At 69.1% G+C, this 229,106-nt stretch carries 198 protein-coding genes, 9 tRNA genes, 3 rRNA genes, 1 pseudogene and 3 riboswitches (2 of these 214 running past the window's edge); of the genes and pseudogenes, 100 read left to right on the top strand and 111 right to left on the bottom strand.

Features of this window, described 5'->3' with window-relative positions:
* Window positions 1-441, bottom strand: partial view of a TY-Chap2 family putative peptide chaperone gene (locus AC0QSG_RS16190; RefSeq protein ID WP_475376148.1) — the 5' portion only. Its footprint begins 330 nt before the window's first position; only the first 441 of its 771 coding nucleotides appear in the window; its start codon is at window positions 439-441; the stop codon falls past the left edge of the window.
* A 150-nt stretch (window positions 442-591) separates the two neighbouring features.
* On the opposite strand from AC0QSG_RS16190, the gene AC0QSG_RS16185 reads away from it, so the two are divergent.
* The 3 genes from AC0QSG_RS16185 to AC0QSG_RS16175 all read left to right on the top strand — a co-directional run bounded on the left by AC0QSG_RS16185 (window position 592) and on the right by AC0QSG_RS16175 (window position 2,097).
* The gene (locus tag AC0QSG_RS16185) at window positions 592-1,173 is read left to right on the top strand and encodes a hypothetical protein (protein WP_475376147.1); all 582 of its coding nucleotides are present in this window, start codon (window positions 592-594) and stop codon (window positions 1,171-1,173) included.
* Window positions 1,174-1,272: 99 nt separating this feature from the next.
* Window positions 1,273-1,485 (top strand): hypothetical protein, encoded by a 213-nt coding sequence (locus tag AC0QSG_RS16180; protein WP_475376146.1) that lies wholly within the window; start codon window positions 1,273-1,275, stop codon window positions 1,483-1,485.
* Between the two features lie 144 nt (window positions 1,486-1,629).
* Window positions 1,630-2,097 (top strand): DUF4383 domain-containing protein, encoded by a 468-nt coding sequence (locus AC0QSG_RS16175; protein WP_475376145.1) that lies wholly within the window; start codon window positions 1,630-1,632, stop codon window positions 2,095-2,097.
* A 169-nt stretch (window positions 2,098-2,266) separates the two neighbouring features.
* Here the strand turns inward: AC0QSG_RS16175 and AC0QSG_RS16170 are convergent, their stop codons facing one another.
* The 4 genes from AC0QSG_RS16170 to AC0QSG_RS16155 all read right to left on the bottom strand — a co-directional run bounded on the left by AC0QSG_RS16170 (window position 2,267) and on the right by AC0QSG_RS16155 (window position 6,275).
* A complete protein-coding gene (locus tag AC0QSG_RS16170) occupies window positions 2,267-2,980 on the bottom strand; it encodes a transglycosylase family protein (protein ID WP_475376144.1) in 714 nt (237 codons plus the stop codon).
* A gap of 666 nt (window positions 2,981-3,646) precedes the next feature.
* Complete coding sequence (locus AC0QSG_RS16165; protein WP_435726999.1) at window positions 3,647-3,901, bottom strand: DUF6480 family protein; 255 nt, start codon at window positions 3,899-3,901, stop codon at window positions 3,647-3,649.
* Between the two features lie 22 nt (window positions 3,902-3,923).
* Entirely contained in the window at window positions 3,924-4,475 is a 552-nt protein-coding gene (locus AC0QSG_RS16160) for a type 1 glutamine amidotransferase domain-containing protein (protein ID WP_475376143.1), read from the bottom strand.
* Between the two features lie 93 nt (window positions 4,476-4,568).
* Entirely contained in the window at window positions 4,569-6,275 is a 1,707-nt protein-coding gene (locus AC0QSG_RS16155) for an SDR family oxidoreductase (protein WP_475376142.1), read from the bottom strand.
* Between the two features lie 518 nt (window positions 6,276-6,793).
* Here AC0QSG_RS16155 and nhaA point away from each other — a divergent pair.
* Window positions 6,794-8,146 carry a Na+/H+ antiporter NhaA gene (gene nhaA, locus AC0QSG_RS16150; RefSeq protein ID WP_475376141.1) on the top strand — a complete coding sequence of 451 codons (1,353 nt, stop codon included), beginning with the start codon at window positions 6,794-6,796 and terminating at the stop codon, window positions 8,144-8,146.
* A 38-nt stretch (window positions 8,147-8,184) separates the two neighbouring features.
* On the opposite strand, the gene AC0QSG_RS16145 is transcribed toward nhaA, so the two are convergent.
* Window positions 8,185-8,973: a M50 family metallopeptidase gene (locus tag AC0QSG_RS16145; protein ID WP_475376140.1), complete on the bottom strand. Its 789-nt coding sequence runs from the start codon at window positions 8,971-8,973 to the stop codon at window positions 8,185-8,187.
* Window positions 8,974-9,094: 121 nt separating this feature from the next.
* Here AC0QSG_RS16145 and AC0QSG_RS16140 point away from each other — a divergent pair, with 121 nt between their 5' ends.
* The 4 genes from AC0QSG_RS16140 to AC0QSG_RS16125 all read left to right on the top strand — a co-directional run bounded on the left by AC0QSG_RS16140 (window position 9,095) and on the right by AC0QSG_RS16125 (window position 11,884).
* Window positions 9,095-9,475 (top strand): hypothetical protein, encoded by a 381-nt coding sequence (locus AC0QSG_RS16140; RefSeq protein ID WP_475376139.1) that lies wholly within the window; start codon window positions 9,095-9,097, stop codon window positions 9,473-9,475.
* 94 nt (window positions 9,476-9,569) lie between these two features.
* Window positions 9,570-10,271 carry a DUF305 domain-containing protein gene (locus tag AC0QSG_RS16135; RefSeq protein ID WP_475376138.1) on the top strand — a complete coding sequence of 234 codons (702 nt, stop codon included), beginning with the start codon at window positions 9,570-9,572 and terminating at the stop codon, window positions 10,269-10,271.
* A 27-nt stretch (window positions 10,272-10,298) separates the two neighbouring features.
* Complete coding sequence (locus tag AC0QSG_RS16130) at window positions 10,299-10,931, top strand: DUF3105 domain-containing protein (RefSeq protein ID WP_475376137.1); 633 nt, start codon at window positions 10,299-10,301, stop codon at window positions 10,929-10,931.
* Between the two features lie 128 nt (window positions 10,932-11,059).
* Window positions 11,060-11,884, top strand: a complete 825-nt coding sequence (locus tag AC0QSG_RS16125; RefSeq protein ID WP_475376136.1) for an SGNH/GDSL hydrolase family protein — start codon at window positions 11,060-11,062, stop codon at window positions 11,882-11,884.
* A gap of 49 nt (window positions 11,885-11,933) precedes the next feature.
* Here AC0QSG_RS16125 and AC0QSG_RS16120 read toward each other — a convergent pair whose 3' ends face one another.
* On the bottom strand, window positions 11,934-13,340 hold the full coding sequence (locus AC0QSG_RS16120; protein ID WP_475376135.1) for a sugar porter family MFS transporter: 1,407 nt from the start codon (window positions 13,338-13,340) through the stop codon (window positions 11,934-11,936).
* 67 nt (window positions 13,341-13,407) lie between these two features.
* Here AC0QSG_RS16120 and AC0QSG_RS16115 point away from each other — a divergent pair, with 67 nt between their 5' ends.
* The 16 genes from AC0QSG_RS16115 to AC0QSG_RS16040 all read left to right on the top strand — a co-directional run bounded on the left by AC0QSG_RS16115 (window position 13,408) and on the right by AC0QSG_RS16040 (window position 33,746).
* Window positions 13,408-13,710, top strand: a complete 303-nt coding sequence (locus AC0QSG_RS16115) for a hypothetical protein (RefSeq protein ID WP_475376134.1) — start codon at window positions 13,408-13,410, stop codon at window positions 13,708-13,710.
* Window positions 13,711-14,072: 362 nt separating this feature from the next.
* Window positions 14,073-15,905 (top strand): glutaminase A, encoded by a 1,833-nt coding sequence (gene glsA / locus AC0QSG_RS16110; RefSeq protein WP_435727010.1) that lies wholly within the window; start codon window positions 14,073-14,075, stop codon window positions 15,903-15,905.
* Window positions 15,906-15,943: 38 nt separating this feature from the next.
* Complete coding sequence (locus AC0QSG_RS16105; RefSeq protein WP_475376133.1) at window positions 15,944-16,648, top strand: class I SAM-dependent methyltransferase; 705 nt, start codon at window positions 15,944-15,946, stop codon at window positions 16,646-16,648.
* A 38-nt stretch (window positions 16,649-16,686) separates the two neighbouring features.
* Window positions 16,687-17,163 (top strand): DoxX family protein, encoded by a 477-nt coding sequence (locus tag AC0QSG_RS16100; RefSeq protein ID WP_435727012.1) that lies wholly within the window; start codon window positions 16,687-16,689, stop codon window positions 17,161-17,163.
* A 180-nt stretch (window positions 17,164-17,343) separates the two neighbouring features.
* On the top strand, window positions 17,344-19,035 hold the full coding sequence (locus tag AC0QSG_RS16095; RefSeq protein ID WP_475376132.1) for a nuclease-related domain-containing DEAD/DEAH box helicase: 1,692 nt from the start codon (window positions 17,344-17,346) through the stop codon (window positions 19,033-19,035).
* A gap of 92 nt (window positions 19,036-19,127) precedes the next feature.
* A complete protein-coding gene (locus tag AC0QSG_RS16090) occupies window positions 19,128-22,793 on the top strand; it encodes a TM0106 family RecB-like putative nuclease (protein WP_475376131.1) in 3,666 nt (1,221 codons plus the stop codon).
* Window positions 22,790-23,692 (top strand): dihydrodipicolinate synthase family protein, encoded by a 903-nt coding sequence (locus tag AC0QSG_RS16085; protein ID WP_435727015.1) that lies wholly within the window; start codon window positions 22,790-22,792, stop codon window positions 23,690-23,692. The genes AC0QSG_RS16090 and AC0QSG_RS16085 overlap by 4 nt, the downstream gene beginning before the upstream one ends.
* A 33-nt stretch (window positions 23,693-23,725) precedes the next feature.
* A complete protein-coding gene (locus AC0QSG_RS16080; protein ID WP_475376130.1) occupies window positions 23,726-24,721 on the top strand; it encodes an aldo/keto reductase in 996 nt (331 codons plus the stop codon).
* 93 nt (window positions 24,722-24,814) lie between these two features.
* Complete coding sequence (locus AC0QSG_RS16075) at window positions 24,815-26,272, top strand: DUF3375 domain-containing protein (protein ID WP_475376129.1); 1,458 nt, start codon at window positions 24,815-24,817, stop codon at window positions 26,270-26,272.
* Window positions 26,269-26,955, top strand: a complete 687-nt coding sequence (locus AC0QSG_RS16070; protein ID WP_475376128.1) for a DUF4194 domain-containing protein — start codon at window positions 26,269-26,271, stop codon at window positions 26,953-26,955. Before AC0QSG_RS16075 ends, AC0QSG_RS16070 begins: the two co-directional genes overlap by 4 nt.
* A complete protein-coding gene (locus AC0QSG_RS16065; protein WP_475376127.1) occupies window positions 26,952-30,272 on the top strand; it encodes an ATP-binding protein in 3,321 nt (1,106 codons plus the stop codon). The genes AC0QSG_RS16070 and AC0QSG_RS16065 overlap by 4 nt, the downstream gene beginning before the upstream one ends.
* A 103-nt stretch (window positions 30,273-30,375) precedes the next feature.
* On the top strand, window positions 30,376-30,879 hold the full coding sequence (locus tag AC0QSG_RS16060; RefSeq protein ID WP_435727164.1) for an RNA polymerase sigma factor: 504 nt from the start codon (window positions 30,376-30,378) through the stop codon (window positions 30,877-30,879).
* A 20-nt stretch (window positions 30,880-30,899) separates the two neighbouring features.
* Window positions 30,900-31,559: a methylated-DNA--[protein]-cysteine S-methyltransferase gene (locus AC0QSG_RS16055; RefSeq protein WP_475377338.1), complete on the top strand. Its 660-nt coding sequence runs from the start codon at window positions 30,900-30,902 to the stop codon at window positions 31,557-31,559.
* The gene (locus AC0QSG_RS16050) at window positions 31,556-32,266 is read left to right on the top strand and encodes an alpha-ketoglutarate-dependent dioxygenase AlkB family protein (protein ID WP_475376126.1); all 711 of its coding nucleotides are present in this window, start codon (window positions 31,556-31,558) and stop codon (window positions 32,264-32,266) included. The genes AC0QSG_RS16055 and AC0QSG_RS16050 overlap by 4 nt, the downstream gene beginning before the upstream one ends.
* Window positions 32,263-32,856, top strand: coding sequence for a DNA-3-methyladenine glycosylase I (locus AC0QSG_RS16045; RefSeq protein ID WP_435727022.1), 594 nt, complete (start codon window positions 32,263-32,265; stop codon window positions 32,854-32,856). Before AC0QSG_RS16050 ends, AC0QSG_RS16045 begins: the two co-directional genes overlap by 4 nt.
* A complete protein-coding gene (locus tag AC0QSG_RS16040) occupies window positions 32,853-33,746 on the top strand; it encodes a DNA-3-methyladenine glycosylase family protein (protein ID WP_475376125.1) in 894 nt (297 codons plus the stop codon). Before AC0QSG_RS16045 ends, AC0QSG_RS16040 begins: the two co-directional genes overlap by 4 nt.
* A gap of 32 nt (window positions 33,747-33,778) precedes the next feature.
* Here AC0QSG_RS16040 and AC0QSG_RS16035 read toward each other — a convergent pair whose 3' ends face one another.
* Complete coding sequence (locus AC0QSG_RS16035; RefSeq protein WP_475376124.1) at window positions 33,779-34,615, bottom strand: siderophore-interacting protein; 837 nt, start codon at window positions 34,613-34,615, stop codon at window positions 33,779-33,781.
* A 113-nt stretch (window positions 34,616-34,728) separates the two neighbouring features.
* Window positions 34,729-34,846, top strand: a riboswitch (SAM riboswitch).
* Between the two features lie 9 nt (window positions 34,847-34,855).
* Between AC0QSG_RS16035 and AC0QSG_RS16030 the strand changes: the two genes are divergently transcribed.
* Window positions 34,856-35,353, top strand: coding sequence for a hypothetical protein (locus AC0QSG_RS16030; protein ID WP_435727025.1), 498 nt, complete (start codon window positions 34,856-34,858; stop codon window positions 35,351-35,353).
* Here AC0QSG_RS16030 and AC0QSG_RS16025 read toward each other — a convergent pair.
* Together AC0QSG_RS16025 and AC0QSG_RS16020 are read right to left on the bottom strand one after the other, a co-directional pair.
* Window positions 35,350-35,814, bottom strand: coding sequence for an acyl-CoA thioesterase (locus AC0QSG_RS16025; RefSeq protein WP_475376123.1), 465 nt, complete (start codon window positions 35,812-35,814; stop codon window positions 35,350-35,352). The two genes, AC0QSG_RS16030 and AC0QSG_RS16025, sit on opposite strands and share 4 nt — an antisense overlap.
* Window positions 35,811-36,941, bottom strand: coding sequence for an App1 family protein (locus AC0QSG_RS16020; protein WP_475376122.1), 1,131 nt, complete (start codon window positions 36,939-36,941; stop codon window positions 35,811-35,813). Before AC0QSG_RS16020 ends, AC0QSG_RS16025 begins: the two co-directional genes overlap by 4 nt.
* A gap of 45 nt (window positions 36,942-36,986) precedes the next feature.
* Here AC0QSG_RS16020 and AC0QSG_RS16015 point away from each other — a divergent pair, with 45 nt between their 5' ends.
* Together AC0QSG_RS16015 and AC0QSG_RS16010 are read left to right on the top strand one after the other, a co-directional pair.
* Window positions 36,987-37,469: a very short patch repair endonuclease gene (locus AC0QSG_RS16015; RefSeq protein WP_475376121.1), complete on the top strand. Its 483-nt coding sequence runs from the start codon at window positions 36,987-36,989 to the stop codon at window positions 37,467-37,469.
* A 32-nt stretch (window positions 37,470-37,501) separates the two neighbouring features.
* Window positions 37,502-37,942 carry a pyridoxamine 5'-phosphate oxidase family protein gene (locus AC0QSG_RS16010; protein WP_435727029.1) on the top strand — a complete coding sequence of 147 codons (441 nt, stop codon included), beginning with the start codon at window positions 37,502-37,504 and terminating at the stop codon, window positions 37,940-37,942.
* A 23-nt stretch (window positions 37,943-37,965) separates the two neighbouring features.
* Here the strand turns inward: AC0QSG_RS16010 and AC0QSG_RS16005 are convergent, their stop codons facing one another.
* From AC0QSG_RS16005 to AC0QSG_RS15995, 3 genes are all read right to left on the bottom strand, one after another.
* The gene (locus AC0QSG_RS16005) at window positions 37,966-39,777 is read right to left on the bottom strand and encodes a thiamine pyrophosphate-requiring protein (RefSeq protein WP_475376120.1); all 1,812 of its coding nucleotides are present in this window, start codon (window positions 39,775-39,777) and stop codon (window positions 37,966-37,968) included.
* 167 nt (window positions 39,778-39,944) lie between these two features.
* Window positions 39,945-41,450, bottom strand: coding sequence for an MFS transporter (locus tag AC0QSG_RS16000; RefSeq protein WP_475377337.1), 1,506 nt, complete (start codon window positions 41,448-41,450; stop codon window positions 39,945-39,947).
* Between the two features lie 74 nt (window positions 41,451-41,524).
* Window positions 41,525-42,043, bottom strand: a complete 519-nt coding sequence (locus AC0QSG_RS15995) for a MarR family winged helix-turn-helix transcriptional regulator (RefSeq protein ID WP_475376119.1) — start codon at window positions 42,041-42,043, stop codon at window positions 41,525-41,527.
* A 165-nt stretch (window positions 42,044-42,208) separates the two neighbouring features.
* On the opposite strand from AC0QSG_RS15995, the gene AC0QSG_RS15990 reads away from it, so the two are divergent.
* The 6 genes from AC0QSG_RS15990 (at window position 42,209) to AC0QSG_RS15965 (ending at window position 48,304) form a co-directional block, all read left to right on the top strand.
* Window positions 42,209-43,081 (top strand): inositol monophosphatase family protein, encoded by an 873-nt coding sequence (locus tag AC0QSG_RS15990; protein WP_475376118.1) that lies wholly within the window; start codon window positions 42,209-42,211, stop codon window positions 43,079-43,081.
* Window positions 43,082-43,227: 146 nt separating this feature from the next.
* Window positions 43,228-44,532, top strand: a complete 1,305-nt coding sequence (locus tag AC0QSG_RS15985) for a type III polyketide synthase (protein ID WP_475376117.1) — start codon at window positions 43,228-43,230, stop codon at window positions 44,530-44,532.
* A gap of 64 nt (window positions 44,533-44,596) precedes the next feature.
* The gene (locus tag AC0QSG_RS15980) at window positions 44,597-45,322 is read left to right on the top strand and encodes a methyltransferase domain-containing protein (RefSeq protein ID WP_435727034.1); all 726 of its coding nucleotides are present in this window, start codon (window positions 44,597-44,599) and stop codon (window positions 45,320-45,322) included.
* A 17-nt stretch (window positions 45,323-45,339) separates the two neighbouring features.
* Complete coding sequence (locus AC0QSG_RS15975; protein ID WP_475376116.1) at window positions 45,340-46,554, top strand: FAD-dependent oxidoreductase; 1,215 nt, start codon at window positions 45,340-45,342, stop codon at window positions 46,552-46,554.
* A gap of 356 nt (window positions 46,555-46,910) precedes the next feature.
* Window positions 46,911-47,348 (top strand): DUF6318 family protein, encoded by a 438-nt coding sequence (locus tag AC0QSG_RS15970; protein WP_475376115.1) that lies wholly within the window; start codon window positions 46,911-46,913, stop codon window positions 47,346-47,348.
* Window positions 47,345-48,304, top strand: coding sequence for a hypothetical protein (locus AC0QSG_RS15965; RefSeq protein ID WP_475376114.1), 960 nt, complete (start codon window positions 47,345-47,347; stop codon window positions 48,302-48,304). The genes AC0QSG_RS15970 and AC0QSG_RS15965 overlap by 4 nt, the downstream gene beginning before the upstream one ends.
* Window positions 48,305-48,441: 137 nt before the next feature.
* Here the strand turns inward: AC0QSG_RS15965 and AC0QSG_RS15960 are convergent, their stop codons facing one another.
* From AC0QSG_RS15960 to speB, 7 genes are all read right to left on the bottom strand, one after another.
* On the bottom strand, window positions 48,442-50,055 hold the full coding sequence (locus AC0QSG_RS15960; RefSeq protein ID WP_475376113.1) for a 4-hydroxyphenylacetate 3-hydroxylase family protein: 1,614 nt from the start codon (window positions 50,053-50,055) through the stop codon (window positions 48,442-48,444).
* Between the two features lie 119 nt (window positions 50,056-50,174).
* Entirely contained in the window at window positions 50,175-50,747 is a 573-nt protein-coding gene (locus AC0QSG_RS15955) for a flavin reductase family protein (protein WP_435727039.1), read from the bottom strand.
* Window positions 50,748-50,928: 181 nt separating this feature from the next.
* The gene (locus AC0QSG_RS15950) at window positions 50,929-51,912 is read right to left on the bottom strand and encodes a helix-turn-helix transcriptional regulator (protein ID WP_475376112.1); all 984 of its coding nucleotides are present in this window, start codon (window positions 51,910-51,912) and stop codon (window positions 50,929-50,931) included.
* 72 nt (window positions 51,913-51,984) lie between these two features.
* On the bottom strand, window positions 51,985-52,512 hold the full coding sequence (locus AC0QSG_RS15945) for a DUF4190 domain-containing protein (RefSeq protein WP_475376111.1): 528 nt from the start codon (window positions 52,510-52,512) through the stop codon (window positions 51,985-51,987).
* 267 nt (window positions 52,513-52,779) lie between these two features.
* Window positions 52,780-53,775 (bottom strand): hypothetical protein, encoded by a 996-nt coding sequence (locus tag AC0QSG_RS15940; protein WP_475376110.1) that lies wholly within the window; start codon window positions 53,773-53,775, stop codon window positions 52,780-52,782.
* A 334-nt stretch (window positions 53,776-54,109) separates the two neighbouring features.
* Window positions 54,110-55,864 carry a thiamine pyrophosphate-binding protein gene (locus AC0QSG_RS15935; RefSeq protein ID WP_475376109.1) on the bottom strand — a complete coding sequence of 585 codons (1,755 nt, stop codon included), beginning with the start codon at window positions 55,862-55,864 and terminating at the stop codon, window positions 54,110-54,112.
* Window positions 55,864-56,850 (bottom strand): agmatinase, encoded by a 987-nt coding sequence (gene speB / locus AC0QSG_RS15930; protein WP_475376108.1) that lies wholly within the window; start codon window positions 56,848-56,850, stop codon window positions 55,864-55,866. The genes AC0QSG_RS15935 and speB overlap by 1 nt, the downstream gene beginning before the upstream one ends.
* A 179-nt stretch (window positions 56,851-57,029) precedes the next feature.
* Here speB and AC0QSG_RS15925 point away from each other — a divergent pair, with 179 nt between their 5' ends.
* Complete coding sequence (locus AC0QSG_RS15925; protein ID WP_475376107.1) at window positions 57,030-57,563, top strand: hypothetical protein; 534 nt, start codon at window positions 57,030-57,032, stop codon at window positions 57,561-57,563.
* Window positions 57,564-57,599: 36 nt separating this feature from the next.
* Here the strand turns inward: AC0QSG_RS15925 and AC0QSG_RS15920 are convergent, their stop codons facing one another.
* On the bottom strand, window positions 57,600-58,175 hold the full coding sequence (locus AC0QSG_RS15920) for a cupin domain-containing protein (protein ID WP_435727046.1): 576 nt from the start codon (window positions 58,173-58,175) through the stop codon (window positions 57,600-57,602).
* A gap of 625 nt (window positions 58,176-58,800) precedes the next feature.
* Here AC0QSG_RS15920 and AC0QSG_RS15915 point away from each other — a divergent pair.
* On the top strand, window positions 58,801-59,931 hold the full coding sequence (locus AC0QSG_RS15915) for a VIT1/CCC1 transporter family protein (RefSeq protein ID WP_475376106.1): 1,131 nt from the start codon (window positions 58,801-58,803) through the stop codon (window positions 59,929-59,931).
* 6 nt (window positions 59,932-59,937) lie between these two features.
* On the opposite strand, the gene AC0QSG_RS15910 is transcribed toward AC0QSG_RS15915, so the two are convergent.
* From AC0QSG_RS15910 to AC0QSG_RS15885, 6 genes are all read right to left on the bottom strand, one after another.
* Window positions 59,938-60,423, bottom strand: coding sequence for an SRPBCC family protein (locus AC0QSG_RS15910; protein ID WP_435727048.1), 486 nt, complete (start codon window positions 60,421-60,423; stop codon window positions 59,938-59,940).
* A 43-nt stretch (window positions 60,424-60,466) separates the two neighbouring features.
* A complete protein-coding gene (locus AC0QSG_RS15905; protein ID WP_475376105.1) occupies window positions 60,467-61,642 on the bottom strand; it encodes an LOG family protein in 1,176 nt (391 codons plus the stop codon).
* 39 nt (window positions 61,643-61,681) lie between these two features.
* Complete coding sequence (locus tag AC0QSG_RS15900; protein WP_475377336.1) at window positions 61,682-62,719, bottom strand: Gfo/Idh/MocA family oxidoreductase; 1,038 nt, start codon at window positions 62,717-62,719, stop codon at window positions 61,682-61,684.
* 7 nt (window positions 62,720-62,726) lie between these two features.
* A complete protein-coding gene (locus tag AC0QSG_RS15895; protein ID WP_475377335.1) occupies window positions 62,727-63,665 on the bottom strand; it encodes an ATP-binding cassette domain-containing protein in 939 nt (312 codons plus the stop codon).
* Window positions 63,666-63,694: 29 nt separating this feature from the next.
* Window positions 63,695-64,741, bottom strand: a complete 1,047-nt coding sequence (locus AC0QSG_RS15890; RefSeq protein ID WP_475376104.1) for an ABC transporter permease — start codon at window positions 64,739-64,741, stop codon at window positions 63,695-63,697.
* Window positions 64,742-64,805: 64 nt separating this feature from the next.
* A complete protein-coding gene (locus tag AC0QSG_RS15885; RefSeq protein ID WP_475377334.1) occupies window positions 64,806-65,747 on the bottom strand; it encodes a substrate-binding domain-containing protein in 942 nt (313 codons plus the stop codon).
* 311 nt (window positions 65,748-66,058) lie between these two features.
* Here AC0QSG_RS15885 and AC0QSG_RS15880 point away from each other — a divergent pair, with 311 nt between their 5' ends.
* Both AC0QSG_RS15880 and iolB read left to right on the top strand, forming a co-directional pair.
* A complete protein-coding gene (locus tag AC0QSG_RS15880; protein ID WP_475376103.1) occupies window positions 66,059-66,799 on the top strand; it encodes a GntR family transcriptional regulator in 741 nt (246 codons plus the stop codon).
* A gap of 32 nt (window positions 66,800-66,831) precedes the next feature.
* Complete coding sequence (gene iolB, locus AC0QSG_RS15875; RefSeq protein ID WP_475376102.1) at window positions 66,832-67,728, top strand: 5-deoxy-glucuronate isomerase; 897 nt, start codon at window positions 66,832-66,834, stop codon at window positions 67,726-67,728.
* Here the strand turns inward: iolB and AC0QSG_RS15870 are convergent.
* Window positions 67,715-68,725, bottom strand: coding sequence for a LacI family DNA-binding transcriptional regulator (locus AC0QSG_RS15870; protein WP_475376101.1), 1,011 nt, complete (start codon window positions 68,723-68,725; stop codon window positions 67,715-67,717). The genes iolB and AC0QSG_RS15870 overlap by 14 nt on opposite strands.
* 162 nt (window positions 68,726-68,887) lie before the next feature.
* On the opposite strand from AC0QSG_RS15870, the gene AC0QSG_RS15865 reads away from it, so the two are divergent.
* From AC0QSG_RS15865 to AC0QSG_RS15855, 3 genes are all read left to right on the top strand, one after another.
* Window positions 68,888-70,066, top strand: a complete 1,179-nt coding sequence (locus tag AC0QSG_RS15865; RefSeq protein ID WP_475376100.1) for a Gfo/Idh/MocA family protein — start codon at window positions 68,888-68,890, stop codon at window positions 70,064-70,066.
* Window positions 70,063-71,064 (top strand): sugar phosphate isomerase/epimerase family protein, encoded by a 1,002-nt coding sequence (locus tag AC0QSG_RS15860; protein ID WP_475376099.1) that lies wholly within the window; start codon window positions 70,063-70,065, stop codon window positions 71,062-71,064. Before AC0QSG_RS15865 ends, AC0QSG_RS15860 begins: the two co-directional genes overlap by 4 nt.
* Window positions 71,065-72,251: 1,187 nt before the next feature.
* Entirely contained in the window at window positions 72,252-72,779 is a 528-nt protein-coding gene (locus AC0QSG_RS15855; RefSeq protein ID WP_475376098.1) for an SDR family oxidoreductase, read from the top strand.
* Window positions 72,780-72,851: 72 nt separating this feature from the next.
* Here AC0QSG_RS15855 and AC0QSG_RS15850 read toward each other — a convergent pair whose 3' ends face one another.
* The 9 genes from AC0QSG_RS15850 to AC0QSG_RS15810 all read right to left on the bottom strand — a co-directional run bounded on the left by AC0QSG_RS15850 (window position 72,852) and on the right by AC0QSG_RS15810 (window position 83,345).
* On the bottom strand, window positions 72,852-74,339 hold the full coding sequence (locus AC0QSG_RS15850; RefSeq protein ID WP_475376097.1) for a sugar porter family MFS transporter: 1,488 nt from the start codon (window positions 74,337-74,339) through the stop codon (window positions 72,852-72,854).
* Window positions 74,340-74,390: 51 nt separating this feature from the next.
* The gene (locus AC0QSG_RS15845) at window positions 74,391-75,263 is read right to left on the bottom strand and encodes a sugar phosphate isomerase/epimerase family protein (protein ID WP_475376096.1); all 873 of its coding nucleotides are present in this window, start codon (window positions 75,261-75,263) and stop codon (window positions 74,391-74,393) included.
* 16 nt (window positions 75,264-75,279) lie between these two features.
* Entirely contained in the window at window positions 75,280-76,293 is a 1,014-nt protein-coding gene (locus AC0QSG_RS15840; protein ID WP_435727061.1) for a Gfo/Idh/MocA family protein, read from the bottom strand.
* Window positions 76,294-76,357: 64 nt separating this feature from the next.
* Window positions 76,358-77,287: a sugar phosphate isomerase/epimerase family protein gene (locus tag AC0QSG_RS15835; protein WP_475376095.1), complete on the bottom strand. Its 930-nt coding sequence runs from the start codon at window positions 77,285-77,287 to the stop codon at window positions 76,358-76,360.
* Window positions 77,288-77,315: 28 nt separating this feature from the next.
* Window positions 77,316-78,839, bottom strand: a complete 1,524-nt coding sequence (locus tag AC0QSG_RS15830) for a CoA-acylating methylmalonate-semialdehyde dehydrogenase (RefSeq protein WP_475376094.1) — start codon at window positions 78,837-78,839, stop codon at window positions 77,316-77,318.
* Window positions 78,840-78,894: 55 nt separating this feature from the next.
* Entirely contained in the window at window positions 78,895-80,826 is a 1,932-nt protein-coding gene (gene iolD / locus AC0QSG_RS15825; protein ID WP_475377333.1) for a 3D-(3,5/4)-trihydroxycyclohexane-1,2-dione acylhydrolase (decyclizing), read from the bottom strand.
* 20 nt (window positions 80,827-80,846) lie between these two features.
* Window positions 80,847-81,791 (bottom strand): Cgl0159 family (beta/alpha)8-fold protein, encoded by a 945-nt coding sequence (locus AC0QSG_RS15820; protein ID WP_475376093.1) that lies wholly within the window; start codon window positions 81,789-81,791, stop codon window positions 80,847-80,849.
* Complete coding sequence (gene iolC, locus AC0QSG_RS15815; RefSeq protein WP_475377332.1) at window positions 81,788-82,765, bottom strand: 5-dehydro-2-deoxygluconokinase; 978 nt, start codon at window positions 82,763-82,765, stop codon at window positions 81,788-81,790. The genes AC0QSG_RS15820 and iolC overlap by 4 nt, the downstream gene beginning before the upstream one ends.
* A gap of 163 nt (window positions 82,766-82,928) precedes the next feature.
* On the bottom strand, window positions 82,929-83,345 hold the full coding sequence (locus AC0QSG_RS15810; protein ID WP_475376092.1) for a tautomerase family protein: 417 nt from the start codon (window positions 83,343-83,345) through the stop codon (window positions 82,929-82,931).
* 167 nt (window positions 83,346-83,512) lie between these two features.
* On the opposite strand from AC0QSG_RS15810, the gene AC0QSG_RS15805 reads away from it, so the two are divergent.
* Window positions 83,513-86,920 carry a DEAD/DEAH box helicase gene (locus tag AC0QSG_RS15805; protein WP_475376091.1) on the top strand — a complete coding sequence of 1,136 codons (3,408 nt, stop codon included), beginning with the start codon at window positions 83,513-83,515 and terminating at the stop codon, window positions 86,918-86,920.
* Window positions 86,921-87,190: 270 nt separating this feature from the next.
* On the top strand, window positions 87,191-87,568 hold the full coding sequence (locus AC0QSG_RS15800) for a hypothetical protein (RefSeq protein WP_475376090.1): 378 nt from the start codon (window positions 87,191-87,193) through the stop codon (window positions 87,566-87,568).
* A 91-nt stretch (window positions 87,569-87,659) separates the two neighbouring features.
* On the opposite strand, the gene sucD is transcribed toward AC0QSG_RS15800, so the two are convergent.
* The 3 genes from sucD to pcrA all read right to left on the bottom strand — a co-directional run bounded on the left by sucD (window position 87,660) and on the right by pcrA (window position 92,368).
* Entirely contained in the window at window positions 87,660-88,580 is a 921-nt protein-coding gene (gene sucD / locus AC0QSG_RS15795; protein WP_435727069.1) for a succinate--CoA ligase subunit alpha, read from the bottom strand.
* Between the two features lie 18 nt (window positions 88,581-88,598).
* Window positions 88,599-89,765, bottom strand: coding sequence for an ADP-forming succinate--CoA ligase subunit beta (gene sucC, locus AC0QSG_RS15790; RefSeq protein ID WP_475376089.1), 1,167 nt, complete (start codon window positions 89,763-89,765; stop codon window positions 88,599-88,601).
* A 185-nt stretch (window positions 89,766-89,950) separates the two neighbouring features.
* Complete coding sequence (gene pcrA / locus AC0QSG_RS15785; protein WP_475376088.1) at window positions 89,951-92,368, bottom strand: DNA helicase PcrA; 2,418 nt, start codon at window positions 92,366-92,368, stop codon at window positions 89,951-89,953.
* Between the two features lie 238 nt (window positions 92,369-92,606).
* On the opposite strand from pcrA, the gene AC0QSG_RS15780 reads away from it, so the two are divergent.
* Window positions 92,607-93,179 carry a hypothetical protein gene (locus AC0QSG_RS15780; RefSeq protein WP_475376087.1) on the top strand — a complete coding sequence of 191 codons (573 nt, stop codon included), beginning with the start codon at window positions 92,607-92,609 and terminating at the stop codon, window positions 93,177-93,179.
* Window positions 93,180-93,268: 89 nt separating this feature from the next.
* Window positions 93,269-93,345: transfer RNA gene (locus AC0QSG_RS15775), tRNA-Arg, on the top strand.
* Between the two features lie 300 nt (window positions 93,346-93,645).
* Here AC0QSG_RS15775 and AC0QSG_RS15770 read toward each other — a convergent pair.
* Window positions 93,646-94,899 carry an ROK family transcriptional regulator gene (locus tag AC0QSG_RS15770; protein ID WP_475376086.1) on the bottom strand — a complete coding sequence of 418 codons (1,254 nt, stop codon included), beginning with the start codon at window positions 94,897-94,899 and terminating at the stop codon, window positions 93,646-93,648.
* A gap of 147 nt (window positions 94,900-95,046) precedes the next feature.
* Here AC0QSG_RS15770 and AC0QSG_RS15765 point away from each other — a divergent pair, with 147 nt between their 5' ends.
* Window positions 95,047-95,457, top strand: a complete 411-nt coding sequence (locus AC0QSG_RS15765) for an NUDIX hydrolase (protein WP_435727074.1) — start codon at window positions 95,047-95,049, stop codon at window positions 95,455-95,457.
* A 21-nt stretch (window positions 95,458-95,478) separates the two neighbouring features.
* On the opposite strand, the gene AC0QSG_RS15760 is transcribed toward AC0QSG_RS15765, so the two are convergent.
* The 10 genes from AC0QSG_RS15760 to AC0QSG_RS15715 form a co-directional block, all read right to left on the bottom strand.
* Window positions 95,479-97,338: an ABC transporter ATP-binding protein gene (locus AC0QSG_RS15760; protein WP_435727075.1), complete on the bottom strand. Its 1,860-nt coding sequence runs from the start codon at window positions 97,336-97,338 to the stop codon at window positions 95,479-95,481.
* Between the two features lie 49 nt (window positions 97,339-97,387).
* Window positions 97,388-98,161, bottom strand: coding sequence for an alpha/beta fold hydrolase (locus AC0QSG_RS15755; RefSeq protein ID WP_475376085.1), 774 nt, complete (start codon window positions 98,159-98,161; stop codon window positions 97,388-97,390).
* A 6-nt stretch (window positions 98,162-98,167) separates the two neighbouring features.
* Entirely contained in the window at window positions 98,168-100,495 is a 2,328-nt protein-coding gene (locus tag AC0QSG_RS15750) for an FdhF/YdeP family oxidoreductase (protein WP_475376084.1), read from the bottom strand.
* On the bottom strand, window positions 100,492-101,349 hold the full coding sequence (gene fdhD / locus AC0QSG_RS15745) for a formate dehydrogenase accessory sulfurtransferase FdhD (RefSeq protein ID WP_475376083.1): 858 nt from the start codon (window positions 101,347-101,349) through the stop codon (window positions 100,492-100,494). Before fdhD ends, AC0QSG_RS15750 begins: the two co-directional genes overlap by 4 nt.
* 67 nt (window positions 101,350-101,416) lie before the next feature.
* On the bottom strand, window positions 101,417-102,625 hold the full coding sequence (locus AC0QSG_RS15740) for a molybdopterin molybdotransferase MoeA (protein WP_475376082.1): 1,209 nt from the start codon (window positions 102,623-102,625) through the stop codon (window positions 101,417-101,419).
* Window positions 102,625-103,587, bottom strand: a complete 963-nt coding sequence (locus AC0QSG_RS15735) for an NTP transferase domain-containing protein (RefSeq protein WP_475376081.1) — start codon at window positions 103,585-103,587, stop codon at window positions 102,625-102,627. Before AC0QSG_RS15735 ends, AC0QSG_RS15740 begins: the two co-directional genes overlap by 1 nt.
* A complete protein-coding gene (locus AC0QSG_RS15730) occupies window positions 103,584-104,081 on the bottom strand; it encodes an HNH endonuclease (RefSeq protein WP_435727082.1) in 498 nt (165 codons plus the stop codon). Before AC0QSG_RS15730 ends, AC0QSG_RS15735 begins: the two co-directional genes overlap by 4 nt.
* Before the next feature lie 225 nt (window positions 104,082-104,306).
* Window positions 104,307-105,074 carry a C40 family peptidase gene (locus AC0QSG_RS15725; RefSeq protein WP_475376080.1) on the bottom strand — a complete coding sequence of 256 codons (768 nt, stop codon included), beginning with the start codon at window positions 105,072-105,074 and terminating at the stop codon, window positions 104,307-104,309.
* Window positions 105,075-105,179: 105 nt separating this feature from the next.
* A riboswitch (cyclic di-AMP (ydaO/yuaA leader) is annotated at window positions 105,180-105,338 on the bottom strand.
* 148 nt (window positions 105,339-105,486) lie between these two features.
* Window positions 105,487-106,482 carry a M23 family metallopeptidase gene (locus tag AC0QSG_RS15720; protein ID WP_475376079.1) on the bottom strand — a complete coding sequence of 332 codons (996 nt, stop codon included), beginning with the start codon at window positions 106,480-106,482 and terminating at the stop codon, window positions 105,487-105,489.
* Between the two features lie 3 nt (window positions 106,483-106,485).
* Window positions 106,486-106,682: riboswitch (cyclic di-AMP (ydaO/yuaA leader) on the bottom strand.
* Window positions 106,683-106,760: 78 nt separating this feature from the next.
* On the bottom strand, window positions 106,761-107,456 hold the full coding sequence (locus AC0QSG_RS15715) for an iron-dependent transcriptional repressor DtxR (protein WP_475376078.1): 696 nt from the start codon (window positions 107,454-107,456) through the stop codon (window positions 106,761-106,763).
* A gap of 174 nt (window positions 107,457-107,630) precedes the next feature.
* Here AC0QSG_RS15715 and serC point away from each other — a divergent pair, with 174 nt between their 5' ends.
* Complete coding sequence (gene serC / locus AC0QSG_RS15710) at window positions 107,631-108,749, top strand: phosphoserine transaminase (protein WP_475376077.1); 1,119 nt, start codon at window positions 107,631-107,633, stop codon at window positions 108,747-108,749.
* A 61-nt stretch (window positions 108,750-108,810) separates the two neighbouring features.
* Here the strand turns inward: serC and AC0QSG_RS15705 are convergent, their stop codons facing one another.
* Window positions 108,811-109,236: a DUF3027 domain-containing protein gene (locus AC0QSG_RS15705; protein ID WP_435727087.1), complete on the bottom strand. Its 426-nt coding sequence runs from the start codon at window positions 109,234-109,236 to the stop codon at window positions 108,811-108,813.
* Between the two features lie 4 nt (window positions 109,237-109,240).
* The gene (locus AC0QSG_RS15700) at window positions 109,241-109,624 is read right to left on the bottom strand and encodes a cold-shock protein (RefSeq protein ID WP_435727088.1); all 384 of its coding nucleotides are present in this window, start codon (window positions 109,622-109,624) and stop codon (window positions 109,241-109,243) included.
* A 188-nt stretch (window positions 109,625-109,812) separates the two neighbouring features.
* On the opposite strand from AC0QSG_RS15700, the gene AC0QSG_RS15695 reads away from it, so the two are divergent.
* The 5 genes from AC0QSG_RS15695 to AC0QSG_RS15675 all read left to right on the top strand — a co-directional run bounded on the left by AC0QSG_RS15695 (window position 109,813) and on the right by AC0QSG_RS15675 (window position 113,810).
* Window positions 109,813-110,040 carry a hypothetical protein gene (locus AC0QSG_RS15695; RefSeq protein ID WP_475376076.1) on the top strand — a complete coding sequence of 76 codons (228 nt, stop codon included), beginning with the start codon at window positions 109,813-109,815 and terminating at the stop codon, window positions 110,038-110,040.
* A gap of 111 nt (window positions 110,041-110,151) precedes the next feature.
* Window positions 110,152-110,862 (top strand): response regulator transcription factor, encoded by a 711-nt coding sequence (locus AC0QSG_RS15690; protein ID WP_475376075.1) that lies wholly within the window; start codon window positions 110,152-110,154, stop codon window positions 110,860-110,862.
* Window positions 110,863-110,874: 12 nt separating this feature from the next.
* Complete coding sequence (locus AC0QSG_RS15685) at window positions 110,875-112,383, top strand: sensor histidine kinase (RefSeq protein ID WP_475376074.1); 1,509 nt, start codon at window positions 110,875-110,877, stop codon at window positions 112,381-112,383.
* A 127-nt stretch (window positions 112,384-112,510) separates the two neighbouring features.
* Window positions 112,511-112,801: a WXG100 family type VII secretion target gene (locus AC0QSG_RS15680; protein WP_435727092.1), complete on the top strand. Its 291-nt coding sequence runs from the start codon at window positions 112,511-112,513 to the stop codon at window positions 112,799-112,801.
* A 109-nt stretch (window positions 112,802-112,910) separates the two neighbouring features.
* The gene (locus tag AC0QSG_RS15675; RefSeq protein ID WP_475376073.1) at window positions 112,911-113,810 is read left to right on the top strand and encodes a DUF4031 domain-containing protein; all 900 of its coding nucleotides are present in this window, start codon (window positions 112,911-112,913) and stop codon (window positions 113,808-113,810) included.
* A 170-nt stretch (window positions 113,811-113,980) separates the two neighbouring features.
* Here AC0QSG_RS15675 and groL read toward each other — a convergent pair whose 3' ends face one another.
* The 3 genes from groL to AC0QSG_RS15660 form a co-directional block, all read right to left on the bottom strand.
* A complete protein-coding gene (gene groL, locus AC0QSG_RS15670; RefSeq protein ID WP_435727094.1) occupies window positions 113,981-115,618 on the bottom strand; it encodes a chaperonin GroEL in 1,638 nt (545 codons plus the stop codon).
* A gap of 280 nt (window positions 115,619-115,898) precedes the next feature.
* Window positions 115,899-116,588 carry a LytR C-terminal domain-containing protein gene (locus AC0QSG_RS15665; protein ID WP_475376072.1) on the bottom strand — a complete coding sequence of 230 codons (690 nt, stop codon included), beginning with the start codon at window positions 116,586-116,588 and terminating at the stop codon, window positions 115,899-115,901.
* Between the two features lie 36 nt (window positions 116,589-116,624).
* Entirely contained in the window at window positions 116,625-116,921 is a 297-nt protein-coding gene (locus AC0QSG_RS15660) for a DUF3263 domain-containing protein (RefSeq protein ID WP_475376071.1), read from the bottom strand.
* Between the two features lie 113 nt (window positions 116,922-117,034).
* On the opposite strand from AC0QSG_RS15660, the gene AC0QSG_RS15655 reads away from it, so the two are divergent.
* Complete coding sequence (locus AC0QSG_RS15655) at window positions 117,035-117,793, top strand: uracil-DNA glycosylase (RefSeq protein WP_475376070.1); 759 nt, start codon at window positions 117,035-117,037, stop codon at window positions 117,791-117,793.
* A 40-nt stretch (window positions 117,794-117,833) separates the two neighbouring features.
* On the opposite strand, the gene AC0QSG_RS15650 is transcribed toward AC0QSG_RS15655, so the two are convergent.
* Window positions 117,834-119,627: a threonine/serine exporter family protein gene (locus AC0QSG_RS15650; protein ID WP_475376069.1), complete on the bottom strand. Its 1,794-nt coding sequence runs from the start codon at window positions 119,625-119,627 to the stop codon at window positions 117,834-117,836.
* Between the two features lie 211 nt (window positions 119,628-119,838).
* Between AC0QSG_RS15650 and AC0QSG_RS15645 the strand changes: the two genes are divergently transcribed.
* A complete protein-coding gene (locus tag AC0QSG_RS15645) occupies window positions 119,839-120,882 on the top strand; it encodes an LLM class flavin-dependent oxidoreductase (protein WP_475376068.1) in 1,044 nt (347 codons plus the stop codon).
* Between the two features lie 81 nt (window positions 120,883-120,963).
* Here AC0QSG_RS15645 and AC0QSG_RS15640 read toward each other — a convergent pair.
* Window positions 120,964-121,040 (bottom strand) — tRNA-Val (locus AC0QSG_RS15640).
* Between the two features lie 82 nt (window positions 121,041-121,122).
* Here AC0QSG_RS15640 and AC0QSG_RS15635 point away from each other — a divergent pair.
* Window positions 121,123-121,743: an L-threonylcarbamoyladenylate synthase gene (locus AC0QSG_RS15635; RefSeq protein ID WP_475376067.1), complete on the top strand. Its 621-nt coding sequence runs from the start codon at window positions 121,123-121,125 to the stop codon at window positions 121,741-121,743.
* A gap of 113 nt (window positions 121,744-121,856) precedes the next feature.
* Here AC0QSG_RS15635 and AC0QSG_RS15630 read toward each other — a convergent pair whose 3' ends face one another.
* The 7 genes from AC0QSG_RS15630 to AC0QSG_RS15600 form a co-directional block, all read right to left on the bottom strand.
* Window positions 121,857-123,326 carry a protein adenylyltransferase SelO gene (locus tag AC0QSG_RS15630; protein ID WP_475376066.1) on the bottom strand — a complete coding sequence of 490 codons (1,470 nt, stop codon included), beginning with the start codon at window positions 123,324-123,326 and terminating at the stop codon, window positions 121,857-121,859.
* A gap of 37 nt (window positions 123,327-123,363) precedes the next feature.
* A complete protein-coding gene (locus AC0QSG_RS15625; protein WP_475376065.1) occupies window positions 123,364-124,218 on the bottom strand; it encodes an HpcH/HpaI aldolase/citrate lyase family protein in 855 nt (284 codons plus the stop codon).
* Complete coding sequence (locus AC0QSG_RS15620) at window positions 124,211-124,735, bottom strand: MaoC family dehydratase (RefSeq protein ID WP_435727102.1); 525 nt, start codon at window positions 124,733-124,735, stop codon at window positions 124,211-124,213. The genes AC0QSG_RS15625 and AC0QSG_RS15620 overlap by 8 nt, the downstream gene beginning before the upstream one ends.
* Window positions 124,732-126,885 carry an acetyl/propionyl/methylcrotonyl-CoA carboxylase subunit alpha gene (locus tag AC0QSG_RS15615; RefSeq protein ID WP_475376064.1) on the bottom strand — a complete coding sequence of 718 codons (2,154 nt, stop codon included), beginning with the start codon at window positions 126,883-126,885 and terminating at the stop codon, window positions 124,732-124,734. Before AC0QSG_RS15615 ends, AC0QSG_RS15620 begins: the two co-directional genes overlap by 4 nt.
* A 10-nt stretch (window positions 126,886-126,895) precedes the next feature.
* Window positions 126,896-128,506 (bottom strand): carboxyl transferase domain-containing protein, encoded by a 1,611-nt coding sequence (locus tag AC0QSG_RS15610; protein WP_475376063.1) that lies wholly within the window; start codon window positions 128,504-128,506, stop codon window positions 126,896-126,898.
* Window positions 128,494-129,156: a TetR/AcrR family transcriptional regulator gene (locus AC0QSG_RS15605; RefSeq protein ID WP_435727105.1), complete on the bottom strand. Its 663-nt coding sequence runs from the start codon at window positions 129,154-129,156 to the stop codon at window positions 128,494-128,496. Before AC0QSG_RS15605 ends, AC0QSG_RS15610 begins: the two co-directional genes overlap by 13 nt.
* Before the next feature lie 141 nt (window positions 129,157-129,297).
* Window positions 129,298-129,888: a TetR/AcrR family transcriptional regulator gene (locus tag AC0QSG_RS15600; RefSeq protein ID WP_475376062.1), complete on the bottom strand. Its 591-nt coding sequence runs from the start codon at window positions 129,886-129,888 to the stop codon at window positions 129,298-129,300.
* Between the two features lie 182 nt (window positions 129,889-130,070).
* On the opposite strand from AC0QSG_RS15600, the gene AC0QSG_RS15595 reads away from it, so the two are divergent.
* Genes AC0QSG_RS15595 through AC0QSG_RS15580 form a run of 4 tightly spaced genes read left to right on the top strand, consistent with a single transcriptional unit; the run spans window position 130,071 to window position 135,360 of the window.
* Window positions 130,071-131,990, top strand: a complete 1,920-nt coding sequence (locus AC0QSG_RS15595) for a primary-amine oxidase (RefSeq protein ID WP_475377331.1) — start codon at window positions 130,071-130,073, stop codon at window positions 131,988-131,990.
* The gene (locus AC0QSG_RS15590) at window positions 131,978-132,382 is read left to right on the top strand and encodes a hypothetical protein (protein ID WP_435727108.1); all 405 of its coding nucleotides are present in this window, start codon (window positions 131,978-131,980) and stop codon (window positions 132,380-132,382) included. The genes AC0QSG_RS15595 and AC0QSG_RS15590 overlap by 13 nt, the downstream gene beginning before the upstream one ends.
* A 40-nt stretch (window positions 132,383-132,422) precedes the next feature.
* Complete coding sequence (locus tag AC0QSG_RS15585) at window positions 132,423-133,853, top strand: aldehyde dehydrogenase family protein (RefSeq protein WP_475376061.1); 1,431 nt, start codon at window positions 132,423-132,425, stop codon at window positions 133,851-133,853.
* Between the two features lie 28 nt (window positions 133,854-133,881).
* On the top strand, window positions 133,882-135,360 hold the full coding sequence (locus tag AC0QSG_RS15580; RefSeq protein WP_475376060.1) for an APC family permease: 1,479 nt from the start codon (window positions 133,882-133,884) through the stop codon (window positions 135,358-135,360).
* A gap of 285 nt (window positions 135,361-135,645) precedes the next feature.
* Here the strand turns inward: AC0QSG_RS15580 and AC0QSG_RS15575 are convergent, their stop codons facing one another.
* The 3 genes and pseudogenes from AC0QSG_RS15575 to AC0QSG_RS15565 all read right to left on the bottom strand — a co-directional run.
* The gene (locus AC0QSG_RS15575; protein ID WP_435727111.1) at window positions 135,646-135,948 is read right to left on the bottom strand and encodes a DUF4193 domain-containing protein; all 303 of its coding nucleotides are present in this window, start codon (window positions 135,946-135,948) and stop codon (window positions 135,646-135,648) included.
* A gap of 111 nt (window positions 135,949-136,059) precedes the next feature.
* Window positions 136,060-136,182: a hypothetical protein gene (locus AC0QSG_RS15570; RefSeq protein ID WP_435727112.1), complete on the bottom strand. Its 123-nt coding sequence runs from the start codon at window positions 136,180-136,182 to the stop codon at window positions 136,060-136,062.
* A gap of 188 nt (window positions 136,183-136,370) precedes the next feature.
* Window positions 136,371-136,658, bottom strand: a pseudogene (locus AC0QSG_RS15565) (XRE family transcriptional regulator); the annotation flags it as partial.
* Between the two features lie 209 nt (window positions 136,659-136,867).
* On the opposite strand from AC0QSG_RS15565, the gene AC0QSG_RS15560 reads away from it, so the two are divergent.
* The 3 genes from AC0QSG_RS15560 to AC0QSG_RS15550 are packed head-to-tail and all read left to right on the top strand — an operon-like array spanning window position 136,868 to window position 138,080.
* Entirely contained in the window at window positions 136,868-137,071 is a 204-nt protein-coding gene (locus AC0QSG_RS15560) for a hypothetical protein (RefSeq protein WP_475376059.1), read from the top strand.
* Window positions 137,059-137,397: a hypothetical protein gene (locus tag AC0QSG_RS15555; RefSeq protein WP_475376058.1), complete on the top strand. Its 339-nt coding sequence runs from the start codon at window positions 137,059-137,061 to the stop codon at window positions 137,395-137,397. The genes AC0QSG_RS15560 and AC0QSG_RS15555 overlap by 13 nt, the downstream gene beginning before the upstream one ends.
* On the top strand, window positions 137,394-138,080 hold the full coding sequence (locus AC0QSG_RS15550; protein WP_475376057.1) for a class I SAM-dependent methyltransferase: 687 nt from the start codon (window positions 137,394-137,396) through the stop codon (window positions 138,078-138,080). Before AC0QSG_RS15555 ends, AC0QSG_RS15550 begins: the two co-directional genes overlap by 4 nt.
* 95 nt (window positions 138,081-138,175) lie before the next feature.
* On the opposite strand, the gene AC0QSG_RS15545 is transcribed toward AC0QSG_RS15550, so the two are convergent.
* Window positions 138,176-138,658, bottom strand: coding sequence for a hypothetical protein (locus AC0QSG_RS15545; RefSeq protein ID WP_475376056.1), 483 nt, complete (start codon window positions 138,656-138,658; stop codon window positions 138,176-138,178).
* Window positions 138,659-139,002: 344 nt separating this feature from the next.
* Here AC0QSG_RS15545 and AC0QSG_RS15540 point away from each other — a divergent pair, with 344 nt between their 5' ends.
* Window positions 139,003-140,253 (top strand): phospholipase D-like domain-containing protein, encoded by a 1,251-nt coding sequence (locus AC0QSG_RS15540; protein WP_475376055.1) that lies wholly within the window; start codon window positions 139,003-139,005, stop codon window positions 140,251-140,253.
* Window positions 140,254-140,266: 13 nt separating this feature from the next.
* Here the strand turns inward: AC0QSG_RS15540 and AC0QSG_RS15535 are convergent, their stop codons facing one another.
* Window positions 140,267-140,485 carry a helix-turn-helix domain-containing protein gene (locus AC0QSG_RS15535; protein ID WP_475376054.1) on the bottom strand — a complete coding sequence of 73 codons (219 nt, stop codon included), beginning with the start codon at window positions 140,483-140,485 and terminating at the stop codon, window positions 140,267-140,269.
* 198 nt (window positions 140,486-140,683) lie between these two features.
* Here AC0QSG_RS15535 and AC0QSG_RS15530 point away from each other — a divergent pair, with 198 nt between their 5' ends.
* The 3 genes from AC0QSG_RS15530 to AC0QSG_RS15520 are packed head-to-tail and all read left to right on the top strand — an operon-like array spanning window position 140,684 to window position 142,722.
* Complete coding sequence (locus AC0QSG_RS15530; RefSeq protein ID WP_435727121.1) at window positions 140,684-141,376, top strand: MSMEG_4193 family putative phosphomutase; 693 nt, start codon at window positions 140,684-140,686, stop codon at window positions 141,374-141,376.
* 24 nt (window positions 141,377-141,400) lie between these two features.
* The gene (locus tag AC0QSG_RS15525) at window positions 141,401-141,955 is read left to right on the top strand and encodes a DUF3090 domain-containing protein (RefSeq protein WP_475376053.1); all 555 of its coding nucleotides are present in this window, start codon (window positions 141,401-141,403) and stop codon (window positions 141,953-141,955) included.
* The gene (locus AC0QSG_RS15520; RefSeq protein ID WP_475376052.1) at window positions 141,955-142,722 is read left to right on the top strand and encodes an SCO1664 family protein; all 768 of its coding nucleotides are present in this window, start codon (window positions 141,955-141,957) and stop codon (window positions 142,720-142,722) included. The genes AC0QSG_RS15525 and AC0QSG_RS15520 overlap by 1 nt, the downstream gene beginning before the upstream one ends.
* 132 nt (window positions 142,723-142,854) lie before the next feature.
* Here the strand turns inward: AC0QSG_RS15520 and AC0QSG_RS15515 are convergent.
* Together AC0QSG_RS15515 and AC0QSG_RS15510 are read right to left on the bottom strand one after the other, a co-directional pair.
* Window positions 142,855-142,931, bottom strand: a tRNA-Thr gene (locus AC0QSG_RS15515).
* A 129-nt stretch (window positions 142,932-143,060) separates the two neighbouring features.
* The gene (locus AC0QSG_RS15510; protein ID WP_475376051.1) at window positions 143,061-143,912 is read right to left on the bottom strand and encodes a DsbA family protein; all 852 of its coding nucleotides are present in this window, start codon (window positions 143,910-143,912) and stop codon (window positions 143,061-143,063) included.
* A gap of 116 nt (window positions 143,913-144,028) precedes the next feature.
* Between AC0QSG_RS15510 and AC0QSG_RS15505 the strand changes: the two genes are divergently transcribed.
* The 4 genes from AC0QSG_RS15505 (at window position 144,029) to AC0QSG_RS15490 (ending at window position 148,963) form a co-directional block, all read left to right on the top strand.
* Complete coding sequence (locus AC0QSG_RS15505) at window positions 144,029-145,480, top strand: alpha,alpha-trehalose-phosphate synthase (UDP-forming) (RefSeq protein WP_435729040.1); 1,452 nt, start codon at window positions 144,029-144,031, stop codon at window positions 145,478-145,480.
* Complete coding sequence (gene otsB / locus AC0QSG_RS15500) at window positions 145,480-146,265, top strand: trehalose-phosphatase (RefSeq protein ID WP_475376050.1); 786 nt, start codon at window positions 145,480-145,482, stop codon at window positions 146,263-146,265. The genes AC0QSG_RS15505 and otsB overlap by 1 nt, the downstream gene beginning before the upstream one ends.
* A 56-nt stretch (window positions 146,266-146,321) precedes the next feature.
* Window positions 146,322-147,479, top strand: a complete 1,158-nt coding sequence (locus AC0QSG_RS15495) for an ABC transporter ATP-binding protein (protein ID WP_435729038.1) — start codon at window positions 146,322-146,324, stop codon at window positions 147,477-147,479.
* A 131-nt stretch (window positions 147,480-147,610) separates the two neighbouring features.
* Window positions 147,611-148,963 (top strand): DUF4032 domain-containing protein, encoded by a 1,353-nt coding sequence (locus AC0QSG_RS15490; RefSeq protein ID WP_475376049.1) that lies wholly within the window; start codon window positions 147,611-147,613, stop codon window positions 148,961-148,963.
* Here AC0QSG_RS15490 and AC0QSG_RS15485 read toward each other — a convergent pair.
* The 4 genes from AC0QSG_RS15485 to AC0QSG_RS15470 form a co-directional block, all read right to left on the bottom strand.
* On the bottom strand, window positions 148,960-150,858 hold the full coding sequence (locus AC0QSG_RS15485; RefSeq protein WP_475376048.1) for a glycoside hydrolase family 13 protein: 1,899 nt from the start codon (window positions 150,856-150,858) through the stop codon (window positions 148,960-148,962). The genes AC0QSG_RS15490 and AC0QSG_RS15485 overlap by 4 nt on opposite strands.
* Window positions 150,859-150,958: 100 nt before the next feature.
* A complete protein-coding gene (locus AC0QSG_RS15480; RefSeq protein ID WP_475377330.1) occupies window positions 150,959-151,816 on the bottom strand; it encodes a sugar ABC transporter permease in 858 nt (285 codons plus the stop codon).
* A 68-nt stretch (window positions 151,817-151,884) separates the two neighbouring features.
* Window positions 151,885-153,495: an ABC transporter permease subunit gene (locus AC0QSG_RS15475; RefSeq protein ID WP_475376047.1), complete on the bottom strand. Its 1,611-nt coding sequence runs from the start codon at window positions 153,493-153,495 to the stop codon at window positions 151,885-151,887.
* Between the two features lie 111 nt (window positions 153,496-153,606).
* Complete coding sequence (locus AC0QSG_RS15470; protein ID WP_475376046.1) at window positions 153,607-154,914, bottom strand: sugar ABC transporter substrate-binding protein; 1,308 nt, start codon at window positions 154,912-154,914, stop codon at window positions 153,607-153,609.
* Between the two features lie 277 nt (window positions 154,915-155,191).
* Between AC0QSG_RS15470 and AC0QSG_RS15465 the strand changes: the two genes are divergently transcribed.
* Together AC0QSG_RS15465 and AC0QSG_RS15460 are read left to right on the top strand one after the other, a co-directional pair.
* Window positions 155,192-156,955: a glycoside hydrolase family 13 protein gene (locus AC0QSG_RS15465; protein ID WP_475376045.1), complete on the top strand. Its 1,764-nt coding sequence runs from the start codon at window positions 155,192-155,194 to the stop codon at window positions 156,953-156,955.
* 19 nt (window positions 156,956-156,974) lie between these two features.
* A complete protein-coding gene (locus AC0QSG_RS15460; RefSeq protein ID WP_475376044.1) occupies window positions 156,975-157,988 on the top strand; it encodes a LacI family DNA-binding transcriptional regulator in 1,014 nt (337 codons plus the stop codon).
* 97 nt (window positions 157,989-158,085) lie between these two features.
* Here the strand turns inward: AC0QSG_RS15460 and AC0QSG_RS15455 are convergent.
* From AC0QSG_RS15455 to AC0QSG_RS15420, 8 genes are all read right to left on the bottom strand, one after another.
* Window positions 158,086-158,162: transfer RNA gene (locus tag AC0QSG_RS15455), tRNA-Pro, on the bottom strand.
* A gap of 134 nt (window positions 158,163-158,296) precedes the next feature.
* Window positions 158,297-158,797, bottom strand: a complete 501-nt coding sequence (locus AC0QSG_RS15450) for an SRPBCC domain-containing protein (RefSeq protein WP_475376043.1) — start codon at window positions 158,795-158,797, stop codon at window positions 158,297-158,299.
* A 145-nt stretch (window positions 158,798-158,942) separates the two neighbouring features.
* A 5S ribosomal RNA gene (gene rrf, locus AC0QSG_RS15445) occupies window positions 158,943-159,059 on the bottom strand.
* A gap of 224 nt (window positions 159,060-159,283) precedes the next feature.
* Window positions 159,284-162,415, bottom strand: a 23S ribosomal RNA gene (locus AC0QSG_RS15440).
* A gap of 585 nt (window positions 162,416-163,000) precedes the next feature.
* Window positions 163,001-164,526 (bottom strand): 16S ribosomal RNA (locus AC0QSG_RS15435).
* Together the 16S, 23S and 5S rRNA genes form the textbook arrangement of a ribosomal RNA operon.
* A gap of 479 nt (window positions 164,527-165,005) precedes the next feature.
* Window positions 165,006-168,755, bottom strand: coding sequence for a 1,4-alpha-glucan branching protein GlgB (gene glgB, locus AC0QSG_RS15430; RefSeq protein WP_475376042.1), 3,750 nt, complete (start codon window positions 168,753-168,755; stop codon window positions 165,006-165,008).
* Window positions 168,752-170,518, bottom strand: coding sequence for a maltose alpha-D-glucosyltransferase (treS, locus tag AC0QSG_RS15425; RefSeq protein WP_475376041.1), 1,767 nt, complete (start codon window positions 170,516-170,518; stop codon window positions 168,752-168,754). Before treS ends, glgB begins: the two co-directional genes overlap by 4 nt.
* Window positions 170,518-172,548 (bottom strand): alpha-1,4-glucan--maltose-1-phosphate maltosyltransferase, encoded by a 2,031-nt coding sequence (locus AC0QSG_RS15420; RefSeq protein ID WP_475376040.1) that lies wholly within the window; start codon window positions 172,546-172,548, stop codon window positions 170,518-170,520. The genes treS and AC0QSG_RS15420 overlap by 1 nt, the downstream gene beginning before the upstream one ends.
* A gap of 110 nt (window positions 172,549-172,658) precedes the next feature.
* Here AC0QSG_RS15420 and glgP point away from each other — a divergent pair, with 110 nt between their 5' ends.
* On the top strand, window positions 172,659-175,268 hold the full coding sequence (gene glgP, locus AC0QSG_RS15415) for an alpha-glucan family phosphorylase (protein ID WP_475376039.1): 2,610 nt from the start codon (window positions 172,659-172,661) through the stop codon (window positions 175,266-175,268).
* 7 nt (window positions 175,269-175,275) lie between these two features.
* Here the strand turns inward: glgP and glgX are convergent, their stop codons facing one another.
* The 6 genes from glgX to AC0QSG_RS15385 all read right to left on the bottom strand — a co-directional run bounded on the left by glgX (window position 175,276) and on the right by AC0QSG_RS15385 (window position 181,923).
* The gene (glgX, locus tag AC0QSG_RS15410; RefSeq protein ID WP_475376038.1) at window positions 175,276-177,378 is read right to left on the bottom strand and encodes a glycogen debranching protein GlgX; all 2,103 of its coding nucleotides are present in this window, start codon (window positions 177,376-177,378) and stop codon (window positions 175,276-175,278) included.
* Window positions 177,379-177,389: 11 nt separating this feature from the next.
* Window positions 177,390-178,385 carry a 23S rRNA (guanosine(2251)-2'-O)-methyltransferase RlmB gene (gene rlmB, locus AC0QSG_RS15405; RefSeq protein ID WP_475376037.1) on the bottom strand — a complete coding sequence of 332 codons (996 nt, stop codon included), beginning with the start codon at window positions 178,383-178,385 and terminating at the stop codon, window positions 177,390-177,392.
* Between the two features lie 114 nt (window positions 178,386-178,499).
* The gene (cysS, locus tag AC0QSG_RS15400) at window positions 178,500-179,966 is read right to left on the bottom strand and encodes a cysteine--tRNA ligase (RefSeq protein WP_475376036.1); all 1,467 of its coding nucleotides are present in this window, start codon (window positions 179,964-179,966) and stop codon (window positions 178,500-178,502) included.
* Window positions 179,967-180,001: 35 nt separating this feature from the next.
* Window positions 180,002-180,520, bottom strand: coding sequence for a 2-C-methyl-D-erythritol 2,4-cyclodiphosphate synthase (ispF, locus tag AC0QSG_RS15395; RefSeq protein WP_475376035.1), 519 nt, complete (start codon window positions 180,518-180,520; stop codon window positions 180,002-180,004).
* Window positions 180,517-181,230: a 2-C-methyl-D-erythritol 4-phosphate cytidylyltransferase gene (gene ispD, locus AC0QSG_RS15390; protein WP_475377329.1), complete on the bottom strand. Its 714-nt coding sequence runs from the start codon at window positions 181,228-181,230 to the stop codon at window positions 180,517-180,519. The genes ispF and ispD overlap by 4 nt, the downstream gene beginning before the upstream one ends.
* 210 nt (window positions 181,231-181,440) lie before the next feature.
* Window positions 181,441-181,923: a CarD family transcriptional regulator gene (locus AC0QSG_RS15385; RefSeq protein WP_149956482.1), complete on the bottom strand. Its 483-nt coding sequence runs from the start codon at window positions 181,921-181,923 to the stop codon at window positions 181,441-181,443.
* Window positions 181,924-182,168: 245 nt separating this feature from the next.
* Between AC0QSG_RS15385 and AC0QSG_RS15380 the strand changes: the two genes are divergently transcribed.
* Complete coding sequence (locus AC0QSG_RS15380; protein WP_475376034.1) at window positions 182,169-182,702, top strand: hypothetical protein; 534 nt, start codon at window positions 182,169-182,171, stop codon at window positions 182,700-182,702.
* A gap of 73 nt (window positions 182,703-182,775) precedes the next feature.
* On the opposite strand, the gene AC0QSG_RS15375 is transcribed toward AC0QSG_RS15380, so the two are convergent.
* Together AC0QSG_RS15375 and AC0QSG_RS15370 are read right to left on the bottom strand one after the other, a co-directional pair.
* On the bottom strand, window positions 182,776-183,456 hold the full coding sequence (locus tag AC0QSG_RS15375; RefSeq protein ID WP_435728898.1) for a winged helix-turn-helix domain-containing protein: 681 nt from the start codon (window positions 183,454-183,456) through the stop codon (window positions 182,776-182,778).
* The gene (locus AC0QSG_RS15370) at window positions 183,453-184,655 is read right to left on the bottom strand and encodes a sensor histidine kinase (RefSeq protein ID WP_475376033.1); all 1,203 of its coding nucleotides are present in this window, start codon (window positions 184,653-184,655) and stop codon (window positions 183,453-183,455) included. The genes AC0QSG_RS15375 and AC0QSG_RS15370 overlap by 4 nt, the downstream gene beginning before the upstream one ends.
* A 179-nt stretch (window positions 184,656-184,834) precedes the next feature.
* Here AC0QSG_RS15370 and phoU point away from each other — a divergent pair, with 179 nt between their 5' ends.
* Window positions 184,835-185,494: a phosphate signaling complex protein PhoU gene (gene phoU / locus AC0QSG_RS15365; protein WP_475376032.1), complete on the top strand. Its 660-nt coding sequence runs from the start codon at window positions 184,835-184,837 to the stop codon at window positions 185,492-185,494.
* 102 nt (window positions 185,495-185,596) lie between these two features.
* Here the strand turns inward: phoU and AC0QSG_RS15360 are convergent, their stop codons facing one another.
* Window positions 185,597-186,343 carry a phosphoglyceromutase gene (locus tag AC0QSG_RS15360; protein ID WP_435728904.1) on the bottom strand — a complete coding sequence of 249 codons (747 nt, stop codon included), beginning with the start codon at window positions 186,341-186,343 and terminating at the stop codon, window positions 185,597-185,599.
* 70 nt (window positions 186,344-186,413) lie between these two features.
* Here AC0QSG_RS15360 and AC0QSG_RS15355 point away from each other — a divergent pair, with 70 nt between their 5' ends.
* Window positions 186,414-187,256 (top strand): class I SAM-dependent methyltransferase, encoded by an 843-nt coding sequence (locus tag AC0QSG_RS15355; RefSeq protein WP_475376031.1) that lies wholly within the window; start codon window positions 186,414-186,416, stop codon window positions 187,254-187,256.
* A 9-nt stretch (window positions 187,257-187,265) separates the two neighbouring features.
* On the opposite strand, the gene AC0QSG_RS15350 is transcribed toward AC0QSG_RS15355, so the two are convergent.
* Together AC0QSG_RS15350 and AC0QSG_RS15345 are read right to left on the bottom strand one after the other, a co-directional pair.
* On the bottom strand, window positions 187,266-187,550 hold the full coding sequence (locus tag AC0QSG_RS15350) for a DUF2516 family protein (RefSeq protein WP_475376030.1): 285 nt from the start codon (window positions 187,548-187,550) through the stop codon (window positions 187,266-187,268).
* A 109-nt stretch (window positions 187,551-187,659) separates the two neighbouring features.
* The gene (locus tag AC0QSG_RS15345) at window positions 187,660-188,820 is read right to left on the bottom strand and encodes a trans-sulfuration enzyme family protein (protein WP_475376029.1); all 1,161 of its coding nucleotides are present in this window, start codon (window positions 188,818-188,820) and stop codon (window positions 187,660-187,662) included.
* Window positions 188,821-188,900: 80 nt separating this feature from the next.
* On the opposite strand from AC0QSG_RS15345, the gene tmk reads away from it, so the two are divergent.
* From tmk to AC0QSG_RS15325, 4 genes are all read left to right on the top strand, one after another.
* Window positions 188,901-189,545, top strand: coding sequence for a dTMP kinase (gene tmk / locus AC0QSG_RS15340; RefSeq protein WP_475376028.1), 645 nt, complete (start codon window positions 188,901-188,903; stop codon window positions 189,543-189,545).
* Complete coding sequence (locus tag AC0QSG_RS15335; RefSeq protein WP_475376027.1) at window positions 189,542-190,723, top strand: DNA polymerase III subunit delta'; 1,182 nt, start codon at window positions 189,542-189,544, stop codon at window positions 190,721-190,723. Before tmk ends, AC0QSG_RS15335 begins: the two co-directional genes overlap by 4 nt.
* Window positions 190,720-192,249: an alpha/beta hydrolase gene (locus AC0QSG_RS15330; RefSeq protein WP_475376026.1), complete on the top strand. Its 1,530-nt coding sequence runs from the start codon at window positions 190,720-190,722 to the stop codon at window positions 192,247-192,249. Before AC0QSG_RS15335 ends, AC0QSG_RS15330 begins: the two co-directional genes overlap by 4 nt.
* A gap of 85 nt (window positions 192,250-192,334) precedes the next feature.
* Window positions 192,335-192,410, top strand: a tRNA-Thr gene (locus tag AC0QSG_RS15325).
* 54 nt (window positions 192,411-192,464) lie between these two features.
* On the opposite strand, the gene AC0QSG_RS15320 is transcribed toward AC0QSG_RS15325, so the two are convergent.
* The 4 genes from AC0QSG_RS15320 to AC0QSG_RS15305 form a co-directional block, all read right to left on the bottom strand.
* Window positions 192,465-193,310: an aldo/keto reductase gene (locus AC0QSG_RS15320; protein WP_475376025.1), complete on the bottom strand. Its 846-nt coding sequence runs from the start codon at window positions 193,308-193,310 to the stop codon at window positions 192,465-192,467.
* Between the two features lie 92 nt (window positions 193,311-193,402).
* Window positions 193,403-193,885 (bottom strand): hypothetical protein, encoded by a 483-nt coding sequence (locus tag AC0QSG_RS15315; protein ID WP_475376024.1) that lies wholly within the window; start codon window positions 193,883-193,885, stop codon window positions 193,403-193,405.
* 2 nt (window positions 193,886-193,887) lie between these two features.
* Window positions 193,888-194,451 carry a proteasome activator gene (locus AC0QSG_RS15310; protein ID WP_435728922.1) on the bottom strand — a complete coding sequence of 188 codons (564 nt, stop codon included), beginning with the start codon at window positions 194,449-194,451 and terminating at the stop codon, window positions 193,888-193,890.
* A 225-nt stretch (window positions 194,452-194,676) separates the two neighbouring features.
* Window positions 194,677-195,654, bottom strand: a complete 978-nt coding sequence (locus tag AC0QSG_RS15305) for an NAD(P)H-quinone oxidoreductase (protein WP_475377328.1) — start codon at window positions 195,652-195,654, stop codon at window positions 194,677-194,679.
* A 149-nt stretch (window positions 195,655-195,803) separates the two neighbouring features.
* On the opposite strand from AC0QSG_RS15305, the gene AC0QSG_RS15300 reads away from it, so the two are divergent.
* From AC0QSG_RS15300 to AC0QSG_RS15285, 4 genes are all read left to right on the top strand, one after another.
* Window positions 195,804-195,891 (top strand) — tRNA-Ser (locus tag AC0QSG_RS15300).
* Window positions 195,892-196,068: 177 nt separating this feature from the next.
* On the top strand, window positions 196,069-196,845 hold the full coding sequence (locus AC0QSG_RS15295; RefSeq protein WP_435728924.1) for a VOC family protein: 777 nt from the start codon (window positions 196,069-196,071) through the stop codon (window positions 196,843-196,845).
* Window positions 196,846-197,142: 297 nt separating this feature from the next.
* Window positions 197,143-199,212 (top strand): bifunctional metallophosphatase/5'-nucleotidase, encoded by a 2,070-nt coding sequence (locus AC0QSG_RS15290; RefSeq protein ID WP_475376023.1) that lies wholly within the window; start codon window positions 197,143-197,145, stop codon window positions 199,210-199,212.
* A gap of 37 nt (window positions 199,213-199,249) precedes the next feature.
* On the top strand, window positions 199,250-201,793 hold the full coding sequence (locus AC0QSG_RS15285; RefSeq protein WP_475376022.1) for an ExeM/NucH family extracellular endonuclease: 2,544 nt from the start codon (window positions 199,250-199,252) through the stop codon (window positions 201,791-201,793).
* Here AC0QSG_RS15285 and AC0QSG_RS15280 read toward each other — a convergent pair.
* A complete protein-coding gene (locus tag AC0QSG_RS15280) occupies window positions 201,790-203,799 on the bottom strand; it encodes an FAD/NAD(P)-binding protein (protein ID WP_475376021.1) in 2,010 nt (669 codons plus the stop codon). The genes AC0QSG_RS15285 and AC0QSG_RS15280 overlap by 4 nt on opposite strands.
* A gap of 113 nt (window positions 203,800-203,912) precedes the next feature.
* On the opposite strand from AC0QSG_RS15280, the gene AC0QSG_RS15275 reads away from it, so the two are divergent.
* A complete protein-coding gene (locus AC0QSG_RS15275; RefSeq protein WP_475376020.1) occupies window positions 203,913-206,039 on the top strand; it encodes a prolyl oligopeptidase family serine peptidase in 2,127 nt (708 codons plus the stop codon).
* 103 nt (window positions 206,040-206,142) lie between these two features.
* Window positions 206,143-206,231, top strand: a tRNA-Ser gene (locus AC0QSG_RS15270).
* Window positions 206,232-206,284: 53 nt separating this feature from the next.
* On the opposite strand, the gene AC0QSG_RS15265 is transcribed toward AC0QSG_RS15270, so the two are convergent.
* Together AC0QSG_RS15265 and AC0QSG_RS15260 are read right to left on the bottom strand one after the other, a co-directional pair.
* A complete protein-coding gene (locus AC0QSG_RS15265; RefSeq protein WP_475376019.1) occupies window positions 206,285-207,325 on the bottom strand; it encodes a hypothetical protein in 1,041 nt (346 codons plus the stop codon).
* A gap of 78 nt (window positions 207,326-207,403) precedes the next feature.
* A complete protein-coding gene (locus tag AC0QSG_RS15260; protein ID WP_475376018.1) occupies window positions 207,404-209,536 on the bottom strand; it encodes a RecQ family ATP-dependent DNA helicase in 2,133 nt (710 codons plus the stop codon).
* Window positions 209,537-209,629: 93 nt separating this feature from the next.
* Here AC0QSG_RS15260 and AC0QSG_RS15255 point away from each other — a divergent pair, with 93 nt between their 5' ends.
* The 4 genes from AC0QSG_RS15255 to AC0QSG_RS15240 all read left to right on the top strand — a co-directional run bounded on the left by AC0QSG_RS15255 (window position 209,630) and on the right by AC0QSG_RS15240 (window position 213,363).
* Window positions 209,630-211,045, top strand: coding sequence for a phosphomannomutase/phosphoglucomutase (locus AC0QSG_RS15255; protein ID WP_475376017.1), 1,416 nt, complete (start codon window positions 209,630-209,632; stop codon window positions 211,043-211,045).
* Window positions 211,042-211,542, top strand: coding sequence for a hypothetical protein (locus AC0QSG_RS15250; RefSeq protein ID WP_475376016.1), 501 nt, complete (start codon window positions 211,042-211,044; stop codon window positions 211,540-211,542). The genes AC0QSG_RS15255 and AC0QSG_RS15250 overlap by 4 nt, the downstream gene beginning before the upstream one ends.
* Window positions 211,543-211,632: 90 nt before the next feature.
* The gene (locus tag AC0QSG_RS15245) at window positions 211,633-212,082 is read left to right on the top strand and encodes an RrF2 family transcriptional regulator (protein WP_475376015.1); all 450 of its coding nucleotides are present in this window, start codon (window positions 211,633-211,635) and stop codon (window positions 212,080-212,082) included.
* Between the two features lie 99 nt (window positions 212,083-212,181).
* Window positions 212,182-213,363 (top strand): globin domain-containing protein, encoded by a 1,182-nt coding sequence (locus AC0QSG_RS15240; protein WP_475376014.1) that lies wholly within the window; start codon window positions 212,182-212,184, stop codon window positions 213,361-213,363.
* A gap of 85 nt (window positions 213,364-213,448) precedes the next feature.
* On the opposite strand, the gene AC0QSG_RS15235 is transcribed toward AC0QSG_RS15240, so the two are convergent.
* The 3 genes from AC0QSG_RS15235 to AC0QSG_RS15225 form a co-directional block, all read right to left on the bottom strand.
* Window positions 213,449-214,288 (bottom strand): alpha/beta fold hydrolase, encoded by an 840-nt coding sequence (locus tag AC0QSG_RS15235; RefSeq protein WP_475376013.1) that lies wholly within the window; start codon window positions 214,286-214,288, stop codon window positions 213,449-213,451.
* Complete coding sequence (locus tag AC0QSG_RS15230; RefSeq protein WP_475376012.1) at window positions 214,285-214,812, bottom strand: PadR family transcriptional regulator; 528 nt, start codon at window positions 214,810-214,812, stop codon at window positions 214,285-214,287. Before AC0QSG_RS15230 ends, AC0QSG_RS15235 begins: the two co-directional genes overlap by 4 nt.
* A 116-nt stretch (window positions 214,813-214,928) precedes the next feature.
* Window positions 214,929-216,767, bottom strand: a complete 1,839-nt coding sequence (locus tag AC0QSG_RS15225) for a phosphoenolpyruvate carboxykinase (GTP) (protein WP_475376011.1) — start codon at window positions 216,765-216,767, stop codon at window positions 214,929-214,931.
* 297 nt (window positions 216,768-217,064) lie between these two features.
* Between AC0QSG_RS15225 and AC0QSG_RS15220 the strand changes: the two genes are divergently transcribed.
* The 4 genes from AC0QSG_RS15220 (at window position 217,065) to AC0QSG_RS15205 (ending at window position 220,112) form a co-directional block, all read left to right on the top strand.
* A tRNA-Arg gene (locus AC0QSG_RS15220) sits at window positions 217,065-217,138 on the top strand.
* Window positions 217,139-217,492: 354 nt separating this feature from the next.
* Window positions 217,493-218,437, top strand: a complete 945-nt coding sequence (locus AC0QSG_RS15215; protein ID WP_475376010.1) for a metal ABC transporter substrate-binding protein — start codon at window positions 217,493-217,495, stop codon at window positions 218,435-218,437.
* Window positions 218,434-219,177 carry a metal ABC transporter ATP-binding protein gene (locus AC0QSG_RS15210; RefSeq protein WP_475376009.1) on the top strand — a complete coding sequence of 248 codons (744 nt, stop codon included), beginning with the start codon at window positions 218,434-218,436 and terminating at the stop codon, window positions 219,175-219,177. Before AC0QSG_RS15215 ends, AC0QSG_RS15210 begins: the two co-directional genes overlap by 4 nt.
* Window positions 219,174-220,112, top strand: coding sequence for a metal ABC transporter permease (locus tag AC0QSG_RS15205; protein WP_475376008.1), 939 nt, complete (start codon window positions 219,174-219,176; stop codon window positions 220,110-220,112). Before AC0QSG_RS15210 ends, AC0QSG_RS15205 begins: the two co-directional genes overlap by 4 nt.
* Here the strand turns inward: AC0QSG_RS15205 and AC0QSG_RS15200 are convergent.
* The 3 genes from AC0QSG_RS15200 to AC0QSG_RS15190 form a co-directional block, all read right to left on the bottom strand.
* A complete protein-coding gene (locus AC0QSG_RS15200; RefSeq protein WP_475376007.1) occupies window positions 220,096-220,806 on the bottom strand; it encodes a metal-dependent transcriptional regulator in 711 nt (236 codons plus the stop codon). The two genes, AC0QSG_RS15205 and AC0QSG_RS15200, sit on opposite strands and share 17 nt — an antisense overlap.
* Before the next feature lie 68 nt (window positions 220,807-220,874).
* Window positions 220,875-221,399, bottom strand: coding sequence for a SixA phosphatase family protein (locus tag AC0QSG_RS15195; protein WP_475376006.1), 525 nt, complete (start codon window positions 221,397-221,399; stop codon window positions 220,875-220,877).
* Window positions 221,400-221,427: 28 nt separating this feature from the next.
* Window positions 221,428-222,243 (bottom strand): winged helix-turn-helix domain-containing protein, encoded by an 816-nt coding sequence (locus tag AC0QSG_RS15190; RefSeq protein ID WP_475376005.1) that lies wholly within the window; start codon window positions 222,241-222,243, stop codon window positions 221,428-221,430.
* A gap of 717 nt (window positions 222,244-222,960) precedes the next feature.
* On the opposite strand from AC0QSG_RS15190, the gene AC0QSG_RS15185 reads away from it, so the two are divergent.
* Entirely contained in the window at window positions 222,961-223,701 is a 741-nt protein-coding gene (locus tag AC0QSG_RS15185) for a response regulator transcription factor (RefSeq protein WP_475376004.1), read from the top strand.
* Between the two features lie 11 nt (window positions 223,702-223,712).
* Window positions 223,713-225,197 carry a sensor histidine kinase gene (locus tag AC0QSG_RS15180; RefSeq protein WP_475376003.1) on the top strand — a complete coding sequence of 495 codons (1,485 nt, stop codon included), beginning with the start codon at window positions 223,713-223,715 and terminating at the stop codon, window positions 225,195-225,197.
* A 51-nt stretch (window positions 225,198-225,248) separates the two neighbouring features.
* On the opposite strand, the gene upp is transcribed toward AC0QSG_RS15180, so the two are convergent.
* Window positions 225,249-225,887, bottom strand: a complete 639-nt coding sequence (gene upp / locus AC0QSG_RS15175; protein ID WP_435728746.1) for a uracil phosphoribosyltransferase — start codon at window positions 225,885-225,887, stop codon at window positions 225,249-225,251.
* Window positions 225,888-225,968: 81 nt separating this feature from the next.
* Here upp and AC0QSG_RS15170 point away from each other — a divergent pair, with 81 nt between their 5' ends.
* Both AC0QSG_RS15170 and AC0QSG_RS15165 read left to right on the top strand, forming a co-directional pair.
* Window positions 225,969-226,418, top strand: coding sequence for a nucleoside deaminase (locus tag AC0QSG_RS15170; RefSeq protein ID WP_475377327.1), 450 nt, complete (start codon window positions 225,969-225,971; stop codon window positions 226,416-226,418).
* An 84-nt stretch (window positions 226,419-226,502) separates the two neighbouring features.
* Window positions 226,503-226,592, top strand: a tRNA-Ser gene (locus tag AC0QSG_RS15165).
* 56 nt (window positions 226,593-226,648) lie between these two features.
* Here AC0QSG_RS15165 and AC0QSG_RS15160 read toward each other — a convergent pair.
* Together AC0QSG_RS15160 and AC0QSG_RS15155 are read right to left on the bottom strand one after the other, a co-directional pair.
* Entirely contained in the window at window positions 226,649-227,779 is a 1,131-nt protein-coding gene (locus AC0QSG_RS15160; protein WP_475376002.1) for a tyrosine-type recombinase/integrase, read from the bottom strand.
* A gap of 2 nt (window positions 227,780-227,781) precedes the next feature.
* Complete coding sequence (locus AC0QSG_RS15155; protein ID WP_475376001.1) at window positions 227,782-228,342, bottom strand: hypothetical protein; 561 nt, start codon at window positions 228,340-228,342, stop codon at window positions 227,782-227,784.
* 123 nt (window positions 228,343-228,465) lie between these two features.
* Here AC0QSG_RS15155 and AC0QSG_RS15150 point away from each other — a divergent pair, with 123 nt between their 5' ends.
* The 3 genes in view from AC0QSG_RS15150 to AC0QSG_RS15140 are tightly spaced (each overlapping or abutting the next) and all read left to right on the top strand, a layout consistent with a single transcriptional unit that may run on beyond the window.
* On the top strand, window positions 228,466-228,663 hold the full coding sequence (locus AC0QSG_RS15150) for a helix-turn-helix transcriptional regulator (RefSeq protein ID WP_475376000.1): 198 nt from the start codon (window positions 228,466-228,468) through the stop codon (window positions 228,661-228,663).
* Entirely contained in the window at window positions 228,660-229,007 is a 348-nt protein-coding gene (locus tag AC0QSG_RS15145; RefSeq protein WP_475375999.1) for a hypothetical protein, read from the top strand. Before AC0QSG_RS15150 ends, AC0QSG_RS15145 begins: the two co-directional genes overlap by 4 nt.
* Window positions 229,004-229,106: the beginning of a hypothetical protein gene (locus AC0QSG_RS15140; protein WP_475375998.1), read on the top strand. It continues 212 nt past the right edge of the window; the window shows 103 of its 315 coding nt (coding positions 1-103); the start codon lies at window positions 229,004-229,006; the stop codon falls past the right edge of the window. The genes AC0QSG_RS15145 and AC0QSG_RS15140 overlap by 4 nt, the downstream gene beginning before the upstream one ends.

Below are 229,106 nucleotides of genomic sequence, written 5' to 3'. Positions count from 1 at the left end.
CGAGCGCACCTCGCACGGCCGCGTGGACGTCGATCCGCCCGCGACCAGCGCGGTAACGATCCGGTAGGTCAACAGCGGCCCGGCGGTGCGCAACGACCGCTGCGGGGCGGGCAGCCCCGCGGCCTGCTCGAGTTCCAGGACGGTCCCCAGCGCCGGCGACGTGAAGACGCGCGACCACTCGACGCTGAGGTCGGGAGCGCTGCCGTCCTCCCCGACGGTCAGGTCCCCCGCCCGGTTAATGTCGATCGTGCGGACGCCACGCACCTCGTCGAAGAGGCCGAGACTGTCCCGGGGGCCGTCGCCGGAGGCTCGCGGGCCGTCACGCCACTCGCGGATCGCCAGTCTGGCGTGCCGGCGGCACAGCTCCGTGGCGATCCACCAGCTCCGGGCGTTGACCAGCCAATAGTCGTATGTCTTGCCGTTTTCGGTATGCGTCGCCATGAAACCATCCTGCCCCTCATCACGGACGGGCGATAGGAAAAACTTGTTCGGCGCATCGAACCGGTCGGGCTCGCCACGCGTCCTAGTGAGTGACACGAGGACTAGGCGCTCAAGGGGCGGGGTGCGCGGGCGAGGAGACCGGAGTACACCATGCACACCACCATCACCGAGCGGGCGTCGTTTCTCGACCGTCCCATGTCCGAACAGTCCACCCGGAAGTTCGTCGGCGGGCTGGTTCTGGTGGCCCTGACCGCCTGGGGCCTCACCGTTTACCTTTCGACCCAGGTCGCGGTCGACAACACGACCCATCTCGTGGCGCTGGCGGTCCACATCGTGTCCATGGCCGCGGCCTTCGGCGTGGTCCTGCTGGTGGACTGGCACGGGTTCCTCTGGCTGCTGCGCCGGCGGCGGCTCAGCGAAACCATACGGCTGGACGGCGCCGCCACCCCGCTGATCTGGGGCGGGCTGGCCGGCATGATGGTCAGCGGCGTCTTCCTCAGCCCCGACCTGACGTCCGCGCTGACGGTGACCAAGCTGGCCGCCGTATTGATTCTGACGGTCAACGGGATCCTGCTCATTCCCCTGATGCGGCGGCTGGTGCAACTCCCGCCGACGACGACGTTCGGCGGCCTCCCTATGGGTCAGCGCATCCACATGCTGCTCGGGGCGTCCATTTCGCAGGCCGCCTGGTGGACGGCCATCCTCGTGGGGTTCGTGAACGCGTCCTCGTAGGGCCAAACTGTCCCCGGCCCGTGGTGTTCTGGTGGTGTCGCCACGAAAGGGGGACACGAGATGCCGCCGCAAGGGCGCCCGGGCGAGCGTTCCCGTCCCATGCCCGCCCCGTCCGGTCGCGGGACCGGAGCACTGCCCGCCCACGCGCCCACGCCGCGAGCCCACGCAAGGGTGCTGCCGGCGCACGCGACGCTCATGGAGCTGCGGACCGCCGGCTGGACCCTTGCGGACGTTGCCGACACCTACCTGGTGTCCGCGGAGGAGGTACGGAATGCGCTGGTCGCCGGCCATCCGCGCCAGCCGGCGACGTAGCGTCGCAGCGGGCATAAGCACTTGTCAAACCGCAACAATCAACCTCTCGATATTCCGCTCCGATGCTCCTACCATGCAGCTATAGGTCGATTTCGCTCGACAGCCGGCCCCCGCCGGGGGGCGGATATTGATGAGGAGAGCACGATGACAACGGCAGGTCACATCAGCGGCCGCACGGCCCACAGGTCAAACGTTCAGACGGCCTCCCTCGCCGTCGGCGCCGTATTCCTTTTGGTTGGTCTCCTCGGCTTCATCCCGGGCGTCACCACCAACTACGACCACCTCTCCGTGGCTGGCCACACCTCGGAGGCCATGCTCTTCGGGGTCTTCCAGGTTTCGATCCTCCACAACATCGTCCACCTGTTGTTCGGTGCGGCGGGCGTGGCGATGGCCAAGACGGACTCGGGGTCGCGCAACTTCCTCATTTGGGGCGGCGCCGTCTACCTGGTCCTGTGGATCTACGGCTTGGTTGTCCCGCATGAGAGCGCCGCGAACTTCGTTCCCGTGAACATGGCGGACAACTGGCTGCATCTGGTCCTCGGTGTCGGCATGATCGCGCTGGGTGTCGTGTTGACGCGCGACCACACGTGGCACCGGCGCAGCACAACGTGACGCCGTTCGACCCGATGCGAAGGAACACGCCATACGTCCATCGATTGATGCGCTAAAGCGTTAATGCGCCAAGTGGCGGACCACCGTTCGCGTGGTCCGCCACTTGGTTGCATGAGGGGCTCGTTTCACCCCTTTGCGTGGGGCTTGAATGCCCCAGCGTGAAGGGCTATTAGCCGGGGAGGTCCAGCTTGTCTCCCACGAAGATCAGGTTGGCGTCCGCGACGACATCCTGATTTACGGCGAAGACGGCCTTCCAGCTGTCGATCCCGTGGTCCTCGGCGATCGTGGCCAAGGTCTCACCGGCCTGAACCGTGTGGTCCGCTCCGGAGTCCTTGACGTCGGTGGCCACGTGCTTGCCGTGTCCTGCGGCCTGCTTGGCCGGCTCGGCGATCTCTGCCTGCGGGGCTTCGGCCTGCGGAGCCTCGGCCTTGGGGGCTTCGGCACGGTGCTTCGGCGCGGCCTGAACCTCGGTCGCGGCGGGAGCCTCGACCTCGGCCGCGGCGCCGGAGATGGAGCCTTCCTTGCCGGACAGCCCCAGTTCGGCCGAGCATGCCGGCCAGGCACCCCAGCCCTGACCCGCCAGGACCTTCTCGGCAACGGCGATCTGGGTGGACTTGCTGGCGTTGGCCGCGCTACCGGTGCCGCCGAACGCCTCCCAGGTGCTCTGGCTGAACTGCAGGCCGCCGTAGTAGCCGTTGCCCGTGTTGATGCTCCAGTCGCCGCTGGACTCGCACTGCGCGAGCGCGTCCCAGGTTGCGGTGGAGGCGGCGGAGGCGGGTGCCGCCCCCAGGCCCGCGGCCGCACCGGTCAGTGCCAGTGCCGCGACGCCGCCAGCGACGCCGGCGCGGGTGAAACGGGAAGTTTTATTGGACTTCTGGTTCACGATTCTCCGGGTGCCATCCCACGCTCGGACCGTCCCCGGCCTTCGGTGCGCCATCGTCCGGCGTCGAATTGGTTTCAAGGCATGTGCCGTCCGGTGGACGATGGTGGATACCGGACGGGCTGGCCAGCTTCGATCGTCCCGAACGAGGGGCGTTATCAAAACGTGACTATTCGACAATAGGTGAAACACCCTCCCCCGCGTCAAACCAAAATCGTCCTTCCCAGTGGTTTAACAGTTTTTACACAAGCTTCGCGGTGCCCACGCCAGCCCCTGAGCATCACCGTTCCCGAGGGAACGCCGTTCATCGACTACGAGCGGGAATTCGACTTCCCCGTCGGCGACGTCTTCCGCGCCCACGCCAAACCGGACCTGATCAAAGAGTGGCTCAGGCCGCGCCGCCTGACGATCGAGATACCACTTCGACGTCCACTCCGGCGGCGCCTACAGGTATGAGCACATCGGACTGGACTGTGACCGCTGCCGGCTCCGCGGCCGCGCCGTCTACCCGGATGTGGAGTCGCGCAACGGCATGGCGGCCTCCGGCATGGAGTCCGGAATGACCGAGGGGTACGAGCGGCTCGACGAGCCACTGAGCGGAGAGCCCGGCGACCCAACCCCCCGACCCAACCCCCTGGGCCGACGCCGAGCCGCGTAACGCGGGCGCGTCTATTCGTCGTGGCCCTGGTCACCGCTCATGGAGCCCTCGGCGGGCGGTGTCTCGCCCGGCGGCACGCCGCCACCGGGCTCCAGCCCGGTGATCGTCTGCGACAGCGGATCCGGGTTCGGCCCGCTCCCCTGCTCCGTTGAGCCCTGGTCACCCTCGTTACCGGCCTCGTTCTCCTCGTCGGAGTATTTGCCGGTCCCGGCGATCAGATCGTCGAAGGTGTCGCCGTCGTTGGTGGTTCGATCCTGGTCAGACATGGTTTTGCCTTTCGTTGGGTGCCTACGCGGCGAGGACTGCCTTGATCTCTCGGACGAACGCCTCGAGGTCGGCCGGCGTCCTGGACGTGATGAGGGTGAACGCGCCGTGGCTGTCGACGACGACCTCCTCGTCGCTCCATTCGGCGCCCGCGTTGACCGTGTCGGTCCGTACGGACTTGAACGACGTCAGCTTCCGTCCCTTCACGAGATCGGTCTCGACGAGCAACCACGGAGCGTGGCAGATGGCGGCAACCGGACGACCGGAGGCGGCAAACGCGTTGACGATCCGCTGCGCATCCGGATCCAGCCGCAGGGAGTCGGAGTTCCCGGTCCCGCCCGGGACCACCAGCAAATCGTAGGCGGCATCGTCCACGTCCGACATCGCCGCGTCGGCGCTTTGTTCGGTGCCCGGCTCGCCACCCGACGTCGTCGCGACCGCCCCTGCCTCGACGGCGGCAACGGTCACCTCGGCACCGGCGGCCCGCAGCTCCTCCACCGGAACCGCGAGCTCGTCCTGCTCCACGCCAGCGTTCGTGGATACGACCAGAACCTTCTTGCCTGAAAGATCGGACATGCAAACCATCCCTTCCGTTGAAGTCGGTGTTCGGTGCCCACGCTGGCACTCAACACCGGCCCATGCAAGCCCTGAGCCGTTCGCCCGGCTCGGCTAAGCCTTCCCCAGCACGTGCCGCAACGCCGCTTCCAGGGTCCGGTGGCGGAACTCGTAGCCCCACGATTCGGACTTCGCCGCGGACACGCGCTGGTCCGCCCCGGTCAGCTCCCGCGCGCCCTGTTCGCCCAACAACAGCCGCGGCCCGAACGCGGGGACGGGCACCGCGGCGGGACGGCGGAGCACCCGAGCCAGGGTTTTGGCGTAGTCGCGGGCCGTGACGGGAACGGGCGCGACCGCGTTCACCGGCCCGGCCGCCGCATCTTCCCCGTCCTCGAGCACGGCGAACGCGTACAGGCCCACGATGTCGTCGATGCCGATCCAGCTCTGCCACTGATCGCCGCCCAGCGGCCCGCCGACCCCCGCCACGTACAGCGGCAAAAGCCGCTGCAGGATGCCGCCCGACGGCGACTGCACCAGACCCGTACGCAGGTTCACGACGCGCACACCGGCCTCGCGCGCCGGATCGCACGCCTTCTCCCAGGCACCGCAGACCTGCGCCAGAAAACCGTCTCCCTCTGCCGCATCCTCCGTCAACGGTGTCGGCCACGACGGGCTCGGTCCCGCGTCGTCGGCCGCGGTTTCCTCGGCGACTTCCCCAGCGCCGTCCAGCCCCGCGCCTTGCGGCCGCGTGCCGTCCGGACCCGCACCGTGCGGCCCTGTGCGATGCGGTTGCGTGCCGTAGTAGCCGATTCCCGACGCCCCCACCAGGGTCCGACGCCGGCCGTCCCCCGCCAGTTCTGCCAGCGTGCGCGCGATGAGGGACGTGCCCGCCGTTCGGCTGAACATGACCTTCTGTTTCATTTCCGGCGTGAAGCGCCCGCCGATGGACTGGCCGGCGAGATGTACGACCGCATCGCACGAGCGCAACGCCTCGGCGTCGAGCACGCCCCGCTCCGGATCCCACCGGACCTCGTCCGGGCCACGCGGCGCACGGCGCACCAGACGGATCACGCGGTGCCCTCCCCCGGCCAACAGCGCGCACAGCTGCGTGCCGATCAGCCCCGAGGCCCCCGTGACGGCCACGGTCCGGGGCGCGCCCGAATGCAGGGAGTGGAACCGCAGGTCGGCCAGTAGTTGGCGCTCCCGGTACGCGAAGATGCGCCGCAGCTCGCGGGCGAACAGCTCCTCCGACCAGCGCGCGGCGCGGCCCCAGGGAAGCTTGGACAGCAGGGGCAGTTCGGAAACAACCGGAAGCGTCGACGCCAGCGGCAGCTCGAACTCGATGCGGTCGCGCATCACGGTCCCGGGCCGCCCGCCCGCGCCGGCGTCGCCGTCCGCGCCGACAGGGCCGGCCAGGCTGTCCGCAGCGCCCGCTCCAGCCGCGTCGCCGGCGTCGTCCTCGAACGTGTGCGTATGCTCCCAGTGCTCCAGCGGGCCGGAGTCCATGACGTCCGTGAAGGACCGCCCCGGGTCCAGGCGGGTGTGCCGCGCGTGCCACGGGATCTCGGGGCGGGCCCACCCGGGCAGCGGAAGCAGTCCCGCCGCCACGCCGGCCACGGAGCCGGCTCCGATGCCCAGGACGCCGGGCGCGCCCACGCCGATCACCGCCGTTGAACCGACCTCGATGCCCTCGGTCGGTTCCTGCCGGACGCTGCCGGAGAACGGCGGGCTCAGCCTGACCAGCGCGCCGGGGCGGGCGAACCAGGCGAAGACCTCGGCGCGGGGATGGGGAATAACGGTGGTGTACTCGAAAACGGCCATGGTCCCACTATTGCCGACGCGGCGGACCGTGGATACCCGCACGCCCTTCCGCGCACCACCACGGGCCGGTAGCGTGGCGCCCGAAGCCACAGGAGACCCCGACCCCAGGAGACCCGCCATGGACTACACGCTCACCATCGCCACGCCGCGACCTTCACCCAGAAGCTCGGCCAGGACGCCGGCGACGCCCTCGGCGGCTACATCATCCTCGGCGCCTGCAACCCGCAGCTGGCCCAGCGTGGCATCACGGCCGAACCGGAGCTCGGCGCCACCGAGACCACCATCGAGTCGATCGATCCCCAAGCCATGGTCAAGCTGAGCTCCAGCGACGCCACCCGCGAGATCGCCGACGACGCGGGAAACCGCCTGCAGGCTGCGCTGGACGGGATCGCGGGCGGGTAACGCCGCATTTCGCACCGGTGGAACCACGGGTCCAGCCGTAGACTAGGCTGGGTGGAAGGTGAGCCGGGAAGTCTGGTCGGCAGATTGCACAGTCGACCCCTTTTTCAGGAGATCCCGTGGAAAACCCCACACCCCCATCCGAACGCGCCACCCCCGGCCGCCGACCGCTGATCGGACGAGGCAGCTACGCCGAAGCCCTGCGCATCGGCGAGATCCTGCGCATGGAGACCGTCGGAGGCGCGCTGCTCGTCGCCGCCGCCGTGATCGCGCTCATCTGGGCCAACTCCCCGGCTTCGGACAGCTACTTCGCCCTTCGCGACTTCAAGATCGGCTACGAACCGTGGCACCTGGACCTGAGCCTGGGCGCCTGGGCGGCCGACGGCCTGCTTGCCGTCTTCTTCTTCCTCGTGGGGCTGGAACTCAAGCGCGAGGTCGTCGCCGGGGACCTGCGCAACATCAGCAAGGCGATCGTGCCCGTCGCCGCGGCCGTGGGCGGCGTCGTGATTCCGGCGCTGGTCTATGCGGCGATCAACTGGGGAAACCCCGAAACCATCCGCGGCTGGGCCATTCCCACGGCCACGGACATCGCCTTCGCCGTCGCGGTGCTGGCCGTCATCGGCTCCCACCTGCCCACCCCGCTGCGCATCTTCCTGCTCACGCTCGCCGTCGTGGACGACCTCATCGCGATCGCGATCATCGCCTTCTTCTACACCAGCGACATCAATACGACGGCGTTGCTCCTCACCCTCGTGCCCATGGCCCTCTACGCACTCCTGGCGCAGCGCTTCCGCCGCTTCTTCGGGCTGAAGCCGGCCGCCGCCTGGCTGATTCTGCTGCCGCTCGGCATCGTCGCATGGGCCCTGCTCCACGCCTCGGGCGTCCACGCGACCATCGCCGGCGTGGTGCTGGGCTTCGCCATCCCGGTCCTGCGGAGCAAGGCCGACGGCGGCCCCGAGGCCGGTCCCGGACTCGCGGAGATCTTCGAGCACCGGTTCCGTCCCGTCTCCGCCGGATTCGCCGTGCCCATCTTCGCGTTCTTCTCCGCCGGCGTCGCCGTGGGCGGCCTCGAGGGACTCGGCTCGGCCCTTACCGACACCGTCACCCTCGGCATCGTCGCCGGCCTGGTGCTCGGCAAGCCGGTCGGCATCCTGCTGTTCACCTGGATCATGGCTAAGTTCACCCGTGCCACGCTTGACCCGCAACTCAAATGGGTGGACCTCACCGGCGTCGGGCTGCTCGCCGGCATCGGGTTCACGGTCTCGCTGCTGGTCGCGGAGCTCAGCTTCGGGCTCGGCGACCCGGCGAACGACCACGCCAAGGTCGCCATCCTGCTGGCTTCGGTACTTGCCGCGCTGTTGGCCGCCGTGCTGCTCGGCGCGCGCAACAAGGCCTACCGCAAACTCGAGGCCGAGGAGCGGGTGGACGCCGACCACGACGGGATCCCGGACGTCTACCAGCGAGGCGAGTAGAGCATCGAGTAGCGCGGGTCGCCTGGTCCCCGCGGGGCTCAGGCGACCGCCCCGCCGAGCAACGCGAACGACGCCGCCACGGACCCGCCGATGACGGCCGCGAACCCTGCCAGCCACACCACGGACGGCACCCCGGTGGCGCGCGCCAGGATGTACGCGTCGGACGACGACGCCTGGCCCGGCCGGGCGTGGACCCGGGCCACCTTGAACCAGTCCTTCACGGAGCCGACCACCAACGCGATCCCGAGCGACACGGCCACATAGGCGACGGCCTCCGCCGGCGTGAACACGACCAGCGCCTGTGCGATGGCCGCGCAGACGACGGCCACCAGCATCCCCATGGGGTTGCGGATGAAGAGCAGCGCCACCAGCAGCAGAAGCGCGCCGACGGACAGCGCGGCGCCGGCCCAACCCCCGCACGCGGACCAGATCAGCAGCATCCCCGCGACCGCGGGGGCCGGGTAGCCCCAGAACCCGGCCCAGGCGGCTCCGGCTTTGCCGCGGCCGTGGCTGACCATCTCCCCCGAGTGGTCCAGCCGCAGCCGGATGCCCCGGACGATCCGTCCGGTGCTCATCGCCGCGAGCGCGTGGCCGAGTTCGTGGGTGAACGTGACGAACAGCCCGAACCACCTCCAACTGGCCCGCGGGACGGACAACGCGATCGCCGCCGCGATGATCAGAACCAAGGTGATGGCGGGGGCATTCAGGGGCACGCCGCGGGCGAAACCGGCCACCACGGCGTCCCACCAGCCGTTCCACGAGGCCGTCCACCAGCCGGGATCGGCGGTCGTGGCGGCGTTTGCCGGGAGATGTCGCAGAATATTCACGGATCGAGGCTATGCGACCATTCTGTGAGGGCCGTCCAAAGTTTCGGCGGTTACCCTTGTATGGTCAATCTTTTTCGGGCCGCATCCATGCGCCGCCCGCCGCCGGGAGGAAGGAAGCACAGTGCTCGGAGCCGCCGCCGCGCGCCTCGCCGCGGTGCTGGCCGTCGCCGTCGTGCTTCCCCTGATCCTGGCCGCCGCCCTGGCTGGGGGCGGAGCACCGGATACGGGCGCATCCCCCACCGCACCGGACCTAAACGCCGTGGTGTCCGTCGCGGCGGACCAGCCGGACTACGAGGACGTGCGGTGCCCCGACGGCACCCCGGACCCCGCCTGCGCACCCGCCGACGAGTCGAGCCCGACGATGCCCACGGTCTCGCCGCGCCCCGATTCCGACTCCCTGTGGGGGGCGCGGCGCCACGACGGTACCGCCGCCGAACTGCGCGGCCGCGGGGCGGCGGCACGGGCGCCCAACCTCGTGGAACTCTCCATCAGCCGGACGTAGGGCACCCGCGCCCGCCTTCCGCCGCTACCATGGCGGTGGGTTGCCCCCGCGTCCGCCCCGGACGCAACCTGCGACCACGCACTACGGAGACGCCATGCCCCAACCACACGAACCCGCCCCCCGGGACGACGCCGACGCGCCGGTTGCCCGCGGCCCGCGCCGCGCGCTGGTCGCGGCGATCGCCGCACTCGTCGTCGCGGTCGGCGTCGGCGGCTGGCTGCTCGGCACGCTGACGACGGGCACCGACTACCCGTCCGAGATGTCCACCGACGCGGGGTTCGCCCGCGACATGCAGACCCACCACAACCAGGCCGTTCAGCTCTCGCTGATGGTGCGCGACCGCTCGGAGAACGAGGCGGTCCGCTCCATCGCATACGACATCGCGACCACGCAGGCCCAGCAGTCCGGCCAGATGTTCGCCTGGCTCCAGATCTGGGGACTGCCGCAGACCGGCGACCGCCCCGCCATGGCCTGGATGGAGGACTTCGTCTCCGAGGACGGGGAAGGCCACGCGAGCCACTCCGCCGACTCGGCGGAGCCCTCCGGCCACACGATGGCGTCCATGGGCATGGCCTCCGCGGAGGACCTGGAGAAACTGTCCTCGGCCACCGGCGCGGAAGCGGACCGCCTGTTCCTGCAACTGATGCTCGAACACCACAGGGGCGGGGTGGCCATGGCAGAGGCCGCCATCGACCGCGCCGAGAAACCCGTGGTGCTCGATTTCGCCCGCAAGACGATCACCGCCCAGTCATCGGAGATCAACGCCCTCAACGACCTGCTCGCCAAACTCGGCTGAGCGACGACGAAAGATACGGACACCACCATGGAAAACACCCCCCGCACGCCATCCAAGCGCGAGCACGCCCAGCAAATGGTCGCCCAACAGCAGGCGAAGGCCAAGCGCACGCGGCTGATCACCATCGCGATCGCGGTCGCCGCGATCCTCGCGATCGCCATCCCGACCACGATCGTCATCACCAAGGAAGCCGCTGAGAAGGACGCGTTGGCCGCCGAGGCCGCCAAGCCGATCGAGGGCGTCCAGGAGTTCGAGATCGCCAGCTCCAACCACACCGAGGCTCCGGTGGAATACGAACAGAGCCCCGGAGTCGGCGGCGACCACTTCCCCGGCTGGGCGAACTGCGGCATCTACAACACGGAGGTCGTCGAGACGCATGCCGTCCATTCCCTGGAGCACGGGGCCGTCTGGATCACCTACAACGAGGACGCCACCGAGGCCGACGTCACCGCGCTCAAGGAACTCGTCGGCGAACGCACCTACATTTTGCTGACCCCTTTCGCCGCGCAGGAGGAGCCCATCAAGCTCAGCGCCTGGGGCGTCCAGATGGTCGCCGATTCCCCGTCGGACCCGCGCGTGGAGACGTTCATCCAGAAGTACCGCCAGGGCGCGCAGACCCCCGAGCCCGGCGCGGCCTGCACCGGCGGCATCGACGGCTAACGCGCGGACGGTTCCCCGGCTGACCGCCGGGGAATCGTCATCGGATCGTCACCGCTGGACGGCACCCCTGACCCGGGTTGCTCCCTACGCTTAACGGAGCCCGTTTCGTCAGGAAGTAGTAGCGCCCCATGCCGTCGTCGCCGTCCCGCAAATTGTCCGTTCTTCTCGCCACCGCCGCCCTGCTGGTCCTCGTGGCGGCGTCGTTCGTGTTCCTTCCCGGCCGTTCCGGCTCGACCGCGGGCGACGCCACCCCGCGCATGGCGGACCCGGCCCTGGCCGTGGCCGCCGGTGCGGACGTGGTGCGGTTCGCCGTCGTCGGGGACTCGATCACCGCGGACCACGCGTACCCGCGCGACGTCGCGCGCCGCGTCGTCGGCCAGCGGTCCTGGGTCAACTTCGCCCAGGGCGACGCGACCGCGTTCGTCGGCGGCTGGGCCGTCGGCGGCGCCACCACCGCGCAGATGGCCGACGGAGCTTCCCCGATCGCCGCGGACGTACTGGTCCTGATCGCGGGCACCAACGACATCCACGCCGGCGTTCCGTTCGTGGAGATCGGCTCCAATCTGGAGCGGATCGTGGAGACGGTCGGCGTCCCCCGCGTGCTGGTGTCCTCCGTGCCGCCGCGCGACGCGTTCGCGCTCCGGACGCTCGCCTACAACGCCTGGCTGGAGCGTTTCGTCTCCGACCACGGCTGGGACTGGGTGGACGCCTCCGCGGGCCTGCGCTCCGCGGACCCGGGGCGCTACGCCGAGGGACTCGCCTACGACGGCGTCCATCCGTCCCGCGCGGGCGCCCGGGTGATCGGCACCGCCATCCGGGCAGAACTGCGCGAACAGCCCACCGCGGTGGACGCCCCGGCCCCGGTGGTCCCGGACTCCGAAGCGGTCCCGGACGCCGAGGTGGTTCCTGACACCGAGGTGGTTCCGATGCCGGGCGCCACCGAGGAGTCCTAGTCAGGCGAGGCCTCCGCCGCGGGTCACTTGTTCCGGTGGCCCCCGGCGGCTACCGCATCGACTCGAGTTCCTTGCCCTTGGTCTCCTCGACGAACTTCCACACGAAGAACAGCGACAGCAGCGCGAACGAAGCGTAGAGGCCGTAGGCGAGGACCAACCCGATCTCGGCCAGGTACGGGAACGACGTGGTGATGACGAAGTTGGCGAGCCACTGGGCGGCCGCCGCTACGGACAGGGCGATCGCGCGGATCTTGTTGGAGAACATCTCTCCCAGCAGGACCCAGACCACCGGGCCCCAGGTGGCTCCGAAGGAAACCACGAACAGGTTGGCGGCGATAAGCGCCACGACGCCCCACGGCTGCGGCAGCGAAACGTCGTCGCCGGCTCCCGTGGACTGGCTGAAGCACACCGCCATCAGGCCCAGGGACAGCGTCATGCCCGCGGAACCGGCCAGGAGCATCGGACGGCGCCCCACCTTGTCCACGAGGGCGATGGCCAGGATCGTCACCGCAATGTTGGTGATGGAGGTGATCACCGTGACGGTCAGCGAGTTCGACTCGGTGAACCCGACCGAGCGCCAAAGGCTGGTCGAGTAGTAGAAGATCACGTTGATGCCGACGAACTGCTGGAAGACGGAGAGCGCGATGCCGACCCAGACGATCGGTAGCAGGCGGCCCTTGCCGCCGAACAGCGAGCCCAGACTCTGGCGCGTTTCCATGTTGATGGTGGCCTTGATGGCGGCCAGCTTCTCCTCCACCGCCTCCTTGGTGCGCAGTCCCACGACGTCGCCGAGGACGACGCCGGCCTCCGCGAACCGGTTCTTGGACACGAGGTAGCGCGGCGACTCGGGCAGGCGCCAGGCGAGCGCGCCGTAGAGGACCGCCGGGACGATCTCCGTCAGGAACATCCACCGCCACGCCTCGAGTCCCAACCAGGTGACCTCGCTGGCGCCCCCGGCGACGGAGGCGATCAGCGCGTCCGAGAGCAGCGCGACGAAGATGCCGGTGACGATCGCCAGCTGCTGCAGCGAGCCCAGCCGGCCGCGGCTGTGCGCCGGGGAGACCTCGGCGATGTAGGCGGGGGCCAGCACGGAGGCCATTCCGACGCCGATGCCGCCGATGAAGCGCCACGCGATGAGGTCCCCGACTCCGAAGGCCAGGCCGGAGCCGACGGCCGAGACGGTGAACAAGACTGCTGCCAGCAGCATCGCCCGCACACGGCCCTTCCGATCGGCCAGGGGTCCGGCGATCCAGGCGCCGGCCATCGCGCCGAGGAGGGCGCAGGAGACCGTGAAGCCCAGCAGCACGCTGCCCAGGCCGAACTCCTCCTGTATGGCGTCCACCGCCCCGTTGATGACGGCGCTGTCGAATCCGAAGAGGAAGCCACCGAGGGCCGCCACCCCGGCGACCATCACGACCTTCCGCGGCGTGGTTTGTGCTGTGGTGTTTGCTGGCATCTGTCCATGCTAACCGTCATGGCCGTGCCCGGGACTAGGCTGGAATCCCCACAACTTCAGGAGAACCATGGCCAACCTCGTGCCCCCGCTTTTGACCACCGCCGGACTCGTCGGCGGATTCCAGACCGCTCGCTCCACGGGCAACCGTCCGCTCGGCGGCGCCGTGTTGGCCGCCGCCGGGACCGCGGCGTTCATTCTCTGGAAGCGCGACGCCGGAACCGGCCGGGCCGCGGCGCTGACGGTGCTCTACGTGCTGGCCTTCGGTGGATCGCACCCGCTGGCCAAGCGGATCGGCGCCTGGCCGGCAGTGTATTCGGTGGCCGGCGCGACCGCCGCCGCGTCCCTCGTTTTCGGATCCCGGCGGGCCTAACGCGCCCCGGTTCCGGCCGGCGCGTTCCAAACTGTCGGAGGCCCGCTGTGTACTGGAGACGTTCAGCAAACGCAGCGGTGCGGAGCGGTTGGCGGCCAGTTGGGGGACGGCCGCCGGTGCACGGGAGAAACGTGCACGGGGGAACCCGCGCCACACCGCGGTCCGTGGGCTGGGCATCCCATCGGGAACCTGGCCGGACAACGTCCGGCGCGGGGGCACCGCACAGGTGTCCGGCCAGGTTCCCACCTTCCCTGGCGGGAGGCACCGACGCCGGGGCCGGGCACACCAGCCCGGCCCCGGCGTCGTACTGTTTGCGCGGTGACGTTCCGGTTCCATGTCTTCCGTGTCGATAGGCTGGCGGCATGCGATCCCCCATCGAGAGCTATCTGCGCGAGCTCCACGCCGACCTGTCCAAGAACAAGGACGGCGTCCCGTTCCAGGGGATCCCGGCCATGGCCGCCGTCGACCCGGACAACTTCGCCATCGCGCTGGCCACCGTGGACGGCTACGTCTACGAGGTCGGCGACGCGGACACGGAGTTCACCATCCAGTCGATTTCCAAGCCCTTCACCTACGGGCTCGCGCTCGAGGACCTCGGCCTGGAGGCGGTGGACGAGAAGGTCGACGTCGAACCGTCGGGCGACGCCTTCAACGAGATCTCCCTCTCGCGCGAGACCGGACGCCCGGCGAACGCCATGATCAACGCCGGCGCCATCACGGCAACCTCCCTGATCAAAGGCTCCGGCGGACGCGACCGGTTCGCGCGGATCCTCTCCACCTACTCCGACTTCGCCGGACGCCCGCTGCGCGTCAGCGAACAGGTCCACCGCTCCGAGGCCAAGACCGGACACCGCAACCGCGCCCTGGCGTACCTGCTGCGCAGCTTCGGGATCATCGAATCCGAACCCGACGCGCACGTCGACGACTACTTCCGCCAGTGCTCGGTGCTGGTGACCACGCGGGACCTCGCGGTGATGGCCGCGACCCTGGCCAACGGCGGCACCAACCCAGTGACCGGCAAGGCCGCGCTCGGGATCGAGGCCGTCCAGCGGGTGCTCTCCGTGATGACCACCTGCGGGATGTACGACGACGCCGGGTCCTGGACCTCCGCCGTCGGAATGCCGGCCAAGTCCGGGGTCGGCGGCGGGCTCATCGCCGTGCAGCCCGGGCAGGTGGGGCTCGCCGTCTACTCTCCCCCGCTGAACGCGCACGGCTCCTCCGTGCGGGGCATCGCGACGTCCGAACGGATGGCCGAGGACATGGAGCTGCACTTCGTGCGCGCGGCCCGGATCGGAAAGTCCGCGATCCGCGACAGCTACGACATCACCGATTCCCCCTCCGGCGTCCGCCGCAACGACGAGGCGGCCGAGGTGCTGGGAGCCCACGGCCACCGCGCCCGCGTGGTCGAGTTGAACGGCGACCTGCTCTTCGCCGGAACCGAGTCCATGGTGCGCGCCGTCAGTGCGCTCGAGGACACGGTCGAGCTCGTGATTCTCGACGTGCGGCGCGTGGACGAGGTCAGCCCGGTGTCCATGCGCATGATCGCCGAGCTCCGCGACGGGCTCGCCGCGGCCGGTCGGCGGCTGGCGCTGATCGAGGCCGAGGGCCCGATCGCCGACGCCGTCGACGCCTGCGACCCCGCCGGCGCGGGCACGGAGGACGTCCCGCTGTTCGCGACCCGCAACGACGCGGTGGAATGGGCGGAGGAACGGCTCATCACGGGGCACGGGGACCCGGGTCTGGTTCCGGACAGGGTCGATATCCCCGACTTCCCCGCCCTGGCCTCGCTGCCGCCGGAGGACATCGCGGCGCTCGAGAAGCGGATGGAGCCGAGCACCGTCGACGACGGCGGGGTGATCCGCCGGGTCGGCCAGAAGTTCGGCGGCGTGTACTTCATCCTCTCCGGAAAGGTCGCCACCAGCAGCAGGCACAACGGCCACCGCTTCCGGCACTCGACGCTGGGCGCCGGGATGACGTTCGGCGAGATCGCCCTCGGCGGCGCGACCAGCGGCCAGTCCGTCCGCGTCACCGCCGAGGGCCGGGTGCGCCTGATGGTCCTGAGCGCCGAGGCCATCGCCGTCCTGGAGACCGAAGAGCCCCGCCTGGCGCTGGACTTCTGGAAGGCCGTGGCGCGGGACGCATACACGCGCGTCGAGCAGAACCTCAAGGAGGCCGCGGTGCGCATCCGCGACTAGCGCTCGCTTTTCATTCACAAGATCCGGAGGCATGGCAGATGACGCGGGACACCGACTACGACGACTTCGCCGAGGCGTACTCGGCCGAAAACGAAACGAGCCTGCTCAACGGCTTCTACGAACGGCCCGCGATGATCAACCTCGCGGGCGATGTCCGTGGTCGTCGGGTTCTGGACGCCGGGTGCGGTTCCGGGCCGCTCGCGCAAGCCCTCGGCGACCGCGGCGCCCGCGTGACGGGATTCGACTCCAGCGAAGCGATGATCGCCCTGGCCCGGCAGAGGTTGGGCGCCGAGGCGGAGCTGCTGCTGGCCGACCTGGGGCGGCCGCTTCCCTTCGGCGACGACGCGTTCGACGATGTGGTCGCTTCGCTGGTTTTCCACTATCTGGAGGACTGGCTGGGCCCGTTGCGCGAGGTGCGGCGCGTCCTGCGGCCGGGCGGCAGGCTCATCATGTCCGTCAACCATCCGATCCTCTATCCCTGGACCAATCCCGGCTCCGACTACTTCAAGCCCACGAGGTATTCCGATGAACTCGTCTTCGATGGCCAACCGGCGATCCTCACGTATTGGCATCGACCGTTGCACGCGATGACGGACGCGTTCGCGGAGGCCGGCTTCCAGATCGAGGTGGTCGGCGAGCCGCCGTTCTCCGCGGAGGCGCCCCCGGAACTCATCCCGCCCCAGTGCGAGGGCAGGGACTCGTTCTTGAGTTTCATCTTCTTCGTTCTGCGAGTGAAACCGTAATAGTTTACATTTCAATTGAAGTTTGGTACCATAGAGGTATGAACACCACTCCGAACCAGACCACCTTGACCGCCGCACAGACCGTCCTGCGGGTCGTCATCGGCCTCCTCTTCGTCGCCCACGGGGCGCAGAAGTACTTCGAATGGACCATTGCCGGCACCCAGGGCGCCTTCGCCCAGATGGGCATCCCCCTCGCCTCGATGACCGCCCCCGCCGTCGCCACGCTCGAACTCGTCGGCGGCCTCCTGCTCGTCCTCGGACTGTTCACCCGTCCCGTTGCGGCCCTGCTGGTGCTGAACATGCTCGGCGCGATCTTCCTGGTCCACGTCGCTGCCGGCGTGTACGTCGAAAACGGCGGCTACGAGCTGGTGCTCGCCTTCGGTGCGGGCGCAGCCGCCATCGCGCTGCTCGGCGCCGGCCGCCTCTCACTGGACCACGTCCTCTTCGGCCGCCGCCGCGCCGCCGCGGACCAGACCGTCGTCGCCGAGAAGCAGAAGGTCGACGCCGGAGCCTAGCCTCCGCAGCACACCACAACAGTTCCGGGCGGGCACTTCGGTGCCCGCCCGGAACTTTTCTGTCCACGGCCCCTTGCGCCCGGCGAGACTTCGTCCCGAAGGTTCGGCGTCCAGAAATTCGCCGTCCCCTAGGCTGATGGCATCCGGATCGGACCGGACGGCGACGGCGGGGGGAAACGCATGGCACGGTGCATTCCGGAAGAACCGGATTTCTCGGACGGACAATCGGCCGAGCGCGCGGTTTGGGCGCGGCTGCGCTCCGAACTGCCCGACGACGCCATCCTCGCCCATTCGGTGCAGGTCCGGCACGGCAACAACGAACACGAGATCGACCTACTCGTCCTGTGGCCCGGCGTCGGCCTGGCCGCGATCGAGGTCAAGGGCGGGCGCGTGACCACGTCCGGCGGCGCCTGGCGGCAGTCGGACGCCAAGGGCGCCCACCGCATGAAGGATCCGCTGGCCCAATCGCAGGGCTCCATGCACGCATTCAAGACCTGGATCGAGGAGCGCACCGGCGGGCGGCTTTCCAGCCGCTTCGCCTATCTGGCGTGCCTGCCCTACACCGACATCCCCGCGGACTGGGACGCCGCCGGCCATCCGCGCGGCCTCATCCTCGACGCCGGCGACCTCGCCGGGCCCCTCGCCCAGACCCTGCGGCGGGTCATCGAAACGGAGGGATCGGGCACCATGGCGCTCGCGTCCACGTTCGCCGACCGCATCGCCAAACACCTCGCCCCCACGCTCGACGCCGGAGAGTCGCCCCGGGGCACCGCGCGCGAGGTCGAGGACCAGCAGGACCACCTCACCGAGAGCCAGAAGGTGCTGCTCTCCGCCACCCGCTCCCTCCCCCGCGTCCGGTTCGTGGGCGGGGCGGGCAGCGGCAAGACCTGGCTGGCGCTGCAGAAGACGAAGTCGCTGTGCAGGGACGGAAAGCGCGTGGGCCTCTTCTGCTACAACAAGGGCCTCGGCGAGTACCTGCGGCGCGAGGTGGGCACCTGGAAGCACGCGCGCCCCGTGTTCACCGGCGAGTTCCACGAATACGCCAAGGCGCTCGGCGTTCCGGACGGCACCGGCCAGGACTATTTCGACGCCGACATGCCTGCCCTGTTGCGCCGGAAGGCCCGCGGCCTCGCCGACGGGGAGCGGCTCGACGCCGTCGTCGTCGACGAGGCACAGGATTTCGCACCGCTGTGGTGGGACGCGCTGCTGGCCTGCACGCGGGATCCCGATTCCGGGGAGGTCTACGCCTTCATGGACGACCGGCAGGACGTCTACAGCCGCTGGGACGGCGGCGTCCCCGGCACCGGGAAGGGCGGTTCGCCGCCGGCGCAGCTCGCCACCATCCACGTGGACGACAACCTCCGGAACACGCGCCAGATCGCCGGGATCTTCAAGCCGCTGGCGCCGGAGATGTTCACGCCGCGCGGCGGAAGCGGACCGGCCGTGCGCCTCGTTGAGTGCACCACGCCGGACGCCCTCGGGCTCGCGGGCGATTGCGTCGACGCCCTGATCGGCGAGGGCTGGGCGAACAACCAGATGGCGCTGCTGACCACACACCATCGGCACCCCGTCCACCAGGAGCACCACGACGCCGGGACCACCGACGCGTACTGGCGGGAGTTCCACGACAACGAGGCGGAGTTCTACGGCCACGTCCTCGGGTTCAAGGGGCTGGAACGGTCCGTGGTGGTCTTGTGCGTGGACGGGTTCAAGGACCCCGCGCGCGCCAGGGAACAGCTGTACGTCGGGCTCTCGCGGGCACGCTCCCTGCTGGTCGTCGTGGGGGATCCGGACCTGCTGGCCGAAGTCGGGGGCCGCGGACTCGCCGCCGCGCTCGGATCGACCCGGAAATGGGTGCCGGACGCCCCGTAGCGGTCGCGGTCCGGGGCCAAAGTGTCGGGGCCGGCTGTTAGATTCGGGACAAGGCCGGGGAACCCCTCCCGGGCCAGTTTGGGGAGGCACGCGTGCAGCTGTTCGAATCGGAGACCGCCGGCGATCCGCAGACCCTGGTGTACTCGGCGAGCGACCTGGTGTCCGCCAGCGAGTGCGAGTACAGGACGCTGCACCGCCTTGACGAGAAGCTGGGGCGGGTCGCGAAGCCGGCGATCGATCAGGACGCGATGCTCGCCCGCGCCTCCGAACTCGGGACCGCCCACGAGAAGAAGGTCCTCGCGGACCTCGTCGCCCGCTACGGCGATTGGGATCCCGCCCGCGGGACGGGCGTGGTGCGCATCGAAGCGCCCGCGGCCGGCTCCTACAACCCGGCCGGGTTTGCCGTCCGCCACGCCGAGACCGTGGCCGCGTTGCGGAACGGCGCCGACGTCGTCTTCCAGGCCACGTTCTTCGACGGCGAATTCCTGGGCTTCGCCGACTTCGTCGTCAAGCAGCCCGACGGCCGCTACGCCGTGTGGGACTCCAAGCTCGCGCGGCACGCCAAGGTCAGCGCCCTGCTCCAGCTGGCCGCCTACGGCGACCAGCTCCTCGAGGCCGGATTCGAGCCGCACCCGCAGGTCACGCTGGTGTTGGGCGACATGGAGGAAAGCGTGCACTCGCTGGCCGACCTGCTCCCGGTCTACCGCGAGCGGCGGGACCGTTTCCTGCAGCAGGTGGCCGAACACCGCGCCGCCGGTAGCGCCGTCCGGTGGGGCGAGGACGGCGTCTCGGCCTGCGGCCGCTGCGACTACTGCGCCATCCAGGTCGCCGAACGCCGCGACCTGCTGCTGGTGGCAGGCATGACGGTGGCCCGGCGCAAGAAGCTGATCGAGGACGGCATCGACACCATCGACGCGCTGGCCGAACTCGACGACGCCCGCGCCGTGGGACCGCTGGAGCGGATGCGCGACCAGGCCCGCATGCAGACGGGCCGGGGACCGGTCGACGGAGAAGCCGTGGCGGGCAAGGACGACGAGCAACACCCGGTGGCGTTCCGCGTCCTGGACGACCACACCATCGACGCACTGCCGCCGGCGAGCCCCGGAGACATCTTCTTCGACTTCGAGGGCGATCCGCTATGGCAGGACCCGGCAAACGGCTCGTGGGGCCTGGAGTACCTGTTCGGCGTCGTCGAGGCGGACGGCCAGGATCCGGCGTTCAGGCCTTTCTGGGCGCATACCCGCGCCGAGGAAAAGCGGGCGTTCCTCGACTTCCTGGACTACGTGGAGGACCGCCGGAAAACCTGGCCGGACCTGCACGTCTACCACTACGCGGCCTACGAGAAATCGGCCCTGCGCAACCTCTCCGTCCGGCACACCGCCGGCGAGGACACCGTGGACAACTGGCTGCGCGAAGGCCTGCTCGTGGACCTCTACGAGACGGTCCGCCATTCCCTGCGCATCTCCGAGAACTCCTATTCGATCAAGAAACTCGAACCGTTCTACATGGGTGCCGAGGCGCCTCGCACGGGAGTGACTGACGCGGGGGCGTCCGTCGTTGCCTACGCCGCGTACTGTGCCGCGCGCGACTCGGGCGACTCGGCGGAGGAGGCAGAGGTGTACGCATCGATCTCCGCGTACAACGAATACGACTGCCTCTCCACGTTGCGGCTGCGGGACTGGCTCGTGGGACTCGCGAAGCTGCATCCCGCGCGCGCCGGCGGGCGGGACGCCGGTCCGGATTTCGGGCAGTCCGTGGGGGACGGCGCCTCCGGAGGCGGACGCGAACCGGAGGAGCCGACGCCGGAGGAGCTCAAGCTCCGCGACTTCCTCGACGCGCTTCCGGCCACGGGCGAAGCGACGCCGCTGGAGCAGGCCGTCGCCATGGTCGCGGCGGCCACCGGGTACCACCGCCGGGAGGACAAGCAGTACTGGTGGGACCTGTTCGACTCCATGGACTCGTTGCCGGACGGCCTCTCGGAACGGCGCAACACGTTCACCGTCCACACCTCCGCCGTGCAGACCGACTGGCACCCGCCGACAACCGGCAAGGGAAAAATGCAGTCGCGCGTCGTCGAGCTGACCGGCACGGCGGCACCCGCGTCCGATTTCGCGGAGGGGACCACATGGCACCAGGTGCTGCCCGGACCGGCTCCGGAGACGTACGGCTTCCCCGTGTCGGAGAAAACCGGACGCTACGCGGTGCCCGGCGCCGTCGTGGTGGGCGTCGAGCAGCTGCCGGATGCGGCGTCATCCGTGGACGGCGACGCGTACCGGATCCTGCTGCGGGAAAAGGAAACCGGGAAGCTTCCCGCGGGCGCCCAACTCCCCGTTGCGTTACTGCCCGGTCCGCCCATCGCGACCGTCTCGCTCAAGGCGTCCCTGGCGGAACTGGCACGTACCGTCGGCGGTTCCCTCCCCTCGTTGCCGCGCGACCCCGGCGTCGACATCCTGCTCAGGCACGCTCCGCGGCTCGCCACACTGGCGACGCTTCCGCCGGTCGAGACCGGACCGGACGGCCTGGGCGACTACATCGGCGCGATCACGGCCGCCGCCGCCGACCTGGACCGCTCCTATCTGGCGGTGCAGGGCCCCCCGGGCACCGGCAAGACCCATGTTGGATCGCACGTCATCGCACGGCTGGTGGAACGGGGCTGGAAGGTCGGAGTCGTCTCCCAGGGACACGCCGCGGTGGAGCACCTGTTGGGCAAGGCGGTGCAGGCCGGAGTCGATCCGGACGTGATTGCCAAGGAGCCGAAGGCCGGCGACAAGAAACCCAAATCCTGGAACCTCACCGCCAGGGGCGCGGTTCCGGAGGCCCTCGGACGCCCCGGCGGATGCCTCGTCGGCGGAACCGCGTGGACCATGACCGGAGCGGGCGTCCCGCCCCACTCGCTGGACCTGCTGGTCATCGACGAGGCGGGGCAGTTCTCCCTCGCCAACACGCTGGCCGTCGCCCGGTCCGCCCGGCGCCTGCTGCTGCTGGGCGATCCGCAGCAGCTCCCGCAGGTCACCCAGGGAACCCACCCCGAGCCGGTCGACCAGTCCGCGCTCGGATGGCTTTCCCGGGGCCACGCCACGCTGCCCGGGACGCTGGGGTACTTCCTCGCCGATTCGTGGCGCATGCACCCCACGCTGTGCTCCCGCGTTTCGCGACTCAGCTACGACGGCAAGCTCGAGTCCGCCCCGGCCGCCCGGCTGCGGGAACTCGAGGGTGCGCCCGCCGGCGTCGAAACGGTCATGGTGGAGCACACCGGCCGCACCACCCACTCCCCCGAGGAGGCCGCCGAGGTCGTCCGGCAGGTCCGCCGGCACCTCGGCCTGGCCTGGAACGACGGCGAGCGCACCCGCCCGCTCGTGGAGGCGGACGTCATGGTGGTCGCCGCCTACAACGCCCAGGTCAACACGGTCCGCGCCGCGCTGGAGGATGCGGGCCTGGGTGGCGTCGGCGTGGGAACCGTGGACAAGTTCCAGGGCCAGCAGGCACCCGTGGTCATCCTGTCGATGGCGTGCTCGGCCGCTTCGGAGGCGCCGCGCGGCATGGACTTCCTGCTGAACCGCAACCGGATCAACGTGGCCGTGTCGCGCGGACAGTGGCGGGCCGTCGTGGTGCGCTCGCCCGCCCTGACGCACCACATGCCGACCCGTCCCTCGGGCCTGGAGGAGCTCGGTGCGTTCGTGGGGCTCTGCGCCGCGGAGCCTGGCCACGTGGCGTCCGCCGCCGCGCCCGGCGCGGCATGGCCTAGCATGGCCCAATGACAGCGTTCCGAGGACTCATCGCCTATCCGGTCACCCCCTTCGACGAATCAGGGGCGGTGGACCACGCCGAGCTCGGGCGGCATCTGGCCTCCCTCGCCGTGTCCGGCGTGGACGCCGTCACCGTCCTGGGCAGTTCGGGCAGCTTCGCCTACCTCGACGCGGACGAACGCAGCGCGGTGGTCCGCACCGCCGTGCGGGCCGTGCGGGACGCCAACCCGGACCTGCCGGTCTACGCGGGGGTCAGCGCGGTCGCCACCGGGGAACTGCTGGAGAACGTCGCCGACGTCGTGGGCGCGGGCGTCGACGGGTTGCTGGTCTCCACCGTCTCCTACGTCCCGCTGACCGAGGACGAGGTGGCCCACCAGTGCCGGCGCGTCGCCGAGGCCTCCGACCTTCCCATCTGCCTCTATTCCAACCCCGGCACCACGAACTTCTCCTTCCCGCTGGAACTGGTCGCCCAACTGTCCAAGGAGCCGACCATCCGCGGACTGAAGGAATCGACCCCGGACGCGGCGTCGTTCGCCCAGCGGCACGAAACCCTGCGGTCCATGGTCTCCGGCGGCTTCAGCCACGGCCTCAGCGGGGACGCGCTCATTGCCGACGCCGGTTTCGCGGGAGATGCCTGGCACAGCGGGCCGGCGTCCGTCCTGCCCCGCCACTTCGCGGCGCTGCGGGCCGCCGCCGAGGCCGGGGACGCGGTCCAGACCGCCAAACTCCGGGACGAACTGGCTCCGCTCATGCACGAATTCAACGGCCTGCGGAAGCTGAGCAACCTGTACGCGCTGGCCCGCGCGGCCGGCATCGAAGCCGGGGAACCGCGGCTTCCGCTCCTGCCCATCCCCGGCAGCAACCGCAGGGACCTCGCCCGCCTGCTCGAGGAGCTCGGCGAAACGCTTTAGCGCGGCGTCCGGCGGGCGTGCTAGACAAGAAACATGGAACCACGCACGCTCGCCGGCACGCCCGTCCGTCCCATCGGCCTGGGTTGCATGAACCTCAGCCACGGCTACTCCAACTTCCCCACGGACCAGGACGCCGCGAGGCTCCTGCACCACGCCCTGGACTCCGGCGTGGACCACCTGGACACCGCGACCCTCTACGGCGGCGGCAGGAACGAGGAGCTGGTCGGGGCAGCGCTGGCGAATCGCCGCGACGAGTTCTTTCTGGCGAGCAAGTGCGGACTGGAGCTCGTTGACGGCCGCGCCCGCGTGGACGGCCGGCCCTCCACCGTCCGGCGCCACGCCGAGAGGTCGCTGCGCCACCTGCGCACCGACTACATCGACCTGTACTACCTGCACCGGCTGGACAAGAACGTTCCCGTCGAGGAATCCGTCGGGGCGCTGTCCGACCTCGTGCACGAGGGGTACGTCGGCGCGATTGGCCTTTCGGAGGTCTCCGCCGAGACCCTGCGCCGGGCCCACGCCGTCCACCCCATCGCCGCGGTCCAGACCGAGTACTCCCCGTGGACGCGCAACCCGGAGCTCGGAGTCCTGGACGCCTGCCGGGACATCGGGGCCACGTTCGTGGCGTTCAGCCCGGTGGGCCGCGGGTTCTTCGGAGGGAAGCTCGCGGATCCGGCCGCCCTGCCGGAGGAGGACATGCGGCACCACATGCCGCGCTTCTCCGCTAAGAACTACCCGCGCAACCTGGAACTCCTGGACGCGTTCACGGCCGTGGCACGGCGCGTCGACGCCACGCCCGCCCAGCTCGCCCTGGCATGGGTGCTGGCGCGGGGCGAGCACGTCGTCGCCATCCCGGGCACCACCAGCGCGGCGCACCTCGACGAGGACCTCGGGGCCGAGCGGATCGTGCTGGACGCCTCCACGGTGGAGGAGATCGGCACGATCCTCAACCAGAACACCGTCCACGGGCACCGCTACACCGCGATGCAGCAGGCCACGATCGACACCGAGGACTACGCGACGGCCTAGTTCCGGGTGGCCTAGAATGGTGGCTCCGGCCGTGCGTCTCGCACGCGCCGCGCCCACCCCGAATTGGCCTCGCCCCTGGCCGGAAAGCCGTGTATGCGCCCGCCTGAGAACGCCGCCGCCATCTGGGGGGACCAGCTGGAGTTCCGGTCCTCGCCCGCATGGAAGCTCCTGTCCGCCGCCCCGTGGACCGTCGCGTTCCTCCGCGCCGAATTCACCCAGGCGCGGCCCCGCATCACCCTCGAGGCGTTCCACGCGGCCCTCGACGCGTTCCTCCAACACCTGCGCTCCGAAGGCGCCGGCATATCCGAGGCGTGGCGCGCACCCCAGTTCGCCGACTCGTGGGTGCGCTCCGGCTTCCTCGCACGGCCCCTGGTCGACGGGCACTTCGTCTACGAGCCCACCGCGCACACGGCCCGCGTCCTCACGTTCCTGGACGGCTTCTCCGGCGCCCGCACCAACCTGAACTCCTCCCGGCTGAACACGCTACTGACCAGCATCGAAACGCTCGCCCACGAATCGGACCCGGACCCCGAGGCGCGCATCCGCCAACTCCAGGCGGAGATCGACGAGCGCAAGGACCGCATCGACGCCCTGCGCGAGGGCACCGGACCCGGCCCCATGCCGCACGACGGCGCCGTCGCCGCCGCCCGGTCGGTGCTGGACCTCGCCTCGCACCTGCCCGCCGACTTCAAGCGCATGCGCGACGGCGTCCGCGAGATGCTGCACGCCGTCCGGCAGGAGATCATGGAGTCCTCCGTCGCCAAGGGCGTGGCGGTCGGACAGGTCCTCGAGGGCGACCGCCAGCTGCGCAGCACCCCGGAGGGCGAGACGTTCCGCGGCTTCACGGAATTCCTGAACGACCCCCAGCGCCAGGCGCGGTTCCGGCAGGGCGTCAACGACGTCCTGGAGCGCGACTTCGTCGACGGACTCAGCGCCCAGGAGCGCCACACCCTGGCCAACCTCCTGCGCGAGTTGCGCCGCCAGGCCGGCGAGGTCCACGCCAGCTACGGCAAGCTCTCCGAGAGCCTCCACGCCTACGTACAGTCGGACGAGTTCCGCGAATCGCTGCTGCTGCGCAAGGCCGTCCGCGCCGCCGAGCTCGCCGTCGCCTCCTCGCCCGCGCTGAAGGCCCGCACCGCGGCCGCGCCGGTGCGACTCTACTCACCCGGGTTCAGCACCCTCGCCTCGCTGCGCATCTTCGACCCCGCCGAACACGTCGCGCCGCCGCGCCTCGCCGATCCCCCGGCGCTCACGGAGGCGGACATCCACCGCACCCCCACGACGCCGCAGGCAGAGCCCGCGAAGCTGCGCGACGCCGTCGTGCGCGCCCGCCGCAACGCCGCCGGCGACGCGACCCTGGGAGCCGCGTTCGCCGGACTGGAGCCGGCCGAACGCCACCTGAACAACCTCCGCCACCTGCTCGCCAGAGCCCGCACCGGCGGCGAGCCGATGGACACCGACCGCTTCGAGCGCGTCGTCTTCCGCCAGGTCGACGGCAGCGAACGCGACGCCTACCTGCCCGTGATCACCTTCGCGAAAGACCCCGCATGAGCACCGAAACCACCAGTCCCACGCGCGACGACGGAGGCGTCCCCGGCGGCGCGGCCGAGCGCCGGCTCTTCGAGAGCGACACCGGCCGGTTCGAACTGCCCCTGCGCCAGGTCCTGGTCCGCCTCCTCCGCGGCCCCTACCTCGACGGCACCGCGGACCCGAGGCTCTGGCAGCTCGTCCTGGACCGCCGCCAGGACATCGCCGCGTACGTCGCCGAGCTGTTCCTGCTGCTGAGCGTGGACACCGAACGGAAGATCGCGCTGCTGGTTCCGGTGGAGGTCGAGGCCCCGCACACCACCGCGATCGCCCCGCGCAAGCCGCTCAAGCGCGAGGAGACGCTGCTTGCCCTGCGCCTTCGGCTGCTGCTGGACCGCCACGCCGGAAGCGGAACGGACCCCGTCATCTCGCGCGCCGGCGCCCGCGAAATCCTTGAGGAACACCGCCGCCCGGGTGCGGTGGACGACAAGCGCCTGGAGGACCTCACCGACGCGTCCCTCGCCCGTCTCGTGGCGCTCAAACTCATCCTGCCCACCGAACTCGACGACGAATACCGCGTCTCCGGCGCGCTGGCCCTGGCCCTCCCGTTCGAAAGCATCGAGGAGATCCCCGCCTACATCGCCGCCCTGGAGAACTCCTCCGACGCGGATGTCATGGACCTCGACTCCGTGGAGGATGAACTGTGAGCATTGCCCTGACCCTGCCCTTCGGCGAGGCCGCCAACCCCGGCCAACACCGCCTGACCCGCATCCAGGTCATCAACTGGGGCACGTTCCACGGCCGCCACAGCCTCTATGTGGACCGCGACGGCACGCTGCTGACCGGCCATCCCGGCGTCGGCAAATCCACCCTGTTCGACGGCATCGGGCACATCTTCCACGCCGCGCCGCGCCTGAACGAGTCCGCCCACGAGGCCTCCACGCGCAAGGACCGCCGCACCACTTACTCCTACATGCGCGGCCGCCGCTTCAAGACCGAGACCGGGACGCTGTACCAGCGCCCGGGCGCCACGTGGAGCGCCATCGCTCTGACGTACGACGACGGCCTCGGCGGCCAAACCTGCGTCGCCGCCCTGTTCGACCTCCCCGCCAACGGGCTCGAGGGCCAGGTGGGCAAGCACTACGTGATCGGCGACCGTACCCTGGACACCGCCGCGCTGGAGGACCACGGGTCCCGCCGGTTCTCCCCTACCAGCCTGCAGAAGTCGCTGCCCGGGTTCGAGGCGTTCGACACCCACAAGACGTTCGCCGAGCGCTTCCGCCGCCGCCTGGGCATCGACAACGACAAGGCCTTCTCCCTGCTGCGCACGCTGCAGAACGGCAAGGGCCTGGACAAGGGCGTCAACCAGTTCTTCCGCTACGAGGTCCTGGAGGTCCCGGCGACGCTCAAGGCCGCGGCCGGCGCCGTCGAGGACTTCAGCCACCTTCGCGGCATCCACCGCCAGCTGGAGGAGGCCCGCGCCCAGCGCGACGCCCTCCGCCAGGTGCCGGATCAGTACGCCCGGCACCGCGGGCTCGCCGAGGAACTCGAGCGCAACACCGAACTTGCCGGCACCCAGTTGCCGCTGCTGCGCGAGCACCTGGCCGCCGAGCTCCTCGGCGGGCGTTCCGCCGCGCTGGCGGCGGAGCTGGCGTCGAACCGGGCGGAAATCGAGGCCGCGGCCGAAGCCAAGGACGTGCTTCAGGAGCGCGCCCGATCCCTGCAGGAGCAGCACGACTCCCACGGCGGGCAGGCCGTCCAAGCGCTCGAACGCGAGCTCGAGTCCGCCCGTGCCCGCCTGGTCGAGCGCGCGCAGGCCGCCGCGGCGCTGCGCCGGGAGATGGACGACGTCGGAGTGAAGCTCACGTGGACGGCCTCCGGGTTGGAATCCGCCCGCCGGCAGGCCGCCGTCGCCGCGGAGAACCTTGCCGGCGTCGCCAAGGACGCGAAGACCATGGAATACGAGGCGATGGCCGCCTCGATGGAGGCGCGCGACCGCGGACGCAGGCTCCGCACCGAGATCGACGCGTATTCCCTGCGCGGTTCCAACATCGACCCGGTCTCCGCCGCCGCCCGCCGCCGCATCTGTTCCGAGACCGGAATCGACGCCGCCGACCTGCCCTTCGCCGGGGAACTGGTGGACATCGCCCCGGGGCATTCCGAATGGCGCTCGGCCGCCGAGAAGGCCCTGCGCAGCCTCGCCACCACGCTGCTGGTCCGCGGCGAGGACCTCGCCAAGGTGACGGCGGCGGCGGACCGGCTCGACGGCGTCGGACGCCTGCGGTGGATGGACCTTTCCCGTGCCCCTCGTGCCGCCGACGCCGGCCCGGCGGACCTGGTCACCAAGCTGGAGTTCAAGTCCTCCGACGCCGGCGATTGGCTCCGCGCCAAGATCACCGCCGACCACGCGCTGGCCTGCGTCGCCTCCGATGCCGGACTGCATGTCCACCCGAAGGCCATCTCGAAGGCCGGAACCATCAAGGCCTCCGCCGGCGTGTTCGAGCGCGACACCCGCGTGGTCGCCGCTTCCGACTACCTCCTGGGCTTCACCAACGAGGAGAAGATCGCGGAGCTCGAGGCCAAGGCCCTGCGCCTGGACGGCGAGCGCGCGCAGGCCGAGGAGCTCGCGGCCGAGCGCAGCCGCTCCAAGGACGAACTGGCCCGGCGCCTGGACTCGCTGAAGGCGCTGTCCGTGGACAAGCGCGCCTTCGCGGCGCTGGACACGTCCGTCCAGGAGGCCGCCGTCGTGGACCTCGAGGCCCGGATCGCCGACGCCATGGATGCCAGCACGGACCTCGCCGCACTGCGGGAATCGCTGGCCGAGGCGCGTGCGGAACTGGAGTCCGGCGTCGGACGGTTGGCCGTGCTGCGCAGCGAAACGTCCGCCCTGGAGCGGCGGGCCGCCTCCGCCGCCGCCCAGCTGAAGGCGACCGCCGCGCGCGGCGCCGACGGTACGCCCGCGGCGTGGGCCGGGGAGACCCTCCGCGCGGACCCGGGACTCTCCGCCGTCGTGGCGCGCGGGTCGGAGGCGAGAGTGGCGGAGCTCGACGCCGCCGTCGCGGACGTTGCGCTGGCGCTCGGCGAGCGCGCGACTGCGCTGCGCCAGTCGCTGTTCGCCACGGAGACGGCGTTGACGGACACGTTCAAGCAGTTCGCCCGCGACTTCGGTCCGGGCGCGGCGTCCACCGCCGGGGTCTCGGTGGAGAGCGCCCCGCACTACGTGCGGCTGCTGGAGGGCATCGTCGAGGAGGGCCTACCGCAGCGCGAGGACGAGTTCCGCGAGTACTTCTCCAACCGGTCCTACGAACGCTTCTCCGACCTGTTGCAGCTGCTGGAGGAGGAGCGCCGGGACATCGCCCAGCGCATCCTGCCGCTGAACCAGATCCTGGCTGACGTGCCGTTCGAGCACGGCAGCCACCTGCGGCTCGAGGTCCGGACCAGCATCCCCGACGAGGCGCGGGACTTCCGCGCCGCGCTGAAGGACGCGCTCGGGAACGCCTACGCCCGGCGCGGTCCGGAGGAGCTGACCTCCAGCTACCGGGCGCTGGAGCGGCTGGTGGACGCGCTGGACGACTCGACCCACCAGGCGTGGCGGGACACCGTGCTGGACGTTCGCCAGCACGTGACGATCTCCTGCAACGAGCACAAGCCGGGCGGCGAGGTGGAGACCGGGCTGGAGCCCGGCACGCTGTCCGGCGGCGAGGGCCAGCGTTTCACCTCGTTCATCATGGGCGCCGCGCTGGCCTACCAGCTGGGCTTCGCGCTGCAGGGCTTCACCACCTACGGGACGGTGATGATCGACGAGGCGTTCATCCAGGCGAACTCGGAGTACGCGGCGGCGGGCATCAACGCGCTGCAGGAGTTCGGCTTCCAGCTGCTGCTCGCGGCCCCGGAGGACAAGATCGACCTCTCCCGGCACCTGGGTTCGGTGTCCGACATCGTCAAGCACCCCGGGTCCAACGTGTCCGGATTCGTCGAGACGGGGCTGTCCCCGGCACTGGCGACGGACATCGTCCTGCGATAGTTGTCCACAATCGGGCGCCGGGTTCGCCGGGCCGATCCGCGGGCGCGTAGATTCTGTCATCACGGGGCTCACACTTTGGCGGGCGCCGGCGTCTACGAAGGTGATCAACATCAAGCAGCCGTTCGAATCGGTCGTGCGGGCCCACGGCACCACGGTGTTCAGGGTCTGCCGCGCGGTGCTGGGTTCCGGTGCCGATGCGGAGGACGCCTGGTCGGAGACGTTCCTCGCCGCGCTGCGGGCCTACCCGGAGCTGCCGGCGGACGCGAACGTCGAGGCGTGGCTGGTGACGATCGCGCACCGCAAGGCGGTCGACGTCGTCCGTTCCGCGGCCCGCCGCGCCGTCCCGACGGCGGATCCGCCGGACGCGCATTCCACACTCGGGGTGCCCAGCGAACCGGAGGACGACCTCTGGCGCGCACTCGCCGCGCTGCCGCCCAAGCAGCGGATGGCCGTGGCGTACCACCACGTCGCCGGGTTGCCGCACGGCGAGGTCGCCGCCATCCTCGGCGGCAGCGTCGAGGCCACGCGCCGTGCCTGTTCGGACGGCATGAGGGCGCTCCGGACGGCCCTGGACACCCACACCATCCCGCAGGAGGTACACCCATGAGCGCCCCTCTTCCCCCCACCATGGCCGACGCGCCCGGCACCACCGGATCGGCGGACGCGTCCGGCACTCCACGCTTCGACGCCGAACTCGCCGCGCTCCTGTCCGCCACCGCGGAAACCGCCGACGTCGCCGGACGGCTCCACCGGCGTCTCGTGGAGGCCGCCGCCGCCGCGGGCGCCCTCGACGTCGCCTACCGCGTGGTGGACACCCCCGTGGGATCGCTGCTGCTGGCCACGACCGAGACGGGACTGGTCCGGGTGGCTTTCGCCCAGGAGGACCACGACGCCGTCCTGCAACAGCTCGCGTCCCGCTTGAGCCCGCGGATCCTGCGTGCCCCGGCCCGCCTGGACGACGCGGCGCGGCAGCTGGACGAGTACTTCTCCGGCACCCGGCACGAATTCGACCTCCGCTTGGACCGCACGCTGTCCTCCGGCTACCGCCGCGAGATCCACGAATACCTTCCGCTGATCCCCTACGGGCAGACGGCCAGCTACGCGCAGATCGCGCTGGCCACGGGCCGGCCGAAGGCGGTGCGCGCCGTCGGCACCGCCTGCGCGACCAATCCCCTGCCCGTCGTCGTGCCGTGCCACCGCGTCCTGCGCAGCGACGGGACCCTGGGCGGCTACCTCGGCGGGACGGAGGCCAAAACGCGGCTGCTCGGCCTGGAGTCGGCCGCGTGAACACCCTGTTCGGCGACGACCTCCTGGAACGGCCCGTCCGGCAGGTGGCACCGGGCGCGGTCCACGTCCCGGGGTGGCTGAGCCTGGAGCAGCAGGCCTGGATCGCCGCGCGCTTCCGCGAGTGGGCCGACGGACCGGTGCCGATCCGGGCGGCCAAGGTCCGCGGGCACGAGATGTCCGTGCACACCGTGTGCCTGGGCTGGCACTGGCAGCCCTACCGCTACACGCGCGAGGCGACGGACGTGAACGGAAACCGCGTGCTCCCGCTGCCGGGCTGGCTCGCCGAACTCGGCGGCCGCGCGGTCGCCGAGGCGTACGACGCCGTCGGCACCCCGGGGTACGCGCGGTCCGGCCGGCCGGACGTCCCCTACGCGCCGGACGCCGCCCTCGTGAACCACTACGCGGCAGGGGCGAAGATGGGCATGCACCAGGACAAGGACGAGTCGTCGCCGGCCCCCGTGGTGTCCCTGTCCATCGGGGACGCGTGCCTGTTCCGTTTCGGCAACACGCAGGGCCGGGCGAAGCCCTACGAGGACGTCGAGCTGCTCTCCGGGGACCTGTTCGTGTTCGGCGGACCGTCGCGGCTGGCCTACCATGGCGTACCCAAGGTGTACGCCGGGACCGCCCCGGAGGGATGCGGGCTGGAGCACGGGCGCATCAACATCACCCTGCGCGCCACCGGACTGGAAGGACAACCCATTCCATGAACGGGACCGTGATCGGCGAGGACGGACTCGCGCGGCCGCCGTGGGCCAGTGTCGATCCGATGCTGCGCGAATACTACGACACCGAATGGGGCCTTCCCGTGCGGGACGAACGCGGGCTGTACGAGCGCATCAGCCTGGAGGCCTTCCAAGCCGGGCTGTCCTGGGCCACCATCCTGCGCAAGCGCGAGGCGTTCAGGGCCGCTTTCGACGGCTTCGACCCGGACTCCGTCGCGGCATACGGGGAGGACGACGTGGCTCGCCTGATGGCGGACGCCGGGATCGTGCGCAACCGCGCCAAGATCCTCGCAGCCATCGCCAATGCGCGCGCCACGATCGAGTTGCGGTCGGACGGCGGGTTGGTCGAGTTCGTGTGGTCGTTCGGTCCCGCCGAGACCCCGCGGCCGGCCACGTTCGCGGACGTCCCCACGACCTCGCCAGAATCCATCGCACTGTCCAAGGCGCTGCGGAAGCGCGGATTCTCCTTCGTGGGGCCGACCACGATGTTCGCGCTGATGGAAGCCATCGGCATAGTGGACACCCACTTGTTGGACAGCCACCGCCGCGGCTCCTCGGGCGTCTGGCCGGGATGAGTTCAGGACCGGCGGACCGCGGACGCCTGTTGCCGGCCACGGGTGGACTCGACGCCCCGGCGCTGATGGGGTTGTTCGCCGCGCACGCCATACCGGGTGTGGACGCGGTGGACGTCCGCGACGCCACGCTGACCCGCGCGGTGCGCCTGACCTCGGGGCACCGCGCGGTGACGGTCGCCGTCGAACCCGCCGGTGTGCGGGTGTTCTCGCCCGGCCTGTCCGGCTCCGACCGGACGGAGCTCGGCGCCGTCGTCCGGGCGTGGCTGGACCTGGACACCGACCTCGCACCCGTGAACGCCGTGCTCGCGGCCGACCCGCTGCTGGCTCCGCTCGTGGCCGCCCGCCCGGGCCTGCGCGTGGCGGGGTGCCTCGACCCGTTCGAGGCGGCGGCGACCACCGTGCTCGGCCAGCAGGTCTCGCTCGCCGCCTGCCGCACGTTCGCCGGTCGGCTCGTCGCCGCGTACGGCTCGGACGGACCCGCAGGGCTCCGGACCTTTCCCGCGGCAGAGGCGGTTGCCGGGGCGGCACACGAGGACCTGCGCGCCGCCGTCGGCATCACGAACGCCCGGGCACGCACGCTGCGGGCGCTGGCGGGCGCGTTCCTCCGCGCAGGCCATGCGGAGGGTGAGGTGATAAGAAAAGTGCCGGAAAGTCCGTGGTTTCCGCTCTCCCGCGCGGAATTGCTCGCACTGCCCGGCATCGGAGAGTGGACGGCCGACTACCTGGCCGTCCGCGCCTCCGGGGACCGCGACGCCTTCGCACCCGGGGACCTGGTGCTGCGCCGCGCCCTGGGCGGCATCTCGACCACGGAAGCCGCCGAGCGCGCGCGGAACTGGAGCCCGTACCGCGCCCACGCGCTGATGCACCTGTGGACGTCCACCGCCTACTGAAGGTAGCCGGCGGCTACCCGTCGGTGCGGCGGCTACTCGGGGAAGATCTGCCCGATGGGTTCGCGCTTCTCCGCCTGGAACGTATCCTCGGCCCGTCCATACGCCCAGTAGGCGGACAGCGAGAGCTGCTTGCGGTCCACCCCACGGTCGTCGGACAGGTAGCGCCGCAGCGCCTTGACCATCTCGCGCTCTCCATGGGCGAAGACCTGCACGCGGCCCTCGGGCCACTCCCCCGCCATGACGGCAGAAGCCAGCATCGCGCTCTCGGGGGTGACCGGTCCTCCGCGGTGCAACCAGCGCACGTCGATCCCGGCGGGCACGTCCAACGCGATCTCGTCCTCCGGTCCGGCGACCTCGAGGTAGGCGAAGCCCTTCGCGTCGGGATCCATGGTCTCCAGCGTCGCCGCGATCGCCGGCAGCGCGGATTCGTCCCCCGCGAAGAGGAACCAGTCGGCCTCGACATCGGGCAGATGCATCCCGCCGGGTCCGGAGAAACAGATCTTGTCCCCCGGCTGCGCGGACGCCGCCCACGGACCTGCGATGCCGTCGTCGCCGTGCACCACGAAGTCGATCTGCAGGGTGCCGGCCGCCTCGTCGACACTGCGAACGGTATAGGTGCGGCGCACGGGCATCTTGTTCGCCGGAAGCGCGGCGCGCAGGGCATCCATGTCGTACGGGGGCTCGAGTCCCAGCGCCGGATCGGCGAACAATAGCTTCACGTACTTGTCGGTGGCGTCCTTGTTGCGGAACTCGGCGAAGCCGGGCCCGCCGAACGTCAGCCGAACCATGTGCTCTCCCAGCGTCTCGCTCGCCACGACCTCCAAGACAATCAGCGGCCGGGCCGGACGTGCTGTTGGGGGAACGCTCACTCGATATCACTCCTCTGGGCGCCGGGTCCTTCGGCGCTTCGGTTTTCCCCAGCCAATCCCACAAAATGACGCAACGCAAACCGTGCGCACTGCCTGCGCTAGGATTAAGCCAGCTTCACGAGATGCGGCCAGCTTTGGGCTCCGACCCGGCCGCACACCAACCCCATGCTTAACGGGTGGTTCGGATGACGAAGCGGCCGGCGGCCCACTCGACGTCGGCAAGAGCAACGGAAGGGTCCCATGGGCTTCCACACCACCGCCTCGGGCGCCGATTCGCTCTGTTCCTCGTTCGACCCCGGACACCGCATCCACGTGGCGGCACTGCGCCGCGCGCTGGCGCTCCCCGCCGACTGGGTGACCGTTTCAGTCGAAGTCGGCGTGCCGGAACAACGGGTCGTCATCCACGCAGCCGACGGCGAAGCCGTCACCACACACACCCACGACGCGTTCCAGGTGGCCGCCCGAATGCGCGGGCTGCCCGCGGCCGCCCGCGAAGCACACGCGCCGCCGCCGCGGGATGAGGCCTCCCGCCTCCGGCCGTTGCACGGACCCGTGCCAGCGCGCTGGCGGTTCGTCTGGAACGAATCGGCCGGAATCCTCGGTCTGCCCGCGGACCGGCTGCGCCACGCCGGACGAGCCTACGTGAGCCTGTCCGCGAACCCGGTGCAGCCGTGTGCACTGGCCCACGAGGAATGCCTCGGGCGGGACTTCGCGGAACTGGCGGCCCGGCTGTCCTAACGGAAGACCGGCTCGCCCAGGAACTCCTCGAGGGCCTCCCGGCGCTCGGCGGGGATCCGCATCAGACGGGATTCCCCGGTGGAGAAGAAGGCCAGGGTCGTGGTGGCGCGGACGCACACTCCGCCGTCGACCGGGTCGTGGATCTCGTAGGCGAGGTCGAAGCTGGCCGCCTTGACCACCGAGATCCACACGTCGACCTCGGCCGGAACGTTGCGGTAGTCAAGCGGCGCGGCATACCGCACGCGGTGTTCCACCACGAGCGTCTGGGTGCCGGCGGGCACGGCGGAAAACAGGTCCACCATCGGCTCGTTGCCCGCCTTGCCCGTCCCGCCCGGGACGCCGAAGGCGGCGATGCGCGCTTCTTCCAGCATGCGGAGGAGGTTCACGTTGTTGATGTGCCCGTAGGCGTCCATGTCCGCCCAACGCATGGGCACCTGGACGCGGAGCCTGCGTCCGCTCACACCTTTTCCCCGCGGGCCTGCTTCTGCTCCACCGCGCGGAGTTGCTCGTCTTCCTGCACTCGCTGGTCCTCGGCGGAAACGATCCCGAGCTTCTCGAGTTCGGCGATGATCACGGCTCCGTCGGGGGCGTAGATCCAGGGCACGCCCGGCGTCGCGTCCACGGTGCCCATCGAGCGGCCGCCGGCCAAAACGGCCTCCGACGGCGTGAGCTGGCGGATCACGATCGCCCGGACGTTCTGCGGGTAGCGCTTGGCGAACTCCGCGTAGATCTCCGGGTCGTGCTGCCCGTCGTCGCCGACCAGCAGCCACCTCATCTGCGGGAACTCGTCCGCGAGTCGGCGCAGCTGGTCCACCTTGTGCTTCATGCCCGAGCGGAACCAGCGGCCCTCCGTCGGCCCCCAGTCGGTCAGCAGCAGGGCCCCCTCCGGGTAGAGGTTTCGGGTGAGGAACCGCGTGAGGGTCGGCGCCACGTTCCAGGCTCCGGTGGAGAGGTAGAGGACCGGGGATCCCGGACGCCCCCGCATCAGCCGCTCCATCATCACGGCCATCCCCGGGGTCGCCACGCGCGCGTGTTCGTTGAGCACGAACGAGTTCCACGCCGCCAACAGCGGGCGGGGCAGGGCGGTGACCACCACGGTGTCGTCGACGTCGGACACCATGCCGAAGTCCACGGCGGAATCGACTACGAAGACCCGGGCGGGTGCGTCCTCCGAACCCTCGCAGGAGAAGTGGACCGTGTGCCAGCCCGGCTCCAGGCCCACCTCGATCAGCGCGTCCAGCACGCCTCCCCTGTCGGCGTCGACCTTGTACTTGCGGCCCTCGACCGTGACGGTGACCTCTGCGTACGGCAGGGCCGGGGAGACGAAGTTCTTCCATCCGCGCACGCTGTCCGCGACGACCTGGGGCTTCGGAACGGCGATTTCGGGTCCCTCCGGGCGGGCCATCGAAATCCTGGCCAGCACGCGCACCCATCCGCCGTCCGGCGAACTCAGACCATAGCCCCTGAAGGAGGCGACCGATGCCACCATTCCCTTGGCGCGGGCGCCGCGCTCGCGGAAGGCGTGCCACGAATCCTCGAGGCGGACACCGAGGTGGCGGTGGGGCGTGTCGCTCTGGTTTCCTCGCATGCCGCAAGTCTTTCACGCCCGGCGGACGTTCGTGAGAATGGTGACATGGACCGCCTGACGCCCCAGCAGCGCTCCGCCCTGATGTCCCGCATCCGGGGCAAGGACACCGGTCCGGAACTGCGCGTCCGCCGGATCGCCCACGCCGCCGGATACCGCTACCGCCTGCATGGCCAGCTCGCCCGCGCCGCGGCGGCCGCCGCCCGCCGGGCCGCCCCGGACGTCCGGCTCGCGGGCGGAAAACTGCCTGGCAAACCGGATCTGGTGTTCGCATTCCGGCGCAAGGTGGTCTTCGTCAACGGGTGCTTCTGGCACCAGCACGACTGCCCCGCCGGCCGCCGGGCCCCGTCGTCGAACGCCGAATTCTGGCGCGCCAAGCGCGAGGGGAACGCAGCCCGGGACCTCCGGCACAGCGCGGCCCTGAGCACGCTGGGCTGGGACTCGCTGACTGTCTGGGAGTGTGAGCTGGCGGACCCGGACCGGGTATTGCGCTCGCTCGCGGCTTTCCTGGGCCCGACGGCGAACCCCTAGCTATTTTCTACGCAAAGTAGAATACTCAAGCCATGATGTTCACACACCCCGACGGCAGCCCCGTCCTCGTCCTCGACGCCGACCAGTGCTGGAAACTCCTCGCCGACGCCCGGCACGGCCGGCTGGCCACCGTTGTTGCCGGCGAGATCGACCTGGTGCCGGTCAACCATGCCACCGCCAACGGCCGGATTTATCTGCGGACCGCACCCGGCGGCAAGCTCGCCGGCCTGACCGTCAACCCGCGCGTTGTTTTCGAGGCCGACGGGATCCTCAGTGACGAGGCGTGGTCCGTCGTCGTCCGCGGAACGGCGCGAGTCCTGCAGACGGAGGCGGAGATCGAGGCGGCCCGCGACACGGGCGTGGCCCCGTGGCTGCCGACGCTGAAGGACTTCTGGGTGGAGATCGAACCGCAGTCGGTCAGCGGGCGCCACTTCCGGCTCGGACGCCAGCCGGAGCAGCTGGACGAGTCGTAGGGCCGCCGGCGCCGCCTCCGGCCCTACGCCCGGCCTGACGCGCCGTCCCCGAAGAGCCGTTCCTCTTGGGCCACGTACGTGTCCAGCAGGCGCAGGGCGCGCTCCCCCGAGGCGCCCTCCTGCCTCAGCCCCGCGCGCATCGTCTCGGCCTTGCGCGCACCGTGCGGGAAGGGCGGCAGCAGCGGCACGGACGCGTCGGTCTGGACGTCCAGCACCACCGGGATCTTCGATTCGAACGCCTCGTCCCAGGCCGCCCCGAGCAGTTCCGGATCCTCGACCGTAATCCCGCGCAGCCCCAGCACGTCCGCGTATCCGGCGAACGGGAAGGGCGGCAGGTCCTGCGAAGCGGCATACCGCGGGTCGCCCTCGGTTTCGCGTTGCTCCCAAGTGACCTCGGCCAGGTCGCGGTTGTTCAGCACGCACACCACAAACCGCGGATCGGCCCACTGCCGCCACAGCCGTGAAACCGTCACCAGCTCCGCGATGCCGCTCATCTGCATGCCGCCGTCCCCGACGAGCACCACCACGGGCCTCTCCGGCGCCAACAGCTTGGCGGCCAGTCCGTACGGAACGCCGCACCCCATGCTCGCCAGGGTGCTACTGAGGTGGGCGGGCACGCCGGGCGGCAGGCGCAGCTGGCGGGCGTACCAATAGACGCAGCTTCCGACGTCGATCGCCACCTGGGCGTCCGCCGGCAGCCGGTCGCTGAGCTCGCGGGCCACGCGCTCCGGGTTCACGGGTTCGGCCGGCGTCGCGGCCCGCTCCGCAGAGAGCCGATGCCAGTCGCCGACGGCCTGGGCGACCCGGCCGGCCCAGTCGCCGTCGGTCCGTGGCCGGAGCAGCTCCAACAACGCCGCCAGCGTGCCGGCGGCGTCGCCGACCAGCCCCACGGAGACGGGGTAGCGGTTGCCGATCTTGCTCGCGTCGTTGTCGATCTGCACCGCGCGGGCGGCGCCCGGCGGCGGGTAGAACTCGGTCCACGGGTCGTTTGATCCTACGATCAGCAAGGTGTCGCAGTGCTCCATCAGCCATCCGCTGGCCGACGTTCCGAGGTGGCCCATCACCCCGGTGCTGTAGTCCGCGGTCTCGTCGACGTGCGGCTTGCCCAGCAGGCTGGTGGTCACACCGGCCCCGAGCCGCCGGACGACGGCCTCGACCTCGTCCCGGGCGCCCGCCGCGCCCTGGCCGACCAGCAGCGCGACGCGGCGCCCGGCGTTGAGCAGCTCCGCGGCCGCCTCCAGCTCCGCGCGGCGCGGCGCGACGTGGGGCCGCTCGAACCTCGGAGCGGTCACCACCGTGCCGTGTTCGCGCTCGAGTTCCGGCGCCGGCATCTGCTGCACGTCGTGCGGCACCACCACCACGCACGGCGACGAGGTCGCCAACGCCGTCCGGAACGCCCGGTCCAGAACCATGGGCAGCTGCTCCGGATCGGACACCTGCTGGGAAAACCGTGCGGCCACGTCCTTGACCAGGGTCATCAGGTCGATCTCCTGCTGGTATTGCGAACCCAGCACGGACAGCTCCTGCTGTCCGACGATCGCCACCACCGGCACGCCGTCCAGCTTGGCGTCGTAGAGCCCGTTGAGCAGGTGGACCGCGCCGGGCCCCTGCGTCGCCGTCACGACGCCGACCCCTCCGCCGTATTTGGCGTGGGCCACGGCCATGAACGCCGCGCTTTCCTCGTGCCGGGCCTGGACGAACTCGGGTCCGTTCTCCGCCCGCCGCATGGCTCCCAGGAACGTGTTGATCCCGTCCCCGCTGTAGCCGAAGACGCGTTTGACGCCCCAGGCCTCGAGGCGTTCCACCATCGTGTCCGCCACCAGCCGCTGTTCCATCGACCCCGCCTTTCGGTCTTCGTCGTTGTCCGCCGCGTCGTCTTCCCTGCGTTCCTTATCCTTAGTACCACCCGCCCGCGGGGCGCCTGAAGACATAGAACGACGCCGGTGCCGCGCCTCGCGGTCGCAAGGCGCGGCACCGCCGTCGTGCCGGTGGGTTCCGTCGGTCAGACGGACCGGCGCAGCGGGACCTCCTTGATGCACAACACGCAGACGAACGCCACGAGGGCCACCGCGGCCGAGATCAGGAAGACGGCGGCCGTCGCGTCCCCGAATGCGCCCTGCACGATCGACTGCACGTTGTCCGGCAGCGCCGAGACGTCCATGGTGGACACCCCGGCGACCGGGCTGCCGCCGCCGTCGGGCGCGATCAGGTGGGCGGCGCGGAGCCCGTCCAGGGTGAGCGTGCCGACGCGTTCGGAGAGCACGGCGCCGAGGACCGCGACGCCCGACGCCCCGCCGACGGAGCGGAAGAACGCGACGGACGAGCTGGCCGTGCCGATCTGGGTGACCTTGACCGTGTTCTGCACGGCCAGGACCAGGTTCTGCAGCATCATGCCCATGCCCAGGCCGTTGAGCAGCATCCCCAGCGCGAGGATCCAGTACGGCGTCGCGTGGGTCATGGTGCCCAGCAGCCCCAGGCCGGACACGTTCAGCAGCGAACCGACGACCAGGAAGACCTTCCAGCGTCCGAAGCGGCTGATGAGCTGGCCGGAGACCACGGAGCCGACCAGGTTGCCCAGGATCATGGGCAGGGTGAAGACGCCGGCCATGGTCGGCGTCGCGCCGGCGGAGAGCTGGAAGAACTGGCCGAGGAACGCTCCGGAGCCGAACATGCCCACGCCGATCGCGATCGAGGCGACGATGGCCAACGCGGTGGTGCGCTGGGCGATGATCTTCAGCGGGATCACCGGTTCCGGGACCCGCGATTCGACGAAGAGCAGGACCACGATCATGGCCAGCGAGGCCCCGACCATGGCGGCCGTCTGCCACGAGGCCCACGCGAAGTGGCCGGCCTGGCCCACGAAGGACACCCAGATCAGCAGCGTGCTCACGGACGCGGTGACCAGCGTGGCTCCGGCCCAGTCGATGTAGACCTTGCGCGGGGTGTGCTTCAGGTGGAGCGTCTTGTGGATCAGCACCATGGACAGCAGCGCCAGGGGGATGCCGATCCAGAAGGTCCACCGCCAACCCAGGGGCGTGTCCACGATGAAGCCACCGAGCAGCGGTCCTCCGGCCGTCGCGACGGCCATGACCGCGCCGAAGTAGCCGGAGTAGCGGCCGCGTTCGCGCGGCGGGATGATGCTGCCGATGACCGCCATGCCCATGGCCGTCAGGCCGCCCATCCCGAGGCCCTGGATGACGCGCGCGCCCATCAGCATGGGGATGTCCTGGGCGAAGCCGGCCAGCAGGGATCCGATGACGAAAATGAGGATGCCGATCTGGGTCAGCCTCTTCTTGTCGAAGAGGTCCGCGAGCTTGCCCCAGATCGGCGTGCTGGCCGCGTTGGCGAGCAGGGCGGCGGTGATGACCCACGCGAAGTCGGTCTGCGAGCCGCCGAGTTCGGCCATGATGGTCGGGAGGGCGATGGACACGATCGTGGCCGCGAGCATGGCGGCGAAGAAGCTGGCCAGTACGCCGACGAGCGCGCGCAGGACCTCCTTTTGGGTCATCTGCGGGATGTCGGCCAGTGCGTCGCGTTGGGGCGGCGCGGCCGCGGCGCCCGTCCGGGGGTCGACGCCGGCGCTCACTTCGCGCCCCCGTCCGACTCGCGGGCGGCTGCGTGGCCGGTGGCCGCCGGGCCGGTTGCGCCGGCCGATTCGCGGGCGAGTCCCTCGCGCAGCACTCCCGAGATCTCGTCGAGGAGTGCGACGGCGTCCCGCGCCCGGGCCTCGTCCCAACCGTCCAGCAGTTCCCCGAGCAGCTCCGCACGGCGCGCCAGACCGCGCTCGACGGCGGCGTCCCCTTGCGCGGTGAGCCGGAGCAGTTGCGCCCTGGCGTCGCCGGGGTCGGCCTCGCGAACGACCATCCCGGCGGCCTCGAGTTCGGTGACGTGGCGGCTCAGCGCGGCCGGACCGACGCCGAGCCGGCGGGCTATGTCGGTGGCCCGGACCGGCTGGCTGTCGCCCACCCGGCCGAGGACCGCCTGTTGGCCGATGCCCGGCTCCCCCGGCCGCACGCCGGCGTACGCGACGCACTTGAGGACCTGGTGCAGGGACTGGACGCTGCCGACCAGATCGGCTGCCGTGGCGGCGTGAAGCGGCACGGGACTTCCCTTCGGGGATGTTGATGCGGGTTTCAAGGATCGGGCCGGGCCTTCTGATAGTTGACGAAGGCGAATATTGCCTCAAGCAACCATAGCCCGTTTTAGTTGCCCCTGTGAAGTAATGTGCCGCACCTCACCGGTCGTCCCGGCCGCTAGGCTGGCTTCGTGGATGCTTCCCAGAACGCCCGCCAACTGTCCGCCAACCTCCGCCGGATCGCCGAGGACGCCGCCACCGGCGTCGGGCCGATGCTCCGGGCGGCCTTCCGCTCCGACTTCCGCATCGACGAGAAGAAAAACCACCACGATCTGGTGACCGAACACGACCGCGCCTCCGAGGAGGCCATCGCGGCGCACCTGTTCGCCGCGGAGCCGGACAGCCGGATTCTCGGCGAGGAGGGCGGCCACCGCGGATCCGGCCGGATCGAGTGGATCGTCGACCCCATCGACGGCACCAGCAACTTCGCGCACGGCGTCGCGTTCTTCTGCGTCTCCATCGCCGCGGCGCTCGACGGCGAGCTGCTCGCCGGCGTCGTCTACGATCCCGTCGCCGAGCTGGTGTTCGCCGCCGACCTGGACGGCGCCTACCTCAACGGCGAGCCCCTTCGCCCCGCCGGCCAGTCCGACGAGGCCAGGGCGTCCATCATGACGGACTACCCCTCCGCCGAGGCCCTCGCGCTCGACGGGCAGCTGGGCCTCGATTCGTTCGCCGAGCTGGTGACGACGTACGCGACGCTCCGGCGCAAGGTGAGCGGCGCGCTGATGCTCGCGCACGTCGCCGCGGGGTGGGCCGACGTCACGATGGGCCTGGACACGAATCCCTGGGACATCGCCGCCGGGGCGCTGATCGTCCGCCAGGCCGGGGGCACGTACCTGCCGTTCCGCTACGACGACGAGGACCGCCCCGCGCAGGAGGCGCCCTGCTACGTCGCGTTCGCCCCCGGGTCCAACGCGACGACGGCGGTGCGCATCGTCGGGGACATCGTCGCCGCCCGCCGCGCCTCCCGTGCGGCGCCGCCCGCACTTTTCGACGAAGACTAGCCCCACCCTCCCCCGTTTCGACGAAGGTAGATGTCCGGATTCGGCCCAATAGCGACATCTACCTCAGTCGAAACGGGAGGGGCGGACAGCTGCCTTCGTCGAGGGGTCCGCTTTACGCGCGGGGAGCCCACACCTAGGCTCAGGACATGCCCGTCATGTTGCGCACGATCCAGACAGCCGTTCCGCCAACGATCCTCCACCAGGACCAGGCGCGCGACGTGTTCGCCGCCCAGCCCGGCCTCACGCGCCTCGGGCAGCGGCTGGTCGCCACGTCCTTCAACTCCGCGCAGATCAGTACGCGTCGCACCGCCGTCACCGAGCTGACCGTGGACAACGATTCCGCGGAGCCCGTCTTCTTCGACGCCCGCAGCGGCCTGCTGCTGAGCCCGAGCACGAAGGTCCGCAATGCGATCTTCGCCGAGCAGGCCGGACCCCTGTTCGTGGAGGCCGGCGGCAAGGCGATCGCCGCGGCCGGACTCGGCCCCGAGGACGTCACGCACGTCGTCACGGTCTCCTGCACCGGTTTCTACAATCCCGGGCCGGACTACCAGCTCGTCCGCGCGCTGGGCCTGTCCCCCTCCGTGCAGCGCTACCACCTCGGCTTCATGGGTTGCTACGCCGCCTTCCCTGCCCTGCGCGCGGCCAAGCAGTTCTGCGTAGCCGAGCCGAACGCCGTCGTGCTGGTGGTTTGCGCCGAGCTCTGCTCGCTCCACGTGCGCAGCTCCAACGACCCGGACACCATCATGGGATCTGCGTTGTTCGCCGACGGCGCGTCGGCCGCCGTCGTGACGGCGCGGGACCTGCCCGACGTCGGCGCTTCGCTGAGTTTGGACCACTTCGAAACCGTGCTCACGCCGGTCGGCGAGGATTCGATGGCGTGGAACATCGGCGACGAGGGATTCGAGATGGTGCTGGGGACCTACGTGCCGCACATCATCGACGACCACATCGTCGGCGCCCTGGAGCCGCTGTTCGCGCGGGATCCGTCGTTGGCGGGGACGGAGTTCGGCGACGTCGCGCACTGGGGCATCCACCCCGGCGGCCGCGCCATCCTGGACCGCGTGCAGAAGCGGCTGGGGCTGTCCGACGCGCAGCTCGTGCCGGCCCGGCGGGTCTTGCGCGACTACGGCAACATGAGCAGCGCGACCGTGATGTTCGTGCTCAAGGACATCCTCGACGCCGCGGAGCAGCCGGTGGCCGTGGCGGTGGGCGCGGGCGAGGCCGTCGTTGCGGGGGCTGCCGACGCCGCAGTTGTCGGGGCTGGCGAAGCCGTCGCCACCGGCGCTGGGGGCGGCGGGGGCGCTGCAGGTGGAGACGCTTCCGGCGGGAACCATCTGTCCGTGGCCCGCGCCGCGCGCGACGGCGACCGCGTGTGCTCGATGGCGTTCGGGCCGGGGCTGACGGTGGAGACGGCGCTGATGACGGTTCGCCTTCCCGATGCCGGGGCTTAGGCGCCGGCTGCCGCCGCGCCTCGGGTGGCCGCCGCGGGCCCGGCCGCCGCGGCTCCGTCCGCCTTTGGCCGCGCGTGACGCCACGGCCGTCGAGGAGATGGACCGCGCGGACGCCGACCCCGCGACGCTGCGCCGAACCTATGCGGCGTTTTGGCCGGTCAATTGGTGCTTCTCGCGCCCGGGACAGCTCTACGCCGAGTTCGTGCGGCCCCACCTGGCGCATGGCCGGACGGGCACGGTGCTCGATGTCGGTTCCGGCGGCGGCGACATCGCCGCCTACCTTGCCCGCCGCGCGGACCGAGACGGGTATTCGCTGCGCGTCACCGGCGTCGACCCCAACCCGGCGGCCCACGCGTTCGCGGCGGCGACGCATCCGGACGTGGAGTTTCGGCGGGCCACGAGCACCGACCTCGTCGCGGAAGGGGCGCGGTTCGACGTCGTTCTGTCCAACCACGTGTTGCACCACCTCACTCCCGCCGAATTCGAGGCACTGCTCCGCGACTCCGAAGAGCTGGCGGTCCATGCGGCGGTGCACGCTGACCTCCGCCGGTCGGCCGTGGCGTACGCGTTGTTCGCTGTCGCGGCCTTGCCGTTCGCGGTCCGCACGTTCATCCGGCGCGATGGGCTGACGTCGTTGCGCCGGAGCTATTCGCCGTCGGAGCTGCGGGCCGTTGCGCGGGCCGGGTGGAGCGTGGAGACGCGCGCGCCGTTCCGCAACCTGTTGGTGTTCCGCGGCGCGGGAAACGCAAGGGGCACCGGCGTCGTTCGCCGCTCCGTGGCCGGGGACTGATCGGGATCGGATCGTTCATGAGCGCCGACGGACCGGTCCTGATCGCCGGCGCGGGTCCCGCGGGGCTGTGCCTCGCCGTCTTGCTGGCGCAGCGCGGTGTGGCCGTGCGGGTGCTGGAGCCCGCGGTCGTTCCGGACGTCCACTCGCGCGCGATCGGTTTGCACCCTCCCGCGCTCGACGTGCTGGACCTTGCCGGAGTCGGGGGCCGGGCCGTAGCCGAGGGGGTCCGGATCCGGGACGGCGTGGCACTGTCCTCCGGACGCGAGGTGGCGCGGATTGATTTCGGCGCGGTTTCCGGCCGTCACCCGTATGTGCTCGCACTGCCGCAGGCGCGGACCGTGGCGTTGCTCGCCGAGCGGCTGGAGGAAGTCTCCCCCGGCTCGCTGGTCCGCGGTCGGCGGGTCACCGGGTTCAGTGTTGCCGGTTCCGCGGGCGCTGCTGGGCCAAGGGACGGCTCCGGCGCGGTCGCCGCCGTACGTGTCCGCACCGATGGCGGAGCGGACTCGGAAGCAATCGAAGGTGCCCGCCGGCTGGTCGGGGCCGACGGCGTGCGGTCCGCGGTCCGGGGGGCGGCGGGCTTGGCGTTCCGCGGGCGCGCCCATCCGGACCGTTACGCGATGGGCGACTTCCCAGACGCGACGGGTTTCGGATCCACGGCCGTCCTCTTCCTGCACGCCGCCGGGATTGTCGAGAGTTTCCCGCTGCCCGGCGGGACGAGGCGCTGGGTGGTTCGGTTGCGCGGGTCGGAGGACCCGGCGTCGTCCGCCGATACCGCGCGATGGATCGCCAAGGAGGTGCTCGCGCGGACCGGGCACTCGATCGACCCTGCGGGCTGCACCATGACGAGTGTTTTCGGGACGCGGCGGCGGTCCGTGGCGTCGATGGTCGCGGGCGCGGGCCTGGAGACCGCGGGGTCGGTGGTGCTGGTCGGTGATGCGGCGCATGAGATCAGTCCGATCGGCGGTCAGGGCATCACGCTGGGCCTGCAGGACGCGGCCGCTGTGGCGGAGCTGATTTGCGGGGGTACCGCCGGGCCCGAGGAATGGGTCGCCTTCTCGCGAAACCGGCTGTCCGCCGCTCGGATCGCCGGACGCCAGGCCCATCTGAACATGGCGCTGGGGCGACCGCTGCCCGCTTCGGTGCTGGCGATTCGCAACGGCGCCATGCGGTTGGCGTTGTCCGTTCCGGGCGTGCGGGACGGGGTGGCTCGGCGGTTCACGATGGACTTCTAGATTCGCCTATCGGTGGTTTCGATGTGCGTCATGAAGCGCCTGGCACCTGTGGACAACCCTGCGGGGCTGCCTTTTTCGCGTTATGATCGATTTACACGGAATGTCAATACTCAATGCACGAGGGGCCCATGAGTACGATCGCAACCGCCCGCTTCCGCTCCGCACTGGCCGTAGCCGCCGCAGGGTGTCTCGCACTGACAGCCTGCGCGGGCTCTCCCGAGTCCGAGGGGAGAACTTCGGAGCCGGCGACGCCCAGCACAACTGCATCGTCCTCGGCACCAGCCACGTCCAGTGCCCCACCACGTCCCCAAGCAGCCACATCGACGTCCCCCGCCAAGAACCTCCCGAAACCGAAGATGCCGGCGGAAGCCAAGGAGTTCACTAAGGAGGGGTACGAGGCCTTCGTCAATTACTGGTTTGAGGCGCAGAACTACGCGATTGCCACTGGGGACACGAAGCCAATGATGAACGTTTCCTACGCAAAGTGCGGCATCTGTACCGATCAAGCAGCTCTGGCAGACGCAACTACGGCAAACGGCGGGTGGCGTCGTGGCGGGGAGATCACGGTACAAACCTTCTACACGAAATTAGAAAAAGGCGAGCGTGACGTCTATGACGCCAGCATAGTTATCCGGCAAGAAGCAGGTGCACATATGAATGCAGATGGGTCGTCCAACGCCAACATCGAATCCCCGACAGAAAACGTCCAACCATTCACGGCATACGCGACGCATACGCCTGCGGAGAGCTGGAAAATGGTTGACATCCTCAGCGTACAAAGCATGGAAAAATGATCGAGTCCTTCGTTTGGGCGTCGTCGCTGGTCACCCTCTCGTTGGCGCTGGGGGCCCCTACTCCATCCGCGGATCCTGTCAAGCCTGAAGTGACTGGCAAATTCGGCGAAGGAAACGCCAACCTCGCGGGGTCCAATCTGCAGAACAGTCTGACCAAAGTATTTGGTCCGGTTGATGGCGGGGCGGGCGCTGGAGCTAGCGCGGCGCCCGTCCTCATCCCTAACAAACCAACTGTTTTCCAAACCTGGGCACCTTATTGCGCCAATCTCGCTACCGGCAACATCGACATTTCATGCATCGTCTTGACAGCCTCGCAGTGCCCCGAAGGAGATATGTACGTCACGGCGTACCGCTACACACTCGACAATCCCGAATTGATCAAAAGTGGAAATTATTGCGTGAGTGATGCCGCGACAGTGCCCGCCACACCCGAGAATCCGAGCAACCAACAAATCGCGCCTGTTTTGACAGCCCAAGAGTTCCGACAACTTTCCATACCACCATCTACGATTGAGATGGAACTTGACGGCTTTTCGCTGCGGAACGCGCACACCAACATCTATGCCTCGTCCGCAACCAGGACGCTGACGACGACGATCCTTGGACAGTCAGTCGCCGTCCGAGCAATTCCTTACGAGTACCGGTGGAACTACGGTGACGGTTCTAGGCGGACGACCAGCGACCCCGGTGCGCCGGTGAATGGCGAACCATTCGAAACGGAAACGGCCACCAGCCACGTCTACGCTGAAACAGGCGACTACCCGATCGGGCTGACCACTGTTTACACCGGACAATTCTCCGTAGCCGGCGGCCCGTGGATGCCGGTCGCCGGGATGGCCATGGTTCCCAGCCCCGGCGCCGAGGTGAGCGTGTGGCGGACCAAGAAAATCCTCGTCGACTCGAGCTGCGAGGAGAACCCCAACGGCCCCGGATGCTCCTCACCGTTCGACGAATAGTCGTTCGGGAAGAATTAGGACTACAGACTCGCGTGTCTGGGTTCCCCACCGCCGACGGACACACTCGAAATACTGCAGCCCACCGGTCCCGCGCCTGAGCGCGGACCCCGGCGGGCCGCCGTCGTACTCTATTGGTCTCAGCTCCGTTTGAGGAAGATGCTGACGTCGTCGTTGTTGATGAGGTCCGGCGCCGTCCAGCCGTCGAGGTCGTATTCGGCCATGCAGGTTTCGGCGAAGCCGGTCATCATGTCGGTGGTTCCTTGCGCTTGGGCAGCGAAGAGGATTTCGGCCTTGACGTTCTCGTGGTTGCCGGAGTAGTTCCGTTCGTAGAGTTCGTGACGGCCGCCGAATTCGGTGCCGATCGCGTCCCAGAGCAGTTTCATGAGCTTGACCCGGTCCACGGCCGTGATGCCGTCGGAGCCGCGGACGTACTTGTCCAGGTAGGGGCGAATCTCGGGGGTCTTGAAGTCCAGGGCGGAAGAGTTGAGGTAGATCAGCCCGGACGCGACGTCCTGCTCGATGATTTCCTTGATCCGGGGGTAGCCGGTGGCCATGAACATGCGGTACGCGAGCCCGTAGTCGAGTTTGGGCAGCACGGTCCCGTCCGGTCCCTCATCGGGGTTCAGGGCCATCGCGTCGGCGAGGGCGTAGAACATGTTCCGCCACCCAAGGACCTCGCCGGCCCGGGCCTGGACACCCCGGAAGTCCTTGGTCCCGGCGATCTCCAGCGCTTTCAGCAGCAGCCCGGCGATGAAGTCGAGCTTCACGGCCAGACGGATGCAGCCCTGGAACGTGAACCGGTTGATGAAGCCGGTTTGCGGGAAGAAGTTGTTGATCTTCTCCACGTCCCCGTATGCGAAGACGTTCTCCCAGGGGATGAGGACCTTGTCGAAGACGAACACCGAGTCGTTCTCGTCCAGGCGGCTCGAGAGGGGGTAGTCGAATGGGGTGCCCATGACTGCGGCTTGGTGGGAGTAGGAGGCCCTGGAGATCAGCTTAACGCCGGGAGCGTCCATCGGGACGGTGCAGATCAGCGCGAACTCCTTCTTTTTGATCGGCAGCCCGTAGTGGGCGATGAAGTTGTACTGGGTGATGGCCGAACCCGTCGCGACGACCTTCGCCCCGGAGACGACGAGCCCGGCGTCGGTTTCCTTCTCGACCTTCATGAAAACGTCCCCGACCTGGTCCGGGGGCAGATGGCGGTCCACTGGGGGGTTGATGATCGCGTGGTTCCAGTACAGGACCTTCTCCTGGGATTCCTTGTACCAGCGGTTCGCGTTGTCCTGGAACGGTTCGTAGAAGTCGGGCATCCCGCCCAGGGTCCCAAGGAACGCTCCCTTGTAGTCCGGGGAGCGTCCCATCCACCCGTAGGACATCCGCGCCCACGTCTCGATCGCCGTGCGGGACTGCTTGAGGTCTTCCACGGACCGGGCGGCCTTGAAGAAGGGATGGGTCAGTCCGCCGGACCCGGTGTCCGTGGGCACCAGGAGCTTGCCCGATACAGCCGGATCGTGGAATCCGTCGTACAGCCGCGCGGCCATCCGGATCGAGTTCCGGAATGCCGGGTGCGTGGTGACATCCTTGACCCGCTCCCCGTAGATCCAGACCTCGCGATCATCACGCAACGACTCGATGTACTCGTCGCCGGTTTGCGGCAACAACGGGTTCGCCGGCTTCGTCCGCTCCGACATATCCGGCACCGACGTGCCCTGTGTGGAAGCGCTGGACGGGGTTTCGAGAGTTTCGGTCATGACGAGGTCCTTTCATTCGTCCGCAGGCAACGTCGCCGTGCGGCACGCGGGTTCTGTGATGATTCGGGCTACGGATCGTTTATCTGGCGGGATGAAGGTGGGTTGGGAATGTGACCGGGCTAGACCGAGGCCAGTGGCCGCAGTGACGCGGCGCCGGCGATCCACCCCGCCGCATAGCCGTCGCCACACTGCTCCCAAGGGGCTCCGCCGACGAGTCCGCCCAGGTGGTGGAACTTGCCGCCGAAGAACAGCAGCGGTTCCTCCGGGCTGATATCGAGGGCCACAACTTCGCCGACGACGATCAGGTGGTCGCCGCCGTCGTACACCGCCCAGGGGCGGCACTCGAGGGTCGCGGCATTGCCCGCGAGGACAGGAACACCGGTTGCGCTGTTCCCCCAACCAGGTCCGTTGCGCATCGGCTTGCCGGCAAAGTGGAGGCAGGTGTCCAGTTGGGTTTGGGCCATCACATTGATTGCGAATGGGCGGTCCTCAACCAGCGTCGAGACCTTGGAACTGCGCATCAGCGTGACCTGCGCCAAGGGCGGATCCAAGGAAACAGATGTGAATGCGCTGACCGTTGCGCCGTGGTCGGCGCCGTCGTCGGACGTCGTGGTCACAACGGTGACACCCGTACCGAAACGGCCAAACGCATGACGCAAATCCCGGGGATCAATCGCTGTTGATGCGGACATCGGATGCTCCTGTGGGTGATGGACTACTTGACCCCTCCAGCGTGTCCCGAATCACAGGGTATGCGGCGTCGCCGGTCGGATCCTGTCCGGTGCGTGCTCGAACATGTCTGGCTAGTGCAAAAAGTCAGACGCGCTCAGGTGCCGCCTCACAATACCGGCCTTCCTCACCGGTGCCCCGAGTTCAACCCCTTGGCTCCGCGGTGTCGGGAGGGGCCGAGGATTTTCGGTCCGCTGAGGGCGTCGTCTCAAAGCGGGACTTGTAGGCACGTGAGAAGTAGGCCTGCGATGCGAAGCCGCTTCGTGCGGCTACCGCGGCAACCGGCGTCCTAACTTCCAGAGGATCCGTCAGTAGTTGCCGAGCTCGATCGAGTCGTCGTTCCAAAATGTAGGAACTGGGCGGCGACCCAACGTCGGCGAACAGCCTGGCCAGATGTCGTTCGCTAATGCCGACGGTCGACGCGACTTTGGCCACGCTCAGGTCGACGTCACCGAGGTGGTCGTCGATGTAGGAACGAGCGGCAGTCAGGTGCCCGACCCCGGTTCCACAGCGGTCTCCCGCCAGCATGACCGACAGCAACTCAATAGCTGTGAACTCAGTCTCCCCGGCGTCCCCCGGAGCCGCGAGCGCTTCGGACACCAGCTTCGCCAGGGCGAACGCCCTACGATTAGCCGGTTGTTCCTCACGGAAATCGAAGACAATCGGCTTGTTCAGGGGCCGTCCGCCGGTGATCTCCAGGTAGTCCTCGCGCGGAATGGTCAGCACCATTTCGCGCAGCCCCTTGCTGAACCCACGCAGGAACGGCCTGTCGACGTCGTAGATCACGGCTTGCCCCGGGCGCAGGACCTCGAACCCTTCCTTGTGATAGAAAAACGCCTCGCCCTCGAGCGCGAAGAATACCGCGACGGCATTCATCGGGTGCTTGCGGATGAACGCCTCATTGCGTTCGACAACCTGGTTGCTGCCCTTGACGGAGGCAAGCTTGAGGGAGGGGAAGTGGAGATTGATCTCGGCGGCGCGCAGCGGCTGATCATCCATGGTGTGGATGTCGAGAGCGATGAGCGCCTTGGCGTTGTGGTGCTCCCACAGCTGAACCCGGTTGACCGGCTGGATGCCATCTGTCGAGAATCGTAGGGACGTGACGCTGCGTGGCTGCTCGGGAATCATGAGACCTAGAGTGTAACGACCGTCACGTTCGCTGACGAGTCCATGCAGTCATTATGTCGGGCGGCGATGGCGTCAGGGCAACCCGGCTTCTGCGATTACACATTCCACCGAGGCACGGGCGCCACTGGCGGACTGCTCCGAGACGAGCATCCCGGAGTCGTCCAGGATGCGGCATCTAACCTCGCCGGTCACGCCCGGATCGTTGTACGCATACATGACTCCAAAGAGTTGGCTGGCCTCGACATCAGTCGAAAATCGACCGGTGACGCTCTCCGTCTGTACGTTCTGAATGTCGTTGGTTATGTAGCTCACGACGTAGGACTCGCCGGACGCCTCGAACGTGTAGGACTCGGACTCGCCGGCCACCGAAGTCACGGAATTGACGAGGAAAACGGCAAGGACAGTCTGCACGATCGCCGCCATCAAACCGAGCGCGCCGGTGACAATTCCGACAATCGCGAAGACCTTATTGGGACGCCTTTTCAACAGAGCCACGCTGCCGAGAACAATCGCCACGGGGCCCAGCACGAAGGATAGGAATCCAACGGCCGGAATCACACCGAAGAAGACGGCGACAATCCCGACCACCAGAGCCGCCACGGTGAGACCCGAAGCCTTTTCGGGCTCGTTAGACCCGTAGGTCTGGGGTTCGGACTGGCCATACCTCGGCGCTGGTCCCGGCGACGGTGACGGTGACGGTGACGGTGACGGTGACGGTGACGGTGACGGTGACGGTGGAGTGTACGGATTGGACATGAGTCCCCCTGGAATCTGTGTGTGATACGGAAATAAAAAGTACTGCCGAGTGGCGAGGGCTTGCGACGCTTCACGTCGACGTCGATGGGCCAGTTGGGCACCGGTTGGTACTTACGCGACCTGCCGGAATGCATCTATCGCCGAGGCGACATGCGCCGTCACCCGTCCGCGCAGCCCGGACTCGTCGAGCTGATCCCACCAAATGTTCAGCACTCGGATCCCCTCTTCGGCGAGCGCGGCTTCACGCTTCCGCTCTTGGATGAGCTTCTGGTTCGTGGGCGATTCCATGTAGTACTTGCCGTTCCCATGGATTTCGATGGCCAAACGGAACTCTGGCCATGCGAAGTCCGGGCGGAACCGGCCTCGGCGCGTCTGAACCTCCCACTGGAGAACAGGCGGTGGCATCCCCCATTGGTGCAAGAGGACCCGCAACCTGCCTTCCGCCACGGACTCCGATCGGCCATCGGCGAACTCCAAGGCCGCTCGTGCCCGGCGGACGCCTCGAGCTTTCGGGCGGGCGTCCAATATTTCCGCGACCTTCGAGCGTTGCAGTCCTCCGCGGAGCGCCGAGTCGGCGAGAATCACAGCTGATAGGAACGGCATCGTCATCAAACAGTCGCTAACCGTCCGTTCGATCCCCGTGACGCTTAGTCCCTGTGTACGTCCAACATGGACGCCCGTCAGCATCGAATTATGCGAGACAACGCGCTGTCCGAAGACGCGTGAGCCGGCGCTGGCCCGCTGTACGACGTGCAGGTTTCGGTCAACGCCCCACACATCGAGCCCCCAAAGCCGCGCTGCCGAAGCGAAACCGAACACGGTCTCCCCGCGTGCGCTTCTGGCTTGGGCGTGAAGGCTCACCACGTCCTTCTCCCATGGGGCGAGACGTGCGACGTCGGCTCCGGGCAAGTAAACACCGTGCCTCACGCGAACCAGTTCTCCCCTGGCCAAGGACTTTCTCAGCTCGGCCGCCCCGATGTCCCGCCGCTTGAGATCGGACAAACCTTCAAGGTGGGACACCGCCGTATCCACGGCGCTGGCCCCGCCCTGAGGGTTCTCCCACGCGTCCGCGCCGGGTCCAGTTTGTCGGTTGGTTACGTCCTTCATGGTGCGAGCCTGCCACCTACAGCTTCCCGGCCAGGGCGGCAATCGCAATCTGTGGATAAGCCAGCAGGGCGCAGGAAAAACCAGTCAGAGGACAGGGCAGCCGGCGGACGGGCCGCCACCGGCAGAGACAGAGCAGCATCGGCGGGGACACCCCGGCAACCAGACCCTCCGGAATTGTCGAGACCCCCTGCAATTTCGGGCGTCCATGGCGATTTTGGGTGGTCTCGACGGGATCGCGGGAGCACGGGGCGGGGACGGGGCGGAGCGGGGGACGGACAGACGCGGCGGTCCGGTTGGTGGGCGGCCGACCCCCAGACGGGGCCAGCCGCTCCGGTTAGTCGTCCAAGTGCGTCGGAGCGAACATCCGCAGCAGGGTCTCGACCACCACGACATTTGGCCCGTCCGCGGCAAAGGACTCCTCCAACGCCGCGCGCACGCCCTCGGGCCCAACTCGCCGGGCGGGCACCCCGAACGACTCGGCCAACGCCACGAAGTCCGGCCTAACCAGCTCGGTGGCGGTCGCCTTGCCGAAAGCGCCGACCATGTATTCGCGCAGGATGCCGTAGCCGCCGTCGTCGACGATCAGCCAGGTGACCGGCGCGTTGTGCTGCTTGGCCGTCGCCAGCTCGGCGATCGAGTACATCGCCGAACCGTCGCCGGACACCGCCAGCACCCGCCCCTCGAGCCCGGACTTGCCTGCCACGGACAACCCGATCGCCCCGCCGATCGCGGAGGGGAAGCCATAGCCCAAACCACCGGCGCCCTGCGCGGAGTGGAACTCGCCGGACTTCGCGTCCCAGCAGCTCCATCCCCAATAGGCGGAGATCGTCATGTCCCAGAACGTCTGCATCGCATCCGGCACGGCGGCGCGGATGTCCGCCATGAACGTCCGTTCCTTCCCGAGATCCTGCGCGTCGAGCCGTGCCATGACCTTCGCGAGGGTCGCCGCCACCAGGACCTCCGGCATCTGGCCGTCCCAGTCGGGAGCGGAAGGAAGCTGCGGAGCGGAGGCATTCTCGACGGCCCCGCCACCAACCCGCCCGAGCGCCTCGTCGAGGTACTCCAGCGCGGCCCGGGCGTCGGCCCGGATGCCCAGCGCCGGGCGGTTGGACTCCAACACGCGCGGTTCGGCGTCAATCTGGATCAGGTGCCCGCGCGGTTCCAGCGTGAAGTAGTTGGACGTGACCTCGCCCAGCGACGAGCCGACCACGATCAGCACGTCAGCCTCCTCGAGCACCTCGGTGACGTGGCGGTCCTCGACCCACGACTGCAGGCTCAGCGGATGCTCCCACGGGAACGCGCCGTTGCCGCCGGGCGAACACACCACCGGGGCGCGCAGCTTCTCTGCCACGCTCAGCAGCGCGTCCTTGCCGCCGGCCCGCCGGACTCCCCCTCCGGCGACGATCGCGGGTCGCTTCGCACCGGCGAGCCACCGGACGGCCTCGTCGATCAGCTCCACCCGCGGCGGGTGCTCGTACGCCTCGGCCAAAGCGTCGGCCACGGGAGGCACGAACACCTCTGCGAGGAGCACGTCCTGCGGCACTTCGATCCACACCGGCCCCTGCGGGACGGTGATCGCGTCGGCCCAAGCGTCCTGGATGGCGGACGGGATGCCGGACGCGTGGTGCACGGTGCGCTGGCTCTTGGTGACGTTGGCGGCGGACGCCTTCTGGTCGTCCAGCTGGTGGAGCATGCCCTTGCGCCGCGCGCCTAGCCCGTCCAACGGGATCTGGCTCGCCACGACCACCATCGGCACGCCGGTCGCGTAGGCCTCCTGGAGTCCCGCCAACGCCGTCAGCGCGCCGGGTCCGGTGGAGAGGAACAGCACACCGACCTCGCCGGTGGCCCGGGAGTAGCCGTCGGCGGCGAACGCGGAGTTGTTCTCCACGCGCGAGGAAACGAAGTGCAGGCCGGAGCGCGAGAGCGCGTCGAACAACCCGAGCGCGTGCTGCCCCGGGATGCCGAACACGGTGCGCGCGCCCAGGGCCTCCAGCGTCTCGATGACGAGGTCCCCGCCGTTGCGGTTCTCCTTCGAAGCGGACGACGCCGGTGTCCCGACCTGCGTGCCGGTGGTCTGGTTCGTCGCCATCAGGCGTCCTTCCGATCCGTGGTGCGCTTGTCCGCCATCAGGGTAACGAGGTCGTAGGCCACGTGCGAGGCCGCGACGCCGGTGATCTCGGCGTGGTCGTAGGCGGGGGCCACCTCGACGACGTCGGCGCCGACCAGGTTCATGCCGCGCATCCCGCGCAGGATCTCCAGCAGCTCGCGGCTCGTGATGCCGCCGGCCTCCGGGGTTCCCGTTCCCGGCGCGTGGGCCGGATCCAGCACGTCGATGTCCACCGAGATGTACAGCGGGCGGTTGCCGATGCGGTCCCGCAGTTTCGCGACGACCTCGGCCACCCCCTGGTGGTAGACGTCGGAACTGGTGACGATCCCGAAGCCGAAGCGCCGGTCGTCGTCCAGGTCCTTCTTGCCGTAGAGCGGTCCGCGGGTGCCGACGTGGGAGATGGCCTCCGTGTCCAGGATGCCCTCCTCCACAGCGCGCCGGAACGGTGTCCCGTGCGTGTATTCCGCGCCGAAGTAGGTGTCCCAGGTGTCCAGGTGCGCGTCGAAGTGGAGCATCGCGACCGGCTCCCCCGCACGCTCGGCTGCTGCCCGCAGCAGCGGAAGGGCGATCGTGTGGTCCCCGCCGATCGTGAGCAGGGATGCGCCGTCGGCCGTCAGGTTCAGGGCGTTGTCCTGGATGGTTTCGATCGCCTCGTTGATGTTGAACGGGTTCACGGCCATGTCGCCGGCGTCGGCCACCTGGACGTTCTCGAACGGGCTGACGTCCAGCGCGGGGTTGTAGGGACGCAGCAGCCGCGAGGACTCGCGCACGTGGTTGGCGCCGAAGCGCGCGCCCGGACGGTAGGAGACACCGGCATCGAACGGCACGCCTACCACCTTGATGCCCGCCGCCCCGACCTGGTCCAGCCGCGGCAGGCGCGCATACGTCGCGGCCCCGGCGAAGCGCGGTATGCGGGAGGAGTCGATGGGTCCGATGTTCCCGTTCGCCTCGACGCGGATCTCTTGCATGGTTCTCCTCGCATGGCGCCGCGGGCGCCGTGTCGGTGTGAAGCCGGAGGACGACGGCGATGCCGCCATGCGCCCCTTCGACAGTTTGGTTTGTTGCCCAGAGGGCAACAAGCGTTTCCACCCATGCTATTTGTGTCGCACGCCACGGTCAAGGCGCGGGCATAGCATAGGTTGGACGCGTGAGCTACGACGCCGACGAAACCACCACGGAATACGCCGCCCGCCGGATTTCCGTCCGCACCCCCGCCCCCCTCTGGGAGCTCCGGCGTCGTCTAGAGGATCTGGTTCCCGCAGTGAATGCCGCGGGGCTGACCTCCAAGGCCTCCTCGGGCAGGGCCGACTGGGACACGATCCGGCGCGAGGCCGAGGCCTCCGCCCACTATGGACTGTGCCGCTACGCCACCGAGGACCCGGGTCCGCTGATGCGGCTGGCGGGGAGCTCGACCGAGAGCGTCGCGTACCTGCTCGGCAGCCCCGGCATCCACGCTCGACTGTTCCGGCTCGATCCGTCCACGATGGCCGGCTTCCCGCTGCGGCTCGAAATGCACGCGGCGCGGCACGGCGGGACGGTGGTGACCGTGGAGCAGCCCGGCGCCCGCCTCGCGGCGTTCGGCATCAACAAGCTCACGCAGGCCGGATTCGAACTGGACCGGATCCTCGGGGACGTCCTGGAGGCCATGGACTTGCCGCGCCCGTCCGCGCTCCGGCGGTAGGCGGAGAACCGGCGGCAGCCAACCCGTTCGCGGCCGTCAGCGTGAGGCGGCGGGAACCAGCGTCCAGATGACCACCGATTCCTCGTCCGTGGGGTTGACCCACGAATGCGGTTCGCGCCCCGGGAAGGTGACCGTGTCGCCGGCCTCCAGCTCGAAGCGCTCGTTGGAGAAGATGATGACGAACCGGCCCGAGACCACGTGCAGGACCTCGGCCTCGCAGTCGACGGAATACAGTTCCGTCTCGCCCGTGCCGCGGGGCTCGATCACGGCGCGGATCATCTGCAGCCGGCGCTCGGAGCGGGCGGTGAGCAACCGCTCCCCGATCCCGTGGCCGCCCAGGGAAACCCGCGGCGCGTCGGCGAGCCGGACCACGTGGGTCTCCGGCTGCGCGAACAGGTCCCCCACGGACACGGACAGGACTTGGCACAGCGTCACCAGCGACGCCACCGACGGCGACGTCAGATCCCGCTCGACCCGGGACAGGAACCCCTTGGTCAGCCCCGTCGACGCGGCAACCTGCTCGATTGTCAGCCGCTGCGCCTGGCGTGCCGCGCGGATGCGGGAGCCGATGGCAACGGGCTCGTTGCTGGGCTCGACGGGCAGGGCCTTCATGGGCGGATTCTCCGGATCTGAGGGTCAAACGACAGTGGCAACCAGCTTAGGTCAATTGACGCGTTAGCTGGATCACACTAGCCTAGCGGGCAACACCTGTTTACCGTAGTGCAATTCCTGAGGGACGCCCCATGGAATTCGTCAACGCGTCCACTACGGCCTCGCCGCGTCCGCGGTGGTCCACGTCGTCGCCAGCCTCCTGACGCCCGCCACCCGGCCCGAAGTCTCCCGGGCCTGGGCGTTCCGCGTCTCCGGAAGCGCCTGGAGCGGGCGGTCCGTCGCGGCGGAGGGCGACGCCCGGTAGGGCACCGTCGCGGCAGCGGGACGGACGGCGGCCCGCGCGCGTCAGCGCGTGGGCTGCGGCCCGCGCCCGCGGGTATACTCGGAGGCTGAAGGGGAGTAGTTCCGAACCCGCCCAAGGACCCGGCATCGGGCACGACGGCGGCGGCGGACATGTCGACATACTGGCCACCGTGCGTGACCCGGCAGTCCACCCGGACCCAGCGTCCGGGCGAGCGAGACCTTCGGCCCGCCGGCGGCGGTCCGAGGCTCGTCGTATCCCCGAACGGCCCCGGTCCGCGCCTCCCGAGAAGCTTTCGGGACCACGCTCCGACCCGAGGACCCCATGAGCACCGACCAAGACAGCCCGGTCGAGAACCCCGACGCCCGCCGCACCCCCACATACCGCGACATCCGCAGGTGGCGGCGGTACCTGGCCGACGAACGCGCCGAGGGCGCCGTCTACCGCGAGCTGGCCGCCAACCGCGAGGGCGAGGAACGCCAGATCCTGCTGGGCCTCGCCGAGGCCGAACGCCGCCACGAACTCCACTGGCGCACACTGCTCGGCGAGGACGCCGACAAGCGGGTCCGTCCCTCGCTGCGCCGAACGGTGCTGCGTTTCCTGGCCCGCCACTTCGGCTCCGTGTTCGTGCTTGCCCTGGCCCAACGCGCCGAGGGCAACTCCCCCTACGCGGGGGACCAGGACGCCACCCGGCAGATGGCCGCCGACGAACTGGTCCACGAGGAGGTCGTCCGCGGGTTGGCGACGCGAGGCCGCAACCGGCTCTCCGGGAACTTCCGGGCCGCCGTCTTCGGCGCCAACGACGGTTTGGTGTCCAACCTGGCTCTGGTGATGGGCATCGGCGCCGCCGGCGTCTCCAACGCCCTGGTGCTCTTCTCCGGAATCGCCGGTCTGCTCGCCGGAGCCCTGTCCATGGCCGCCGGCGAATACGTGTCCGTGCGGTCGCAACGCGAACTGCTTTCGGCGTCGCAGCCGACGCAGGTCACGCTGTCCGCCGCGCCGCATCTGGACCTCAACGCCAACGAACTCGTGCTGGTCTACAAGGCCCGCGGGATGAGCGCGGAGGACGCCGAACACCGGGCGGCGGAGCGCATGGGTTACTTCGCCTGCGACTGCAACGCGTCGCTGTCGCTGCACCCGGAACTCGAGGAGGAAGCCTCGCAGGAGCACGAGGCGGTCGGCTCGGCGCTCGGCGCCTCCGCGGCCAGTTTCTGTTTCTTCGCCTCCGGCGCGCTCATCCCGATCCTGCCGTACCTCCTGGGGCTGACCGGGACCGCGGCCGTCGCGGCCGCCGTCGTGCTGGTGGGACTGGCACTGCTGCTGACCGGCGGCGTCGTCGGGCTGCTCTCCGGCGCTTCGCCGGCGAAGCGCGGGCTGCGCCAGCTGGCGATCGGACTGGGCGCCGCGGCGGTCACCTACGCGCTGGGGCTGGCCTTCGGCACCACGATCGCGTAGTCGCGGTCAGTCGCGGTCCGCTTCGGCGTGCGGTTCCCCGTCGGGTTCGCCGTCCTGCTCGAAGTGCCCGGCGAGCCGCTCCAGGGTGCGTTCCATGTTGCCCGGGGTGGTGCGCGTGAAGCCCAGCAGCGTCAGCGCCCACTTGTGCTTGAGGCGGCTGGCGTCCCAGGTCTCGCGGACCAGCGTCCCGCCGTCGGCCGGTTCCAGCTCGTAGCGCCACCGGTGGCCGCTGAAGTGGCGCCAGGCGATGTGCCGGCCCTCTTCGAACTCCACCACCGTGTTGCTGATGCGGTACGGGAGCCCGAGGCGCATGTCCATGCCGAACTCCGCGCCCGGTCCCAACCGCGCGGGCCCGCCCTTCCGTGGGGCCCGCACCGTCCCCGATCCGTCGATCACCGGGTGCATCGCGGGGTCCGCGAGCAGGTCGAACACGTCGGAGGGGGACGCCGGAACGAACCGCTGGCGCGACTGGAGAAAGGGTGAGGGATCCATGGCCCCAGTGTAGGGCGCGGTCCCGGCAGACGGCTGCGAGGACCTAGCCGAGGCGCGCGAGCAGCTCCACGGCCTCGGCCCCTGTCTCGACGAGGTGGACCGATCCGGCCATGTCCCGCTCGGCGGCCAGCGCGCTAAGCAACTGCCACACGGGCAGCTTCACGGTCCAGTGCTCGACGCCGACCAGCACCATCGGCCGGATGGTCTCCGGCGTGCCGTAGTAGTTTTCGCAGGCGTCCTGGAAGACCTCCTGGACGGTGCCGGCCGCGCCGGGCAGGAACACGATCCCGCCGTCGCACTTGGCCAGCAGGACGGCCTCGCGGACCGCGTTGGCGAAGTACTTGGCGATGTGCGTCGCGAACAGGTTCGGCGGCTCGTGCCCGTAGAACCACGTCGGGATGCCCAGGCTCGCGGTGCCCTTCGGGTGGCGGCGGAGCACGTCGTCCGCCGCGCGCGCCCACGCCGTCACGGACGGCCGGTACGACGGCGCCGCGGCCAGGGTGCCCAGCGCGTCGTCGAGTTCCGCGCCGGTGGCGGACGAAAGGTACGCGCCGAGGTTGGCGGCCTCCATGGCGCCGGGCCCGCCGCCGGTGGCGACCGTGTATCCCGCCCGCGCCAACCCCCGGCCCAGCAGCACGGCCTGGCGGTAGCCCGCGGACCCGCGGGCGGCGCGGTGGCCTCCCATCACCCCGACGAGTCGGCGCCCCGCCAGCGGTCCGGCGAGCGCCGTGTCCAGGGCCGCGCCGATTGCGTGGTCGTGGAGCGTCGCGGCCAATTCGGGGGCGGCCGGAGCCGGTCCGCCCGCGGTGGCGACGGTCCGCTGGTGCCCCCAGGCGTAGATGCGCGCATCCGGCGTCGACTCGTATTCGGCCCCGCCGATCCCCCCGTACAGCTCCGCGGCCGTGTAGAGCCGGCCGCGGTACGAATCGAAGGGGACCCCCGGGAGGGCGGGGAACACCAGCGCGCCGCGCGCCCGCAGGTGCTCCTCGAACCCGGGCGGCAGCTCGCACCCCAGGAAGACGGCCCCGGAGGGATCGAGTGCTCCGAGCGAATCCGTCCGCTCCCGGAGGTCGAGCGACTGCAGGTGCCAGCCGTGCATGCTGGCGCCGCCCCCGGCGCGTCCCCTGCGCAGGCTCGCCCCGGCCCTGGCATCGAACGCGTCGAGCGAGGCGATGTCCAGCTGGCGGGGAACGGGATGCAGTGTCCGCAGGTGGTTCATGGGCACACCCTACCGGCGGGCGGCGGGGCGGACGGGCGGTCAGAGCCGAAGCGCCAGCGGCGCGACCTCCACGGGCCGGCCGGACGCCAGCGATTCCTGCGCCGCGTCCGCGACCGCCGAGGCCGCGACGGCGTCCTCGGGGGTGCACGGGTTCTCCCGCTCACCCAGGACCACTTCGACGAACGCCGCCATTTCCGCGCGGTAGGCGGGCGCGAAGCGTTCCGCGAAGGTGCGGTGCGCGGTCCCGGCCGGGAACACGACGTCGTTCTCGGCCGAGCGCAGCGCGGCCCTTTCGTCGAGGCCCACCATGACCGTGTCCTTGGAACCCTGGATCTCCAGGCGGACGTCGTGACCGGCGCCGTTGTAGCGGGTGGCGCTCGCGGTGGCGACGGTCCCGTCCGCGAACGTCAACACGGCCAGGGCCGTGTCCACGTCGCCGACCGCCCCGATGGCCGGGTCGCCGTTGTTCGATCCGCGCGCGTAGACCTCCACGATCTCCCGGCCCGTGAGCCAGCGCAGGATGTCGAAGTCGTGCACCGCGCAGTCCCGAAACAGCCCGCCGGAGGAGGCGAGGAACTCCACGGACGGCGGAAACATGTCCCCCGTGACCGCGCGCATCGAGTGGATCCACCCGAGTTCACCGGTCTCGTAACGACGCTTCGCCTCCAGGTAGCCGGGGTCGAAGCGCCGCTGGTGGCCGATCTGCACCGTCCCGCCCGCCGCGCGGATCTCGTCCAGCAGCGGCAACGACGCCGCCACACTCCCGGCGACGGGCTTCTCGCAGAAAACGGGAACGCCGGCGGACAGTCCCGTCCGGATCAGCTCCGGGTGGGTCTGCGTCCCGGTGGCGACCACGAGCCCGTCGATCCCGTCCGCGAGCAGATCCGGAACCGAGGCCGCGTGGCCGACGCCCAGCCGTTCCGATTCGGTCCGGGCGTGCCCTTCGTTGGCGTCGCTGAGCACCAGCCGCAGGTCGATGCCGCGCGCGGAGAATTCGTCCCGCAGGCCTACGATGTTCTCCGCGTGCATGGCGCCGATCCGGCCGACGCCCGCCAGTCCCAAGGTCAGGGTCTTCATGGTCACCTCAGGCACGGTTGCGCTCGGAGGCGGGCGCGTGGCGGACCGTTTCGTCGGCCTCCGCCTGGACCTCGGCGGCGATTTCGGAGTGTCCGCCCAGCTGCTCGAGTTCGTGGGCCAGTTCCGCCAGTTCGGCGCCGCCGGCCATCTGCGCCGTGAGCTCCTCGAGCGTGATGTCCTTCTTGTCGTAGTAGCCGATCGACCGGCCGCGCTTGAGCAGCAGGAAACGGTCCCCCACCGGGAACGCGTGGTGGGGGTTGTGGGTGATGAAGATGACGCCCAGGCCGCGGTCGCGGGCCTGCAGGATGTAGCGCAGGACCACGCCCGACTGCTTGACGCCCAGCGCGGCCGTCGGCTCGTCGAGGATGAGGACCTTCGCGCCGAAGTGGACTGCCCGGGCGATCGCCACACACTGGCGCTCGCCGCCGGAGAGCTGCCCGATAGGCTGCTCGACGTCGCGGAGGTCGATCCCCATGGCGGCCAGCTCCGCCTTGGTGGTGCGCTTCATGGATTCCACGTCCAGACGCTTGAACGGTCCCGTGCCGGTGGTCAGTTCGGACCCCAGGAAGAAGTTGCGCCAGATCGGCATCAGCGGGACGACGGCGAGGTCCTGGTACACGGCCGCGATGCCGGAGTCGAGGGCCTCGCGCGGGGACGAGAGCTTGCGCTCCTCGCCCAGGATGTTCATGACCCCGTCGTCGTGCTGGTGCAGGCCCGCGATGATCTTGATCAGCGTGGACTTGCCGGCGCCGTTGTCCCCCAGGACGCAGGTGACGCGGCCGGCGTCGACCGCCATGGTGACGTCGCGCAGGGCGATGATGTTGCCGTAGCGCTTGCCGACGGCCTTCAGCTCAAGCATGTGGACGGGGGTGTGGGTCAAGGGGTCGGTCTCGTTGCGGAGCAGTTCGTCCTGCTCGATCCGTTCCCTGCGCGTGGTCTCGTTCATCGGGGTGCCTCCGGGGTTCTGGCTGCTGGTCATTTCGATTCCGCCCGCTTCTTCACCGCGATGTTCACGATCGTGGCCAACAGCAGCATCAGGCCCAGGAAGAACTTGAACCAGTCCGGGTTCCACTCGGCGTACACGATGCCCTTGTTGGCCATGCCGAAGATGAAGGCGCCGATCGCGCCGCCGACGGCGGATCCGTAGCCTCCGGTGAGCAGGCAGCCGCCGATCACCGCGGCGATGATGTAGAGGAACTCGTTGCCGATGCCCTCGCCGGACTGGACGGTGTCGAACGCGAACAGGTTGTGCATGCCCAGGATCCAGCCGCACAGTCCCACGCCCATGAACAGGCCGATCTTGGTGCGGACCACCGGGACGCCGACGGCGCGTGCGGCGTTGTCGTCGCCGCCGACGGCGAAGATCCAGTTGCCGACCTTGGTGCGCAGCAGGATCCAGGACGCGACGGCGACCAGCGCGATCCAGATGAAGACCGTGATCTTCACGTCGACCCCGAGGATGTCCACGGAGGAGGCGAAGACGGCGCGCGCGGAGGAGAAGCCGTCCATCTGGGCGATGGACGGGGTGGAGACCGAGCCGCCGATCAGGCGGGTGAGGCCCAGGTTCAGGCCGGTGAGCATCAGGAAGGTGGCCAGCGTGACGATGAACGACGGCAGCCTGGTCTTGATGAGGATCCACCCGTTGATGAATCCGACGGACAGCGACACCAGGAGCGCGACGCCGACGCCTACCCACACGTTGGTGCTGAAGTACCAGGAGAACAGCGAGGCGCCCAGCGCCGAGGAGATGACCGCGACGCCCGTGGAGAGGTCGAACTCCCCGCCGATCATCAGCAGCGAAACCCCCACCGCCATGATGCCGATGGTCGACGCCCCGTATAGCACCGTCGCGAACGATGAGGGCTGGAGGAAGACGGGGGCCACGACCGCGAAGAACGCGAACAGCGCCACGGCACCGACCAGCGCCCCGATCTCCGGCCTCCCGAGGAGCTTGGCCAGGGTGCTCTTGGTGGCAACCCTGTCGTCGGCCGCCGGCTTGGCGGCGGTCAGTGTGTCAGTCATCTCAAGCGTCGCTTTCTGTGGGCCGGGGCGGCGGCGGTGCCGCCGCCCCGGGCTGGTTGGTGGGTTAGCGGAGTCCGTCGGCGGCGAACTCCAGGACGTCCGCGGCGTTCTCCGAGTCGATGATCGTCGGGCCGGTCAGCACGGGCTGGCCGCCGCCGAGCTGGAAGCCGCCGCGGTGGTTCTGCCAGATGGCATCGATCGCGCCGTAGCCCTGCAGCCAGGGCTGCTGGTCGACCGTGAAGATCACTTCGCCGTCGACGATCTTCTGCGCCAGCTCCGGGTTCATGTCGAAGGAGGCGACCTTGACGTCGCTGCCGGCGGTCTCGGCAGACTGCAGGATGGTCAGCGTGACGGGGGCTCCGAGGCCGATGATGCTGTCCGCGTTCGCGGACGACTGCAGCTTGGCCGTGACCGTCGACTGGACCTGGGTCATGTCGGTGCCCTGCACGTAGAGGATCTCGGTTGCGGGAACCTTGGCTTTCACGCCGGCGCAGCGGTTTTCCAGTCCCACGTGGCCCTGGGCCTGGATGACGCAGATCGGATGTTCGAGCCCCTCCTCGACGAGGCGCTCGCCGACGGCTTCGCCTGCCAGCTTCTCGTCCGAGCCGAAGTGCGTGAACGCGCCGAGATCCTTGAAGCGGTCCTCGCCGGCGTTGAGGCTGACGATCGGGATGCCGGCGTCGGTTGCCTTTTTCAGCGCGGACGCCATCGCGTCCGGCTTGGCGAGCGTGACGGCGATGCCGTCGACGCCCTGGTCCACGGCCTGCTCGATCAGCTGCGCCTGGCGGCCTCCGTCCTCGTCGTTGAGGTACTGCAGGGAGACGTTGTCCTTGGCCGCGGCCTCCTCCGCACCCTTGCGGAGGATGTCCCAGAACGTGTCGCCCGCCGGGGCGTGCGTGATGAGCGCGATCTTGAGCTCGGGCGTGGATACCGCCGCTCCACCGCCGGCGGCCGCCTCGGGCTCCGGGGCGCGGCCTCCCTCGCTGGAGCAGGCCGCCAGGCCCATCAGCGGAACGAGTGCTGCTGCTGCGGCGACCTTGCGCCAGGAAAGTTTCGACGACACGGGAATCTCCTTCGATTTCACGGCCGGACCGCACCTCGCGGTCCCGGTGGATCGGGCGGCGTCCGTGGACGCTTCCCGCTCCTTCCCTTGAATCATGGTGACCTCCGTCACGTAAGTCAAGAGTATGTCAGGACATATTTACAACAGCTCTTAATCGGGACTACGCTGGAATGGCCGATGGGGAGAAGTCTTGACGTCATGGCGTAGCTTTGTCTTAACAAATTGACATCCTGAGGTTCCGTGGAGGAGAGCAGATGAGCACCGCCCTGAACATCCCGATCGACCGGACGTCCCCGGTCCCCCTGTACCACCAGATCGTGCAGGGCATCGAGGCCGCAATCCACGACGGGACGCTGGAGAACGGCAGCCGCCTGGCCAACGAGATCGACCTGGCGCAGCAGCTGAACCTTTCCCGTCCCACCATGCGCAAGGCCATGGACGAGCTCGTTCGCTCCGGACTCCTGGTCCGCAAGCGCGGCGTCGGCACCCAGGTCGTGGCCAGCCAGGTCCGCCGCCATTTGGAGCTGACCAGCCTCAACGACGACCTGGAGCGTGCCGGCAAGACCCCGACCACCGAGGTCCTGACGTTCGCGCACATGACGGCGGACGACCGCACGCGGGAACTCCTCCAGCTCCCCGAGGGCGCCATGGTCTACCATTTCACCCGGCTCCGCCGCGTGGACGGAAACCCGCTGGCGTTGATGGAGAACTGGGTCCGCGACGACATCGTCGACATGGACGAGGAACGCCTCGGCCGCGAGGGCCTTTACCTGATCCTGCGCCAGGCCGGGGTCAACTTCCGCCTGGCCAACCAGCGCATCGGCGCCGTCACGGCCAACGAGCGGCAGGCGCCGCTGCTCGCCGTGGAACCCGGGGACGCCCTCGTCACCATGGAGCGAACCGCGATGGACGACGCCGGACGGCCGGTGGAGACCGGATCGCACGTCTACCGCGCGGATTCCTACAGCTTCGAAATGACCCTGGTGCAGCGCTGAACCGCTCGCCCCGAACCACCGAAAGGCCAGCCATGACCGATTGGGTATACCCCGCAGGCAGCGCATCCGAGGGCCCCTGGTCCATCTCGCTCGGTGCGCACGACAGCTCCGCCCGCGTGCCGGGATGGGAACACACCGGTCTCAAGGTCGCCGAGCTGGCGCCCGGCGCCACGGTCGAGCTCCCCGCCTCCAACGAGGAGCGCATCGTGGTGCCGCTCTCCGGCGCCTTCACGGCAACGGCCGACGGCGTCGCCCACCAACTGGCGGGACGAGCCTCCGTCTTCGACGGCCCCTCCGATGTCCTCTACACCGGAACCGGTGCGGACCTGACCATCACGTCCGCGGCGGGCGGCCGGGTGGCCATCGCCCTGGCCCCGGCGAAACAGTCGTATCCGGCACGCCTGGTGACCGCCGCCCAGACGCCGGTCGAACTGCGCGGTGCGGGAAACTGCTCGCGCCAGGTGCACAACTTCGGAACGCCCGCCGCCCTCGAGGCGGACCGCTTCATCGTCTGCGAGGTCATCACCCCGTCCGGGAACTGGTCCTCCTATCCCCCGCACAAGCACGACGAGGAGAAGGACGGGGAAACCAACCTGGAGGAGATCTACTACTTCGAGACGCGGACCGCCCCGGACTCCGCGGCACCGTCCCCCGGCGACCCCCTGGGCTACGCCCGCGTCTATGCCTCCGACGAACGGCCGATCGACGTCACGGCGGAGGTCCGGACCGGCGACGTCGTCCTGGTTCCCTACGGCTGGCACGGCCCCGCCATGGCCGCCCCGGGCTACGACCTCTACTACCTGAACGTCATGGCCGGCCCCGGCCGCGTCCGGGAGTGGCTCATCAGCGACGACCCCCACCACGGTTGGGTCCGCACCACGTGGGACGCGCACGAAATCGACCCGCGCCTGCCGTTCACCGCGGGGTAGCGGCGCCCGCGACCGCGGCCGTCGACCCGCGCCGCACAATCCGCGGCGGCACGCGCGGCGGATCCGCGGGCGCCCCGCCGTCCAGCAGCGCCAACAGCGCCGCACCGACGTCGGACCCGACGGCGACGCCGCGGTAGTCCACGCTGGTCAGGTCCAGCAGCCGCGACTTGGCCAGCGGCGAATCGTCGTAACCCATCAGGGACACGTCCTCCGGCACGCGCAGGCCGGCCTCGCGCAGGGCGCCGGCCGCGCCGAGCGCCATGGAGTCGTTCGCGGCGAGGATGGCCGTGACGCCCGGCATGGCGGCGAGGAGGTCTCCGGCGGCGGAGTACCCGTCCGGCTCCAGCGTGCCGCGGCCGGCCCTCACCTGGAGGGACGCCCCGGGGACGTCCGCCACGGCAGCCCGGAACCCCTCGGCGCGTTGCCGCGCCGCCTCGCCCGCGCCGGTCAGGTGGCCGATGCTGCGGTGCCCCAGACCCAGGAGGTGCTCGGCCGCCATCCGCGCGCCCAACTCGTCGTCGCCGGCCACCACCACGGAGCCCGGAGGGACGACCGCGCGGTTCCCCGCGACCACCACCGGGACTCCGATCCCGCGCGACGCCCCCGGGAGCGCCTCCGCCGCGATGACCAAGCCGTCGACCTCGAGCGAGAGGAAACCCTCCAGCGTCGCCTGTTCGTTGGGTCCGCCGGAGGCGATGTCACCGACCATGACGTGATAGCCGCGCGGCTCGACGACGGCGCGCAGGCCCTTGAGCAATTCAACGAACCAGAGGTTGGTGTAGTCGTCGACGAGGACGCCGATGGTGTGGCTCCGGCTGGCTGCCAGGGTGGTCGCCGCCCGACTGGGCCGGTATCCGAGAGCCGCGATGGCGCGCTCCACGGCGACACGCTTCGCCGCCGAGACCCTGGGCGAACCCTGGAGCACCAGCGACACCAGCGACTTGGACACGCCGGCCTCATGCGCGACGTCGTAGATCGTGGGGCGCTTACCCGTCATCGTTTGCCTCTCTGGCCGCGCCGTCCGGTCGGTCCGGGTGCCGCTATCCAACATTACTGCCCGTGGTATTGACAGGACATACTCTCAAATGGACACTTAAATGGAGCGCTCCAAAAATGGCCCCGCTCACATCCCCCGCATCGACGACGAAGTAGGAAACCTATGCCCAACGGACTTGGAGTGGCAGTCATCGGCGCCGGCATGGCCGGACGCGCCCACGCAGCCGCTTACCACACAGCATCGACCCTCTACGACCCCACGCTTCCGGCGATCCGGCTGGTGTCCATCGCCGACATCAACGAGGATTTCGGCACGCTCGCCGCCCGCCGCTTCGACTACGAGCGCTACGACCGCACCTGGCAGGACATTGCCGCCGCCGACGACATCGACGTCGTCAGCGTGGTCGTGGCCAACCACCTGCACCGCGAGATTGTCGAAGGCCTGCTGGCCGCGGGCAAGCACGTCTTGTGCGAGAAGCCACTCAGCGACTCCCTCGCCGAGGCGCGCGAAATGTCCCGCATCGCCGCGGAGGCCGGCCCGCTGGCCCGCATCGGGTTCACCTTCCGCCGCACGCCCGGCATCGCGTACATCCGTGAACTGATCCAGTCCGGGACGCTGGGCAAGGTCCTGCACTTCAGCGGCCGCTACTGGACCGACTACGCCTCCAACCCCGCGGCACCCATGAGCTGGCGCTTCAAGGGCGCCCCCGGATCCGGGGCGCTTGCCGACGTGGGCAGCCACCTGACGTACGTGGCCGAGTTCCTGTGTGGCGACATTGTTTCGGTGGCCGGCGGCCGTTTGGCCACCGCCATCACCGAACGTCCGCTTCCCCTGGGCGCGGTCATGGGCCACGACCACGCCCCGGTCAGCGACCGTTTCGAACCGGTCGAGAACGACGACTACGCCGCATTCAACGCGCAGTTCGCGGTGGGGTCCGGCTCCTTCGAGGTCTCCCGGGTCGCCGCGGGACACCCGAACACCTTGACCTTCGAAGTGTTCTGCGAGAACGGCGCCGCCGTCTTCGACCAACGGCGCCCGTCGGAGATTCAGCTCTTCGTCAACGACGGCCCCGCAAAGACGAACGGCTACCGCCAAGTGCTGCTCGGACCGGAACACCCCTACATCGCCGGAGGCTTGGCCATGGACGCCCCGGGCGTCGGGTTCGGACAAAACGACGCCTTTGGATACCAGGCCCGGGCGTTCCTCGAGGAGGTCGCCGGCCTCGACGAGCCCTCGTCCCTCCCCCGTTGCGCCACGTTCGACGAGGGTCTGCACAACATGGAACTGCTCGAAGCCGTCGCGCAGTCCGCCCAAGCATCCGGAAAGCAGGTGACGCTGTGAAGTTCGGCGTATACACGGCCATCCTCCATGACCGCCCCCTCCCCGAGGCACTCGATGTCATCAAGGGCCTCGGCCTCGGGGCCGCGGAGATCAACGCCGGCGGCTTCCTGCCTCCGGTCCACATTCCGGTCGACGACATTCTGGCCAGCCAGTCCGCCCGGGACGACTACCTGGGGATCTTCGCCGAAAAGGGCGTGGAACTCGCGGGACTGAATGCCAACGGCAACCCCTTGCACCCGAACCCGGACATCGGCCCGAAGCACGCCGAGGACCTGCGCCGGGCGATCCGGGTGGCCGGCGCACTGGGCCAGACCCGCGTCGTGACCATGTCCGGCCTGCCGGGCGGCGAGCCGGGCTCCACGGTCCCGAACTGGATCGTCAACCCGTGGAGCTCGGGCTCGCTGGACGTCCTGGACTACCAGTGGGACCGGGTCGCCGTTCCCTTCTGGAAGGAGATCGACGCCCTCGCCGCCGACAACGGCGTGAAGGTCGCAATCGAGATGCACCCGCAGAACCTGGTGTTCAACCCGCCGACGCTCAAGCGGCTCGTGGAACGCGCCGGGACGACGAACGTCGGCGCGGAGATGGACCCCTCCCACCTGTTCTGGCAGCACATGGATCCGGTGGCCGCCGTCGAGTACCTCGGCGATCTGGTGGTGCACGCCGCCGCCAAGGACGTGCGGATCAACCCCGAGGCGACCGTCTACGGCGTCCTCGACGACCGCTTCCGCCGCCTGCGCGAGGACGAGGAGCGCACCGGGCTCGGCGGCCACGAGTACGTCAACGAGTGGCCTCAGGACTCCGCCTGGGACTTCGTCGCCCTGGGCCGCGGCCACGACGTCGACTTCTGGTCCCGGTTCATCGACGCCCTGCGCCGTGTCGATCCGGACATGGCCGTGAACATCGAGCACGAAGACACGTCGCTGGGCCGCATCGAGGGTCTCGAGGTGGCCGCCGGCGTACTCCTCGAGGCCGCCGGCGCCGTAGGAGCCCGCTGACCGAAGGGCGTTCGCCCCGTACAACGAGCACCGCGCCGCTGAGCGGACGGGCACGTTGTACGGGGTGATCACGGCGTCGGGCTTCCCCGCCATCGAGTAAACGGCTGCCAGCAGCGGGTCCTCTCCCAGTGTTCCGGCCATGAGTTCCCGCGCCGAGGCGTCCAGTCCGTCCGTGCCGGGCAGGTAGCGGACGTCCCGGCGCGGATCAGCGTGCGCATGGCCGCGGAACCCCGTTTCCCGCTCTTCCTCGCCCCGGAAGGAGTCGTGCAATTCGAACCGGGCACGGAAGGTGGCCGGCCGTCGTTCGGCGGACTCCCGGACGTCCGTGGAGGACGCGGTCAACCGTCGCGTCGCTGACACGCGCCTGCCGGGCGATGTCCCGGACAAGGAATCGGTGCGTCACCGGACGGGTTCTCCTGAGGGGGTCTTGCCGTAAGGACACCAACATGACCGCCGCACCCATGCGCCACGGCGGCGGCCATTTCGCCGCCCCCCGGGGCGAACGACCGCGGCTGGGGCGCGCTCGACAAGCTCGCCGTGGCCGAGCCGGACGTCTTCGCCGAGTCCTACGCCTCAACGTCGTCAACCCGGGTTGCACCGCGCAGCGCGTTCGCCGCGACTACCACCTGGGCTTCATGGACGGGGACCCTCTACCTGTCTCATTCGCGGAAGTACGCCCCGGGCTACGTCGCCTTCCACCGCTCCGAGTTCACCGAGTACTTCAAGCGCAACCACGTCCAACTTCCCCTGGAGGCCAACCTGCTCCAGGTCTCCGGCGCGTTCGGCCGGACGAGCGCCGGCTACGCAACGTCGTGGCGGCGGCCGCGGAAGGGTATCCCTTTCCCCGCAATCTCGATCGCGACCGGCCCGTCGGCGGCCTCGCGCCGCATTCCGAGGCGGAACTGTTGTGGCAGCACCTGGACGCCGGATCGGACGTGGACGAACTCCGGGCCGCCCTCTCGGCCCACACCGCGCGCCGGACGGCCGCGCCCGGGGCGGCCTTCTCCCGTTGCAGCGGCCCAGGGCGCCGCCGCGGTCGCCGTCACCGGCCGAAACGCCGGGCGCGGCCGGGCCGTCGAGGAGGAGCTCTCCAAAGCGGGTACCCCTGCGCGGTTCCTGGAGATCGATCTGGCCACCGTTGCGGGGCGCGGACGAGCGTCACCGGCGCCGTCGCGGCGTTCGGCCGGGTGGACGTCGTCGTCAACGCCGCCGGCACCACGACCCGCGGCACCCTGCTGGACACCTCCGAGGACCTGTTCGATTCGCACATCGCGATCAACCTGCGGGCGCCGTTCTTCGCGATGCAGGAGGCCGTGGCGCACCTGCGCGGCCGCGACGCCGCGGGCTCGATCCTGAACATCGTCACGATGTCCCAGCATGGCGGGCAGCCGTACCTGGCCCCGTACGTGGCCTCCAAGGGGGGTCTGGCCGGGCTGATCAGGAACGCCGCATTCGCCCACCGCTGGGACCGGATCCGTATCAACGGCCTGAACATCGGATGGACGGACACGGAAGGCGAGGACGACATCCAGCGGCGGTTCCACGGCGCCGGCGACGACTGGCGCCGGAAAGCCAACGCCTCCCAGCCCATGGGCCGACTCGGGCAGGTGGATGAAAGAGCGGACTTCGCCGCGTGTCTGGTCTCGGATCGCTCCGGCGTGGTCACGGGCTCGGTCCTCGACTGGGACCAGACGGTACCGGGCGCCCACGAGTAAACCGGAACGGCGCGGCGAGACGGGGCGAACCGATTGGTTCGCCCCGTCTCGGGTCGTGCGACCGGGTGCTACTCAGTCGGCCAGGGTCGCCTTGACGGTGTAGATCGCACCGGTGGAGACATCCTCCTCGAGTGCCTCGAGGGTGCGGCCGCGGGTCTCGGGGACCTGGGTGGCCACGAAGATCAGTGCCAGCACCCCCACACCGGCGAACAGGAAGAACGAACCGGTGATCCCGATGCCGGAGATCAACGACGGAAAGTACAGTGCCAGGAAACCGTTGGTGATCCACACGAAGAAGACGGCGATGCCGATGCCGAGTCCACGCATGTGCAGCGGGAAGATCTCGGCCAGCCACACCCAGACGGCGATATTCAGGAAGGTCTGCATCGACAGCACGAACGCGACCACCAGGACCAGGATGACGATCGGACGTGCCGGGTTGCCCTCGGGCAGCAGCATGCCGGCGACCGCGACCAGCAGGTGGCAGGTCGTGGTCAGCGACAGGCCGATCATGAAGGTCTTGCGGCGATCCATGCGGTCCATGTTGTACAGCGCGATGATGCCACCGATCACGGCGACCACGCCGAAGGAGATGTTCGCGAGCACCGCCTGCTCGGACGTCATGCCCGATTCCTCCAGCACGCGCGTGCCGTAGTACATGATCGAGTTGATGCCCGTCAGTTGCTGGGCCATGCCCACGCCGATGGCGATCAGGATGGTGCGCCGCAGCCACTTGTTCGACATGACGGCCTTGAGCCCCACCTGCCGGTTCCTCTTCTCCAGCTGGGCGATCAGCTCGACCTCGTGCACCTCCGCCAGTGCCCGTTCGGGGGAACGTACCGTCTTCAGCACGCGGAGGGCCTCGGCGTAACGACGCTTCTCGACGTACCAGCGCGGCGATTCGGGCATCCGCAGCATGCCGAAGAACAATGCGACGGCGGGAAGCGCGCAGACGGCGAACATGATCCGCCAGATTCCGTCCACTGTGCCGCCCAGCGTGGTGCTGATGATCGCGTTGATCACGAATGCGGACAGCTGGCCGACGACGATCGCCAGCTCGTTGCGCCCGGTGATCGAACCGCGGATCTCATAGGGCGCAAGCTCGGCCAGATAGACCGGGACAACCGTGGAGGCGCCGCCGACGGCCAAGCCCAGCATGATCCGGCCGGCAATCAGGACGGCGAACCCGCCGGGAGAGAAGACGCCGGGTTCCGGTCCGGCCGGAGAGAAGACCACGAGCAGGGTCCCGACGAAGAACAGCACGGCAAGCATGATGATGGTCTTGCGGCGTCCCCAGCCGTCGGCGAGCCGGCCGCATCCCAGGGCGCCGGCGGCGGCGGCGAAGACCAGCGAACTGATGACCAGGCCGATCTGGAACAGGCTCAGGCCCAACTCCTCGGCCATCGGCCCCTCGGCGCCGTTGGCCACGCCGGTGTCGTATCCGAAGAGGAGACCGCCGAAACAGGCGATGATCGAAATCAGTCCGAGTCGCTTGCGGTGCGGCCCCGGTGTCAGGGGTGGTAAGTGTGCCTCCGCCAAGGACTGCTGATTATCGGACATGGGAACTCCTTTGTCTTGGCCCGCTCGATGCGCGTGGGATCCTGCGGAACGCTACTGGGCGCTGGAGGCGTAATCCTGCATGGTGCGCAGTTGGTAGCGGGCCACCTCGTGGGCGTTGTCGTTTTCGGCGAAGACGGAGGACACCATCACGGTCTCGTCCCGGGAGTAGAACCCGTTCTCCGCCAGGCCGCCGAAGAACTCGTCCCAGTTCACGTCGCCGTCCCCGACCTTGAGGTGCTGGTGGACGCGGACGGGGTTGCCCGGCGGGTTGGTGATGTAGCGCAGCCCATGGGACGCGTGGTGGTCCATGGTGTCCGCCACGTGCACCACGCGCAGCCGGTCGCCGACCGCCTGCATGATCTCCAGTGGCTCGTCCACCATGTGGAAACTGTGGGCGGCCACGTAGACGAAGGAGAGGTTCGGGGAGTTGACGCCGCGGATGACGCGCCAGGCGGCGAGGCCCTCCTCGACGAAGTCGTCCGGGTGGGGATCGATCGCGACGTTGATCCCCTCCCGCTCGATCACCGGCAGCAGTTCCTCCATGGAGCGGTAGAACGCGGACTCCGACGCCTCGGCGTGCTCGGGGCGTCCGGAGAACTCCGTGTTCATCTGCTGGACGCCGAGGTCCACACTGATCTGGATGGCGCGCTTCCAGTAGCGCACGGCGGCCTCGCGCTGCCACTCCTCCGGGGAGGACCAGCGGAGCACGGGCAGCACGGAAGCGATTTCGACGCCGGCTTCCCGGCACGCGTTGCGCAGGTCGCCCACCAGCCGGTCGTCGGCCTTGGGGTGTGTGAAGAACGGGATGACGTCCTGGTGCGGGGTGAGCTGCAGGTACTTGTACCCCAGTTCGGCGGCGAGCCGCGGGAATTCGAGCACGGAATGCGTGGGGTGGAACGGCGTGGGATCCAGTGCGATCTTCATCTCGTGGCCGCTCTCCTTAGGCGTACAGCGCCGGTTTGGGCTTGAGCGCGACGGCGACCTTCTCGCCGGTGCGCTGGGCCTCGACGCCGGCCTCGCAGCAGGCCGCGGTGGCGTAGCCGTCCCACGCGCTGGGACCACCGATTTCGCCACGCGCCGCCGCGTCGACCCAGGCCTGGATCTCGACGTCGTAGGCCGCGCCGAAGCGCTGCTCGAAGCCGGGGGTGACCGTTCCGCCCCACCGGCCGGCCGTGCGAACGAACGGACCGGCGTCGTTTCCGATTGAGACGATCCCGGTTTCGAGCGAGGCCTGGGTGGCCACCTCGTAGCCGAACTGGGCGTTGACGTAGATCTCGACGTCGGCGAGCACGCCGGACTCGGTTTCCAGCAGGACGTGCTGCGGATCGTGCTGGCCGTTCGGCGCGTTGCGCGTGGCCTTGCCCAACCGCACCTGCACGGACGTGATCTCCTCGCCGGTGAAGAACCGGACAGCGTCGAACTCGTGGACCACGGAGTCGTTGATGAGCATCTCGTTCGTGAAGCCCGCCGGGGTGTCCGGGTTGCGGTGCTGGTGGTGGAGCATCAGCAGCTCGCCGAAGTCCCCGGACCGGATGGTCCGCTCCAGCTGCGCGTACTCGGCGTCGAACCGGCGCATGAAACCCACCTGGATCCGCTGGCGGCCCAGCTTCTCCTCGGCCTCGACGATCTCCCAGGAGGAGGCGGAGTCGGGTGTCAGCGGTTTCTCGCACAGGATCGGGAGGTCGCGCTCCAGCGCGGCCAGCAGGATGTCGAGGTGGAGGAAGCCCGGAGTGGCCAGCAGGACGGCGTTGACGTCGCCGTTGTCCATGGCCTCGGTGGCGTCCGCCAACGCGACGGCGCCGGGGATTCCCTCGATGGCGGCGCGGGCGCGGTCCGCGTCGATGTCGACGACGGCGGCGACCTCCGCGCCGGAGATGCGGTGGTGGAGTCGCTGGATGTGGTCGGCGCCCATGCGTCCGGCTCCGATGACTGCAACGCGAAGCGTGTCTGCCACGGCTGCTCCTTTCTGCTGTGCCTCCCGGGGGTTCCGGGCCGGCGGTGGGTGGTTTGGCGTGCCGCTAGACGCGGGTGCGGGAACCGCAGGACAACAGGTGCTGACGGGTCCGCCGGGCGATCGGCATCGGGACCGAAAAGTCCGCGACGGGGTACATGTCCTGCTCGACGATCCCGTAGATCGGACGCTCGAGGCGCTCGACGGCGTCGATCACGGCGCCGAGGTCCGGCAGCCCGTTCGGGGGTTCCACCATGACGCCGGCCAGGTTGGCCTCGGCCCAGGTCAGGTTCCGTTCGCGCACCGTCGCCAGCACCTGCGGGTCGATCTGCTTCAGGTGCAGGTAGCCGATCCGCTCCGGGTACTTCTCGATGAGGTCCACGGAGGACGCTCCCCCGTATTCGGCGTGTCCGGTGTCCAGGCACAGCGTCGTCAGCGTCGGGTCTGTGTGCTGCAGGAACCGTTCGATGTCCGCCTGGCCGCAGACGTGGGAGTCGGCGTGGGAGTGGAACTGCTGCTGGAGGCCGAACTCCTCGCGCAGGATCCGTCCCAGCCGGTCGTGCCCGGTGAACAGCGAGGACCAGGCTTCGGTGGAGAGGTGCTCGTCCTCCACCGCCTCCCCTGTGACGTCGTCCCGCCACATCGCCGGGATGACCACGATGTGCTTGCCGCCCATCGCGGCCGTGAGCTCGGCGACCCTGCGGGCCGGTTCCCACGCCTCTTCCCAGGCCCCGGCGGAGCCGTCGAGCCCGCGGTGGAACGCGGTGAAGACGGTGCCCGCGCAGACGTCCAGCCCGCGGGCGGACAGCTCGTCGGCCAGCCTCGACGGATCGGTGGGCAGGTAGCCGTAGGGTCCCAGCTCGATCGTCTTGTAGCCGGATTCGACGACCTCGTCCAGGAACCGCTCCCACGGGGTCTGCTTGGGGTCGTCCGGGAACCAGACGCCCCAGGAGTCCGGCGCGGTGCCGATGGTGAGCTTGTTGCTGATCTCGGGCATGTCCTGTGCCTTTCGCGTGCCGGGGCGGCTAGTTGGAGGGGAAGTTGAAGGAGGCCGTGGATTCGTGCGCGGGCTCGGGCCAGCGCTGGGTGACGGCCTTGCCGCGCGTGTAGAAGCGCACGCCGTCGGGTCCGTAGATGTGGTGGTCGCCGAAGAGCGAGTCCTTCCAGCCGCCGAAGGAGTGCCACGCCACGGGGACGGGCAGCGGGACGTTGATGCCGACCATGCCCACCCGGATCCGGCGCGTGTAGCTGCGCGCGTTGGACCCGGAGGAGGTGAAGATGGCCGTGCCGTTGCCGTAGGGGTTGGCGTTGACCACGTCGATGGCCTCGTCCAGCGTGTCGACGCGGACCACCACGAGCACCGGCCCGAAGATCTCCTCGGTGTAGGCGGTCATTTCCGTGGTGACCTTGTCGATCACGGTGGGGCCCACGAAGAAGCCCTCCTCGTGGTCCTTGACCAGCAGGTCGCGCCCGTCCACCAGGACCGCGGCGCCGGCCTCGCCGGCCTCGCCGACGATCCGCTGGATGCGGGTCTTGGACGCCGGGGTGATGACCGGGCCCATGTCCGCGTCCGGGTCCGTGCCGTTGGCGACCTTGATGTCGTTGGCCCGCACCACGAGCCGGTCCATCAGGGCGTCGCCTGCCTCTCCCACGGTCACGGCGACGGAGATCGCCATGCAGCGCTGCCCGGCGGAGCCGAACGCGGCTGCGGTGAGGTGGTCCGCGGCCAGGTCCAGGTCGGCGTCGGGCATGACGACGGCGTGGTTCTTCGCCCCGCCGAGGGCCTGCACGCGCTTGCCGTGTTTGGTGGCCGTCTCGTGGACGTGCTTGGCGATCGGGGTGGAGCCGACGAAAGAGATCCCGTCGATGTCCGGGTGCGTCAGCAGACCGTCGACGGTCTCTTTGCCTCCGTGCAGGACAGTGAAGACGCCGTCGGGCAGACCGGCCCGCTTCCAGAGGCCCGCCAGGAACAGGCTCGCGGACGGGTCGCGCTCGGAGGGCTTGAGGATGAAGGCGTTGCCGGCGGCGATCGCGACCGGCGCCATCCACAGCGGCACCATGACCGGGAAGTTGAACGGGGTGATGCCGGCGACGACGCCGAGCGGCTGGCGAAAGGAGAACACGTCGATCCCGGTGGAGACCTGGTCCGAGTACTCACCCTTGGTGGACTGCGAGATGCCGCAGGCGTACTCGACGACCTCGAGTCCGCGGCCGATCTCGCCGGCGGCGTCGGAGAGCACCTTGCCGTGCTCGCTGGTGACGATCCGGGCCAGCTCGTCGGTGTTCGCGGCGAGCAGTTCGCGGAACTTGAACAGGACGGCCGTGCGGCGGGCGAGGGACATGTCGCCCCACGAGTCGGCGGCCGCGCGGGCCGCGGCGACGGCCGCGTTGAGGTCCTCCGGGCCGGCCAGGCGGAGTTCGCCGGTGATCTGGCCGGTGGCCGGGTCGTAGACGGGCTGGGTGGCGGTGCCGACGCCGGCGGTCTCCGCGCCGTTGATGAAGTGGTTGATGGTCTTCACGCCGGTGGCCGTGGTGGTCTGGATGCTCATGGCTTCCTTTCGGGGTCTGTTCTGTAAGTGTTTTGGTGTGCCGGGCGCCGGGAGGCTAGCCCAGGAAGTTCTTCTGGATGGACTTCTTCTCGGTGTAGACGCGGTGGGCGGCCCGCGTGGATTCGAGGTCGGAGACCCCGGAGACGGGGACGTCCCACCAGGATTCGGAGTCCGGCGCGTCCAGCAGCGGGTCCGATTCCACGTGTATCAGCACCGGGCCGGCACCCTCGGGCACCGCCTTGGCCTCGGCGACGGCCGCCGCCAGGTCCACGATCGCGTCCGGTCCGGGTTCCACCCGGATGACGCGCACGCCGAGCGACTCGGCGTTCAGCGCGAGGTCCACCGGGAGCGTTTCCCCGGCGTCGAACGAGTGCGTGTTCTTGTCCAGCACCCGGTACTGGGTGCCGAAGCGCTGCGAGCCCAGCGATTCGGACAGCGAACCGATCGACGCGTAGCCGTGGTTCTGGATCAGGACGACGATGAGTTTGATGCCCTCGGCCACCGCGGTGACGAGTTCGGTGTGCATCATCAGATACGAGCCGTCGCCGACCATGACGACGACGTCGCGCGCCGGGGCGCCGGACGCGGCGGCCTCGTCGATGGCAGCGCGCTTGACGCCGAGGCCGCCGGCGATCTCGTATCCCATGCAGGAGAACGCGTACTCGACGTGGTAGCCGTAGGCATCCTTGACCCGCCACATCTTGTGCAGGTCCCCGGGCAGGGAGCCGGCTGCGCACACCACGACGTCGGTGTCCGCCATCGCTGCGTTCACGGCGCCGATGATCTCGTTCTGCGCGGGCAACGGGGCATGCCGGGTGTTGAATGCCTCGTCGACCGTGGCGTCCCAGCGCTGCTTTTCGTCGGCGATGGTCCGCTCCAGGTCGGCGCCGACGCGGTAGCCCGTCAGCGCCGTCGTCAGCGCCACGAGCGCCTTGCGGGCGTCCGCGACGATCGGCAGCGATGTCCCGTGCTTGTAGGCGTCGATCGGGGCGACGTTGATGTTCACGAAGGAGACGTCCGGGTTCTGGAACGCGGTGCGGGACGCCGTCGTGAAGTCCTCGTAGCGCGTTCCGATGCCGATCACCAGGTCCGCCTCGCGTGCCAGGGCGTTGGCCGCCGTCGTGCCCGTGGAGCCGATGGCGCCCAGGCAGTACGGCGCGTCCCAAGGCAGGGTCCCGACGCCGGCCTGCGTGTAGCCGACGGGGATCCCCGTGGCTTCGGCGAAGGCCGCCAGCTGGTCCTGGGCAAACGCGTACAGGACTCCGCCGCCCGCGACGATGAGCGGCCGCTTGGCCGCACGGATCAGCACGGCCGCGCGGGCGATGTCCTGCTCCTCCGGCGCGGGCCGGCGGATCCGCCAGTCGCGCTCGGCGAGGAACTCCCCGGGGACGTCGAAGACCTCGGCCTGCACGTCCTGCGGCAGCGAGATGGTGACGGCGCCGGTCTCCGCGGGGTCCGTCAGGACGCGCAGGCCGTGCATCATCGCCGAGAACAGCTGTTCGGGGCGGTTGACGCGGTCGAAGTACTTGGACAGGGGCCGGAACGCGTCGTTGACCGTGATGTCGTAGCCGTGCGGATGCTCGAGCTGCTGCAGGACGGGGTCCGCGGCCCGGGTGGCGAAGGTGTCCGAGGGCAGCAGCAGCACTGGGAGGCGGTTCGCCGTGGCCAGCGCCGCCCCGGTCAGCAGGTTGGAGGACCCCGGGCCGATCGATGTGCTCACGGCGTAGGTCGCGCGGCGGCGCATGTGCCGCGCGTACCCGACGGCCTGGTGCGACTGGGCCTGTTCGTTGCGGCCCTGGTAGTAGGGCATCAGGGTGGGGTCCGCGGCCTGCCACTGCTTGAGTGCCTGGCCGACGCCGGCGACGTTTCCGTGGCCGAAGATGCCGAACATCCCCGGGATGAGCCGGCTGCGGTAGTCCTCGCCGCCGACGGAGTCCACGACGTATTGCCGGCCAAGGAACTCGACGACCGCCTGGGCGACGGTCATGGTGCGGTGTGACATGGCTGCTAGGCCTCCTTCGTGGCTGCGCCCACGGAGCGCGAGCGCGCCGTGGAGTTCAACAGGGATGCGGCGGTGGCGACGGCTCCGGAGACGTTGCCGTCCGGCGGATAAAGCAGCGTGCGTCCTACCGTGAGGCCTTGGACGCCCGGGAGCGCCAGCGCCGCCGCCCACGTGGCGAAGACCTCGTCCGGAGCGGTGCTCGGGTCCCCGCCGAGCAGGACGGTGGGCAGCGTGGTCGCCGCCATGACGCGTTCCATCTCCGGCACGACCGGCAGCTTCATCCACGTGTACGCGCTGGTCGAGCCGAGTCCGGAGGCGATGGCCACGGACTTGATGACGGCGTCGGCGCTGAGGTCGTTGCGGACCTTGCCGTCCACCCAGGCAGAAAGGAACGGCTCGACCATGGCGACGAGCCCGCGGGCGGCGAGTTCGTCGATCGCATGCGCCGTGTTCTCCAGGATCCAGGCGGTCGCCGGGTCGCCGAGGGCGATGCGGGTGAGCATCTTGCCGCCGTCGGCCCCGAAGTCGGCGAGCGCGGCGGCGGTGTGGCCCGTGAAGCGGTCGTCGAGTTCGTTGACGAAGCCGGCGAGGCCGCCGCGGTTCATCGAACCGAAGACCAGCTTGCCCTCGAGCGCACCGAGGAGCAGCAGGTCGTCCATGACGTCGGGACTGGCCAGAACGCCATCGACGGCGGGGTTCTCCAGCGCGGTCCGCAGCCGGTCCAGCAGGTCCCGCCGGTCGGCCATGGCGGACGGGTTGGGGCCGACGGACAGGGCACCGCGGGCCGGGTGGTCGGCCGCGATGATGAAGTTCTGCTCGCCCAGGACGGGTCCCGGGTGGCGCACGCGGCGCGCGGCAGCCTCCGCGACGGCCCCCGGCTGCTCGAGCCGAAGCCTGCTCAGGTGCTCGTAGCGGCGGGGATCCTGCGGATCGATGGCGATGGTGCTCACTTGGCACTCTCCAGTTCTTCCAGGGCGGGCGTCAGGCGTCCGCGCTCGGCGAGCAGCGCCACGACCTCGGCGGGCGTCGGCATGTCTTCGGAACAGGCCACGCGCGAGGCGACGATGGCGCCGGAGGCGTTGGCGTAGTCCAGCACGGTGGCCAGCGGCCAGCCTGCGAGCAGTCCGTGGCAGAAGGCGCCACCGAACGAATCCCCGGCCCCGAGCCCGTTGACGGTCTGCACGGGCACCGGTGCGGAGACGACGCGGTCCGTGCGGGTCTTGGCCATGACACCCTCGGGGCCCAGCTTGACGACGGCGATCTCTACGCCGGCGGCGAGGAGCCGGTCCGCCTGCTCGTCGGGAGTCCCGGCGCCGACGGCGACGGCGCACTCGGTGTCGTTACCGATGGCGACCGTGACGTGCGGCAGGATGCGGGCCACCTGTTCGTGGGCGGCCTCCTCCGAGTCCCAGAACATGGGCCGGTAGTCCAGGTCCAGGATGGTGAAGGCGCCTTCGGCGAGGCCGGTGCGCGGGCGGGCTTCGAGGGCGGCCAGGTGGGCGGCGGCGCTTGGCTCCCGGCTGAGTCCCGTCACGGTGGACCAGAAGATGCGCGCATCGCGGATGGCGTCCAGGTCCAGTTCGCCGGCGGCGATCTCCCAGTCCGGGGCGGTGGGCTGGCGCCCGTAGAAGTAGAGGGGGAAGTCGTCCGGTGGCTGGATGGCGCAGAACGTCACGGGCGTCTGCAGGCCGGCGACGGCCGCCACCTGGGACGCGTCGACGCCGTAGCGCCCGAGTTCGCGCATCAGATAGGTCCCGAAGTCGTCGTCCCCGACGCGGGTGACGACGCCGGTGCGGCGTCCATGGCGCGCGGCGGCGACAGCGACGTTGGTCGGCGATCCGCCGAGGTACTTGCCGAAGCTCTCCACGTCGGCGAGCCCCACCCCGATCTCGTTCGGGTAGATGTCAACGCTGATGCGTCCCATGGTCAGCACATCGAGGTTCACGCTGATCGCCTTCCTTTCCTTGCCGGGGCGGTCGGCTCCCGAACATCATCCACGGCCACCGTGTGAGCCGGGGCACATGTGCCACTCTCCATCAATTTCTTTGTCCTGTCAAAGGTTTGTACTGACATTCTTACAAAAAATCTCATGACGCGACGTCGGGGGACGGCACGGCGAGCTCGCCGGTCTGGTACTGCGCCACGCCGAACCCGAAGGACCAGTCCTCGGGACCGTTCTCCACGTAGCCGATGAAGACATCCTCTCCACCCACCCCCAAGGGGGCCAGGGCCGCGGCAATGGCCCGGAACAGCGAGGCCTTGGCCTCCGCGGATCGGCCGCGCTGGGTGAAGACCTGGATCATCACGACGCCCGGCCCGCGCTCGAACCCCAGGCCGGCATCCTGCGCGACGACCATCCCGGCGGGATGCTCCGAGATGATCTGGAAATAGTCGCGGTCCGGAATGCCATACTCGGCCACGACCGCCCCGTGGATGGCCGCACTCACTGCCGCCACCTGCGCCGGCGTCCGGCCCTGGACCAGGTCAATCCGCAACAGCGGCATGGCTTTCTCCTCATCGATTCGACAACGTTTAAAAGAGTTTGTCCTGACATATTTACAAAGTCAAGACTTTGGTGCGACGGGGTCCTCGCGTGTTCACCGCCGCCGGGGGCCGGCGGGAGGGTGGACGCGGTTCGCCGCGGGTGCCGTGGTCGTGAAACGATAGGAGGATGGCCGAACCCGAATTTCCCCTCGTCGACGCACGTGAGATCCTCCGCGTTGTCGGCGGTGCGGCGTTCACCCGGGGCAAGGCCTACGCCAACACCGAGCGCATCGGGAACTTCGAGTGGGACCCCAGCGGGCGACTCTCGGGCCGGGTGCAGGGCACCGACGCGGCGGCGTACGCCTGCGCGGTGTCCCTTGCCCGCAAGGGCGAGGCCTGGACGGTCGCCGGAAGCAGCTGCAGCTGCCCCGTGGGCACCAACTGCAAGCACGGCGCGGCGCTGCTCATCCACTCGAACACCCTGCACCTGCGCTCGCGCGACGTGTTCTTCGAAAACACCGCTCCGGCCCCTGCCCCGGCCTGGCGGGAGAGCCTCAACGGGCTGCTCGGCGCCGGAGCGCGGGCCGCAACGGCCACGGCCAACGCGGCGGCGGCCGCCAACCGCGGACAGAAGCCGGGCGACAAGTCCCACCCGCAGGCCATGGCGTTGCAGTTCGAACTGCAGGACACCACGCTGCAGGCCCACCGGCAATGGGCGCCGGGATCCGGCGTCGGGCACCAGCGCGCCGCCGCGCACCGCTGGCGGCTCGGTGTCCGCCCGATGGTCCAGTCCGGAAACGGCCGCTGGGTCCGCGGGAACCTGCGCTGGAACACCATCAGCTTCAAGACGTACGGCCTGAACCTGGACCCCGAACAGCACCGCTGGTTCTGCCAGTTCGTACCCCTCTACCGCGCCAACGGGCAGCTCTACTTCGGCGAGGACAACGACTGGCTGTACCTGGACGAGTTCAGCTCTCCCCTGCTGTGGGCGCTGCTGGCCGAATCGGCCGAACTCGGCATCGCGCTCATCGCCGCGCGCGCCGAGACCACGGTGGCACTCGGCGCACCGGCCGCCGTCGCGCTGTCAGCCTTCCGCCCGGCGGCGGACGGCGCCGGCCTCACGCTCGTCCCGACCCTGTCCATCGACGGCCAGGTCGTCGCCCTGGAGCCGCAGCTTCCGGCCGGCGCGATCGGAAACCACGGGATCTACGCCGCCAGCGCGGACGGCTCCCTGATCCTCCTGTCCCCGGTGGAGGGGCGGCTGGACCCCACCGAGCTGGAACTGCTCCGGCGGCCCGAGGCGATCGAGGTTCCCGCCGCCGACGTCGAGGATTTCATCGCGAAGGTCTACCCGAGGCTGGGACGGCGCATCGCCGTCGTCAGTCCCGACCGTTCCGTGGACCTGCCGGACATCCTTCCGCCGAAGCTGCTGCTGCGAGTGCGCTACCCGGGCGGCGACGCCGCCGAACTGGACTGGGACTTCGACTACGGGCCGGTGCCCGTGGACGCCGACACCCGCGACGCCGAGGCCGAGACCGCGCTGGAAAACTCCGCCCTCGCGGTGCTGGAGGACTCCCCCGCGCTGGCCGGCCGCGTGCTGGCCCCCCGCACGCTGCGCGGCCTGGACACGGTGGACTTCGTCCGGCGCATCCTGCCGGCACTCCGCGCGCTCGAGGGCGTCGTCGTCGACCAGACCGGCAACGAACCCGAATACCGCGAGCTGACCGAGGCGCCCGAGCTCACCGTCACCACGGTCGAGTCCGAGCGCCGCGACTGGTTCGATCTGGGGCTGGTCATCGCGGTCGGCGAACGCCGCCTGCCCTTCAGCGAGATCCTGCGTGCGCTCTCCCGCGGGCAGACCCGCATGCTGTTGCCGGACAAGACGTACTTCTCGCTCGAACACCCGCTGTTCGACAAGCTGCGCGAACTGGTCAGCGAGGCCTCGCAGCTGCACGACAAGACCAACGAACTGCGCATCACGCGCTACCAGGCATCCCTGTGGGAGGAGCTCGACGAACTGGCCACGCACACCGAGGGCCCGGACTCCTGGCACTCCGGCGTCGCGGCCCTGATGAACGTGGCCGAGGCCGGACCCGTGGACCTGCCCGCGGGTCTGCGCGCCGAGCTGCGGCCGTACCAGCGCGAGGGCTTCGAATGGCTCGCCATGCTGTGGCGCAACGGCCTCGGCGGCGTGCTTGCCGACGACATGGGCCTGGGCAAGACCCTGCAGGCGCTCGCCCTGATCCTGCACGCCAAGGAACAGTGGGCCACCGGGGCGTCCGCGGACTCGGCCACACCGGGACGCGTCGCCGCCGCCGAGGCCGGAGCGCCGGCGTCGTCCAGCCCGCTGGTTCCGGGGCCCTTCCTGGTGGTCGCGCCGACGTCGGTCGTGTCCAACTGGGCGGACGAGGCCGCGCGGTTCTCGCCGGACCTTCGGGTCGCGACGGTCGCGGACACCCAGTCACGCGCGACGCGTTCGCTGGCGGCGCTGGCAGGGGAGTACGACGTCGTCGTGACCTCCTACACCCTCTTCCGCCTCGACGCCGAGGCCTACCAGTCCGTCGCCTGGGCCGGACTGATCCTGGACGAGGCGCAGTTCGTCAAGAACAAGGCCACGAAGGCGCACCACGCGGCCCGCGACCTCGACGCGCGCTTCAAGCTGGCCATCACCGGCACGCCGATGGAGAACAACCTGATGGAGCTGTGGTCGATCTTCGCGATCGTCTCCCCCGGGCTGTTCCCCTCCGGCCTGCGGTTCGCCGAGCACTTCCAGCGCCCCATCGAGAAGCAGGGGCTCGGCGAGCCGCTGGCGAGGCTGCGCCGCCGCATCCGGCCGTTCATGCTCCGCCGCACCAAGGCCGCCGTGGTCACCGACCTGCCGCCCAAGCAGGAACAGGTGCTGCACGTGGAGCTCGCGCCGAAGCACCGCAAGATCTACGACACGCACCTCCAGCGTGAGCGGCAGAAGATCCTGCGCCTCGTCGAGGACATGGACAAGAACCGCTTCACCATCTTCCAGTCCCTGACCACGCTGCGGATGCTGTCCCTGGACGCCTCGCTGGTGGATCCGGAGTATGCGGGCGTGCCCTCGGCCAAGCTGGACGTGCTGTTCGAGCAGCTCGAGGACGTCCTGGCGGAGGGACACCGCGCCCTGGTCTTCAGCCAGTTCACGTCCTTCCTGAAGAAGGCGGCGGCCCGGTTGGACGCGGAGAACGTGGAGTACACGTACCTGGACGGTTCCACCCGCAACCGTCCCGACGTCATCAAGGCGTTCAAGTCCGGGCAGGCGCCCGTGTTCCTCATCTCGCTCAAGGCAGGCGGGTTCGGGCTGAACCTGACCGAGGCGGACTACTGCTTCCTGCTGGACCCGTGGTGGAACCCGGCCGCCGAGTCCCAGGCCGTGGACCGCGCGCACCGCATCGGGCAAACCCGCAACGTGATGGTCTACCGGATGGTCGCCAAGGACACGATCGAGGAGAAGGTCGTGGCGCTGCAGGACGCGAAGCGGCAACTGATCTCCTCGGTGATGGACGAGGGCGAGGGCTTCGGGTCCGCCATGACCGCGCAGGACATCCGCGACCTCCTGAAGGACTAGCCGCGCGCGTGAAGCAAGATGTCGGCCCGCTACGCAACATGGGCTTCCCACCGCGCTGCGTCCGGCGTACGCGCTAGGCTGGAACCAGCTTCACGAGACATGGCAGCGCCGGGGGAACCCTCCGGCGCAAAGCTCCGACTGGCCATGCACCAACCCCAAGTGCGGGCGGGATCCACCAGGATCCGCGTCCCGGATTGTTCGGCGGGTGGTTCGGATGACGAAGCGGCCCCCGGCAGCCGCCGCGGGCAAGGACAATCCGAAAGGTCCGCCGTGGCCCCGCTGCACAACACCCACCCGTCACACCCACCGTCCCGCTCCGGAATGCCGGCGCATCCCGCGTCCGCTCCGCGGCCTCCGGCGCTGCGCGGCACCGCCGCGCACACGACGCCTCGCTTCGCCAACGACTGGATCGGGGCCACACTGCGGCTCTGCCCCGAACGCCGTCTGGCGCGGATCGCCAGCGGCGGGATCGAGTGGCTCCTCGACGCGAACGACATCGACACCCTCGTTGCCGCCGCGCCCGAGGCACTGGACGGGCCCGGGGTGCCCGTGGAGTGGAACCCCGGCCTGGAGCGGGTGCTGGTTCCCGGCGCCTTCGAGCGGGTCGGTACCAGCTTCTTCGCGTTGGACCGCCAGTCCGCCTCCTAGGGCCGGAACGCGTGTGGCCCGGCCCCCAAAGGGGTCCGGGCCACACGCGTCAACGCTTTCCGTTCTCCCGCGTCGGCGGGAGGCGCGGTTCCTAGAGGTTCGAGGCTTCCTCGTGCTCCGGGTAGACCTCGCGCAACAGGTGCGCGGTCTCGGACGGGGTCTTGCCGACCTTGACGCCCGCGGCCTCGAGGGCCTCCTTCTTGGCCTGCGCCGTTCCGGAGGAGCCGGAGACGATGGCGCCGGCGTGGCCCATGGTCTTCCCCTCGGGAGCGGTGAAGCCGGCCACGTAGCCGACGACCGGCTTCGTGACGTTGTGCTTGATGAACTCCGCGGCACGCTCCTCTGCGTCGCCGCCGATTTCGCCGATCATGACGATCGCCTTGGTCTCCGGGTCCGCCTCGAACGCCGCGAGGGCGTCGATGTGGGTGGTGCCGATGACCGGGTCGCCGCCGATGCCGATGGCGGTGGAGAAGCCGAGGTCGCGCAGTTCGTACATCATCTGGTAGGTCAGGGTGCCGGACTTGGAGACCAGGCCCACGCCGCCCTTGCCGGTGATGTTCGCCGGGGTGATGCCGACCAGCGACTCGCCGGGGGTGATGATGCCGGGGCAGTTCGGGCCGATGATGCGCGTGACCTGCTTGCCGTCGGCGTCGACCTTGGACTGGGCCAGGGCCCAGAACTCTGCCGCGTCCTGCACGGGCACGCCCTCGGTGATGACCACGACGAGGCCGATGCCGGCCTCGATGGCCTCGACGACGGCGTCCTTGGTGAACTTCGGCGGGACGAAGACGATCGACACGTCCGCGCCGGTCTCGGCCATGGCCTCGGCGACCGCGCCGAAGACCTTGATCTCCTTGTCGCCGTGGGTGACCGTGGTGCCGGCCTTGCGGGCGTTCACGCCGCCGACGACCTGGGTGCCCGCGTGCAGCATGCGCGCGGTGTGCTTGGAGCCCTCGCCGCCGGTGATGCCCTGGACGATGACCTTGGAATCCTTATTGATGAAGATAGCCATGTTTGTTTCCCCTGATCCTTAGGCGTTCGCCAGTTCGGCGGCCTTGTCGGCGCCCTCGTCCATGGTCGTGGCGAGGGTGACCAACGGGTGGTTGGCGTCGCGCAGGATGCGGCGGCCCTCGTCTACGTTGTTGCCGTCCAGTCGGACGACGAGCGGCTTGGTGGCCTTCGACCCCAGGATCTCCAGGGCCTTGACGATGCCGTTGGCGACCGCGTCGCACGCGGTGATGCCACCGAAGACGTTCACGAACACGCTCTTGACCTGCTCGTCGTTGAGGATGACGTCCAGCCCGGCCGCCATGACCTCGGCTGAGGCTCCGCCGCCGATGTCCAGGAAGTTGGCGGGCTTGACGTTGCCGTGGCTTTCGCCGGCGTAGGCGACGACGTCCAGCGTGGACATGACCAGTCCGGCGCCGTTGCCGATGATGCCCACCTGGCCGTCGAGCTTGACGTAGTTCAGGCCGGATTCCTTGGCCTTGGCCTCAAGCGGATCCGCGGCGCCCTTGTCCTCCAACTCCTCGTGGTCCGGGTGGCGGACCTCGGAGGCGTTCTCGTCCAGCGAGACCTTGCCGTCCAGCGCGATGATCTCGCCGGCGCCGGTCTTGACGAGCGGGTTGACCTCGACGAGCGTGGCGTCTTCCTTGACGAACACGTCCCAGAGCTTGAGGATCGCGTCGGCGACCTGGGCGCGCAGTTCCGGGGCGAAGCCGGCGGCGTCGACGATCTCGTCGGCCTTGGCCTGGTCGATTCCGACGCCGGGGTCGACGGCGATCTTCGCGAGGGCCTCGGGGCGCTCGACGGCGAGCACCTCGATCTCCACACCGCCTTCGACCGAGCACATGGCCAGGTAGTTGCGGTTGGCGCGGTCCAGCAGCACCGAGAAGTAGAACTCCTCGGCGATGTCGGCGCCCTGGGCGATCATGACCTTGTTCACCGTGTGGCCCTTGATGTCCATCCCGAGGATGTCGGACGCGTAGGCGAACGCCTCGTCGGCGTTTTTCGCGACCTTGACGCCGCCGGCCTTACCGCGGCCGCCTACCTTGACCTGCGCCTTGACGACGACGACGCCGCCGATCTTCTCGGCAGCGGCCTTGGCTTCTTCGGGGGTGTACGCAACGATGCCGGCAAGCACGGGTACTCCGTGCGCCTCAAACAAATCGCGCGCCTGGTATTCATACAGGTCCACGGGCTTGGTGTCCTTCTACGTCGAAGTCGTTTTGGCTTGGAGAGCGGCACGGTTGCGCCGCAGGCTCCAAGTGGAACTTTAGTCCCTGGGCGCAAGACGCCGCGTTCAGACTAACCCTTTAGTGAGGAAGGGCACAGTTCTACGGTTTGTAGAGAGGTCACGTTTCGCGGTATGGGGCCGGCCGATCAGGCGGACTTCGTCAGCGGCGCGTACCGCAGCAGCAGGCGCTTCTCCTCGGCCGCGAACTTCACCTTCGCGACCGTCTTGTCCCCGGCGCCCTCGAGCGCCAGCACGACGCCGTCCCCGAACGTCGAGTGGCTGACCTTGTCCCCCACGGACAGGGCGACCACCTCCTTCTGGGGCTGCACCCGTCCGGCGGCGCGCGCGGTCGGCACGGTGCGCAGCGCCGACCCCTCGGCGTCCCCGGCGCGACGCGAATCCGACCGCACGCCGCCAGCGCCCGATCCTGCGCCCCAGTGGGATCCGGCGTCGTACCGGCTGCTTGCGAAGTCCTTGCGGAGCGACCCGCCGAAGCCGCCCAGCGGCGTGCGGACCGCGCCCTCGCGCTTCCAGTCGAGCAGCGGCGCCGGGATCTCCTCGAGGAACTGGCTGGCCGGGTTGTACTGCGCCTGGCCCCACAGGCTCCGGTACTCGGCGCGCGTGACGTAGAGCCGGCGTCGTGCGCGGGTCAGGCCGACGTAGGCGAGCCGGCGTTCCTCGGCGAGCTCCTTGGGGTCCGTCATCGAGCGCTGGTGCGGGAAGATGCCGTGCTCCATGCCCGTGAGGAACACGACCGGAAACTCCAGCCCCTTGGCCGTGTGCAGCGTCATGAGCGTGACGACCCCCTCCTGCCGGGCCATCTCCGCACCCTCGGCGTCCGTGGGCGCGTCCGGAATGGAATCCGCGTCCGCCACCAGCGACACCTGCTCCAGGAAGTCGCCGAGCGCCCCCTCGGGGTTGTCCCGCTCGTAGTCGCGGACCACGGCGACCAGCTCGGCCAGGTTCTCCACGCGGGATTCGTCCTGCGGGTCGTCGGACTTGCGCAGCATCTCCAGGTAGCCGGTCTGCTCCAGGACGGCCTCGAGCGACGCGGCCGCACCGGAGCCCTCGGCCACCACGGCGAGATCGTCGATGATCTTCACGAACGACGCCACGGACTTCAGGCTCCGCGTGGCCAGCCCGGGGGCCTCCTCGGCCCGGCGCAGCGCCTCCAGGAAGGCTATCCGCTCGCGCTGGGCCAGCGCCGCCACGGCGTACTCGGCCCGGTCGCCGATGCCGCGCCTGGGTTCGTTGAGGATCCGCCGGACGTTGATATCGTCCTCGGGGTTCACGAGCACCCGCAGGTACGCGAGGGCGTCCTTGACCTCCTTGCGGTCGTAGAAGCGGGTGCCGCCGACCACCTTGTACTTCAGGTCCACGCGCATCAGCTGCTCCTCCAGGGAGCGGGACTGCGCGTTGGTCCGGTAGAACACCGCGACGTCGCCCGGACGGATGCCGTCCTCGTCGTTGAGCCGGAGGATCTCCTCGGCGATCCAGCGCGCCTCGTCCTGCTCCGACTCCCCCACATAGCCGACGATCTTCGCGCCGTCGCCCTCCGCGGTCCACAGCCGCTTCTCCGGGCGGTCCGGGTTCAGGGAGATCACGGCGTTGGCCGCGGTCAGGATGTTCTGGGTCGAGCGGTAGTTCTGCTCCAGCTTGATGGTTTCCGCGTCCGGGTAGTCCTTGCCGAACTCGACGATGTTGCGGATGTCCGCGCCGCGGAACGCGTAGATGGACTGGTCCGAGTCCCCGACCACGGTCAGCTCGCCCCCGGGGGTGTGGCCGTCGGGTCCCGTCAGCTCGCGCACCAGCGAATACTGGGCGTGGTTGGTGTCCTGGTACTCGTCCACCATGACGTGGCGGAAGCGGCGGCGGTAGTTGTCGGCGACGCCCGGGAAAGCGCGGAAGACGTTGACCACCTGGCCGATCAGGTCGTCGAAGTCCATGGCGTTGGCCTGCCGCAACCGCTGCGTGTAGCCGCGGTATACCTCGGCGACTGCCGCCGTAAACGGTTCCCCACCGCCGGCCGTGGCCGCGAAGTCTTCGTCGTCGATCAGCTCGTTCTTCAGCGCGGAGATCTTGTGCGCCATCGCCTTGGGCGCGAACTTCTTCGGGTCCAGGTCCAGGCCCTTGGCGACCATCGTGATCAGCCGGAGGGAGTCCGCGGAGTCGTAGATGGAGAAGTTCGACTTCAGCCCCACCGACGGCGCCTCGCGGCGCAGGATCTTGACGCAGGAGGAGTGGAACGTGGAGATCCACATGCGGTCCGAGTCCGGACCCACCAGCGCGCCGATGCGTTCGCGCATCTCGGCGGCCGCCTTGTTGGTGAACGTGATCGCCAGGATCTCGTGCGGCCGGGCGCGGCCCGTGGCGAGCAGGTAGGCGATCCGGTGGGAGAGCACGCGCGTCTTGCCGGAGCCGGCGCCGGCGACGATGAGCAGCGGCGAGCCCGCGTGCCTCACGGCCTGCTCCTGCTCCGGGTTCAGTCCCTCGAGGAGGGCCGCGGCATCGGGTCGGGCGGGTCGGCTGGGCGGCGCGGAAAAGTCGTCGAAAAGGAAATCCATGGTGCCCCCAGTCTACGGTTAGGGTACGACGCAAGGGGCGGCCATCCACAGCCGCGGGCCCACCCTCCGGTGCCCGCGGACCGGGACGCGCGGCCCCGGCCCGCATACTGGGGGGATGTCGAAAAAGTCCGGCCAGCGCGGCCGCCCAAAGAAAAACCGCAAGCCAGCCGGTCCGGCCGGGAATCCCCTGCCCCAGGTGTCGGGCCGCGCCGCACCCCGCCCCGGAGCCGGCGGGGCCGTGGTCAACGGCACAACGTCGCGGAGCCCGCAGGCGGCGGAGTCCAACGGGAACCTGATCCTGGTGGCCGGCTTCATCGCGGCGACCCTGCTGTTTTGGTACTACCACCTGCTGACGCTGAACCAGATGGCCGACCTCACCGGCGGGCTCACGGTTCCCGACCAGCTCATCGGGGGCTACGGCCCCGCCCAGGTCGAGGCCCTTCGCGCGGCGATGGACGACGCGGCCCGCGGCCAACTGAACTACCTCCACAAGACCGCGGGGCTGCTGTTCCCGCTCTTCCTGGCGCTGATCACCATGCTGGCGGTCAACATCCACGTGGCCCGTGGCGCGCTGCGGTGGTCCCTGTGGGCCGTGCCGATGCTGTTCGCGGTCACCGACCTGTGGGAGAACGCCGCGATCGACGGGATCCTGGCCGGTCCGGCGGACGCCGGCGCGATCGCCCTGGCCAGCGCCCTGACGACCACGCGATGGATCCTGCTGTTCGGCACGGTGGGCGTCGCCGGCTTTGCCCTGATTCGGTCCTTCGTGTCCACGTTCCGGGCGAAGTGGTCCGGAGCCGGATTGTCCTAGCTCGCCGGACCGGCGGGCATTTGGAACGACGCGGCCGGCTCCCGCTAGTATGGTTGCTGTCCGCCGCGCACCACAGCGCCGGCGACCAAGCCCCTGTAGCTCAGTTGGATAGAGCGACCCTCTCCTAAAGGGTAGGCCATCGGTTCAATTCCGGTCAGGGGCACCATGGACGCCGCTCCCTCGAGGGGCCGGTCCGTCGAGTCGGCAAAAGAGTAGGGCCACCGGCCGGTTCAGAGTCAGATGGCTCCCTATGCATCATCTTCAGCGTTAACCGGCCGGTGGCCCTGTGGGCGCTGTCCCCCGACAGCCAAACCGCCGTTCTCCCACCAGCCGCGACGGCATCTGAGACCCGCTCTGCCGCGGCGGTGGGCGGTTAGGTTGCCGCAACACCACCCCATTATCTAAATCCAATAGAGATGCGAAGTCAATCCGTTGGTCACAAGGCGTCAACTCCAGCGCAACAGGTTCAGCGCAACAAGAGGGCGCTCGCCTTCGGGGAAAGGGCCGCGTCGAGCACCGCGCACGCCCCGCCGATGGCCGCGTTGCGGTGTCCCAGCTTGGAGGTTTCCACCCGGATACCGTGGATCGCCTTGGCGGTGAAACGCTCGTTGATGATTCCGGCGACCGTGTCCAGGCAGAGGTCGCTGACCCGCGACCAGACGGGCCCGCCGATGACCACCCGGTCCACATCCAGGGCGTTGACCAGTTGGGCCACCATGTTCGCGATGAGCGAGGCGCACCGGATGACCAGCTCCACTGCGGCTTCGTTGCCTTCGCCGGCAAGCTGCACCAAGCGGTTCAGCGCGGCGGCGCGCTCCGCTACGGTTCCGTCGGCGTTCGCCCCTAGGTCCAGGCCGGCTGCGGAGGCTTGGCGCGACAGGTTGTCGAAGGACAGGGCGCCTGCCAGGCAGTCGTTGCGTCCGCACACGCAGGGGAAGGTTTCCTCGCCCACCGAGTGGTGGCCGATCTCTCCGGCGTTGTTGCTGACCCCGCGCATCACCTCGCCGCCGAGGACGATGCCCACGCCGACACCGGTCCCGCCGTAGACGCAGACGAAGTTGGCTCTGTTCTCCTCATTCGTGCCGTTCCAGAGCTCGGCGATGGACGCGGCGATCGTGTCCTTCTCCATCACGACGTCCAGCCGCAGCAAGTCCTTCAATGGCTTGACGATCTCCACCTCGGTCCAGCCGTCCAGCAGGGGCGGGCCCACCACGACTCCGCGGCCGGAATCGAGCGGGCCCGGCACGGCGACGCCGACTCCGACGATCCGGTCCCTCGCCTGCCCCGATTCGGCGATCAGCGCCTCCGCCGACTTGGCGATCAGGGCCATGGTGCTCTCGGGGTCTTCGACCGATGGCGTGTCCAGTCGTTCCGAGGCGACCACGTCGCCGCGGAGGTCGACCATCACCACTGAGATCAGGCCCGGGTCGAAGTGGATGCCGATCGCCATGAGCCGGTCGGCCTCCAGCTCGAGCACGGTCCGGGGCTTTCCGGGCCCGGACACCACGGTGCGGTCCTCGCGGACGAGTCCGTCGTCCAACAGGCGCCTGACCACGTTGGAGATGGTCTGCGGGGAAAGCCCCGTCGACTCAGCGAGTTCCACGCGGCTGACGCCGTCGCGGGCGCGCCGGATGGACTCGAAAATGACCGCCTGGTTGAAATCGCCGAGCCGGCCGAGGTTGGTGCCGCGCTGCATCTGGTCTCCATATTCGTTCCGCATCGGACTGCCGTTGCCCTGGCGTTGTTTCCGGAACAACGTCCCCAACATCTCCGGCGCCACAGGGCGAATCACTTTGATAATACAGATGAGTAGGCCTTACTGGTTCAGCCGGAACCAGAGGCGCGCCGCGTTGCTAGGCTGGGCGGCATGCCAACCGTCCTGACCGTCGCCGCCGTCCGCCTGCTGGACGGCTCCGGGCGCATCCTGCTGGTGCGCAAGCGCGGCACCACGGTGTTCATGCAGCCCGGCGGCAAGCTCGAGCCCGGCGAGGCCCCAAATGCGGCGGCGCTGCGCGAACTCCACGAGGAACTGGGACTCGTCGTCGCGCCGCGGGATCTGGTCCCGCTGGGCGATTGGTCGGGCCCGGCCGCGAACGAGGCGGACACGGACATCCGCGCCCACCTCTTCGGCGCGATGCTCGACGGCGAGCCGCGCGTCGCGGCCGAGCTGGAGGAAATGGTGTGGGAGTCGCCGGAGTCCGCCCTGCGCCGCACGGACATCGCGCCCCTGCTGCGCGACCACGTGCTGCCGGAGCTGCTGCGGACGCGTCACGGCTAGTACCGCGCCGCGCCGGAGCGGCTACGCGTCGGCGAACTGCGTCCGATAGAGCTCGGCGTAGCGGCCGCCCTCGGCCAGAAGTTCCCCGTGCGTCCCGCGTTCGACGATCCGGCCCTCCTCGATAACCAGGATCGCGTCGGCCGAACGGACCGTCGAGAGCCGGTGCGCGATGACGACTGCGGTGCGCCCCGCCAACGCCTCGCCGAGCGCGGCCTGCACGGCGGCCTCGTTCGTGGAGTCCAGCGCCGCGGTCGCCTCGTCCAGCAGCACCACGCGCGGGGCGGCCAGCAGGAGCCGCGCAATGGTCATGCGTTGGCGTTCGCCGCCGGAGAGGCGGTAGCCGCGCTCCCCCACCATGGTGTCCAGCCCGTCCGGCAGCGACCGCACCAGATCCTCGAGCCGCGCCCGGGTCAGGGCGCCCCACAACTCGTCGTCGCCGGCCTCCGGCGCGGCGAGGCGCAGGTTCGCGCCGATCGTCTCGTGGAACAGGTGCCCGTCCTGGGTCACCATGCCCACGGTGTCCCGCAGCGAGGCGAACGTCGTGTCGCGGACGTCGACTCCGGCCAGCTCCACGGCGCCGGAATCGACGTCGTACAGCCGCGCCAGAAGTTGCGCGATCGTGGATTTGCCGGCGCCCGAGGACCCCACCAGCGCATACGTCTTTCCGGCCTCCACCTCGAAGTCCACGCCGTGCAACACCTCCTCGCCGCCGCGGGTGTCCAGGACCGCGACGTCCTCCAGCGACGCCAGCGAGACCTTATCCGCGCCGGGGTACCCGAAGCGCACGTCCCGGAAGCGCACCGAAATCGGTCCGGCGGGCAGCGGCCGCGCGTCCGGCTTCTCCTCTATGAGCGGCTTGAGGTCCAGCACTTCGAAGACGCGGTCGAAGCTCACCAGCGCGCTCATGATCTCCACGCGTGCGTTGGCCAGGGCCGTCAGCGGCGCGTAGAGGCGGGTGAGGAGCAGGGCCAGCGTCACGACGTCGCCCGCGGCCAGTTCCCCACGCAGGGCGTAGATGCCGCCCAGCCCGTAGACGAGCGCCAGCGCGAGGGCCGCAACGAGGGTCAGCGCGGAGACGAAGAGGAACTGCCGCATCGCCATCTTCACGCCAATGTCCCGCACGCGGGCGGCCCGCGTCGCGAATTCGCCGGATTCCGCCTCGGGCCGGCCGAAGAGCTTGACGAGCGTCGCACCCGGGGCCGAGAACCGCTCGGTCATCTGCGTGCCCATGGTGGCGTTGTGGTCCGCGGCCTCACGCCGCAGCCGCGCCAGGGTGAGGCCCATGCGGCGCGCGGGGATGAGGAAGATCGGCAGCATCAGGACGGACAGCACCGTCACCTGCCACGACGTGCTCAGCATCACGCCCGCGGTCAGAGCCAGCGCGACGACGTTGCTCACCACCCCGGACAGCGTCCCGGCGAATGCCGACTGCGCGCCGATGACGTCGTTGTTGAGCCGGCTGACCAGCGCCCCGGTCCGGGTCCGCATGAAAAAGGCGATGGGCATGCGCTGCACATGGTCGAACACGCGCGTGCGCAGGTCGTAGATCACCTGTTCTCCGAGGCTGGAGGACAGCCACCGGGTCAGGATGGTGACGCCGGCCTCGGCGACGGCGACAACGGCGATCAGCACCGCAAGACGGATGATCGTGGAGGCGGGTCCCCCTGCCACGATCGCGTCCACCACCTGGCCGGCCAGGACCGGGGTGGCCACGGCCAGCACGGCGGCAACCACCGAGATGAGGATGAACGCGGTGAGCCGGCCCCGGTACTGCCTCGCGAAGTCGACGACGCGGCGCAGCGTTCCCGGCGTGAACTGCCTTCCCCCGTCGGCGGAGGAAAGCCTCCAGATCGACCCCCAGGCCGCGTGTTCCATGCTCATGTGCGTTGCGCTCCCTTCGGCGTCGGGGCGACCGCCCCGACCCTCCATCCTACGTGTGGAGCCGCTCCTGAAGCCGCGTGACGGCCCGCTCAACGTCGGCCGGCGCCTCCAGCGGCAACGTGTGCCCGCAGCCGGGAACGAGGGTGAAGTCCGCATCGGGGAACACGGCCTGCCATGCCCGCGAGTCCACGGGCTTGCGCTTGGCATCCAGCTCGCCGTGCAGCAGCTCCACCGGCAGCCCCTCGGCCGGTATCCGGCCCTCCGGCAGCCCGGCGATGCGCCCCGGGGCGAGGAAATCCGCGGCGTACTGGCTCTCCAGCATGGACACCGCCGGCTCCGGACCCACGAGGCGGCTGTACCGAACCATCGAGTCGATCCAGGATTCCCGCTGCGCCGGAGTCCCGGACGCGATGTTCAGCCACGCGAATCCCCGCCATTGGGCGTCCGTCACGGCGGCGCGCAGTCCGGCGAGCATGTCGTCGATCGAAGAGTGCGCGCGCATGTTCGGGCCCGAGTCGACCAGCACCAGCCCGGCCACGAGGTCCGGGTGGGCCAGCGCCGTCAGCGCCGCGACGGCGCCGGCGGTCGAATGCCCGACGACCGTGGCCGGCCCGTGCCCCCGCTCCCCGATCAGCCCGGCGACGGCGTCCGCCACGGACTCGAGCGTGGGTTGGGGCACGTCGCGCATCCAGTCGAAGGGCACGGGATCGAACCCGCCGCGGGCAACGAGCCGCGCCGCCACGACGTCGTATGCCGTGGTTGGGACCAGCGTGCCCGGAAGCAGGACCACCGTGCGCGGCTCCGGACGCCCGCGGCCGGACATGGCCGGTTAGAGCCTCTCGTCGAAGGTGCTTCCCGGCTCGCGCGTGTGCGGCAGGAATCGGACCATCATCGCCTTGTAGCCGGGGGTGTTCGATTCGCGCGCGACGAGCCCGCGGTGCACCAACGCGTTGGCCTCGGGGAAGTAGGCCGCCGCGCAGCCGCGGGCGGTCGGGTAGGCGACCAGCCGGAAGCGGTTGGCGCGGCGCTCGGTGCCGCCGAACGTGGAGACCACGTCCACCAGGTCCCGGTCCTTGACGCCGAGTTCGGCCAGGTCCTCGGGGTGGACCAGGATCACGCGGCGGCCGCCGGAGATCCCCCGGTAGCGGTCGTCCAACCCGTAGAAGGTGGTGTTGTACTGGTCGTGGCTGCGCATGGTCTGCAGGACCAGGTGCCCGGGCGGGGGCGTGAGGTACTCCAGCGGGCTCACCGTGAACTTGCCCTTGCCGATGTCGGTCGCGAACGTCCGCGTGTCGCGGGGCGGGTTGGGCAGCACGAACCCGTTCCTGCCCCGCACCCGGGCGTTGAAGTCCTCGAAGCCGGGCAGCACGCGGGAAATGTGGTCGCGGACCACGTCGTAGTCCTCCGCCATGGCCTTCCAGTCCACGGCGTGGTTTGGGCCGAAGACGGCCTGCGCCATGCGCCCCACGATCACGGGCTCGGCGAGGAGATGCTTGGAGATGGGCGCCAGGCGGCCCTGGCTGGTGTGCACCACGGACATCGAGTCCTCCACGGACACGAACTGCGGTCCGCCCGGGTGCTTGTCGTCGCGGTCGGTCCGGCCCAGCGTCGGCAGGATGATGGAGGTCTTGCCGTGGACCACGTGCGAGCGGTTCGGCTTGGTGGAGATGTGCACCGTGAGCCCGGCGCGGCGCATGCCGGCCTCTAGCGCCTCGGTGTCAGAGCACGCCAGCGAGAAGTTCCCTCCCATGGAAACGAACACGTCGACGTCGTTCTCCTCGAACGCCTCGACCGTCTCCGTGGAGTCGTACCCGTGGGCGCGGGGGCTTTCGATGCCGAACTCGGCGTCGATCGCGGCAAGCAGCTTCTCCGAGGGCTTCTCCCAGATACCCATGGTGCGGTCGCCCTGCACGTTGGAGTGGCCGCGGACCGGGCACGCTCCCGCGCCGGGCTTGCCGAAGTTGCCCTGCAGCAGCAGCAGGTTGACGATCTCGCGCAGCGTGTTGACGGAGTGCGGCTGCTGGGTCAGGCCCAGCGCCCAGCAGATGATGGTCCCCTTGGACTTGGCCAGCATCCCGGCGATCGCGGAGATCTCCATGCGGGAAAGCCCCGTGGCCTCCTCGGTGGCGTCCCAGTCCAGTTCGGCGCGGGCGGCCGCGTATTCGGCGAAGCCGTCGGTCTGCGCGTCGACGAAGGCGCGGTCCACGACGGAGCCGGGGACGCGTTCCTCCTCCTGCAGCAGCAGGTGCCCGAAGGCCTGGAAAAGCGCCAGGTCCCCGCCCACCTTGATCTGCAGGAACTCGTCGGCGATCGTGTCCCCGTTGCCTATTGCGCCCCTCAGCGACTGCGGATCCTTGAAGTTCAGCAGGCCCGCCTCCGGCAGCGGGTTCACGGCCACCACCTTGGCGCCCTTGCGCCGCGCGTCGGCCAACGCCGAGAGCATCCGCGGGTGGTTGGTGCCGGGGTTCTGACCGACGACGAAGATCAGCTCGGCGTGGTCGAAGTCCTCGAGGGAGACGGTTCCCTTGCCGATGCCGATGGTGGGGTTCATCGCCGTGCCGGAGGATTCGTGGCACATGTTGGAGCAGTCCGGCAGGTTGTTCGTTCCGAGGCTGCGCGCGAAGAGCTGGTACATGAACGCCGTCTCGTTGGCCGTGCGGCCCGAGGTGTAGAAGACGCAGCGGTCCGGCGTCGTGGCGTTGATGTGCTCGCCGATGGTGGCGAACGCATCCGCCCAGGAAATCGGAGAGTAGTGGGTTTCGCCCTCGCGGATGGCCATCGGCTCCGTGATGCGGCCCTGGTTGCCGAGCCAGTACTCCGTCTTCCCGGACAGTTCCTCGATGGAGTGGGAGCCCCACCAGGCGGGGTCGGCGGTCCGCGTGGTGTTTTCCTCGGCGAGCGCCTTTGCGCCGTTCTCGCAGAATTCGGCGGGCTTGCGCGCCCCGGTGATGGACTCCGGCCAGGCGCAGCCCGGGCAGTCGACGCCGTTGCGCTGGTTCACGCGCAGCATCGATCGCACCGTCCGCGAGACGCCGGCCTGAGAGAAACCGCGGTCCAGCGCGACCATCACCGCCTTGACGCCGGCCGCCGACGTCTTCGGGGCGTGGACAACGAGGTCGTTCTCGTTGATGTCATCGACGGGTGCCGATCGGTTCATGCCTTGCTCCTGGCTTCGTGGACTGCGGACGCGAGAACGCGTTCGGGGTGGGTGTAGACGTTGATGCTCTTGCCGCGGCTGAACGCGGCGAGGGTGACTCCTTCGCGGTCCGCCAACTCGACGGCCAGCGAGGAGGGCGCGCTCACGGCGGCCAGTACGGGGATGCCGGCGAGGCGGGCCTTCTGCACCAGTTCGAACGAGGCGCGGCCGGAGACCTGCAGCACGGTGTCCGCCAGAGGGAGGCGGCCTTCGCGAAGCGCCCATCCGACGACCTTGTCGACGGCGTTGTGGCGCCCCACGTCCTCTCGCAGGCACAGCAGGTTCCCTTCGGTGTCGAAGAGGCCGGCGGCGTGGACGCCGCCGGTCTTGGAGAAGAGGTCCTGGCCCGCGCGGAGCGTGTCCGGCAGTCCGAGCAGCGTCTCGAGCCGGATCACGCCGCCGGACGCGTCGAGCGGCAGGCGGGCGCTCTTGGCGACGGCGTCGATCGAGGCGGTGCCGCAGATTCCGCAGGAACTTGACGTGTACACGTGGCGGGCCAGGGACGGGTCCGGGGTTGCGGCACCCGGGCCCAGCTGGGCCTCGACGACGTTGAACGTCTGCCGCCCGTTCTCGTCCTCGCCGGCGCAGAACCGCAGGCTCTGCACATGCTCGGTGGCCCAGACAATGCCCTCCCCGTTCAGGAAGCCGGCGACCAGGTCGAAGTCGTGCCCGGGCGTGCGCATGGTGACGCTGAAGGCACGCCCGTCGACGCGGATCTCCAGCGGCTCCTCCGCCGCCATGGTCTCTTCGCGTGTGCGTTCGCCGTGTTCCAGCGACAGCCGGACGACCCTACGGCGTTGGGTCAGTCGTCCCATGGGGGCCTCCTTGCGCAACCGTGCGCCGGCCGTGGCCTGTGCCACTTCCGGCGCTATTACCGCGACGCTACCACGGTAGCGGCAGGTACGTGGCGGGCCCGCCCGCGGTCAGTCCCCCGGGCGGCACGACCAGCAGCGCGTCCGCCTCCGCGAGGCCCCGCATCATCGCCGAACCCGTGTGCCGGGCGGGCTCGAGCGTGCACGGCGGGCCGGCGGTCGCCCACTTCGCGGGGATGATCCGGTGACGCCCGGGCAGCGCCGGGTGTTCCGTGGCGCTGAACGCGTCCAGGGGGGACGACGCCGGCCGGCCGGCGGCGCCGCGGAGGGCGGGTTCCAGCAGTGTCGCCACCGCGGCGAGGGCCGCCAGCGGGTTGCCGGGCAGGCTCAGCAGCAGCCTGCCGTCGGGCAGCCGGGCCAGCAGCGCCGGGTGGCCCGGACGCACTGCGACGCCGTCGACCAGCGGCTCGGCGCCGAGGTGCCGCGCGGCGGGGCGCAGGTGGTCGAGCGCGGAACCGCCCGTGCCGCCGGTAGTCACGACGATGGAGGCTTCGCGCGCCCGCGGTCCGTCGACGGCGGCGACGGTCTCTGCGAAGTCGTCGCCGATGCGCTCCACGGAGGAGACGTGGCCTCCGAGCCCGGCCACGCATGCTGGCAGGACCGGACCGAACGCGTCCCGCACGAACCCCGGACGGGGGATGCCGGAGGTGGTGACCTCCCCTCCCGTGTACACGAGCCGGACCGGCACCTCGGGGGCGAGCAAGACGCCGTCGTGCCCGGCCAACGCGGCGACGGCGACCCCTCCCGGGCTCAGCCGTGTCCCTGCCCCCAGGAGTATCGCCCCGGTCTCCGCCTCGGTGGCGGCCGGGCGGATGTCCTTCCCGTGCGGGGGGTCGATATCGGCGCGCAAGAGGCCGCCGCAGTCCCGCAACCCGTGCTCTTGGCGCAGGACGGCAGTTGCGCCCCGGGGCAGCGCGCCGCCGGTGACGATCGGCGCGGCCTCCCCCGGCGACAGGGCATGACCGAGTTCGTCCGCCTCGGCATGCCGCCCCACCGCACCGGCCACGAGGTTCCACGGACCGCGGCCGGAGACGGCCCAGCCGTCCATCGCCGAGGACGCGTAGTGGGGCAGGGGATGCAACGCGTCCAGCGGCGCGGCCAGCACGCGGCCGGTTGCCTCGGCGAGCGGATGGACGGCGGGCGGAGGCAGGCGTTCGGCGAGCGATCGGCCCGCCTCGTATGCGCCGCGACGTGCCGCCTCCCAGTCGGCTCCGGACATCAGCTCCCGCCGTCGGCGCGTCGCTGGAGGAGCGTGCGGACCAGCGAGGCGGCCGAGGCCATGCACTGTTCCTCACTGGCCATCCCGTGCCCTGCCGCCAGCCCGGCCGCGTACCCGGCGATGTAGGTGGTCAGTGGCGCGGCCGGCCGGACCACCGTATGCGCGGCTTCTCCCGCCAAGGCCAGCACGTCGTCCGTGTCCACCGGGGCTTCAGGCAGCTCGAACGCCACCAGCAGTTCCCTCACCCACGGCTCAAGTTCCGGGTGCTCAGCCACGTTGTCCTCCTGTCGCGGCACCGCTGCGGGACCGCTCATCGTTGGGGGCAGGATGATTCCTGCGCGTCCGGCGTCCTCCCACGTGTCGATGTCGTCGTAAGCGACCCCGTCGAGGGACAAGCGGACTATCTGCACCTTAGCAAGCAGACGCATCATCGATGAGTTCGCCAGTCCGCCGGCCTCGCCCTCGGCCTCCTCGATCGCCCGGACCAGTCCGGCGGACGCGACGACGCAGCTCAACGGCTGGAGCCGCCCACCCTCGTCGACGGGCACCCAGGCTGCGTCCGCGGCGAAGTCCGCACGCGCGGCGGCCAGTACCCCGGCGACGGCCGGCCCGGACTCGATCAGGTCCGCCGCCAGCACCACCGTCAGTTCGGGCCATTCGGACGCGTCCCCGGCCAGCGCCCGCACACCCGCGGACACGGCAGCCGCGGGGCCTCCGAAGGTCGGTTCCTCGCGGGTGAGCAGCAGCGGACGGGCACGCGTCCCGGCGACGTAGCCGGCGTCGTGCCGCTCGATCACGGGCGTCAGGTCCGCCGGTCCGACCACGGCGATGCGTTCGGCCGCCGCCACGGCCCGCAGCGCGTGTTCGAGGAGGGTCTTTCCGTTGTGCACCAGGAGGGGCTTGGACCGCCCGTCGAGGCGGCGCCCCCGGCCACCCGCGACGATCACCGCATTGAATCTCATGCCGCGGCGCTCCCCAGGAACTCTTGCCAGGCGGGCGCCGGCCGCTCGAGTTCGGTGATGTACCACTGCGGGCCGCGCGGCGGCGCGGGCCTGCACCTGAGGGTCCAGCCCAGCTGCCGCAACGTCTTGTGTCCCTTGGCGCTGTTGCACGACAGGCAGCAGGCGACCAGGTTCTCCCACGTGTCCTGCCCGCCGAGCGACCTCGGGTGGACGTGGTCCACCGTGGATGCGTGGCGCCCGCAGTATCCGCAGTGGTGGCCGTCGCGCCGCAGCACCCCGCGTCGCGTGACGTGGGCGGATCCCCGGTAGGGGACCTTGATATAGCGGTTCAGCAGGATCACCGAGGGGCGTCCCATGACGCTGCGCGGTCCGACCACCGGGTCGTCGTCCTCGGCCAGCACGCTGGCCTTGCCGGACAGCACCAACAACAGCGCTCGGCGGAAGGTGACTACGGCGAGCGGCTCGTAGCCGGCATTCAGTACCAGGGTTCGCATGGGCGTTCCTCGTTGTCCTGACGAAGCCGCGGGTAACGGTGTGTTGCGCTGCTCGCGGCATTCAGCGTTGGCTTGCGAGTTCCAGCCTAATCCCGACTGCCCCAAGAGCGCTTCCCCCTGCCGATCCGACTCGCTGGAAGGCAAAAACCGTGTCAGGAACCTTATAACGCGAACGACCCCGCCCAGAGGGGCGGGGTCGATCGCGTGTGGCTGTGTGTCGTGGCGTTAGCGTGCCAGCGTGTAGTAGCCCATGAGCGGTCCGTACGGGCTGTCCGCGGGGCGGATCACGGTGCCGACGCTCGGGTTCTGGGCGCCGATGATCTCTCCGTTGCCGATGTAGATGCCGACGTGGCCTCCACCGTTCTGGAACACCAGGTCGCCCAGCTGCGGGCTGCTGGTGCGCACGAACTGGCCGGAGGCCAGGATCGCGGAGGTGCCGCGGGCGATGTCGATGCCGGCCTGGGCATAGACATACTTGATGAAGCCTGAGCAGTCCCAGCCGGAAGGCGTGTTGCCGCCCCAAACGTAGGGAGCACCTTCGAACGAGCGGGCCATGGAGGCAATGCCAGCGAGGCTTCCGTTGGGCGCTGCCTCCACTTCGGGCTCCGGCTCGGGGGCCGGTGCGGCGGCGGGAGCCGGAGCGGCTGCAGGTGCCGCGGCTGGCTCCGCCTCGACCGTGGCGGAGGCACGCGTCATCGGGGCCGCTTCGCGGTCCTCTTCGACGGTGTCTGCGACAGCGACGACGACCGGCTCCGGTTCGGGGGCCGGCTCCGGCTCCGGGGCCGGAGTGGAGGTGATGTCGGCGCGCTCGATCTTGAACTTCGCGGCCGCGGCCGCCGGAACGGCGACGGCCTTGACGGAGACGCGCTCCGCTGCCAGCGTGTTGGCCGGGACGGTTGCGGCTTCGCGGACGGCTGGCGTGGCCTGGGCGGGGACACCCAGGGTCAGGACCAGACCGGATGCGGCGGCGATAACCGCCGCCTGGCGACCCACGGATCCGGCGTTAGAGGCAACGGCCTTGGAAATGGATTCCAGGGGGTTCGAACGAACTGGGGTCGCGCGGTGACGACCTAGGGCATGACGCTTGGACACGATGTATTTACCTCTCCCAATGCCTGCGAGGTGAGCTGTCGGATTCGAGTGGGAGTCACTCGGTGCGCCGGCCGGATTCCGGCCTGGCGCACTTAACCCCAAGGATCCTTGCGGACCCAAAAGTTGGTTCCCCCGCCACTGCCAAGCGTGTAGTACGAACGGACCTCGCTGCGTGGCAGTGTTCGGCACTATGCGCGAGGGTGTTGGATCCATAGGCGATCCAGCACGTGTTCTAAGCTATCTGAAATATCTGTAAAAGTCACGTTCAGGTCACGGAATGATCTTTTTCCGGTGACGGAGGCGCGAAAAACGGTTAGAGCCAGCCGGCGGGATCGACGGCGCCGCCGTTCACCAGCACCTCGAAGTGCAGGTGGCATCCGGTGGAGTTGCCGGTGGTTCCGACGGCGGAGACGACGTCGCCGCGCTCGACCTTCTGCCCTACCGCGACGCTCAGGCTGCTGTTGTGGTTATAGGTGGTCTCCAGTCCATTGCCATGGTCGACCCGCACGCGGTTACCCGAGTGCCCGGCCCAACCTGACTGGACGACGGTCCCTGCGGCGGCGGCCTTCACCGGCGTTCCACACTGCGCCCCGTAGTCCTGGCCGATGTGCGAGACAATCCCGTATCCGGAGACCGGATCAACGCGGTTTCCGAACGGCGAGGTGATGCGGACGGAGTCCAGCGGCTGCGCCAGAACGCCACCGGTGTCCACCTTGGTGACGTCGCCGCCGGACGCCGACATCACGTGATCCAACTGTTGCTCCTCCGTGAAGGAGCTCGTCAGGGAACTGCGCACGATCTCGTAGCCGTCGGCTTTCGGGACACTGACATCGGCAACGGGGGCGGCCGTCTGCGCCACGGATTCCTCACCGGCCGGCTCTCCACCGAGATTCGGGTAGGCGGCGGCCAACGCCAGTCCGGAGACTGCGGCAACCGCGGCGATCTTGTGGCTGATCCCCAGGGACCGGCGGTGGACACGGGCCGGGTAGCCTCCGGTTGCGGCGGGGAGCGGCTCCGGCGGAGCGATGGGTTCCTGCGATTCATCCGCGGACGGCAGGCCAGGGACGCCGGTGCGGACCGTGGTCAGGGTGGGGCCGTAGCGCATCGCCGTGGCAAAGCGGCGGCCACCGCCCGGGGGCGTCGCCGTCGGCACCGCCGCGGTTTCCACGGCGCGCAGCGCGCGGCGGGATGCTCCGCGGGGACGGCGTGGCGCCTCTTGGGGCACACCGGGCTCCGGCTGGTCCCGAGGGCTGGCTTCGCGGACGGCGCTCCGGGCACTCCGGCGTCCGGGGACTTGGTTCTGAGTCAATCGACAACCTCTCAACACGCCTGCGAAGTTAGCTGTCGGATTCGAGTTTGAGATCTACTCGGCCGTGCCGTCTTGCGAGCACCGGCTTCACCCCTAGATGCCGGACAAGGTCCGACACCTGCATGAATGGGTCCTCCACCCCTGCCCGTCGTCGTGAGAACGGACCCCGGTCCGCCGGCAGGGTTAGGCGATCGGACGGGGCGGAAGAGACGAGTCCCCTCCGTTACCCAACCGTACCCGACGCGGCGGGAAAGTAACAATTTCGTTATGTACGTAACCTAACCAAGGCGGGCCACGAATACATGCGCGCTGACTTCCTGCGGGAGTTCCAGCGCGCCCTCGAGACCGGAAACCCGGACCACCACGTAGTCCCCCGCGCGCTCCAACGTGACCGAGGCGCCCGGGCGGATTCCGCCGTCGTTCAGCTGGGCCAGGAGCTCGGGGTCCACCTGGATGGTTTCCGCCAGGCGCAGGATCGTGAACGGCCCCGGGGCCCCGGAGGACAGCGCGGCGTCGAGGTTCTGCACCGGCGCGGCCGTGCCGTCGTCGGCCGGCCCTCCCAAGGCCTGCAGGCCGGGGATGGGATTGCCGTACGGGGAATCGGACGGCCGCCCCAAAAGTTCGTAGAGCCGCTGCTCCACGCGCTCGCTCATCACGTGCTCCCAGCGGCACGCCTCGTTGTGGACGTACTCCCACTCCAACCCGATCACGTCCGAAAGGAGGCGCTCGGCGAGCCGGTGCTTGCGCATCACCTCGGTGGCAAGCAGCCGTCCCGCTACCGTCAACTCCAGGTGCCTGTCCTGCGAGACGACCACCAGGCCGTCCCGCTCCATGCGGGCGACGGTCTGCGAGACCGTCGGGCCCGAGTGCCCCAACCGTTCGGCGATACGCGCACGCAGTGCCGTGATCTCCTCTTCCTCGAGTTCCAGAATGGTCCTCAAGTACATTTCGGTCGTGTCAATCAGGTCAGTCACTGCGGGGGCTCCTGTGGGCAGGCGGGTGTTCGGGAACCAGACGTCCCAACTCTACCCGCGTTAACAAACTCCTCCGGGTTCCGGATTCGGTGCGCGCTGGGAGACGATGTAAACCGTGGCGGCGGGCCCGGATGCCTCGCCGCCTTGATCCGTCCCCGGAGCGCAGGAGCCAGCATGAGCAACGACATCACCATCCCCGCCGAACTTTTGCCCGCCGACGGCCGCTTCGGCGCCGGCCCATCGAAAGTCCGTCCCGGGCAACTCGACGCGCTCGCGGCGGCCGCCAAGGTCCTGGGTACCTCCCACCGGCAGGCGCCTGTCAAGAACCTGGTCGGGAACGTCCAGGACGGCCTCGCGAGCTTCTTCTCCGCGCCGGAAGGCTACGAGGTCGTGCTCGGCGTGGGCGGATCCACGGCGTTCTGGGACGCCGCCGCGTTCTCCCTCGTCGAGCGCAAGGCGCAGCACCTTTCCTTCGGCGAGTTCGGCTCCAAGTTCGCCGCTGCCACCGACAAGGCCCCGTTCCTGGACGCCTCGAGCATTCTGAAGTCCGAGCCCGGAACGCGTCCGGAGCCGGTCGCCGAGGCGGGCGTGGACGTGTACGCGTGGCCGCAGAACGAGACGTCCACCGGCGTCGCCGCACCCGTGCGGCGCGTGCAGGGGGCCGACGACGGCGCGCTGGTACTCATCGACGCCACCTCGGCCGCCGGCGGGCTCGACGTCGACGTTGCCGAATCGGACGTCTATTACTTCGCGCCGCAGAAGAACTTCGCGTCCGACGGCGGCCTGTGGCTCGCGCTGTTCTCTCCCGCGGCACTGGAGCGCGTGGACCGCATCGCGGCCGGCGACCGCTGGGTCCCGGACTTCCTGAACCTGAAGACCGCCGTGGACAACTCGCGACTGAACCAGACCTACAACACCCCCAGCCTGTCCACGCTGGTGACGCTGAACGCCCAGATCGAGTGGCTCAACGAGAACGGCGGGCTCGAATTCGCCACCGGGCGCACCGCCGATTCGGCAGGTCGGGTTTACTCCTGGGCCGAGGCCTCGCCGGTCGCCACCCCGTACGTGGTGCGTCCGGAGGACCGGTCCAACGTCATCGCCACGATCGACTTCGACGACTCCATCGACGCCGCCGCCGTGGCCACGGTCCTGCGCGCCAACGGCATCGTGGACACCGAGCCCTACCGCAAGCTGGGTCGGAACCAGCTGCGGATCGCCACGTTCGTGGCCATCGAGCCGGACGACGTCACGGCGCTCACGCGCTGCATCGACCACGTGCTCGAGAACCTCTAGCCGCTTTCACGAAGGAAGGGCCGCGACTCGCGAGTCGCGGCCCTTCCCCTTGTCCGTCGGGTTACTCCGCGCGCCCGGCGTCCGAAGCGGCGGGCTTGTCCTGTGCGTCGGGTGTGTCCTGCGCATCGGCCGCTTCCCGGGCGGCGGCCTCCTCGGCCTCGCGCGCGGCGGCCATTTCCTCTTCGTTGACGCGGTCCGACCACGGAACCCACGGCGGCGCCAGGAGTGCGTCGGCGCCGGGCAGCAAGCCGACCTCGCTCACGGTCGGCGCCTTGCCTCGGGGCAACCGGGCCAGGGTCGCGTACCACTCCCATCCGGCGTAGGCGTCAAGCTGCGCCGAGAAGCGGTGCGTCACCAGGCGTTCGCCGTCTGCAAACGCGCCGACATGGCCGCCCAGTTGCTCGGCGGGCACGAGCTCAAGCAGCGCCTCTCGCGCCGCATCGACGGAGCCGGCGAGGACGGCGTCGAGCTTCGGGGTGCGGGCCATCGGCTCAGGCGTCCAGGTCGTCGGCGACGGCCCGAAGCACTGCCGCGATCTTGGAACCCTGGCCCTTGTCCGGGTACCGTCCCTTGCGCAGGCCGTTGGACACGCCGTCGAGCAATTTGATCAGGTCCTCGACGATCACGGCCGTCTGGTCGGCGGGCTTGCGCTTGGCACGGACCACGGACGGCGCGGCCTCGACCACGCGCGCGGTCAGCGCCTGGGCGCCCTTGCGCCCCTGCGCGATCCCGAACTCCATGCGCGTTCCGGCACGGACCTCGGTGGTTCCCACCGGAAGCGCCGACTCGTGCAGATAGACTTCCTGGCCGTCGTCGGTCACCAGGAACCCGAAACCCTTGCTGGCCTCAAACCACTTGACTTTGCCGAATGGCACTTCGCTTACCTCGTTCTAACGTATCTGCGATGCCGCCGGCACCGCTGATGGATTCCCGGCCGCTCCGCCTCGCGGCCGCGGCCGCCCGGGCGCGGAAAGGGCCGGGGAAGTCTGTTCTCCTAGGGTACGTCACGGCCAGCCAGGCTTCCGACTTTGTGGCACCCCGGCCCGCTGTTAGCTTTAAGGACGTGAATACGGTCAAAGACGGCGGCTCCGCACGCCGCTACGTACTGGCTGCGGCCGCGGCCATCGGCATCGGGTCGCTCATGTGCCTCGCGGTGATCCTCGGGTCGTACATGGTGGACGTCGCCCCGTGGGCGCCGCTTTTCGCCGTTGGCCTGTACGGGCTGCCGGTCGCGTTCCTTCTCCTCGTCGCCCTCGTGGCCATGAACATCGCCGAGCGGCGCCGCTCCTAGCCAGCCGCCCGCCCGTGCGCGACCCGCCGTGGGTCGCCCCGAACCGGCCGCCGGCCAACGCATACATCCAACATTCAGAAAACTCCCAGACTTTTCCCGCAGACTGGGAGTATGAACGCCAAGACCCCCGAGGCCAAGCTCCTGGTCGTCGACGACGAGCCCAACATCCGCGAACTGCTCTCGACCTCGCTGCGCTTCGCCGGATTCGACGTCGTTGCCGCCGCCAACGGGCGTGAGGCGCTGGAGGCCGTCGAGCGCGAGCAGCCGGACCTGGCCGTGCTGGACGTCATGCTCCCGGACATGGACGGGTTCACGGTGACCCGCCGCCTCCGCGCTGCCGGCCGGCACTTCCCCGTCCTGTTCCTCACGGCGCGCGACGACACCGAGGACAAGGTCACCGGGCTGACGGTCGGGGGCGACGACTACGTGACCAAGCCGTTCAGCCTGGACGAGGTGGTCGCTCGGATCCGCGCCGTGCTCCGCCGCACGCGGCCGCCCGGCGGCGAGGACGCCATCCTGCGCGTCGACGACCTGGAGCTCGACGACGATGCTCACGAGGTGCGCCGCGCCGGCGAAATAGTGGACTTGTCCCCCACCGAATTCAAGCTCCTGCGGTATCTCATGATGAACCCCAACCGGGTCCTGTCCAAGGCGCAGATCCTGGACCACGTCTGGGAATACGACTTCAACGGCGACGCCTCGATCGTCGAGTCCTACATCTCCTACCTCCGCCGCAAGATCGACGCGCGCGAGGACTGGGCGCCCATGATCCAGACCAAGCGGGGCGTGGGATACCTCCTCCGAACCGCAGAGCGGCGCTAGGCGGCGCCGATCGTGCAGGCTTTGACGAGGCTGTTCCGCCAGACGTCCCTGAGGTCCAAGCTGGTGGCGCTGATGGCGATGCTGATGATGTGCGGCGTCGTCGTCACGGCGATGGCGGCCTCGGGGGCGCTGAACACCCTGCTCCTGCGGGAGATGGACCGGGACCTCGTGGGCAACAGCGATTCGGTATCGGACATCATGTGGAGCGCCATGAACGACCAGCTCAGCACCGACCCCCAGAACATGCTCCGCTGGCAGAACATCTCCTCGCTCCGATTCCACGGGACCATCCGCGACGCGGACGGCAACGTGCAGTACGTCCTGCCGCGGACGGCCTCCGAACAGGGGGACGCGCCGGTGCTGGAGGCGCACCCGGTGGAGCAGGTGGCGGCTGAGGGTGGACGGCGCTTCAGCGTCCCCGGCACGGCGCCCGCCTCCGAGGGGTGGCGGGTGAGCCAGATCGCGATGGCCAGCGGGGAGGGATACATCACCGTCGCCCTGCCGCTACGGAGCGTGCACACCACGGTCGACCAGGCCAGATGGACGATGCTGTTGACGGGAGTCCTGGCCACCTTGGCGATGTCCCTGATCGCCTACGGCGTGACGAGCCGGGCGTTCCGGCCCCTGGTCCGCGTCGAGCGGACCGCCGCGGCCATCGCCGCCGGCGACCTGTCCCGGCGCGTCGAGGAGTACCCGTCGGAAACGGAAGTGGGCAGGCTCTCACGGTCCCTGAACGCCATGCTCGCCCACATCGAGCACGCCTTCCGAGGAAGAGCTGCGTCCGAGCGGAAGATGCGCCGCTTCGTGCAGGACGCGTCGCACGAGCTGCGCACGCCCCTGGTCACGATCCAGGGGTATTCGGAGCTCTACCGCCATGGCGGCCTGAGCGACCCGGAGCAGCTGAGCACCGCCATGGGTCGCATCGAGGGCGAGGCCAAACGCATGGGCCAACTCGTCGAGGACCTCCTGACGCTGGCGCGCCTCGACGAGCACCGCCCCATGGAGCGCCGGCCGGTCGACCTGCTTCTGCTGGCCACCGACGCGACCGAGGACGCGCGTGCCAGCGCTCCGGAACGCGCCGTCCGCGTCGTCGGCCTGGATGGAGGCAAACCGGGAAACGCGCCGACCGCCGGGGACGAGGCGCGGCTGCGGCAGGTCGTCGCGAACCTCATGACCAACGCGCTGCGGTACACACCGGAGGATAGCCCCATCGAGATCGCAGTGGGGGTCCTGCCCGTGATCGACGGCAGATCGGACGCGGTGCTGGAGGTGCGCGACCACGGGCCCGGCATTCCCGAGGACGACGCCTCCCGCGTGTTCGAGCGCTTCTACCGGGCGGACAGCTCGCGGCAGCGCCAGACCGGGGGGACCGGTCTGGGATTGGCCATCGTCGCCGCGATAGCCGCTCAGCACGACGGTGCGGTCCGGCTGAACGAGACCCCGGGTGGCGGGGCGACCCTTTCGGTCCACCTGCCGCTGGTGCCCCTGGAGGACTCCCCCACCCCCGGCGCGGACGCCTAGTTATCCACAATCGGGCCGTCTCCCGCCCGGGCCTCGCCTGACGCCCCTAGTGTCGTGGGGAAGGCGCCGTCCGGCGCCGTCACCCCGGGACCCACGCGGGGACAGCGATGACAAGCAAGGGGACACCATGAGCAACTTTGCCGCCAACACCTCCGAAATGCGCAACAAGGCCATGGCCGTGCAGGGGACCATCGAACGCCTGCGCGCCGAGGTCAACACCATGCAGGGCGGATTGCGTGAACTCGAATCGACGTGGCAGGGGGCCGCCGCCGCGAATTTCCAAGGCGTCGTCGCCGACTGGCGTGCCACCCAGCTTCGGGTCGAGGAGTCCCTCTCCGGCATCAACACCGCGCTCGCCCGCGCCTCGCAGCAGTACGACGACGCCGAGGCCGCCAACGCCAGCATGTTCACCTACTAGGCGCCGGGACCTACCTGACGTCCCGGAGTCGCCGCGTCCATTCCGAGCGCCCGTCGGGACCGTCCGTTCACGGCCCCGGCGGGCATCCGCCCCGGAGTAGGCTGACGGCGTGGCCATCCTTATCGACCCGCCCCTGTGGCCGGCGCACGGTACCGTCTTCTCGCATCTCGTTTCGGACGTCTCACTAGAGGAGCTCCACCGCTTCGCCGAGCTGGCGGGACTGCCCGGTCGCGCGTTCGACAGGGACCACTACGACGTTCCGCAGAGGCGCTACGAGGCCCTCGTTGGCCAGGGCGCCGTCCCGGTCTCCGCGACGGAACTGGTCCGGCGGCTCGTGCGCAGCGGGCTCCGCGTCCCGGCGCGGCAGCGGCCGGAGAAGCTGGACCGGATCCTCCTGGCCTCCTGGGACAAGCTGGTCCCCACGGTTCCCTCCGTGGGCCGCGAACTGCTGATCCGGTGGTCGGAGGACCACCGCCACTACCACGACCGCGCCCACCTGCTGGCCGTGCTGCGGGCGCTGGATCTTTTGGCGGCGCGGGGAGAGTCAGCCGGCGCCCACCCGCGCGCCCCGTGGCTGGCGGCGTGGTTCCACGATGCCGTCTATGCGGGCGTCGCGGGGGCCGACGAGGACGACTCGGCGCAACTCGCAGAGCGCCTGCTGGGCCGAGCGGGCCTGCCCCCGGCGGAGGTGGCCGAGGCGGCACGGCTGGTTCGGCTCACCGCCGGACATCGGCCAGCCCCGGACGACGCTGCGGGAAGGCTGTTGTGCGACGCGGACCTCGAGGTGCTGGCGCGTCCCCCGGCGGAGTACGGCCGCTATGTCGCGGCCGTCCGCCGCGACTATGCCCACGTTCCGGACGCGGCATTCGCCGCGGGCCGCGCAGGTGTCCTGAGGTTCCTTTTGGATGTGGGTCCCCTGTACGGAACGACCGTCGGCCGGGAACTCTGGGAAGCGTCCGCGAGGGCAAACCTGCGCAGCGAGCTGGCCGGCCTCGAGCGACTGCCGTAGGCCCCGGCACCGCAGCCGACGCCGGCAGGCGAACGGATCGCCGTAGGCCCGAACCATGTTCGAACGACCACATCACGCCGATGGCCGCGGCCCCCGCCTGGGGAACCGCGGCCATCGTTGTCCGGTCATCGACCGGGGCGTTCGGGTGGTGCCGCCGGAGCGGCGGGTGGCTAGAAGCCGCCCATGCCGCCCATGCCGCCCATGTCGTCGCCACCGGGCATGGCCGCAGCGGCCTTTTCCGGCTTGTCGGCGACAACGGCCTCGGTGGTGAGGAACAGCCCTGCGATCGACGCGGCGTTCTGCAGAGCGGAGCGCGTGACCTTCACCGGGTCGTTCACGCCCGCGGCCAGCAGGTCCTCGTAGACGCCCGTGGCGGCGTTCAGGCCGTGGCCCGAAGGCAGGCCCTTGACCTTGTCGGCGACGACGCCCGGCTCCAGGCCGGCGTTGAAGGCGATCTGCTTCAGCGGAGCCTCGACGGCAACCTTGACGATGTTCGCGCCGGTCGCCTCGTCGCCCTCGAGCTGCAGCTTGGCGAACGCGCGCTCGCCGGCCTGGAGGAGGGCCACGCCGCCACCGGCGACGATGCCCTCTTCGACGGCGGCCTTCGCGTTGCGGACGGCGTCTTCGATGCGGTGCTTGCGCTCCTTGAGCTCGACCTCGGTCGCCGCGCCGGCCTTGATGACGGCAACGCCACCGGCCAGCTTGGCGAGGCGCTCCTGCAGCTTCTCGCGGTCGTAGTCCGAGTCCGAGTTCTCGATCTCGGCGCGGATCTGGCTGACGCGTCCGGCGATCTCCTCGGCGTCGCCGGCACCCTCGACGATGGTGGTCTCGTCCTTGGTGACGACGACCTTGCGCGCCTGGCCCAGCAGGTCCAAGGTGGCGGTCTCGAGCTTGAGGCCGACCTCCTCGGAGATGACCTGGCCACCGGTGAGGATGGCGATGTCGGCCAGCATGGCCTTGCGGCGGTCGCCGAAACCCGGGGCCTTGACGGCCACGGACTTGAACAGGCCGCGGATCTTGTTGACGACCAGCGTGGCCAGGGCCTCGCCCTCGATGTCCTCGGCGATGATCAGCAGCGGCTTGCCGGACTGCATGACCTTCTCCAGGACCGCGACGAGGTCCTTGACGTTGGAGATCTTCGAGTTGACGATCAGGATGTACGGGTCCTCGAGGACCGTTTCCTGGCGCTCGGCGTCGGTGACGAAGTAGGCCGAGATGTAGCCCTTGTCGAAGCGCATGCCCTCGGTCAGCTCGAGGTCCAGCCCGAAGGTGTTGGACTCCTCGACCGTGATGACGCCTTCCTTGCCGACCTTGTCCAGCGCCTCCGCGATGAGCTCGCCGATCTGGTTGTCGCCGGCGGAGATGGACGCCGTGGCGGCGATCTGTTCCTTGGTCTCGATTTCCTTGGCGGAGGCGACCAGCTCGGCCGTCACTGCCGCGACGGCCTTCTCGATCCCGCGCTTGAGGCTCAGCGGGTCAGCGCCGGCGGCAACGTTGCGCAGGCCTTCCTTGACCAGCGCCTGCGCGAGAACGGTGGCGGTGGTGGTTCCGTCGCCGGCGACGTCGTCCGTCTTCTTGGCAACTTCCTTGACGAGCTCGGCACCGATCTTCTCGTACGGGTCCTCGAGCTCGATCTCCTTGGCGATGGACACGCCGTCGTTCGTGATCGTGGGTGCGCCCCACTTCTTCTCGAGAACGACGTTGCGGCCACGCGGGCCGAGGGTCACCTTGACGGCGTCGGCCAGGGTGTTCAGGCCCCGTTCGAGGCCGCGGCGTGCTTCCTCGTCAAATGCAATCATCTTGGCCATGGCGGCTTGTGGTCCTTTCGGGACAGTCATGCGTTTTCATGGGCCGGAGGCAACGCCCGCGACGGACGGCAGCCGGGTGGCGCTTTCGGTACGCCAACCGGACTTCCTCGCTGCAACTGGCCAGGGGTTCACCCGGCGCCCCGCGAAAGATCGTGGCCCATACGACGTCGTCGATGGACTCTTGGCAGTCACGGCACCCGAGTGCTAAATCAATTATTGGCACTCTCGCCCCGAGAGTGCAAGCGCGGCGCCCAATTCGCCACGGATTGGCCGGGCGGAACTAGCTGTAGTCGCGGCCGAGCACCACGGAGATCTCCGTGGGGATGTTCGGCGTTTGGAAGACCGTGGCGATGCCCAGGACCCGTGCGGCCTCCTGGGCCGTGGAGCGCGAGGACTCGGAGCGGAAGTAGACCACCGACACGTTTTCCTGCCGGGACCAGTTCGCCGCGCTGATGGACGTGAACCCGCCGTTGCGCAGGCTCGACGCCACCGAACCGGCCAGCCCGGAGCGCCCTGCTCCGTTGTAGACGCCGATGGGCGCCGACCGGTCGACGGCGCCGGCGGCCTCGCTGGACTCCTCCGGCTCGTCGGATTCCTCGGGCTCCGGCGATGCCTCGGGCTCCTCGGACTCAGATTCCGGTGCCTCGGACTCGACCGGCTCGGACTCCGCGGTCTCGGACTCCGCGGTCTCGGACTCGGCGGGCTCGGATTCCGCGTCGCTGGTGTTCGCGGCATCGGAGCTCGCGGCCGGGGCGCCCGCGGAGTCCCCGGGGGAAGCGGTCGGCGTGCCGGTCATCTGGGGCAGGACGAAGAACGAGAACAGTCCGACCAGCAGCGCGAGGACCCCGACGCCCATCAACAGGCCCAGGCCCGGGCGCTTGGCGGTGCCCGCGGTCTCGGCCCGGTGGACCCCGTTGCGGTCGGTGAACTCCGGAACCCTGTCGAATTCGTCGTTCGCGTACTTGCTCATCGTTGTCCTTGGATCTGATCGGTACGTCGGCGCCAGCTACGCCTCCGTGGCCAGCCTGCGCGCGCTTCGGGCCCGGTGGCGGGTTGAACGTAGTCTACGCAATCTCTTCACCAGCATGGGATCGTGCGCGAGCGCCGCCTCGGTGTCGATAAGCGCGTTGAGCACCTGGTAGTAGTTCGCCGCGGAGAGGTCGAACAGCTCGCGGATGGCCTGCTCCTTGGCACCGGCGTACTTCCACCACTGCCGTTCCAGTGCCAGCATGCGCTGGGCGCGCTCGTCGAGGTCGCTCTCGGGATCCACGGCGAATCCCGGTTCGGTCTCTTCCGCTGCCACAACGTTCCTCCCGGTCCACTGCCGCGCGGGCGCGGGGCACGCCTCCCATGGTAGTTCCGAATCACAGGGTTGTCATTTGAACGGACCGTCCCCGCGCGCGGCAGAATGAACGGATGCACGATTCACCGGACGCACCCGAACAGCATCCGCTTTTTGCGTTGCCGCCAGCTCCGCGGGGCGAGGACATCCCCGCGGGCCCGCGCTTGGCGGCGGGCATGGCCCCGGATTGGGCCCGCGCACTCGAGCCCGTCGCCGGCCACATCGAGGCCATCGAGGCCGACCTCCTGCGGCGGCGCGAAGCGGGCGAGAACGTGCTCCCCGCGCCGACGAACATCCTTCGCGCCTTCACCCGCCCGCTGGAGTCCGTCAAGGTCCTCGTCGTTGGGCAGGACCCCTATCCGACGCCGGGGCACGCGATCGGGCTCAGCTTCGCGGTCCAGCCAGACGTCCGGCCACTGCCGCGGAGCCTCGCGAACATCTACCGGGAGCTGGCGGACGACGTCGGTGCCACTCCCCCGCCGCACGGCGATCTGTCCGCCTGGGCGGACCAGGGAGTGCTGCTGCTGAATCGCGTCCTCACTGTCTCCGCCGGCTCGGCGGGCTCCCACAGGGGGCTGGGCTGGCAGGCCGTGACCGATGCCGCCGTCGCCGCCCTCGCGGGCCGCGGGCTTCCGCTGGTGTCCATCCTCTGGGGCCGGGACGCGCAGGCCGTCGAACCGCTGCTGGCCGGCACCGCTGTCATCCACAGCGCACACCCCTCGCCATTGTCCGCGCGGCGCGGCTTCTTCGGTTCCCGCCCGTTCAGCCGCGCCAACGAACTGCTCGCCGCGCAGGGCGCGAGTGGCGTGGATTGGCGCCTGCCGGCGTCGTAAGTCGGCGCGCGGTAGCCGGAGGAGGCCGTGGAAGAGGGTGTCAGCGGCGGCGGATCCGGCGTCGTTCGTGGCTGCTCCAGCCCTTGGTGAGCGGCCGGGCGATGGTGTCGCCCAGCACCACGCCGCCCGCCGTGGCGAGGATGATGGTGAACGCGTTGAACATCTCCACGAGGCCGGCCGTCATGTCGTCGCTGTCGATCGCGATCCCGTACATGGCGCGGAAGATCATCAGCCCGGGCAGCAAAAAGACGATCGCGGGCACGGCGACCACCAGCTGAGGAGCCCCCATCTTCATGGCGACCCAACGCCCCGCCGCTCCGACGACGGCGGCGGCTATGGCCGGGGTCAGCCGCTGGCCGACGCCGATCGTCTCGGAACCGACCAGTGCCAGATACCCCAGCAGCGCGACGCCTGCGGTGGGCAGCACCAGGTTGTGGGCGCTTTGTTCGAAGACGGAGGCACAGGCCACCGCGAAGCCCACCAGCAGCACCAGCAGCCACGTCGGATACGCGATTTGGTCGATCCGGGCGATGTCCAGCTCCCCGATGCCGGCAAGCGCGCCGAGCACCAGCCCCACGACGATGCCGGCAACGATGCCTCCGTAGATGATCATGGCGGAGAAGAAACGGCCCGCCGCCGTGACGGGGAAGCCATTGATCGCGTCTTGGACCGCGGAGACGAACCTCGAGGACGGAAGCAGCAGCATGATGCCGCCGGCCACGACGATGGCCGGGGAGATCGGCACGCTGAGCGCCCACATGACCATGGCGATGCTGGTCATGGCCAGGGACCCGAGCCCGACGGCGAAGAACTCCGGAACTCGCCACCGGCCGGCGACCTTAAGCACCTGGGTGACGAGGCAGAATGACGCGAAACCAACCAGCGCACCGATCCACGATCCGCCGATGAACAGGACGAACGCGGCCGTGAACCCGCCGCCCGCGGCAGTGACCATCCAGCGGGGGAACGGCTTGGGCCGGTGGGTGATGTCGTCCAGGCGGTCCACCGCCTGCTGCCGCGTGACGCCGCCGGCCACGATCTCGGAGACCAGCTGGTGGAGCAGCGCCAGGCCGGCGTAGTTGCTGGTCCACGAACGGACCACGCGCAGGATGGTCAGCGGAATCTGGTCGGCCGGCGCATAGTTCAGGAGGATCGACTGGTTGGTGATATCCACGTCCACGTGGCGCAGCCCCAGCGAGGCGGTGACCGCGATGATGCTCGTCTCCGCCTCGAGGGCGCCGGCACCGTAGCGGAACATGGCCTCGGCGAGGTCCAGGGCGAACTCCAGCGTCTTGCGCGCGCTGGCCTCCTGGGCGCCGACCTGGATTGTCGGGTTCGCATAGGGGCTTCCGACCAGCCGGTCGACGATGGAGAACGCCTGCGTGGGCGGCGCCTCGGACTCCATGAGGCGCGCCAGCATGCGACGGGCAGCCGGGCTGGCCCTGGGGACGGGCCGGGCGACGGCGGGATCGATCGGCGCCGTGGGAGCCGTTCCCGGCCCCGGACGCGGCACGCCCCAGAGAAGGCGGTTCTTGGAGGTGTTCCTCGCGGGCTTGCGGCCACGGTCCTGCTGCTGGGCGCCGGGGTACGGATCCAGGGCCGGCTCGGAATCGGCCGGAAGGTCCGCCTCGTCCCAGTCGGGCTCGGTCTTCAAGCGGTCGTCGGGGGACCCCGGCAGGTCGGCGCTTCCGGTCGGCAGCACGGCCTCGGTGCGCCGCGTCAGGGTGTGCTTCATTTCCGACGTCGTGACGCGCGGCATCGCCCCGGCGCGCGGGTGCGGATCGGGCGTTCCGCCCACTCCGGGGGTGGTGTCCTGGGTGTTGCTCGGGGACACGTGGTCTCCTGTCCTGCGGTGCTTGGTGACTCCACTGTACAACCGGCAAACAGTGGTGTAGCCGGCCCAGGGGGCGGCCCCGGCGAGTGCTTCGTCACGGTCTCCGGAGCGCCCGTCCCGGACGCACCCCGGGGCTTTCCCCGCGCCGGGGAATACCCGGCTTGCGACGCCGGTTATTGCATGCAGTTGCATATATCAAAGGAGTCCATCCATGGGACAACAGCTCGAAATCGGCGTCGAAACCTTCGGCGACGTCACGGACGGCCCCGACGGCCAGCCGCTCCACCATGCCCAGGTCCTGCGTAACATCCTCGCGGAGGCACGCGCCGCCGAGCAGTCGGGGCTGGACTTCTTCGGCGTCGGCGAGCACCACCGCCCGGACTACGCCGTGACCGCCCCGGAGGTCGTCCTCGGTGCCATCGCCGGCCAGACGGAGCGCATCCGGCTCGGCTCGGCGGTGACGGTGCTCAGCTCGGACGATCCGGTGCGCGTGTTCCAGCGTTTCGCCACGGTGGACGGGCTGTCCAACGGACGCGCCGAGGTGATCCTGGGACGTGGCTCATTCATCGAGTCCTTCCCGCTCTTCGGATACGACCTGAAGGACTACGAGGTCCTGTTCGAGGAGAAACTGGCGCTTTTCGCCAAGCTCCTGGCGGAGCAGCCGCTCACTTGGCACGGGACCACCCGTCCGGGACTGTCCGGACAGCGCGCCTACCCGAACACCGAATCGGGCCGGCTCGGCGCGTGGGTGGGTGTCGGCGGCAGCCCGGAATCGGTCGTCCGCGCGGCGCGGCACGGACTGCCCCTGTTCATGGCCATCATCGGAGGGGACCCGCTGGCGTTCGAGGGGCTGGGACGCCTCTACCGGCGCTCCCTCGAGGAGTTCGGGCACCAGCCGCAACCAGTCGGCGCGCACGTGCACGGCTTCGTGGCGGAGACCGACGAGGAGGCCCTGGACACCCTCTGGCCGCACTACGAGCGCGTCATGAACAAGCTCGGCTCCGAACGGGGCTGGCCGCCGGCATCGAAAATGCGCTTTCAGGCGTCGGCCGGGCCCGCGGGCAACCTCTTCGCGGGCTCGCCCGAGACGGTGGCCAAGAAGTTCGTTCGGGCCGCGAAGGGCCTGGGGCTCTCGCGCCTGGACATCAAGTACAGCAACGGCTCGCTCCCCCACGCGGACATGGTCCGCAGCATCGAACTGCTCGGGACCAGGGTCAAGCCGCTCGTCTTGGACATGATGGCGGACGGGTCGTAACCGGACGGCGCGCGCGTCGCCGCCGTCGGCTAGGTTCAAAACGAGGAGGGCCCCCGCCGCGGCGGGGGCCCTCCTCGTTGCTGGTGGTTCTTACTGGACTCGAACCAGCGACCTTTCGCGTGTGAAGCGAACGCTCTAACCAACTGAGCTAAAGAACCGAACTTCGTGCGCCACGCGGGCGTACCCAGCAAGGGTACCGGAGCCGCGGCGGGCCCGCCAAATCCGGCGTATGCTCGGCTGATGGCCCGCTTTCTCGATGTGCACCCGGACAATCCCCAGCCGCGACTGATCGGCCAGGCGGTGGATATGCTCCGCTCCGGCGGCCTGATCGTCTACCCCACCGACTCCTGCTACGCGTTCGGCGCCCAAATGGGCAACAAGGACGCGCTGGACCGGATCCGCACCATCCGCCGGCTAGACGACAAGCACCACTTCACGCTGGTCTGCAAGGACTTCGCGCAGCTGGGGCAGTTCGTGGAAATCAACAACATGGTCTTCCGCAGCATCAAGGCCGTCACTCCCGGCAGCTACACCTTCATCCTGCCGGCCACCAAGGAGGTCCCCCGCCGCCTTCTCCACCCGAAGAAGAAGACGGTCGGCGTCCGCATCCCGGACCACGCGGTGACGCAGGCGCTGCTGGCCGAACTCGGCGAACCGCTCCTGTCCAGCACACTGCTCCTCCCCGACGAGGACGAACCCATGACCCAGGGCTGGGATATCAAGGAACGCCTCGACCACGTGGTCGACGCCGTCATCGACTCCGGCGACTGCGGCGCCGAGCCGACGACGGTCGTCGACTTCTCCGGCGGCACGGCGGAAGTGGTCCGCGTCGGCATGGGAGACCCCACCCGCTTCGAATAGCCCTCCCCCACCCCCCGAAGTGGACACTTCCTAGGTTAATTACCCGTGGTTATGTCCACTTCGCGAGGCGGGGCGGGCGGGGCTGGGTCGGTGCAGGACTGGGCTGGGATGGGCTAGGTTCCGCAGAAAGTCCGGTAGTTTCCGAAATCCTCGGGTGCGGGCGCGGCGTAGCGCTCGAGCCCGGTTCGTTCCTCGAAGGGCGCGGTCACCGCGTCCAACAGCTTCGAGAGCGGCTCCAGGTCTCCGGCGGTCGCCGCGGCGAGGGCCTCCTCCACGAGGTGGTTCCGCGGGATATACGCCGGGTTTGCGCGGTCCGCCGCGTCGCCGTCCGGGCCCAACAGCCTCCAGCGTTCCAGCCAGGCTTCCGCGCCCCCTTCGTCCCCGGCGTCCGCGGCTGGGAACAGCGCGCGGAACCGCGCGTCGCCGCCCCGGGCGGCGGCGCCGAGGCTGCGGTAAAACGAGGTGTGGTCCACCCGCGCCCCGGCGAGCAGCGCCGGAAGCTCGCCGGACAGCGCCGCCGTCGCGTCGTCGTCGGGCAGCCCCAGCTTGTCCGCCATCACTGCCGCGTAGGCGGCGTTGTAGGCCGGCCGGAACGTGCCGAGCTGCTCGACGGCGAGTTCCACCGCCCGGTCGCGGTCCTCGTCGAACAGCGGCAGGAGCGCCTCCGCGAGCCGCGCGAGGTTCCACTCGGCGACCACCGGCTGGCTCCCGTAGGCGTAGCGCCCGCCCGAGTCGATGGAGCTGTACAGGGCGGCCGGGTCGTAGGCGTCCATGAACGCGCACGGGCCGTAGTCGATGGTCTCGCCCGAGATGGTCATGTTGTCCGTGTTCATGACGCCGTGGACGAACCCCACCAGCATCCAGCGCGCCACCAGGGACGCCTGCGCCGCGACGACCTCCCGGAACAGCGCGAGGGCCGGGTTCTCCTCCCCGGCGGCCCACGGATAGTGGCGGTCTATGGCGAAGTCCGCCAGCCGGCGGAGCAGGTCGGTGTCCCCGCCGGCGGCGACGAACTGGAACGTGCCGACGCGCAGGTGACTGGCCGCGACGCGGGTCAGCACGGCGCCGGGCAGTTCCGTCTCGCGCCGGACGGTGCTCCCGGTCTCGACGACGGCGAGCGAGCGCGTCGTGGGGATTCCCAGGGCGTGCATCGCCTCGGCGACGACGAATTCGCGCAGCATGGGCCCGACGGCGGCCAGCCCGTCCCCGGCGCGGGCGAACGGCGTGGCGCCGGAACCCTTCAGGTGGATGTCCCGCAGCGTCCCGTCTGCCGCGGAGACCTCGCCGAGCAGGAGCGCGCGCCCGTCCCCGAGCCGCGGCGAATACGATCCGAACTGGTGTCCCGCGTAGCCCTGCGCCACCGGAGTCGCGCCGTCGGGGACGGCGTTGCCGACCAGGAGGCGCAGGCCCTCCGCGGTCCGGAGCGCCGCCGGGTCCAGACCGAGTTCTTGGGCCAGCGGCTCGTTCAACGCGAGCAGGCGGGGTTCGGCGACCTCGGCGGCCTCCCACGGGATGGCCAATTCGGGCAGTTCGCGGGCGAAGCGTCCCCCGAGCGCGATGCCTGGCTGGAGTGGAGTCCTCATCCTTCGAGGGTACTCCCGGCGCGCGCGCAGCAGGCCGCTAACCGGCGCTCGTCTCCCCCGTCGCCGGTTCCTTGCCCCCGGCGTTCCGGCCCGCGCGCGCGAGCGTCGCGCGGGCGTGCCGCAGCAGCGGCTCGTCGACCATCCGCCCCTCGAACGTAAAGGCCCCGCCGGACTCTTCCGCGGCCGCCAGCACCCGCCGGGCGCGGTCGGCATCCTCCTCGGTCGGGGTGAAGGCGCGGCGGATGACGGGCATCTGGCCCGGGTGGATGGAGGCCTTGGCGCCGAACCCGGACGCCTGCGCGTCCACCGACTCGGCCAGCAGCCCCTCGTGGTCGGGAATGTCGACGTAAACCGAGTCGATGGCGGTCTTCCCGAACGCGCCGGCCGCCAGCAGCACCCGCGAGCGGGCGTGCGCGGCGACGTCGCGGTAGGCCCCGGAGGCGTCCCGGGACGATGATCCGCCGAGCGAGGCAACCAGGTCCTCGGCACCCCACATCAGCGCGACGACGTTGCGTTCCGCCGCGATGGCCGGCGCGTTGAGCACGCCCAGCGCCGTCTCGCACAGGGCCACGACGTCGTAGTCCGCCAGTCCCGCGAGGTCCTCCGCGGTCTCGGCCTTGGCCAACATCACCGTGCGGTAGGCCGTGGCGCGCAGGGCGGCCAGGTCGGCGTCGTAATCGGTCGTTCCGGCGGGGTTGACGCGCACGATGGTCCGCGCGGGGTCCAGCGGGTTTCCGGCGAGGGCCGTGCGGGCCTCCGCGCGCTTGCCGGGCGCGACGGCGTCCTCCAGGTCCAGGATGACGGCGTCCGCCCGCTCCAGGGCCTTCGCGTAGCGGTCCGGGCGGTCGGCCGGGCAGAACAGGATGGCGGGGCCCATGGCGAAATCACGCATTCCGGACCTCCCCCGTCCCGGCGACGGCGGTCCGGTGTGCGTCCCTCGTCCACATCAGGCAGGTCCGCGTGGCCGTGGCGACCACGACGCCGTCCTGGTTCCGCCCCGTGTGCCGCATGGTCGCGATCCCCTGCCCCGGGCGGGACTTGGAGGGCCTGACCTCGGTGACCTCGGTTTCGGTGTACAGCGTGTCCCCGTGGAACATCGGATGGGGGAACTTCACGTCGTCCAGGCCCAGCTGGCCGATGATGGTGCCCTCGGTCATCTGCGGCACCGACTGGCCCACCATGGTGCCCAGCGTCAGGAGCGAATTCACCAGCCGCTGGCCAAAGGGCTGCGTGGCGCTCCAGGCCGCATCGAGGTGCAGCCCCTGGTTGTTCATGGTCAGTGACGTGAACAGGACGTTGTCCGCCTCGGTGAGGGTGCGCCCGGGCCGGTGCACATAGACCACGCCCTCGCGCAGCTCGTCGAGGTAGAAGCCGCGCTGTTCCACGCGCTCCGGTTCGGTGGCGCTCATGCGCTGGTCTCCAGTTCGGTCGGGACGGCGTCCGCGGACGGCCCGCCGTCGGGGTTTTCGAGGTCGCGGGTGTCGGGGGTGTCGATCCGCACGGTGGCGACCAGCTGTCCGGCCTTAACGAGGTCGCCCGCCTTGAGCGCGCCCATGCTGACGACGCCGTCCCCCGGTGAAAGCATGTGGTGTTCCATTTTCATCGCCTCGATCGACGCGAGCACCTGGCCGGCGGCGACGCGCTCGCCGTCGGCCACCCGGACGGCGATCACGGTGCCCGGCATGGGCGCGCGGACCTCCGGGGACGTGGCCGAGGCCCCGCGGTCCAGTGCCGCGAGTTCTCGCGACAGCCGTTCGGCGCGGTCCAGCGGTCGGATGGCGGCGCTCCGGCCCTGGCCGCCGAGCCACACCGTGCCGTCGGGGCCGACGGCGCTGCGCACGGGCCGGACGACGCCGTCCACCGCAAGCAGGTCCGGTCCGGCCGCGTCGACGGCGTATGCGCGCCCGTCGATGTCGACCGACGAACCGGTCGGCGTCGCCCGGTGGGAAACCGTGTGGATTTCGCCCTCGGTCTCGAGGTGCAGCACCGAACCGGCGTGCCGCCCCAGCCGCCACCCGTCGGCGCGGCCCCACGCACCGCCGCTCCGGGCTCCGCTCGTTCCAGCGTCGGGGGTGCGCGCGAGGTGCGCGGCGAGCGCCAGGTCTTCGCCGGACACGGCGCGGAATGCCATCTCCGGCATCTTGCGGCCGATCAGGTTCGTGTCGAGGCGCCCGGCGGCGACGTCGTCGTCGGCCAGGAGCAGTCGCAGGTATTCGATATTCGTGTGCACCCCCAGCACCACGGTCCCGGCGAGCGCGCGGTCCAGCACCGCCAGCGACGCGGCGCGGTCCTCGCCCCACGCGATGACCTTCGCGAGCATCGGGTCGTAGAACGCGGGGACCTCCAGGCCGTCGCGCAGGGAGGAATCCACGCGCACGTGACCGCCGGAGGGTTCGACCGCGGAGAGGATGGTGCCGATCGAGGGCAGGAAGCCGTGCGCGGGGTCCTCGGCGTAGACACGCGCCTCGACGGCGTGGCCACGCAGCTCCACCTGTTCCTGGGTGAAGGGCAGCGGCTGTCCGGCGGCGATGCGCACCTGCCATTCGACCAGGTCGACCGACTCCCCGCCGACGCGGACCACCTCCTCCGTCACGGGGTGCTCGACCTGCAGGCGCGTGTTCATTTCCATGAAGAAGAACTCGCCCGGGTTCTCGTCGCTGACGAGGAACTCCACGGTTCCGGCGCCGACGTAGTCGACGGAGCGCGCGGCCGCGACGGCGGCGGCGCCGATCTCCGCGCGGATGCGGCCGCCGTCGTCCAGGCCCTCCAGCAGCGGTGAGGGTGCCTCCTCGATGACCTTCTGGTGGCGGCGCTGCAGCGAGCATTCGCGCTCCCCCAGGTGCACGGAGTTGCCGTGGCGGTCGGCCAGGACCTGCACCTCGATGTGGCGGGGATTGCGCACCAGCCGCTCCAGGAACAGGGTGTCGTCGCCGAACGCGCCGAGCGCCGTGCGGCGCGCGCTGGCCAGCGCGTCGGGCAGCTCGGCCTCGCTCTCGACGACGAACATGCCCTTGCCGCCGCCCCCGGCGGAGGGCTTGATGAGCAGGGGGAAGCCGACGCCGGCCGCGGCGGCCGTCAGCGCGGCGTCGTCGAGCCCGGGTTCGGCGATGCCCGGGACAACCGGGACGCCGTGGGACACCACGTGGTTTTTGGAGCGGATCTTGTCGCCCATGAGGTTGATGGAGGCGACGTCGGGCCCGATGAACACTATGCCCGCCTGTTCCAGGGCGCGGCCGAATCCGACGTTCTCGGACAGGAAGCCGTAGCCGGGGTGCACGGCTTGCGCCCCGGTGCGTCGGCAGGCCCCGAGGATCGCGTCGATGTCCAGGTAGCTTTCGTTGGCCGGGCCGGGACCGACGCGCACGGCGACGTCGGCCTCGGCGACGTGGCGGGCCCCGGCGTCGGCGTCCGAATACACGGCCACGGAGCGGATGCCGAGCGCCCGGAGCGAACGGATGACGCGGACGGCGATCTCCCCGCGGTTGGCCACGAGCACCGTGTCGAAGAGGGGGTGGTTCACGATGGGTCCGTTCTGGGGGGCTGGGGTCGGGGTCGTCATCGGCGGGCGCTCACATGCGGAAGACGCCGAAGGACGTCTCCGGCAGGGGCTGCCGGGCGCAGACGTCCAGCGCCATGCCGAGCACGCGGCGCGTGTCCGCGGGGTCGATCACGCCGTCGTCCCACAGCCGGGCCGTGGAGTAGTAGGGGTTGCCCTGGGCCTCGTACTGCTCCTTGATGGGCGCCTTGAAGGCCTCCTCGTCGGCGTCGTCCCAGGTGTTGCCGGCGCCCTCGATCTGGTCGCGTTTGACGGTGGCCAGCACCGAGGAGGCCTGGTTGCCGCCCATGACGGAGATGCGCGCGGCCGGCCACATCCACAGGAAACGCGGCGAGTACGCGCGCCCGCACATGGAGTAGTTGCCGGCCCCGAAGGAGCCGCCGATGACCACCGTGAGTTTGGGGACCCGCGCGGTGGCGACGGCGGTGACCATCTTCGCGCCGTGCTTGGCGATGCCCCCGGCCTCGTAGTCCCGGCCCACCATGAACCCGGCGAGGTTCTGCAGGAACACCAGCGGGATGCCGCGTTGGTCGCACAGCTCGATGAAGTGCGCGCCCTTGAGCGCGGACTCGGCGAACAGGACGCCGTTGTTCGCGAGGATGCCGACCTTGTGGCCGTGGATGCGGGCGAATCCGGTGACCAGCGTGGTCCCGTAGTTGGCCTTGAACTCGTGGAATCCGCTGCCGTCCGTGATCCGGGCGATGACCTCGCGGACGTCGTAGGGGGCGTTCACGTCGGTGGGGACGGCGCCGTAGAGCTCGGCCGGATCGGACAGCGGCTCGGCGGCCTGTTCGGCGATGTCCCACGCTGCTGCCGGGCCGGGCGGCAGTGTCTCGATGATGTTGCGCACGATCTCCAGCGCGTGCGCGTCGTTTTCCGCCAGGTGGTCCACGACGCCGGACGTGCCGGCGTGGAGTTCCCCACCGCCGAGTTCCTCGGCGGTCACGATTTCCCCGATGGCCGCCTTCACCAGCGGCGGGCCGCCCAGGAAGATGGTGCCCTGGTTCCGGACGATCACGGTCTCGTCGCTCATCGCCGGGACGTACGCGCCGCCGGCCGTGCAGGAGCCCAGGACCGCGGCGATCTGCGGGATCTTGCGCGCCGAGAGGTTGGCCTGGTTGTAGAAGATGCGCCCGAAGTGGTCGCGGTCCGGGAAGACCTCGTCCTGCATGGGCAGGAACGCCCCTCCCGAGTCCACGAGGTAGACACACGGCAGCCCGTTTTCCAGCGCGATCTCCTGCGCGCGGAGGTGCTTCTTGACCGTCATGGGGAAGTAGGTGCCGCCCTTGACGGTGGCGTCGTTGGAGATGACCAGGACGTGCCGGCCGTGGACCAGGCCGATCCCGGCGATGACTCCGGCTCCGGGGCAGTCACCCCCGTACATGTCCTCGGCCGCCAGCGGCGCGATCTCGAGGAAGGGCGAGCCGTCGTCAAGCAGGGCGTCGACGCGCTCGCGGGGCAGGAGCTTCCCGCGCCCCTGGTGGCGGCGGCGCGACGCCTCCGAGCCGCCGAGTGCGGCCCGGTCCAACCGCTTGCGCAGTTCCTCGACGAGGGCCTTCTGCCGCTCCGCGTTCTCCGCGAAACCGGGGGCGCTGGCGTCGACGTTGCTGGTCAGGGAGTCCACGGGGTCTCTTTCGTTGCGGGTCGGTGTGGGGGTTCGCTGCCGAGGCGGCGGGGCACGACGACGAAATCGGCGCCTTCGAGGTCGGCCTGGTCGACGTCGAGGATCCGGCAGGCCATGCTCACGAAATAGCGCTGGACCTCCTCGAGGCGCAGGCGCCCGTCGGCGCGGTACCAGTGCGCGACGCCGGTCCCCATCTCCATCAGCGCGAGGCGGGCCATGGCGAGGTCCTCGGTGGTGAAAGCCCCCACGCGCGCCCCGCGCTCCAGGACCTGCGCGAAGAGCGACTCGTACTCGTCGCGGAGGGCCTGCATGGTGGCGCGGTTGCCGTCGGAGAGGGCGCGCATCTCGTAGTCGGTGACGCGGGCGGTGAGCTGGTTGGTGGCCGTGAAGCCCACGTGGGAGGAGATCAGTCCGGCGAGCTGGATGGCCGGCTCGGCGCTGGCGCGGAGGGCCTCGGACCCCGAGCGGATGAGCTCGTCGAGGCAGTCGCGCATGATGCTGACCAGCAGGTCTTCCTTGCTGCCCACGTAGTGGTAGAGCGTCGCCGAGTTGATGCCGGCGGCGGATCCCAGTTCGCGTATGCCGGTGGCGGCGAAGCCCCGCGCGGCGAAGAGGGACACCGCGGCCCGCTGGACACTGCCCAAATCCATGCCGTGGAACATCCTCGTCCGTCGGATCCAAAGCCCGATCAGTTGATTGGGTCGTGGTGATCAGTAAAGTCCAGCAACGTAACATCCGTCAATCGATTGATTGGGAGCGGATAGCGATTCCCGCCGCCCGGGCGGCGGCCACTAGGGACGCAGTCGCTCCAGGTGCGCATCCAGCTGCGCCTCCAGCCGCTCCGGCGCATTGACCCCGGAGTCCAAGACCGCGGCCACCTGCGCGCCGAGCAGGAACGTCAGCAGCCCCTCCGCGAGGGTCTCGACCGGGAGATCCGCGGTGATTTCTCCCGCGTCCCGCGCCTCGCCGAGCCACGCCGACATGGATGAGCGCCACTCGCCCATGGCGGCCGCGTTGATCTCCATCTTGTCCGGGTCATGGATGGCCACCTGCCAGAACGGGATCACCACGCGCGCCTCGTCGATCCGGACGGAGTCCAGCGGAAGAACCTCCAAGCCGAACACCCTGAGCGCATCCAGCCCGCGGAGGCCCTCGACCGCGGCGGCGACTCGGAGATTCGTCCGCTCGAAGACATACGAATACGTCGCCTCGACGAGGCTGGCCTTCGTGGCGAAGTAGGGCTTGATCGCCCCGTTGGCGAACCCGGCCTCCGCCGCGACGTCGCGCAGCGTCATGGCCTCCAACCCGCTGCGCGCCACGACGCGCCACGCCACTTCCACGAGATCCCTGCGCCGGCGGTTGTGGTCAACGATCTTGGGCATGTGCCCATCGTATAGAGCCACGGGCGCCCTCCCCGAGACCACGCCACCGGACCGTCACGGAATATGCCACGGATAAGACCCTTGTGCTCGGCGTCACTCCGACTTATTCTCTACGTAGAGAGAATAATAAAGTGGTCCGCATCACACGGCACCCGCTCCGCCCCCTCCCCCGGAAGGTCAACATGTCCCCCCACGACACCCTGCCCGTCAGCGCCTCCTCGAGGCACGTGTTGTCCACCCCGGACGAGGTCTCCCTGGTCCGCGAGACCCTCTCCGCGGCCGGTCACTTCGGCGAGACGACGCGCGTCGCCTATTTCGGTCTCGTCGATCCGCCTCGCGGAGCCAACGTGCCCGCGGCCGAGCGCCTGTTCCGAGCGTTCCTGATGGACACCGCCGGGGGACGGCCGAAGGACGTCGTGGTGTCGACCGCCCGGGCCGAAGTGGTCAGCGTGGTCGAATTGGACACCTCGGTGACGGGCGAACTGCCCGTCGTGGACGAGGAGTACGGTCTGGTCGAGGAGATCCTGTCCACCGATACCGCGTGGCTCGCGGCCCTTGAGAAGCGCGGTCTCGACGTGGCCAAGGTGCGCGTCGCCCCGCTTTCCGCGGGCGTCTTCGAATACCCGGAGGAGAAGGGACGGCGGATCCTGCGCGGGCTCGCGTTCCTCCAGGAACACCCCGAGGATTCCGCATGGGCCCATCCGATCGACGGGCTCGTCGCCTACGTCGACGTCGCGGCGCGGAGCGTGGACCAGGTGCTCGACTTCGGCGTCGTTCCCGTGCCCGCCGAACACGGAAACTACACGGACCCCGAACTCACCGGCCCCATGCGCACCACGCAGAAGCCGATCAGTATCACCCAGCCGGAAGGGCCGTCCTTCACTGTGGCGGACGGCAACCACGTGTTGTGGGAGAAGTGGAGCCTGGACATCGGCTTCGACATGCGCGAGGGCCTGGTGCTGCACAACATCGGGTTCGAGGACGGCGGCCGGACGCGTCCGATCCTGAATCGCGCCTCCATCGCCGAGATGGTCGTCCCCTACGGCGACCCCTCGCCGGTCCGCAGTTGGCAAAACTACTTCGACACCGGCGAGTACATGCTGGGCCAGTTCGCGAACTCGCTCGAACTCGGGTGCGACTGCCTCGGCGAGATCCACTACCTCTCCCCCACCATCACGGACGCCTTCGGGAATCCGCGGACCATCGCCAACGGCATCTGCATGCACGAGGAGGACTGGTCCATCCTCGCCAAGCACTCGGACCTGTGGAGCGGCGTGAACTACACGCGCCGCAACCGCCGCCTGGTCATCTCCTTCTTCACCACCATCGGCAACTACGACTACGGGTTCTACTGGTACCTCTACCTGGACGGAACGATCGAGTTCGAGGCCAAGGCCACCGGCGTCGTCTTCACCAGCGCACAGCCCTCGAAGGACTACCCGTACTCCTCGGAGATGGCCCCCGGGCTCGGGGCTCCGTTCCACCAGCACCTCTTCGGCGCCCGTCTCGACTTCGCCCTCGACGGCGGACCGAACCGCGTCGTGGAGGAGGAGGCGGTGCGCGTTCCGATGTCCGCCGAGAACCCGCGGGGCAACGCCTTCACCCGCAAGCGGACCGTGCTGACCAGCGAATCCCAGGCAGGCCGGGACGCTGACATGGCCGCCGGCCGGACGTGGGTGGTGCAGAACGCCGACTCGCTCAACCGCCTCGGCGAGCCGGTCGGATACAGGCTCCACCCGGAGGGCCAACCCACCCTGCTGGCCGACCCGCAGTCCTCGGTCGCCCGGCGCGCCGCCTTCACCACCAAGACGCTGTGGGTCACCCGCTACGACGAAAGCGAAAGGTACCCCACCGGGGACTTCGTGAACCAGCACCCCGGCGGCGCGGGACTGCCCGAATGGATCAAGGCGGACCGCAACATCTACGGCGAGGACCTGGTGGTCTGGCACACCTTCGGACTGACCCACTTCCCGCGGGTCGAGGACTGGCCGATCATGCCGGTCGACACCGCCGGGTTCAGGCTGCGGCCCGAGGGCTTCTTCGACCGCTCGCCCGTCCTGGACGTGCCCGCGCCGGCGTCGGGCAAGAAGTGCCACCGGTAGGAGCGGCGGCGGCCGGGGCGCTCGGCGCCCATGCCTGGCTGCTGGCCGCGCACGACCACGGCGTCGCCTTGAACCTGGTCCTGATCCCCATGCTCCTGGTCTGCGCGTGGTGCGCCGTCCACACCTGGCGGCACACATCCCGCCGCGGGCTCGCGCTGCTGCAGGCCATGTCCCTGGCCATGGCGATCGGGCACGTCGTCCTGGCCCTCGGCGTCCCGGGCATCACCGCCGCCACGCCCCACGCGGGCCACGGCGCGCCCGGGACACTCACGGCGGCCGCCGCCCCGGCTGCCATGGGCATGCTCGGCGTCGCGGGCCTCGAACTCCTCGTTGCCGGATACGCCGGATACGCGAAGCGCCCACTGGCACGCCGGATTCCCGCTTCGCTCTGAACTTCTTTCCACCCACCACGAACACCCAGGAGAACACGCCATGACGACCCCATCCGATACCCAGACCGCCACCTGCGAAAACCTGCTCGCGTCCATCCAGCCGGACACCGGCGGGCGGGAGATCAAGGACCCCGCCACCGGCGAGGTGGTCGGCCGCGCCCCCGAGCACACGGTCGCGGACCTCGAAGCCGCGATCTCCGCGGCCGCCGCCGCGCAACCGGCATGGGCAGCACTCGGCCACGCCGAGCGCAGCGCGCACCTGAACCGGGCCGCCGACGCCGTCGAGGCCTCCTCCGGGGCCCTTGCCGAGCTGCTCTCCCGCGAACAGGGCAAACCGCTGAACGGGCCCAACGCGCGCTTCGAGGTCGGCGCCTGCGCCGCCTGGCTGCGCGCCACCGCGTCGTTCGAGATCGAACCGGAGGTCCTGGTCGACGACGACGGCGGCCGCGCCGAACTCCACTACCGCCCGCTCGGCGTCGTCGGCGCCATCGGCCCCTGGAACTGGCCCATGATGATCAGCATCTGGCAGCTCGCCCCGGCCCTGCGCATGGGCAACACCGTGGTCCTCAAGCCCTCCGGGAACACACCCCTGTCCGTCCTGGCCCTGGTGCGCGTACTCAACACGGCCCTGCCCGCCGACGTCCTCCACGTCGTCTCCGGCCGCCGCGACGTCGGCGCCGTCCTCGCCTCCCACCCGGACATCGCCAAGATCATGTTCACCGGCTCCACCGCGGCCGGACAGGACATCATCCGCTCCTCCGCCGGCACCGTGAAGCGCCTGACCCTCGAGCTCGGCGGCAACGACGCTGGCATCGTCCTGCCCGACGCCGACCCGGCCGCGATCGCCCAGGACCTCTTCTGGGGCGCGTTCATCAACACCGGCCAGACCTGCGCAGCGCTCAAGCGCCTCTACGTCCACGAGGAGATCTACGACGACGTCGTCGCCGCCCTGACCGACGTCGCCAAGGCCATGCCCATGGGCGTCGGACTCGACGAGAACAACGTCCTCGGGCCCCTGCAGAACCGGGCGCAGTACGACGTCGTCGCGAACCTCGTCCAAGCCGCCAAGGACGCCGGCGCCCGCATCGTCCTTGGCGGGAACCCCGTCCGGGACCAGCCCGGCTACTTCTACCCGACCACCCTCGTCGCGGACATCGAAAACGACAACCCGCTGGTCACCCAGGAGCAGTTCGGCCCCGCCTTGCCGATCGTGAAGTACTCCACCGTCGACGAGGCCGTCGCGATGGCCAACGGGCTCGACGTCGGCCTCGGCGCCTCCGTCTGGTCCTCCGACACCGACGCCGCCCGCGCGGTCGCCGCCCGCATCGAGGCCGGAAGCGTGTGGATCAACAAGCACGGCACCGTCGACCCCCGCGTCCCCTTCGGCGGCGCCAAGGCCTCCGGCTACGGACTCGAGTTCGGCGTCGAGGGACTCAAGCACCTCGGACAACCCCAAATCATCAGCTACTAGGTCCGCCGTTTAACCCCAAGGAGTAGTCATGGCCCTACAGTCCCCACCCCAAGCCCCCGCGACTCAGGCGGGCCTCGGGCGACGCCGCCTCGGCGTTCCGGCCCTGGTCTTCATGATCATCGCCGCATCCGCGCCGCTGACCGTCGTGGCGGGAGGGGTGACCAGCAACTACGCCGTCAGCGGGCTGCTCGGCATCCCGCTGTCGTTCGTGGTGCTCGGCGCGGTGCTGCTGGTGTTCGCCGTCGGGTACACCGCGATGAGCCGCCACGTTCACAACGCCGGCGCCTTCTACGCCTACATCTCGCGCGGGCTCGGCAAGCCCGCCGGCATCGGTTCGGCCTGGATCGCGCTCGTCTCCTACAACGCCATGCAGGTGGGGATCTACGGCCTGTTCGGATTCGCGCTTTCCTCCTTCGTGGGGGGCCTCTCCGGAATCGACGTGCCGTGGTGGGCCTCTGCCCTGGTCGGCTGGGTCGTCGTGGCCCTGCTGGGGGTCAACAAGGTGGATCTCTCCGCGAAGGTCCTGGGCGTGTTGGTGGCCCTGGAGTTCGCCGTTGTGGTGGTCTACGACGTCCTGGCCGTGGGCGCCGCTCCGGAGGGCGTCACGGCGGCCTCGCTGTCGCCGGGAAACCTCTTCACCGCCGGCGTCGGGGCGGCCCTGGCCTTCAGCATCGCCGCGTTCATGGGATTCGAATCCGGTGCCATCTACAACGAGGAGGTCAAGGACCCGCGGGTGACGGCCCGCCGGGCGACCCTGATCGCCGTGTCCGCTATCGCTGGCTTCTACGCGCTGTCCGCGTGGGCCGTGGCGGTCGGTGAGGGCGACTCCGCCGTCGTGGACCGCTCCCGCGAGTTCGGTCCGGACCTGATGTTCGTGTTCCTGGCCGAGCGCGGGCCCGCGTGGCTGGTGGACGTCTCCGCCCTGCTGTTCATCACCAGCCTGCTCGCGGCGCTCATCGCCTTCCACAACGTGGTGGCCCGGTACCTCTTCTCGCTGGGCCGCGAAGGGGTGTTGCCTCCGATCCTGGCGCGCACGAATCCACGCACGCAGGCTCCGGCCGCCGGCTCGCTCGCGCAGTCCGCGGTGGCTCTGGTGGTCTTGGTGCTGTTTGCCTGGGCGGGCGCCGGCCACGAATACGGTCCGCTGTTCCCGGTGCTGACCATGTTCACCTGGCTGACCAACACCGGCGCCTTCGGCCTGGTGCTCCTGATGGCGCTGACCTCGTTCGCCGTCGTCGGCTACTTCCGGCGTCAGCCGCACGGGTTGGGCGCGTGGACGCGCATCGTCGCGCCGGTGGTGGCCGGCGTGGCGCTGACGGCGCTTTTCGGCGCCATCGTCGCCAACTTCGACGTCCTGATCGGGCTCGAAGGGGCCAGCGTGCTGTCGTGGCTGTTGCCGGCAGCGGTCGTGGTGCCAGGCGTCGCAGCCTTCGCGTGGGCCTTCCGGCTATGGACAGCGAATCCGGCCGTCTACGCGCGCGTGGGGCGGGGCGGGGAGGCGGGCTGATGGCTACGAACCGGTCCCCAACCGGATCGTAGCCATCCTCCCCCTATGCACTTCCCCCAGTGCGAACGGCCTGCGGCCTTCCCCTCGTCTGCGAGCCGTGCGGACAGTTTCTCCGGTAAGCGAGCGATCCACAAGAGCAGGAGTGGATTTCGTGTCAAATTGGGGCTGGTGGGACGAATGGCCACATTGGGACGAAAAAGGCGTGGCCACCCCCGCGGCCACGCGCTAGCTCCAACGACACCCTCGGTGCCCGTCGCGCCCCGGCTCGCGCCGGGGCCGGCTTTCTTAGCCCTCGCAGTCCTTGCAGAACTTGATGCCCTTGGACTCGCGGGCGACCTGCGACCGGTGCCGCACCAGGAAGCACGAGCCACAGGTGAACTCGTCCTCGCCTTGGGGCACGACGGTGACGTTCAGCTCCTCGTCGGAGAGGTCCGCGTCCGGAAGGGTGACGCCGTCGATGTTTTCGGACTCGTCCAGCTCGGCCGAGACGTTCCGCGCATCCGGGGCGCCCATGGTCTGGACAGTCTTCAGCGTGGCGTCCGACGCCTCGGCAACATCCGGGCGCATCTCGTCGTAGTCCTGGGCCATGCGGCTCCTCCAATTCATGTTTCGGTCGGTGGCTAGGGTACACCCCGAAACTGCTTTGGCAAGCATCCGCCCGAAACTTGTCCTCCTCGGGTGTCGCGGCCCGGGGGCGCCTCACATGAACAGCGCTATGGACCCCGACAGCACCGCCAGCAGTCCGACCACCAGCACCAGCCCCACAGCCACCGTCAGAACCCCCATGACAGCCAGCCACGCCACCGTTCTCATTTCGCCCATGCCTTCATTCGTCCCGTCGTGATCACGTGACCACGCCTTCCACTCAAGCCCAGACAACGGCATGACGCGGGCCGAAACCACCGTCGTTACACAGTCGGAATGCATTCGTGCCGAACCGGTTACCTTGGCTGAGACGACCACCCTATGAAAGGCCTCAACGGGTGCGCTTTGCCCGCAAGTGCAGCCGTGAGATCCAGTACGCCGAGCACCAGCCGCAAGGTGCCGTTGAGCACGTAGAGCCACTCGTACCCCTCGTGCACCTGCGGGTCGGGCTCCTCCAGCGGCTCCTCCGCATGCAGCACGTGTTTGTACGCCTGGATCCCACCCGGCCGGCGCGTCAACGGCAGAACGGTGCCACGATGCCCTTCGATGGGGCGGAGATGCACGCGCGGGTCGCGGGTGGTCGGCGCTCCCACCAACTCGTCGAGGGGGACCCGGTGCGCCTTCGCCAACGGCAACAGCAACTCGAGGTTCGGTACAACGTCGAACGCTGCGGGGATCATCGTTCCCGGAACCGCCATAGGCACCGCAGGCGTCACCTATCCGCGCTACCGCTTCCGCACCACGCTCGACGGCGGAACGGTGGGGCAGGGAGGTGCTGCACTGCCCCTTCTGCCACGGATGGGAGGTCCGTGATCGGCGCATCGGGGTCCTCGGCACCGGCGCCATGTCCGTGTAGCAGGCGTTGCTCTTCAGGCAGTGGAGCGGAAGCATCACGCTCTTCCTCAACGACACGGTGGAGCCCACCGCGCAGGAGTGGGAGCACTTGGCGGCGCGGGGCGTCATCGTCGTCGACGGCGCGGTCGCCCGCGTCCTGAACGACGGCGTCGGCGGCGCCCTCAGCGAAGTGGAACTGGCCCGCGGACGGGTGTTGCGGTGGACTCCCTGACAGTCGAGCCGCGCTTCGTCGCCAACGCCGGGATCTTCGCGGGCTTGGGGCTGGACGTCGTCCAGCACCCGGCCGGGGTCGGCGAGCACCTTGCCGTGGACGAAATGGGAGCCGCCGCGGTGGACGGCGCGTGGGCCGCGGGCAACGTGGCAAACCTGATGCTGCAGGTTCTGCCGGCGGCGGCGTCCGGCTCGACCGCCGCGATGGCCATCAACAACGACCTGATGGCCGAGGAGCTGCAACGGGACCTGATGGCGTACCGAGGCGCATCCACTATCGCGACGGACCGTGAAGCGGGCACTATGGGAGCGGAGGTTTCCCGATGAAGACACACCACCAGCACCACGACCATGGTCCGCGCGAGTTCGACGAGACGTTTTGGAACGCCCGGTACGGCGAGAAGCAGCGGATTTGGAGCGGCAAACCGAATCCCCAGTTGGTCGCCGAGACCGAGGGCATTGCGCCGGGGACAGCGCTCGACGTCGGCTGCGGCGAGGGAGCCGACGCGCTGTGGCTGTCTTCCCGCGGCTGGCGGGTCACCGGCGTCGACATCTCGTCGGTCGCGCTGGACCGCGCCGCCGGTCACGAACGGGAATCCGGCGCCCCACACGACGGCGGCGAGCGCCACCCCGTGCGTTGGGAGCATCACGACTTGACCAGTTGGGATCCGCCGTCCGAGTCCTTCGATCTGGTCACCGCCCAGTACATGCACCTGCCCGCGGCCCAGCGCGACCCGCTGTTCCGTGCCCTGGCGCGGGCGGTGGCACCGGGCGGCACACTGTTGGTCGTGGGGCACCACCCGTCGGACATGCAGACCGCGGCGTCGCGTCCCGACCGCCCGGACCTTTACTACAACGCGGCCGACGTGGCCGCCCTGCTCGACGACACGTGGTTGCACGAGGTCCTCGAATCCCGCCCGCGCGAAGCCAGCGGACCTGAAGGCGCTAAGCTCGCCGTGGCCGACGCGGTCTACCGCGGTCGGCGCCGCCTAGCTCGTCCGCACGGGTGAAATGGCGTCGCCCAGGGTCGTGAAGTCGTATCCATGTCCAGCAGGGCCGTTTCCGAAGGACCAACATACAGCGCCCCAGCGCCCTGCGTTGTCCCCTAGATCCGTGCCGCCGAGTTGGCGGGGCTATCCTCGGGATTCCAGCCTCTTTCGGCCGTTTCCTCCTCAGGTGTCCGCGGCTTGGCATCGGGCGTCCGGGCGTAGCGCCATGCAGCAGCCCCAACGGAAACCAGGATGGCGGCCACCGCCGCGATCATCCACGCGCGGTGGGATCCGGACCGGGCCGGTTCGGCAGGCAGCACGACGGGCGCGGCTTTCGGCGCGACGCGATGCAGCCCCTCGTGGATGCGGGGGGTCACGCTCTCCACTCCACCGGCGAGCTCGTCGGCGAGCCGACGCACCACTGTCTGGATCCGGGGGGACGCGGATTCGACGCCGGCGTCCAGACCCAGCACGGCCCGTTGCAGGGCGGCTTCAACACCGGGGGTAGCCCATTCCCTCCCCTTGGCTAGCCGGACCGCGAGATTCTCCGAAAGCTGACGGGTCCTGGCGTTTTGGACCAACGGCTCTACCGTGCGCATGAATGCCTCCTCGTTGCTTGGAACCATCCACAGCGTACGGCTGGACGTCGTCCGAATACAGGCCAAGCGGAACGGGATTTCCATACCCCATTTCGCCGTGGGCGACCTATGCTTCGAAGCCGACACACTGGTGAAGGGCTCACAAGAGCTCACGAAGCACGGCACGCGACTAACGGTGTTCTTCATACCGGTTTGGACTTTCGGCCGTCGGTACCGCGTCCGCCTAGACGAGCACCGGGTGGGTGTCCGCGCCAGTCGCCTACAGCTCGGGGCACGCGTGGTCCGTCGCCGTCGGATGTGGCTCCCGAGGCCACACTGGCACCATCCACGGATAGGCTCTGGTCATGCCCCATGTGAAACCGACGCCCATTGTTGCCATGGCACGAAAATCGGCCGGAAGATTGTTCCTTGCGTTCCTTGCCGTCCAGACCGCCGTTGCCGGCACGCTGGTTCTCATCGACGCGGTGAAACACCGCAACAGGGCCCACCGCCCGGGCTTCCCGCATCCGGGTGTATTCGATGCGCGCGTCGCCGATTCGGACGTCACGGTCTACACCTACGGCGAGGACCTCTACCGCGACATGCTCGCCGCGATCCACGGCGCCAAGCGAAGCATCTTCCTGGAAACCTTCATCTGGAAGGACGACGCGACCGGACGGCGCTTCAAGGAAGCCCTGGCCGATGCTGCCGAACGCGGCATCGAGGTTTACGTCGTCTACGACGGTTTCGCCAACCTCGTTGTTCCCCGATCCTTCTACCGGTTCCACCCCGGCATCCACGTCTACCGGTTTCCGGTGTTGCGGCCGTCCAGGCTGTTCACCCCGCTGCGCAGCGCGGGACTGGACCACCGGAAGATACTCGTCGTGGACGACGAGACCGGCTTCGTCGGCGGCTACAACATCGGCGACCTCTACGCCACCGAATGGCGCGACACCCATGTCCGCATCACCGGCCCCTCCGTCTGGGACCTGCGCCAAGCGTTCGTCGGCGTGTGGAACACCGTCACCGCCGACCCGGAGATCCCCCACCTCCCACCGCAGGCGTGGGACCCCCACATCCGCGCGGTCAACAACATCCCATCCCATCTGGTGTACCCGATCCGGGGCGTGTATCTGGACGCGATCAACCGCGCCCAGCACCATATCTACATCACCACCGCGTATTTCATCCCGGACCAACAGATCCTGCAGGCCCTGCTCTCGGCCAGCAAACGGGGCGTGGACGTCAGGATCATCCTTCCGGAGGACTCCAACCACGTGCTCTCCGACTGGCTCTCGCGCGGTTTCTACACCAGCATGCTGCGCGCGGGCGTCACCGTCCTGCTCTACCGAAACGCGATGATCCACGCAAAGACCGCAACCATCGATGGGCATTGGTCCACCGTCGGCACCGCGAACATCGACCGGTTGAGCCTGACCGGCAACTACGAAACAAACCTGGAGATCCACGACGAGGCCCTCGCCGCGGACATGGAGAGGATTTTCGGCGTCGACAGCGCCAACTGCAGGGAACTCACCTTGGATGACTGGAGCGAACGGCATTTCGCCGCGCCGATCAGCGAAACCATCCTCATTCCCCTGCGCCCGTTCCTTTAGGCGACCGGCGGGCCTACCCGTGTCGTTTGATGGGGGCCGCGGCGTGGCGGTCGGCGATCAGATACTCCTCGACGGCCTTTTCCGGGACCCGGTAGGAGCGTCCAAACCTCACCGCGGGCAGCTCCCCCGAATGCACCAGCCGGTACACGGTCATCTTCGACACCCTCATCGCGACCGCCACCTCGGCGACCGTCAGGTAATGGGCGTTTTCAAAATTCCCCAGCTCAACCATTTCCATCCCCCATCACGTCGTCCGCTGTCCCCACAGCGGTTCTCCGGCACCCCAGATGGTCCGGGGCTCCATTGACCACAAGGAAATCACGCGCACCTTGGGGTTTGGTGGGAACGACGTCGACGCGCTCCGGTCTCTCGGGCAACAAGTGCCCGGTACGGTTCACGCCGCCGTCAAACGGGTGGCTAGGCTGGGTGGATGGCGACAGTTCTTCTCGTGCGGCACGGCCGCACCACAGCCAATGCCACTGGACTGCTCGCTGGCCGGGCCGCCGGCGTCGGCCTGGACCAGATCGGGCGCGACCAGGCGGCCCTGGCCGGGGACCGGCTGGCGGCCGTGCCCGTAGTCGGGGTGGTGTCGAGCCCTCTTGAGCGTTGTCGGCAGACCGCCCAGCTCATCCTCGACCGCCAGGCCGGGACCCCGTACGCGCCGGTCGATCTCGATCTCACCGAGTGCGATTACGGCCAATGGCAAGGCCGCACGCTCAGTGATCTCGCGACCGAGGATTTGTGGACGGTGGTGCAGTCGCAACCCTCCGCCGTCGTCTTCCCGGGCGGTGAATCCATGGCCGCGATGCAGGCTCGCTCCGTGGCCGCGATTCGACGCCACGATGCGGCCTTCGAAGCCGAACACGGGCCGGGGGCCGTGTGGGTGGCGGTGAGCCACGGTGACATCATCAAGTCAATCCTCGCCGACGCGCTCGGCATGCACCTTGACCTGTTCCAGCGTCTTAGCGTGGGCCCCGCCTCCGTATCGATCGTGCGCTACGGCGCTAGCCGGCCGAGCGTCCATGCGACCAACACCGACGCGGGGGATCTGTCGTGGCTGGCGAACGGCATCCAATCCGGCGATGCGCCGGTGGGCGGCGGCGCGGGGAACAAGGCGCCCTGAACCCCATGTGCCTAAAATACTGACATGCCTACACGTGTTCACGAGTTTGACTGGCCTGATCGGGTCGTCGTCGGCACCATCGGCCTTCCGGGGGCGCGCACGTTCTATCTGCAGGTGCGCGCACGGAAGCACATCGTGAGTATCGCCCTGGAGAAGCAGCAGTCGGCTCTGCTCGCGGAGAAAATCGACGAGATCCTCGACCAGCTCATTGCCGTCGACGGCAACCCGTTCAGGATTCCCACAAGTACTCCCATTGAACTTGTCGACAACGACCAGCTCGAGGCCGTTCAGGAGCAGTTTCGTACCGGTTCCATGAGTTTGGGCTGGGACCCAACGACGGCGCAGGTCGTGATAGAGGCCTACCCCATCACCGATGTCGATGCCGACGACAACGACGAATCCCTTGATCAGGACGGCGCCGACGATCCTGAAATGCTGCTGGTGCGAATGCCGGTCGGTACCGCCCGCGCATTCGCCAAGCGCACCCGTGAGGTCGTGGGCGCCGGGCGTCCGCTGTGTCCGGTTTGCGGTTACCCCATAGACGCCGACGGGCACGTGTGCAACCTTCCCGAGATGTGATGCCAACACCGGATCTGGCGGCCGCAGAGCTGACGCTCACCGGCCGCATCACGACGGCTTCAAACGCTACATTCCTAGGTAGCATCGGCGACGTGGTGGTTGTCTATAAGCCGATAGCAGGCGAAAGTCCACTGCGGGATTTTCCCCACGGCACCCTGGCTTACCGGGAGGTTGCCGCCTATCTGGTCTCGAAGGTCTTCGGCTGGAACGTGGTGCCGCACACTTGGTTGCGCGATGGTCCGATGGGCGAAGGAATGGTGCAGCTTTGGCAAGACCAAGACCCCGCCCAAAGCGCCGTGGATCTGGTCGCGACGGACCACGTGCCGGAGACGGGCTGGAAACGCGTCCTCGAGGGACGCGATGCGAGCGGACGGATGGTCGCCCTCGTCCACGAGGACTCGTCAGCGCTCAGACGCATGGCGGTGTTCGACGTGCTCGTCAACAACGCCGACCGCAAAGGCGACCACATTCTCGCCATGCCGGACGGACACCGGCACGGCGTGGACCATGGGCTGACCTTTCACCATCACCACAAGCTGCGCACGGTGCTGTGGGGGTGGCTGGGAGAAACTCTGACCACCGAGGAGCGCGACGGCATCGAGCGTGTCAGCGAAGGACTGCACGGTGAGCTGGGCCGAAACCTGGCCGACTTGCTCAGCGCCGAGGAGATCTCTTCTCTCGCCGCGCGTTGCACCAGGTTGCGTCTGGCAGGGCGATTTCCGGCTCCGAACGGTGAGATGTCGGCCGTGCCCTGGCCGCTGTTCTAGCTGTTCTAAGGGGAATACGACTACGGGCTTCGCAGGCCGTGCCACGTTGAGGGCATGGATCCTTGGGTAGACGGAGTACGGAAAAACGAAGGCCCGAGATGCGCGGTATCACGCGGGTCTCGGGCCTTCTTTTGGAGCCCCCTACCGGATTCGAACCGGTGACCCCCTGTTTACAAGACAGGTGCTCTGGCCAACTGAGCTAAGGAGGCGCGCTGGGCCATGCGTCGGCCAGCATCAACTAGGTTAGCCCACCGCCCCGTCGGCGCGGAAACTCAGGAGCGCCACGGCGCCGCCGCCTCGGCGACGGCGAGCGCCGGTGACCCCGACGCCCGGAACCACTACGCGGCGTCGATCAGGCCCTGTGCCCAGGACGAGAAGTCCGGCTCTGCCTCGGGATCCCACACCCGGCCCTGCACCCACACGCTCGGCGTTCCGGGGATCCGGTCGCGGGTGGCGGCCTCCTGCGTGAACTGCGCGAACGGGCGGAACGTCCCGTCCTCGATGCACTCATCCACCTCGGCTCCGTTGTCCCGCGCCAGCTGCGCCAACTCGCCGTTGTCCATCTCGCCCTCGGGGTAGTGCGCGAACACGGCCTCGGCGTAGGGCAGGTACGACGCCGGAGCGGCGTCGGCCACGCACGACAGCGCGTTGGCCCCGCGCGCGGAGTAGTTGGTCGGGGACGCCAGCAGCGACAGGTTGCGGTACTCGAGGGTGATGTCCCCCGCGCCCAGCCACGTCCGGAGCTGTTCGGCGTAGCGGTCCTCGAAGTCCGCGCAGTGGACGCAGTTCACGTCCACGTAGAGGACCACCTGCGCGGGGTCCCCCGCGGCAGCCCGGGCGACGCCCCGCGGCGTGGGCTCCCCCGGCTCCGGTTCCGGGCCAAGCGTCGCCACGTCGACGGCGGGCGCGGCCTCCCGCGAGAATTCCGTCTCCGAGACGAGCACGATCCCGCCCTCGGCGTTGCCGCCCTGCGGCGCCGGGCCGGCGTCGGCCACGGCGTTCCTGTTGTTCTGGACCGCGATCACGGCGACCACGGCGATGATGACCACGACGACGGCCACCAGTCCCAGCTTGACCAAGAGCGCCTTGCGCTTCTCCGCCTTCGCCTGCTGCTCGCGCATGAGGCGGGCCTTCTCACGTGCCTCGAAGGTTCGTTCGGCCTTGCTGGGGCGCGGAGGTTTGGCTGCCATGCCGCCAGTTTAGTCCACGGACCGCACGGATTCCGGCCCTTGGATCGTCAGCCCCCGCCGCCTTGACTTAGGCTCGGACACAACAAGGTACGTCCCCCAACAGCAGGAGGTTATCCGTGCCGGCAGCCAAGACAGCCAGCCCCGACCCGCAACAGGAACACGGCGCCTACGACTTCGTCGTGGTCGCGAACCGGCTCCCCGTGGACCGCATCACCGGCCCGGACGGTTCCGCGCAGTGGCAGCGTTCGCCCGGGGGGCTGGTCACCGCGCTCGCCCCCGTGATGGCCAAGGCGGAGGGCGCCTGGGTGGGCTGGCACGGCGCGCCCGACGAGGAACTCGGGGCCTTCGACGACGGCGGCATGCACCTGGTACCCGTCCCGCTCTCCCGGGACGACGTCGAGCTCTATTACGAGGGCTTCTCCAACTCCACGCTGTGGCCGCTGTACCACGACGTCATCGTCGCCCCGGAGTTCCACCGCACCTGGTGGGACCGCTACCGGGAGGTCAACCGCCGCTTCGCCGAGGCCACTGCGGCGACCGCCGACCACGGCGCCACCGTCTGGGTCCAGGACTACCAGCTCCAGCTGGTTCCGCAGATGTTGCGTGAGAGCCGCCCGGACCTGAGGATCGGCTTCTTCAACCACATCCCGTTCCCGCCGCTGGAGATCTTCGCCCAGCTCCCCTGGCGCCGCCAGGTCCTCGAGGGGCTCCTGGGCGCGGACCTGGTGGGCTTCCAGCGCCAGAGCGACGCGAACAACTTCCTGCGCTGCGTGCGCCGCTATATCGGCTTCACGGTCAAGGCCCAGCAGGTGCACGTCCAGGACGCCGACGGCACCCCGCGCCGCGTCTCGCGCGCCGAGGCGCACCCCATCTCGATCGATTCGGCGCACATCGCAGAACTCGCCAAGGACCCGGACATCATCGCCCGGGCGGCGGAGATCCGCGCGGAACTCGGCAACCCGGAAACCATCCTGCTCGGCGTCGACCGCTTGGACTACACCAAGGGCATCCGCCACCGGATCAAGGCCTTTGGCGAACTGCTCGCCGACGGCGAGCTGGTGGTGGGCGAGGCGGCCCTGGTCCAGGTGGCCAGCCCCAGCCGCGAGCGGGTGGAGCACTACATCGCGCTGCGCGAGGAGGTGGAGCGCACGGTCGGCGGAATCAACGGCGAATACGACACGATGAGCCACACCGCCGTGCGCTACCTGCACCACAGCTACCCTGTCGAGGAGATGGTCGCCCTCTACCTCGCCGCCGACGTCATGCTGGTCACCGCGCTGCGCGACGGCATGAACCTGGTGGCCAAGGAATTCGTGGCCGCCCACGGCGACAACCGGGGAGTGTTGGTGCTCAGCGAGTTCGCGGGCGCCGCCGACCAGTTGCGCCACGCGGTCCTGGTGAACCCCCACGACATCGACCGGCTCAAGGAGGCCATCATGGAGGCGGTCCGCATGCCCGCCGCGGAGTCGGCCCGGCGGATCCGCATCATGCGACGGCAAATCGTCGCCAACGACGTCAACCGCTGGTCCAGGTCGTTCCTCGAATCGCTCGCCGGGAGGGACTCCTGATGGGGGCCGGATTGGACGTCGGGCTGCGTGCCGCCGTCGAGTCCCTGGCCGACGCGCGCCACCTGCTGGTGGCCATGGACTTCGACGGCACCATGGCCCCCTTCACGGACCGTCCGGACGACGCGCGCCCGCTTCCGGAGACCGCGCGGGCACTCGCCGAGCTCGGCGCCCTCGGCAACACGACGACGGCGCTGCTCTCCGGCCGCCACCTCGACAGCCTGCGTCTGGTGGCCTCGCCGGACGACGGCGTCCTGCTGGTGGGCAGCCACGGCGCCGAACGCTGGGCGCCGGAGCGCTTCCCCGCCGCCGCGGCGGAACTCACGCTGGACACCGCCCAGGCCAAGCTGCTGGGGACGGTCAGGGCCCGGCTCGAACGCATCGCCGCGGACCACCCCGGCGCCCTGCTCGAGACCAAGCCCGCCGGGATCGCGCTGCACGTGAGGCAGAGCGACCCGGACACCGCGGAGGCCGCGCTGGCCGCCGGACGCGCCGCCCTGGGGGAGCTGGAGGGCGTCCGGCTCTCGGAGGGGAAGTCCGTGTTGGAGTCGTCGGTGGTCCAGGCGGACAAGGGCGCCGGGCTGCGGTGGCTCCGCGACCTGGCGGGCGCCGACGCCGTCCTCTTCGTCGGGGACGACGTGACGGACGAGCACGCGTTCGCGGCGCTCGGACGGAACGACGTCGGCGTGAAGGTGGGCGAGGGGCCCACCCGGGCGCGTTTCCGCGTCGCGGGAACCGATGACGTCCCGGCTCTTCTCCAAACGGTCCTTGGTGTGCGAAGATTGTGACACCATTCACAACGGACCGTCGGGCACGTACCTGCCCGTGGAGGGATTGATCACTCATGGCATCTGTCACATTCGACAATGCAACCAGGCTGTACCCGGGCACCCAGAAGCCCGCCGTGGACAAGTTGAACCTTGAAATCCAAGACGGCGAATTCCTGGTCCTCGTTGGCCCCTCGGGCTGCGGCAAGTCGACCTCGCTGCGCATGCTCGCGGGCCTCGAGGACGTCAACGCCGGCCGCATCCTCATCGGGGACCGCGACGTCACGGACGTTCCGCCAAAGGACCGCGACATCGCGATGGTCTTCCAGAACTACGCCCTGTACCCGCACATGTCGGTCGCGGACAACATGGGCTTCGCGCTGAAGATCGCCGGTGTGGACAAGGAAGAGCGCGCGCGCCGCGTCCTGGAGGCCGCAAAGCTCCTGGATCTGCAGGACTACCTGGACCGGAAGCCGAAGGCGCTCTCCGGCGGCCAGCGCCAGCGCGTGGCCATGGGCCGCGCGATCGTCCGCAGCCCGCAGGTGTTCCTCATGGACGAGCCGCTGTCCAACCTCGACGCCAAGCTCCGCGTGCAGACCCGCACGCAGATCGCGTCCCTCACCCGCCGCCTCGGCGTCACCACGGTGTACGTCACCCACGACCAGGTAGAGGCCATGACCATGGGCGACCGCGTCGCCGTGCTCAAGGACGGCCTGCTGCAGCAGGTCGACACCCCGCGCAACCTCTACGACACGCCCGCGAACGTGTTTGTCGCCGGCTTCATCGGCTCTCCCGCCATGAACCTGCTGGAGCTGCCGACGGTCGAGGGCGGCATCCAGTTCGGCGACGCCATCTACCCGGTCGACGCCGGCATCCTGGCCTCCGCCAACGGGAAGACGGCCACCGTCGGCGTCCGCCCGGAGGACCTCGAGGTCGCGCCGAACGGCGAGGGCCTTCCGGTCGAGGCCGACGTCGTCGAGGAGCTCGGCGCCGACGCCTACGTCTACGGGCACGCCACGCTGGACGGCAAGGAGCACACCATGGTGGTCCGCGTCGACGGCCGCAAGCCCCCGTTCAAGGGCGAGACCATCTACGTGCGTCCCCGCCCCGGACACGTCCACCTCTTCGACGTCCGCACCGGGCTGCGCCTCGGTGGCGAGTCCCCCGCCGGCACGCCGGAGGCGAGCCTCGCCGACGTCGAATCGCTGGCGGAGGAGGAGCAGGCCTCGGCCTAGCCGCCGCAGGCACACTCCGCGGGCCGGACAGGCGCCCCCACCCGCAACACGCCGACGGCGGCCACATCTCGAGTCCGAGGTGCGGCCGCCGTCGTCGTCCAGCACCACCCAGCGACGAGACCGAGGACCGGATGCCCCGCCACAACGCGAACTGGCACGACGAACCCACCGACTACAGCCAACGCGGCAAACTGCCGCGCGACACCTCCCCCGAGGAATCCGTGCGGCCCACCGGTTCGTTGAACATCACCTCGGCGACGTCGGACGCGGCCCTGCTGGACCTGCCCTGGCACATCACGCTGGAGGAATGGCCGCAACGCTACCTGGCGGCGCTTCCCCGCGGCATCTCGCGGCACGTCGTGCGGTTCGCGCTCTTGGCCAACTCCGTGATCGCGGTGAAGGAGACCGGCGAGCACATTGCCCGGCACGAGTACCACATGCTGCGCAAGCTGCGCCGGCTGGACGTGCCGTGCGTGGAGCCCGTGGCGGTCATCTCCGCGCGCACCACCCCGGAGGGCGAGGACCTCGACCCGGTGCTGGTCACGCGGCACCTGAAGTATTCGCTCCCCTACCGGGCGCTGTTCTCCCAGAAGTTGCGCCGCGACACCCTCACCCGGTTGATCGACGCCCAGGCGCTGCTGCTGGTGCGCCTGCATCTGGTGGGTTTCTACTGGGGCGACGTCTCCCTTTCCAACACGCTCTTCCGGCGCGACGCCGAGGCGTTCGCCGCGTACCTCGTGGACGCCGAGACGGGCGAGCTCTACCCGGAGCTCTCCTCCGGCCAGCGCGAATACGATCTGGAGATCGCCCGCGTGAACATCGCCGGCGAGCTGATGGACCTCATGGAGGCCGGCCTGATCGAGGAGACGGTGGACCCGCTGGCCACCAGCGAACAGATCATGGACAGCTACCGCGGCCTGTGGGCGGAGCTGACGCGGAAGGACAAGTTCGACGTCGCCGAGCGCTGGCGCGTGGACGAGCGCATCCGCCGGCTCAACGACCTCGGTTTCGACGTCGACGAGATCTCGCTCAAGACCACGCGCGACGGCGGACAGCTGCAGATCCAGCCGAAGGTCGTCGACGCCGGGCACCACCAGCGCCGGCTGATGCGGCTGACCGGGCTGGACGTGCAGGAGCGCCAGGCGCGCCGGCTGCTCAACGACATCGACGCCTACCGCGCCAAGCGGCACCCCGACAAGGACGAGGAGTTGGCCGCCGCCCTGTGGGTCAACGACGTCTTCAACCGCATCACCGAGGCCATCCCGCGAGAACTCCACGGCAAGCTGGAGCCGGCGCAGATCGTCCACGAGGTGCTGGAGCACCGCTGGTACACCGCCGAAAAGCGCGGACAGAACGTGCCGATGGCGGAGACGGTCGACTCCTACGTCGAGAACATCCTCCGCCACCGCCGGGACGAGGCCGCCATCATGCTCAACCCGCCCAGCGGCGTGCTGGACGTCGTCGACCTCCGCGAGCAGGACTAGGAAGGCACGCACACCCCGGGCAGCGCCCAGAGCGCGGCGGCCGGGCCGTCGCCGTCGAGCACCACGACCGGTCCCTGGGCGTCGCGGGTCGCGGCATCGATCCGCCCGGTCGACCACAGCGGGGACGGGGCGCCCGCGCCGACCAGTTCCGCCGGCAGCTCGACGCCGCTGAACGCCGCGCGGGACGCCGCGACCAACACCGAACCCTCGGCGTGCTCGCGGACGAAGACCAGCACGTCCCCCTCGGCGTGGAGCCAGCGGATGCCGCCGTCCATCAGTGCCGGCAACGCCCCGCGCAGCCCCGCGAGCTCCGCGTAGAGCGGCCGGAGGTCCTCGAGGATCCGGGCCGGGTCCGACCACGGCATGGGCGTGCGGGAGTCCTCGCCGTTGAATCCCTTGAGGCCGAACTCGTCTCCCATGAAGACCATCGGGATGCCGGGCAGGGTGAACTGCAGGGCGACGCCGACGCGCTGTCCCCCGGGGATCACCGCGGAGGCGGCGCGGGCGGTGTCGTGCGTGTCGATCGCGTTCATGTTGGCCAGCCGGACGGCCCACGGGAACCCCGCGGCGAAGTCCAGGTGCGTCGCCAGGAAGTCCTCGCCCTCGATCCGGTCGGGTCCGCGCTGCGGCAGGCCGAAGTAGTCGGGCCACGTCTGCCGCACGGGCGGGGCCACCGGGTCCAGGACGACTCCCGGGGCGCCGTCGGCCGCCAGCCACTGCCACAGCGGGCGCGTGAAGTTGGTATACGTCATGGCGCCCTGCCACGTGTCGCCCTGGAAGTCGCGGGCGGCGTCGGACGTCGATTCGGCCAGCAGCATGGCGTCCGGATTGATGCGCCGCATCTGCTCGCGGATGAGGGAGGCAACCTCGTGGTTGAGGTCGTCGGCACCCATCCGGCCGGTCATGTTGCCGACGTCGATCCGCCATCCGTCGAGGTTGAACGGGGGCTTCAGCCAGCGCGAGACCATCGAGTCGTCGTCGAGGATGAACCTGCGGCGCAACCCCGGCGAGTTCCAGTTGAACTTCGGCAGGGACGGGACCCCGAGCCACGCCACGTACCGCGAGTTGTCCTCCGAGAAATAGTAGAACTCGGATTCGGCCGCCCCCGGACGGCGGAACGAACTCCGGAACCACTCGTGCGCGTCGCCGGAGTGGTTGGTGGTCAGGTCCCCGATGACCTTCAGCCCGCGGGCGTGGATCTCCTCGATGAGGTCGATGAAGGCCCGGTCCCCGCCCAACAGCGGATCCACCCCACTGAACGCGGACGCGTCGTAGCGGTGGTTGGAGCGGGCCGGGAACATCGGCGTCAGGTAGATGACGGTGGCGCCGAGGCCCTGGACGTGGTCCAGTTTTTCCCGGACGCCGTCGAGGTCGCCGCCGTAGAACTGGTACGGGGTCTCCGGGCCGCGGCCGACGACGTCGGTGGAGTCCCAGTCGCAGGCGATGGCCCAGTCCGGAAGCTCCCGGCCGCCGGCTGCCGCCGAGCGCGCGAACCTGTCGGGGAAGATCTGGTACATGACCGAACGGTGGACCCAGTCCGGCGTCGGTTCGAAGGTCCCGAGCCGGAAATCCTGCGCGTCCGGGACGTCGCGGGTGAACAGGCCCTCCGCGTTGATCCAGTGCGGGCGGCCGCCGGAGCGAACCAGCCACCGGTAGTTCTGCACCGGGGTGGCAAGCGTGAGCTCCGCCTCCCACCAGGCCCAGCCGTAGGCCTCGCCCAGCGGCACCGCGGCGTCGAAGTGCGGCTCCGCGTCCCGGATACTGCGCACCCAGACCCCGTCCACCGCGCCGAACGCGGACGGAATCCGGAGCCTGACGGGGACGCGCGCACCCAGCGCGGGGACGGCGTCCCCCACGTGCAGGGGCGAACCGTCGTGGTGGGGCTGGGAGATCATGCGGTTCCGTTCGGGTTGGTTCGGCGGGTCGCCACACGAGCCTAACCCGGGGCGCGGGTTGGCGGTGCGGATCCGTGCGGGCGGACGGGCGGACGGGCGGTCAGCCCTTGACGCCGCCGGCGGTCAGCCCGCTGGAGATGTAGCGCTGGAGGAACAGGAACAGCGCCATCACCGGGACGGAGGCCAGCACCGCTCCGGCGGCGAAGACGCCCCAGTTCTCCGAGCGCTGCTGGGCCACATAGGAATACAGGCCGACGGCGAGCGTCTGCGAGTCGGGGTCGGTGAGCACCACGGACGCGATGACGAACTCGCTGGAGATCCCGATGAAGGCCAGCAGCCCGACCACCGCGAGGATCGGCGTGACCAGCGGCAGGATGATCCTGAAGAACACCTGGACGTGGCTGGCTCCGTCGATCCGCGCCGATTCGTCCAGCGACGCCGGCACCGAGTTGAAGAACCCGTACATCAGGTACGTGTTCACCCCGAGTGCTCCGCCGAGGTAGACCATGATGAGGCCGAGCGAACTGCCCAGCCCGATGGCCGGGATGACGTCCCCCATGAAGTTCAGCAGCAGGAAGATCGCCACCACGGTGAGCAGTTGGGGGAACATCTGCAGGAGCAGCAGCGTCAGCAGGCCCGCGCGGCGGCCCTTGAAGCGCATCCGGCTGAAAGAGTAGGCGGCGAGCGCGCCGAGGAACACGGTCAGCGCCGACGTCGTCACCGCGATGACCAGCGTGTTCACGAACCAGCGGCCGAAGGGGCGGTCCTCGTTCGCGAACAGCTCGGCGAAGTTGCCGAAGTCGATCCGGCTGAACAGCGCGTTGGAGCCGGCCATCGTCCCCGTGGAGTTCAGCGCGGCGGAGAGCACGTAGAGCAGCGGGAAGACCGAGAAGATCGTGGCGAGGATCGCCACCGCGTGGCGCCATCCCTTTTCGCGCGTCCACCGGCCGAACGACATCGTGACCTCGCCGCGGGCGTTGGTGCGCTGCCGGGAAGCCGGCGGGGCGGGAACTGTCTGTGGAGCCATTAGTTGATCTCCTCGAGGGATTTGGTCTTCTTGAAGCTCACCGCGGACACCGTGGCGACGATGACGAAGATGATGATGGCCAGCGCGCTGGCCAGTCCGTAGTCGCGGCCGGTGCCGGTGCCGAACGCCACCTTGTAGACCATCGTGATCAGGATGTCCGTCGCCCCGACGTCGAACGTGGTGTCGTCGAAGCGCGGCCCGCCGCCCGTGAGCATGTAGATCACGTTGAAGTTGTTGAAGTTGAACGCGAACGAGGAGATCAGCAGCGGCGCCAGGGACACCAGGAGCAGCGGGAGCTTGATGGAGCGGAAGATCCGCCACGGCCCGGCGCCGTCCATCTTGGCGGCCTCGTCCACCTCCTCGGGCAGCGACTGCAGGGCACCGGTGCAGACCAGGAACATGTACGGGTAGCCGAGCCAGAGGTTCACGAGCACCACGGAGAACTTCGCCAGCCAGGGGTCGGACAGCCACGGGATGTCCGCGCCTCCGAGCAGCGCGTTGTTGATGAAGCCGAACTCCGGGTTCAGCAGGCCGGACCACACCAGCCCGGACAGGAACGCGGGGAAGGCGTAGGGCAGAATCATGAGGATGCGGTAGAGCCTCTTGCCGCGCAGGTCGGCGCGGTTGAAGGCGATCGCCAGGAAGATGCCGAGCGCGAAAGTGGTCGCCACGGACAGGATCGCGAACCCGAACGTCCACAGAATCACCTGCAGCAGCGGGCCCTGGAGGTTGGGATCGGTGAAGGCGCGCTCGAAGTTCTTGAAACCGACGTCGATCTTCCAGCCGGTGGCGAGCTCGGCGCCGTCGGGCGCGGTGAAGGTTCCCTCGCCGCTGTCGGAGTAGACGACGCCTGTGGTCGTGTCGGTGAACGTGTCCGCGGCCTCGTCGTAGCTGAGCTTGGGCTTGAACACGAAGGCGTTGGAACCGTCGGCGGTGCGCAGCGTCCCGTCCTCGACGTCGTCGCTGATGGGAACCGCAAGCTGGCCGATGATGTCCTGGCTGGCGAGCAGATCGGCGAACTCGAGGGTGCGATACCCGTCGACGCCGGTCGCGGCGCCGGCGGGTCCGGTGCCGGTGGGAACCGCGTCCTCCAGCGGCTGTTCGTTGCCGCCGAGCTGGACGCGTCCCGTGGGATCGGTGACCAGCAGGAAGTATTCGCCGTCGCGTTCGAGGATGGACGTGGCGTACTGGGGGGAATCGGGAACCCGCTCCTGCGCGGAAAGCTGGATCGATTCGATCGCGTCTTCCTTGCTGGAATTGTGGCCGTCGCCGTAGTTGGTGAAGGCGATGTACGTGGAGAAGATCATCACGAACACCTGGAAGAGCAGCAGGAAGAACACTCCCGGCGCCAAGTACTTGGCCGGAAGACCGCCGCGGCGCAGGTAGATCCAGTTGATCGCCAGCGTGACCAGCAGGCTGATGGCGAAGATGAGCCATTCGCCGCTGGCCGCGAGCTGGAGAAGGACGAACGCGGCGACCGCGTCGACCAGGCCCAGCAGGACGATCTTGACGAGGGTTCCCGTGGTGGAGTCCGGTCCCCGCCGGCCCCGGGGGCGCCGTTTGCCGGGTTGCCCGGCCGGTTGCGTTCTCGACGGTGCAGAGACTGCCATGTTTCCTTGCGCTTTCGTTGTGGCGGCAGCGGGCAGACCGGTGCCGTAGTCGAGCGGGAGCTGGGTGCGCCGGCGCGCCGCCGTGGGGGCGGCGAGCCGGCGCGGCGCGGGCTAGCCCGCGATCTTCTTTTCGATGTTTCCGGCCATCTTGTCCCAGGCGGTGGCCGCGCTGGTTTCCTTGCCCTTGATGAGATTCAGCTCGGTGACGCCCCAGTCGGCCCACACGGCGCCCATCTCCGGGACGGCCGGCATCGGGACGCCGTTGGCGCCGATTTCACCGAAGGCCTTGATGACCTCGTCGGAGGCGGCCTTGTCGAACGAGGCGGTCAGGGCCGGGGGACGGCCGCCGATCTCGAACAGGGCGTCCTGGGCGTCCTCGAGGGAGAGGTAGTTGACCACGAACTCGGTGGCGGCCAGCGCGTTCTTGCTCTGCGAGGAGATGAAGAAGCCGTTGACGCCGATGAACGGCTGCGCGTCCTGGTCGCCCGCCTTCGGCAGCGCGTCGACGGCGAACTTGATGCCCTTCTTCTCGATGTCCGGCACGTTCCACGGGCCGGTGAGGTAGTACGGCGACTCCCCCGCCAGGAACTTCTCCTTGGCGATGTCCCCGGTGATGCTCGAGTTGAAGACCTTCTCGCCCTTGTCGCCCATGTCGATGAGCAACTGCGCGAATTTCTTGCCGCCTTCGTTGTTCAGCGCCAGCTGGGCCGCGTCGTAGGACCCGTCTTCCTTCTGCGCGAAGACCGGCGCCCCGAAGGAGGTCTGCAGCGGGTACAGGTGGTACGGATCGCCCTGCTTCGGGTCGAGGCCCACCAGGAACGGGTACTTGGACTTGCCGTCGGAGACTGACTTCTTGCCGGCGGCGACGACGTCGGCGAAGGACTCGTTGGCCTCGGCGACCAGGTCCGTGTTGCGGATGAGTGCGACGTTCTCGATGGAGTAAGGAAGCCCGTAGACCTGTCCGTCGTAGGTCATGGCCTGGATGGAGGACTCCGCGAACTCCGATGCCTTGTCGCCGAGCTGCATCGGCGCGACGACGCCGTTCTGCACCAGGGTGCCGAGCCAGTCGTGCGGGGCGATGAGGATGTCCGGGCCCTTGCCGGTGGGCGCCTGCGTGATGAAGTCGTCGCGCACGGCGGCGAAGTCCTTCACCACCAGCTTGACGGAAATGCCCTTCTCGGCCTTGAACTTCTCGGCGATCGTCTTCAGCGCCGGCGAACGCTCGGCGTCGACCCACAGCGTCAGCGTGGTCGACGACGACGGGGCCGCCGAGGACGATCCGGCCGCGGTGCTGCTGGCCTCTCCCGTCTCGGACCCGCCGCCGCACGCGGCGAGCATCAACGCCGCCGAGGTGCCGAATGCGCCCAGTGCAAAGGTGCGGCGGGTGATCGCGCCGGTGCCTTCAGTACGTGCCTTCATGTGGTGGAACCTTTCTCAAGCCAGACGCTCCCCGCCCGCCTCCGTGCGCGGGCCGCATGGTGCCGTCCGGCCCTGGGTCGGAGGGAAGCAATGTGATGTGTGCCACCAGTGTAAGCGTTTGCACGACGGGCGTCCACACAGGAAAACGATCGAATCCCCATCGCCCCAACTCAGGCGCCGAATGCCGTACTTCGGGGTTCCTACTCCGCGGTAGGGGCGATATTCGATCTTAGAAACCGCTTCCATTGGGAGCATTGCGACGGTTAGGCTAGTCCGCATGCCCACGCTCAATGACGCCCCAGACCGCGTGCACGACCCCGCCACGGATGCGGAATTCCGGACCGGAGAGGTGGTCCACGCGCCCGCTGCCGTGGATGCCTGGTGGCGCCGCTCGGTCATCTACCAGATCTATCCGCGCTCGTTCCGGGACACCACCGGCACGGGAACGGGCGACCTGCCGGGAATCACGCGCGAACTGCACCACATTGCCGCGCTCGGCGTCGACGCCGTCTGGCTCTCCCCCTTCTTCCGTTCGCCGCAACGTGACGGCGGCTACGACGTCAGCGACTACCGCGACGTCGACCCGCTCTTCGGGACGCTCTCCGATTTCGACGCCCTCGCCGCGGAGGCGGCCCGCCTCGGGGTGCGCGTCGTCGTCGATCTGGTTCCCAACCACTGCTCGGCGGAGCACGCGCTGTTCCAGGCGGCGCTTGCGGCAGCGCCCGGCTCCGCGGAACGCGAGCTGTTCATCTTCCGCGACGGTCGGGGCCACGAGGGATCGGAGCCGCCGAACAACTGGCAGTCCCACTTCGGCGGCAGCGCCTGGACGCGCACCACCACCGCCGAGGGACATCCGGGACAGTGGTACCTGCACCTCTTTGACACCACCCAGCCGGACTTCAACTGGGACAACCCGGCCGTACACGCCGAGTTCGAGTCGATCCTGCGCTTCTGGCTGGACCGCGGCGCCGGCGGTTTCCGAGTGGACGTCGCCCACGCTCTCGTCAAGGCCGAGGGGCTGCCAGACTGGGGCGGCACCGCCGACGGCGCCCCCGTGGAAGGATTCCCGTTCGCCGACGCGCCGATGTTCGGCCGCACCGAGGTCCACGGTATCTACCGCCGCTGGCGCACCATCCTCGAGGAGTACGACGGCGAGCCGATCCTCTGTGCCGAGGCCAACGTGCATCCGCTGGAGCACATGGCGCACTGGGTGCGCCCGGACGAGATGCACCAGACGTTCAACTTCCCCTACCTCGCCACGGGTTGGGACGCGGGCGCCCTGAGGCACGTCGTCGAGCGCTCTCTCCGCGCGTTTGACGCCGTGGGGGCGCCGACCACGTGGGTGCTCTCCAACCACGACGTGTCCCGCCACGCCACGCGGTTCGGCGCCGTCGCCACCGACGTCCGCGTCGGCGACGGGTTGGGGCCGGGGGATCCCCAACCGGACGAGGCCCTCGGCCTGGCCCGGGCGCGGGCCGCGACCCTGTTCACGCTGGGCCTTCCGGGCGGCGTCTACCTGTACCAGGGCGAGGAGCTGGGCATGCCGGACCACACGTCCCTGCCCGCGCAGTACCGGCAGGACCCGACCTTCCACCGCACCGCGGGGGCGCGCATCGGCCGCGACGGCTGCCGGGTGCCGCTGCCGTGGACCAGCGACGGGCCGACCTTCGGGTTCAGCGACTTCGACGCCTCGTGGCTTCCGGCGCCGGACAGCTGGTCCGGCTACGCCCGCGACGCGCAGGCCGGCGTCCCCGGCTCCACGCTGGAGTTCTACCGCGAGGCACTGGCCGAGCGCCGGAGTCGTGACCTCGGCAATGGCGGCCTGTCGTGGCTGGACCCCGATGGGGACGCCCCGGACGCCGTCGCGTACATTAACGGGACGACCGGCGTCGTCCTGAATGCCGGTGGCGCCCCCGTGGCGCTCCCGGCGGGTGCCGTTGTGGTCGAGAGCGTGGTGGGCGCCGTGCGGTACGACGACGGGCGCCGCACGCTCGCCCCGGACGCGGCCGTGTGGCTGGACCTGTCCGGAAGCGGGCAATAGCAGAAAGAAGGAGCGGGCCGTGGCCAGCATCAAGGACGTCGCGCTGCGGGCCGGCGTGTCCGTGGCCACGGTTTCGAGGGCGCTCAGCGGCAAGGGCAAGGTCTCCGAGGCCAGCAGGGAGAAGGTCCGGCGCGCCGCGGCCGAGCTGGACTATGTGGTGTCCTACAACGCGTCGTCCCTGGCGTCGGGCCGCAGCCGCAACATCGGGTTTGTCGTGCCGACCGTCAGCCGCTGGTACTTCTCGACCGTTCTCGAGGGCGCAACGAGCGCCTTGATCGACGCCGGCTACGACCTCACGCTCTACAACACCAGCGGGCAGGACCGGCACCGCGAGTCGGTGTTCTCCGACCTGCTGCTGCGCAAGCGCCTCGATGCCGTGGTCACGCTGACGCTGAAGCTGCGTCCCACCGAATTGGCGCAGCTCCAGGCCGTCAACAAGCCCGTGGTGGCGATCGGCGGCTTCATTCCGGACATCGCGACCCTCCGTGTCGACGACTTCAATATCGCGGCGCTGGGCACGGAGCACCTGATCAGCCTGGGGCACCGCGACATCGCCTTCGTCGGTGGGACCGAGGAGTTCGAGGTGGACTTCAAGTTGGGTTCGGCCCGCGAGGACGGCTACGAGTACGCGATGGACCAGGCGGACCTGCCGGTCCGCCGGGAATGGCTCATTACCGCGGACTTCAGCACGCAGGGCGCCTACCAGAAGGTCCGCAACATCCTGGCGAACCCACGGCACCGCCCGACGGCTTTCGTGTGCGCCTCCGACGAGATGGCGTTCGGCGCGATCCTCGCCGCCCGGGATCTGGGGCTGTCCGTTCCGGGCGACCTCTCCGTGGTCGGGATCGACGGACACGAGCTCGGCGAACTGTTCGGACTCACGACGAACGAGCAGCACGCGGGCCGGCAGGGCGCCGCGGCGGTCCGCAAGGTCCTGGCCCTGCTGGGCGAGATCGAGTTGGAGTCGGACCCGACCGTGGGGTTCTTCCCGACCGAATTCATCGCCCGGTCATCCACCGCTCCCCCGGCATAGTCCCGCCACAACCGTCTCCCACCGCACGCCGCGGCCCAGACGGGTGGCCGGGCATGCAAAAGGCCGGTTCGAATTTCCTCGAACCGGCCTTTTGTGATGGTCGGGGTGACAGGATTTGAACCTGCGACCTCGTCGTCCCGAACGACGCGCGCTACCAAGCTGCGCCACACCCCGGTGCTTTCCAACAGTCATCGATATTACCGGTAGTTCACGGTTTTCACTAATCCTCGCACATTGCGCCGGCGAATGGCGGAGACTGCTCCATCGCTTGTACTCGACCTTCCCCACCGTGGAGCACCACGAGCGAATCACGATGGTAAAGACGCGCCCATGAAGCGGGCGTAGTAACCCATGATCTCCGGCCAGTCCGTGTACGTGGCGGCTTGTTCCAAGCCCGTTTCCCCCGCCGCCCAGCCATCGTGGGTCAAGGTGACATTCGTACCGCGGGGCGCGGCATCCCTGAATTCGAGTGCCACCCGCGTGGAAGGGTGCTGCTCCACACCCAACGTGAACGCCAGCTCCAGACGCTCAGCGGCCTTGGCCTCGACCACCTTGGCCCACTCGTGCTGCCGGCCGTCCTCCGCCTCCTCGACGAGGCCGCCCGATTCGAAGGCGACGGTGGTACCGCTGCCGAATGTTGAATGCGTCCCCACCGGCCACCAGAGGTGGATGTACTCGGTGAACCCCTCGAAGGCCTGGTCCGGTTCCACGGGAACCGTCACGGTGTGCGTGATCGCTTCCGGGCTACCCGCTCCGGCCTCGCCTTGGGGTGGATCCGGCGTGGGTGCATGCGAAAAGATTCCGTCCATGCTTCAACAGTAGCCCCGGAAACCGCCGCCGTCGGCCCTGGATCGAAGCCCCGGGTCCGCTGTACCCGGAACCTGCCGCTCCCCGTAGGTGCGGCGTTAAATGGGTCGGGGCCCCAACTGTGTTGGGGCCCCGACCTGAAATTATGTCCGGCGGTGTCCTACTCTCCCACACCCTCCCGAGTGCAGTACCATCGGCGCTGTGGGTCTTAGCTTCCGGGTTCGGTATGGGACCGGGCGTTTCCCCCACGCTATGACCGCCGTAACCCTGTGTCCCGTTCCCCCGGCACCTGGTGGTGTGGGGGTGGGAAATCTTTTGGGTCACGGTTGTTTTCGTGACGTTCCCGCCCACCGTGGCGCCCCCCTGGTTTTTGGTGGGGGTGTGCCGTGGTGGCGGGGTATTTTGTTGTGGTTTTCCGAAACGGTTGTTGTTTCGGGACCGCATAGTGGACGCAGCGTTTCTTGCCACACGCTGTTGGTGTGGTGTTTGTGGTGTAAGTTGTCGGCCTATTAGTACGGGTCGGCTTCACGAGTCTTTGGTCCTCGCTTCCACGTCCCGCCTATCAACCCAGTGGTCTGCTGGGGGCCTCTCACCATAAATGGTATGGAAATCTCATCTTGAAGCGGGCTTCCCGCTTAGATGCTTTCAGCGGTTATCCCATCCGAACGTAGCCAATCAGCGGTGCACTTGGCAGTACAACTGACACACCAGAGGTTCGTCCGTCCCGGTCCTCTCGTACTAAGGACAGACCTTCTCAAATTTCCTGCGCGCGCAGCGGATAGGGACCGAACTGTCTCACGACGTTCTAAACCCAGCTCGCGTACCGCTTTAATGGGCGAACAGCCCAACCCTTGGGACCTACTCCAGCCCCAGGATGCGACGAGCCGACATCGAGGTGCCAAACCATGCCGTCGATATGGACTCTTGGGCAAGATCAGCCTGTTATCCCCGAGGTACCTTTTATCCGTTGAGCGACGGCCGTTCCACAACGTGCCGCCGGATCACTAGTCCCGACTTTCGTCCCTGCTCGAGCTGTCGCTCTCACAGTCAAGCTCCCTTGTGCACTTACACTCGACACCTGATTGCCAACCAGGCTGAGGGAACCTTTGGGCGCCTCCGTTACTCTTTAGGAGGCAACCGCCCCAGTTAAACTACCCATCAGGCACTGTCCCTGACCCAGATCATGGGCCGAAGTTAGGAATCCGGTACGGCCAGAGTGGTATTTCAACGATGACTCCACCCGAACTGGCGTCCGGGCTTCAACGTCTCCCACCTATCCTACACAAGCCGCACCGAACACCAATACCAAACTATAGTAAAGGTCTCGGGGTCTTTCCGTCCTGCTGCGCGTAACGAGCATCTTTACTCGTAGTGCAATTTCGCCGAGTTCATGGTTGAGACAGCGGGGAAGTCGTTACTCCATTCGTGCAGGTCGGAACTTACCCGACAAGGAATTTCGCTACCTTAGGATGGTTATAGTTACCACCGCCGTTTACTGGGGCTTGAATTCTCAGCTTCGCCTTGCGGCTAACCGATCCTCTTAACCTTCCAGCACCGGGCAGGAGTCAGTCCGTATACATCGTCTTGCGACTTCGCACGGACCTGTGTTTTTAGTAAACAGTCGCTTCCCCCTGGTCTCTGCGGCCCCGATCCCCTCCCACACGCAAGGTGTGTTCAAGGTTGGGGCCCCCCTTCTCCCGAAGTTACGGGGGCATTTTGCCGAGTTCCTTAACCATGATTCTCTCGATCGCCTTGGTATTCTCTACCTGATCACCTGTGTCGGTTTGGGGTACGGGCGGCTGGAACCTCGCGTCGATGCTTTTCTTGGCAGCAGAGGATCACCGGATCACCCCGAGAACGGGGCGCCTATCGGGTCTCAGGCATCGTGAACGGCGGATTTGCCTACCGTTCGCCCTACACCCTTGGACCAGGTCGATTCCATTGCCTGGCCCGGCTACCTTCCTGCGTCACACCTGTTAATACGCTTACCTCCCTGGCTCGGGTCCCGCGCCGCGCACCCGGTATCCCTCCCGAAGGAGGAATGGTGGGCGTTTGGGGCGGTTAGCATCGCCAGCTCGGTATGGGCGGTTCTTCGCCGGTACGGGAATATCAACCCGTTGTCCATCGACTACGCCTGTCGGCCTCGCCTTAGGTCCCGACTCACCCAGGGCAGATTAGCTTGACCCTGGAACCCTTGATCATTCGGCGGACGGGTTTCTCACCCGTCTTTCGCTACTCATGCCTGCATTCTCACTCGTGCCGGCTCCACAACTGGTTCACACCGCTGCTTCACTGCCGGCACGACGCTCCCCTACCCACCCGGACGGCTGGACCACGAAGGCCTGCCTCAATATCCGGATGACGCAACTTCGGCGGTGTGCTTGAGCCCCGCTACATTGTCGGCGCGGAATCACTTGACCAGTGAGCTATTACGCACTCTTTCAAGGGTGGCTGCTTCTAAGCCAACCTCCTGGTTGTCTTCGCAACTCCACATCCTTTCCCACTTAGCACACGCTTGGGGGCCTTAGTTGGCGTTCTGGGCTGTTTCCCTCTCGACTATGAAGCTTATCCCCCACAGTCTCACTGCTGCGCTCTCACTTGCCGGCATTCGGAGTTTGGCTGACGTCAGTAACCTTTTGGGGCCCATCGGCCATCCAGTAGCTCTACCTCCGGCAAGAAACACGCAACGCTGCACCTAAATGCATTTCGGGGAGAACCAGCTATCACGAAGTTTGATTGGCCTTTCACCCCTACCCACAGCTCATCCCCTCCATTTTCAACTGAAGTGGGTTCGGTCCTCCACGCGCTCTTACACGCGCTTCAACCTGGCCATGGGTAGATCACTTCGCTTCGGGTCTAGATCACGCCACTGCAACGCCCTATTCAGACTCGCTTTCGCTACGGCTTCCCCACACGGGTTAACCTCGCGACGTAACACTAACTCGCAGGCTCATTCTTCAAAAGGCACGCCGTCACCCCAACAATGGAGGCTCCGACGGATTGTAGGCACACGGTTTCAGGTACTGTTTCACTCCCCTCCCGGGGTACTTTTCACCTTTCCCTCACGGTACTTGTCCGCTATCGGTCATTAGGTAGTATTCAGGCTTACCAGGTGGTCCTGGCGGATTCGCACGGGATTTCTCGGGCCCCGTACTACTTGGGATACCTTCACAGGGCGGCGGAAAGCATTACGGCTACGGGACTCGCACCCCCTATGGTCCGGCATTCAAACCGGTTCGCCTATACTTCCGCACCTCGCCCCACCAGTCCGGCAGAACTGATATGGATGGTCCCACGACCCCGGCCATGCAACGCCCGCCGGCTATCACACATGACTCGGTTTAGCCCCATCCGCTTTCGCTCGCCACTACTCACGGAATCACTGTTGTTTTCTCTTCCTGCGGGTACTGAGATGTTTCACTTCCCCGCGTTCCCTCCACGCAGCCTATGTGTTCAGCTGCGGGTCACACAGACACTCGCGCGCTGTGCGGGGTTTCCCCATTCGGAAATCCTGGCGTCAACGTCCGGTTATCGACTCGACCAGGCTTATCGCAGATTCCCACGTCCTTCTTCGGCTCCTAATGCCAAGGCATCCACCGTGCGCCCTTGAAAACTTGACCACAAACAGGCCAAGCAAAGAGCTATCTACAAATCGAGAGAACCACACGGACAACCGGACCACGAAGGCCAGGCCACCGGGGTTCTCAAATCAAAGAAATTGCTATTTGCACGGGAAACACCACAAAGGGCGTTCCCCGGTACAAGATGCTCGCGTCCACTATGCAGTTCCCAAACAACAACCCCAACACACCCACACCCCACCACCAACACCCCCGCAAAAAAGGGGATGCCGGAACCGGCGGGCCTAGGCCATGCGCGGGGACAACCAAGACACACAACCGCCCCCCCCACCACACACCCCGCACAACCGTGCGGAACATGCGCCGAAGGGCGCGGGCCTGTTGTCTCAGGGCCCAACAGTGCGCCATGGACCCGCCCCGACACCGACCCGGACCACCGCTTTCCAACCCCCCCCAAAAGGGGAGGCGTACTCGCACGGTCCAGGCACACGCCGGAACAGGCCACAATCCGTTGACATTCCACCCATGAGCACCCGCCGGCCGACAAACGCGGCCGCAACGGGCAAACACTGAACAAAACCCCCCACACTCAAGTGCGGACGGCGTTTGCTAGCTGCTCCTTAGAAAGGAGGTGATCCAGCCGCACCTTCCGGTACGGCTACCTTGTTACGACTTAGTCCCAATCGCCGGTCCCACCTTCGACGGCTCCCTCCCACAAGGGGTTGGGCCACCGGCTTCGGGTGTTACCAACTTTCGTGACTTGACGGGCGGTGTGTACAAGGCCCGGGAACGTATTCACCGCAGCGTTGCTGATCTGCGATTACTAGCGACTCCGACTTCATGGGGTCGAGTTGCAGACCCCAATCCGAACTGAGACCGGCTTTTTGGGATTAGCTCCACCTCACAGTATCGCAACCCTTTGTACCGGCCATTGTAGCATGCGTGAAGCCCAAGACATAAGGGGCATGATGATTTGACGTCGTCCCCACCTTCCTCCGAGTTGACCCCGGCAGTCTCCCATGAGTCCCCGGCATAACCCGCTGGCAACATGGAACGAGGGTTGCGCTCGTTGCGGGACTTAACCCAACATCTCACGACACGAGCTGACGACAACCATGCACCACCTGTGAACCGGCCCCAAAGGGGAAGCCGTGTTTCCACGGCGGTCCGGCCCATGTCAAGCCTTGGTAAGGTTCTTCGCGTTGCATCGAATTAATCCGCATGCTCCGCCGCTTGTGCGGGCCCCCGTCAATTCCTTTGAGTTTTAGCCTTGCGGCCGTACTCCCCAGGCGGGGCACTTAATGCGTTAGCTACGGCGCGGAAAACGTGGAATGTCCCCCACACCTAGTGCCCAACGTTTACGGCATGGACTACCAGGGTATCTAATCCTGTTCGCTCCCCATGCTTTCGCTCCTCAGCGTCAGTTAATGCCCAGAGACCTGCCTTCGCCATCGGTGTTCCTCCTGATATCTGCGCATTTCACCGCTACACCAGGAATTCCAGTCTCCCCTACATCACTCTAGTCTGCCCGTACCCACCGCAGATCCGGGGTTGAGCCCCGGACTTTCACGGCAGACGCGACAAACCGCCTACGAGCTCTTTACGCCCAATAATTCCGGATAACGCTTGCGCCCTACGTATTACCGCGGCTGCTGGCACGTAGTTAGCCGGCGCTTCTTCTGCAGGTACCGTCACTTTCGCTTCTTCCCTACTGAAAGAGGTTTACAACCCGAAGGCCGTCATCCCTCACGCGGCGTCGCTGCATCAGGCTTTCGCCCATTGTGCAATATTCCCCACTGCTGCCTCCCGTAGGAGTCTGGGCCGTGTCTCAGTCCCAGTGTGGCCGGTCACCCTCTCAGGCCGGCTACCCGTCGTCGCCTTGGTGGGCCATTACCCCGCCAACAAGCTGATAGGCCGCGAGTCCATCCCCAACCGCTAACACTTTCCACCCCCCACCATGCGGCGGAAGGAGAATATCCGGTATTAGACCCAGTTTCCCGGGCTTATCCCAGAGTCGGGGGCAGGTTACTCACGTGTTACTCACCCGTTCGCCACTAATCCCCCCAGCAAGCTGGGGATCATCGTTCGACTTGCATGTGTTAAGCACGCCGCCAGCGTTCATCCTGAGCCAGGATCAAACTCTCCGTAAAAAAATACAGACACAACCAAGAAGACCCAAGGAAAATCGGGCCAACGATTGCACCAAGCAAAACAATCCCGGCAAAAAACCCTCCCACCACACGGGTGCGGCAAAAAGGGCCATTCACCAATAATCGATAAAAAATCGGTGTCAACAAACATGGCACACTATTGAGTTCTCAAACAACAGACGCTTCCAACCTCCACGACCCGGTAACCGGCGCTTCGCTCTGGAGCAACTTGTCTAACTTACCCGTCCGCCTCCCCGGTGTCAATTCGACATCCGGACCAGTTTTTCGAGTGGTTTTTGCGTGGTCCCGATGCTTTCCAATGGAAGGCTTTTCTCCCTTTCGGGATTCTTTCGGCGACCGGCGCGGAACAAAACTATACGCCCACTTTCGCCCCACGCCAAATCGGGGGTACCCGTTGGGGCGAGGGCCGGAAAAGCGCGGAATCCCGGGGCCGTTGGCCCCGGGATTCCGGTGTCGTCCTATTCTGCCGGGGAATCCGGCGGAGTGAGGTAGAGCACTCCCAGTGGCGGGAGGGTGAGCACCGCGTGCGCGGGCTGGCCTTGGTGCCCTCCGGCTTCCGCGATCACCGTGCCGCCGTTGTCGACACCCGACCCCCCGTACTCCCGGGCATCGGTGTTCACGGCCTCGGTCCACGCGCCGGGCAGGGGCAGTCCGAGCCGGTAGTCGTGCCGCGGCTCCCCAGAGAAATTGGCGACGCACACCAACGGGTGGCCGGCGGCGTCGCGGCGGATGAACGCCAGCGTGTTGCCGGCACCGTCCTGCGACTCGATCCATTCGAAGCCGGACGGATCATTGTCCCGTTCCCAGAGTGCGGGCGAGGACCGGTAGACCTCGTTGAGCTTGCGGACCGCCAACTGAACCCCGCGGTGCTGGTGCGTGTCGGCCAGCCACCAGTCGAGCCCGTGCTGCTCGCTCCACTCGGCTTCCTGCGCGAACTCGGTGCCCATGAAGATGAGCTGCTTGCCGGGGTGCGCCCACTGGTAGGCGAGGTAGGCGCGCACCTGCGCCAGCTGCCGCCAGCGGTCCCCGGGCATACGCCGCAGCAGCGAGCCCTTCCCGTGGACCACCTCGTCGTGACTGATCGGCAGGAGGAAGTTCTCGGTCCATGCGTACGCCAGGGAGAACGTCATCTTGTGGTGGTGGTGCATGCGGTTGATCGGATCCTCGCCGATGTACTCCAGCGAGTCGTGCATCCAGCCCATGTTCCACTTGATGCCGAAGCCCAGGCCGCCGTCGGACGTGGCGCGCGTGACGCCGTCGAACGCCGTCGACTCCTCCGCGATCATGACCGTGCCGGGCGCCACCCGGTACGCCGTGGCCGTTGCCTCCTGCAGGAACCGGATGGCCTCGAGGTTCTCGCGCCCGCCGTGCACGTTCGGCACCCACTGGCCTTCCTCGCGCGAGTAGTCCAGGTAAAGCATCGAGGCGACGGCGTCCACGCGCAGGCCGTCGATGTGGAACTCGGTCAGCCAGTAGAGCGCGTTGGCCACCAGGAAGTTGCGCACCTCGTTCCGGCCGAAGTCGAAGATCAGCGTCCCCCAGTCGGGGTGCTCGCCGAGGCGCGGGTCCGCGTGCTCGTACAGCGTCATGCCATCTAACTTTGCCAGCGCCCACTCGTCCTTGGGGAAGTGCGCCGGGACCCAATCCAGAAGGACGCCGATTCCGGCCTGGTGCAGCTTGTCCACGAGGTACCGGAAGTCGTCGGGGTGGCCGAAGCGGGACGTCGGCGCGTAGTAGGACGTGACCTGGTAGCCCCACGATCCGCCGAACGGGTGCTCGGCGACCGGCATGAACTCGACGTGGGTGAATCCCTGCCAGCTCACGTACTCCGCCAGCTGGTCCGCTAGCTCGCGGTAGGACAGCCCTATCCGCCAGGAGCCGAGGTGCACCTCGTACACGCTCATCGGCGCGTTGTGCGGATCGCTCGCGCCGCGGCGGCCCATCCACTCCTCGTCGTTGAAGCCGTAAGACGATTCGGTCACCACCGATCCGGTCAGCGGCGGGATCTCGGTGTGCCGCGCCATGGGGTCGGCCTTCTCGCGCCAATGACCGTCCGGCCCCAGGAGCTCGAACTTGTAGACGGCCCCGGCACCGACGCCCGGGATGAACAGTTCCCACACACCGGAGTGGCCCAGCGAGCGCATCGCGTGCGGAGTCGCGTCCCAGTTGTTGAAGTCCCCCTTGACCCGGACGGCCCGGGCGTTGGGGGCCCAGACGGCGAAGCTGGTTCCGGTGCTGTCGCCGAGCGTCGAGTGGTAGCGCCGCACGTGGGCGCCCAATGCGGACCACAGCTTCTCGTGCCGTCCCTCGGCGATGAGGTGCAGGTCGACCTCGCCCAAGGTGGGCAGGTAGCGGTACGGGTCGTCGGCCAGGTGGGGCTCGTCCTCGCCGTACGCGACCTCGAGCCGGTAGTCGGGAACGTGGCCTTCGCGGTCCGAGGCGGGCAGGACCGCCACCCAGATTCCCTCGTGTTCGTGCCGCATCGGGTGCCGTCCGTCGGCCGTCACGACGGTGACCTCGCGGGCCAGCCGGCGCAGCGTTCGGACGGTGACGTGTCCGTAGTCGTCCAGGTGCGCGCCCAGCACCGCATGGGGCGCGTGGTGCGCACCGTGGGCGACGGCGGAGAGCACGTGGCCGTCGACCGGCAGCGGCCCTTGGGGTGCCGGCCGCGCGGCCACATCGACCGGACGGGTCGCCTCGACGGTGGTTTCGTCGCGCGCCTGCGGTTCGGTGTTCTCGTTCGCGGTCATGGTGGACAGCACCTCCTGGACGGCGGACGCCGGGACCTGAACCCACGACGGCCTGTTCTGCAGCTCATAGACAACCTCGTACAACGCCTTGTCCAGCCATAGGGCCAGGAACAGGGGGGATTCCGTGTCCACCGGCTCGCCGGACTCGGCCTCGTATCCAGCGAGGAACGCGCGGCGGGACCGCTTGGCCCACTCCGTCGCCGAGCGCAGCGACTCCGGGGTTCCGTCTCCGTTGCGGATGGCGACCCCGGCGGCGTAGTCGAAGGAACGCAACATGCCGACGACGTCGCGCAACGCGACGTCGCGGCTGGTACGTTCCCCGGCGGCGCGCAACGGCTCGCCCTCGAAGTCGAGGACCACCCACCCCCGGGTGGGGGCGTGTAGCACCTGGCCCAAGTGGTAGTCGCCGTGGATTCGCTGTAGCGGAGGTAGCTCGGCGATCTCGTCGAGGCGCCCGAGCACCTGGCGGAAGGGTCCCTCGAACGCACCCACCGCGGAGCCGGCCTTCTGCCAGCCCCACACCAGGCGCTGGCGCAGGCTTTCGACCAGCGACGAAACCGCGTCCGCGTCCGCCTGTCCCGTGCCGGCCACGCGTGCCAGGTCCCGGTGGAGCCTGGCGGTGGCCCGGCCGATCTCCTCGGCCTCCCCGGTGAACTCGGCGCCCTCGAGTGCCGCGACGCTGGCCGTGCGCCAGGCGTCCTGGCTTCCGCCGATGAACTCGCGCAGGACGCCGAGCGCGCCGGTGACCTCGCCGTCGGCGGTCCCCCACCGCGCGGTGACGGAGCCGAAAGTCAACGGGACGTCGAACGATCCGCCCTCGGTCAGCAGTTCTCCGAGTTCGACGTCGGGGTTGGTGCCGGCGGCGGGGACGCGGAAGAACTTCGCGATGACGTCGCCCTCCACGGATTCGACCACCACGGACGTGTTGGACTGCTCGCCGCCGAGCACGCCGGCGGCCAGGGGCGGTTCCAGCGGTGCGCGTTCGTCGAATCCCGCCGCCGGATGCCCGGCGAATCCGTCGCCCGTCCCGGAGGTGCGCATCAGCTCCAGCCACGCGGCGATGAACGCGGGATCGTGCGTGCCGTCGTAGACGTACCAGGTCGACGCCGAGCGGCGTCCGCCGGCTTCGATGGTTCCGATCAGTGCGGTGTCCGCCGCATCGCGCGCTGCCTCGGACGAGGCGTCGGTCCCCAGCGGGGTCAGCCGGAAGGACAGCGGCACGTGCACGACGGCGGCATCCGGCGCCGCGGCGTCGGTCCCCGCGTACGTGCCCGGGCCGGCCGGGGACACGTCCACTGCCAGCAGGACGGATTCGAGGTCGACCTCGCCGTGCGGGTCGGTGAGCCGGACCGATCCGACCCTCCGCAGAGCGAAGTCCGCGTCGCGAACGGGGAACCATCGCTGCCCGCGCAGCCACCCGGTGAGCAAGTCGAGAAGCTGCGCGTCCTGAGGCGTCATCGTGAGGGGTCCTCCTGCTTGATCAGTGGCATGGACTGCGTTGCGGGCGAATAGACGTCCGAACGTGCGGAGCGGAGTCGCAGCCAGTAGAAGCCCTGCGAACCCAAGGTGAGCCCGAGCCTACCGTCGGACCCGATGGCCGGAAAAACGCTGCCGCCGAAGACGTCACGCAGGCCGCGGCCGGCGAATTCGGACAGGTCGAGTTCCGTGGACGCCGGGTGCCTGGACAGGTTGTAGATGCACAGGATCGCCTCGCCCTCGAAGTCCTCGCCGACGTCGGCCGGCAGCTCGCGCAGGAAGGCCAGGACGCTCGGAGCGCTGGCGCGCACGTTCCGGTAGGTTCCGATGCCGAACACCGGGTGCTCGCGGCGCACACCGAGGACCTGGCGGATCCAGTGCAGCATGGATCCGCTGTGGGCCAGCTGCTGCTCCACGTTGACATTGGTGAAGTTGAAGATCAGCGAACTGACAACCGGCAGGTACAGCTTGCCCGGATCCGCTGTGGAGAATCCCGCGTTGCGGTCCGGGTTCCACTGCATCGGTGTCCGGGAGGCGTCGCGGTCGTCGAGCCAGATGTTGTCGCCCATGCCGATCTCGTCCCCGTAGTACAGGAACGGGCTGCCCGGCAGCGCCAGCAGCAGGGCATGGATGAGTTCCAGCTCGGCGCGGGAGTTGTCCAGCAGCGGCGCCAGGCGACGGCGGATGCCGACATTCGCGCGCATGCGCGAATCCGGGGCGTACCAGCCGAGCATGGCCTCGCGCTCCTCGGACGTGACCATCTCCAGGGTCAATTCGTCGTGGTTGCGCAGGAACGTCCCCCACTGCGTGCCGACCGGGATGTCCGGCGTCTCCTCCATGGTCTGGATGATCGGGGCAGCCAACTGGTCGCGCAGGGCGTAGTAGAGCTTCGGCATGATCGGGAAGTGGAAGCACATGTGGCATTCGGGTTCCTCGGCGGTGCCGAAGTACTCGACCACCTCGAAGGGCGGCTGGTTGGCCTCGGCGATGATGATCCTGCCGGGGTATTCCTCGTCGACCATGCTGCGCAGGTCCCGGAGGAACGCGTGCGTCGGCGGCAGGTTCTCGCAGTTGGTCCCGTCCTCCTCGAAGAGGTACGGGATGGCGTCGGCGCGGAAGCCGTCGACCCCCAGGTCCAGCCAGAAGCGGACGACGTCGAACATCGCCTCGTGGACCTTGGGGTTCTCGAAGTTGAGGTCCGGCTGGTGGTGGAAGAAGCGGTGCCAGAAGAACTGCCGGCGGATGGGGTCGAACGTCCAATTCGACTCCTCGGTGTCCACGAAGATGATGCGCGCGTCCGAATACAGCTCGTCCGTGTCGCTCCAGACGTAGAAGTCCCCGTATTCCCCCTCCGGGTCGCTGCGCGAGTCCTGGAACCACGGGTGCTCGTCCGAGGTGTGGTTCATGGGCAGGTCGATCACGATCCGCAGGCCGCGCGCGTGCGCCTCGGAGACGAGGCGGCGGAAGTCCCCGATCGTGCCGAACTCGTCCAGGACGTCGTAGTAGTCGGCGATGTCGTAGCCGCCGTCGCGCAGGGGCGACTTGAAGAACGGCGGCACCCAGAGGCAGTCGATGCCCAGCCACTGCAGGTAGTCGAGCTTGTCGATCAGGCCGGCCAGGTCCCCGCTGCCGTCGCCGTTCCCGTCCGCGAAGGCCCTGACCAGGACCTCGTAGAAAACCGCCTTGCGGTGCCATTGCGGATCGTGGGCGAGCCCGGGCGCGTTCAGCTGATAGGGATTGGCCACTATGCGTTTCTCCTCACGTGCAGGATGTGGGCGGGCTCCGCGTGCGGATCGAGCCGGACGTAGTTGTGCTGTCCCCAGCGGTAGGATTCTCCGCTGATCAGGTCGTCGACGACGAAGCGGCCGTCGCCGTCGAGGTCCGCTGGGTGCAGGCGCAACTCGTCCAAGTCCAGCGTGACCATACCCTCCCTGGCACCGTGGGGGTCGACGTTCACGACCACGATGATCGTGTCGCGCACGGGCCCGTCGCCGCCGTCGGGCACCGTTTCCTTGGTCTTGGAGAAGACCACGGTGGCGTCGTCCGAGGACGCGTGCACGACCAGGTTCTGCAGGTCGCCGAGCGCCGGGTGCGTGCGGCGGATGTGGTTCAGCCGGGTCAGGTAGGGTGCCAGCGAGCGTCCCTCGGCCTCGGCGGCGTCGAAGTCCCGCGTCTTGTACTGGAACTTCTCGTTGTCGATGTTCTCCTCCGCGCCGGGGCGTGCCACGTGTTCGTACAGCTCGTACCCGGCGTAGACACCCCAGAGCGGACTGGCCATGGACGCGAGGACGGCGCGGATCTTGAAGGCCGCGGGGCCGCCGAACTGGAGGTATTCCGTGAGGATGTCCGGCGTGTTGACAAAGAAGTTGGGCCGGAAGTACGCGGGGCTCTCGTGGCTGACCTCCTGGAAGTACTCCTCCAGCTCCGCCTTGGTGTTCCGCCAGGTGAAGTACGTGTAGGACTGCTGGAATCCGGCGCGTCCGAGCGCGTGCATCATGGCCGGGCGGGTGAACGCCTCGGCGAGGAAAACGACGCCGGGGCGCCGCGCCTCGACGCGGGAGATCAACCACTCCCAGAAGGCGACCGGCTTGGTGTGCGGATTGTCCACGCGGAAGATCCGCACCCCGCGATCCACCCAGAGCAGGACGATGCGCAGGATCTCCTTGGAGAGCCCGGCGGGGTCGTTGTCGAAGTTCAGCGGATAGATGTCCTGATACTTCTTCGGCGGGTTTTCCGCGTAGGCGATGCTGCCGTCGGCGCGGGTCGTGAACCACTCAGGGTGCTCGGTGACCCACGGGTGGTCGGGCGAGGCCTGCAGCGCCAGGTCCAGCGCCACTTCGAGGTTCAGCTCGTTGGCGCGCGCCACGAAAGCGGCGAAGTCCTCCTCGGTCCCGAGGTCCGGATGGATGGCGTCGTGGCCGCCCTCGGCGGCGCCGATCGCCCACGGGGAACCGGGGTCGTTCTCCCCGGCGACAAGCGTGTTGTTGGGACCCTTGCGGTGGGCGCGGCCGATCGGGTGGATCGGCGGAAGGTAGATGACGTCGAAGCCCATGGCGGCGACGGCGTCCAGCCGCCGGGCGGCGGTGGTGAAGTTGCCCGACGTGTGCGCACCGGTCTCCGGGTGGTAGACGGCTCCCTCGGAACGGGGGAAGAACTCGTACCAGGCGCCGCGTCCGGCGCGTTCGCGCTCAACGTTGATCGGGAAACGGCCGCTGTACGTGACCAGCCGGCGCACCGGATGTGCATCGAGCACGGCGAGGACCTCCGGGGACTCCCCTGCGGCCAGGCGGGCGCCGGTGTCCCGCTCACGGTCGGAAAGAGTGGCGGCGGCCGCCCGCAGGACGTCGGCGCCGCGCGCGTCCGGGTGGTCGTCGGCGGCCTCACCGAACAGCTTGGCCCCCTCGGCGAGCATCAGGTCCACGTCGATGCCGGCGTCGATCTTCACCGTCGCGGCGTGGTGCCATGTGCCGTAGGGATCGTCCCAGGCCTCCACCTCGAACTCCCATGCCCCTACCGCGGATGGCCGGAGACGGGCATGCCAGGAATCGGTGCCCGGAGCCCCGGCAGCCATGCGGACACGCTGGGTCTCGGCGCCGTCGGGTCCGTAGAGTACCGCCGTCACACCCACGGAATCGTGCCCCTCACGGAAGGCGGTGGCGGAGACCAGCACGTCCTCCCCCGGAATGGCCTTGGCCGCAAAGTGGCCGCCCTCCACCACGGGTTGGACGTTGGTCACCGGAATGCGGCCGAATCTGGCTTGCTGTCCTTTAGTCACCCTGTAGACGCTAGCGACTATCCGTCACAAAGGCCAAGGATAAACGCGCTTTGCGCATCGTTTACCGAGACGAAACCCGCACGGGGCGCATCTGCGCTACCGTTCACAGGGTGAAGGCCATCCGACGATTTACCGTCCGCACCGTCCTGCCCGAGCCTATCGCCGGGCTCGGCACCCTCGCCGCCAACCTGCGCTGGTCTTGGCACGAACCGACCGCGCGCCTGTTCCGCGATCTGGATCCGGTGGAATGGGAAGCCGCGCACGAGGACCCCGTGGCGCTCTTGGGCCGCTTCGACCGCGCCAGGCTGGACGTCTTGGCCGCCGACGCGGAGTTCGTGTCCCGCGTGCAGTCGCAGGTGGAGGACCTCAGGCGCTACCTCGAGAGGCCGCGCTGGTACCAGGGCCTCGACGGATCCGCGCCGCGATCCATTGCGTACTTCTCCCCCGAATACGGCATCACAGCGGCGCTGCCGCAATACTCCGGCGGTCTCGGCATTCTCGCCGGCGACCACCTCAAGACCGCCAGCGACCTCGGCGTGCCGATCATCGGCGTCGGACTCCTCTACCAGGCCGGTTACTTCAAGCAGTCACTCTCCCGCGACGCGTGGCAGCAGGAGACCTACCCGATCCTGGATCCGCACGGCCTGCCGCTCTCGCTTCTGCGCGAGGAGGACGGCACGCCCGCCGTCGTCTCCCTGCCCCTGCCCGGGGACCGCCAGCTGCGCGCTCAGATCTGGCGCGCCGACGTCGGACGCGTGCCCCTGCTGCTGCTCGACGCCGACATTCCCACCAACGACGACGCGGCACGCGCCGTGACCGACCGCCTGTACGGCGGAGGCGGGGACCACCGGCTCCAACAGGAGCTGCTGCTGGGCATGGGCGGCGTCAAGGCGCTGCGCGCGTTCGAGCGGCTCACCGGCGCCGCCGCCCCCGAGGTCTTCCACACCAACGAGGGCCACGCCGGGTTCCTGGGCGTGGAGCGAATCCGCGAACTGATGGATGGCGGACTGTCCTGGACCGAGGCACTCGCGGCGGTCAGGGCGTCCACGGTCTTCACCACGCACACGCCGGTCCCGGCGGGGATCGACCGATTCGAGTCGCTTCAGGTCGGCCACTTCCTCCGCGCCGGGCTGGCCCCGGGCGTTCCGGCGGAGGGCATCCTCGGCCTCGGCTCCGAGAACTACCCCGGCGGCGATCCCGCGACGTTCAACATGGCCGTCATGGGGCTGCGCCTCGCGCAGCGGGCCAACGGCGTCGCCAAGCTGCACGGGCGCGTCTCGCGCGGCATGTTCTCCGGACTCTGGACCGGTTTCGACGTCGACGAGGTGCCGATCGCCTCCGTCACCAACGGCGTGCACGTCCCCACCTGGGTGGACCCCCAGGTGATCGCGTTCGCCCGCAGGCAGTTCGGCGACGAGGCCGTGGAGGCCGGTGAATGGGGCCGCGCCACCGACGTTCCCGACGAGGACGTCTGGGCGCTCCGGCGCAACCTGCGCGTCCAGCTGATCGATGACGTCCGCGCGCGGCTGCGGTCCTCCTGGCTCAAGCGCGGCGCCACGGAAAGCGAGCTCGGCTGGACGCGGTCGGTGCTGGATCCCGACGTCCTGACCATGGGATTCGCCCGCCGCGTGCCGACCTACAAGCGCCTCACGCTGATGCTGCGAGACCCCGACCGGCTCAAGGCGCTGCTGTTGCACCCGACGCGGCCGATCCAGATCGTGATCGCCGGCAAGTCGCACCCCGCGGACGAGGCCGGAAAGAAGATGATCCAGGACCTGGTCCGGTTCACGGACGACCCCGAGGTCCGGCACCGGATCGTGTTCCTGCCGAACTACGACATGCGCATGGCGCGCACGCTCTTCCCGGGCTGCGACGTGTGGCTGAACAACCCGCTGCGGCCGCTCGAGGCCTGTGGAACCTCCGGCATGAAGGCCGCCATCAACGGCGGGCTCAACCTGTCGGTGCTCGACGGTTGGTGGGACGAGATGTTCGACGGCGACAACGGTTGGGCCATCCCCACCGCGCCGCCCGGGGCATCCGTGGAACAGCGCGACGACCTCGAGGCGGCGGCGTTGTACGCGCTGATCGAGAACAACGTGGCGCCCAGGTTCTACGGGGTCGAGGATTCCGGCGCCGCCGGGGCCGCCGGCCCGTCGCAGGCCGAGCACGACGGCGTTCCGCGCCAATGGGTGCGCATGATCAAGCACACGCTGGCTCACCTGGGTCCGCAGGTCGCCGCGACGCGGATGCTGCGGGACTACGTCAACCAGCTCTACGTTCCGGCCGCGGCGTCGGGGCGGGCCGCGGCCGCCGACGGACACGCCGGGGCGCGCGCGCTGGCCGAGTACACCGGACGCATCCGCGCCGCATGGCCGGACGTCGTCGTCGAGCACGTGGATTCGGTCGGGATCTCCGAGCAGCCGCGCATCGGCGAGGAGTTCCGCGTCAACACGTACGTCCGGCTGGACGGGCTCGCGCCGGAGGACATCGCGGTCCAGGCCGTACACGGCTCGGTGCTCGAATCCGACGAGCTGGTCGGGACCGCGGTCTCCGACCTGTCCCCCGCGGAGGATCTGGGCAACGGCCGGCACCTGTTCACCGGGACGCTCACGCTGGAGCGTCCGGGGGCCTTCGGGTACGGCGTCCGCGTGGTGCCGCGGCACCCGGCGCTGACGTCGGATGCCGAGCTGGGCCTCGTCGCGAACGCCGGAGGCTCGTAGTACGCCACTACGGCGTCGCGCGGTACACCGTGACCGAATAGCCCTCGATCCGTTCGCGCTCCCCGGCCCGCAGAGTCGTCCCGCGGCGGCTGCGCGCCTCGGGAGCGGTGCTGAACCGGAGATCGAACGTGGAAGGCACGTGCTCCACGGTTTCAAAGTCCTTCAGCGACGCCTCCTCGGGCATGAGGATGGTGCGGTGCTCCAGGGAGCCGTTGAAGACGATGAGCCCGTCGATCTGTCCGGCGGGGCTGCCCATCAGCAACTGCACCAGTCGCGTGCCAGGGTTGGACCACGCGTCCTGCGGCATCGGCCGGCCGTGCTCGTCGAACCACAGCATGTAGGCGCTGTTGTCCCGCGCGGGATAGTTGTACGGCTGCCCGGCCATGAATTCGCGCCGGATGCGCGAAAGCGCCCGGGTGGTCGCGAGCATGGCGCGCTGCTCCTCCGTGAGGGTCCAGTCCAGCCACGTCTGTTCGTTGTCCTGGCAGTAGGCGTTGTTGTTGCCCTCCTGCGTCTTGCCGATCTCGTCGCCGGCGGTGATCATCGGGACGCCCAGCGACAGCATCAAGGTGGCCATGGCGTTCGAGGCGGTCTGCAGCCGTGCGGCCGAGACGGCGCCGTCGCCGGTCGCCCCCTCCACCCCGTGGTTGTAGCTGCGGTTGTGGTTGTGGCCGTCGCGGTTCTCTTCGCCGTTGTCCTCGTTGTGCTTGCGGTCGTAGCTCGCGAGGTCCCGCAGGGTGAAGCCGTCGTGTGCCGTGACGAAGTTGACGGACGCCAGCGGTCCGCGACCGGACGGGGCGAACAGTTCGCGCGATCCGGCGAGCACGCCGGCCAGGCGGGCCACGGATCCGCCCTGGTGCCCGGCCTCCAACGAGGCCCTGTCGGCGAACCAGAAGTCACGGACCGTGTCCCGGTAGCGGTCGTTCCAGTCTGCGAAGCCGCGCGGGAAGCGGCCGGTCTGCCAGCCCCCCATGGACACGTCCCACGGTTCGGAGATCAGCTTGACGCCGGTCATCGCCTTGTCGGCGCCGAGTGCGACGAAAAACGGGTGCTGCGGCGTGAAGTGGTTGTTCCCGTCGCGGCCCAGGGCCACGGCGAGATCGAACCGGAATCCGTCCACGTGGTACTCCTCCACCCACAGGCGCAGCGAGTCCATGGCCATCCGCACCACGTTCGGCTCGTTGAAGTTCATCGTGTTGCCGCAGCCGGTGGTGTCGAAGTAGTTGCCGTCGGCGTCGTGCCGGTAGTACTGCCGGTCCGCCAAACCCCGCCAGGACAGTGCGCGCTGGTCCTTGCCACCCTCGGCCGTGTGGTTGAACACGACGTCGAGGACCACCTCGATGCCAGCGGCGTGCAACAGCTTGACCATGCCCTTGAGCTCGTCCTGCACCGCCTTCGGCCCCGCGGCCCGGGCCGCGGCGGTCGCGTACTCGCTGTGCGGGGCGAAGAAGCCCAGGGTGTTGTAGCCCCAGTAGTTGGGCAGGCCCAGCTCCTGTAGGTGCGGCTCGTCCACATGGAAGTGGATCGGCAGCAGTTCCACTGTGGTGACGCCGAGCAACTGCAGGTGCTCGATCATCACCGGATGCGCGAAACCCGCGTAGGTGCCGCGAAGCTCCTCCGGGATGTCAGGGTGCAGCCTGGTCTGTCCCTTGACGTGGGCCTCGTAGACCACCGTGTCCCGCCACGGCACGTGTGGCCGGGCGTCGCTTCCCCAGTCGAAGTCGGTGGCGACGTGGATGCCCCAGTGCACGCCGTCGTCGTCCGTTTCCAACGCCCTGGCGTAGGGGTCCACCAGCAGCTGACCGTGCCCGGGCAGGTCCGCGCCGCGGTCCCAGAACGCGTACCGCGCCCCGTGGCGCAGCCCCTCGACGCGGCCGTGGTGAACCCCGTCGCTGAAGTCGAACAGGTGCGCGGACACCATGAGCCCGGCGGGGTCGGAAAACCAGACGTCGACGGCCTCGAGCCCCGGGGCGTACACGGCGACGTTGACGGCGTCGGGCACGTGGCTCAGCCCAGGCGCGGCGTCCGCGACGCCCAGGGGAAAGGCGCGTGAAAAATGCGCCTCGGCGTGGCGAAGTCGCAAGGGGATCTCCTCGGTGGGCTGTGCCATGGGGACCGGGACTAGGCCCGGCGGCGCGAGACTTCGTAGAGCGAGATGCCCACGGCCATGGACGCGTTCAGTGACTCCATGCCGGAATCGATGGGGATGGACACGATCTGGTCGCAGGTCTCGCGGACCAGCCGCGAGAGTCCCTTGCCTTCGGATCCGACGACGATGCACAGCGGCTCCGTCGCGAGGCCCAATTCCGGCAGCGACACGTCGCCGTCGCCGTCCAGGCCCACCACGTACACCCCGAGGGCCTTCATGGCCTTGATGGTGCTCGTCAGGTTGGTCGCGCGGGCGACCGGAACGCGGACCGCTGCCCCGGCGCTGGTCTTCCAGGCCGACGCCGTCAGACCCACCGAGCGGCGCTCCGGGACGATCACGCCGTGCCCGCTGAACGCGGAGACGGAGCGGATGATCGCGCCGAGGTTGCGCGGGTCGGTGATGCCGTCGAGGGCCACGAACAGCGGCGCGTTGGAGATGTAGCCCTTGCCGGCCTTGGCGACCGTCTCCTCGACGAGCTCCAGCGCGTCCGGGTAGTCGTACGGCGGGATCTGCAGCGCCAGGCCCTGGTGGATGGCGTCGTCGGTCATCCGGTCCAACTCGGGCTTGCCGGTCTCCATGACCGGGATGCCGCGCTCGGCGGCCATCTTCAGCGATTCGCGGACACGGTCGTCGACGTCGATCCGGATGGCGACGTACAGCGCCTTCGCCGGAATCCCGGCGCGCAGCGATTCCACCACCGAGTTGCGCCCGGTGACCATTTCCTCGGCGGGCTTACCGCCCTTGCCCTGTCGGCCGCCCGGGCGTCCGGCGGCGCGCGCGCCGGTGCCGGCCTTGGCCGCGGCACGCTCGCCGAGCTGCTTGGTGCGGTAGGCCTTGTGGTAGGTCCGGTCCTCGGCCTTGGGGGTGGGGCCCTTGCCCTCGAGGGACTTGCGGCCGTGGCCGCCGGTGCCCACGTTGGGGCCCTTCTTGGTCTTGCGTACGGTGCCGGGGCGTTTGGGTGTTGCCATGGGGAAAAATCCTTGGGATGGGGTTTCGGGGGGAATCGCGCGGTGGCTGCGATGCCTACCGGAAACCATTTTACAGCCCAATGCGCATTCACGGGCGACGGGTGCCCCAGGACACTAGCCCAGCGACCACCGGGCCCCGTCGGCGGAGTCCTCGACGACTATGCCCGCGGCCGCGAGCGTGTCGCGGATGCCGTCCGCGCGGGCCCAGTCTTTCGCGGACCTCGCCGCGGCGCGGGCCTCCAGCTGCGCCTCCACGAGCACCTCGAGCGCCGCCCGGCCGGCACCGTCCGTGGCGGCCGCCGGGTCGACGGCGTCGTCCAGCCCCAGCACGCGCGTCATCGCCATCACCTGCTGCAGGGCAACGTCGGCGGCGTCCAGATCGCCGGCGGCCAGTGCGGTGTTGCCGCGGCGGACGGTGTCGTGGAGCGCCGCCAGGGCCTGCGGGACGTTCAGGTCGTCGTCCATGGCGGCCGCGAACTCGTCGGTGACCTCCGAGTGGTGCGCGACGAAAGCGAAGTCGCCGCCCGGGCCGGTCACGTGGATGCTGCCCAGGGCGTTGGACACGAAGGTGTCGATGCGCGCGACGGCGGCTCCGGCCTCGGCGAGAGAGCCCGGACGGTAGTCCAGTTGCGAGCGGTAGTGCGCCTGCCCCAGGAAGTAGCGCACCACGCGCGGTCCGGCGAGGGCCAGCATGTCCCCGGGGGAGACGGTGTTGCCGATGGACTTCGACATCTTCTCGCCCTCGTACGTGACCATGCCGTTGTGCATCCAGAAGTTGGCGAAGCCATGGCCCGCCGCGGCGGACTGGGCGAGTTCGTTCTCGTGGTGCGGGAACCTCAGGTCCAGCCCGCCGCCGTGGATGTCGAACTCGGTGCCGAGGTACTTGGTGACCATCGCGGAGCATTCCAGGTGCCAGCCCGGACGGCCGCGCCCCCAGGGGCTCGGCCAGGAGGCCGTCTCCGGTTCGCCGGCCTTGTGTCCTTTCCACAGCGCGAAGTCGCGCGGATCGCGTTTGCCGCGCGGGTCGGTGTCGGCCGCGGCCTGCATGTCGTCGACGTTCTGCCGGGTCAGGGCGCCGTAGGCGGCGAAGGAACGGACGTCGAAGTAGACGTCGCCGGAGTCGTCGGTGGCGGGGTAGGCGTGGCCGGCGTCGATCAGGCGCCGCACCAGGTCCTGCATCTCCGTGATGTGGCCGGTGGCGCGCGGCTCGTAGGTCGGCTTCCGCACGCCCAGCAAGCCGTACGCGCGCGCGAATTCCTGCTCGAAGCGGTAGGCGAGCGCGTACCACTCCTCCTCGGGCAGATAGACGCCGTCCGTCTCGAAACCGGCGGCGAACGAGGCCCCGGACTTCTCGAGGATCTTGTCGTCGATGTCGGTCACGTTGCGCACCACGTCCACCCGGTGGCCGCGGTGTTCGAGCCAACGGACCAGGATGTCGAAGGCGATCGCGGACCGGATGTGCCCGACGTGCGGCATGCCCTGCACGGTGGCGCCGCAGTAGTAGAGGCTCACCCGGCCGGGGACCAGCGGAACGAAGTCGCGCACCTGCGCCTGTTTGGTGTCGTAAAAACGGATGCTCACCGGTCAAGGTTATCTTCTTGTCCGCGGCACCCGCCTCAGCCGGTGCGGTAGACCAGCGCTGTCGCGTAGGCGGTGATGCCGAGCGCCTCGCCCTCGTAGCCGAGTCCGTCCGACGTCGTCGCGGTGACGGTGACCGGCGCCCCGGCGGCGGCGGTGAGGGCGGCGTCGGCCTCCGAACGGCGCGGCCCGAACTTGGGGCGGTTGCCCACGAACTGCACCGCGACGTTGCCGATCTCGAAGCCGGCCGCGCGCACCAGGCGGGCGGCCTCCCCCAGCAGCCTCGCCCCGGACGCGCCGGCGAACTCCGGGCGGCCCGTGCCGAAGTGCGTGCCGAGGTCGCCGATGCCGGCGGCGGAGAACAGCGCGTCGCAGGCCGCGTGGGCTACGGCGTCGCCGTCGGAATGCCCGGTGAGTCCGCGCTCGCCCGGCCAGTGCAGACCGGCCAGCCAGAGACCGCGCGTCTCCGCGGCGCCGGCCTTCTCGAAGGCGTGCACGTCCACGCCGATGCCCGTGCGCGGAATCGCGGTTCCTGCTGGTGGGGGTGCGCTGCTCATGGGGTCTCCTCGTAGCCATTGGCGACCATTGCCTCCGCCAGCAGCAGGTCCAGTGGGGTGGTGATCTTGAGTGACTCCGCGGCGCCGCGCACCAGATAGACGTCCACGCCGCGGGACTCCATCAGTAGCGCATCGTCGGTGACGGCGGCCGCCCGCAGCGCGTCCCAACCGGCCGCGGCCTCGTGGGCCGCCAGGAGCTGGGCCAACCGGAAACCCTGCGGCGTCTGGACGGCGCGCAGCCCCGAGCGGTCGGGGGTGGCGGCGACGGTTTCGGCCGCGATGGCCGTCCGCGCCGACGGCGCGGCCACCTTGACGGTGTCCACCACCGGAACCGCCGGGACGGCGGCGTCGGCCCCGGCACGGAGCGCGGCGAGGACCTCGCGGAAGACGGCGGGCGGAGTCAGGCAGCGGGCCGCGTCGTGGACCAGGACGACGTCGGCGCCGTCGCCGACCGCCCCGAGGCCCGCACGGACAGATTCGTTGCGCGTAGCGCCGCCGTCGACCGCGACGACCCCGCGATCCGCATAGCCGGCGCAGACGCGCGTCAGTTCGGTGTCCCCCGGCGGCAGCACCACGACGATGCGGGACGCCACACCCGAGGCCAGCACGCCGTCGAGTGCGTGCGCGAGCAAGGGGCGTCCGGCCAGCGGGACCAGGGCCTTGGGGATTCCGTGGCCGAGGCGCGTCCCGGATCCGGCGGCGACCACCACGACCGCGGCGGCGCCGTCTTGGGCGGCGGATTCTGCTTGGCATGACTCGACGGAGTGCCGGGCGGGAGGCTCGGCGGAGGGCTCCGGGTCGGGACCGGGCGCCGCGTGGGGAGGTTGGTTGTCGGGCACGCGACCAGCCTACCGGCGGCGGGCACGCGAAGGGCCCGCCCACCGTGTGGTGGACGGGCCCGAATGCTGAAGGAGACGCCCCTAGGAGGCCAGCACCTCGTCGAGGACGCTTTCGGCCTTCTCTTCGTCCAGCTTCTTGGCCAGGGCCAGTTCGCTGATGAGGATCTGGCGCGCCTTGGACAGCATGCGCTTCTCGCCGGCGGAGAGGCCGCGGTCGTGGTCCCGGCGCCACAGGTCGCGAACGACCTCTGCGACCTTGATCACGTCTCCGGAAGCCAGCTTCTCCAGGTTTGCCTTGTAACGGCGGGACCAATTGGTCGGCTCTTCCGTGAACTCGGCACGGAGGACGTCGAAGACGTGCTCCAGACCCTCCTGGCCGACGACGTCGCGGACGCCCACCAGATCGACGTTTTCCGCCGGAACCTCAATTGTCAGATCGCCCTGCGCCACCTTGAGCTTGAGGTACATCTTCTCTTCGCCCTTGATGGTGCGCATCTTGATCTCTTCGATCATCGCCGCCCCGTGGTGAGGGTAAACAACCGTTTCGCCAACCTCAAAAACCATGTGGATAATCCCCTTTCCCGACCTCAAGTTTATCACGAAAGTGGTGGAAACATCGGCGAGTTGCTGGGCGACGGGGCGGGAACGGGCGCATAATTCCCCTTCGCGGGGTCCGCGCGGCGTCACCGGCCACCACCGAGTCCTACATTTGTGGTGAAACCGATTAGGCTAAGGGTGAATACCGTCGCCCGCGGGCCACCCGCCGGCGACGGACCCACCAGACTCGAACGTAATGAGGAGTTTGTGCCGTGATCACCGCACAGAAGTTCCGCGGGCGCCGCGCCGTCGCGGCCGCCGCCCTGGCAACGATGGCACTCGGCGCCACGGGTTGCGCCGCCATCAACCCGCAGGCCACCACCATGCAGTACGTTCCCTCTGATGGCTTCTCGGTCGACATCGCGGGCATCCAGGGACGGAACATGATGCTGGTGGCGAACTCCGCCGACGAGGAGGCGCGCCTGATCGGCAGCCTCATCAACTCCACCGACGCCCCGCTGACGATCACGCTGGAGGTTGCCGAGAACACCGTCTCGATCGACGTTCCGGCGGACAGCACCAAGAAGCTCGAGGACGATGCGAACAAGACGATCGTGCCCAATTCCGGCGCGGAGCCCGGCGCGCTGACCAGCGTCCGCATGGCGGTCTCGGGCGCCTCCACGCAGCAGTCCATCCCGGTGGTCAACGGGGCCCTGGCCGAATACCGCCCGTACCTTCCCGGCGGCTACGACGAGTCCACGGTCGAGCACCTGGCTCCGCACGAGGAGACCGAGGAAGCCCACTAGGGCCACCACGCCATAAGGAAGGGTCCCGCAACCGATGGTTGCGGGACCCTTCCTTATGGCTTCGACGAGCGCCTCAGGCCTCGAACTTGTAGCCGAGCCCACGCACCGTCACGAGGTGCGTGGGGTTGGAAGGGTCGGGTTCGATCTTCGAACGCAGCCGCTTGACGTGCACGTCGAGGGTCTTGGTGTCCCCCACGTAGTCCGAACCCCAGACCCTGTCGATCAACTGTCCGCGCGTGAGCACGCGGCCGGAGTTGCGCAGGAGCATCTCCAACAGCTCGAATTCCTTCAGCGGCAGCGAAACGGACTGGCCGCCGACGCTCACCACGTGGCGTTCCACATCCATCCGCACCGGTCCGGCCTGCACCGTCGCGGTCACCAGGTCCTCGGATTCGCCCTGGCGGCGGAGCACGGCGCGCACCCGGGCCAGGAGTTCCCGCGACGAGTAGGGCTTCGTCACGTAGTCGTCCGCCCCCAATTCGAGTCCCACGACCTTGTCGATCTCCGAGTCCTTGGCCGTGAGCATGATGACCGGAACCCCGGAACGCTGACGGAGCTGGCGGCACACCTCGGTTCCCGGCTGACCGGGAAGCATCAGGTCCAACAGCACGAGGTCCGCCCCCAGCCGGTCGAACTCCACGATCGCATCGAGGCCGTTGTCCACGACTTGCACCTCGAATCCTTCTTTCTCCAGAAGGTAGGACAGCGGGTCGCTCAACGACTCCTCGTCCTCAACCACCAGAATGCGGGTCAAATCCTGCCTCCTTGTTGCGTGGCACCAATCGTGCCCCTGCCTTGCGCCCCGACGGACGGTTCGTCCGCCTCTGAGCCCTCCTCAAACACCGGCAGGCGGACGGTGAAGGTGGATCCCTGCCCGGGCTGGGACCACACCGTCACCTCGCCTCCGTGGTTGGAAATCACGTGCTTCACGATGCTCAGCCCCAGGCCGGTTCCGCCGGTCTGCCGCGAACGCGCGGCGTCCACGCGGTAGAACCGTTCGAAGATGCGGTCCTGCTCGTCGCGCGGGATCCCCTGGCCCTTGTCCGTCACGGACACCTGCACCAGCCCGTCGCGGGACCGCAGGCCCACTCCCACGGTGGTGCCGTCCGGCGAGTACCTGATGGCGTTGTCGATCAGGTTCCGGAACGCGATCATCAGCAGGTCCGGGTCCCCGTAGACGGGCTCCTCCGCCCGACCACCCAGCGAGATCGAGATGTTCTTGGCCTCCGCCGGCAGCTTGTTGCGGTCCACCGCCTCCGTGATGACCTCGTTGAGGTCCACGCGGTGGCCCTGCTGCAGGACGTCGGCGCCCTGCAGCCGCGACAGTTCGATGATGTCCTGGACCAGCGAGCCGAGCCGTCCCGCCTCCTTGTGGAGCCGCATCGCGAACCGGCGGATGGCCACCTCGTCGCCCGCCGCGCCCTCCATGGCCTCGGCCAGCAGCGAGATCGCGCCGACGGGGGTCTTGAGCTCGTGCGACACGTTGGCGACGAAGTCGGTCCGGATGGCCTCGGTCCGGGTGATCTCGGTGCGGTCGTCGGCCAGCAGAAGGATGTACTCATCGCCAAGCGGCGCCACGCGGACGTGCACGACGATGGTCCCCTGGCCGAGCGGGCCGCGCGGCAACTCGAACTGCCGCTCCTCGATGACGCCGTCGGACCGCACGGCGCGGGCGAGTGCCAGCAGTTCCTTGTGGACCATGGTGTGCCCGCGGACGAGGCCGAAGGCGTAGGCGGCGGGGTTGGCGCGGACCACTCCGTCGACGTCGTCCACCACCACGAAGGCACGGCCGATGACGGAGAGGATCTCCGCGGCGCCCTCGGGCAGGGTCGGTTCCCCGACGTCCCCCAGATCGACCCGCCCCCGCTGGCTGACGCGGTAGGCAAGAAGGCCGGCGACGCCGAGGGCGAGGCCCAACAGGCCCGACACGACAACGATCCACGCTTCATCCACGCACCCAGCGTAGCGCCAGCGATTCCCGGCGAACCGCCATGTGTCCCGTGGAGGCGGCCGGTTCACGCAACGTTCACTTCCGCGGGCACGACGGTTCATCTAGTACTGTCACAGTGAGCGTTGAATAGGACCGTTCCATCTGCGGATCGGCGGTTGGGCAGCAATGAAAGGACGCGCCAGTGCGTAAGGTTTTCCAGGCCGAGCTCCAGTCGATCGGCGAGGAGCTCACCCACATGTCGCAACTCGTGGCCGAGGCCATGGACAGGGCATTCGACTCCTTCGAGAACGCGGACACCGAGATCGCGCAGGAAGTCATCGCCGGGGACGCCAAGATCGACTTCCTCCAGAACCAGTTGGACGAGCGCGCCATCGACGTCCTCGCGCTCCAGGGCCCCGTCGCCTCGGACCTGCGGATGATCGTCGGTTCGCTGCGTATGAGTGCCTCGCTGGAGCGCATGGGCGATCTGGCCCGGCACATCGCGCAGCTGGCGCGACTGCGGTTCCCGCAGAAGGTGGTTCCGGGGAGCATCGCCCCGGTGTTCCGCGAGATGGCGGACATCGATATCCAGATCGCCCGGAAGCTCGGCGAGCTCCTGACCACCCGCGAGCTGTCCATTGCCAAGGAGATCATCGCGCTGAACGCGCGCATCGACGAACTGCATGTCGGCGTCTTCAAGGCGGTCGCGGATCCCTCTTGGAACGAATCCGCACCTACCACCGCGGATGTGACCCTGACCAGCCGCTATCTGGAACGCTACGGCGACCACGGGGTGTCGGTGGCCCGCAAGGTCACCTACCTCGTGACCGGCGAATGGGATCCGTCGGCGACCGAGGCCTAGCCGAACCGTTTGCGTCCGGGCGGCGCCCAAGCCCCGCACCGACGACGGCGCCCCTCCACCCCGCGGGGTGGAGGGGCGCCGTCGTCGGTGCGTGGGTGGAGGTTAGTGCCGTCCCTGGTTGGCGACGGCCTTGATGGACTCGGCGGCGGCCGCGGGATCCAGGTACTTCCCTCCGCGGACCACCGGGGCGAAGTCCTCGTCCAACTCGTAGTGCAGCGGGATGCCCGTGGGGATGTTCAGCCCGGCGATGTCCTCGTCGCTGATCCCGTCCAGGTGCTTGACCAGCGCGCGCAGCGAGTTGCCGTGGGCGACCACGATGACCGTCTTTCCCGAGGCGAGGTCCGGCTTGATGGCCTCCTCCCAGTACGGCAACATCCGCTCGAGAACGTCCTTGAGGCACTCGGTCCGCGGGGCCGAATCGCCGAGGTCCGCGTAGCGCGGGTCGTTGGCCTGCGAGAACTCCGAATCGTCGTCCAGCGGCGGCGGCGGGGTGTCGTAGGAACGGCGCCATTCCATGAACTGCTCCTCGCCGTACTCGGTGAGGGTCTGCGCCTTGTCCTTGCCCTGCAGCGCGCCGTAGTGGCGCTCGTTCAGGCGCCAGTCGCGGCGGACCGGGATCCACGAGCGGTCCGCCGCCTCGAGCGCGAGGTTCGCGGTGATGATCGCGCGCTTAAGCACCGAGGTGTGCAGGACGTCCGGCAGGAGTCCCTCGGCGGCGATCAGCTCGCCACCGCGGACGGCCTCGGTGCGTCCCAGCTCGGTGAGCGTGACGTCGTACCAGCCGGTGAACAGGTTCTTCTGGTTCCACTCACTCTGGCCGTGGCGGAGCAGGATCAGGTTGTAGGTCATGCCACCATCCTAACTTTGGCCGGTGCGATGTTGCCCAGCGTGACGCGGCCCGTGGAACTAGAATGGCCTCGTGGTGCAGAAGGCGCAGCTACTCGGTGGACGGACGCGTCCCGGGCGACCCGTCGGAAACGTCACGCGCGGCACCACCAACCCCAACCGGATGCGTCGGGTCGACCGCTGGATCACGGGCACCCAAGGCTGGCGCCTCCTCCGGGCGGATCCCGGACCCGTCGCGGTCGATCTGGGCTACGGCGCTTCCGGGACGACCGCCGTCGAACTCTTCGAGCGCCTGCGCGCCGTGCGGCCGGACGTGCGCCTCGTGGGTCTGGAAATCGAACCGGACAGGGTCGCCGCCGCGCTGCCCCTGGCCCGGGAAGGGCTGGAGTTCCGCCACGGCGGCTTCGAGGTGCCCGTGGATCCAAATCCCGTACTGATCCGGGCGTTCAACGTGCTGCGGCAGTACAGCGAGGACGACGTTCCGGGAATCTGGGACGCGCTCACCGGCCGGCTCGCGGGCAACGGACTGCTCGTGGAAGGGACCTGCGACGAGATCGGGCGACGCGCGGCGTGGGTGGCGGTCGACGCGGCCGGCCCACGCACCCTGACGGTGTCCATGCGGTTCGGCGGTTTCGCGCTGCCCTCCGACGTCGCGGACCGCTTGCCGAAGGCGCTGATCCACCGAAACGTTCCGGGCGAGCGCGTCCACGGCTTCCTGCGCGCGGCCGACGCCGCGTGGCTGGCGGCCGCCCCGCTGGCGCCCTACGGGTACCGGCAGCGGTGGATGGCGATGTGCGCGGTGCTCAAGGCGGCGGATTGGCCGGTGCGGGACGGCGTCGGACGGTGGCGGCTCGGCGAGATCACGGTGGACTGGGAGTGTGTCGCCCCGCGCTCGGGAGCCCTGGCCCTGGCATAGCCGCCTGGCCTAGTAGTTGTAGTAGCCCGTGCCCTTGCCGGAGACGTTCGGCCGGACGTCGGCGAGGTAGACACCGGCGATGCAGGCCGCGATCAGCTGCAGGATTCCCCCGCTGCCGCCACCGATGAAACTCAGGAGGCACACGACGGCGGACCCGCCGGCCATCGCCATCCAGAACCCCTTGGTGCGCTTGCCCTCGCGGACGTAGTTGTTCGCCGGGTGGCGCAGGCTGTCGACAAAAGCCCACGCGGCCAGCACCAGCGCGACAATACTCAGCGCCTGGAACAGAAACATCTCGAATAGCATCGCCATACCCACGAGCGACAGTCTACCCACCCCGCCCGTCCCGGCGGGGCATTGCGCGCGGAGCGGCGCGGGCCGTCCCGCGCTATCCCCGGCCGCGTCAGCGTGCGGCGTCCAGCGCCTGGGACAGGTCCCTCCAGAGATCCTCGACGTTCTCGATGCCGACGCTGAGCCGGATGAGGTTCGCCGGCACGGAGTCGGGTTCGGACGGGTGGCGGCGCCGGCGCTCGGCCAGGGACTCGACGCCCCCGAGGCTCGTCGCCGGAGTCCAGAGCCGGAATGCCTCCAGCACGCGCCCCGCGGCCTCCTCGCCGCCGTCCACGCACAGCGCCAGGATCGATCCGAAGCCGTCCATCTGCGCGGCGGCGAGGGCGTGCCCGGGGTCCGTCGGAAGGCCGGGGTAGCGCACCGACTCGACCGCCGGATGGGTGGAAAGGCGTCGCGCAAGCTCCGTGGCACTCGCCTCCGAGCGCTCGATCCGCAACGCCATGGTGCGCAGGCCACGCAGCGTCAGCCACGCCTCGAACGGGCCGGCGATGGCCCCGTGCAGGCTCCGGTGCGCGTGCAGCCGGCCGCGCAGGCCGGCGTCGGACGTGGCGACGGCGCCGAGGACGACGTCGGAGTGCCCGCCGATGTACTTCGTCGCCGAATGCACCACGACGTCGGCACCGAGTTCCAGCGGGCGCTGCAGCAACGGCGTCGAAAACGTGTTGTCCACGACGGTCAACGCGCCGGCGGCGCGCGCGGCCGCCGTCAGGGCGCGCAGGTCGGCGACCTCGAGCATCGGATTGGTGGGGCTTTCCAGCCACAACATGTCCGCGCCGTGCAGCAGGTCGATTGTCGCGGCCGTGTCGGGAACGTCGGCGAGCCGGACCTCGATCCCGCTGCGCATGGTGAGGTCCGCCACCAGCGACAGGCTGCCGTTGTAGCTGTGCCGCGGCACCACCAGGATCCCGCCCGCGGGGACCAGGGACATGGCGGACGCGACGGCGGCCATGCCGGAGGCATAGACCAGCGCCGGCAGTTCGGCGGACTCCAGCTGGGCGAGCGCATCCTCCAGCGGGTCCCAGGTGGGATTGGCGAAACGGCCGTAGACGCGCTCGCCCTCCCCCGGGGTGCCGGCGCCGAAGTAGGTCGACGAGAGCACGATGGGCGGGTTGACCGGCTGGTCCACGGTCCGCGGCGGTCGGCCGGCGGCGACGACGACGGTGTCCGGGGCCATGTCTTCGGGGTGCTGCGACCCCGGCGCGTTCTGCTGCATCCCCCGAGCTTAAGCCGCCGACTGTCCCCAGCCGAACCGCGACGACGTGTTACTTCCCCTGTTCCGGATAGGCTGGAACGGTGAATGAACAGCCGAGCAGCAGCCATCCCGGGGGCCTGTTTATCGTCTTCGAGGGCGGGGACGGCGCCGGCAAGTCCACCCAGGCGGCGCTTCTGGCGGATCGGCTGGCCGCCGCGGGACGCACGGTGTTGCGCACGCGCGAACCGGGCGGCACCCCGATCGGCGAAAAACTCCGTTCCCTGATCCTCGACCACGGCCACGGCACCGTCGACGCGCGCACGGAGGCACTGATGTTCGCCGCCTCCCGCGCCGCCCACGTGGAGCAGGTGGTCCGGCCGGCCCTGATGGCGGGAACGGTTGTGGTCTGCGACCGCTACGTCGACTCCTCTGTCGCCTACCAGGGCGTCGGCCGCGAACTTGGCACCGACGACGTCCTGCGCGTCAACCGCTGGGCCACCGGCGGACTGCTGCCGGACCTGACCGTCCTTCTGGACGTGCACCCGGAGGCCGGGCGGAACCGGCGCACCTCCGGGGAGGCCGCGGAGGACCGCTTGGAATCCGAACCCGACGACTTCCACACGCGCATCCGCGGAGCCTTCCTCGAGCTGGCCGCCGCCTCGCCGTCGCGCTATCTGGTGCTCGACGCCGCCGGCCCGGTGGCCGAGCTGGCCTCGGCCGTCGCCGACCGCGTGGAGGCCCTGTGAGCGTTTGGGACGACCTTCCCGGCCAGGAGGCCGCCGTGGAGGCGTTGCGCCGCGCCGCCGCGGACGGCAGCCCCTCGCACGCGTGGCTGTTCACCGGGCCTCCCGGATCCGGACGCTCCAACGCCGCCCGGTCCTTCGCCGCCGCCTTGCAGTGTCTCGCCCCCGAGCCGGAACGGCGCGGCTGCGGCGAGTGCCGGGGCTGCCGCACGGCCATGGCGGGAACGCACCCCGACGTCGCTCTCATCGCGACGGAGAACGTCACGTACGCGATCGCCGACGTCCGCGACCTGATCGGCAAGGCCCAGGACCGTCCCGCGGGCGGCAAGTGGCGCGTCGTCATCATGGAGGACGCGGACCGCATGACGGAGCGCACCACCAACGTGCTGCTCAAGTCCATCGAGGAGCCGCCCCCGCACACGGTGTGGATTCTCTGCGCGCCCAGTCCCGCCGACGTCCTCGTCACGATCCGTTCGCGCTGCCGGCCCGTCGGCCTGAGGGTGCCGACGCGGGAGGCTGTCGCCGAGCTCCTGGTCCGCCGCGACGGGCTCACACCCGAACAGGCCGAGTTCGCCGCGCGCGTCTCGCAGAGCCACATCGGCATCGCGCGCCGGCTGGCCCGGGACGAGGGAGCCCGGCTCCGCCGCGACCGCACCGTCCGCCTGCCGCTGGCGCTGCGCGGGGTCTCCGACGCCGTCATCGGCGCGGGTGAACTGGTGGAGTTATCCACCACCGAGGCGTCCGCGTCCGCCGAGGAACGCGGAAACGCCGACGCCGCGGCACTGCGCGAGGCGTTGGGGCTGGAGGCCGAAGCGCCGGTCCCTCCGCAGCTGCGGAGCCAGTTCAAGCAACTGGAGGAACTGAACAAGCGCCGGGCCAGGCGCGGGGTCAACGACTCGCTGGACCGCTCCCTGATAGACCTCACGACGTTCTTCCGGGACGTGCTGACCATCCAGCTGGGCACGGGGTCCGAGCTGGTCAACGACTACCTTTCGGCGGAATTGTCGTCCTACGCGGGCCGCTCGACGCCGGAGCAGACGGTCGCCCGGATCGATTTCATCGCCGAGGCGCGCCAGCGCATCTCCGCCAACGTCCAGCCGCTGCTGGCCATGGAAGCCATGATGGCGGGGCTGCTGCCACCACGACTGCCCACCAATCACACAGGAGCACCCATTAGATGACGCACCTCCGCCTGGCCCAGCGTGCCGCAGCGGCCGCCGCCGCCCTGCTTCTCCTGACGGCATGCGTCGGAGGTGGCGGCCAGCCCGAGCCGGCCCCGGACGACGCGCCTTCCGGAGAGGCGGAACCGCCCGCCCCCGAAGGCCTCGAGCGGTTCTACAGCCAGGAGGTCGGCTGGACCGACTGCGAGAACACGTTCGAATGCGCCGAGGTCGAGGTGCCGATGGACTACGCGCGCCCGGACGCCGAAACCATCGAGCTTTCGCTGATCCGCAAACGGGGCACGGACCCCCGCGGGACGCTGCTGGTAAACCCGGGAGGACCCGGCGCCTCCGGCGTCGACATGGTCCGCGATTCGGCGCAAGCGATGTTCTCGAACGAACTGCGCAGCGGCTACGACGTCGTCGGATTCGATCCGCGCGGCGTCAGCCGGTCCGCGCCCGTGGCCTGCCAGACGGACGCCGAGCGCGACGCGGACCGCGAGAAGGTGTGGGACACGTCCACGGACGAGGGGCTCGCCGCCGTCGAAAAGGCCTCGGCGGAGTACGCGGCCGCCTGCGGCGAGAAGACCGGTGTGCCCTTGGCGTTCATCGACACGGTGAGCGCAGCCAAGGACCTCGATGTCCTGCGGGCCGTGAACGGCGACGCGCGGCTGAACTACCTCGGCTACTCGTACGGCACCAAGCTCGGCGCTATCTACGCCGAACTGTTCCCGGAAAACGTCGGGCGCATGGTGCTCGACGGGGCGATGGACCCGTCCCTCGGCAACGAGGAGGTCACCCTGGGCCAAGCCCACGCCTTCGAGTCCGAGATCGACGCGTACCTCGCCGACTGCCTGCGCACGGAGGACTGCCCGTTCGATGGCGACGCCGCCGGCGCCAAGGAGCAGTTGCACCGGCTCTTCGAGGACATCGAGGAGAACCCCCTGACCGCGTCCGACGGCCGCTTGGTGCCCATCGGCGACTTCGTCGGCGGCTTCATCGTCCCGTTCTACGAGGACGCGGCGTGGCCCCGCCTCACCGAGGCCCTGGCGGCCGCGCAGCAAGGGGACCCCACTCCCATGCAGGCCCTCGCGGATCTGGGCGCCGGGCGGAACCCGGACGGAACCTACGCCGGCAACTCCTTCGACGCGTTCACGGCGGTCAACTGCCTGGACTATCCGATGGACACGGACCTCGAGACGCAGAAGGACAACGCCGCAGCGCTGGAGGAGGCCTCCCCCACCCTGGGCAGGTTCCTGGCCTACGGCGGAACCGCCTGCAAGGAATGGCCGTTCCCGCCCACGGGCGATCCGGAGCCGGTCTCGGCCCCCGGCGCCGCGCCGATCGTGGTGATCGGAACCACCGGGGATCCGGCAACGCCGCACGACTGGGCCGAGTCGCTCAACGACCAGCTCGAGTCCTCCGTCCTGGTGACCTTCGAAGGCCACGGACACACCGCCTACGGGCGCAGCAACGAATGCATCGGCGACGCGGTCGACGGCTACCTGCTCGCGGGGACGGTCCCCCAGGACGGGCTCAGCTGCTGAAAACCCGGGGCCCCGCCGTCGTCCGTTTTGACCGGGCCCGAATCGCTCCTATAAAGTAGGTGACTGCGGCCGTGAGGCCGCGGTTGCCTCCTTAGCTCAGTTGGTAGAGCGTTTCACTCGTAATGAAAAGGTCGTCAGTTCGATTCTGACAGGAGGCCCCACGAGCAGCACAAGGCCCCGACCGCATTAAGCGGCTGGGGCCTTGTTCGTTGTTCCTAGGCGAAGTCGCTGACCGCGGGGTCGGGTCCGATGCGTCCCGCCTCGCCCCTATCCAGGCCGTTGACCGCCTCGATGTCCCCTTCGTCCAAGGTGATGGCCAGGGCCTCCCAGTTCTCCACGATCCGGGATGGGGTCACCGACTTCGGGATCACCACGCAGCCGAGCGCCAAGTGCCAGGCGATGACCACCTGCGCCGGGGTCGCGTTGTGCTTTTCGGCGATCCGGGCGAGCTCAGGCTCCTCCAGCAGCTCGGATCCCTGGCCCAGCGGCGACCAGGACTGGTGCACGATGCCGCGTTCCTTCGCGTACTCGCGGAGCTCCGTCTGCGGGAAGTAGGGGTGGGTCTCCACCTGGTGGATTGCGGGCGCGACGCCGGTGGCCTCCTCCAGCTCCCGCAGCGCCTCGATCGTGAAGTTGCAGACGCCGATGGAGCGGACGCGGCCGGAGTTCTTGAGCTCGATCAGCGCCTTCCACGTCGCGACGTGCTTCCCCTGCTTCGGCTGCAGCCAGTGGATCAGGTACAGGTCGAGCGTCTCGAGGCCGAGCCGCTCCATGGACTCGTCGAACGCCGCGAGCGTCTCGTCGTAGCCCTGGTCCGCGTTCCACACCTTGGTGGTGATGAAGAGGTCCTTCGGGTTCAGGTCCGCTCCGGCGATGGCGCGTCCCACGCCCGCCTCGTTGCCGTAGATGCGCGCCGTATCGATGTGGCGGTAGCCGGCGTCGAACGCCTTGAGCACCACGTCGTGGGCGATCTCGTCCTCCACCTTCCACACGCCGTATCCGAGTTGGGGGATGGTGTTGCCGTCGTTGAACGTCAGAACTGGGGATTCGAATGTCGTCATCGGCCCATCCTGCCACCGGTTGGCTTTTCACAACCGCGTAGGCCGCCGCGATCAGCCAACGGCGAAACCGTGCGACCCGCCGTCGTCGGGCGTCAGGGCGCGCCTTCCCCCGCGCGTTGCGCCTCGGCGACCGCGAGGTCGCGCTCGGCGGCCTCGATCCCGACCACCACGACGTCGGCCCGGCGCGCCACGTTCTCGAGGCCGGCCGAGGCGAATCCCCAGCGTTCGCCGTCGAGCCGCGCCAGAGCCGCTGACTGCGCCGCAGTCGCGAGGTCGTTCGCCGCCTTGGACAGGGAACGGTGGACGGTGTGCACCGCGTGCGGGATGTCGTTCGCGTCGCTCGGGCTGAAGGCCTGGGCGCGCATGCAGATGTCGCGCACGCGCGGCTGCAGGTCGGCGAGGTGGTTGGCGATCATGACGAGCGCGTTGTAGAGGTCGTCGTCCTCGATGCCCTCCAGGACCTGGTGGAACCTGTCCAGCCCGCGCCCGTAGCGGTCGTGCGCACGCCGCCAGACACCCGTGCCGAGCTCCTTCTCCTCGCGGCGCGCGCCGCGGGCACCACCGAAAATCGCCACGCCTACAGGTACTGTCCCGGGCCGCCGTCGTCGCGGGGTTCGCCGTCGCCGTCCGAACCTCCCGCCCGCACGGGCTCGCCCTGGTCGTTGATCACGATGCCGGGGGACACACGGGTGCCCGGCGGCAGCTCCTTGAGCTGGATGCGCTGGGCCAGTTGCTGGCTCGCGAGCTGCTGGGCGGCGAGGGTGGTCTGGATGCCGTGGAAGACCCCTTCGAGCCAGCCCACCAGTTGGGCCTGGGCGATCCGCAGTTCCGCGTCGGAGGGGGTCTCGCCGTCGGTGAACGGCAGGCGGAGGCGGTGCAGTTCCTCGACGAGCTCGGGCGACAGTCCGTCCTCGAGTTCCCGGACGGACCGTTCGTGCACGTCGGCCAGGTGGCCGCGCGCCTTCTCGTCCAGGGGTGCCGACCTGACCTCCTCCAGCAGCTGCTTGACCATGCCGCCGACGCGCATCACCTTGGCGGGCTCGTCCACGAGCCCCTCGATGCGGAAGCCCCCGCGGCCGCCTGGGGCCTGCGGCGTCGAACCGTGTCCGCCGAGGCCCGGCTGCGGCTGCTGATCGGTCATGGACCCATCTTGCCACGCCCGCCGATCTGCCGCGGCGCGGCGAAACGGGGCGACACATCGCCGGCGCGTGTGCCTTCCCGACATCGCCGGCGCGTGTGCCTTCGTGAGCGGGTTTCACAGCCGGCCTCCGCAAACACGCAGGTCAGCCTGTCGGATCCGGCGCAAAACCGCTCACGGAGGCTCGAAACCGCTCAGGACGGTCCGGGGTGGGAGCACGCACCCCCTTCAGAGCGTGAGCAGGATCTTCCCCGTGTGCCGGCCGGAATCGAAATACTCGTGCGCCTCGGCGACGCGCCCCAGCGGATAGGTCGCCTCCACCACCGACCGCACGCGGCCCGATTCCACCAGCGGCCACACGTGCTCGCGCACCTCGGCGAGGATTCGCGACTTCTCCTCGACCGGACGGGACCGCAGCGTGGTGCCGGAAACACTCGCCCGGCGCCGCATCAGCAGCCCGAGGTCCAGCTCCGCCTTGGCCCCGCCCTGGAGTCCGATGACCACCAGCCGCCCGCCCGGAGCAAGCGCTTCGACGTTCCGGGCCAGGTACTTCGCCCCGACGACGTCCAGGATCGCATCCGCCCCGCGGCCTCCGGACAGGTCCCGGATGCGCTCGACGAAGTCCTCCTGGCGGTAGTCGATACCGGCCTCGGCCCCGAAGCCGGCGCAGTATTCCAGCTTCTCCACGCTTCCGGCGGTGACCACGGCGTGCGCCCCGCGGGCCGCGAGCAGCTGCGTGGCCATGGTGCCGATGCCGCCGGAACCGCCGTGGACCAGCACCCATTCCCCCTCCCGCACCCCGGCGACCATGAACAGGTTGGACCACACGGTCGCGGCGACCTCCACCAGCCCCGCGGCATCCACGAGCGACGTGCCCGCGGGAACCGGGAGGAGCTGCCCCTCTTCAACGGCCACGTATTCCGCGTACCCGCCGCCGGCGAGCAGCGCGCAGACCTCGGCTCCGTCGTCGTACCGGGTTGCCCCTTCCCCGCGCCCGACGACGGTGCCGGACACCTCGAGCCCCGGGATATCCGACGCTCCCGGCGGCGGCGGGTAGAAACCGCGGCGCTGTTGGACGTCGGCCCGGTTCAGCCCGGCGGCGGCCACCCGGATCAGGACCTCCCCCGGTCCGGCCACCGGACGCTCCCGCTCCACGACCGTGGCCACCCCGGGACCGCCCGCCTCCGCGTACTCGACCGCGCGCATCGTCTCACCCATGTCGTCCTCCGACTCGTCGTCACCGTCCGGCCCCGCCGGGCCGGCTTCGCTCCAGCCTATGCACCCGGACGGCGGGGCGGCGGGGCCCGACGCGGCTTTCCGTCCGCCGGGGGGCCTGCCGTATAGTGCTGGGGACTGGAAGGTTGTCCGAGCGGCCTATGGAGCTGGTCTTGAAAACCAGTGTGCGGCGACCCCGTACCAAGGGTTCAAATCCCTTACCTTCCGCTCCCGGCCCGCAGCACCGCGGGCCACGCAAGGCACGACGGCGGCGTCCCGCCCGGCGGTTTCGACCCCGGGCCGCGGGCGCCGCCGTCGCCCTACCGTCCCGCGCGGCTCCGGCGTAGGATCGGCAGCGACCGCCCGGAACGCACCGGCGTCCCCGCCCGATTCCAGGAGCATGCCATGCCCATCCGCGAGTCCACGCCCTCCGGCGCCCCAGTCTGGGCCGACCTTTCGACGACCGACATGGCCGCGACCCAGCAGTTCTACACGGGGCTGTTCGGCTGGACCTACGACGGCGACGGTACCGCGGAGGAGTACGGCGGCTACGTGACCGCCTACCTCGACGACCGCAAGGTCGCCGGCCTGTATCCGCACATGGAGGAATTCGGCGGCACGCCCAATGTGTGGACCGTCTATCTCAAATCCGACGACATCGCCGCCACGTCCGACGCAGTTGCGGCAGCCGGGGGACGCATCCTCACCCCGGCCATGCACGTCGCCCCGTTTGGCCACATGGCCGTGTTCCGGGATCCCGGGCAGGCGGCGTTCGGCGGCTGGCAGCCCCAGGAACACCACGGTTTCGGGATCGACTCGGAGCACGGCGCGCCGGTGTGGCACGAGAACCTGTCCAAGTCCTACGCCGACACCGTCGCGTTCTACGAGAAGGCCTTCGGCTGGGAGACCTCGGTCATGTCCGACACCGACGAATTCCGCTACACCACGCTCGGGGCCGACGACGACGCCCGGGCGGGACTGATGGACGCCTCCGGGTTCCTTCCCCCGGACGCGCCCTCCCAATGGATCACCTACTGGGGCCTGGCGGATCTCGATGCGTCGATCGCCCGCGCCACGGAGCTCGGCGGTTCCGTCCTCGAAGCGCCCGCGGACACCCCCTACGGGCGCATGGCCACGCTCGTCGACTGCTGCGGGGCGACCATCAAGGTCAACGGACTCTAACGCACCCCGCGGCGAACGCTCCCCGCGCGGGCATCAAACCACGAACATCGGCGACCGGGTCTTCCCGGGCGCCGATGTTCGTGTGTAGGCTCCTTGTTGCCTAGCTTGACAATCGCCGTCGCATCTGTTGATTACGTGTCATTCGCGTAAATCCAGTGGATTTGTCAACCCGGACGTCGACCGGGGTTAACGCGCGGATGGTTGTCTTGGCTTGCCGCCCGCCCCGTGCCGCCGCCTCCATGGCGTGCGGCACCCCGCGGCGCGCCACCCACACCGTTGGCACCAAGGAGACGTGCGATGAACGCCAGGACCCGCAAGAAGCTATTCGGAGGTGCGCTGGCGATCGGCCTGCTCACCGCTCCTCTGGGCGCCCCGCCGGCGAGCGCCGCCCCCGGAACGGAGGACGACATCGCGGTCTCCATCGCCAGTTTCAACGACTTCCACGGGGAGATCTCGGCCGGCTACCCGGCGACCCTGTTCGCGGGGGCCGTGGCGGCCTGGCGCGCCGACCGCGGCGCGGGCTCGACCCTGCTCACGAGCGCCGGAGACAACATCGGCGGGAGCAAGTTCGCGTCCATGATCCAGCGGGACGAACCGACGCTGGAAATCCTCAACGCACTCGGCCTCGACGTCGCGTCTGCCGGCAACCACGAGTTCGACAAGGGTTGGGACGACCTCGGCGGCCGCGTGGCGGAACTCGCCGACTTCCCGCACCTCGCGGCCAACGTCGTCGGCGCGTCCGGGAATCCGGTCCTGCCGGCGTCGCGGACGTTCGACGTCGACGGCGTCAGGGTCGCCATCGTCGGCGCGGTCACCGGCGACCTGCCGACGCTCGTCTCCCCCGGCGGCCTCGAGGGCCTGACCGTCACCGATCCGGTCGCCGCCGTGAACGACGCCGTCGCCAACCTTCCGTCCGACGTCGACCTCGTGGTGGCCAGCTACCACGAAGGCGGCCAGACCGCCGGGACTCCCGCGGAGCCGACCGGCCAGCCCGACACCAACCTGGCCGCGGCGCTCGCCGAGAGCGGCATCTTCAACCGGATCGTCACGGAGACAAGCCCGGCCGTTGACGCGATCTTCAATGGCCACAGCCACTTCGAGTACAACTTCCACGCCCCGAACGGCGACGGTACGCGCCCGGTCATGCAGGCCGGTTCGTCCGCCTCCCACCTCGCCGTGGCCGATTTCCGTGTCGATCCCGACACCCGGGAAGTGGAGTTCGTGTCCAGCGAGGCGCTGCCCGTGGACGGATCCGCCGATCCGTCGGCACTGGCCGCGGCCTATCCCGTGGTCGCCGAGGTCAAGGCGCTCGAGGAGGCGGCGGTCGCCGAGGCCGCCGTCCTGGGGGCGGAGAAGGTCGGCGAGGTCACCGGCTCCATCACCACCGACTACGCCCCGGACAAGGTCGGCAGCGCGGGCGGCGACCGGTCCAAGGAGTCGTCGCTGAACAACCTCCTCGCCGAGTCGCTGCGCAGCGAACTCGAGTCCGTGTCCGGCAAGCCGGCGCAGATCGGGGTGATGAACGCCGGCGGCGTCCGCGACGAGCTGTTCATGGACAGGACCGGACGCGGGGCCACGACCGACGACAAGGCCGCCGCGGGCACGGAGGGCGACATCACGTTCCAGGAAATCGCCAACGTCTTTCCCTTCGGGAACACGCTCGCCAGCGTCGACCTGACCGGCGCGCAGGTGCGGGAACTGCTGGAGCAGCAGTGGCGCGAGTCCGACGGAGTCGAGTCCCGGCTGGCCCTCGGCGTCACCCCCGACCTGAGATACACCTACGACACGTCCCTCCCGGTCGGCGACCGCGTCACGTCCGTCCGGTTCGCGGGCGCGCCGATCGACGACGAGGCCACCTACACGGTCGCGACGCTCAGCTTCCTGGCCGAGGGCGGCGACGGCTTCAGCACGTTCGTGAAGGGCACCAAAAAGGTGGACACCGGATTCTCCGACCTCGAGGCCCTGGTGAACTTCGTCGGGTCCCAGTCCCCGCTGAGCCCGGACTTCACCCGCCGCGGCGTCGAAATCGTCGGCGCACCGGAGACCGTCGAATCCGGCGAGGCGTACTCGTTCGAGGTGCGCGACATCGACCTCGGCTCGGACGGCGCCCCGGCGACCACCGAGCTGTACCTCGACTACGCCCGCACGGCGAAGAACCAGCGCACCCTGGAGACCTTCCCCGTCTCCGACGGGGCCGCGACGGTGGCCTTCACGGCGCCTCGCGCACTCCGCGGCGGAGATCTCCTGGTCGGCAGCGAGGAGAGCGGAACCGAGGCCACGGTGCCCACCACGCTCGAGGACACGAAGCCCGGGAAGGGCCGGCCGTCGTGGGCCGGCGCGCCCGAGCCGGCCTCCAGTTCCCGCTAGCGCCACCCGCACCGCCAACACCACCGAAAGGGACACCTTGCCTCTCCTTCATCTCCGCGCCTCGCTGGCCATGGCCGCGACGGCGGCCCTGGTCTGCGGCCTCGGCGCCGCCCCGGCGCTCGCCGCACCGGCGCTCGCCGCACCGGACGGCACCGGCGTCGTCATCAACGAGGCGTACCTCAGCGGCGGCAGCGCCAACGCCGCCTACAGGAACAAGTTCATCGAACTCCGCAACCCCACCTCCGCACCCGTCAGCCTCGACGGCTGGAGCCTGCAGTACCGCTCGGCCACCGGCACCTCGGCGGTCAACACGTCCGTGGCGCTGCGGGGCACCATCCCCGCGCGGGGAAACTTCCTGGTGGCGGGCGGATCCAACGGCGCCAACGGGGAGGACCTGCCGGCCGCCGACGTCGAGACGTCCTTCAACCCCGGCGGCACGGCCGGGACCATCGTGCTGGCGAACACCGCGGACCGGCTCACGCTTCCCACGGGGTCCGTCACGGGCCACGCGGACGTCGTGGACCTGCTCGGCTACGGCACGTCCAACACCTACGAGGGCGCGGCGGCACAGGCCCCCGCCGCCAACTCGGACCCGAAGTCGCTCAACCGAGCGGACGGGACGGACACGGACGACAACCGCTCCGACTTCACGCTCAGCGCCGCCGTGACCCCCACGGGCAGCGGCGGCGTCGGCCCGGACCCCGAGCCGGAGCCGGAGCCGGGTCCGGAGCCCACGCCGGAAGACCAGACGATCGCCGAGATCCAGGGTGCGGGAGCCAGCACGCCACTGGCCGGCCAGGCCGTCCGCACGCGCGGCATCGTCACCGCGGCCTTCCCGACCGGCGGGTTCAACGGGTTCTACCTGCAGACCGCCGGCACCGGAGCCGACGCCGGCGCCGGCGCTTCACACGGCATCTTCATCCATTCGCCCGCCACGGTGGACGAGGTCCGGGTCGGCGACCACGTCGAGGTCGCCGGCACCGCCGGCGAGTACTTCGGACTCACACAGGTGAGCGTCCGGTCCGGGGGCACCACCGTGTTGGACGAGCCCGCCGAAGCGGTCAAGCCGGTCACTGCCGCTTGGCCGGAGACCGACGCGGAGCGCGAACCGTTCGAGGGGATGCTCTGGGACCCGCAGGGCTCGTGGACGGTCGCCGACAACTACTCGCTGAACTCCTTCGGCGAGATCGCGCTGGCCTACGGGCAGAGCCGCATCGTCGACGGGGAGACGGCCCTCCCGCAGCCCACCGACGTCGCGGCTGCGGGCTCCGCCGAGGCCTCCGCGATCGTGCTGGAGAACGCGGCCCGCCGGGTGGTGCTCGACGACGGGTCGTCCGTGAACTTCATGGGCGCCGACGCGAACAAGGACATCCCGCTGCCGTACGTGGCGCCGGAATCGCCGGTTCGCGTCGGTGCCGCGGCCGACTTCCTCGGCGGGGTGGTGCTGGACTACCGCTTCGGGGACTGGAAGTTCCAGCCGCTGACCCGGCTCACCGGGGACAACCCGGAGGACCAGCCGGTCGGCTTCGAGAACACGCGCACGGCCGCGCCCGCCGAGGTCGGCGGCAACGTCAAGCTCGCCTCCTTCAACGTGCTGAACTACTTCACCACCACCGGGGACACCCTGGCCGGCTGCTCCTATTACACCGACCGCGACGGTGCGCCCGTGACCGTCCGGGGCGGCTGCGACGCGCGCGGCGCCGCGAACGCGGAAAACCTGGAGCGCCAGGAGGCGAAGATCGTCGCGGCGATCACCGGACTGGACGCCGACGTCGTTTCCCTCGAGGAGATCGAGAACTCCGCGGCGTTCGGCAAGGACCGCGACGATGCCCTGGCGACGCTGACGGCCGCCCTGAACGAGGACTCGCCGGGCGTCTGGGCGTACGTACGCAGCCCCGACGCCGTCCCGGCGGACGAGGATGTCATCCGCACGGCGTTCATCTACCGCACGCAGGCCGTGCGGCCGATCGGCGAGTCGGTGATCCTCGACGGCGACGCCTTCCAGAACGCGCGCCAGCCGCTGTCCCAGACGTTCATGAAGGTCGGCGGCAACAACGCCTCCAAGTTCGTGGCAATCGTGAACCACTTCAAGTCCAAGGGCTCCGCCCCGCGCGACGGTTCCGCCAACGACGACTCCGGCGACGGTCAGGGCGCCTGGAACGCCGCCCGCGTGGCGCAGGCGGAGGCGCTCGTGGCGTTCGCCGAGGAGATGAAGGAGTACGGCAACACTGACAAGGTGTTCCTCACCGGCGACTTCAACTCCTACGGCGCCGAGGAGCCCATGCGCGTCTTCGCGGACGCGGGCTACGTGAACCAGGGCGCGAAGACGGGGAAGCACTCCTACCTCTTCGGCGGCCAGGTGGGCTCCCTGGACCACATCCTCGCGTCCCCCGCGGCGGACGCCGTGGTCACGGGGCAGGACGTCTGGAACATCAACGCTGTCGAGCCGATCGCATTGGAATACAGCCGGCACAACTACAATATCGCCGAGCTGTACGATGCGTCTCCGTACCGGGCCTCCGACCACGATCCGGTGGTCGTCGGCCTGCAGCTTGACACGGTGGGCCGCGGACGAGGCTAGCCCCCGGCGAGCCGCAACAGCTCGGCGGCGACGGCGTCCGCATCCGCTAGGGTGCGGGCGCCGTCCTGCCATCCGGCCCCGGCCTCGGCGGCGATCGCCGTCCCCCACTGGACCGAGGACAGCTGCAGCCCCAGCACGAACACGGCCCGGTGCGGGACACCGGACACATCGACCAGCCGGTAGGGCTCGCCCACGACGTCGAATCCCGACCCGGGGACTTCCTCCCCCTCGCCGGTGAGCATCGGACGCGGCCGCGCGAGGCCGTCCGCCTGCAGCTGTGACAACAGCGCGGAGCGCGTCTGGGCCACCCGGTTAGCCGGCATCATCGCCTCAACCATGTGCCGCGCCGTGGTCGGCTCGGCCGCCACCCAGGGGGACGACGCCGAGAAGTGCCCGGCCTCGTCGTCGAGCGAGAACACCGGGTCGGGGCCGATGAAGCGCACGATCCCCGCGCGGACGAGCGCCGCGAGCTCCTCGATGCGCTGGAGCGGCGGACCGCTGGCCAGCCCCTCCACGAGCGGTTCGAACCAGCGCTGGAGCTCCTCCAGCCGGCTCGCCTCGTCGACGAGGCCCTCCGCGACCATCCGCTTGACGACCATCCGGCCGAGGTTCAGCGTCGCGATCGCCATCTTGAGCGGATCGTCCTCGCCGCGGGCGGAGGACCGGGCGTCCTCCTCCAGATACTCCAGCACCGCGGTCCGGTACGCCTCGTCGTCGACGAATCCGCGGTCCGCGAACGGATGACCGAGCGCGGCGACGTCGAGCCATCCCACCCCCGGCGCGGCGTCCTCCACCAGGGCGCGGGCCAGCGTGCGCCACACCTCCTGCCCGTGTTCGTGCGGGGCGTCGAGGATCGCATCCAGGCGCACCAAGAACTCCCCCGCGCCACCCGCGAACGCCTCCGGCGCCGTGCGGGCCCAGGTCGCGAGGTACGTCCGCAGGACATCGCGGTGCAGCAGCGGCCAGATGTGGGCGGCGAAGGACACCTGGCCCGGTGGCTCGCCCGGTGCGCCCAACGCGGCGAGCGCATGCACGGACTCGAAGCTCAGGTGCACCAGCTGGGCCGAGGGCGCGATGAACGCGTCCACGCAGGCCTTGGCGCGGTAGGGCGTCCCGCGGCGCGACGCGGCGACGACCAGAGGTTCGCGGCCGCTGGCGCGGTATTCCAGCGCGCGGCCCGGGCCGTCGCCGGTTTCCGCGAACTCCCCGGCCCGCCCCACGGTGAGCTGCGCCATGGCGTCGAAGAAGTTCAGGCCGAGGCCGCGGACCAGGAGCGTCTCGCCGGGGGGAAACACGTTCCAGTCAACATCGGCCGGGACATTCGGCTCCTGGTAGTGCAGCCCCACGGCTCCGGCCCGCAGGCCGGCGGCCTCCTGCCGGGGGTTGGCGCGGGCGGGGACGTGCCCGACGGCCAGGATCGCGGCGTCGACCTCCAGCGACGCTCCGGTCGGACCCGCCGGGGCTTCGCCGGCGTCCGCCGGCACGTTGAGGCCGACGGCGTAGCCGGCGCCGAGGCGCCGCAGCGAGACGGCCTCGGCACGCACGTGCCTGAGTCCGACGACGGAGGGGTGGTCCGCGAGGCGGCGCGCCACGGCGTCGTACACGTGTTTGAGGTAGCGCCCGTAGAGGGCGCGCGGCGGGTAGGACCCCGCCCGCAGGTCCCCCAACTCGCGGCGCTCGACCGGGGTGAGGTCCGCTCCGTCGCCCCCGGCGACGCGCCATTCGTCGAAGGTGAGGCCCACGGCGGCAGACGTCCCGCGCGGCGGGGCGACTGTCGGGTACAGGGCGGGCGTGTTCATCAGGAACAGCCTCGACTGATTCGTGGCCCAGACGTGGCCCGGGCCGGGTTCGAGGGGTTCGACGACGGTGATGTCCAGCGGACGGCGCGGCGGGGAGTCCGCGGCGCCGGGACGTTCGGGCGCGAGGTGGGCCAGCAGCCGCTCCAGCACCGACGTGCCGCGCGGACCCGCCCCGATGACGGCTATCCGAAACGTCTCGTGGACCACTGGCGACTCCTCCATTCGATGCGGCCGATGCCGCTGGATCCGCGGGGGTGGCCGCTTCCAGCCTAACGCCAGGGCTTCCCGGGCCTGTCGTCCACGGCCATAGACTGGGGCGCATGAGCATGCCAGCGACCCAGCGGACCGACGACGACGACCAGGACGGCTTCCTGTGGCTGGAGGAGGTCGACGGCGGACGCGCCCTCGACTGGGTCCGGGACCGGAACGCCGAGACGGAGGCGCTGCTCGTCGACGACGCCCACCGGGAGCTGGAGGCGTCTCTGCTGGAGGTCCTGGACGCCGAGGACCGCATCCCGATGCCCAGCAAGCGCGGCGCGCACTACTACAACTTCTGGCGCGACGCAGCCCACCCCAAGGGCCTGTGGCGAAGGACAACGTGGGAGGAATACTCGGCGCCGGCCACCGCGTGGGAGGTGTTGCTGGACGTGGACGCGCTGGCCGCGCGTGAAGGCACGGCGTGGGTCTTCGCCGGCGCGCAGCTCCTGCGCCCGGACGACGGCGGGGACTACGAGCGCGCGCTGGTGAGCCTGTCGCCCGACGGGGGCGACGCCGTCGAGGTCCGCGAGTTCGACCTCGCCACCCGGGACTGGGTCGCCGGGGGGTTCGCGTTCGACGCCGCCAAGTCCAACGTGTGTTGGGACGGCCGCGACGCCGTCTACGTCGGAACGGACTTCGGCGAAGGCTCGCTCACGCTGTCCTCCTACGCCCGGACCATCCGCCGGGTGGAGCGCGGGCAGGCGGTGTCCGACGCCCCGGAGGTGTTCGCCGTCGATGCGTCGCACGTCGCCGCGCGGGTGCGCCACGACCCGACCCCGGGTCACGAGCGCACGGTCGCGGTGGACGTGATCGACTTCTACAACAGCCGGAGTTCAGTGCTGGGCCCCGCCGGGTGGATCGCCATCGACGCCCCGACCGACGTCGGCGTCCACCTGCACCGCCAATGGATCCTGTTCCGGCCACGGACCGACTGGGTGGAGGGCGGGGAGACGGTGCTCCGGGCTGGCGCCCTCGGCGTCGCGGACGCGGAGGCGTTCCTCGCCGGCGACCGGAGGATCACCGAGGTGTGGGCGCCCGACGGGGCATCGTCGCTGGAGTCGTTCGATTTCACCCGCGACCACCTGCTGCTCAACACGCTCCGGGACGTCTCCTCCGAGGTCCTGACCGCCGACCCGGCCGACGGATGGCGCCTGCGGCCCCTGGACCTCGGCGCCCCGCTGCACAGCTTCGGCGTGTGGGCGGTGGACGACGAGGACCCCGAGACCGCCAACGACTTCTGGCTGACCAGCACGGGGTTCCTCACTCCGGCGACGCTCTCCCGCGGTTCCCTGGCGTCGGCCGCGGGCTCCGGGCCCGCCGCGCCGCCCGCCGCCGTCAAGCGCGCGGCGGGCCATTTCGACGCCGGAGGCCACGTCGTCGAACAGCATTTCGCCCGGAGCGACGACGGGACGGCGGTCCCGTACTTCCAGGTCTCGCCGCGCGGGATGGCGCTCGACGGCAACAACCCGGTGCTGATGAACGGGTACGGCGGTTTCCTGGCCAGCCTGACGCCCTCCTATTCGGGTGCGGTGGGCCGGGCGTGGCTGGCCCGGACCACCGCGGAGGGCCGCCACGGGGTGTACGTCGTCGCCAACATCCGCGGCGGCGGGGAGTACGGACCGCGCTGGCACCAGGCGGCGCTGCGCGGCAACCGCCACCGCGCCTACGAGGACTTCGCCGCGATCGCACGCGATCTGGTATCCCGGGGCGTGACGGTCCCGCGCCGGCTGGCGGCGACCGGACGGAGCAACGGCGGGCTGCTGATGGGAAACATGATCACGGGCTACCCGGAGCTCTTCGGCGCGATCTCGTGCGGTGTGCCGCTGCTGGACATGCGGCGCTACACGCGCCTGGCCGCGGGCCATTCGTGGATCGCCGAGTACGGCGACCCGGAGGTGGCCGAGGACTGGGAATTCGTGCGCACGTTCTCGCCCTACCACCGGCTCGACGAGGCGTTGCCCGACGGCGTGTCCTACCCGCCGTCGCTGATCTGGACGGCCACCAGCGACGACCGCGTGGGACCCGTCCAGGCACGCAAGATGGCGGCGAAGATGGCGGAGCGGGGCACCACGGACGTTTGGTACCACGAGGCGCTCGACGGAGGGCATGCGGGGGCGGCGGACAACCGGCAATCCGCGGCCATGCTGGCCCGCAGCTACGGATTCCTGTGGCGCCAGGTGGCCGTCTAGCGGCCTGTCGGGGACCGGCGGGGTACCGGCGAGGGGCCGTCCGACCGCCGTTTTTGAATGGCGCCCCGGTGTTGGGTAGTCTTGGGGGGCTGGTTGACAGCATGGAGACGTGCCAGAGCGGCCGAATGGACTTCACTGCTAATGAAGGGTCGGGGTTAAACTCGACCGGGGGTTCAAATCCCCCCGTCTCCGCGGATCGACTCCCCCGGTTTTCCGGGGGAGTCGCTTTGTTTAAGCCGCAGGCGCTAGTGCCGACCGCCGAAGGCGGACAACAGCTTCACGACGACCCCGATCGGCAAACCGGTGTGCCGGTGGACTATCGCCGCGGCTTCGTCGGTGCGTCCGGCCCCCACGTGGTCGAGGAAGAATTGGCGGTCACCCCCCGGGAGGTCGGCGGCGCTGAAGCTCACGCGGCCGTCGGGGCCGTCCCCCTCGAAGCTGAAGTCGGACACGTTCTTCGAAGCGGCGCTGGCCGGCCCCTCGACCGGGGCGGATTCCAGCAGCCGCCGGATGGAGTCTTCCTCGAGCCCGGAGAACCTCGCCATCAGGGCGGCCGCGCCGGTGAAGTCGTGGTCGCGGATGAGCGACTGGAACTGGTCGTATTCGGCCGGGGGCAGCTCTTCGGTGCTGAACTCCCGCATGTTTCCGTCCACCTCGGCACTGATGCGGAAGGTGGACGTGGTCTGGCTGGACGAACTGCCGAACTGCTCCGTCCAGTCGTCGGGGATCGTCAGCGCATCGCCGCCGGGCGTGCGCGGATCGTCCGCGGTTGCGTCCGCCGTCGCGTCCGCCGGTTCGATGTCGTTCCGGTCTTCGGTGAAGGCGGGCTGATCCGTGCCGTCCGCCCGCTGCGCGCCGCCCGTCCCCTCCGAGGCATTCGTCGTCCCCGTGGCGTCCGCCACCGCCTCCTCGTTGGGAGGCGTCGACGGAGGCGCGGGATCCGTCGGTGCCGGTTGCGCGGCGTCACGCTGATCCACCGGAGACGCGGGAGCCCGGTGGACCTGGGGGTGGGTCTCCAGGCTGCGGATCGCGATGATGCTCTGCCTGATGCCCTGGCCCGTCGCGACCCGATAGGCCTGGACGGCGCCCCTGAAGTCGCCCGTCGCCAGTTTGCGGTAGACGGCCCGGTGCGATTCCGCGTCGAGCAGGGCGGCGGCGTCCGCCGCGGATTGCGGGCCGATCGCGGCTGCGACCTGGTCCGACGTGCGCCGGCGCGTGCGAGCAAGCCACCACCACCCGATCCCTAGGATCAGCAACGGCACCAGTACCCACAACAGAGTCTCCATGCCTTCGATTTTAGGGCCGGAAGGCGCCGGGCATAACCGCAGCGCCGTTTCCGCGTCCGGACCGCGGCCCTGCGTGGATCAGGCGCTAATCGCGAGCGCCAGCGGCAACACCTCGTCCGCGCCGGCCAGCCGCAACACGCGTGCCGCCTCCGTCATGGTCCATTTGCTGTCCACGTAGTCGTCGATGAGCAGCACGGGTCCGCGGACTTCGGCCAACCGCGCGGCCAGTTCCCCGGGCACGGCCATCTGGTCCCACACGGCAGCGAGGCGGAAGGCGCTGCTGCCGCCGGATTCCCCGCGTGGACCGCCGTGCGGGTACTCCAGCTCCCCCGCATAGGGAAGCTGTCCGATCCGCGCGATCCCTTCCGCGAAGGAACGCAGCAGAACGGGCCTGGTCCTCGACGGCATGCTCACCACCGCCACGGGGCGCTCGCGCCATCCCCACTGCGCCAGCACCTGCACGCACGCCCGCAGCATGGCGTCGTCGATCGGCTGGTCCCCCTCGCCACCGCCCGCGGAGGAGAACAGCGTGCGCAGCCGGCCTCCCCAGCCCAGGTCCGTGAGGCGCGCGAGCGCCCGCCCGGACGAGGCCTGCTCCTCCGGCTTGATCTTGCCCTTGAGCGGCACGCCCAAACGGTCCATGCCCCCGGGCCACATCAGGCGCGGCTCCAGCTCCACCCCGACGCGCCCCAACGCCGCCTGCGCGCTGTCGCGCGCGTCCTCGCCGATCGAATCCGCGTACCACGGCCCCGCGCAGTTGTCGCAGCGGCCGCAGGGTGCCGCATCGGGATCGTCCAGCGCGTGTGCCAGGAACTCCATGCGGCAGCCGGTCGAGTTCTCGTAGTCCAGCATCGAATTCTGTTCCGCGACGCGGGCCGCCGCCACCCGGCTGTAGCGTTCGGCGTCGTAGAACCATTCCTCCCCCGTCCGGGTCCAACCGCCCTGGACGCGTTCCACCGCGCCGTCGACGGCAAGCACCTTCAGGAGGAGTTCCAGCGGCGTGCGCCGGATGTTCACCCGCGCCTCCAGCGCGGGCACGGAGACGGCTCCACCCGCCGCCGCGAGCTCGGAGAGCACCGCGTGGGCACGCCGTTCGTCGGGCATCGACGCCGTCGCGAAGTAGCGCCAGATCTCCCGGTCCTCGCTGCCCGGGAGCAGCAGGACGTCGGCGTTGTCCGTGCCGCGGCCCGCGCGGCCCACCTGCTGGTAGTAGGCGACGGGGGAACTGGGCGCGCCGACATGGACCACGAATCCCAGGTCCGGCTTGTCGAATCCCATCCCGAGGGCGCTGGTGGCGACCAGCGCCTTCACCTGGTTGTCCTTGAGCGCCTGCTCGGAACCGGCCCGTTCCTCGGAGTCCGTCCGTCCGGTGTACGCGCGGACGTTGTGGCCGGCGTCGCGCAGCAGGCGGGTGATGTCCTCCGCGGCCGAGACGGTGAGGGTGTAGATGATGCCGCTGCCGGGCAGGTCTCCCAGGTGCGTCAACAGCCACGCCAGCTGCGATCGGGGGCTCGGCAACCGCAGCACGCCCAGGCGCAGCGACTTGCGCGCCAGCGGTCCGCGGAGCGTGAAGACGTCCGCCCCGCCCACCGCCAGCTGGTCCTGGACGTCGTGGACCACGCGTTCGTTTGCCGTGGCGGTGGTGGCCAACACGGGCACGGCGGAGGGAAGCGCGGTGATGAGGTCCTTGATGCGCCGGTAGTCGGGACGGAAGTCGTGGCCCCAGTCGGAGATGCAGTGTGCCTCGTCGATCACCAGCAGGCCCATGCGCCGGACGAGTTCCGGGAGCTGCTGCTCGCGGAAGACGGGGTTGTTGAGCCTCTCGGGCGACACCAGCAGGACGTCCACCTCGTCGGCGTCGAGCTTCGCCGTGATCTGGCCCCAGTCCAGGGCGTTGGCCGAGTTGATGGCCTCGGCCCGGACGCCGGCACGGGCGGCCGCGGCCACCTGGTCCCGCATCAGGGCAAGAAGCGGGCTGACGATCAGCGTAGGCCCCGCGCCGCGGGCGCGCAGCAACAGGCTCGCCACGAAATACACCGCGGACTTCCCCCAACCGGTGCGCTGCACCACCAGCGCACGCCGGCCGCCGTCGACCAGGGCCTCGATGGCCTCGAACTGTCCCTCGTGGAAAGCCGCGTCCCCGCGCCCCACCAGCCTCCGGAGGACCTCAGTCGCGCCGTCCCGCAATTCCATCGTCGCCGTGTCAACCATTCCCCCAGTATCCCAGCCCCATCCGACGCGTTGCCACGGGGACCCGGAATGTGGATAACGGCGACGCCGGTCCCCAGCGGCTAAGCTCGAACGGTGACCAACGAGATCGATCTTTCCCAGTCCTTCAAGGCCTACGACGTGCGCGGCCTCGTCGGCGACACCATCACCGCCGAGAGCGTCGAGGCCGTCGGCGCCGCGTTCGTGGACGTGCTGGGCCTGCACGGCGCCACCGTCCTGGTGGGCGGCGACATGCGCCCCTCCTCCCCGGAGTTCGCCGGAGCGTTCGCGCGCGGGGCGTCCTACCGCGGGGCCAATGTGCGCATGCTCGGGCTCATCTCCACGGACGAGCTCTACTTCGCGTGCGGCACCCTGGAGGCGGCCGGCGTCGTCTTCACCGCATCCCACAACCCCGCGGCCTACAACGGCATGAAGATGGCCAAGGCCGGCGCCGTCCCGGTGTCCTCCGACACCGGCCTCTACGAGATCCGCGACCTGGCCCAGACCTACCTGAACGAGGGCCTGCCGGTCTCCGGCGACGCGCCCGCCGGCGCCGTCGACACCGCCGACGTGCTCGCCGACTACGCTGCCTACCTGCGCTCGCTGGTGGACCTCTCCGGCATCCGCCCGCTGAAGGTCGTGGTCGACGCCGGCAACGGCATGGCCGGCATGACGACCCCCGCCGTCCTCGGGGACACGCTGCTGCCGGAATTGCCGCTGGAGATCGTTCCGCTGTACTTCGAGCTCGACGGAACCTTCCCGAACCACCCGGCGAACCCGCTGGAGCCGGAGAACCTCCGCGACCTGCAGGCCGCCGTCGTGCGCCACGGCGCCGACATCGGACTGGCGTTCGACGGCGACGCAGACCGCTGCTTCGTCATCGACGAAAAGGGCGCCCCCGTCTCCCCCTCCGCCGTCACGGCCCTCGTGGCCCGGCGCGAGATCGCCCGCGCCCGCGCCGGCGGCGAGGAGACCCCGGTGGTCATCCACAACCTCATCACCTCCCGCGCGGTCCCGGAACTGGTCCTGGCCGAAGGCGGCCGCCCCGTCGAGACCCGGGTCGGCCACTCGTTCATCAAGGCCGTCATGGCGAAGGAGTCCGCGGTGTTCGGCGGCGAGCACTCCGCCCACTACTACTTCCGCGACTTCTTCAACGCGGACACCGGCATGCTGGCGGCCATGCACGTCCTCGCGGCGCTCGGCGAACAGGACCGCCCGCTCGGCGACCTGGCCGCCGAATACGAACCGTACTTCTCCTCCGGGGAGATCAACTCGGAGGTCCACGACAAGGACGCCGCCGTCGCGCACGTCCTGGACGCCTGCCTGGGCCAGGACGTCACGGTCGCGTCCATGGACGGCACGACCGTCACCGCCATCGACGGCTCCTTCTGGTTCAACCTCCGCCCCTCCAACACCGAACCCTTCCTGCGCTACAACGGCGAGGCCAAGGACCCCGAAACCATGGAACGAATCCGCGACCAGGTACTCGACATCGTCAGGAGCAACGCATGAGCGACAACACCACGGACCCGACCGAGAACCCCACCGTCGAATTCAGCGAAGGCGCGCAGGTGGACCTGAACCGCATCCTGGGCACCGCGTTGGGCGTCGCCCGGGAACAGCTGGAGACCAACGGCGTGTTCCTCCCATTCGGCATCGGGCTCGAGGCCCCCGCCGAGGACTCCGACGCCGAGGGCGAGCTCCGCTTGCTGGCCGTCCAGCCGCCGGAGGACGATGAGGATCCCGAGGCGGACATCGACGCCGAGGCGATGATGGCGGACCTCGTGGAGCTGCTGGCGCAACAGCGCGACGCGTTCACCGCCGTCGCACTGGTTTCCGACGTCGTACTGGTCGAGGACCAGCGCGACGCCATCCACGCCAACGCGGAACACCGCCTCGGGGGCGCCGTCGCCGTCGTGCAGGCCTACACCCCGCCTGCCGGCGAGGACGGGGCATGGACCTTCGACGAGCCCGGCGCGGAACCCGGCGAGCAACTCGTCTGGGCGTAGGCCCCTCGACTTTCGCCACCCCGCGCCGCCCCGCGCCTTGCGCCGACGGGGGCGTGCGCACGTGGCGTCCGTACCTGTGACAATGGACGGGTGAAGCTCAATGCCTTCGGCGACGTCTGCCTGCGCACCCTCATGCTCTTGGGATCCCGTCCCGAGACGCAGCTGTCCAGCCGCGAGATCGCGGCCGCCATCAACGTGCCCTACCACCACGTCAGCAAGGCCGTGCTGGAACTACGCCGCCTCGGCGCGCTCGACGTCAGCCGCGGACGCACGGGCGGCGCGCGGATCAGCGCGGCGGGGCTCGCGCTCGGTGTCGGAGGACTGCTGCGTTCGTTGGACGACCAGCTCGACGTCGTCGGCTGCACCTCGGAAACGGCCGGGGACTGCCCGCTGCTAGCCGGCTGCCGCCTGCGCGGCGCGCTCAACCGCGCGCGAGAGGCCTTCTACGCCGAGCTCGACGGCCTGACGATCGAGTCCCTGACACGAGACAACACGATGATCAGGCTGCCGTTTCCCGCCGCGCCCGACCGGCTGCCCTAAGCACTGGCCGACCCCGACTTGCCATCCTTTTCTACGCGGTGTAGAACTGAGATATAAAGCTTGCATATCGAAGGCAAGTATTCTCTCCAAGGAGCACATATGCTGTCGGACACGTCGCGACCGGTCATCGAAGCCACCCTGCCGATCATCGCCGAACGGATTGGCGAGATCACCAAGAAGTTCTACGCGGGACTGTTCGCCGAGCACCCCGGGCTCCTGGACGGCACCTTCAGCCGGGCCAACCAGCGCAACGGATCGCAGCAGAAGGCCCTGGCGGGTGCGATCGCGGCGTTCGCCTCGCACTTGCTGCGGAATCCGGACACGCTCCCGGAGGCCGTGCTTGCGCGGATCGCCCACAAGCACGCTTCTCTGGGGATCGTCGAGGAGCAGTACCCGGTGGTCTATGAGCACCTGTTCGCCGCCATCGCCGACGACTTGGGCGAGGCCGTGACGCCCGCGGTCGCCGCCGCCTGGTCCGAGGTCTACTGGCTGATGGCCGACGCCCTGATCAAGATCGAGAAGGGCCTCTACTCCCGGCAGGCGAACGGCGAGATGTGGACCCCCTGGTCCCTGGTGTCCCGCGAACCGGCCGGCACGGGATCCGTGACCTTCCGCTTCGCGCCGGCAGACGGAACGCCGGTCACGGTCGCCGAACCGGGGCAGTACGTGTCCATCCGCATCGCGGTCGAAGACGGTCTCCGCCAGTGCCGGCAGTACTCCCTGTCGGACGCCGTGGCGTCCACCACCGAGCGCGTGTTCACGACGAAGCTGGACGGCGACGGCGAGGTCTCGCCGTTCCTCCACAACAACCTGCGCGTCGGCGACGTCGTCGAACTGTCCAACCCCTACGGAGACATCACCATCGATGCGACCTCCGACGCGCCGATCGTCCTGGCCACGGCGGGAATCGGCTGCACGCCCAGCGCATCGGCACTCCAGTCGCTCGCCGACGGTTCGTCGCAGCGCCGCATCCTGGTTCTGCACGCCGAGCAGAACGCGGAAAGCTGGGCCCTGCGCGAGCAGATGCTCGGATCCGTCGACAGCCTGCCCAACGCGGAACTGCGCCTGTGGCTCGAGACCCAGGATCCCACGGGCGGGATCGGGTCCACCCCAGGCCTCATGGACCTCTCCACCGTAGATTTCCCCGAGGGCGCGTTCCTGTACCTGTGCGGCCCGCTACCCTTCATGCGCGCCATCCGTTCCCAGGCGATCGCCGGCGGCGTTCCCGCCGAGCGCATCCACTACGAGGTCTTCGGGCCGGACCTCTGGCTCGCGGCCTAACCACCCCACCCCCGAAGTGGACATTTCCGCGGCTAACAAAGCGAGGAAATGTCCACTTCCGGTGGTGGGTTGGGCGGGTGGTGGGTTAGGCCGGGGGCATGCCCAGCCGGTGATGCGGCTCGCCGCGCTCCACCCACGATCGCACCATGGCGTTGAAGAGGAGCGGATCCTCGATGCTCCACTGGTGGTGCATCCCCGGGGCAACGCGGAAGACGGCCTGCGGCAGCGCCTCGCCGAGATCGGCGAAGGACCGGCGGATCACCGGCGGCTCCTTGGCCCCGGCCACCGCCAGCAGCGGTCCCGTGTAGGCGCGCAGACCGTCGGGCAGGCCGCCCGCGTAGACCTCGTCCATGATCAGCCGCGCGTTCTCCGGCCGGATGCTGACGCCGTGGTCGGTGAACAGCTGGCGGTCGTGCGGCGGAATGCCGAACGCCCCCGCCTGGAAGCGCCAGAACCATTCCCGTCCCCACAGCCGGATCTGCAGCCGCGCCAACTGCCGCGTCGCGCCGTCGATCCCCCGGACGGGAACACCGGAGACCAGCGCGCTCGTCACCAGCTCCGGATGGCGCGCCAGGAGCCGCAGGGCCACCACCCCGCCGAGCGAGAGTCCGACGACGTGCACGCCGCCCTCCTCGACGGCGTCGGCGACAAAGGCCGCGACGTCGTCCGCCGCGCTGTCCAGGCCTTCCCATTCCTCGCCGGAGCGTGCGCCGAACCCGGGAAGGTGCGGCGTGAAGCTGCGGTATTCGGGGAACCCCTTGACCTGCGCATCCCACATCCAGTTGGCCACGTTTCCGCCATGCAGGAAAAGCAGGGTCCGCGGCGCGCGACCGTCGGCGCGGGGCCGGATGGGCTCGTGCGTTTCCGGGTACGACGCCGGATCTGGCCGCCCGGCGGGCGCCACCGCCCGCGAATGCCCGTTCACGGCAACCGCCCTTCCACGGCGTCCAGCCATTCGAGCTCGGCCTCCACGTGGCGGATGCCGTTGTCGAGGGTCGCGGCCATCAGGAAGGCGCGGCGCTCCGTTTCGGCCGCGGCACCGATCTCCTCGCGTTGCATCCGGTACTCCCCCAGCAGGGTCAGGGATTCGGACCTGCGCGCCGCGAACAGCCCCAGGACGGCGTCGCGGTCGAGTTCACCGGCGAAGAAGACGCGCCCCAGGAAGGCCTCGCGCCCGGGCTGCGCGTCGAGTGGCGCCTGGAGCCACTCCTGTAGCGTCCTGCGTCCCGCGGCCGTGATGTGGTGCTCCTGTCGATCCGGGTAGTTTTCCTGACGAATGGTCTTGACCGTCGCCATGCCGTCGCGGACCAGATGCGCCAGCGTGCGGTAGATCTGCGCTTTGTCGGCGTTCCAGAAGTGGTTGATGCTCGAGTCGAAATGCTTCTTTAGGTCGTAACCGGTCATGGGGGCGAGGCTCAACAGCCCCAGGATCAACCGCGCGAGAATCATGGATACATCGTGCCAGCACCATAGGTGCATTGTCATCTATGGTGCCGCGGACCGGCCCCGGACGCGCGGAAGGGCGCGCCCGAACCCGGGCGCGCCCTTCCGCCAACAGGCGGCCGTTAGACCGCCAGGCGTTCCTTCAGGCCAGCCAGCTCGTCCTGCAGGGACTTCGGGAGCGACTCGCCGAAGTTCGCGTACCACTCCTCGATGGAGGCGAGCTCCGCCTTCCACTCCTCCGGATCGACGTTCACGGCGACCTCGACGTCGGCCGGGGTGAAGTCCTCCAGTCCGGTCAGGTCCAGGGACTCGCCGGTGGGCACGTAGCCGATCGGCGTCTCCCTCGCGTCCGCCTTGCCCTCGATGCGCTCGATCGCCCACTTCAGGACGCGCGAGTTGTCGCCGAACCCGGGCCAGGCGAATCCGCCCCCCGGGGTGCGGCGGAACCAGTTCACCAAGAAGATCCGCGGACGGCGCTCGGGGTTGGTCTTGGCCGCGATGGAGTCCCAGTGGTTCAGGTAGTCCCCGGCGTCGTAGCCGATGAACGGAAGCATCGCCATCGGATCGCGCCGCAGCACGCCCACGGCGCCGGAGGCGGCCGCGGTGGTCTCCGAGGAGAGGGTGGAACCCATGAAGATGCCGTTGGTCCAGGAACGCGCCTCGGTCACCAGCGGGATCGTGGTCTTGCGGCGGCCGCCGAAGAGGATCGCGTGGATTTCGACGCCGTTCGGGCTGTAGTACTCCTGCGCCAGCATGTCGATCTGGTCGATCGGCGTGCAGAAGCGGGAGTTCGGGTGCGCCGCCGGCTTGCCCGAGTCCGGGGTCCACTCGTTGCCCTGCCAGTCGGTCAGGTGCGCGGGGGTCTCATCCGTCATGCCCTCCCACCAGACACCGCCGTCGTCCGTCAGCGCGACGTTCGTGAAGATGGAATTGCCCTTGGTGATGGCGCGCATGGCGTTGGGGTTCGTGCCCCAGCCGGTGCCGGGCGCGACGCCGAACAGGCCGTATTCGGGGTTGACGCCGCGGAGTTCGCCGTCCTTGCCGATCCGCATCCAGTTGATGTCGTCGCCAAGCGTCTCCGCCTTCCACCCGTCGATGGTCGGGTCGAGCAGCGCGAGGTTGGTCTTGCCGCACGCGGACGGGAAGGCGGCCGCGACGTTGTACGCCTTGCCTTCGGGGCTTGTGAGCTTGAGGATCAGCATGTGCTCGGCGAGCCAGCCCTCGTCGCGGGCCATGACGGAGGCGATCCGCAGGGCGTAGCACTTCTTGCCGAGGAGGGCGTTGCCGCCGTACCCCGAGCCGTAGGACCAGATGGAGCGCTCCTCGGGGAAGTGCACGATCCACTTCTCCTCATTGCACGGCCAGGCGACGTCGTCCTCGCCGGGCGCGAGCGGCGCTCCCACGGAGTGCAGCGCGGGGACGAAGAACGCCTCCTCGGCCTCCATCTTGCGTAGGACGTCGGTGCCGATGCGCGCCATGATGCGCATCGAGGCCACGACGTACGCGGAGTCGGTGATCTCCACGCCATACTTCGGCTCGTCGGCGTCGAGGGGGCCCATGACGAACGGGATCACGTACATGGTGCGCCCGCGCATCGATCCGGTGAAGATGGAGGTCAACTTGGACTTCATCTCGGCCGGGTCCATCCAGTTGTTGGTGAAGCCGGCGTCCCGCCGGTTCTCCGAGCAGATGAACGTCTGCTCCTCGACGCGCGCGACGTCCTTGGGATCGGAGAACGCCGCGAAGGAATTGGGGAACAGCTCGTCGTTGAGCCGCACAAAGGTTCCCGCTTCGACCAGTTGGGAGGTCAGGCGCGCGTTCTCCTCAGCGCTGCCGTCGACCCAATAGACGTTCTGCGGCTGGGTCAGCTCGGCAACTTCCGCAACCCATGCGGCAAGCTCGGCGTGGGTCGTGGGCGCGGCCCCGTTTTCAAGGACCTGCTGGTCGGAGCTCTCGCTCATATCCGTTCCCTCCATTGGGCTGAATAGGTGTTATTGATGCTAGATCTCCGCGCTGGGGGTGGTTTGTGACCAAGGTCGCCACCGGCGCCCTTCGATCCGAGCACAACCGCGCCATTTCGGGCTTTTCGGCGGTACTAGCACCCTTTAGTGTGACAAAGGTCACGTAGACCGGTCTAGTCACACTTCCTCACGCAACCCGCGGACGCACGCTCGGGGACCCCGCCATTGGCCCAAGTTTGCACCTCCCTGAAGAGTCTGTATAGTTGTTCGAGGTCAACGGCGCGAGTCACGGACCGAGCGCCCATAGCTCAGCTGGATAGAGCGTCTGTCTACGGAACAGAAGGTCAGGGGTTCGAATCCCTTTGGGCGCACATTAAGAGGAGCCGCGAGAAATCGCGGCTCCTCTATTGTTTAACCACGGTCGGGATCCGCCGACGATCTAGCGGCAGCGGAAATCCTGCGCTGGGACAGGCCCTGGCGTCGCACCCCGAAGCCCCGGGGGCGACGGTGGCGGCGCGACCTCAGGCAGTTGGCGGCGCCGCATGCGTTTCCATGGACTCCAGCATCACCACTACGGAATGGCAACGCTGAAAACTACGCCATGCCGAACAATCGAGTTATGCTGGGTCGCAGGGATGGCAACCCGAACGCCGCGGCCACGATCCGGGCCCACCGCGGGAGGGCGCGCCTGACTCGTCCCGCCATCGGCATAAAAGGAAGAACCCATGACACTGTCGTCAAGCTCTCTCGTCCGCCGTCTCGCAGCGATTTCCGCGGTCCCGGCACTGGCGGTTTCCCTTGCCTCGTGCGGGGGCACGGGAATGGATGCGGCCGCCGACGACGCTGGCCGGCCCGTGGTGCTCACCACGTTCACCGTTCTCGCCGACATCGCGGAGAACGTGGCGGGCGACAACCTCCGGGTGGAGTCGATCACCAAGGTCGGAGCCGAAATCCACGGATACGAACCCACCCCTGGCGATATCCGCAAGGCGTCCCAGGCGGATCTCATCCTCGACAACGGCATGAACCTGGAGGCCTGGTTCGCCCAGTTCGTCCAGGATCTGGATGTCCCGCACGTGGTCGTCAGCGAGGGTGTCGAGGCGATCGGCATCACGGAGGACGCCTACGCCGGCATGCCCAACCCGCACGCGTGGATGGGCCCGATGAATGTGCAGGTCTATGTCGACAACATGGTCGAGGCGTTCAGCGAGCTCGACCCGGCCAACGCCGGCGACTACCGGGCGAACGGCAATGCCTACAAGGCCGAACTGCAGGCCGTGCAGGACGAGCTCGTCGACAGCCTCGCCCCCTTGCCCAAGAACGAACGAGCGCTGGTCACCTGCGAGGGGGCTTTCTCCTATCTTGCCCGGGACTCGGGCCTCACGGAGAGGTACATCTGGGCCGTCAACGCCGAGCAGCAAGCCACTCCGCAGCAGATCGCCTCCGCGATCGAGTTCGTGCGCGAGAACCGGATCAAGGCCGTGTTCTGCGAGTCCACCGTGTCCGATGCGCCCATGCGACAGGTCGTCGAGGCCACCGACGCGAACTTCGGCGGCACGCTCTACGTCGACTCCCTCTCCAGGGCCGACGGACCGGTGCCCACATACCTCGACCTGATCAGGCACGACACAGCCGTGATCGTCGACGCACTCACCGGGAAGAACCCATGACCACACCAGCCATCCAGATCGAGCACGTCACCGTGCACTACGGAGAGGTGCTGGCCCTCGACGACGCGACCATAAGCATCGATTCCGGCCGGGTGTGCGGCCTGATCGGCATGAACGGGTCCGGGAAATCGACGCTGTTCAAGACGATCATGGGCATGGTCCGTCCCGACCGTGGCACGGTTCGCATCGACGGCGCCAGTCCGTCGAGTGCGCGCAGATCCGGCGCCGTGGGGTATGTGCCCCAAAGCGAGGACGTCGACTGGGCGTTCCCCCTGTCCGTGCGGGACGTCGTGACAATGGGCCGCTACGGCCACATGGGCTTCACCCGGCGCGCGAAGAAGACCGACAACGACGCCGTGGACCACGCGCTCGAGAGGGTCGGGCTCACCGAGTATGCGAGCCGGCAGATCGGGCAGCTCTCCGGCGGGCAGAGGAAGCGCGCGTTCGTGGGGCGCGGCATCGCCCAGGGAGCCACCGTCCTACTCTTGGACGAGCCGTTCGCCGGCGTGGACAAGCGATCCGAGGCCACCATCGTCGGTCTCCTCCGCGAACTCGCCGACGGCGGCGCGACCATCCTGGTCTCGACGCACGACCTGCATGCCCTCCCGGACTTGGCGGACGAGGCGGTCCTCCTCATGCGCCGCGTGCTCATGCACGGTGACCCGCGAGAGGTCCTCCAACCGCATAACCTCGCCCAGGCTTTCGGCCTGGACGTCCTCAAACGGGGAGGCGCCGCATGAACCCCCTAGACTTCCTCGTCGAACCGCTCGGCTACGACTTCATGGTCCGCGCCCTCGCAACCACGTTGATCGCCTCGATCGTGTGTGCCGTGCTGTCCTGTTGGCTCGTGCTCATCGGATGGTCGCTGATGGGAGACGCCGTTTCCCACGCCGTTCTACCCGGCGTCGTGCTGGCCCACATCGTCGGCGCTCCGTTCGCGCTGGGCGCGGTCGTCTTCGGGTTCCTCGCCGTCGCACTCATCGGCGCGGTCCGGGACACCAGCCGCGTCAAGGAGGACGCCGCCATCGGCATCGTCTTCACGGTCCTGTTCGCCCTCGGACTGGTGCTGATCTCCGTCACGCCCTCGCAAACCGACCTGAACCACATCATTTTCGGCAACCTGCTCGGCGTCTCGTGGTCCGACCTGGCCCAAATCGCCGCCCTCGGCGCGGTGACCTTTGGCGTCCTGGTCGCCAAGCGGCGCGACTTCACCCTGTTTGCCTTCGACAGGACGCACGCGCATGCCCTCGGGCTGAACCCGAGGATTCTGGGCGCAGCCCTCCTCGGGCTGCTCGCCCTCACCGCCGTGGTGGCCCTGCAGGCCGTCGGGGTGATCCTGGTGGTTGCGATGCTCATCATCCCCGGCGCCACCGCGTATCTGCTCACGGACCGCTTCAGCCGCATGCTGCTCCTCGCTCCCGCGATCTCCGCGGTCTGCGCGGTCGCCGGCCTCTACCTGAGCTACTACCTGGACACCGCGTCCGGCGGAATGGTCGTCCTCGCCCAAGGGGCCGCGTTCCTACTCGCGTACCTTTTCGGCCCCAGGCACGGGCTCATTGCCACCAGGGTCCTCACCGGAAGACGACGCCGGCAGCTCCCCGCCCCCGGCATCGTCCGGGACTGGCGCGAGTCGCCGTCGGGGCCGGGCGCCGACGAGGTCACGCGGGCGGGTTAGCGGCTACCCCCGGGGCGTCCCCCGCGGCCGACACGTACAGCGCGTCGGTGGCGGCACTGCCCAGCGGCACGGGAGAGTCCGCCCCGGCCACGTGAACGTCCAAAACGCCGGAGAACGGAGCGCCTTGGCTCACCACCAATTCCGCACCGACAACCACACCATGCTCTTGGAAGAACTGCAGGAGCGCCGGGTCGTCGTCCGAAATGCGCTCCACCACGACCCGCGCTCCGGCAGCCACGGCCGTCAACTGCACCGCGTCCGGAATCACCACGGTGCCGTCCGCGGACGGGATCGGATCCCCGTGCGGATCGCGACTGGGAAAGTCGAGCAGCCTGTCGATGCGGTCCACCATGAAGTCGGAAACCGCATGCTCCAGGTTGTCCGCCTCGTCGTGGACCTGGTCCCATGAATAGCCGAGAACGCCCACCAGGAAGGATTCGAGCAACCGGTGGCGACGCACCATCGCCAACGCATGCGCCCGCCCCGCGTCCGTGAACTCCACAGCGCCGTAGGGCGCGTGGCTCAGGAGTCCCTGCGCGGACAGCTTGCGCACGGCGTCCGACACGGACGACAGCTTCAGTCCGGTCTTCTCCGCGATCAACGTCGGAGTGACGGCTGCGGAAGACCATTCCGACAGTCCCCACACCGCCTTCAGGTAGTTCTGGGTACTCGACGACAGCTCAGAGACGGACATGGCTCCAGCCTATCGCCGCACTTTCGACGTCGCCATGCCGAAGTTCAGGGTTCGCTCCTGCCCGAGGCTCAGGGCCGCGGCACCACGAAATGCGTGACGCGGGCATCGCGGCCGTCCAGCTCGGCCCAGGGCTTCGTGATCTCCATGGCCGTGAGCCCCAGCGTGGGGTAGCGGGTGGCCATCTCCATGACGTCTTCCTCGGAGGAATCGACCGAAGCCAACCGCATGGACAGGTCCTGGACGGTCGGCAGGTGGCCGATCACCAGCAGCGTTCCCACCGTCTCCGGCGTCTCGTTGATGATCGAGAGCAGCGCCGTGGAATCGGCGCCGTAGACGCGGCTGTCCAGGTACGGCGTCGGGCCCTTCGCGCCCAGCTCGCTGCCGACCCACGCGCAGGTGGAGCGTGCACGCAGCGCGTCGGAGCACACGATGTAGTCCGGGACCATCCCGTTTTCCACCATCCACCGTCCCGCCAGGGGCGCCTCGCGCTCGCCGCGGGATCCCAGCGGGCGGTCGTGGTCCTGGACGCCGAAGGGGTAGTCCGACTTCGCGTGCCGCAGGACCAGCAGACGCTTGATGTGGTGGTCGCTCATGGTTCCAGCGTAGGCGCAGACGCGCGGGCTAGATGCTGTATTCCGGGGCGGCCCAGACGACGACCTCGGGGTGCTCGTAGAAGCGGTAGCCCTGGCCGCGGACCGTGCGGACGGTGTTGGCCAGGCGTCCCAGCTTGGAGCGCAGGCGGCGGATGTGCACGTCGATGGTCCGCTCGTTCGGGATCTCCTCGGCGTTGCGCCACAGGTTGCCCAGCAACTCGTCGCGGCCGACCGTGCGGGAGCCGTTCTCGACGAGGTAGTTCAGCAGCTCGAACTCCTTGAAGGTGAGGTTGAGCGTCTCGCCGTCGAGGTGGACCTCGCGGCGGGAGAGGTCGATCAGGACGCCGGAGAGGCGCTGCGAGGCCTGCGCGGGTCGGGCCGGGGTCTCGGCGCGCGGGCGGCGGGAGACCGTCGGGTCGCCCAGCGCCTGGCGCACGACGTCGATGTTGTCGCCGGTGGCGTTGGCCGGGGCCAAGGCAACGGCGGCGTGCGTCTGCGCCTCGGGGGCCAGCGTCTGGAGGAAGGCACGGACCTGCGTGGCAAGCTTGCCCAGCGAAGTCCCCTGGGCCTGCGCGGCCGACTCGTCGAGACCGACATAGAGGACGAAACCACGCGCCGCCGTGTCCGGAGTGACCTCTTGGGGGCCGGGAATTCCGTTTCCGGCGACCACTGGTGTCGGCGCGGTCATCGGCTGCGCATCCTGTCCACCGGGCACCGCGTGGAGCTGGCGGAAGCCCGCGGGCGCGGCGAACGATGACCGTCCAACAGGCTGCCGCTGGGCGGCCGCGGCGCGGTTCTGGGCGTTGCGGATGGAGATGTGGACGTATCCGGAAGTGACGGACATCTTGATACCTCGTAACTGTGCGAAGAGTCTGTGATCGGCGTGAATGCTGCGGGTGCGCCATCCGGCGGTCCGTGGTGACGGAGGACGGGGGCGCGGGTCTGGCCTGGCGGTTCCCGTGTGGGGAGGGCTAGGCCTGCATTCGACAACAGCTCCGCGCGCAGCCAACTCCGTGGCCCCACGTTGGCCCTGTCGCTTCAGGTGCTATTGCGTCGATGTTCACAAAAACCAGTTTGCGCGTAATAAATCGAACCCGCAAGTAATATTCATGCACCCGTTCCACATTGTGAGACGAACGACCATGGATGTGACGCAGTTCACTTTGGTCACTTGCGAGAAATTCCCTGCCGATACCGGTCCCGATGTACATGCATCTCGATTGCAGTTGGCAGATATGACCAACCGTCGCGGCGCATACGAGCGCAATGTCCACGTATGCATAAATATGCACGACCGCTGGACACGGCACTCCCGCCTTGACTATGCTCCGCCGATCAAGGTGGAATCCCCGGCGGCATCCGCGCTCGAATTCCCACCGCAACAGCGGCGGGACCGGCGCCACCGCGGTATGACCGGCGCTAGGCTGAACGAACACGCCGTCCAACGCACCACGCCGCTCCGGCAGCAGCGCGAACCAGCCGAACAGCCTGGGCGCGGCCTCACAGCGCCGCCACAGGTGCGTCTCAGGTCAGGCCCATTCACGGGCCGGAAAGTGGATCCATGACCAACTCGCGTTTCAGCCCCAGCCAGCTCCCCCGTCTGGAGCACCAGGACGGGGCCCCCATCCGTGCGCTGGTCGTCGACGACGAGCCTTCGCTCGCCGAACTGGTCAGCATGGGCGCGCGCATGATGGGCTGGGATGTCCAGGTGGCCCACGACGGTCCCTCCGCCGTCGCGGCCGCCCGCTCCTACTCCCCCGACGTGCTGGTGCTGGACTGGATGCTCCCCGGATTCGAGGGGACCGAGGTGTTGCGCAAGGTCCGCTCGTTCCAGCCGGACGTGCCGGCGTTGTTCCTCACCGCCAAGGACGCGGTCGAGGACCGGATCGAGGGACTGTCCGTGGGTGGCGACGACTACGTCACCAAACCGTTCAGTCTGGAGGAGGTCCTGCTGCGCCTGCACCGGATCGTCGAGCGCTCCGGCGCCGCGTCCGCCAACCCGGCGGAGCTGGTGGTCGGGGACCTGGTCCTCAACACCGACATGCGCGAGGTCGTCCGCGGCGGCGAGGAAATCACGCTGACCGCCACGGAGTTCGATCTCCTTCGCTACCTGATGGAAAACAAGCGCCGCGTCATGTCCAAGGGGCAGATCCTGGACAACGTGTGGCAGTACGACTTCGGCGGCCAGGCGAACATCGTCGAGCTCTATGTCTCCTACCTGCGCAAGAAGATCGACGCCGGACGCGAACCCATGATCCACACCGTGCGCGGCGCCGGGTACGTCCTCAAGCCCGCCACGTGACGCCGGGCGCCGTGACCCCTCGCCGTCGGTCGCTGAGCGCGCGGCTGCTGGCCGCCGTCGTCGCGTTGTTGGCCCTGGTCTGCCTGGTGATCGGGCTCATCACGCACACCGCCATGCGCTCCACCCTCTACGCGCAGGTCGACGAGCAGCTGGCGTTCGCCTCGGAGCGGGCCTCGGCCTTCGGCGGGCGCGGCGACGGCAGCGATCCGCTCAATGCGCCGGGCCAGGCGTCCGGCACCCTGAACGCACGGCTGATCGGCAACACGCTGCAGATCGGCGGCGTCCTCGATTCGGAGACCGGCGACCGGCGGGACATTTCGGACTTCACCCAGGACGACGCCGATGCGATCGCCGCGGTGACGCCCGGCGCCTCCCCCGTCGATATCCGCCTGTCGTTCGGCGAATACCGGCTGATGGCCGTTTCCGTCGATCCCGGGGCGGGTTCCGGGTGGACACTGATCACCGGGCTCCCGCTGCGCCCGGCGGAGAACACGCTCGCGTCGCTCTCGTGGACCATGCTGCTGGTGTCCGGCGCGGGCGTCGCGGCTACCGGGCTCATCGGGTCCTTGATCATCCAGCGATCGCTGCGCCCGCTGGAGCGGGTGTCCGCCGTCGCGGGCTCGGTGGCGACCCTGCCGCTGGACGCCGGCGAGGTCCGGCTCGCCCATCGCGTTTCGCCGGCCGATTCCGAGCCCGGAACGGAAGCGGGGAACGTCGGCCACGCGCTGAACGCCCTGCTGGACAACGTCGAATCCGCTCTCGAGGCGCGGCAGGCGTCGGAGGAGAAGATGCGCCGCTTTGTGGCGGACGCCTCCCACGAGCTCCGCACCCCGCTGGCCTCGGTGCGCGGCTACTCGGAACTCGTGTCCGCCACGGAGCATCTGAGCCCGGACGGGCAGCGGTCGCTGGACCGGATCGTGGAGCAGAGCCGGCGCATGGGCTCCCTGGTCGAAAACCTGCTGCTGCTCGCCCGGCTGGACGAGGGCCAGCAGCCGACCCCCGGCGAGGTCGACCTGACGCTCCTGGTGGCGGAGGCCGCGCGGGATTTCCGGGTCACCGCGCCCGAACACCAGTGGCGGCTGGACCTGCCGTCCGTCCCGTTGGTGGTCCACGGCGACGCCGGACAGCTGGCGCGCGTCCTGAACAACCTGCTGTCCAACGCCCACAAGCACACGCCGGAGGGAACGGTCGTGGAGGCGACCCTGGCGCGGGAGGCGGACGGGCGCCGCGCGGTCCTGACCGTCGCGGACTCCGGGGAGGGAATCGACCCGGAATTCCTGCCGAAGGTCTTCTCCCGCTTCACCCGGGCCGACGCCGCCCGGTCGGGCGACGACGAAACCACGGGCCTCGGCCTTCCGATCGTCAAGGCGATCGTTGAGGCGCACGGCGGCGACATTTCGGTCGCCAGCGAGCCCGGACGCACGGAGTTCAGGGTCACCCTTCCTCTGACCACACCCTCCCAACCCCGCGAAGTGGACATTTCCTCAGGTAGTTAACCCTCGGTAATGTCCACTTCGGGGGGCGCGGACGGGGAGTACGGCAGGCGGCTAGTGGGCGAGTCCGTAGAGGCGGTCGCCGGCGTCGCCGAGGCCGGGGACGATGTAGGACTTCTCGTTCAGGCGCTCGTCGAGGGAGCCCAGCACCAGGTGGACCCGGTCGTCGGCGCCGTGTTCGGCCTCGAGGCGCTCGATGCCCTCCGGCGCCGCGATGAGGCAAATGCACGTGACGTCGTCGGCGCCGCGGTCGAAGAGGAACTTGATGGCCTCCACCAGCGTTCCGCCGGTCGCGAGCATGGGATCCAGCACGAACACCTGGCGGCCGGTGAGGTCCGCGGGGAGGCGTTCGGCGTAGGTGATGATGTCCAGCGTCTCCTCGTTCCGGGCCATGCCCAGGAAACCGACCTCGGCGGTCGGCACCAGCCGGGTCATGCCCTCGAGCATGCCGAGCCCGGCGCGGAGGATCGGGACCACCAGCGGGGTCGGCTTGGCGAACGCCGTGCCCATGGTTTTCGCGACGGGGGTCTCCACCTCGACGTCGACCGTCCGCACCTCGCGGGTGGCCTCGTACGCCAGGAGAGTCACCAGCTCGTCCGTCAGTTGCCGGAAGACCGGTGAGGGGGTGTTCTTGTCCCGCAGGACCGAGACCTTGTGGGCCACCAACGGGTGGTCGACTACCTGTACGCGCATGCCCCCAAAACTACCAGCCCTCCCCCGCGCCTGAACTAAGGTTGGACGGTGATCCGGGATGATGCGCACCATCGCGCGTGGATGGGGCTGGCCCTCGACGAGGCCGGCCGCGCGCTGGCCACGGGCGACGTGCCAATCGGCGCCGTCGTCGTCGGTCCGGACGGCACCGTCCTCGCGACCGGCCGCAACGAGCGGGAGGCCGACGGCGACCCCACCGCCCACGCGGAGATGGTCGCCATCCGCGCGGCCGCCGCGGCGCTGCGCGACCGGGGCGACGGCGACGGGTGGCGCCTCGCCGACTGCACCCTGGTGGTGACGCTGGAGCCGTGCGCGATGTGTGCCGGGGCGATTGTCCTGGCGCGGATCCCCCGGGTGGTGTTCGGCGCGTGGGACGAGAAGGCCGGCGCCTCCGGTTCGGTGTTCGACGTCCTGCGCGAGCCGCGCCTGAACCACTGGGTCGAGGTGTTTCCCGGCGTGCGGGAGACGGAGTCCACCACCCTCCTGCGGGATTTCTTCGCCCGCCTGCGCTGAACCGCAGGCGACGAACGGACCGGGGACGACGACGGAGCCCCGGTTTTGGGCAGAGTCCCCGGCTCCGGTACAGTGGACCAGTCTGGTGACGTGTCCGAGCGGCCGAAGGTGCAACACTCGAAATGTTGTTTGGTGTCAAAGCCAACGTGGGTTCAAATCCCACCGTCACCGCCAGTCAAAAAGGCCCCTACTTCCGCTAGAAACAAGGGAAGTAGGGGCCTTTTATTTTGTCACGACACACCGCTTGCCCACATTTTGCCCACACTTGCCCGTGAAACAGCCTGATCCAGCGCGTCCGCAACGCCGTTTAGATCGTCGTCGAACAGGTCCGCGTAGATGTCCAGCGTCATGGCTGCGGAGCTGTGCCCCAGCATCCTCTGCACGGCCTTGACGTTCGCCCCGGCGCTGACAGCGAAGCTCGCCGCCGTATGCCGTAGATCGTGCGGGGTAATCCTGGGCACGCCGGAACGCTTCACCGCCCCGGCGAACCATGAGTGATTGTCCTCATGAATCCTTGCCGACCGTAGATAGCCGCCGTCCGGCCCTGGGAACACCAGATCGTCGCGGCCCTTGCCCTCGCACTGTGCAGCGAGACGATCCGCAAGGAACCGGGGGAACGGAACACTCCGCTTCTTATGGTTCTTCGGCGTCCCAACCTCGATCCTGCCTCCGACCTCGACGGCGTTCTCCTCGATCCGCAGCCGGCGCTTCAGCATGTCCAGATGCTTCACCTTCAGTCCCACCGCCTCAGCCCACCTGATGCCGCAGTAGGCCAGCGTAAGGATCAGCGCCGGATATTTGGATTCCACAGCAAGCAAATGCACTTGCTCGTGACTCAGATAGATGTGGGCCTTCTTGCCCTTCCGGGGAAGATTGACGCCACGCGCAGGATTCGACAGGACGCGCCGGTCGTTCACCGCGTCATCAAGGATCGATGCCAAGACGCCATAGGCGCGAATTACCGTCGTGGCCGACTTCGGTTTCCGCGTATCGCCGTCCCCCGTCGTCATGTCTGAGATCCACTGCTGAACCGCCGTCTTACGGATATCGGAGACAGCGGTGCTCCCCCACAGCGGCTCTACGTGCAGCCTCCATGCGCTCTCAATTGGCCGGTAGGACGACGGCTTCAGGTGCGTTTGCCTGGTTAGCCATTCCGGCCCCAGTGAACCTACGGTGGCCCTTGCCGCTGCAACGTCGATGTACTCGCCCTTGAGCTTGGAAACTTCAACCGTTGCCGCGAAGTTTTCGGCATCACGTTTGGTCCTGAATCCCCGCTTATCGGTCTGTTTTCGCTCCGGAGTCCGGTATCGAACTCGGTAACGCTTTCCTGCCGCCGTGGCGTAAGACTCAATCGTCGCCATCGTCAGATCATCCCTAGATCTCGCGCCTTCTTGATCCACTTCGATGCAGTCGTCCTAGGCAATGGATCAAGATTTTCACCCGCGAAGGTCTGTTGAACATAAAGTGCTGGCGCTAGGCCGAGCAGCCGACCGAGTGAATAGATGTCTGCCACATATTCCAATGTGTCACGCTCAGGGCCACGGAGCCTGAGCCGTTCCAAGTCCTCATCCGGTAACTGAATCGGGCTTTCCACCAGCACCTTTGTCAAGTCAAAACTTTCCCACGAGTGGTACCCCCGCTGGTAAACGAGATGCTGCACGATGGCCGAACGCCATAGATTTTTCACATTCACAGCGCGCAGGTCGGTTGACGTTACTTCTTGCCCACTCCGCGAAGACACCGTTATGGCTGTGGGCCGAAGAACGTTGTCCACCAGGTCCACCCGGAAGGAAACGTCCTGGCTGTCAGCTGGGGCATGGAAAACCGTCAGCGTTCCGGGCACCTCTATGGCAACCGGATCCACGATCTGGGTAGTAGCTCCGTGGTCTGGGGTATATGAGGACTCGACTGTCGTTTCTGCCATGGGCTCATTGTTGCAGTGCGGTTCACGAATGACAACCGAGACTCCCGGAGGTTCACAGTTGACGTATATGACTCACCTCGCGTAGAGTCAGTTCTGTCAGCACTGAACCAAGAGGAGGACGGCATGACGGAGGAACTCATTTCCCCGCTCGTTTTGGCCGGATATTTCGGCACCACAACGGGCGCACTCGCGCAAATGCGATACAGGGGGATCGGCCCCAAGTTCATCAAGTTAGGCGGGAAGGCCGTTCGCTATCGCCAGTCAGACATTGATGCGTGGTTGGCCGAACAGACACGCCAGCAGACCGGGGTGTCCGCATGAGCTGCGGATCGCGCTCCGGTGACGCCTGCCAGTACATCTGGCCCGATACCTGGGGAACCGACTACCGGCCCGGGAGCTGCTACTACTGCGGCGAACCGGAGACAACAGAAGACCGTGACGCTCTCGCCAAAGAACACGTCACGGCCTCCACCACCGAAACCCATAGCAAGGAAACGGATATGTCCACCATACTGCCCGCCAGCCTCCAATCCATGACCGTCCGCCAGCTCGGGGACGAGGCCGGACGCCTCGGGATCATGCCCTCCGAACTGCTTCGTCGCCACCTACTGACGGACGCCGCCGGCGCACCCGAGGAGCCGCTGCCCACGACGGACGCCGAATGAGGACGGCACCCCACCCCAGCACCTACCAGCCCACGGTTGGAGGGAAGCAACCGGAGAACTCCGTCGAGCTCCTGGCGGCGATCCGTGGAGCGTCGAAGC

The sequence above is a fragment of the Arthrobacter sp. LT660 genome (assembly GCF_056172845.1).
This window is presented reverse-complemented; position numbering and strand designations above follow the sequence as displayed.

Coding starts and splice junctions, on each gene's coding strand:
- AC0QSG_RS15865 (WP_475376100.1), top strand. CDS start 68,888: ATGCCCAACGGACTTGGAGTGGCAGTCATCGGCGCCGGCATGGCCGGA.
- AC0QSG_RS15185 (WP_475376004.1), top strand. CDS start 222,961: ATGACCAACTCGCGTTTCAGCCCCAGCCAGCTCCCCCGTCTGGAGCAC.
- AC0QSG_RS15320 (WP_475376025.1), bottom strand. CDS start 193,310: ATGACGACATTCGAATCCCCAGTTCTGACGTTCAACGACGGCAACACC.
- AC0QSG_RS15195 (WP_475376006.1), bottom strand. CDS start 221,399: ATGAGCGACCACCACATCAAGCGTCTGCTGGTCCTGCGGCACGCGAAG.
- AC0QSG_RS15985 (WP_475376117.1), top strand. CDS start 43,228: ATGCCCGTCATGTTGCGCACGATCCAGACAGCCGTTCCGCCAACGATC.
- AC0QSG_RS15845 (WP_475376096.1), bottom strand. CDS start 75,263: ATGAAGATCGCACTGGATCCCACGCCGTTCCACCCCACGCATTCCGTG.
- AC0QSG_RS15770 (WP_475376086.1), bottom strand. CDS start 94,899: ATGCGGAACGAATATGGAGACCAGATGCAGCGCGGCACCAACCTCGGC.
- pcrA (WP_475376088.1), bottom strand. CDS start 92,368: ATGGATTTCCTTTTCGACGACTTTTCCGCGCCGCCCAGCCGACCCGCC.
- AC0QSG_RS15450 (WP_475376043.1), bottom strand. CDS start 158,797: ATGGACGGAATCTTTTCGCATGCACCCACGCCGGATCCACCCCAAGGC.
- AC0QSG_RS15200 (WP_475376007.1), bottom strand. CDS start 220,806: ATGTCCGTCTCTGAGCTGTCGTCGAGTACCCAGAACTACCTGAAGGCG.
- otsB (WP_475376050.1), top strand. CDS start 145,480: ATGGGGGCCGGATTGGACGTCGGGCTGCGTGCCGCCGTCGAGTCCCTG.
- AC0QSG_RS15360 (WP_435728904.1), bottom strand. CDS start 186,343: ATGACCTACAACCTGATCCTGCTCCGCCACGGCCAGAGTGAGTGGAAC.
- AC0QSG_RS16125 (WP_475376136.1), top strand. CDS start 11,060: ATGCCGTCGTCGCCGTCCCGCAAATTGTCCGTTCTTCTCGCCACCGCC.
- AC0QSG_RS15170 (WP_475377327.1), top strand. CDS start 225,969: ATGGGGCTGGCCCTCGACGAGGCCGGCCGCGCGCTGGCCACGGGCGAC.
- AC0QSG_RS15230 (WP_475376012.1), bottom strand. CDS start 214,812: ATGATTCTCGCGCGGTTGATCCTGGGGCTGTTGAGCCTCGCCCCCATG.
- AC0QSG_RS15520 (WP_475376052.1), top strand. CDS start 141,955: ATGCCAACACCGGATCTGGCGGCCGCAGAGCTGACGCTCACCGGCCGC.
- AC0QSG_RS15750 (WP_475376084.1), bottom strand. CDS start 100,495: ATGAACCGATCGGCACCCGTCGATGACATCAACGAGAACGACCTCGTT.
- AC0QSG_RS15735 (WP_475376081.1), bottom strand. CDS start 103,587: ATGAGATTCAATGCGGTGATCGTCGCGGGTGGCCGGGGGCGCCGCCTC.
- AC0QSG_RS15605 (WP_435727105.1), bottom strand. CDS start 129,156: ATGGATTTGGGCAGTGTCCAGCGGGCCGCGGTGTCCCTCTTCGCCGCG.
- AC0QSG_RS15160 (WP_475376002.1), bottom strand. CDS start 227,779: ATGGCGACGATTGAGTCTTACGCCACGGCGGCAGGAAAGCGTTACCGA.
- AC0QSG_RS16165 (WP_435726999.1), bottom strand. CDS start 3,901: ATGTCTGACCAGGATCGAACCACCAACGACGGCGACACCTTCGACGAT.
- AC0QSG_RS15570 (WP_435727112.1), bottom strand. CDS start 136,182: ATGGGCGAAATGAGAACGGTGGCGTGGCTGGCTGTCATGGGGGTTCTG.
- AC0QSG_RS15755 (WP_475376085.1), bottom strand. CDS start 98,161: ATGTCCGGCCGCGGGCGTCCGGAGCCGCGCACGGTGGTCCTGCTTCCG.
- AC0QSG_RS15740 (WP_475376082.1), bottom strand. CDS start 102,625: ATGTCCGGAGCCGACTGGGAGGCGGCACGTCGCGGCGCATACGAGGCG.
- AC0QSG_RS15530 (WP_435727121.1), top strand. CDS start 140,684: ATGGCGACAGTTCTTCTCGTGCGGCACGGCCGCACCACAGCCAATGCC.
- AC0QSG_RS15350 (WP_475376030.1), bottom strand. CDS start 187,550: ATGTTTCTGTTCCAGGCGCTGAGTATTGTCGCGCTGGTGCTGGCCGCG.
- AC0QSG_RS15805 (WP_475376091.1), top strand. CDS start 83,513: ATGGCCGAACCCGAATTTCCCCTCGTCGACGCACGTGAGATCCTCCGC.
- AC0QSG_RS15950 (WP_475376112.1), bottom strand. CDS start 51,912: ATGATTCCCGAGCAGCCACGCAGCGTCACGTCCCTACGATTCTCGACA.
- upp (WP_435728746.1), bottom strand. CDS start 225,887: ATGCGCGTACAGGTAGTCGACCACCCGTTGGTGGCCCACAAGGTCTCG.
- glgX (WP_475376038.1), bottom strand. CDS start 177,378: ATGGCACAGCCCACCGAGGAGATCCCCTTGCGACTTCGCCACGCCGAG.
- AC0QSG_RS16120 (WP_475376135.1), bottom strand. CDS start 13,340: ATGCCAGCAAACACCACAGCACAAACCACGCCGCGGAAGGTCGTGATG.
- AC0QSG_RS15510 (WP_475376051.1), bottom strand. CDS start 143,912: ATGGCAGCCAAACCTCCGCGCCCCAGCAAGGCCGAACGAACCTTCGAG.
- AC0QSG_RS15615 (WP_475376064.1), bottom strand. CDS start 126,885: ATGACGACCCCGACCCCAGCCCCCCAGAACGGACCCATCGTGAACCAC.
- AC0QSG_RS15810 (WP_475376092.1), bottom strand. CDS start 83,345: ATGCCGCTGTTGCGGATTGACCTGGTCCAGGGCCGGACGCCGGCGCAG.
- AC0QSG_RS15935 (WP_475376109.1), bottom strand. CDS start 55,864: ATGGCGACGAACCAGACCACCGGCACGCAGGTCGGGACACCGGCGTCG.
- AC0QSG_RS15915 (WP_475376106.1), top strand. CDS start 58,801: ATGAGCACCGACCAAGACAGCCCGGTCGAGAACCCCGACGCCCGCCGC.
- AC0QSG_RS15550 (WP_475376057.1), top strand. CDS start 137,394: ATGAAGACACACCACCAGCACCACGACCATGGTCCGCGCGAGTTCGAC.
- AC0QSG_RS15885 (WP_475377334.1), bottom strand. CDS start 65,747: ATGGGCCTGGCGGCCTGCTCCAGCGAGGGAGGCCGCGCCCCGGAGCCC.
- AC0QSG_RS15970 (WP_475376115.1), top strand. CDS start 46,911: ATGCCGGCGGAAGCCAAGGAGTTCACTAAGGAGGGGTACGAGGCCTTC.
- AC0QSG_RS15290 (WP_475376023.1), top strand. CDS start 197,143: ATGAACGCCAGGACCCGCAAGAAGCTATTCGGAGGTGCGCTGGCGATC.
- AC0QSG_RS16095 (WP_475376132.1), top strand. CDS start 17,344: ATGGCACGGTGCATTCCGGAAGAACCGGATTTCTCGGACGGACAATCG.
- AC0QSG_RS16030 (WP_435727025.1), top strand. CDS start 34,856: ATGGGCTTCCACACCACCGCCTCGGGCGCCGATTCGCTCTGTTCCTCG.
- AC0QSG_RS15960 (WP_475376113.1), bottom strand. CDS start 50,055: ATGACCGAAACTCTCGAAACCCCGTCCAGCGCTTCCACACAGGGCACG.
- AC0QSG_RS15895 (WP_475377335.1), bottom strand. CDS start 63,665: ATGAACGAGACCACGCGCAGGGAACGGATCGAGCAGGACGAACTGCTC.
- AC0QSG_RS15190 (WP_475376005.1), bottom strand. CDS start 222,243: ATGTCCGTCACTTCCGGATACGTCCACATCTCCATCCGCAACGCCCAG.
- AC0QSG_RS15630 (WP_475376066.1), bottom strand. CDS start 123,326: ATGAGGACTCCACTCCAGCCAGGCATCGCGCTCGGGGGACGCTTCGCC.
- AC0QSG_RS15545 (WP_475376056.1), bottom strand. CDS start 138,658: ATGCGCACGGTAGAGCCGTTGGTCCAAAACGCCAGGACCCGTCAGCTT.
- AC0QSG_RS15870 (WP_475376101.1), bottom strand. CDS start 68,725: ATGACGGGTAAGCGCCCCACGATCTACGACGTCGCGCATGAGGCCGGC.
- AC0QSG_RS15470 (WP_475376046.1), bottom strand. CDS start 154,914: ATGAAGGCACGTACTGAAGGCACCGGCGCGATCACCCGCCGCACCTTT.
- AC0QSG_RS16155 (WP_475376142.1), bottom strand. CDS start 6,275: ATGGCCGTTTTCGAGTACACCACCGTTATTCCCCATCCCCGCGCCGAG.
- AC0QSG_RS15265 (WP_475376019.1), bottom strand. CDS start 207,325: ATGGAGACTCTGTTGTGGGTACTGGTGCCGTTGCTGATCCTAGGGATC.
- AC0QSG_RS15760 (WP_435727075.1), bottom strand. CDS start 97,338: ATGAGCATGGAACACGCGGCCTGGGGGTCGATCTGGAGGCTTTCCTCC.
- AC0QSG_RS15905 (WP_475376105.1), bottom strand. CDS start 61,642: ATGAACCACCTGCGGACACTGCATCCCGTTCCCCGCCAGCTGGACATC.
- AC0QSG_RS15465 (WP_475376045.1), top strand. CDS start 155,192: ATGCCCACGCTCAATGACGCCCCAGACCGCGTGCACGACCCCGCCACG.
- AC0QSG_RS16070 (WP_475376128.1), top strand. CDS start 26,269: ATGAGCACCGAAACCACCAGTCCCACGCGCGACGACGGAGGCGTCCCC.
- groL (WP_435727094.1), bottom strand. CDS start 115,618: ATGGCCAAGATGATTGCATTTGACGAGGAAGCACGCCGCGGCCTCGAA.
- AC0QSG_RS16045 (WP_435727022.1), top strand. CDS start 32,263: ATGAACGGGACCGTGATCGGCGAGGACGGACTCGCGCGGCCGCCGTGG.
- AC0QSG_RS15620 (WP_435727102.1), bottom strand. CDS start 124,735: ATGAGCGCCACCGAACCGGAGCGCGTGGAACAGCGCGGCTTCTACCTC.
- AC0QSG_RS16020 (WP_475376122.1), bottom strand. CDS start 36,941: ATGCGAGGAAACCAGAGCGACACGCCCCACCGCCACCTCGGTGTCCGC.
- AC0QSG_RS16075 (WP_475376129.1), top strand. CDS start 24,815: ATGCGCCCGCCTGAGAACGCCGCCGCCATCTGGGGGGACCAGCTGGAG.
- glgB (WP_475376042.1), bottom strand. CDS start 168,755: ATGACGCCTCAGGACGCGCAGCTTCTCGACTTGCTCACCGGGTGGCTG.
- AC0QSG_RS15275 (WP_475376020.1), top strand. CDS start 203,913: ATGAGCATGCCAGCGACCCAGCGGACCGACGACGACGACCAGGACGGC.
- AC0QSG_RS15205 (WP_475376008.1), top strand. CDS start 219,174: ATGAACCCCCTAGACTTCCTCGTCGAACCGCTCGGCTACGACTTCATG.
- glsA (WP_435727010.1), top strand. CDS start 14,073: ATGCGATCCCCCATCGAGAGCTATCTGCGCGAGCTCCACGCCGACCTG.
- AC0QSG_RS15705 (WP_435727087.1), bottom strand. CDS start 109,236: ATGGCCCGCACCCCGAAGCTCGACGCCGTCCTCGCCGGCTCCGTCGAT.
- AC0QSG_RS15485 (WP_475376048.1), bottom strand. CDS start 150,858: ATGATCTCCCAGCCCCACCACGACGGTTCGCCCCTGCACGTGGGGGAC.
- AC0QSG_RS15385 (WP_149956482.1), bottom strand. CDS start 181,923: ATGGTTTTTGAGGTTGGCGAAACGGTTGTTTACCCTCACCACGGGGCG.
- AC0QSG_RS16005 (WP_475376120.1), bottom strand. CDS start 39,777: ATGGAACAGCGGCTGGTGGCGGACACGATGGTGGAACGCCTCGAGGCC.
- AC0QSG_RS15535 (WP_475376054.1), bottom strand. CDS start 140,485: ATGGTTGAGCTGGGGAATTTTGAAAACGCCCATTACCTGACGGTCGCC.
- AC0QSG_RS15975 (WP_475376116.1), top strand. CDS start 45,340: ATGAGCGCCGACGGACCGGTCCTGATCGCCGGCGCGGGTCCCGCGGGG.
- AC0QSG_RS16040 (WP_475376125.1), top strand. CDS start 32,853: ATGAGTTCAGGACCGGCGGACCGCGGACGCCTGTTGCCGGCCACGGGT.
- AC0QSG_RS15345 (WP_475376029.1), bottom strand. CDS start 188,820: ATGCAGCAGAACGCGCCGGGGTCGCAGCACCCCGAAGACATGGCCCCG.
- speB (WP_475376108.1), bottom strand. CDS start 56,850: ATGCAAGAGATCCGCGTCGAGGCGAACGGGAACATCGGACCCATCGAC.
- AC0QSG_RS16130 (WP_475376137.1), top strand. CDS start 10,299: ATGGAAAACACCCCCCGCACGCCATCCAAGCGCGAGCACGCCCAGCAA.
- AC0QSG_RS16180 (WP_475376146.1), top strand. CDS start 1,273: ATGCCCGCCCCGTCCGGTCGCGGGACCGGAGCACTGCCCGCCCACGCG.
- AC0QSG_RS15625 (WP_475376065.1), bottom strand. CDS start 124,218: ATGCGTGATTTCGCCATGGGCCCCGCCATCCTGTTCTGCCCGGCCGAC.
- AC0QSG_RS15155 (WP_475376001.1), bottom strand. CDS start 228,342: ATGGCAGAAACGACAGTCGAGTCCTCATATACCCCAGACCACGGAGCT.
- AC0QSG_RS15655 (WP_475376070.1), top strand. CDS start 117,035: ATGCACGATTCACCGGACGCACCCGAACAGCATCCGCTTTTTGCGTTG.
- AC0QSG_RS15910 (WP_435727048.1), bottom strand. CDS start 60,423: ATGGATCCCTCACCCTTTCTCCAGTCGCGCCAGCGGTTCGTTCCGGCG.
- iolB (WP_475376102.1), top strand. CDS start 66,832: ATGACCGATTGGGTATACCCCGCAGGCAGCGCATCCGAGGGCCCCTGG.
- AC0QSG_RS15250 (WP_475376016.1), top strand. CDS start 211,042: ATGAGCGACAACACCACGGACCCGACCGAGAACCCCACCGTCGAATTC.
- AC0QSG_RS15665 (WP_475376072.1), bottom strand. CDS start 116,588: ATGAGCAAGTACGCGAACGACGAATTCGACAGGGTTCCGGAGTTCACC.
- AC0QSG_RS16055 (WP_475377338.1), top strand. CDS start 30,900: ATGGCCGACGCGCCCGGCACCACCGGATCGGCGGACGCGTCCGGCACT.
- AC0QSG_RS16000 (WP_475377337.1), bottom strand. CDS start 41,450: ATGACCCAAAAGGAGGTCCTGCGCGCGCTCGTCGGCGTACTGGCCAGC.
- sucD (WP_435727069.1), bottom strand. CDS start 88,580: ATGGCTATCTTCATCAATAAGGATTCCAAGGTCATCGTCCAGGGCATC.
- AC0QSG_RS15495 (WP_435729038.1), top strand. CDS start 146,322: ATGGCATCTGTCACATTCGACAATGCAACCAGGCTGTACCCGGGCACC.
- AC0QSG_RS15890 (WP_475376104.1), bottom strand. CDS start 64,741: ATGACTGACACACTGACCGCCGCCAAGCCGGCGGCCGACGACAGGGTT.
- AC0QSG_RS16160 (WP_475376143.1), bottom strand. CDS start 4,475: ATGTCCGATCTTTCAGGCAAGAAGGTTCTGGTCGTATCCACGAACGCT.
- AC0QSG_RS15690 (WP_475376075.1), top strand. CDS start 110,152: ATGAACGCCAAGACCCCCGAGGCCAAGCTCCTGGTCGTCGACGACGAG.
- AC0QSG_RS15680 (WP_435727092.1), top strand. CDS start 112,511: ATGAGCAACTTTGCCGCCAACACCTCCGAAATGCGCAACAAGGCCATG.
- fdhD (WP_475376083.1), bottom strand. CDS start 101,349: ATGGGACGACTGACCCAACGCCGTAGGGTCGTCCGGCTGTCGCTGGAA.
- AC0QSG_RS15295 (WP_435728924.1), top strand. CDS start 196,069: ATGCCCATCCGCGAGTCCACGCCCTCCGGCGCCCCAGTCTGGGCCGAC.
- AC0QSG_RS15225 (WP_475376011.1), bottom strand. CDS start 216,767: ATGAGCGAGAGCTCCGACCAGCAGGTCCTTGAAAACGGGGCCGCGCCC.
- AC0QSG_RS15540 (WP_475376055.1), top strand. CDS start 139,003: ATGCCCCATGTGAAACCGACGCCCATTGTTGCCATGGCACGAAAATCG.
- AC0QSG_RS15585 (WP_475376061.1), top strand. CDS start 132,423: ATGACGACCCCATCCGATACCCAGACCGCCACCTGCGAAAACCTGCTC.
- AC0QSG_RS15730 (WP_435727082.1), bottom strand. CDS start 104,081: ATGCGAACCCTGGTACTGAATGCCGGCTACGAGCCGCTCGCCGTAGTC.
- AC0QSG_RS15260 (WP_475376018.1), bottom strand. CDS start 209,536: ATGGTTGACACGGCGACGATGGAATTGCGGGACGGCGCGACTGAGGTC.
- AC0QSG_RS15830 (WP_475376094.1), bottom strand. CDS start 78,839: ATGAGCATCCAGACCACCACGGCCACCGGCGTGAAGACCATCAACCAC.
- rlmB (WP_475376037.1), bottom strand. CDS start 178,385: ATGGCAACACCCAAACGCCCCGGCACCGTACGCAAGACCAAGAAGGGC.
- AC0QSG_RS15850 (WP_475376097.1), bottom strand. CDS start 74,339: ATGTCCGATAATCAGCAGTCCTTGGCGGAGGCACACTTACCACCCCTG.
- AC0QSG_RS15145 (WP_475375999.1), top strand. CDS start 228,660: ATGAGCTGCGGATCGCGCTCCGGTGACGCCTGCCAGTACATCTGGCCC.
- AC0QSG_RS16135 (WP_475376138.1), top strand. CDS start 9,570: ATGCCCCAACCACACGAACCCGCCCCCCGGGACGACGCCGACGCGCCG.
- AC0QSG_RS16015 (WP_475376121.1), top strand. CDS start 36,987: ATGGACCGCCTGACGCCCCAGCAGCGCTCCGCCCTGATGTCCCGCATC.
- AC0QSG_RS15900 (WP_475377336.1), bottom strand. CDS start 62,719: ATGAAGACCCTGACCTTGGGACTGGCGGGCGTCGGCCGGATCGGCGCC.
- AC0QSG_RS15940 (WP_475376110.1), bottom strand. CDS start 53,775: ATGAAGGACGTAACCAACCGACAAACTGGACCCGGCGCGGACGCGTGG.
- AC0QSG_RS16080 (WP_475376130.1), top strand. CDS start 23,726: ATGGAACCACGCACGCTCGCCGGCACGCCCGTCCGTCCCATCGGCCTG.
- AC0QSG_RS16100 (WP_435727012.1), top strand. CDS start 16,687: ATGAACACCACTCCGAACCAGACCACCTTGACCGCCGCACAGACCGTC.
- AC0QSG_RS15595 (WP_475377331.1), top strand. CDS start 130,071: ATGTCCCCCCACGACACCCTGCCCGTCAGCGCCTCCTCGAGGCACGTG.
- AC0QSG_RS15490 (WP_475376049.1), top strand. CDS start 147,611: ATGCCCCGCCACAACGCGAACTGGCACGACGAACCCACCGACTACAGC.
- AC0QSG_RS15215 (WP_475376010.1), top strand. CDS start 217,493: ATGACACTGTCGTCAAGCTCTCTCGTCCGCCGTCTCGCAGCGATTTCC.
- AC0QSG_RS16010 (WP_435727029.1), top strand. CDS start 37,502: ATGATGTTCACACACCCCGACGGCAGCCCCGTCCTCGTCCTCGACGCC.
- AC0QSG_RS15525 (WP_475376053.1), top strand. CDS start 141,401: ATGCCTACACGTGTTCACGAGTTTGACTGGCCTGATCGGGTCGTCGTC.
- AC0QSG_RS15305 (WP_475377328.1), bottom strand. CDS start 195,654: ATGCGCGCGGTCGAGTACGCGGAGGCGGGCGGTCCCGGGGTGGCCACG.
- AC0QSG_RS16105 (WP_475376133.1), top strand. CDS start 15,944: ATGACGCGGGACACCGACTACGACGACTTCGCCGAGGCGTACTCGGCC.
- AC0QSG_RS15480 (WP_475377330.1), bottom strand. CDS start 151,816: ATGTCGTTCGGCCGGTGGACGCGCGAAAAGGGATGGCGCCACGCGGTG.
- AC0QSG_RS15645 (WP_475376068.1), top strand. CDS start 119,839: ATGGGACAACAGCTCGAAATCGGCGTCGAAACCTTCGGCGACGTCACG.
- serC (WP_475376077.1), top strand. CDS start 107,631: ATGAGCAACGACATCACCATCCCCGCCGAACTTTTGCCCGCCGACGGC.
- AC0QSG_RS15240 (WP_475376014.1), top strand. CDS start 212,182: ATGCTGTCGGACACGTCGCGACCGGTCATCGAAGCCACCCTGCCGATC.
- AC0QSG_RS15835 (WP_475376095.1), bottom strand. CDS start 77,287: ATGCCCGAGATCAGCAACAAGCTCACCATCGGCACCGCGCCGGACTCC.
- AC0QSG_RS15955 (WP_435727039.1), bottom strand. CDS start 50,747: ATGTCCGCATCAACAGCGATTGATCCCCGGGATTTGCGTCATGCGTTT.
- AC0QSG_RS16085 (WP_435727015.1), top strand. CDS start 22,790: ATGACAGCGTTCCGAGGACTCATCGCCTATCCGGTCACCCCCTTCGAC.
- AC0QSG_RS15150 (WP_475376000.1), top strand. CDS start 228,466: ATGACGGAGGAACTCATTTCCCCGCTCGTTTTGGCCGGATATTTCGGC.
- AC0QSG_RS15765 (WP_435727074.1), top strand. CDS start 95,047: ATGCCAACCGTCCTGACCGTCGCCGCCGTCCGCCTGCTGGACGGCTCC.
- AC0QSG_RS15210 (WP_475376009.1), top strand. CDS start 218,434: ATGACCACACCAGCCATCCAGATCGAGCACGTCACCGTGCACTACGGA.
- AC0QSG_RS16115 (WP_475376134.1), top strand. CDS start 13,408: ATGGCCAACCTCGTGCCCCCGCTTTTGACCACCGCCGGACTCGTCGGC.
- iolD (WP_475377333.1), bottom strand. CDS start 80,826: ATGACCGTCGCCCAGGCGGTCGTCGAGTTCCTTGGCCGGCAATACGTC.
- AC0QSG_RS15600 (WP_475376062.1), bottom strand. CDS start 129,888: ATGCCCAAGATCGTTGACCACAACCGCCGGCGCAGGGATCTCGTGGAA.
- AC0QSG_RS15475 (WP_475376047.1), bottom strand. CDS start 153,495: ATGGCAGTCTCTGCACCGTCGAGAACGCAACCGGCCGGGCAACCCGGC.
- AC0QSG_RS16185 (WP_475376147.1), top strand. CDS start 592: ATGCACACCACCATCACCGAGCGGGCGTCGTTTCTCGACCGTCCCATG.
- AC0QSG_RS15580 (WP_475376060.1), top strand. CDS start 133,882: ATGGCCCTACAGTCCCCACCCCAAGCCCCCGCGACTCAGGCGGGCCTC.
- AC0QSG_RS15575 (WP_435727111.1), bottom strand. CDS start 135,948: ATGGCCCAGGACTACGACGAGATGCGCCCGGATGTTGCCGAGGCGTCG.
- AC0QSG_RS16175 (WP_475376145.1), top strand. CDS start 1,630: ATGACAACGGCAGGTCACATCAGCGGCCGCACGGCCCACAGGTCAAAC.
- ispF (WP_475376035.1), bottom strand. CDS start 180,520: ATGAGCAGCGCACCCCCACCAGCAGGAACCGCGATTCCGCGCACGGGC.
- AC0QSG_RS15330 (WP_475376026.1), top strand. CDS start 190,720: ATGACGCACCTCCGCCTGGCCCAGCGTGCCGCAGCGGCCGCCGCCGCC.
- AC0QSG_RS15880 (WP_475376103.1), top strand. CDS start 66,059: ATGAGCACCGCCCTGAACATCCCGATCGACCGGACGTCCCCGGTCCCC.
- AC0QSG_RS15965 (WP_475376114.1), top strand. CDS start 47,345: ATGATCGAGTCCTTCGTTTGGGCGTCGTCGCTGGTCACCCTCTCGTTG.
- iolC (WP_475377332.1), bottom strand. CDS start 82,765: ATGGGACGCATCAGCGTTGACATCTACCCGAACGAGATCGGGGTGGGG.
- AC0QSG_RS15310 (WP_435728922.1), bottom strand. CDS start 194,451: ATGACCGATCAGCAGCCGCAGCCGGGCCTCGGCGGACACGGTTCGACG.
- AC0QSG_RS15635 (WP_475376067.1), top strand. CDS start 121,123: ATGGCCCGCTTTCTCGATGTGCACCCGGACAATCCCCAGCCGCGACTG.
- AC0QSG_RS15920 (WP_435727046.1), bottom strand. CDS start 58,175: ATGAAGGCCCTGCCCGTCGAGCCCAGCAACGAGCCCGTTGCCATCGGC.